Origin of the sequence: Blautia sp. HCN-1074 (assembly GCF_037890165.1) — a bacterium.
Lineage (GTDB): Bacteria > Bacillota > Clostridia > Lachnospirales > Lachnospiraceae > Blautia_A.
Map to the genome: position 1 here is coordinate 228,864 of NZ_JBBKBP010000001.1, position 216,389 is coordinate 445,252.

A 216,389-nucleotide genomic window follows, 5' to 3' on the forward strand; every position below is an offset into this window, starting at 1 on the left:
GTATATAACTCTGATATGATTCATACACACTCACTTCAGCCTCCCGGCTCCAAAGCTACCTTCAGCACTTCTGTTCCCGGGAAACCTTCCAGCTTATAAGCTTCCCTCTCTGTGGGGCATTACCGCCTACTCCTCTTTTTCACAGCCTTTTTCTGGATTCTACTATAATGAAAAAAGCTTTTTTTGTCAAGGATGTTTCACGGGATTTCACAAATTTATGCCTGCAATTGTTTATCAAATGGATAAAATCAGCCTCTTTGCCAACTGCTAATAACTTAATAACTGTTCCGCAGTTTATTCGGTTAAATATATAAAAACAGCGAGCAAACATTTGGTTTACCCGCTGTAAAAGAAATCCTAAATTATGGTCTTTTTGTAAAAAGGGATTTTTATCTGCTATATTATTTACAGAGCTTTTTAAACTCGTCTGCTACGAACTGAACTTTCGTGCCGATTACAACCTGAACAGAATTTTTACCAGGTCTGATTACACCGGCAACTCCGGCTGATTTAATTTTCTTTTCATCAACAGCTGTGTAATCTTTGATTTCCAGACGAAGTCTTGTAATGCAGTTATCGATAGATGCAACGTTTCCTTTTCCGCCAACACCTTCTAAGATAATTTTTGCAACTTCTGTAAAGTTATCGTTTGCAAGCTTTACAGTTGTCTCATCTGTATCATCATCTTCTCTTCCAGGAGTCTTCAGATTAAACTTAAGGATTGCAAATCTGAATACCACATAGAATACGATGAATGCTGCGATTCCCAGAGGAATGATCAGCCATGTTTTCTGTGCTGCTGGCAGAGATGCTGAGAACAGAAGGTCTGTTGCACCTGCTGAGAATGAGAAGCCTGCGCGGAATCCTAATAATACTGTAACAACTGTAAAGATACCATATAATAATGCATAAATAACATAGAGTCCAGGAGCCAGGAACATGAAACCAAATTCGAATGGCTCTGTAACACCGCAGATAAATGCACAAAGTGCTGCGGAAGCTACCAGACCAATAGCAACTTTTTTCTTATTATCCTTTGCACACTGGATCATTGCCAGAGCTGCACCAGGAATACCAAACATCATACATGGGAAGAAACCGGACATATACATTCCAAGGCTCCAGCTTACATCTGCAGATGTCTCACCTGCCCAGAAATGGGTCAGATCGACAAGTCCGATCGTATCGAACCAGAATACATTGTTTAATGCGTGATGCAGACCTGTAGGAATTAAAAGTCTGTTCAGGAATGCATAGATACCAGCTCCAAGAGCTCCCATTCCGGAAATTGCGTTACCGATGGAAATCAGTACACCAAAGAGGATCGGCCATACAAACAGTAACACTACGGATACAAGAATAGATACAACACCTGCGATGATCGCTACACAACGTTTACCGCTGAAGAAAGAAAGCCAGTCCGGTAATTTTGTGCTTTTGAATTTGTTGTAACATGTAGATCCGATCACACCTGCAAGGATACCGATGAACGGGTTTGCAATTTTGTTAAATGCCAGTGTTTTATCTGCATTGTCTGCGATAGATGGAAACAGTGTTGTAACAAATCCTGTGCTTAACAGTGTTGTGATCATAAGCCAGGAAGCAAGGGCTGCAACACCACCTGTACCATCATTATCATCTGACATACCCACACCTACACCGATTACGAACAACAGTGCCATGTTATCAATCAGGGCACCGCCGGCTTTTACAAGGAAAATACCAACCATCGGACCAAATCCGGTGATATCACCACCCTGCATACTAGCAGGACAGAGCAAATAACCAATACCCATAAGGATACCGCAGATTGGAAGACAAGCTACCGGTAACATCAGGGCTTTTCCTAATTTCTGTAAATACTTCATACTTTTTCCTCCTTAGATAGAATGATTTACTCTTTCAAATCCCCTTTTATTTATTTTTACCCGGACACCTCCGAGAAAAATACATGATTATTATTTTGTGATCACAATCACATCATCACCGGGCTGTACCTCTTTGTTATCCAGCCCCCGGACATCTCCATAGTCATCTGTATTACAGATAACAACAAGTGTACTGGTATCATATCCCGCAGCTTTGACCTTGTCCAGATCAATCTCCAGAATCAGATCTCCCTTCTTCACTGCATCACCGGAATGTACATGACCTGTAAATCCGTCACCGCCCATTTTGACTGTATCCAGACCCACATGGACCAGAATCTCCACACCATCAGCCGTAGAAAGACTGAATGCATGAAGGGTATCAAACAGTGTTTCAATTGTTCCGTCTGCAGGCGCATAAATTTTTCCGTCGGACGGAAGGATTGCCGCACCCTTTCCCAGCATCCCCTCACTGAAGGTCGGATCATTTACACTGGAAAGAGGAACTGTCTTCCCCTTCACCGGAGATCCGATGATCAGTTCAGGTGTCTTTTTCTTCTTAAAAAAATCAAACATGCTTAAAAGCCTCCTTCTTTTTTACATTTATAATTATAATTTTATAAATCTATAGTGGTAACTCTGCGGATATGCACAGACAGATACATAATTTCTTCCTCAGACAATCTGCTGCCGGTTGCCTGCATGATATATTCCGCAACCTTTAAACTGCATTGATATTCCCTGGGATATTTCCGCTGCATCAACAGGGACAACTCTCTGTCCTCACTGGAAAGCAGCTCCTTTCGGTATATCCGCTGTATCAGAAACTTAATATGTGTCATAAAACGTTCATAATGCAAGGACGATTCATCCAACAGTATTCCCAGATCACGTTCCACAATATCCACGATTGCCTGCATCTGATCCGGAAACTTCACTGCATCCCGGATATCTGTACCATATTCTGCATTTACGAAATGAAGGGCAATAAATCCAGCTTCATCCTCCGGCAAAAGAATATCAAGTCTGTCCTGGATCAGCTCCAATGCATAAATTCCTAATTGAAATTCCTGAGGATAAAAGCGCTTGATTTCCCACAATAATGCATTCTGGGGTTCAATTCCCTGGCTCACTCTTTCAATTGCAAAAATTAATATGATCCGTCAGTGTCACATAAATACTCTGATTCAGTTTTAATTTCAAATGATCCTTTGCATGAGAGATGATCTCGTCTGAAATCCTCACACGTTCCAGCGGCATATTCGCCAGCAGTTCCTTGAACTGTTCCGCCAGTGTCCGGCTTTTAATGCGAAAGATTTTACTGATCTGGTCAGCAGGAACCATTTCTCCCTGTTTCTTTTTGAAACCAATTCCCCGTCCCATCACAATTACTTCTGCACCGGATTTCTCATATGCCGAGATAATATTGTTATTGATCACTTTTTCAATTATGATATTATCCATGTCTTTCCTTTTCCAAACGATATGTTTCCTGACAGCGGAGTAATTTCCCTGTAACGTAACAAGAAAGAATCCTGCTTACAGGAACATTACGAAGTAATTTCCCTGTAACATAAAAAAACCAGAATTTACAGACTGATTTCCTCAGCCATAGATTCTGGTTTTGCCTGCCTAACAGTAACAATCCGTATGTTTTTAATTGATGAAGCCATTATAACAAAGTTACAAAAATACGTCAACCCCACTTTTTTATTTTGTCAAAAATCGCTATTGTATTTTCATTCTTCTTTGTGTTTTATCTGATATATTTCACATTTTATCCTGTATTTTTCTATTTCTTCTTTCCTGCAATAAAGCGGCAAATTGTTTATTCCACACTTTTCAGGGATTCTACCATATCAATCTTCTTTAATTTCTGATGCATAAACAGATTTACGATCATGGAGAATCCAATTGTCAGCAGTCCGCAGTACAGGAAACTGACAGGATTGATATTTCTTCCGAACATAACTGCATCCACTTCCACAGTACGGATAATATACCTGTGCAAAAAAATTCCGAATACAGCTCCTGCCAGTACGCCGATGAGGGTAAGGATAACATTCTCCCTGTATACATAGGCAGAAACTTCGTTATCATAGAATCCCAGTACCTTCAGGGTTGCCAGTTCTCTCTGGCGTTCCGTAATATTGACATTGTTCAGATTATACAGGACTACGAAAGCAAGCATTCCCGCAGAAATGATCAGCACTATGATCACCGTATCCAATGCTCCCAGCATTCTATGAAGCTGGGCCTCCAGACTGCTGGTATAGCTGATACTTAACGCAGCCGGATACTTCAGGATCTCATTTCCCACCTCAGATTCTGATTCTTTATATTCCTCTTTTACCGTGAATACAGTTGCAGAATAGTTCGGCTTCTCCCCGAAGGTCTGTTCATAGACATTTCCAGTCATATAAATATAATGTCCCATGTAATTCTCTGTTACTGCTGCGATCTTTGTCTCATAATTTTTCCCATCCTTTGTGATGGTCATGGTATCCCCGACTTTCAGCCCTGTCAGAGCAGCCGTCTTCTCACTGATCACTGTACCTGCATCAGTCAGCTTATATTTCTCTTTTGTCTTTCTGTCCTGAAGTGTTACATCCTTATTAAAGGTTTCAAGATTCTCAGGCACATACACATATACGCTGATATTGGATTTATTTCTGGGAACACTCATCTTGGTAAACTGGACATGGGTATATCTCTCAATCTGACTGTTATTTTTCAGAAACTCATCCAGCTCCTGTCTCTCCTTATCTGTTGCATCCTCATCATCAATGATCGTTCCCGTGTAATGCTGAAGCTCCTGATACTGCCGTCTGGCAATATCCATAATGGAATCCCTGAGTCCAAAGCCTACCAGCATCAACGCCATACTTCCCGAAATACCGAAAATTGTCATAAAGAAACGTTTTTTATATCGGAAAAGGTTTCTCAGAGTAGATTTCCATGTGAAATTCAGATGCTTCCAGAAAAGCGGGATCCGTTCCAGCAGGATTCTCTTACCCTCTTTGGGAGCAGGGGGACGCATCAGTGATGCCGGAGTTTCCGACAGTGCTCTGTAGCAGGAGAAAATAGTGGCTCCAACGGTACACACAGTTGCCGCACCTGCTGCTATCATTGCAAATTTAAATTCATAACGAATCTGGATATTATTCATCATTCCCTTGTACATAATACCATACCCGTTAATAATAACCCAGGGAAGAATCTTCTCTCCGATCAGAATCCCCAGGATACTGCCTCCCACAGTGGCAAGAAAGGCATACAGCAGATATTTGGATGCAATCGCATACTTGCCGTATCCCAGAGCCTTCATTGTACCGATCTGGGTTCTCTGTTCTTCCACCATTCGTGTCATGGTAGTCAGACTCACCAGTGCAGCCACCAGAAAAAAGATAACAGGGAAAACCTGTCCGATACTTCTCATTCTGTCTGCATTATCCCCATAATCTGAATATTCTGGCAGATCATTGCGGTCCGTTACCATCCATTCCGGCATACTGATATCATCGATCTCATCCTGGGCATCCTGAATCTTCTTCTCACCGTCTGCAATTTCTTTCTCTGCATCCCTCTTGCCGTCTTCGTATTCTTTTTTACCTTCTTCCAGATCCTTCTCAGCTTTTTTGATGTCCTTTCTGGAATCCTTCAGCTTCTGTTCGTTCTCTGAGATTTCCTTCTCTCCATCCCTCAGCTTCTGTTCATTGTCGGCAATCTCTTTCTCGCCGGAAGCAAGCTTTCCTTCATTCTCCCGGATCTGTGCTTCTCCCGAAGCAAGTTCTGCCTCCTTCTCCTCTAACTGAGCCTGGCTGGAATTTAGTTTTGCTTTTGCAGCATCGATCTGTTCCTGTGCTGACTCAAGCTGGGCTTCTTTTTCCTGAATCTCTTTTCTGGCTGGTTCCAGCTTCTTCTCCTGAGCCTTCACCTCTTTCCATCCTGCATCAATCTTTGCCTGGGCATCGGGAAATGCGGCCTCCTGCTGGTTCAGTTCTGCTTCCTTTGCATCAAGCTGGGCCAGTCCGCTCTCCACCTGGCTTAAACCACTCTCCAGTTCACTTCTTGCTGCTGCGATCTGGTTTCTGGATGCTTCCAGCTGGGCTGCCTGACTGTCCACCTGCTCCTGATAAGCGGAAACCTGTGCTGCCAGAGCCGCCAGGTCTTCCTCGGAATATGTGCCTGAAGCTTGTGCCTGCTCATACTGTGCCTGCAATGCTGCAAGCTGACTTCTGGCACCCTCTAATTGAGCCTCTCCTTCGGAAAGCTGGGCCTCCTGCTGCTCAATCTGGGCAAGTCCCTGATTGCAGCTTTCCTTTTTGGCATTTAAGTCCTGTCTGGTTGCTGCAATCTGCTCTCTGCCTGACTGGATCTGCGCCTTTCCATTGTCAAGCTCCTGCTGACTCTGGGTAAGCTGCGTCTTTGCATCTGCAATCTGCTTCTCACCGGCGCTTAACTGATTCTTGCCATCCTCAAGCTGTGCTTTTCCATCATCAAGCTTTGCCTGGTTTTCGGAAACCTCCGCCCATCCGGCATTCAGCTGTTCCTTTGCAGATGCGATCTGTGCTCTGCCACTGGCAATCTGCTCTTTCGCACTGGCAAGCTGGGATCTGCCGTCCTCTAACTCCTTCTTTGCATCTGCAAGCCGGGCTTTTCCGTCCTCCAGTTCCTTTTTTGCGTCTGCAAGCTTTTTCTTGCCATCCTTATATTCCTTCTTGCCGTCTTTTAACTTCTTTTTGCCGTCCTCCAGTTCCTGTCTGGCATCTGCAAGCTTCTCATCAGCCTCCTTCTTGCCGTCTTCAAGTTCCTGTCTGGCATCTGCAAGCTTGTCATTAGCTTCCTCTACAATCTCATCATATCTAACCTGGCACCGTTCTGCCTCAATCCCCTCCACTTGCTCCTGCACTCGCTCTATCAGGGAATCATAAGCATCTGTATAGCTGATCAGATCCTGTGCCCCATGAGCCTGCACATAGATCTGTGTATAAACCTCCTGGTCAAAATCCTCAGGGAGCACATAGGCAAATCCATTAACCTCACCGGAACCCAGAGTGGAATTTCCGCGATTATAGGATATGTAGAGAGGACTCTCTCCTAAACCTACAACTGTGTAATCTGTCTTTTTCAGCAGTTCGCTGTCTCCGCCCTCTTTCAGGGTAATCTGATCTCCTACCTGATATCCATTGCTCTCAGCAAAAATACAGTCAAGAAAAATCTCTCCGCTTTTTTCCGGAGCTTTTCCCTCTGTCACAGAGATCCGGTTCATGGTTTGATTCACAGCTTCCACATGGAGTACCTTCTGCTTCTCGCCTTCTCCACACATTACATCTGTCCCATAAGCACCCTCTGCATTCTCTACTCCGTCCACCTGCTTAATGGCAGCTACATCATCCTCCGTCAGTCCCAGAGTTCCCACTACTTTGATATCCATAAGATTGGTTTCATCATAATAGGCATCACCTGAGAAGCGCATATCCGGTGACGAGGCCTGTATCCCAGAGAAAAACGCAACTCCCAGAGCAACGATCATAAATATGGAAATAAATCTGGCCTTACTTTTGCGTATCTCCATCCAGAAATCTTTATGCATTGCTTTCATACTCATCACCTACCATTCTATCTCCTCAATCGGTGTAGGATGGTCATTCATCGTCATCCTGGAAACCTTTCCGTTCTTGATCTTGATCACACGGTCTGCCATAGGTGTCAGCGCCGAGTTATGGGTAATGACAATCACTGTCATTCCACGCTCTCTGCACATATCCTGCAAAAGTTTCAGGATTGCCTTACCTGTCTGGTAGTCCAGTGCACCTGTGGGCTCATCACACAACAACAGCTTGGGATTCTTCGCCAGTGCCCTGGCAATGGAAACTCTCTGCTGCTCACCACCGGAAAGCTGTGCCGGGAAATTGGTCAGTCTGTCCTTCAGTCCCACTTCCTCCAGAACCGCCCTGGCATCCAGCGGATTTTTACAGATCTGCAATGCCAGTTCTACGTTCTCCAGCGCTGTAAGATTAGGCACCAGATTATAGAACTGGAATACAAATCCAATATCATTTCTCCGATAACCGGTAAGCTGCCTGCTGTTATACCTGGCAATATTCCTGCCATCCACCAGAACCTCTCCACTGGTAGCCTGATCCATACCCCCAAGAATGTTCAGCACTGTCGTCTTGCCCGCACCACTGGGACCAACAATCACTACAAACTCTCCCTTGGCAATCTCAAAGCTGATCTCATCTACTGCAACGATCTTTACTTCTTTGGTTCCATATATCTTGGAAACCTTATCCAGTTTTACATATGCATCTGTCATCTCACTCATCCGCATTTCCCCTGTAATTTTATTTTTGCTACACCGGTAATTTTATTTTGTTACAATTATTAACGATTCTTTTGACCCCGATTTATTTCCGTATTTATTTACAGGCAGGTCAAATTCTGACCTGCCTGGTAGTCTTAATGGTTATATTTATTGTAACACATTATACTTATAATTCAAAATAAAATATTCATAAAAAATCCAGATATTCCAAAACCGCCTGATCATCTCAGGCGGTTCATCATTTTGACTATGCACAGCACAAGCTTCCTTTCTTCTTAATTGTATGTACCAGAACATCTTATATCTTCTTTACCCATTATTATTTTACATTAAACTGATGCAGAAAATATAAAAAGGGAATAAACCTGCATCATCTGACCTCGAATCTTTATTTTTATTCTTACCTAATTTCCGCATGAAAGAAAAAAATCATGCTCATATACACACTTATGGTTTACAAATCACCAAAAGCAGCATCTTTATATAGTGAATTTGCAAATTCAAAAAACTTAAAGGAGGCAAAAATTATGCCAGGAACATTAACTTTCAGTGTTGTAAACTGGAAAGAATCTGATGCAGAATGTACATTCACAGTCGTAAACTCAGGTTTTGGTTATACCACACAGTTGCAGAATAAATACTACCATACTTCCTTTGGATTATTTATTCTGACAAATAACACCTTCTTTTTTGATATATATGCAGAAAAAATAAATTTCTGGTCTAAATCACTTTTCTACTTCACAACTACTTTCTTTACCTCTGACCATTTCGTATATTTTTTTGCATATCCTTTTACATAAGCACGTCCTGTAAGATAATAAACTCCAGGTTTTACATTTTTAAAAATGACTGTAGTTTTCGTCTGATTTTTCTTAGTATAAGCATAATCGCTGACATATGTATAACTTCCATCTTCGGATTGAGATACTTTCTTTGCCAGTACCCAGTCCGTTCCGTCGCAGGATTTTGGTACAGTAAACTTCACCGTTACTTTTCTTTTTGTTCCCTGTCTGGAAACCTTTGCCGATTTAACAGCTGGTTTTCCTGTTACAAGGCTTGTCTTTACCGTTACTTTTTGAACTTCCGCCCACTTACTCAGTACTTTTTTATTTGATCCATCCAGATATTTATAGCCATGTACACCAATATACCAGTTTCCTTTCGGTACTCCTTTTAGAATGAGTTCCTTGCTGTTTCCTGAATATCTGCATTGTACCTTTATATAATCTGATGGCTCATCCCCGTCTTTACTTCTGGCAGCAACAACATCATAACCATCCAGTTCTTCTGTATTACTGCCAAGGATAATTTTAACGTCATTTTTCTTCACCTGTAGTTTCTGAACCACAGGTGCATTTGGTGTCTTTATATTTACCTTTAACAGAAATCCTTCAGACCATTCACCATATTTCTCCGTATGACCACTTTCCTCTTTATATGCCCTGCAATAGAGATAATGCGTCCCTTCAGGAATATATTTCAGTTTAGGATAATGATTCAGTTCAGATTTTGCGACCTTCACCTGTGCGATATAATTTCCTTTTTCCAGATCCTTTTGAGATTCTACTGCTACAAAAAAATATCCGTCTGCTTCATTAGAAGTATCTCTTAAAGAAAGTTCTGCATAATTTGTGATCACTCTGGTCCATGTCGGATCAATCACCGGTCTGTTCAACGCCTTGTACGCATCCACCTGTACCTTTATCTTTACAGACGTATCCAGCTCTTCATTGTTTTCACCTTCACGCAGTTCCAATTGTCCGTTAACTGTAAAACTTTGAGGTGCTGTATTTTTCGGGTTATATGCGCAATTCTCCACATCCCATTTTACATCGGCAGAAAATGTCGTTTTTTCTCCATCCACTTCAGCACCATAGACTTTAAGAACCGATGGCAAATGTAAAGCATCAGCAGTTTTTTCTACGCCATTGGTAATTCCGGTCACAGGTTCAATGGTATCCACCAGTCCCTGAAATGTCCTTGAATCTACTCTGAAAGAATCCCAAATCTTCTTTGTTATAGTTTCTCCTGTCGCTGTTTTCGCAGTCACTGTCACTCCAAGATCATGTTCTCCAACTGGCAGTCCCATCTGCGGACAAAGGCTCAGTTCTGTACTCTCTCCGGGTGCCAGACTGGTATTTCCGGATAATGATACACTACAGTCTTTGCTGTAATCGAAAGACAGTTCCATATTCATGTCCGTAAAATTTTTCAGAACATAAATTCTGGCTTCCGGAAGTGTCTTATATCCCCAGTGCATTATCGGGAAACTCTCGGAAGATTTTTCGGTAATTTCCAGACTCTTCTTTTCCGTTGGGTTCTTCTCTCTGTTCATTGTGATATGAACCGGATATCTGCTTCCGTCATCTGCAAGGAAATCAAACGTTTCATCATATGTTCCGTATTCCTGCTTTGGCAGTACAAAAAAGTCCAGAGTTTCTCCCGGCTTCAGCAGTCTTTTGGAATCCTGTTCTTCATAATCTTCTGACCACTTTGCCATCTGATCATCTACCTCAAAATTCTTAAGACCAGAAGCATCTACCCGGACTCTTGTTTCTTTTTTTCCTGAATTTCTGACTTTCACATATTTCTCTACACGAAATTCCGGATCATAAAAATCACTTTCTGTAAGCTCTACATCCGTACCTGTTTCTATGCTTAACTCATAGTCTCTTTCAGAAGATTCACCAGACAGAGCCGAATCTGTTACTATGTCAGGAATATTTTCTGTTCCATCACTGAAAGATTCCCCTGTCGAAAAACTCTCCGCTCCCCATACGGTTAATGGAGCTGTACCCAGCATTACTGCTGACAAAAAAAGTGCTGTTATAACCTTGTATTCTTTCATCTCTTTTTCCTCCATTCGATGATATTTATTATCATAGTATATCACCATTTATATAAACATCTGTAATTATAGAATAAAACGTATTCTAATGGGCATGAATGTTATAATCTATTTTCTTACCTGAATGACAAAAGCCCTCCCCACTGTGACATTCATTTTGTAGAGAGAGCTTCTATTTCTTTTTCCTATTTTATCAAAAAGATTTTTTCACTTTCAATGCCGCCTTCATCCTCATGCCATTTATTCATTAAAATGAACTCATATCATTTTACTGATTTTCCAAAATATGTAATTCCATACTGAGGCTCAGAAAGACGATATCTATTTTTTACTTTACCTGTTTTTGATAATACAACAATATCTGATTTCACATTATTTCCCATTGTATATCCACAAACATATAAATTTCTTTTCTGACATTGTACCTGCCATATTCATTTCCTCCTGAAATTTATATTTTTTCGAATTTGCAAATTCTACTTGATAAAGAGTTCTTAATTTCAGCTTTGCAAACCTCAAAGAATAAATTTTCCCTTGACAATTTTATACCTGAATTTTTACTCCTGCTTATGCTTACCAAAAAGATTCTCTTTGATTTCTGATAAATCACTTTGTACCTGATGTAAAATCTCTAATTTCTCTGTCAGTTTCTCTATTACAGACTGATAATTTTTTTCCCGCTCTTCCTGTTTCTCATCTCGTTTTTCATTTGATTTCACAATATAAACCAAAAGAAATACCGCCAGCACTGCCCAGATTCCATGCGAAACTGCCACATTCATAACCGTTGTTTCCATAGTTCACCTCCCTCCTCTTAATCTTCTTTTATTACGCATTTTTTTCTATATTCCATCCACTAAAAGTCTTTTCTGGTCTTATTATTACCGTTCCAATTTAAGGCACAGTTTTATTCTCTACAATTATTCTACCAATCTCTTTTTACCATATATTTTTTCTCCTCTTATCATTAATTTGAATTTGCAAACTCACTTAATAAAGAGTTTTTTCTCTTCCATTTGTAAACTCACAATTTTTTTCTTTTTTAGTTTCTGATCAGCAGTTTTCTTACTACTTCCCCTAAAAAGGAGGTAGATACCTATGAAAACACTGACAGAACTTATCCAAAATTATCAAAATGGTATCCCAGATTCAGACAGTGAAATTCTCAAACGTATGGAACCGCTTGTGAAAGGATATGCATCCCGGATTCACTGCATGGAACGCGAAAATTCCACACAGGAATTGTATCTTACTCTGTTAAAGACATTGCCATATTTAAGTTCTTCATCCTCAGAAGGTGAATGTATCAGATACATGCAGACCTCTGTCGAAAACAGATATCGTTCCCTTTGCCGCAGTTGCCTTTCCGAACCTGAAAAAGATGATTTTGATTCCTGTTCTGTTTCATTACAGGCTCCCGACAGTTTTGATGACACCTATTATGATGTAACCGCATATATCAACTCTTACCCTTCGGACAGTGTCCAGAGAAAAATTCTGTCCATGTACTTTTATCAGGATAAAAGCGATGCCCAGATTGCCCGGAAACTGAAGCTGTCCCGCCAGTACGTCAATCGGATGAAGAAGAAACTAATTCTCAGATATATTTCCGAAAACAAATAAAAGAAACACCTGCTGACCATAAATTTACAGTCTGCAGGTGTTCCCTTAGTTTTCATATAATTCCATTAATGCCATTCCCGTACCGGAAATGCCATTCATAAAAGCCAGATTCAGATATTCTGTCCCAGATATTTTTGTCGGGTGATCCAGTTGAAATAAAAGGCAGTCACATAACGCCTCATATTGCTCCTTCATTTTTTTATTACCATATTTTTGAAGATACTTCTTCATAATAAGTAAATTCCCGGACATCCCATGACACAGACAAATTTTTTCATCCTGTTCTCCATAAAACAAAGAGTCTGCAGCATTTAACCTGTCTTTTTTAATCTGCATATCCTCAGGAAACAGCTCTTCCAGTTTCATTCGTGAAAGCAGGATTCCCGGCGCCCCATGGCACCATGCATTCATGAAGCTTTCCCCTGAACTCTCTCGTAAATCCTTCCAGTTTCCGGTTTTCTCTGAGTACAGAAAATCCTCATATCTCAGCAAAAGCTGTATTTTATCAGCATATTCCGCTTTATGATTACATTCATACAACGCTGCATAAGCCATCAGAAATCCACTGTTGCCATGAGACATTCCAGCCAGCGGTCCGTCTGTTCCTTTTAATCTCCATCCGTATCCATTTCCGGTTTCCTGTCCTTTCTTCCACAAATCTTTTTCCATATCTGCCGCTATTTCATAATATTTCAGATTTCCGGTTTCTTTATATAACATCACTGCCACTACAATAGCTCCGGCATTTCCGCTCAGATAATCCAGTTGTGAATCTTCTTTCCATACCCTCTCAATAATGCTGAAATGCTTTTCCGCATAAATCATCCACACTCTTTTTCCTGTAAGTTTAAACAGATAAAGATAGGTATATACCACCGAGCTTTCTCCATTTACAATACCTGTCAGAAGATTTTTATCATAAATCTGTTTTTTGTGTATTTCATCTGTATAAGCTTTCAATCTCAAAACAGCAAGATGATAAATTTCTTCTGCACTTGCATTCTTTTCTTCAAAATCATGAAGATATTTTGCAAGAAACAAGACTGTCCCCGATATTCCATCATATAAATAGATTCCACCTAATCTGAGGTTCCAGTGACCATTATCCCAGAATTGCAGTCCTGTCCAGCCAACACTCTGTTCCCGGATAATTGCTCTGCTGCAGATTCGATGAACTATCTTTCTGATCTGACTGTATATTTTGCGCTCTTTATCTGTGTCATATCCCTTTATCCTGGTCGGAAACATCTTTTTCTTTCCATCAGATGCCTTCAGCATTTCCATGGACAGCCTGATATAATCACACTGACATTCCATATCAGAGTAACTCATCTGCTTCATATGCATTCGCCATGACTCATAAGGAGTACAGGGCAGATATTCTTTATGTTCTCCGCCATTTCCATCATAAACAGATCTGCTGTTCGCATCAATCTCAAAGCAGGGTATATCCATTTCCAGAAGGCTCTCAATTTCATAATCATGAATCTCCTTCATAAAAGAAGATTCCCCCTCTTTGTGAATCACATTCAAAAGAGCTTTCCTGCATTCTCTTGACTTCATATAATCCGGATGAAACGAAGCCATAAGATACATTGCATACTGTTGGGTATGCCGCAGTACAACTCTGGAACGTCCGTCAAAAAAGCCGGACAACATCACCTCCACTTTCTTATCTGCCATTGCCACCATGTACGCTCTGCAAAATCCTCTGATAATGCATTCCGTATAATCTGCCGCATTGATAACCTGATCATTTAGTCTTACAATGCATTCCTTTATCTGCATTTCCACAGGTTCATATTCTATGTGGATATCAGATGTTTTATCATCCTTTACCACAGGAAGTTTAAACGGTGTTTTTATCTTTTCCTCTGTTCCCATTGCACTTATAAGAACTCCTCTGTTTCCTCTGCCCCATGTGAGAACAGGGAGCATTCCTGTATGTATAACCGAATTTGCCAATTTTATTTCTGTACTTTTGTTTATTTTTTCTTCTACACTACTTCCGTCTTTTTCTGATTGTTGTTTTAAATATCCCGGATATGTTTCCATATCGATAATCACAGGATATTCTCCATGTGCGATAATATTTTCACCATGAAGATCTGTTGCTCCAAGGGCATATCCCAAAAACAGATGTATGCCCATTCTGAAATAATAATGCTCCACCTCACTTTCGTTTTTACAGGGAATATTCTCAATTTTTTCTTCCCATCCATAGGAATCATGAGATAAATATTGTACCGTCCTGCAGGAAATTCCTGTTTTTCTGCATAAATAGTTATAAAGTTCCTGATATTTTATATTCTTATCAAGACTATGTGGCTTATAGTACAGAATTGTTCCATTATCCAATTCTACCTTTGCCACACTTCGTCCTCCTCTGTGTGTATCGCCTTTCGACATGTAAATTCCCACAGTCCCGGAAAACTTTCTTCCATCACAGAATATTTTTTGTATCTGTTCTTTTTCTGCATAAAGAGATTTCCTGATTTCACATTCTGCTCTCTGGGTAGAGTTATTTTTTAATTCAAGCAGACGTTTTAACTCGGGATATTCCTGCAGTAAAGATTTTACATATGTTGCATTGTTAAGATATGTTTTTTCATAATAATCATATTGTTCTTCAGAAGTATTTCCTTTTAGATTGCCTTTCGCCTTTTGTTCATGAATACTCAATATAAAAATCCGTTCTGATATCGCATTATTATAATGATCAAAGTCCAGCATACCTTTTCTATTTCCTTTAACAGCATATTGTAAACAAAGATCCGTTATGTAAAGTATATGCTTCCACTTCTACTCCATTTTCTTCATAAAACAGTTCTATTTCCTTAAGTTCTTCCTCAATACATCCAATAAATTCTTCTGTCATTTTATTTATCTCTCCTTTAATTTTTACTTAAAATAATAGTTACCTGAAAAAAATTAGAATCATATTTAAATGTGATATTTCCATCATATCTTTTTACAAGTCGTTTTACACTTTCAATTCCCCAACCATGGCCTTCCGCTTCTAATTTATCTGTTACAAATTTTCCGCGTTTTACATCAGGAATTCTCGTACTTGTATTCCACATTTTCATCATCAATACATCATTTATATTTTTTATTTTTAAACAAATCTTCTTTTCCTTACTCTTAACAGCCGCATCTATTGCATTATCAAATAAATTGCTTAATATAATAACCAAATCAGTAGTATTTATAATTGTATCATCCACGGAAGCATCTAATTCAAAATTTATATCCAAAGCATCCATTTTCCTTTTTTTCATAGTAATTGTTTTGTCAAGTACATTTATACCTGTCCAAAACTTTTTTTCTTCATCTCTGAACTTTTTCTGATTATCTGCAACATATACCGCAATTCCATTTAAGTCTCTATTTTCTATACACTCCTGTATAAAACTCAACATATGTTTTTGATCATGTATAATACATCTGTATTTTTGATATGCATCTTCTAATTCCTGATATTGCTGCTCTATAGCTCTATTTTTCACCTCCAAAATATTTTTTTCTATATTGACACTTTTAACAAAAAAATACGTAAATAAAATCAGCAATACTACGGCAACTCCTGATACTACTACTATAGCAATTACCAAATTCTCTATTTTAAGAATCTTATTTTGCATGCTTAGCAAAAAATACAAAAGTATATATTCTGCTAACGCAAAACCATAGAAAAATTTTTGATTATCTCTAAAAATGTCGCCCGCATATTTATTTGCGCGAAACAATTTTAATAACAAAATTATCACTACACTTATAACCAATAAATAAATTCCCGAGCTATAAGAGTGCATACTTTGGCGATAAATATATTCTCCTATTTTTCTTTTTTCACTCAAACAAACTGTGATAATATATAATAATTTTAATAACCCTATATTTGTCAAATATAAAAATTCCCAAATATAAGATTGAATAAATGTGCACCGAAAAAAAATTGTCAAAAATATCGGAAGATATAAATTTCCTAATACTATTACATTTCCAGATACATACGCTGTCCAATATTGACAGGTTATAAGAACAACAATCATAACAAAAAAAAGCACACTTTGAAAATTTCTTATTCTTTTTAACCTGACTACACAATCCGGTATTAAACATATTCCCCCCAGCACCAGTAATATAATAAGTATTGTTTTTTTTGTCTCTATATTATTTTCTAAATATGATCTGCAAAATGAATATGCTGTAAAATATAACAGTATAATTAATATTATCTTCCATACCGTTTTATCTTTTTCAGTTTCCATACTTCTTTTCGGAAACATCTGCCCAAATATCCAGACACCTATCCCAGTCTCCATAAACGTTGCCAGTCCATACAATAAAACTTTCAGCATTCTTCATACCCCCCAGTAATTCAGAATTGCTTCTCTGACACCTTTGAATCTTTCTCTGCCAACTGTAATAATATTACCGTCCCGCATATAAAGATCCCTTCCTTTCATCTTCATCACATGTTGGATGTTTGCAAGATATCCTCTGTCAGATATAATAAATTCTTTTGAATTCAGTTCTTTTTCTATTGTTGACAGACTTGCTCTGATCTTTACTTCCCCACGCCTGTGCACAAAAATCACATATTTTCCTTCTTTTTTCATATAGAAAATATCAGAATATGCCAACTTTTCAACTTCATTTCTTTTATTTATGATATAGTACCGCTCTTCTTTCTCCATAATTCCAGGAAGAAGCGCATCATAAGCCTGCGGAAGTTTTTCCTTCAGACACTCTTTGGGGATATAACGATAGGTGTTTACCTCATATGCTTCTATTGCATAATCCACAAAATTTGTAATAAATATAATAACCGGATCCGGATAAAGTCTGCGAATTTCCCTCGCTGCCTCTATTCCGTTTTCTCCAGGCATCCGGATATCCAGAATATACATATCGAATTTTTCTTCATTCAATCCCAGCAGAAACCATTCCACATTCTGGTATATCGTTACCGTGCAATCTACGTTTTTCTCTGCAAAATACTGTTCTGTGATATCCTTTTCTTTTTTCAGATACATTTCGTCATCATCCAGAATCATTATTCTTATCATAGCAATTATTCCTCCATGAATGTATAAAATCTGAATTTCTTCACATCATAAAAATAACTTTCATCCTTATTGATGACCAGCTCATAAACCTCGATATCCCCTTTGGTTGTCACATCAGTTCTGTGATACTGATAAATGTATCTGCCTTCCTCATGGTTTTTTACCTTTCTGATGATATCATCCACCAGTTCTCCGATTGTCATCGGACTGTCTCCGGAAGGTCTCCATCTTCCAATCATACCACGAACCTGTGACTTGGTCAGTTTAATTCTCTTTCCAAGAAGATATCCTTTCGGGAAAAAGTCTTCTCTGGTCTTTCCTGTCTTTTTTAATATCTCACGTATTGTCTTATTTTCTTCATCTAAAGCAAATCCCATATTAGCATAAGCCTGCATATGAAGCAACGCTAATTCGAGATATTTACTGTTTTCAGATTCTTTATTCCATAACAGTAATTTGTCCAGACTTTTATATACAGTTTCTCTGATTGTAATTCCCTGATTTTGCAAAGTCTGCAAAGAAAACATCATGGTATACAAATCCTTTGTATATTCGTCCATATTCCTATATTCCTCCTGTCATAAAACATATCAAATTTGATTAGTCGCTTGTCATTTATATCCTTATACATATTTAATTCCTTCTGTTAAACTTTATCAAAGGAAAGGATTTTTATTTATGAAAAATCAGGATTAAATATAATTACAATTCGACAATTTTCGTGTTTTTGTCCTCGAAAAGCATTTTTCTGACCTCGAAGCAACAATCAGGAAATGCTTTTTATTTTTTCCGTTTCATGTTTACATTTTTCTCTTTTCTCACTCTTTATAAGATGTATCACCGGTGAGCAAATAAATAATAAAATTTCAGGAGGATGAACAAATGACAAAAACAGAAAAAGCAGTAACATGGGCAATTGAAATCGCAAACGATCCGGCACACGGATATGATCAGGATAACAGATGGAGACCGGACTATGATTGTTCTTCACTGGTAATCTCCGCATGGGAACAGGCTGGTGTACCTGTAAAAACAAAAGGAGCCACTTATACAGGAAATATGAAATCCGTTTTTCTGTCCTGCGGCTTTAAAGATGTAACTTCCAAAGTTAATCTCAGCACAGGAAGTGGCATGAAACGTGGTGATGTATTATTAAACATCGCAAGTCATACAGTAATGCACATTGGTAATGGTCAGGTGGTATCTGCCAGCAAAAATGAAAATAATGGATATCATGGTGGTAAACCCGGAGATCAGAGCGGAAAAGAGATCAAACTTCAGAGTTATTACAATTTCCCCTGGGATTGTGTTCTCCGTTATACTGAAGATTCTGCAACTACTGATCCTGATCCTGAGCCACAGCCAACTACTGGAAATGCAAAAATCCGCAAAGGTCAGAGTTATGCCAATAAATTCGCAAATGCCGGAATTTCCATTACCGGAAAAAGAGACGCAGCTACTAAAAAAGCAGGGATTAAAGTTCTTCAGACAGCTCTGAACAAAGATTATGGTGCCGGTTTGGATGTAGACGGTATCTGGGGAACTAACACAAGCAATGCCCTTGGTAAACATTACGTAAAAAGCGGTGAAACCCAGTATATGGTAACTGCCGCTGAGATTCTCCTTCTTTTACGTGCTTATGATCCAAACGGTGTAGAGATTCCCGGTACCTTTGGCTCAGGACTTCTCTCTGCTGTAAAGGCATTCCAGAAGGCACAGGGCTTAACGGTTTCCGGAACCTGTGACAGAAATACTTTCCTGAAACTGATCAGCTGATCTTTACCAGATAAACATCCGGCAGAATTCTTTTCACTGATTCTGCCGGATATGCCCCTTCACTATTTCTTGTATATAAAAAGAAACAGTTTTGAAACCCATCAAAATGATTTCAAAACTGTTTCTTTTGTTTTCTTATTTTTTACCACGGAACATATTCGCCGCTGTCTTCATCATAATAATACCAGCCGTTTCCTCTGCCTATAGGACTACAGTCAGATTCCGCAGCCTGAAACGGTATATAGGAATTGGTTCCCGGATCCCAGGAATACAGGTCATACGGATCTCTTACTTTTCCTGATGCATCATCAGGTGCGGTCCAGGTCCAGTAGTATTTATTGCCATCCTGATCCGTAACACCATCTTCATCCATAGCACGCCCAATATCCTCCCAGCTTCCATAACAATTTCCGTCACTGTCATACCAGTTTCCATCGTCAGCCTGAGAAATCAGTCTTCCATTTCCCTCACTGTCATATATCATCGCCTGATCTGCTGTCTGATCAATTTGATTGCCACCGTCGCCTGTTGAGCCATTATTTTCAGATGAATTATTGTCCACGTATGTATTCTGTGAATCATCTGTATTATCCGCATCATTCTCTGAATTCTGTACATCGCCCGCATTATTGGATGAGGCAAATACTTTCGTCTTCTTATCCGCAGTCTGATTTGAATTTTCTTTTCCACCGGATGTACTTTTATTTACCTGTTTTTTATCCGGCTGAGATTTTTCTGCTGTTTTTTGTTTTGTCTGTTCGGATTTCCCCTGTGAATTCTGCGTATAATCAACCTGTGTCGCTGTTTTATTCTGTTCCGCACAGCCAGTCATAGCAGCCGCTGCTGCTAAAATCCCTGCCATAATAATTACAATCTTTTTCTGCTTCATTTTGTTGTCCTTTCTACATTTGCTAAAAATGTCACTGCCTTTATCATAATGTGCTTTTCCTGTTCATTATGACATACTTCACAGACTTCGATGCCTCATATGTCCCTTATCTGTCATGAAATGTACCCCATTTTTTTCCAAAATCTTTACCCCATAATTTTGCCTTATAAACGCTTGGTAAAAGGGGAATATCTTTTTTCTTAAAAGTGAAATCTCTGTGAAACAAATGGCAGCAGTACTTATTTCACAACTATTTTCTTTATTTTCGACCATTTCGTATAACTTTTTGCATAACCTTTTACATAGGCACGTCCTGCAAGGTAGTAGACTCCGGGCTTCACATTTTTAAAGACCACCGTGGTTTTTGTCTGATTTTTCTTTGTGTAAGCATAACTGCTTACACCAGTATAGCTGCCATTATCAGATTTGGAAACTTTCTTTGCCAGTACCCAGTCTGTTCCATCACAGGACTTTGGAACAGTAAACGTCACCGCCACGTTTCTTTTTGTTCCCTGTCTGGAAACCTTAGCTGATTTAACAGCAGGTTTTCCTGTTACAAGGCTTGTTTTTACAGTTACCTTCCTGACCTCTGCCCATTTACTGAGCACTTTGGTATTGCTCCCATTCAGATATTTATAAGCATGTACGCCAATATACCACGTTCCTGCCGGTACGCCCCGTAAGATAAGCTCTTTACTGCTTCCGGAATACCCACTCTTTACCTTTATATAATCCGATGGTTCTTTTCCGTTCTTACTTCTGGCAGCAACAACATCGTAACCGTCCGGTTCCTCACCCTTGCTGTTAAGTACTATTCTGACATCATTTTTCTTCACCTGCACCTTCTGAACCACAGGTGCGTCCGGAGTCTTTGCCTTTACCGTAACCGGAACCCCGTCTGACCATTCCCCATATTCCATAACATGGCTGCTGTTCTCTTTGTATGCCCTGCAATAAAGACTATGTGTTCCCTCCGGAATATACTTCAGCTCAGGATATTGATTCAGTTCAGAATTTGTAATTTTTGTCTGCGCAGTATAATTCCCCTTTTTCAGATCCTTCTGAGATTTGGCTGTCACAAACTGATAGCCGTCCGCTTCATTGGAAAGATCTCTCAGATAAAGCATTGCATAATTTGTGATCACTCTGGTCCACCGCGTATCAATAACTGGTCTGTTTAATGTCTGATAAGCATCCACCTGTACCATTATCTGTACGGCAGTGTCCAGCCCTTCATTATTTTCATCCTCATTCAGTTCCAGAGATCCGTTGACCAGAAAACTTTGAGCTGCCTTGCTTTTCGGATCATAAGCACAATTCTCCACATCCCACTTCACAGACGCAGAAAATGTTGTTTTCTCTCCATTCACCTCGGCGCCATAGACTTCCAGCGAATTCGGCAGGTGCAAAGCATCAGCAGTTTTTTCTGCACCATTGGTAATTCCGGTCACAGGCGCAACAGCATCTGCCAGTCCCTGATAAGTCCGGTCTCCTACAATAAAAGAATTATACAGATTCTGCGTTGTCAGGTGTTCTCCTGCCACTGTTTTCGCAGTCACAGTCACCTGAAAACTATATTTTCCCACCGAAAGCCCCCGTTTGGGCCAGAGTCTCAGTTCTGTGCTCTCCCCAGGTGCCAGATAAGCATTTCCAGATAATAACACACTACATTCTTTACTACGGTTAAAAGACAGCTTCATATCTGTATCAGTAACATTTTTCAGAATATATGTCTTTGCTTCCGGAAGTGTCTTATAGCCCCACTGCATTGTCGGAAAACCCCCGGCAGACTTTTCAGTAATTTCCAGCTGCTTCTTTTCTGTCGGATTCTTCTCTCTGTTCATTGTAACATGAAGAGGATATCTGCTTCCGTCATCTGCGAGAAATGCAAACGTTTCATCATAAATTCCGTATTCCTGCTTCGGCAATATATAAAAATAAAGCGTTTCTCCCGGTTTCAGCAGCTTTTTGGAATCCTGTTCCTCATAATCTTCTGTCCACTTTGCCATCTGGTCATCCACTTCAAAGTTCTTAAGACCAGAAGTATCTATCCGTATTCTGGTTTCCTTTTTTCCTGAATTTCTGACCACTACATACTTCTCCACACGAAATTCCGGGTCATAGAAATCGCTTTCTGTAAATTCTTCTTCTGTACCTGTTTCTATACTCAGCTCATAATCTTTTTCAGAGGAAGCTCCCACAATTACTTTCAGAGTAACCTTACAGGAAGCACCCTCTTTTGTCTCAAATGTCACTGTCTCTTCATAATTTCCGGCAGGCAGATCCTTCTTATCATCAATGTCCACAGCCGCACAACTTCCGGGCTGCATTTCTTCATCCGTATTTGTATCGAAAATCGGTGCGTAGGAAAAATCAAAATATCTGCTCTGCGGAAAATCAGAGAGATGAAGCGAATCTGTTCCTGCATTATAAAGAAATAACCGCTTATGTGACTGTTCTCCCTCTGCATGAATTCCCAGATCGATCAAAGCAGTACCTGATGTCAGCTCATACTGCTTTATAACAGGTTCCTGCTCACGCTGTGCAACATAAAGGCTCAGTTCCTGTGAAGAAACTCCAATACCATTGTCCGCCTGTACAGTAAAGCTGAAACTCCCTTCCTTCTGCGGTGTTCCGCTGATCACTCCCCCGGAAGACAACGTAAGTCCCGCCGGAAGCTCGCTTCCCTCCTCCAGACTCCAGCTCACATCTGTATCAGCTTCAAGCTGTACCTGATATTCCGTTCCAATCTCTCCACCCGGCAGAACCATATCTGTCAATATGGCAGGAATACTCCCCGTTCCATCACTGAAAGATTCTCCCGCTGAAAAAACCTCCGCCCCGCATACTGTTAACGGAGCTGTAGCTGTCAGAACCGCCGATAAAAAAACTGCTGTAAAAATCCTGTAATTACTTTTCATTCTTCTCCTCCAGATAACAAAATATAAAAGTATCAACTTAACTAATTAATATTAATATACCACTAGACGGAAATGTTTCTGTAATTACGGAATGACATGTAGTCTAATGGTCATGAATGTCAGAAAAGCCCTGTCCGCCGGAAAAATTCATCCCGCAGAGAGAGCTTCTGTTTTCTGTCCATATTTTTTAGTTTCTGGTTTATAAATTTAATCAGTCGCTTGTCATTTATTGCTTATACGTATTTATTTTTTCTATAGCAATCCTCGTAAATAATGCATTTAAGAGGATTGCTATAATAAAATACATACAATTCGACATTTTTCGTATAATCTTATAATGCCTTCACAGTTATAACATTTCTATCATTTTTTCTTTCCCGATATCTTCCCCTGCATCTCCAGATACTCGAACACGATCACATCTGCATGGTTTTCTTCCGCATATCTTACACTCGCACCTGCAGTCTTTTTTCCAAGTTCTGTGTTCAAACGTTTCGTATATGCCCATCTTCCCTGTGTCTGCGCAGAGAGGAAGGCATCTTTGGGAACCGGATATCAAAATCAAAACAGGCATGGTTTTTCTTCGTAGTATGTACCAGATGTTCTACAGCATTAAAACGCTTCTTTGCATCCGGGATTTCTGCCTGGCAACAGGCAGGAGTTCCAGTCAGAACAAATGGAGCATCTTATACCGGAAATATGAAGTCTGTATTTCTGGCATGTGGTTTTACAGATGTTACATCCCGAATTGACCTCCTCACAGGAAATGGAATGAAACGTGGAGATGTAATTATCAATACCATGCATCATACTGTTATGTATATTGGAAATGGACGAATCGTTGGTGCCCGCATTAATGAAAACGGAAAAGTTTCCGGTGGAAAGACCGGAGATCAGACAGGAAGTGAAATCATGGTTCAGAATTATTACGTTTATCAATATGGATGGGACTGTGTTCTCAGGTATGCAGAAAGCAACTCAGATGTTGATTTTTCCTCTGAAACTATTGCATCTTCCAGATCAGAAAATATCAGCAAGGGTCAGACATATGCTGCCAGATTTCTCTGTGCAAAAAATTTTTCAACATTGCAGGCAAACTCTGACATCAGAAAAATTAAAATCCAAATCCTCCAGACCGCCTTAAACAAAGATTATCAGTCAGCTCTGGATATCGATGGTATCTGGGGACCAGCTACTGATCGTGCCCTTAACCAGCATTATGTTATGTACGAAGAAACTCAATATATGGTAACTGCTGCCGAAATCCTTCTTCTCCTGCATGGATATAATCCAAAAAGTGTTGAATTTCCCGGGATTTTTGGTTCTGGTATGCTTGCAGCAGTAAAAACATTCCAGAAAGCACATGGCTTAGCTATTTCCGGAATCTGTGACAGAGAAACTTTTCTGAAATTTATCAGTTGATTTTTTCTACTCTTTATTTCCTATTACGGTACTGAAAATAACGAAGATCTCTTTCTTATCGGTGTTGGAAAAATGAACAAAGATGACTCTTTCTTCTACATGATCGGTACTCTGGAAAATAGCAAATTTATCGAAAAGAAACGTTTCTATGTAAAAGGCAGTGCCGGTTATGAACAGGCACAGGGAATCTTTTACCATTCTAAATATGGCTTATTCATTGCAACGAATAAATTAACAAATGGTTCTGCTACTAATTACAACATGATTCTCTGTGCCAGAATTCCAGATAAAATCAGTTCTGTAGATAATGGAAAGATCTATATTCCTGAATCCGAATTCCGTTTTAACGGGAACAGCAGATATGCTTCATTGGCTGTCAGATCTCTGTGTATCAGCGATAGTGGCATTTTATATATATCTACTAATGCAGTCGCTGCCACAGCAGGTTCCGAATATGATAATGATGTTATTTTCCGCGCAACTAATCCGGTCTTCCCTAAAAACGGATTGATGGAATTTACTCTTTCATCTAAAGAAAGCCTGATTGTTCCAAATCCAGATGTCACAATCAATGGTTCCACCTACACCTGTGCAAATCTTGGTGCTTTTGCCCTGAATGGTACTACCGGATATTGTCTGCTTTCACATACAACTGATGATGATATGAAAGATAAAGCCAGTGTTTTATTGTCAAGCCCGGATATATCATCCAAAAACTTCACAAGAGTATCTGGAAGTCCTGTCTTGAGAACTATGGGACATGGTAATGGAATGACCTATGCTAATGGATATCTTTTCGTAGCTGCATACGATAGAGCCATTAACAGGAATGAAATCGCCCAATTAGATCCCGCTACTGGTAATCTTGTCGAAACATATCAGTGTGAACACACTATTGGTGGTATTTCCTATTATGGTTATGACTCTCAGCGTGATAAAGATTTATTTATCGTAGTAAATTATGATTATAGTTCCAGCAAACCATATGCAGAAAACCCAGAATTTTTTATTGGTTATCTGGAGTCCGGTAAATTTACAAGTATCAAAAATTTCCGCGCACAGAATCCTTCCTTTAAAAACGGCTCACAGAAAAATGTTCTGCAGGATATTTTTTATTCTCCATCACATGGCTTATTCTATGTAACCTTTACCGGTACAACCAGAATCTATCGACTTCTTCCTGAACAGATTAAACAGGCATCCGATGAACCGCTTGTTCCGGTTGCCGTTTACAATAAAGACGATGCTATCTATGAGATTGAATCTCTTGCAATCAGCGATTCAGGAACTTTATACATTGCGCAGAACTGTGATTCCGAATTTACTAAAGATGATGCTGTAACCCAGATTGGTGCTTTATCATTTATTAGCAAATAGGTCACTTATATGTAACAATCAGCCGCCATATGCTCCCAAACATATAGCGGCTGATTTTACTGGTATTTTTTATCAATATACAATACTTTTGGAGTAATCATTGCTCCTGCTATACAGCTTTTTATTCTGATAATCCATCCGGTAACTTTTAATCCGATAAGTATAAGTAACTCCTTCTTTCAAATTTGTATCTGTAAAGCTCGTCACATCCCCGCCTTTGATTGTTTTTATGCAAACACCTTTCTTTCCATTTTCAGAACGCCATATCTGATATCCTATTGCATAATCTGACTTTTTCCATTTAATGGTTAACTTTTTCCCTGCTTTCTTTGTCAGAGCTGTAATCTTCGGCTGTACCGGGCAGAAAGTTGTTTTTACAATATTTGATGGCTGACTGTATATGATTGTTCCATTCTCATCTACAAAATACGCTCTGATCCTGAAAGTAATATTTTTTCCATAATACATGGAATACCAGCCTGCATCAATATTTTTTGTATTAATGTCGTTGCTTTTGATTGTAGAACAATGAATATATTCTCCCCGTAAGTTCTTTCTCTCTATTTCATATCCATCTACAAAATACAATTGTGACGCTTCCCATTTCAGTGTAACTTCATCCTTCTTTTTTTCAGCAACCTGGAGTGTCAGTTTTGTATCATTTATACCATCGTCAATATATTGAACCGGTATCTGATGTGATTTTGCAAACTTTTCCGCATAAGAACCCTTTGGTGTATAAATTGTCAGCAGTGGACAGTTTTTAAAAGCATTTTCCTCAATTATCGTAGTTGTCTCAGGAATAATTATTTTTTTCAGATTCGTACACTCTGCAAAAGCCTGGGTCTCAATAAAATAATTTTGTCTTCCCAGCCATACTTCTTCCAGTTTATCACTGCCATAAAAAGCTTTTCGCCCAATTCCATCTGTAATATTGCTGATCCGTACTTTACTGACTGAATTATCAAAATCTGCTACTCTCTCTCCTTCATATCCTGATGGTCCTTCCCATTTTTTGTAATACCAGTAATCTAACCCCTGATCATATGTGTGGTGTAGTTCGTCTTCTCCATTTTCATCAAAAAAAGGATATCCCTCTTCTCTGTATGGCAGAATACCAAGATGAGTTACAATTACCTTACTGTCGCTGTCAAAAGCATCATCCGCAATAACCAGTTTATTCGTATTAATAGCTACAAAATCAAACAATTTCGGGCAATTGCTGAAAGCATAACTTTCCACATTAACCCCACCACTAAATGAAATTCTCCTGAGACTGGAACAGCTTTCAAAAGCAAAAGTTTTTATTGTAACATTATAAGCCCGTACCTGAACGCTTTCTATCTGGTCACATCCTGCGAAAGCCTTTTCACCAATTTCCTTAACTTCTTTTCCTTCATATTTATGTGGAATATATATTTCTTTTTTATTTACACCCTTTACCAGACGATAACCGTCAAGTTCAGCATCATACTCATACTCCAGACCTTCAGTACCTGTCTCCTCTTCACTTCCACTTTCCGTATCCGAACTCTGCGCCTCTGCCACTTCATTCTCCGTGTCATCCGTAAATGCAGAAGCCACATCTTCTTCTGTAAATTCATCGGTTTCCTCTGCTGACGTAACCCCGGATTCATCACTTTCCTGATTCTCCTGTGCATTACTATCTTCTTCCAGAGCAGTATCTCCCGTCAGAATTTTTTCCGGTTCTGCCGCTTCCTGCACACTTTCCAGATTTCCATCTGAAAAATCCGCGGCATATACTGGTGTCCCTGCCGCTGTCATGGTAAGTGCCAGAAGCATTGCAAGCATTTTCTTATTCTTCATATACTTTTCCTCCATTTCTGTACAATTTCTTACTGTTATGGAAATATAAGAATATTACATCTTATTTTTTAATATACCATATTTATTTCCATTTTCTGTAAATACGGTTTTAAAAAGCTCTTAATGTCCCTGAATTTTTTCATGAACCTCAAAAGAACTTGCCATATAAACACAAATCCTGTATAGTATAAAATGCAAACAGCAATCTAATCTTTCTCATAATCAATTTTCCGGCAAATATCTGCCAGCAATTCCAAAGATAAAAATACATAACTTCAAAAAGATTTAAGTATTTAATAAAACCCGTCAAAATGTTATAATTCAGATACAATAACGGACATGATTTTAATAAAAACCCAGAATTATTTCAGGTACTTTTAAACGAATATGAAGAAATCCAAGCTATCTCTACAGACCCCAAAAGACGTGAACAGTTATACAAAGAATATAATCTTTGACCTGATTGGATAAACTACAGTATACAGCCACCATTTGGTTTTTAACTCATATGGTGGCTGATTTTACTTATTTATCAATTTTCCCACTAATACACAATACTTTTGGAATAATCATTGCTCCGGCTATATATTTTTTTATTCTGATAGTCCATACGATAGCTCTTAATCCAATAAATATAAGTAGTGCCTTCTTTCAGATTTGTATCTGTAAAGCTCGTCACATCCCCGCCTTTGATTGTTTTTATGCAAACACCTTTCTTTCCATCTACCGAACGCCATACCTGATATCCTATTGCATAATCTGACTTTTTCCATTTAACAGTTAACTTTTTCCCTGCTTTCTTTGTCAGAGATGTAATCTTTGGCTGTACCGGGCAGAAAGTTGTTTTTACAGTATTTGATGGCTGGCTGTATATGATTGTTCCATCCTCATCTACAAAATATGCTTTGACTCTGAAAGTGATATTTTTCCCATAAAATTTACTATAATTCCATAGTTCAATATCTTTAGTATTAACTTCACTGCTTTTAATCGTAGAACAGTGAACATATTCTCCCTGTGCATTTTTTCTTTCTACCTCATATCCCTCTGCAAGATATGGCTGCGATATTTCCCATTTCAGTGTAACTCCATCCTTCTCTTTTTTGGTCACTCGAAGATTCGGTTTCACATCATTCAGGATATCCTGCGAGGTTGCAGATACCACCACTGGAATATTATGTTTTCTTGCAAATTTTTCCGCATAGGAACCCTTAGGGGTATAAATTACCAGAGAATTACATCCATCAAACGCATCATCCGCAATGTCATTTGTAGTATCCGGTATATATACTCTTTCCAGATTTTCACAGTCAAAAAATGCTTTTGTTTCAATATATCTGTTCTGACTTCCCAGTTTCACAACTTTGATTTTTTCGCTCCCATAAAACGCTTTTCTTCCCACTCCTGTCACATTTGTATCTTTGACAAATACCGTCTCCAGTTCATCCTGCACATCCAGAATCCTTGTTCCCTCATGTTCTCTGCTGATACCTTCCATATCCCCTGTCATATTTGGATCATAACAAACATAAGTGACTCCACTTTCTTTAAATACATAATCTTCATCAAATAAACCAGCTACAAAATACTGCTTATTGCCTTTAAAATTGTTACTTTCTTCCCCCAGATATACACATACTTTGTTATCTGGATCAAATGCATCTCTTTCGATAAATTCTCCCCCGTCTATAAAGAGATTGTCAATACTAATATATACACATTCAGAAAGCTGTGGACAATTTCTGAAGGCATTCTTTTCTACCTTAATCACGCGATTTAACATAACTTTTCGCAAATGAATGCAGCCTTCAAATGCAGACTGTCTGATAATCATGGTTTCCTGGTCCCAGTCCCGGTTTACCCTGACATTTTTTATCCGGTCACAGCCTGCAAATGCTTTTTCACCGATTTCGCTCACTATTTTTCCATTATATTGTTCCGGAATTATAACACTCTCCACATTGACACCTTTTACCAGATGATAGGTATCTGTTTCCGCATCATATTCATACTCCAAACCTTCGGTACCTGTCTCCTCTTCACTTCCACTTTCCGTATCCGAACTCTGCGCCTCTGCCACTTCATTCTCCGTGTCATCCGTAAATGCAGAAGCCACATCTTCTTCTGTAAATTCATCGGTTTCCTCTGCTGACGTAACCCCGGATTCATCACTTTCCTGATTCTCCTGTGCATTACTATCTTCTTCCAGAGCAGTATCTCCCGTCAGAATTTTTTCCGGTTCTGCCGCTTCCTGCACACTTTCCAGATTTCCATCTGAAAAATCCGCGGCATATACTGGTGTCCCTGCCGCTGTCATGGTAAGTGCCAGAAGCATTGCAAGCATTTTCTTATTCTTCATATACTTTTCCTCCATTTCTGTACAATTTCTTACTGTTATAGAAATATAAGAATATTACATCTTATTTTTTTAATATACCATATTTATTTCCATTTTCTGTAAATACTGTTTTAAAAAGCTCTTAATGTCCCTGAATTTTTCCACATATGCGTATATTACAAAAAGCCCTGTCCGGTATTCTGATGCCGCAGTTTTTTCAGCCGCAGCACCAGATTATCACCATCCAGAGCTTTTTCCTGTTTTATTGCTATTCCACACTCGTGAATTATATCCTCACATGACTAAAGTCACGTGCTTCCAGACGCTTTAGGCGTCAGACTAAATATCGGCGGATACGCCTGTAACTTAGGTTTGCGCAGATATGCGCTTTTTCCCATGCCAGATATGGCAGGTCCCCACATTACAGGTAGTCCGCTGTATATCTGCCTGCATCTATGCAGCCATTAAGAGTCCCATCTCAGAACTGAGTTCCCTTAGATCTGCATAAACACATGAGGTTCTACGCTTTACTGCAGGGACTTTTGCCTCCAGCAAAGACCTTTCCGTTGCCGGAAGGGGTTTTAAAAGTTCACGGATAAAATATCTGGCCCCGATATTATAAGAAGCTGACAGGTCACAGTTATATCTTTTTCCCGTCTGAAATGCGCAGAGGCTGTGATTTCTCCAGTCACGCAGGACTATCCCTGATCCATCATACGCAAGCCTGCTCGTATTCCATGCACAGATCCATGTTCCCTCTGGAATCTCCGGATTCGTCCCAGTGTGCGGTACATACGGTCTTTTTCACTGGGGAAGTCAATAAACTTTCTCCCCAGGACAGTTCCGTCTGCCCGCATGATGGTACAGACTGCATCCGTATTGATCCCCAGATCCACACTGCAGATGATCTGCTCTTTTACAGGTGTCTTGGTAAGCATCACTTCTTCTGTATAGGAAAAACGCAGGAAATATTTATGGTGTCTTTTTTCCAGTGTCGGGGCAGATGCCTTTTTCCCATACCAGTTCCTGCGCAGGTATTCCATATCCGTATGGCTTAAACACACACGGAACCATCTCCAGTCATGCCCGTCATACAGTTTCAGGTATGCCTCATCTTTTCCCTCTGTCCCTTCGCGGTACATCACATCCCGGTAAAAGACCGGCATGGCATGGTTTTCACAGGTAAAATTCGGTTTCCCGGAGAGTTCTCCCGCTGCCTCCCACTGTTCCATCCGGCTTTCATAGGACGATACACTTCCCAGTGCATGCTGGATGGCAGCTCTCCTGAGATAAGAAGGCATCTTCGGAAAACGGATGTCAAAATCAAAGTGGGCATGGTTCTTTTTCGTTGTGTGAATCAGATGTTCTGCTGCATTAAAGCGTTTTTTTGCTTCCGGGATCATTTTCAGTTCTGCCCACACCTGTTCATAGATTTCCGTCAGATAGCTGACCGCCTGACGATAGATTTCCAGTGTCTGGCGGATTGGGATATTCTGTTTTCGTATTTCCACACCATAACTGGATACCGTCTGCATTTTCTTCTCCTCTGAACTGTTTTTTTATTTTGTGCTATGAACAAATTGTACCATAGATATCTCATTCTGTAAACATATGTTCTTTTTTTAACAAAAAAATTGCGCGTCTAACTCATCACTGAAGTAACGAGAATGCGACGCGCGGTCATTCAACGATTCAACCATATCAATCTTCTTCAGCTTCTGGTGCATAAACAGATTGACGATCATGGAAAATCCCACCGTCAGCAGTCCGCTATACAGGAAGCTGATCGGTTTGATGTTTCTTCCAAACATTACCGCATCCACTTCCACAGTCAGAATAATATATCTGTGCAGGAAAATTATAAGTCATATGGCGGCTGTTCTGTATTATGAATACTTAATCGTTTTCAACTTTGTCTGCGTAAAAATATCCCCATATATTTTCTTTTTTAATGAATTGATGCGGTAGCTTTTAATTGCATAGGTATAAGTTACTCCTTTTTTTAATCCCGTATCTGTAAAATTCTGGGTTTTTCCATTGGTTATCCTTTTCACACAGGTAAAAGGTTTCCCGTTTTCAGATCTCCATACTTCATACCCATCTGTATGTGCTGTCTTTTTCCATCTGACAGTCAGTTTTCTGTCTGTCTTTTTCGTCAGAGACGTAATTTCTGGTTGTTTCGGCCAGAAGCTAACTTCTGCATAAGAATAAGGAGTATAACTTTTCTTCCCGTCCACTCCTGTAGAATAAGCTCTGATTCGAAAACTTATATCTTTTCCATAGTAACTTGAAATTGTAAGCGGTGAAATTGTCGTAGTACAGATATCACTGTTTTTTATATTAAAGCAGGTAGTGTATTTACCTCCAGCTTCTTTTTTCTGAATCAGATATCCGTCTGCCATTTCCGGTTGATTCCATTTCAGTCTGATTTCATCTGTAAAACTCTGGTCGTCTTTCCTCTTAATTCTGGATACCTGAAGTTTTATTTTTTCATCCTGTATATTTTCAGCACTGTAACGGACAGGGATTTGATGTTTTTTTGCAAATTTTTCCGCATAAGATCCTTTGACCGTATAAATTACAAGAGATGGACAATTTTCAAAAGCATTTTCTTCAATCACTGTAGTTGCAGATGGAATAAACAGTTTTTTCAGATTTATGCATGATGCAAAAGCTTTTGACTCAATGAAGTAATTTTCTTTTCCCAGACGTACTTCTTCCAGCCTGTCACTTCCATAAAAGGCTTTCCGTCCAATTCCTTTTACATTATCTCTAATCCGAACTTTACTGACTGAATTGTCAAAATCAGCAACACGGGTTCCCTCGTATTGTGAAGGACCATTATTTTTTACATAATCCCAGTAATCCATTCCCTGCTCTTTTTCATGCCATCCATCTTCACCATTTTCATTGAAAAAGGGCTCAGGGCTTCCTTTCCATGGAAGTCCGCCATCTGCTGACACAAGTACCTTGCTGTCTGCATCAAACGCATCATCCGCTATGGATACTTCTGTACCCTCATAATAATTGATTAAAGCAAAATCATATAATTTCGGACAGTTGCGAAATGCACCACTTTCTACCTTTATTCCTCCAAAAAAGCTTACTTTTCTTAAACTGATACAGTTTTCAAAAGCATCTTTTTTTATTTTGAAATTTTTGTGATGATCCAGTATCCGGATTCTTTCTATCTGATCACATCCTGCAAAAGCACCTTCTCCGATTTCCAGAACTTCTTTTCCTTCATATTTCTCCGGAATACGGATTTCTTTTTCATTCACGCCCTTCTTCACACGATATCCATCGATTTCCGGGACATATTCATACTCCAGGCCTTCTGTACCTTTGTCTTCTGTTTTATCTCCTGTCAGATCTTCCTCTTCGCTATTTCCATCTGTAATCTGTGCAGCATCTGCATTTTCTTCCATATCTGCAAAAGCTGGCATTGTGTCCTCCGTCAGTTCACTGTCTTCCATCCCGAACAGAGAAGATTCCGCATCCTGTACACTTTCTGCAGTCCCATCCGAAAAATCTGCTGCATACACTGGTACACCGGATGCCGTTATTGTGCATGCAAGAAGTAATGCAAGTATCTTTTTATTTTTCATAATGCTTTTTCCTCCATTTCCGTATCATTATAAAATATAAGAATATTACATTTCATTTTTACTATACTATATTTCTTTCCATTTTCTGTAAAATAGTTTTAAAGCTCATCAAATGTCCCTGATTCAGATATTTATCCAGTACTCCTGTCCGGAAAAATTTTATACCAGAAAAAATTTACTTTCTAATATTCCCGCGATATAAAAAAGCAGAAAAATCTTATGTCTCTTTGGATAAATCTTTCCTGCTTTTCATAGATTCATTTTTTATTCTGGTTTACAATCTCTGTTTTTTCTACTCTTTATTTAGTGTAACTGGTAAACATCAATTCAAAATAAGTTCATTTAAAGGAGGACAAACAAACAACTTTATAAAATAATGCTCCTGCTTAACAATCGCCCGTTTTAAGGCATTTATTACTGAGGATGATTTTATTCGGGTTTCGATGTTTTTCACGAAAGTAGCAAAAAATACCTGCTGGCGGATACACTCGCTTAATGCAAAACGGAAATCCTGCACGCTTTTATCACGATAATCAGAAAATTTTTCATCCTGATATGACAATAGTTTCATACCACAGTAAGTGATGTTAATAAGATTAATCATCATCTCAATGCCCTTGCAGCTCCGTACCATGTAGCTGCATAGCGACCAGAAAGTTTTCTGTTCATAGTAGCTGATTTCAATACCAGCGAAACGAATAAATACTGGTTGTGACTTTAGAGATTCAGGAATCAGATGCAGGGCTATTTTAGCTGTTACATTCATAAAGCCTGAACAATCAACTTTGGCATAGGAACACGCATAATAAAAGGCATTCAGCGACTTTTTCGTAATACCGGATAAAAAGTGTCGGTAAAAAAACGTATGGAATGAGCCGACTCCAAAGCCAGTATTGAGAGTACCAACAGAAATAGCTTTTCAGCTCTTGGGACTGAAATTATTACGCCCAGTACCATCCATATAATCTGGTACCATCTTTAGTTGTACAGTATGCTCTCACATAATAATTTTCATTCTTATTTAGTTTTCCGGTTTTATCTGTATAAGATGTAACATTTCCATTTTTTATAGTTTTAATTTTTCTGTACTTCCGGGCATTTTCATCATATCTGTACAGAATATATCCCTGTGCGCCTTTTGCCTTTGTCCACTTAAACGTAAGGTTTTTCCCCTTCTTCTTTTTAGAAACATCACTTACATTCCCCGGTCGTCCCTGGACAGTCACTGTATTACTCTTCTTACTGTACTGGTCTGTATATATTCCGGCTAATGTTCTCACCCGGACTTTGTATTTCACTGTTCTCCCTGCAGGGCTCTCAGGCTTATATGACGTAGTATTCTGGTCAACTTTGCTTACACATTTATATTTTTTTGTGGCTGTATCATATCTGTAAATATAATATTGAAAAGTATATTCTACCGGTGTCCAGTTTAATGTAGCATTACCATTTTTTGCATCATAAGATACTTTCAGTTTCGGTACCGGTACTGCTGTCGGTGCTGGTGTTGTCTTGCAGGTCAGATTATGTTTCTTTGCATATTTTTCCGCATAAGAGCCCTTATCCGCGTAAATAGTAATGCCAGAAGCACCATCAAAAGCATCGTCACTGATTGCTGTTATACCGGAAGGCATAATAATACTCATATTTTTGCACTTTGCAAAAGCTTTCGACTCAATCGTTGAAGTTTTCCTCTCAATGAGCACTTTTTTTACATTTGAGCATCCATAAAAAGCTTTCCGCCCAATCACTTCCACAGCAGACCACACTCTTACCGATGCCTTTGTATCATCACAATCTACGCAGAATGTTCTGGAATCTCCTTCACTCCAGTCATCATAATAAGAAGTACCATCTTTATCTGTCAGAACATAATCATCATTATCCGTAATTTCCATAAATACCCTGTTCTTGTCTGCAAAAGCCTTAACAGTCTCCGGAATTCCATTATCTCCTGCTCTGAATATTACCTTTGTATCCGCGTCAAAAGAATCCTGTTCTATTTCTGTATCAAAAGAATCATAGTAGGAAACCCCTGTATACTCCCACAGCTTCGGACAATTATAAAATGCCCTGCTTTCCAGCTTCGCTCCCTGATCAAAAGAAACTTTTCTGAGATTTTCACAGTTCTCAAAAGCAGATTTATCAATGCGGATACGATTTTTCCTTCTGTCAGCTCCCTCTTCTGCTTTCACAGTCTTTATGTTTACGCATCCGTAAAAAGCTCTCTCTCCAACCTCTGAGACTACTTTTCCATTATACTCATAAGGTATTATGACATTCTCTGTATCTGTTCCCTTTGTCAGGCGGTATGTATCAGACTCTTTAAGATATTCATATGTAAATCCATTCGCATCCGATTCCGCTGCACCTGAGGATGCTTCTGTTATCTCATCCACAAATCCGTCTGTACCTGCATCTGATTCCACTTCATCCTGAAATGTATCAGTTTCAGGATCCTGACTATCTGTCTGGAATTCCTGTTTTTCTTCTTCTGCTCCATATTCCTGTACTTCCCCATCAGAAAATACTGCAGATTCTGATGCATAAACCGGAGCACCGGATAAACCAAGTGCTGCCGAAATAGCAACCGCTATGAACTTTTTTCTATCCATAAAAATCCCTCCATTCCGTGATATTTAACCGTTAATGTTAATATATCACAAGATGGAGGAATTTTGGTAATTATGGCATTAAATGTATTTTGATAGACATGAATCTTATTCTTCCATCTTGTTCCCCATAAAACAAAGAGTCTGCAGCATTTAGCCTGTCTTTTTTAATCTGCAGATCCTCAGGAAATAATCATTGCATAATTTGTGATCACTCTGGTCCACCGCGTATCAATAACTGGTCTGTTTAATGTCTGATAAGCATCCACCTGTACCATTATCTGTACGGCAGTGTCCAGTCCTTCATTATTTTCATCCTCATTCAGTTCCAGAGATCCGTTGACCAGAAAACTTTGAGCTGTTTTTTCTGCACCATTGGTAATTCCAGTCACAGGCTCAACAGCATCTGCCAGTCCCTGATAAATCCGGTCTCCTACAATAAAAGAATCCTGTTCCTCATAGTTTCCGGCAGGAAGATTCTTCTTATCAACAATATCCACAGCAGCACAACTTCCAGTCTGCATTTCTTCATCTGTATTCGTATCGAAAATCGGTGAATAGGAAAAATCAAAATACCTGCTCTGCGGAAAATCAGACAGATGAAGTGTATCCGTTCCTGCATTATAAAGAAATAATCGATTAACTTAATTTCTTTCACAAACAAATTTACCCGTTTATAAAGTACTATATCTTTTATCATTCTGAAACAATAATTCCTGTCTGTATTTATTTTTTATTTCCGGTTTACAAATCATGAAAAAACGTCTCTTTACAAAGTGAATTTGCAAATTCCAAAAATTTAAAGGAGGCAAAAAAATTATGCCAGGAACATTCAATGGAACAACTTTAACCATTTCAGCTACACCCGTAGACCATGCACTAATTCCCGATGAAGGTGCAACAAACGTAGCGGGAATTGCAATTGTGGGGTCAGATATGTATTGCGTAAAGACAACCGGTCTTAAAACTACATTACTCAAAACGACTGACTACATGGCAACAAAAGCAACTGCCGTAAAAAAAGATCTGAACTGGTTCGCTCTGGGACTTACCAAAATTGGAAATTATCTGTATATGCTTGCAGAAGACCATAAAGGTTACGGCGGTTCTACAACCATCGTAAAACTGGATACCAAAGGCAATCAGCTCGGTACGTACAGTATCAATGAAATTTGTCCAAAAGGCGCATTAGGTATCACTGCTGCTGACGGAACTAACGAGAAATTTATCATTATGCATTACGCTGACAAGAGCAATGCTGGGACATTAACTTTCAGTGTTGTAGACTGGAAGGCTGCTAAAGCAGCAAGTACATTCACAGTTACTAACTCAGGCTTTGGTTATACCACACAGCTCCAGGATATCTACTATCACACTTCATTTGGATTATTTATCCTGACAAATAACACTTTTTCAACACTTCAGAACCGTATTCTGGTAGTTGATTATCATCTTACTGATGATAAAGGTAAAAAATACACTCCATGTGCGGTCATCAATGTAAATAAAACAGGTGAATATAAACAGTACAACCTTGAATCAATCTGTATGAAAGCCAATCACCTTGTGCTTGCATCCAATGTTATAACATCCGATGGAACCGCAGAAGATAAATTCTCTGTACTGGAAGGCATTACCTACTCCGGTAAAACCTATACTTTTGCATGCGGTTTTAGAGCAGGAGCCCGTGTGCCTACCAAAGTAGATCCCAACTATGAAACAACCAATCTGGGATGTGTATCCTTTAACGGAAACAATACTCCATATTTTATAAAACAAAGTCAAGATAAAGTCGCTGTTCTTGGCTACTGTAAAAATTATATGAATACAAGCGCAGGTGTATCTCACTTTAAAACATTCACTGACGGTTTATTAGGTCATGCCAACGGTATGAGCTGTTTTAACGGAAAATTCTTTGTTGTCGCAGGAAATAACAAAGTGGTTGCTATCAGCAGTAACAAAGAGGATGAGGAAATAACATATACAGTAACTCCCAACGATAACGATAAATCATTTACTCTTAAAGCAATTAATTATTTTTATGAGGCAAATACAGCTTTATTATTGTCCGTTGTTGACGGAACATTAAAGCTCTATAAATGTACATTTGAAAATGAAAAAAATGTAAAAGCCACTTATCTTTGTACACTGGTAAACGCCGGTCAGCCTACATCCCAGGATATTTTCTATCACAATAAATTAGGGCTTTTTGTCGGAACCAGTAATCCACATACTGTAAGTGGAGTAACGACTAAAATCACAACAAAAAACACCTTGCTTCATTATAATCTGAAAAAACTTGATGATAGCAAACTTTTATACCCAGATTTTGGATTTGTTACAGATATTCCTGCTAAAGATGCTCAGGGCCGCACATATAACAGTTTTGAACTGGAATCAGTGGCTCTGGATCAAAATAATAAATTAATCGCTGTGTGCAATGCCAATGTCAAAGATGCTACCCACACCAGTGGTTTAGCATCCACTGACGGCTTCTTTCAGTATAATACGCTTGAATTTATTACAGCTTGATTTCGCTACATCAATAACAGCATAAATTTCCATTATAAAAAGCAGGCAGTTTTTCGCCTGCTTTTTATAATTCCAATTTTCTATTTAACAACAACTTTTTTATTATCTGACCATACGCCAAACTGTTTAATACCATTCAACAACGTATATGCATGCGCTTTCAAATAGTAAACTCCCGGTTTTATATTTTTAAAAGTAACTGTATTTTTCTTTTGATTTTTTAATACAATATTTTCTCCTGAATCTGCATTCTTAAGTACGCAATCAAACCCATCACTGTATTTTAAATTTCCAAACTGTGCGGTTACTGTTTTCTTTTTCCCGGTAATTTTTATTAATTTTATATTATCTTTATTTAGTTTAACAGGAGGCATACGCATTTCATTAGACCACCTGCTATAACTTTTTTTACCATTTTGAACAGTATAAGAACGGACTCTGGCAAATCCCATAGTCGGCACTTTTTTTAATATACAGGTTGTGTTTGCAGAATTTTTATTAGCTAATACCTTAGTACCATCATATATTTGATATTGATATCCATCTGCATTCTTTACTTTTCCGCTCAAATCAATTGTAACATAGATTTGTTTGTTTACTATATCTGAATCAACAGATTTTATATACGGACGATTTGTTTCTGGTTTTGAAGCAGTTCCCTCACTTACAAAAGGAATACCATTCATCTTACAGTAATAGTATGCATATGAATTTTTCTTTCCATGAACTGTTAGAGAATCACAATTTATGAACGCCTCAGCACCTATCTCAGTAACTGTTTCAGGTATATATAACGTTTTCAGTTTTCGACAGTCAGCAAATGCAAAAAAATCTATACTTTGAAGATTTTGGGGAAGTTTAACACTCGTCAGTTCACCGCAGTATATAAATGCACTTTGTCCAATTTTTTTCACATTATCAGAAAGTATTACCCTTTTAAGCTTTGGACATGTGCTAAAGGCAAAAACTGGAACAGTATCTACTGAAGCCATCCACTCTACTTCTTCTATATTCAAATTATCTTCAAAACAAAATTTTTCTACTTTAGAAACCGAAGGAAGAAGTGTTATCTTCTTATAATCTCCAGTTGGGTATTCTCCATACACACGGCTCTCTGAAATTTTCAACTGTTCATACTTATTTTTACTTTCAACGGTTATCTGCGATTTCATAGCAGCTTCTGCTGAGACAGATGCAGAAATTGCTACACACGTTAAAGCAATCAACAATATTTTCTTTACTTTCTTTGACTTCATAGAATCTCCTCCAATCAATAATATTCATCTATTATCATAGTATATCACTAACTATAAAAGATCCTGTATTTCTGGTATTAAAAGTATTCTAATGACCCCGAACCAAAATACAAATTTAAATTAATCTGTTTCTTCCAAAAAATATTCCATATCTTATCAATTTAATTCCTTTAAGAATCCTATTCATTCCTTCGTCAGTCATTATGTCTTTTTGATTTCTACAATTAATTTATATTTTTTCCATTTTTCAGTTTCTGATTTCATCTGTTCTGCCAGGTCAAACAGTTCCGCAATGGTAACTCCCAGTCGATTCGCCATAATCTCCAGAAACTTCCCGGTTCCGGCAGAACATTTATCATTCATAAGAAAATCCTGGATCATTCCCTGATCTACCAGGATTACTTTCGTATCCTGACCACCCACATCAATAATTGCACATTCATTTCCCGCCAGTTCTCTGCCACCTCTTCCATGACAGGTAATCTCCGTAATCACAAAATCTGCATAATCCACAGCTACGCGCCCATATCCTGTAGCAGCTACACGAACCCCTTCACTCATTACATCAATCCCCTCATCCAGAAGCCTTGAAGCAATCTCCGAAGCCGTCTCCTTACTGCTCCACCCTGTAGGCAGCACAAATTTTGTTACATTTCCATTATAGCAGAAAAGAAAAACCAGTAACGTTTCGGGTATATATCAAAAACATTACTGGTCTTTTTTTATAAGATTATTCCACACTTTTTATTCGATACAGGGAATCTCATAATTCCAGGATTTACGGATGTCGTCCATGATTTTCATAATCCTTATTGTCTCTGCATGAGGCATTTCCGGACACTCCAGTTTTCCTTCCTGGATTGCTTCCATGCAAGATTCTACCTCATATTCATATCCTGAGATCTGTTCCGGCACAACATAAGAAGCCACTTCTTTATGTTCGGTATCAAACACTGTAATCTTTTCCGGATTATTGATATTCTGCACCTGCATATATCCTCTGGTTCCGAAAATACTTCCCATTCTGTCTGAGATTTCCCTTGCTCCACACTGAAGGGTTGCCATGCAGTCTCCCTCAAACACCATGGCAATGCTGTCCAGAATATCCACTCCATTCTGAAAGATTGCAGTAGCCTTTACATCCTTTACCTTATCGCCAAGCACCATGGAAGCAAAATTGATTGGATATACGCCTACATCCAGAAGAGCACCTCCTGCAAGCTCCGGTTTACGGATACGTTCCACATGACTTACTGTATAGCTGAGATTCGCCGTAACTGCCGTAACTTCTCCGATCACACCGCTTTCAATAATATCGTTGATCATCTTTCTGGACGGCATATATCTTGTCCAGATTGCTTCTGTGATCAGAAGCTTTTTCTCTTTTGCAAGATCAAATAATTTCTGTGCCTGCTCTGCATTTACAGTAAATGCCTTTTCACAAAGCACATTCTTTCCCGCTTCCAGACACATCTTTGCATGCAGATAATGGTGTGAATGAGGAGTTGCGATATAAACCAGTTCAACCTCATCATCTGCCAGCATTTCCTCATAGGATCCATATGCTTTTTTTACTTCATATTTCTGTGCAAATACCCGGGCACGTTCCAGATCACGGGCAGCAACCGCATACGCCTCCACATCTTTCATTCCTGCCACTGTTTTCGCCATAGTAGAAGCAATGCCTCCTGCTCCCAGAATACCTAACTTCATTTTATTGTCCTCCCATATTTATAGCAGATAAAATTATCCACTTCGCTACTTGCTCTAATTTTACAGCATCATCGCCCGGAGAACAAGTTTATTCCGTTATATATTTATCCCATATCATTCATTTATTTTTTCAGTTTCTCTTTTTTTCGTTTCGTCATCAACCCTCCAATCCTTCCGGTCTCTTTCGCAGACAGACTTTTCCATCCATCACTCAATACTCTGTCCAGCAGTCCCATTTCCTCTGCAATTTCATACTTCATTCTGACCTCCGGCAATAATTCTCCATCAAGATAAGCTTTTATTTCCTTCTCTTTATCCAAAACAGCCCACACTCCTTTTCTTTGGAGTATGGGCTGTTTTCTTAATTTTTATACTGCATTTCATTCAAACGGATATTCGCAATCCGCTTCGCTGCCTGCCTGATTCGGTTAAACTTCTGTCTATTACAGATTGGATTCTGAGATTCTGTTATCTTTTGGGAATAATAATTGCAGCAATGATATATGCCCAGATTCCCGCACCTCCAAAGCAGGTAAGGATCACCCATGCCAGACGCACCAGCGTAGGGTCAATATCAAAATATTCTGCGATTCCTCCACATACACCGCAAAGCATACTGTTTTCTGATGATTTGTATAAACGTTTGTCACCCATGTTCCATTTCCTCCTTAAACTCAGATTAGTCGAGCAGATAAAATCATCCGCTTCGTTACTTACTCTACACCGAATAACTTCCTGATTCGGTTAAATACTACTTTTATTTCTGCACGTCAGAGTATATGCTCTTCAGGATATCTGCAAATCTCTGTGTTCTTTCCCGGAGAAATCTACTGATATATTTCCCATACCGCACTCCAGATCCAGTTTCCTGTCTGCGCCTTTATTGGAAATGGTTTTCTCCCGTCCAAGTCCACTGTAGGAATCAGAACCTACATCCAGATTTCCCACTCCACATTCCAGATCATAATTATAATCCTCCTGCGTACCGGTCAGTGTCAGATCCAGTTCACCCAGACCACATTCTCCATCTGTCTTCCTGGCGCTCAGATCTGCAAATGTCATACTTCCGGTTCCGATTTCCAGATCTGCCTCCCTTGCGGTCACCGGATTCTTACTTTCAAATTCCCCGGCTCCCATCTCCACACTCAGCTTCTCTGTCTCAATATCTCTGTTCAGATAAACAGTACCTGCACCCATCTCAATCTCCAGCTCCTGAAGCTTAACATCTTCCGGATAGGAGATACACACCTTTCTGTTTTTAGACAGTTTTTTCGTGCTTCTGACCTTAAGAGTATCCGAACTCTCCTTCACTGTCACATTCTTCCCACTGTCATCATAAACTCTGACACAGAAACTGTCGCCCTCTTCCAGAATCAGATCATCGTACTTCAGCTCTATATCCAGCTTTGCGGGCTGATACTTCAGCTGATATACAGTGCCATCTTCCTCATCCTCATCAACAGTGCGGACATAATCCTCACTATCATCATCATCACTGTCGTCATAATCATCACTGTCGTCACAATCATCGATGTCATCATAATAATCATCATCGTCATCATAGTTACCATCCCCATCTGCCACCAGAAGCACCCTTTTCAGGCTTTTCACCCCTGTCAGTTCCGACATACTGGCTCCCATAACACCACCGGCAGCTGTCAGCCCGATTCCCACAGCACCAAAAATCCCCGCTGCGATCAACATTCCTTTTGTAAACTTCTTCATTTAACCGCCTCCTTTCTCTTTCTGTAAAGCACCCTGTTAAAAAAGTCGGTAATCTTCCGAAACCACTTCGGCACAATACGTACTGCGACACTGATCAGCCCCAATACCATAAGGATTGCCAGAGCAATCATAAGACATCCAATTCCTATTGTCATGATCCCGGTTCCGGTCATTACAGTCAAAAGCCCTGCTCCAGCCACAACAGCTGCAAGCCCGCCAACCAGTAAAGCCACAGCGCCTATACCCAATCCAACGATCAGCCAGAACGGAAGCAGTAAGATTCCAACTGCAAATGTCAGAATCCCACCAACAGCCCCCTTAACAAAGGGAGAGATAAAAACCAGCAGAATCACCGCAAGGATCAGCACCGCCTGATTCCCCTTTCTGAAAAAACGCTTCCCTGTTCCCGACTCTTCTCCATATTTCTCAGGCATCTGTCCTCTCTCTTTAGTTCGGGCATCCTCATAGCCATGCTCCGTATATTCTCCATACTCATAGCCTCCTGCCGAACCTTTCAGATCCGCCTTGATAATCGCTGCAACCTTCTCGGGACTTCCAAGTTCCCTGAGCACCGAAGCTTCATTCTCAGCTCCTGCATCATCGAAATAACTATTATAAAAATCAAGGGCATCCTGCCTCTCTGTCTCGGAAATATCAGCAAGCAGCTTCTCCAGCGCCTGCATAAACTGCGCCCTGTCCATCATCCTATTCCTCCCTCAAACATCCCGCTTATCTTGGATGCATAAATTTTCCATTCAGCTTTATAAAACTCCAGCTGCGCAGCACCTCTGTCCGTCAGCTTATAATAACGCCGGTTACGTCCTGCATACGCCATATCATAAACCTCCAGACAATCATCCTTCTGCAGCCTCCTGAGCACCGGATACAAAGTAGACTCCGAAACATCCAGAACTCCACGCACATCCTGCGTGATCTTATATCCGTAAGTCCCTTCCCTCTCCTTAGAAACAACCGCCAGAACAACCGCATCCAGAAGCGCAGCACCCGTATTAAAAACCATATGCTCACTCCCTTGTTTCAATTATGCTCTGCATAAATATCATTATCTCTGCAATCCTGCCGGAGACTATATACTATACAGAACATCAATATTGTTTTGTTAACGATATTATATGATGTATAATATCATTTTGTCAATACTATTTAGCAAAAATCCATTATCATTTATAATTACCATGATATCTATCTATAAACATTCGACTAAACTACAGCAAAGGAAACTTACACAACCATGAACGAAAATACAACACAACTCCACCCCGCATTCCTCTCCCGAATGAAGGAAATGCTCGGCAACGAATACCCGGCTTTCATCTCCAGCTTCGATGCCCCCCGAACCTACGGCCTGCGCATAAACACCTCCAAAATCACCTGCGAAGACTTCGAAAACCTGTCTCCATTTCCAATCCGTCAGATCCCATGGATCAAAAACGGCTACTTCTACGATGAAGACATCCGTCCTTCCAGATGCCCATACTATCAGGCCGGCCTCTACTACCTTCAGGAACCCAGCGCCATGACCCCCGCCTCCCGCATCCCCATCGAGCCGGGTGACAGAGTCCTGGACCTCTGCGCAGCTCCGGGAGGCAAGGCAACTGCAGCAGGTGCAGCACTTCAGGGACAGGGACTTCTGGTAGCAAACGATATCAGCACTTCCCGCGCCAGAGCCCTCCTTCGCAACCTGGAACTCTTCGGTATCCCAAATGTCTTCGTAGCAAACGAAACACCTGCAAAGTTAACCAAAGCATTCCCCGAATTCTTCGACAAGATCATTCTGGATGCCCCATGCTCCGGAGAAGGAATGTTCCGTAAGGAAGAATCCCTTGCCAAAGACTGGACTCCCGAAAAATCCCTGGAGCTTTCCGAAATCCAGAAAGAGCTTATCCTCCAGGCAGCCGATATGCTCCGTCCCGGCGGACTGATGCTTTACTCTACCTGCACATTCGCGCCTGCCGAAGACGAACAAACTGTTTCCTGGCTTCTGGAAAACCGTCCTGACATGGAACTGGCAGAAATGGAAGATTATGAAGGCTTCTCCCATGGAGTTCCTGAATGGGGAAACAAAAATCCGGAACTTATCAAATGCATCCGGATTTTCCCACACAAAATGAATGGAGAGGGACACTTCCTTGCGCTCTTCCGTAAAAAAGGACAGGCAATCCGGGAAAACTCCCGTCCTCACACAAAACCGGACAAAAACGCATTTCCACTGATTGAGGAATTTCTGAACGAAATCGGTCTGAAAACTCTCTGTGGCCAGCCGTTTGACTGGGAACGTGTGGAAATCCGCGGTGATAAAGCCTACTATCTTCCCCCTGTTGCCCACAACTTCCGCGGCATCACCTTCTTAAGAAACGGTCTCTATCTCGGTGACCTGAAGAAAAACCGCTTCGAGCCGTCTCAGCCACTTGCACTGGCGATCCGCAAAAATGAAGCAGAAGCAGTCATCTCTCTCTCCGCTTCTGACGAAAGGATTACCAGATATTTAAAGGGCGAAACCTTAAATATCGAACCCGAAGAAGCAGCTCACAAAAAAGGCTGGCATCTCCTCTGTGCAGATGGATATCCCATTGGCTTCGGCAAACTGGTCAACCAGATCCTGAAAAACAAATATCCGGCAGGGTGGCGCGTATAACACGCGCTTATCCTGCCGGATATTTGAATTCATAATAATAAATTTTTAGTCCGCTTACAGCAATATCTCTTTCTGCAATGTAAACGAATAAATGATCTTCTCCTTCACTTTTTTCCCTGTCATCCGCTCCAATGCCCGGGCATAATCCTCAAGCTGCACATGATACAGATCGATCAGCTTCTGTTCCTGTCCTCTCTTCACTCTATCCGTTTTATAGTCCACAAGAACAATCTCATCTTCTTCCATAAAATAGGCATCGATAATTCCCTGCACCAGCACTGCTTCGTTCTTCCACCCATCATCGAGCATAGAAGCACTTCTCTGGATCACAAAAGGCTGTTCTCTGTAAAGATGTTTTTTCATAGCAGCTTTCTTCATCCTCTGCCCCAGCCCGGACTCCACAAACCTCCTGATATCCCGGATCCGGATACATTCCGCTTCCTGCTCTGTCATCTTCCGGCTCTCCAGGAGTCTCTTTAACTGAGCCCGAAGCTGTTCCTCTGTATCTGTTTCTGCATAATCCAGACATTCCATTACTCTGTGATAAGCAGTACCTCTGGCAGCCCCCTTATACTCTTCCTGCTTCTCTGCCATAAATGCGGGAACCGGTGCTTCCTGTTCTTCCTCCTGCTCTTCGGCAGACACACTGATATTCTCTTCCAGTTCACTTTCATCATGCCAGCTTCTCTTTTTCAGGTCCGAAACACTGACTTTAACCGGAATATCTTCCAGATATTTATACGGATATACAAAGGAAAATCTTTTCTCTATCTCTTCCTTCACAGCCTCATCATACACTTTATTTTCATCCCAGTTCTTCAGATATTCCTCCTGCATCTGGTTTCCTGCCTGGATGAGAACTGCCTTTTCTGTCATCTGACGGACAGTGATCTTTTTTATCACAAACTCAGAGATATCATCGTAAATCCCCGGCTGTTTCTTCATGAGGATTCCATATTCCCACAGAAGTTCACTCATGGCCCGATGCCGCACCAGCGCAGGCAGTACAAAAGCCCAGTAATTCTTTGCTTTCATTCTGGTTCCCAGTGGGAGCAGTTCTTCTTCCTCATCCAGAAAACGCGACAGCGACAACATCTGCTTTTCCAGCTTTCCAACTGTTCCTGTAAGGATCAGTTTCTCTTTTGCTCTTGTCATGGCAACGTAAAGTACCCTCAGTTCCTCTCCCAGACTCTCTTTCAGAAGCTGTCTTCTGATCACCTGCTTATTCAGTGAAGATGCGATCACTCGTTTCTCCGGTATGATAGCATCCGCCCCTATTCCCAGTTCCGGGTGAAGCAAAAGACCTGCATTCATATCCTGAAAATTAAACTGTTTTCCCATACCGGCCACAAATACTACCGGAAATTCAAGTCCCTTACTCTTGTGAATCGTCATAATCTCCACTGCTGTATTGCCCGCTCCTGTCAGATTAACCTCTCCATAGTCCACCTCATACGCCTGTAGCTGTTCGATATAACGGACAAAGTTAAACAGACCTCTGTAGCTTGTCTTCTCGTAGTCCATAGCTTTCTCCACAAGCATGGTCAGATTTGCAAAACGCTGCTCCCCTCCCGGAAGTGCTCTTGCATAATCTCCATACCCGGTTTCTTTCAGCACATAAAGGATCAGTTCGTGAACCGGCGTATATGCAGCCATATTTCTTACCTTTTCCAGAAAGCTCAGAAATCCTTTTAATTTAATATTCAGGGAATTCTTTTCATTTTCTCCTGCATATGCAGAAACACTCTCATAGAGCAGACCATCAGGACACTGTATTCTAAGTTCTGCCAGTTCCTGGGATGTGCATCCGACGATCGGTGAACGAAGCACTCCCATAAGCGGAATATCCTGCAACGGATTGTCACACACCTTAAGATAATTCAATACAGTCACAATCTCGGTTGCAGAGAAATATCCTGTTCTTGATGTACAATATACGGGAATCCCCTGAGATGCCAGTACTTCCCTGAAGGTTTCTGCCCATCCATAGGCAGTTCGCAGCAGGATTACAATATCCCCGTATTCCACAGGCCGGTATTCCTTCGTCTCTTTATCTACGATCTGTTCTTTTCCCACAATTTCTTTAATTCTCTGTGCAATGGCCAGTGCTTCCAGTTCCTGCCCTGTCTGATTTTCCATTTCCCTGCGGTTTCCCGATACACCTGAGTCTTCATAGTCCTGTACATCAGACAGCTCTTCTCCGTCTCTCTCGACCAGAAGAACCTCTGTCTTTACAAATTCCTCAGATTCTCCTTCCGGAAAAGAAGCTCCAGGATAAAGGGCTGCATCTTTGTCGTAGGTAATCCCTCCCAGGTCTTCCCCCATGATCTGCCGGAAAATAAAGTTTACACTTTCCAGAACCTGTTCCCTGCTCCGGAAATTTTTGTGCAGGTCAATTCTCTGCTCCTGTGCTTCTTCTGTGGAATAGCTTTTATATTTTTCCATGAAAAGCTCTGGCCTTGCCAGACGGAAACGATAGATACTCTGCTTTACATCTCCTACCATGAAGATATTTTTCTTCTGGTTGATCCACCCGGATACTGCTGTTGTCAGAAGCTCCTGCACTAAGTTACTGTCCTGATATTCATCCACCAGGACTTCATCATACTTTGCGGAAAGTTCTCTCGCAGCCTGGGACATATGGATTTCTTCCCCTTCTTTCGTCATCAGTATCTGCAGGGCAAAATGTTCCATATCCGTAAAATCCAGAATATTCTTTTCTCTCTTTGCCTCTCCGAACTGCTCTTTAAATTCTGCTGTCAGCTCGACTAACATCTCTATTGGACCTCTGATATATCTGATTACCTCCAGAAGTTCCTTCTCTGTACTCTGGAAATATCGCTGCCCCAGTTCCTTCAGAATCCCCTTTTCCTCATCCCGGAGATCTTTCACTCTCTGTTTCTTCTGTTCATCTACATCCGAAGACTTCTTTGTGCTCAGCCGGGCAAATGAGGGTTTCATAAGGATTTCTGCAGTTCCATTATAATCTCTTTTCTCTGCCAGCTCCTGCAGACTCCTTATAAGAAGCAAATCACTGCTCAGTGCCTCATCATACAGATACGGACCATCCGGCTCTGAGCATATTCTTCGAGCCTCCTGCACCAGAAGCTTCGCTTCCTGCAGTTCATCCTTCACTGCATCCCAGAGCATTTTCATCCACTCAGTCTCTCTTAACTCTTCCAGGGAATCAATCCTGTAATCATCCATACAGCCGGACAGCCATTCCTGCGGAAAAGGATTGCTCATAGCCATTTCATATAATTTCTGTATCAGGTTTCCCAGATTTTCATCTGACTTTCCCGTTGCAAAGCATTCCACGAATTTCTGAAACTTTTCATCTTTCCTGGCATAATATTCTTCAAGCAACGCTTTCACAACATCTCCCCGCAGAAGCTTCAGTTCCCCCTCATCTGCCGTCCGATATCCCGGATCCAGTCCGATCAGATGAAAGTAATTCCGGATAATATAGGCACAGAAACCATCAATAGTTGTAATCTGTGCAGTATGAAGCAGGGTTGTCTGTCTCTGAAGATGCTCATTATCGGGATCTTCACAGAGTGCTTTTTCAATAGCTGCCGAGATCCTCTCTTTCATTTCACCTGCTGCCGCTCTTGTAAATGTCATGATCAGCAGTCTGTCAATATCCACAGGGTGTTCTTTATCTGTGATCTTACTCAGGATACGTTCTACCAGTACTGCCGTTTTTCCGGACCCGGCTGCCGCACTGACCAGAATATTTCTGTCCCGCAGCCTTATAACCTCCTGCTGCTCCTTTGTCCACTGTACGCCCATCTTATTCTGCCTCCCTGTCAAATGCTTTCCATAATTCCTCATCAGAGAAGTTTTTCAGTCTGCGGAATTCATATCCTGACAGCCTGCGGTCAAATCCACATACCGTCATATACGGACAATAAGTACACGCATTCTTTTTTCCGAGCTCATAGGGAGAAACCTCCGCATCTCCCTCCAGAATAGAACTTCTTATCTTCTCAATCTTCGTCCTTACATACCGTCCAAGAACTGCAAACTGTGTTCTGTCTGCCACAGAAGAATTTTTGCGAAAGTTTCCATCCTTATTAAATGAGACAGGAATGGAACCAAGACTGCTGTCCATCCTGTACACAAGCTCCGGATCTGCCTGAACCAGCCCATTCATCTTCAGTTCTTTCATAAGACCTGCACTGACTGCTTCCACATCCGCATCTATCTTCTCCTGGATCATAGGATCCTTGATATTGTAATAGAAAACTCCCGCAGGAATAATCTCTTTATCCGGATATTTCTTCTGCTCTACACGCAAGGCACCATCCAGATAGATCATTAACTGTAACTGCAGGCCATGATACAGATAAACCAGGTCAAAGGATGTATTTCCGGTTTTATAATCAATCACCTTCACATACACCTTATTCTGATCTTCCATAATATCTACTCTGTCAATTCTTCCTCCCCCGAAGGTTACCTCAAAGCCTTCCGGCTGAAATTCTCCCTGTTCCAGTTGTTTCTGAAGTGCCCATACCGTCCTTCTGAGGATTCTCCTTGTTCTCTCGATCATATATTCATTTCTGGCACTGCTTTTGAGCACCGTATTTCCATAATCTGCCACAATATTATCCAGACACCGGTCCGCAATCTCATTCCGTTCCTGTTCTATCAGCTCTGTCCATTTCATGCCTCTTTTTCGTACTTCTTCTGCAAAGCTTTCCAGCGCTTCATGCATAACATTTCCCATATCCATAGGTTTAAACTCATATTCCACACGCTCGGTAAGCTTCATTCCATACTGAAGGAAATGTGCAAATGCACAGGCTGCAAAACGTTCCAGTCTGGTAGCACTGTAAGGTGAAACTTCTCCGTATAATGCCTTCGCCACACTCTGGCTGATAATGTCCTTTGGTTTTCCGGCAAAAGCCGACTGTACCAGCTTCTCTACTCTGCTTCTGTATTCCGGATTCCGCAGATACCAGCTGTAAAGCTCTCCAAACACTGCATCCGTCTCATCTGCCTGCTCCAGAATATCCTCATGATTTTTCTCTGTCTCCTGTGCCAGCTTCTCCAGAAACAGATCAATCCCCGCTTCCGGATTTTCCGGATAATAATAAGGATTTTCAATCTCCAGTTTCGGATACAGTCCACGTATACTTCCAACCAGATATGCCGGGCTGATTCCTTCTCCTTTTGCATTGGTATCACTATAGGAAAGGATCAGCTTTTCTCCCGGTTTCGTCATATTCAGATACAGATAGAACCTCTGCATATTCATCAGTTCTTTAGGTCCCGGTGCCAGTTCCACTCCCTGCTCCTGAAAGAAATCTCTGTCAAGCTCTGATAAGATTCCGCCTGTCTGTGTACTCTTTGGAATATTACCCTCATTCACGCCAACAAAGAATAACGCCTTAATCTCCTTTAAACGGGATCGTTCCATATCACCCACCATCACCTGATCTACGCTCGGCGGGATCAATGCAACCTTTGCCTGCGAAAGTCCTGATTCCAGAAGCTGTCGGAACTCCTGTCTGTTTACCGTTTCTTCGCCAAGAATCTCAACCATCTTATCCAGCAGGTCCATCACAATTCCATAAATCTGGTTATATTCTTTTTCCATTGCTTTATCGCCTGACTCTTTAAACTTTCGCTCCTGTCGTTTCAGTTTCTGCCAGACATTGCTTTTTTGGATAAACTCATAGAGAATCCGGCAGTACTCTTCCACTGTCTTCTTCCCGGAACCAAATCCCTGTGCAAGTTCCTTTACTTCTTCTGCAAAAATCTCTCTGATCTCATTCAGTTCCTGTATCTTCTCCGCTTCCATTCCTCTGTATACACGAACCCATTTTTCAGACCATTTCTTATATCCCCGGATTCCCAGCGCCAGCACGTAATTCTCCAGCTTATCAGCCTGTTCTCTGGTAACTTCTGACATCCCGCATCTGAGATAACGGAAAACGCTCTCATAAGGAAAGCCCTGCACTGCCATCTCCATGGCAGCACGCAGATACTCCACAAAAGGATTCATCAGTACCGAATGCTTCTCGTCAATAAAATATGGAATATCCGCTTCCTCAAATACCTGTGCTGCAAGTCTTGCATATTCTTCCAGATTTCCTGTGATCACTGCAATCTCACCATAACGATATCCGCAGGTACGCACAAGTTCTGACACCTTTCGGGCAGCCTCCCGCATTTCTTCCAGGGGGGATGGAGCAGTAAATATCTTTATCTCCTGCTGCTCTTTGGAATATACGCCCTTTCTGTAGCGGAAGATATTTTTCTCCAGAAACTGTAAGGCAGGTGCCTGTGCAAACCGGGACTGTCCGGATGGTTTCAGATACACCGGATCCTCCAGATCTCTGGTCAGCCCTGCAAGTGTCCGTATCATCTGCTTGCTCATAAAGAAAAGCTGATAAGGTTTTCCCGGAGAAAAAGCATCCTCCCGTTCGTCCATAGTCACAGTAACACTTATGCGGTCAGCAATGACCAGAAGTTCCCTGAGCACATTGACCTGAATTGGCGTGAATCCGGTAAATCCATCAAAGAGAAATTCCGCTCCCTTAAGCTTTTCGGAAAAAGGAAGCTGTTTAAGCAGGACATCCATCACCTCTTCCCCTGTCATATAATGCCCCTTCAGAAATTCCCTGAATGACTGATAAAGGATTCCCACATCCTTAAGCTTCATTTCAAGTAATGGCTGATCTTTGGCCTTCTCTTTCATTTCCGCCAGATTCTCTTCTCTGATATCATACTGCATAAATTCTGACACCAGAGACTTCACCTCATCCAGATATCCCGGCTTGTTCATCTGACTTCCCAGATAGGCAAGTTCCTTTCTGTGCTGCTGCACCATTTTCTGCAGCACCATGCTTTTTCCCGTATCTTCCAGAACCTTTCTGTTATCTCCGCCGGTTTCTTCAAATACACGGTACGCAAGACGTTCAAAGCTCAGGATGTCAATATTCAGGATTCCTTTTCCCGGGTGCATTTCCACCAGCGTCTTCTGTGTCTGCATGGTAAACTGCTCCGGTACGATCACATAATAATTTTTCTCCGGATGCTGCAGTGATTCCTGAATAATCCTTTTATATGCAAAATATGATTTTCCGGCTCCGGAGCTTCCGATTATAAACTGCAATGACATTCTTCTCTCCTTACTGTCAGTTACTCAACATTCATTATTTCAGTATATCATAATTTAAGTACTTCTGTAATAGAATATACAAAACCATCCAGGAGGCGTGTACCATGAGTGCAAAAACAAAAATCATAGTCCTACATATGAAGGAAGTTATATACACCGGCATTTTCCTCCTTCTTGCTGTCATCCTGGCTATTGTACTTTTTTTCATGTTTGGACCCGGTCAGAAAAAAAGTACCTCAGCCGATGCCAAAAGCCGGTACAAACCGGGAATTTATACTTCCTCCATCGACCTGAATGAAAATACCTTTGACCTGGAAGTAACCGTTGACTCTGACAGGGTAACTTCCATCCGTCTGGTAAATTTAAGTGAAAGCACTGCAGCCATGTTTCCTCTCATGGAACCGGCTCTGGAATCACTGGCCAGCCAGATCTATACCTCCCAGTCGCTGGAAAATATCCAATATTCCGAAGATCAGAAGTATACTTCCATGATTCTTTTGAATTCAATTGAAACAGCACTGAAAAAAGCGGAGAACAATTGATCGTTCTCCGCTTTGTGATTCTATATCAATCCTCTAAAATAATGCATTATTTACGAGGATTGCTATAAATATCCATATTTTCAAGCTGCTCCAGCCATACTCCTGCACTTGCATCACTTGGCATTCTCAGATCACCTCTCGGTGAAACCGCAACGCTTCCCACCTTCGGGCCATCCGGAAGACAGGAACGTTTAAACTGCTGTGCAAAAAATCTCCAATAGAAGGTTTTCAGCCATTTGAAGATTGTCTCCTTATCATACATTCCTTCAAAAGTCTCACATGCCAGCCTGTAAATTTTCTCCGGTTCAAATCCTGCACGAAGCATATAGTACAGATAGAAATCGTGAAGTTCATAAGGTCCCACCAGATCTTCTGTCTTCTGTGCGATCTTGCCATCCTTAGGCGGCAGAAGCTCCGGACTTACCGGTGTATCCAGAATATCAAGAAGAACCTCTGTCAGCTTCTCATCTTTGCAGGTATCCGCATAATAACGTACAAGATGACGCACCAGAGTTTTCGGCACTGAAGCATTCACGCCGTACATGGACATATGGTCACCATTGTAGGTTGCCCATCCCAGAGCCAGCTCAGACAGATCTCCTGTTCCCACCAGAATCGAGCCATCCTGATTTGCACTGTCCATCAGGATCTGCGTTCTCTCTCTTGCCTGGCTGTTCTCATAAGTCACATCATGCACAGACGGATCATGAGCAATATCCCGGAAATGTACATTTACTGCTTCTTTGATATTGATCTCACTTAAAGTCGCACCCAGACACTGACTTAATTTGCAGGCATTCTGATAAGTTCTGTCTGTGGTTCCAAAGCATGGCATGGTAATACAGTGGATATCCTTTCTGTCCGCACCGGAAAGGTCAAAGGCTCTTGCGATCACAAGCAGTGCCAGTGTGGAATCCAGACCTCCGGAAAGTCCCACTGTTGCCTTATGGCAATGGATATGATCCATACGTTTCTTAAGTCCCATTGCCTGGATATTCAGGATTTCATCACAGCGCATATCCCTTTCTTCTTTTCGTGAAGGTACGAAAGGATACTGCGAATATTTTCTGGTCAGTTTTGTCTCTTCCACATTCAGATGGAAGCACACTTTAATGTGATCACTGTCGTCAGCCGGCTGATAAGTAGTCAGTCTTCTTCTCTCATCGTTCAGCCTCTGCACATCAATCTCACTGTATACAATACCATTGTGGAAACGTTTTCCTTCCGCAAGGATCACTCCATTCTCTGCAATCATATTCTGACCGCCAAAGACCAGATCCTGTGTGGACTCACCTTCTCCTGCATTTGCATATACATATCCGCACACCAGACGTGCAGACTGTCCGGAAACAAGATCTCTGCGGTAGCTGTCCTTTCCGACCATCTCATTGCTGGCTGACAGATTCACAATCAGATTCGCTCCTGCCTGTGCATGGAGAACGCTTGGCGGCAGTGTCACCCATAAATCCTCACAGATCTCTGCTGCTGCCACAAGCTCCGGCTCCTCCTCACAGATAAAAAAAATATCTGTTCCGAAAGGAACTCTCTTTCCCTCAATATCCACATATTCCAGACATCCAAGACCTGATGCAAAATGGCGCTGCTCATAAAACTCTCCATAGTTTGGAAGATAAGTTTTCGGAACCAGCCCGATAATCTCACCTCTGTTTAAAACCGCTGCCACATTATATAATTTTCCATGATTTCTGAAAGGCACACCTATAAAAACAAGGGCATCCACATCAGCAGTTTCCTTTGTGATCTTCAGCAAAGTTTCCCAGGCGCTGTCGAGAAGACGTCTCTGCAGGAAAAGGTCCTGACAGGTATAGCCTGTGATACAAAGCTCCGGAAAAACCATAACCTTCACATGTTCTTTTTCCATCTCATGGATCAGTCTGATAATCTCATTTCCATTGGCATTGCAGTCTGCAACTGTGATATAAGGTGTTGCGGCCGCTGTTTTGATATAACCGTTTTTCATTTTCTACCTCTTCTTCCCTGTGCTCCGGCAGATCTATCTGTCAGTACATTTGCATCTCTTATTTACATTTACGCAGGATTTCTTTCAGTTCTTCCACTGTAAATTCATAATTCTTATTACAGAAATGGCAGTTCATCTCGATGGACTTACCTTCCTGAATCATTTCATTGAGTTCTTTTCTTCCGATGCTGATCAGGGCTTTCTCCACTCTTTCTCTGCTGCAGTTACAGTAAAATTCCGTAGGAACTTTCTCATTGATCTCCATGTCAAAGCCCTCCAGAACTTTCTCAAGCAGACTCTCAGGAGTATGTCCCTCTTCCAGAAGATTTGTGACAGATGTGATTTTCTGTACATTTTCCTCAAGCTTAGCAATTGTGCTTTCTTCTGCAAACGGCATCAGCTGCACGATAAATCCGCCAGCCTGACGTACTGTATTGTCTTTATTCATAAGAACTCCGAGACCAACTGCTGACGGTACCTGTTCACTTGTAGCAAAATAATAGGTAAGGTCTTCTGCGATCTCACTGGTCTGAAGCGCAACCTGTCCAACATAAGGCTCTTTCAATCCCATATCCTTGATCACATTCATAAATCCTATACCGACAGCACCTGCAACATCCAGTTTTCCCTTGCTGTTTGCCGGGATACATACATCAGGATTTCCCACATATCCCTTTACACGACCTTTGGAATCTGCAGTCACAGTAATTCCTTCCAGAGGACCTCCTGCCTTAATCTGAAGTGTGAGGATGTCCTTATCCCCCTTCATCATGGTACCCATCATGGCACCTGCTGTAAGAAGACGTCCCAGTGCTGCTGTGGCTACCGGACTTGTATTGTGATCCTGTCTCGCTGTTTCTACTGTTTCTGTAGTAACTGCCGCAAATGCACGAATCTGATCATTCGCTGCAATTGCTCTGATAATATAATCGTTCATTCGTTTATTACTCCTGTTATTTCTTTCATATTATTTTGTAAACAGACGTTAACGTCCAAAAATAGTTACTGTTCACACACCACTATCCGCGCGATGTGTCTCAGGTTTCTCCGGGATTTTTCCATGATATCCGTTCTGTGCACTTTTTCCATGCTCTCTTGCAACAAAAGTCAGACGTTCACAGTTCTCATCACCCGGATTATGAGTATATGCATCACAGACTGCCACCAGTTCCATTCCTGCCTTCACAATCATAGCTTTGATTGCTTCTATGGAATACGCTTTCTGTACATGTTCCTCCTCACACTTCTCATACAATCCGTCTTCTCTTGGAAGAAAAAGTGCCAGTTCATATACATTCAGGGCATTTTCCCTGTCATAACTGTTCTCCCAGATAAAGCTTCCGTCCTCTCTGTCCTCAGCAATAGTCGTATCGCCGATCACATCCCGGTATTTATGGATCGTATTCATATCAAAAATGAACAGTCCGCCCGGATCCAGATAATTATTTACCAGTGCAAAAAGATACTCCAGATCTTCCTCATCCGTCAGATAATTCATACTGTCACAGACACTGATCACAGCACGAACCGTACCATATAACTCAAAATCCTGCATATCCTGCAAAAGATACAGAATATCATGTCCTGATTTTGCCCGCTTCTCCATAGCCTCTGCAAGCATCTCCTCAGAATTATCGATACCGATCATATCATATCCGGCATCTGCAAGCATCTCTGTCACAGTACCTGTTCCACATCCCAGCTCCAGAACCAGACCATCCCTGATCCCGTCCTGAGCCAGTGTTTCTATAATATAGTCTGCCCATTCACGATAGTTTACATTATCCATGAAAACATCATAAACACCGGCAAATCTTCCATATGATTCCATTCATCAGCCCTCATTATCTACCTGTTTTACTGTTCACAGCAACACATATTTTCTCTGCTATTCTATCACAATATCCGTTCTTATGTAAATAACAGGTTGTTCTCTGTCAGCGCAAAAAAGGACGACTGTTTTTTTACAGCAGCCGTCCTTTTCAACTTTTCTGTTACTGATTCTTAGGCATATAGCGGACATACGCCGGTTCTCCATGATAGTAATAGTCAACGCCGTTCTCATCATAAACGTCCTCACCATTAGCAAAATCATAGGTATTTCCGTCATCATCACACCATGTACCGTCACCGTTCGGATAAATTACAAGCGGATATCCATCGGAGTTTCTGTAAATAGTTCTTGTCTGATCTGTATCATAGTCCGGATCATCTGTTCCCACAGGTGTTCCGTCTGCATAATATCCATTGGAGGAACCATCGTCATAATCATAAGATCCGTCACTGCTGCCATCAGAAGTATAGTCTGATGAACTGTAATCTGATGAACCGTCCGATGAAGTACCATTGTAAGAACCGTCTGTGCCTGCTGAAGAACTTCCATCTGATGAACTGCCGGATGCTGTTGTGTCTGTACCTGCAGCCGCTGTTCCTGTAGTTCCTGAAGTGCCGTCCGCAGTTGTACCTGCTGTAGTTCCTGAAGTTTTTCCTGTTGCTGCTGCTTTCAGTACAGAATCACCGGAAATAGTGAATGAATCAACAGAAGTCTTGATTCCTGCCAGTGCTTTCTCATCCTTTACAGAACCTGCAACACTGTAAAATTCTGTTGTATTATCTGTGAAATATTTATTTACAACATATTTATAGTCACTCTTGTCAGTGAGGTAATGAACTGTATAGCTGTAAACATTTACACCGCTGACTTCCTCTGATTTATAATCCTGGATCTCAAAATCTGTACCTTCTACAAGATTATCTGCCTTTACAAGTGCAGAGGCTGTATCCTGTGAACTTGGAATGATCGCCACAGACATATCCTCCTCACCGGAACCATGCAGGATCAGGAGTTTGCCCTGTTTCGGTGACTCGAAGCTTAACATATCGTCAGAATCTGATTTATTCGCCCATGTCGCATCCGGAAGTTTAATGGATACTGCTTTGTTCTTAGATGTATAGGTAGTATTCTGGGCATTGGCCGGTGCAGGGGTAGGAGTTGCTTTCGCTGCTTTGGTTGGCTCCGGTGTGGGAGTTACCTGTACCACACTTGAATCCTCGTCACTGCCGCCTCCAAAGCTACATGCAGTCATGGAAACAGATAATACAGCTGTTAAGGCCAATAACATTAGTACTCTTTTATTTTTCATAATATCCTCCTTAGAATAGGTATATAGTCTTCAGGTAATATTTGATATCAGGTCAGGAGAGGAAACCTCTCTCTGACATTATTATAACTGTTCCGTACTTTATAAAATATGGTGTCAGGGACAAAAGGTATTTTGCCACTGACATTATATATTTTACAGTTTCATTACATAGATGTCAATGTCGATTTCTCAGCCTTCTGCGATTTACATAGTCTGTTATAACGCCATTTTTCTGCTTCATCATACCATTTATCTTTTTTTCTCTGTAACTGAGAGATTACTTGTTACTGTTCACACACCACTATCCCGCGAGGTGTTTTGGCATGAATATGCCAAAATCCCGAGACATACAAGCCAAAATTCCATTGCCGCAGGCAATCTGGAATGAATTTTGGCTACGTTACTGTGAACGGAGTGAACAGTAACGATTACTTTTTTATTTTTCCACTTCATACATATGCAGTTCATGAAGGGCTCTTGTTGCAGCGATATATCTCGCCTGACGCACAAGCGGTGTCTGGTCTTTCTGCGGAAATACTGCAAATACCTGATCAAATTCCAGACCTTTTGCCAGATAGAATGTCGTAACTGTAAGACCTTTCTTAAAGCTTGTGCTGTTTCTGTCCAGATAAGACAGGCGTTCTTTTACATCAAATCCTTTTTCTCCCAGAATTTCCTTCAGAATAAGCCACATATGTTCTGCTTCTTTCTCTGTACGCAAGACAACCGCTGCTGTTTCATATTCTTCTTCGCCGAGTTTCAGAGTTTCTGCAATCTCTTCCGCAGCATGGCTCATATCTGCAAATATTTTCTCCTCCACCAAAGCACCATGACGTTCAAAGAGTTCCATATCTTCAATACCCGCAAGCTGATTTGCATAAGACGCAATCTCTATGGTGTTACGGTAACTCTTATTCATAATGATCTTGTGGATATCTCTCCCGAAAATCTTCGGCAAGAATTTCAGCACATCCTGCTGTTTGTCATCCATAGTCTGTGCCCGGTCACCCAGGATCGTCATTTTGCAGGAGAAAATCCTCTGCAGGATTTCATACTGAAGCCTTGAGTAATCCTGCATCTCATCTACCACCAGATGCTTGATATTGCTTCTTCCCTGCTGGCTCTGCAAACGATATTTCAGATAAAGAACAGGATAAACATCCTCATATTTCAGCTTTCTTTTCTCATAAGAAACACGCGGAAGTCCTTTGTATCCGTTCTCTTTCAGGAACTGACTGTAGATCACATAAAGATCTCCGGTCACATACAGTTTCATGAATTTCTCACGGATCAGGTCTTTCTCATCATCTGCCAGATCACGCTTCCGCAGAGTTTCCACCTCGTCAATAAAATAATCTGCAACTGCATCCATTCTTGAAAGAAGCGGAAAATCCTGAAATTTAAAATAAAACAGTTCAATAATCTCAGACTCTGTCTTTACAAATCCATTGTATTCCACATCCCTGAAATTCATCAGCCGGTCTTCCAGTTCCACCAGATAGCGTTCCATAAGATTTATAAATTCCATGGACTGTTTCTCCTCTGCCAAAGAAGCCTTCTGTGGAAAACGGATTCTGCGTTCAATTTCATCATAGCGGTCTTCGCAGTCAGAAACTGTATCCCTAAGCTGCTTATAGGCAAAAAGATCAAAACTCATTTCCTTAATATTCTCTTCTCCCAGTTCAGGAAGGATATGGGAGATATAATCGGAAAACACTCCATTTGGCGACAGGATCAGAATATTGGAAGACTTCAGATTCTGTCTGTCATGATAGAGAAGATAGGCAATCCTGTGAAGTGCAACGGAAGTTTTCCCGCTTCCTGCTGCACCCTGGATTACCATGATCCTGTCTTTTGTATTGCGGATAATAGCATTCTGCTCCTTCTGGATAGTACGAATAATGTTCTTAAGCTGTACTTCACCGTTACTTCCCAGTTCCGCTTTCAGAATCTCATCATCGATCTTCACATCGCTCTCAAATTCATAGATCATTTTTCCGTTGCGGATCTTGTACTGCCATTTGGAAGCAACCTCACCATGGATTTCACCCATGGGAGCCTCATAAGAAGCCGGTCCTTTGTCATAGTCATAAAACAGACCGCTTACCGGAGCACGCCAGTCGTATACTAATGGAATATGCCCTGCTTTCTCTGCAAAATTTCCAATTCCAATATAAAAGGTCTCCGGTTCGTCCTCTCCTTCGTAAATGAAATCCACTCTTCCGAAGAATGGAGAATCTGCCATTCTGCGAAATCTCTGTTTCAGAATCAGCTGCTCTTCATTTGCGGAAATCTGGCGGAACAATGCCTGCTGATTATCATAATTCTCATAGCCATACTGGTCCATCTCTGTATAATTTTCCCAGTAATACTCATGCATTCCCTCAATCTCTTTCTGGCCTTCCACCAGAGAGAGGCTGATCTCTGTGATACGTTCTTTTAATTTTTCCAGCACATAGCCCAGATATTCTCTGCCGTTTTTCTTATCTGTCATATTGTTGATATCCTCTGATATTTGCAACTGTTCAGTAACTTCACAGCTACAATACTCCTTATTATTGTTATCATTTTCTTCTGTTTCTATGATAAAATTTATCATTTTTCGTAAGTTAGTTTTTAATTATAACATATTACCCTCTGACAGAAAAGACTAAAATGTTACTGTTCACACACCACTATCCCGCGAGGTGTTTTGGCATGAGAATGCCAAAATCCCTCAGCCGGTATCTGTGAGATCCTATATCCACCAGATATATTCTCTTTCACAAATACCCCTGAGGGATTGTAACTTTATATTTCAGGCAGTTGCCTTATTCTCAAACTGGCTGTTATACAGGTCTGCATAGAAGCCTTTCTTAGCCAGAAGCTCTTCATGATTTCCCTGCTCGATAATGTCACCGTCTTTCATAACCAGGATCAGATCTGCATCCTTGATGGTAGAAAGTCTGTGCGCGATCACAAAGCTTGTTCTGCCCTTCATCAGATTGTCCATGGCTTTCTGGATACGCACTTCGGTTCTGGTATCTACAGATGAGGTTGCCTCATCCAGGATCAGGATCTTATTATTGGCAAGAATTGCCCTGGCAATAGTGAGAAGCTGTTTCTGTCCCTGGGAAATATTGCTGGTTTCTTCATCCAGAACCATATCATAGCCGCCCGGCTGCTGCATGATAAAGTTGTGCACATGGGCTGCCTTTGCTGCTGCGATCACCTCTTCATCTGTAGCATCCAGACGTCCGTAACGGATATTTTCCATAATGGTTCCCGAGAACAGCCAGGTATCCTGAAGTACCATTCCAAACATCTCTCTCAGACTGCTTCTGTTAAAGTCTTTGATGTCATAACCGTCTACCTTAATACTTCCGCCATTGAGATCATAGAATCTCATAAGCAATTTCACCATCGTTGTCTTTCCTGCACCTGTTGGACCTACAATGGCAATCTTCTGGCCATCCTTCACATCTGCAGAGAAGTCATTGATAATGATCTTATCCGGATTGTAGCCGAATTTTACATGTTCAAACTGTACATCTCCGGTAAGTGTATTAATATCTACAGGATTCTTCTCATTCTGGCTCTCTTCCGGCTCCTCCAGGAATTCAAATACACGCTCGGAAGCTGCAGCAGAGGACTGTAACAGGTTAGTGACCTGTGCGATCTGCTGGATTGGCTGTGTAAAGTTACGGATGTACTGGAAGAAGGACTGGATATCACCGACCTCAATACTTTTTTTGATTACAAACACACCGCCCAGAAGAGCTACCATTACGTATCCAAGGTTACCTACAAACTGCATGATCGGCATCATCATTCCTGAGAAGAACTGAGATTTCCATGCAGATTCATAAAGCTTCTGATTGTCTTTTTCAAATTCCTCTACTACATCATTCTCTTTGTTGAAAACTCTGACCACATTATGACCACCGAAGTTTTCTTCGATCTGACCGTTTACTTTACCCAGATAGCTCTGCTGATCCTGGAAATATTTCTGGGAATGCTTCATGACAGTCTGGATGATGAACATGGAAACCGGCAGGATCAGAAGTGCTGCCAGAGTCATCCACACATTAATGGAAAGCATCATAATAAATACACCAATCAGGGTTGTCACTGATGTGATCAGCTGTGTCAGACTCTGGTTCAGACTCATCTGCAAAGTGTCCACATCATTGGTGATACGGGAGAGGATCTCACCGTTTGTTCTGCTCTCATAATAATTCAGAGGCAGTCTGTTGATTTTCTTTGAAATATCTTTTCTCAGATTATAGGTGACATCATTGGAGATTCCTGACATTACAAATCCCTGTACAAAGGAAAAGCATGCACTTAACACATACAATCCAAGTGTCCATAACAGGATCATCCCGATCTTTCCAAAGTCGATTTCACCGGTTCCGTTTACCTTGGCAACCAGGCCGTTAAACAGCTCTGTTGTCGCCTTACCTAAAATCTTAGGCCCTACAATACTAAACACAGTTCCCGCTACTGCAAAGATAAACATCAGTATAAAGCGGAATTTATATCGTCCCATGTAGCGGAAAAGCTTAGCCATGGAGCCTTTGAAGTCTTTCGCCTTTTCGCCGGACATCATACGTCCATGTCCTCCCATAGGACCTCTTCTTCTCTGTTCGCTCATGCCAATTCCTCCTCTGATAACTGAGATCTTGCAATCTGCTGATATACCTCACAATTTGCCATCAGTTCCTTATGAGTTCCAATGCCTGCCATATGTCCGTCGTCCAGTACAATGATCTGATCTGCACCAAGGATGGTACTGATCCTCTGGGCAACGATCACAGTAGTTGCATCTTTGGTATATTCCTTCAATGCCTTTCTTAACTGACTGTCAGTCTTAAAGTCAAGGGCAGAGAAGCTGTCATCAAAGATAAAGATCTCCGGATCCTTTGCAATGGCTCTGGCAATGGACAGACGCTGTTTCTGTCCGCCTGAAACATTGGTACCTCCCTGCGATACAGGGGATTCATATTTTTCCGGTTTGGTATCAATAAATTCTGTAGCCTGTGCAACCTCTGCTGCTTCTTTCACCTGTGCATCAGTGATCTCCGGCTTACCATAACGGATATTGGAATCAATGGTACCTGAGAAAAGTACACCCTTCTGCGGCACATATCCCAGCTTATCACGAAGCTCTTTCTGAGTCATGTCACGGACATCCACACCATCCACTTTAACAGAACCCTTTGTCACATCATAGTATCTTGGGATCAGGTTAATCAGGGTACTCTTACCACTTCCTGTACTTCCAATTACTGCGATCGTCTGTCCTTTCTTTGCCTTAAAGGAAATGTCTGTCAGTACATTCTCGCCTGCTTCCGGGTAAGCAAAGGATACATGGTCAAATTCGATCTCACCTTTCACACTTTCTGACGGATGTACCGGAGTTTCCGGATCCTGAATGGAAACCTCTGTTTTCAGAACCTCATCAATACGAAGCGCTGCCACATTTGCCCTTGGAAGCATAATGGACATTGCAGTGATCATAAGGAATGACATAATAATCTGCATTGCATACTGGATGAATGCCATAACATTACCAACCTGCATGGTTCCGTTGTCTACGGCATGGGCACCACTGTAAATAATGAGTACAGATACTCCGTTCATGATCAGCATCATAAGGGGCATCATAAAAGTCATACATCTGTTGACAAACAGGTTTGTTTTTGTCAGATCCAGGTTTGCCTTCTCGAAGCGCTCTTCCTCATGTTTCTCACGGCTGAATGCACGGATAACAGGAATACCTGTAAGGATCTCACGGGATACCAGATTCAGTCTGTCGATCAGGGTCTGCAGGATAGTGAATTTGGGCATTGCCACCTGGAACAGCACAAAGATCACAACCAGGATCAGTGCAACTGCCACCCCAAGGATCCATGTCATAGAAGAATCTGTATTCAATACCTTGATCACGCCACCAATACCAAGGATTGGTGCGTACAGAACAATACGGAACATCATTGCCATAACCTGCTGTACTTGCTGCACATCATTGGTGCTTCGGGTGATCAGGGATGCTGTGGAGAATTTGTGATATTCTCTGCTGGAGAAACTCATAACCTTGCGGTAAATGCTGTTTCTCAGGTCATGACCAAGTCTGCCTGCCACTCTGGCTGAAATAAATGTAACACTGATGGCTGCCAGCATGATTACCAATGCCATAACAAGCATTCTGATACCTGACATCAGGATGTAACGCATCTGGATGGCATCCACATCTGTTCCCAGTGCTTCATATTCTGAAGCAACAAAAGAAACACCAGCCTGTGTCACAATAGACTCCGGCATATCTTTCAGCTTCTCATCCACCTGACCCATAATCTGCTGTACTGCTTCTTCCGGCATCTGCGCCAGTGCTGTCAGTGGATCTGTTCCCTCTGGAAGACCCATCTGTGCAACCATTGCCTGCCCCTGCTCACTGTCTTCGGAAAAGGCAGATACCATCATCATTGCCTTGGAGAAATCCTCATTTAAATTCTCTCTGGTTTCTTTGGAAATATCATCATTTAATACCCAGGTATCATCTTTCTGTATATAATTCTGTGAAACTTCCTTTTTCTGATCCTCATCCATAAAAATCTGAAGATTCTGCAATGTTGAATCCCGAAGCTTATCCGGCACACTGTCTTCAATACCTTTCTGCTGGATACCTACATTAATGATCTTGGAGGTATAATCCGGCAGGGAAAGATCACAGTACGCCTGCAGAAACAGAAGCGCTATGATCAGGACAATGTATCCCGCTGATTTCTTCAGATATTTCATCAGTTTAATCATTGCTTGATTCCCTCTTTTCCTATTTTTAATGTATGTCTGTGTCAAACTCATAGGTCAGTTCTTTCACAGACAATATTTTTATCTGAACATGCTGATACAGTTTTCTCAATCTGCTCCATCATGTATTTTTCAGTTTCTACCTGTTGACAGGTATCTCCGAAATATTATCCAGAATCTGCCCAAAAAACCTTCGTAAAAGACATAGCTCCGCTTCGCTGAAGTTGCTGAACATCACTTTCTCCACAGCTTTACTTTCCTGTTGGAGCTCCTCCACGATTTTTTTTCCGTTTTCTGTCAGATATACACGCATGATGCGCTGGTCTTTATCATCACGTCTCCTGCAGACAATGTCTGCTTTCTCCAGACGCTGGATACTTACATTTACAGTGGGCGGCGTTACACCCATACATTCTGCGATTTTCTTCTGGCTGCAGCCGTTATTTCTGTATACGATCATAATGATCGGCATCTGTCCCTGCTGGATACCAATTTCCCGTATACGCTGCATACATCTCATACCATATTGGCGGTTGATCTCCATAAAAAGCGCAGGCATGCTCTTCTCTTCTCGTTTCTCTTTCTCATTCTTCTCCTCTTCCGGGCACCACATAACTTCACTCCCTTCCGGCCTCTGTCCTCTTTCAGGTCTGACATTGTTCTTTGATTAGCCTGACTAATCATATATAATATACTTTTAGACAAAAAATGCAAGTGTTTTTTGTGCAGTTTATAATTATTTTAGATTTAACTTTGATATTTCTAATTTGTAAACTTCAATTTTATTTTGTCCGGCTAATATTTTATATTTCTTTCTATCTCTGCATGACTTCTTTATAAAATTCTATAAACACATTAATTGCCGGAGACCGCCATTTATTTTTATGAAGCAGCAGCTGTGTCCATACAGTTACCGGGCAGCCGGCAACATCCAGTCTTTTAATCTGTCCGTCTTTCACATATTTCTCCGAAATGAAATCCGGAAGGAAGGAAAGCAGGCTGCTGTTTTTTACCAGTTCACATATCTGGAGCGGATTTCCGATTTCAAGAACCGGACGGATTTCCAGTGATTGGGATGCAAGGATTTCATTCAGTATTTTTCTGTAACTCATGGCTTGTTCTGTTAACACAAACTCATTCTGAGAGATTTCACTTAATTTCCATGAGCAGTCTGTAACAGAATTGTCAGCCGCTGCAATAAAATGAACCTGTTCTTCCTGTTCCGCGCAAATAATAAAATCCGAATCATAAATATGCCTGTCCAGAGTAAAAACCAGATCTGTTTCGTTCTTCCGCAATTTATCAAACATCTGCTCTGTACCGTTTTCTGTTATCTCCACTTTTATTTCCGGATACTGATGATGAAAACGCAGAAAATCATTTTTAAAATATCTGCTGCAGACAGAACTGGACATAGACAACCGGATCTCGCCTTCAATGCTTTCAGCCGAATTCAGCGAATCAAGCATTTTCGCCTGTGACTTCAGAATGTTTCGAGCCTGCTGCAAAACTAAAACTCCCTTTTCTGTAAGATTGATTTTATGATAATAACGGTCAAACAGCCTGACACCAAGTTCCTTTTCCAGTTGTTTAATCTGTGAAGAAACTGTAGACTGTGTATATCCCAGTTCTTTTGCAGCAGCCGAAAATCCGGAATATTCACATACTGCAATAAAAGTTTTTAACACATTTGTATCCATTTCTCGTTCCTTTCCCATATTTTTTTCAATGTTTCCCATCGAAACACAGAAGCGTTATTTTCCTTATATAAACGATATTTTCAATAATATACAACAAAACAATCAATTTTACAAATATTGTTTTTTATCTTATAATATCTCTTATATGAACTTCTGAAGGGAGCGTTATCTTATGAAACGTGAACAGCTTGGAAGCCGGCTTGGCTTCATTATGCTTTCCGCCGGCTGTGCCATTGGCTGCGGAAATGTGTGGAAATTCCCGTGGATGTGCGGGCAAAATGGCGGCGGCAGCTTTATGCTGATCTATCTTCTGTGTCTGGTCATCCTGGGAATCCCGGCTCTTGTGTTGGAATTTTCCATTGGAAGAGCGGCTCAGACAAGTCCCCTTTTCATGTACCGTAAGCTGGAAAAGCCAGGACAGAAATGGGGGATTTTCGGCTGGTTCTGTCTGCTTGGCAACATTGCCCTGATGGCATTTTACACTGTTGTCTGCGGCTGGATCATTTATTATTTTGTACAGTTTCTCAGAGGTAAAAATGGTTCACTGGGATTTTCAGCCATGATCTCCTCCCCCTCTGTGAATGTATTCTTCTTACTGGTCACTGTAGTCATTGCATTTTTCATCCTTTCCTTCAATCTTCAGGGAGGACTGGAGCGTGTGACAAAATATATGATGTCTGCACTGCTGGTGCTGATGCTTGCTCTCGCTGTGCACAGTTTTTTTCTGAAAGGCGCTGGTGAGGGAATGACCTTTTATCTGAAACCGGATTTCTCAAAGATTGATGGTTCGGTGATCGTAGGAGCAATGAACCAGGCATTCTTTACTTTGTCTACAGGTATGGGTGGCATGGCTATCTTTGGCAGCTATATTGGTAAAGAACATTCTCTGATGGGGGAAGCTATCCATGTGATCACACTGGACACACTGGTTGCTTTTCTGGCAGGAGTTATTATTTTCCCTGCATGCTTCACCTTTGATCTGGAAGTAAATGCAGGTCCAAGCCTTCTGTTTGATACAATGGCAGCAGTTTTTAACAACATGTCCGGAGGTCGCATCTGGGGTTCCTTATTCTTCCTGTTCATGGTATTTGCAGCTATGTCAACTGTCCTGGGTGTGTGCGAGAATATCCTGGCAATGATCCGTGAGCTTACCGGCTGGTCCCGTCCAAAAGGCAGCGTGGTCTGCGGCACAGGTGTCTTTCTTCTGGCACTTACCACAGCCCTTGGTTTCAGCGTATTCCACTTCCAACCATTTGCCGAAGGAACTACCTGGCTTGATTTCTGGGATTTCATTGTTTCCAACAATATTTTACCCCTTGGCTCTCTCATCCTTGCACTTTTCTGCTGTAATAAATTCGGATGGGGATGGGATAACTTTATCAGAGAGGCCAATACAGGTAAGGGCTTAAAGGTACAGAGCTGGATGAAACCGCTCTTCCGGTTTGTACTTCCGATTATGATTGCCTTTATCTATGTTTATGGAATGTTCACATTCAACTGGAAATAAAAAAGAAAAATAAGCTCCGTGGATCAAAACTTCTATCCACAGAGCTTATTTTTTATCCAACCATCATTTTTAATTTTAGTGAACCTTCTGATCCAACATTCTTTGGATCAGCTCAATGGTATCCTTCAGTCCATAGTTGGCACTGTTGATACACAAATCATAGTTCTCCGGTTTTCCCCATTTCTCACCGGTATAAAATTCATAATATTTCTTATGCTGCTTATCCATCTGCTTCAGAAAACGTACTGCCTGCTTCAGATTCATATTACGGATATCCATAACATGCTGCACACGAACCTGGAAGGGAGCACTGATAAACAGACTGATATGAGGAATATGATTATTCTTAAGAATCGCATCTGCGCAACGTCCCATGATCACGCAGTCTTCACTCTTTGCCAGTTCACAGATCAGATCACTCATATTGAAAAATACTGCGTCCTGCTTCGGAAGTCCATGATAACGATTGAATTCCCTGAACCAGGTTTTCAGATCTGTGTGTTTTTTCTTTCTGTATTTATCAAATCCTTCAAAATTACCAGTATCACTGACTGCATTTTTGTCTGCCTGCAGACGCTTCATAACCTGATCAAAGATCTCTGCATCATAATAGTTGATCTGAAGCTGATCTGCCAGTTCAAATCCGATATCATTACCGCCACTTCCCTGTGTACGACTGATACAGATGATCAGATGGTCATTCTCTGAAATCTCGTTCTGGCGTCTTACGATCAGATTATTCAGACTGATACGCTCTTTATCTACAATATCTGTCTGTCCAAATGTATCCGGAAGACTTTCGATCTCTTTCAGAATACTGTCATACTCTATCATAAGGCGTCTTCTCTCGCTCTTATCTCTGATAGTACGGGCCATATTACTGATCAGCGCCAGCTCACTTCTGAGCAGATGTCCGTCCGGCTTGGTATACATCAGTGCTGCCAGATGACGGATAGTTGTTTCTTTCTGTCCTGTAAATGTACGTCCCAGAGAGGAACCCACACATTTATAAACTTCTTCATCCAGGTTATAAATGCGTATTGCAAGTTCTTTACATTTTTCCTGATTATCCTGCATAATGATCCTCCCTCCTTATAAAAAGAATACAAACATATCGATAATAAACACCGGAACCAGAAATGCAACAGACCACAGCATATATCCGAAGAATGACGGCATCTTCACACCATTCTCATCAGAGATTGCCTTTACCATAAAGTTCGGGGCATTTCCGATATAAGTGTTGGCACCCATGAATACTGCACCACAGGAAATGGCAGACAGAATCTTGGTAGGTACAGTTCCCAGTGTAGTTGTGATTCCATTGGTAAATGCCAGCGTTCCTGCTGTTGTAAGGAATACCAGATAAGTAGGTGTGTTATCCAGGAAACTGGAAAGCGCACCGGTTGCCCAGAACATCTCTGCCGGTTCAGTAACTCCCAGATTCGGTCCTACAGCTTTCAGAAGCATCAATGCAGGCTGCATGGTGATAAAAATACCGATGAATAAAACCGCAACCTCCTGGATCGCACCCCAGGTAAAATGGTTTCTGATACGAATCTGCTTATCTGTTGTCTTAAAGGAAAGAAAAGCAGCAAGCAATATGATTACAATTTCAATCAGTGCCGGGAATGTCAGGGTTACTTCTCCAAAAAGATGAATACCTCTTACATTGCCTGCAGCATCCTGAAATGCGGACATTCCCGGAAGTACACCGCTTAAGATTACCGCGCCAACGATCATCACAAGGAAGATGATATTGTGCAGTCCATCCAGACGGAACTGAGTACCCGGTTTACGGATATCCGGTTTACGTCCATTTGCAATATCCTTTCTGTAGGAACGTTTATCAATCTGATAAAATACAAACAGCAAAATGACCATATTAAAGATCAACACAGGGAACAGATGCAGACTCCAGAAGAATGGAACGCCTCGCATAAATCCCATTAACAGCGGCGGATCTCCGATCGGGGTAAGACATCCACCCATATTGGAAACCATGAAGATAAAGAAGATCATAATATGTCCTTTTCTCTTTCTCCATGAATTCATTTTAATTACCGGACGTACCATCAGCATACTGGCACCCGTAGTGCCGATACAGCTTGCCAGAAAGGTTCCCAGTGCAAGCAGACCTACATTAACACGGGGGGAACCTGCGAAATCACCCTCCATGGTAATATTACCTGATACGCAGAACAGGCCGAATAACAGAATGATGAATGTAAGATAATCATTCACAATACAGTCCAGAACTGTCTCTGCAGTCTTTCCGGCTCCATAAACGAAAGCAAATGGAACGACCATCAGAATGATCCATAAGGCAACAACCAGTGGCTGATGAGACTCCCACCACTCCGCTTTTACCAGAGGCATCACTGCAATACATAACAAAAGCCCTGCAAAGGGAATGCAAAGCCATACAGGTACTGTAGATGGTGCTTTACTGCCCTCTGCCGCAAATACACTCAACGGACAAGCCAGAAGAACTGCAAAAAAAGCACCCAGTACGGTCACCAACTTTTTCAAAACTGCCACCTCCATATTTTATTTTTTCGCTCAATGCAGATATAGCAGTCAGAAAAATGGTTCGACTTGAAACAGGTGTTTCTTCCTATTATAAATGCATTCGATTTTTTACAGATGCAATTATATCATACAGCATGCAAAAATCAATTGTAGGGATATTGAATATTTATACTTTATTTCCTATTTTTTTATGCATTTTTAACATATTATCTGATAAATTTCGTTTATTTTTTAACAAGATAATCTGTTTTTCAGCTATTTTCCACTCCGTCTTATATATTTTTTAAAATTGTACTGATTTTGAAACACATAACCCAATAACAGCTCCACAGTTTATTACTTTTTTCGCAATTAGCACAGTAAACTTTCTTATATTTTTTGTGTTATAGGAACATTACGGAGTAATTTCCTATAACACGAAAAATGCTCCCCGACAGCAATTCCCGCTGTCAGAGAGCATTTCGCATATTTCTTATATGAACTGATTGGTTGCCTCATCATACTCATAATCGATGGAATGCATCTTCGCCACCAGTTCGTCTTTCTTCAATCCTCTGCATGTGCAGAGTGCTTCCAGGGAATCATAGTAATCCCTGAGCTGAGTATTCACATAACTCAGCAGAATCATTGGATCTTTGGGTATCATTTAGTTTCCGTCCTTTACCGTAACAATGAATTCCCCATTCTGAACATCCAGCACCAGAGTATCACCTGCGTGAACATCTCCGGACAAAATCTTTCGTGCCGCAAGAGTCTCCACATATTTCTGCAGATAACGCTTCAGCGGACGTGCACCATATACCGGGTCATAGCCATTCTCGATAACCTGATTCTTGGCTGCTTCTGTCAGTTCCAGGGAAAGCTCCTGGTCTGCAAGACGTTTGTCAAGCTCGCCGACCATCAAATCTACTATCTTACCAATATTGGATTTTGTCAAGGGTTTGAACATAATTATTTCATCCAGACGGTTCAGAAATTCCGGACGGAAATGGCCCCTCAGGTCATCCATAACCTGACTCTGAGCCTCAGGTTTGATCTCACCATTCTCATCAATACCATCCAGCAGATACGGAGAACCGATGTTGGAAGTCATGATAAGAATTGTATTCTTAAAGTCAACTGTACGTCCCTGAGAATCTGTGATACGGCCATCATCCAGTACCTGCAGCAGTACGTTAAACACATCCGGATGTGCTTTCTCAATCTCATCGAAAAGTACAACACTGTATGGTTTACGGCGGACTGCCTCAGTAAGCTGGCCGCCCTCCTCATATCCTACATATCCGGGAGGCGCTCCGATCAGTCTGGATACAGAATACTTCTCCATGTACTCACTCATATCAATTCTGACCATATTCTGCTCATCATCAAACAGATTCTCTGCTAAAGTCTTGGCAAGCTCTGTCTTACCTACACCTGTAGGACCAAGGAACAGGAAAGAACCGATAGGTTTGGTCGGATCCTTGATGCCGGCTTTGGAACGAAGGATCGCATCTGTAACCCTCTTCACACCTTCATCCTGGCCTACAACTCTCTTATGAAGCTGATCTTCCAGAGTAAGGAGTTTCGCTCTCTCGCCTTCTGTCAGTCTTGTTACAGGAATACCGGTCCATCTGGAAATGATCCTTGCGATCTCATCATCAGTAACTGCCTCATGTACCAGACTTCTGTCACTTTCTTTGACACTCTTTTCTTCGATTTCCAGCTGTTGCTGTAATTTCGGAAGTTCGCCGTACTGTAACTGTGCAGCCTTCTCCAGATCATAGTTCTGTTTTGCTTTCTGAATCTGCTTATTCACATCCTCAATCTGCTCACGAAGCTTCTGTAATTTCTCTACAGAATGCTTCTCATTATCCCACTGTGCTTTCTGTGTATTAAAGGTATCACGAAGCTCTGCCAGCTCCTTCTGAAGTGTTTCCAGACGTTCCTTACTCAGGTTATCTGTCTCTTTCTTCAGTGCAGATTCCTCGATCTCCAGCTGCATGATCTTACGGCGCTGTTCATCCAGCTCTGAAGGCATGGAGTCCAGCTCTGTCTTGATCAGGGCACAGGCCTCATCCACCAGGTCAATGGCCTTATCAGGAAGAAAACGGTCTGTGATATATCTATGTGAAAGTGTAGCTGCTGCAACCAGCGCACTGTCTGTGATCTTAACACCATGGAAGACCTCATATCTCTCCTTCAGACCACGAAGGATGGAAATGGTATCCTCCACTGTAGGTTCATCTACCATAACAGGCTGGAAACGACGTTCCAGAGCGGCATCTTTCTCAATATACTGACGGTACTCATCCAGAGTTGTGGCACCGATACAGTGAAGCTCACCTCTGGCAAGCATAGGTTTCAGCATATTGCTTGCATCCATGGCTCCGTCAGTCTTACCTGCACCAACGATCAGATGTAACTCATCAATGAAAAGAATAATGTTTCCTTCACTCTTCTTTACTTCTTCAAGGACTGCTTTCAGACGTTCCTCAAACTCACCTCTGTATTTGGCACCTGCTACCAGAGCACCCATATCCAGGGCAAAAATCTTCTTATCCTTCAAGCCTTCCGGCACATCCTCTGCCACAATCCTCTGAGCAAGACCTTCGATTGCTGCAGTCTTACCTACACCAGGCTCACCGATAAGTACAGGATTATTCTTGGTCTTACGGGAAAGGATTCTGATGATATTACGGATTTCCTCATCACGTCCGATCACAGGATCCAGCTTCTGGTTACGTGCCTTTTCGACTAAATCCTCACCATATTTATTCAAAGTATCATAAGTAGCTTCCGGATTGTCACTGACTACACGCTGATTGCCTCGTACTGTAGAAAGTGCCTGCAGGAAACGTTCCTTAGTAATACCAAATTCCTGAAACAGCTTCTTCATGCTTGGACTTGGATATCTTAATAAAGCAAGGAAGAGATGCTCTACAGAGACATATTCATCTCCCATTGCCTTTGCTTCATCCTCTGCACTGACCAGAGCCTTGTTCAGATACTGTCCGAAACGAAGTTCACCGCCGGATACCTTAACCTTAGCATCCAGCGCCTGATTCAGAGAATTTCTGAAATAATCTTTATCTATCTCCATCTTCTCGATCAGTTTAAGAATCAGGCTGTCTTCCTGTTCCAGCAGAGCATATAAAAGATGCTCCTCCTCAATCTCCTGGTTGCCAAACTGATAAGCAACCTTCTCCAGATCCTGGACAGCCTGTACGGATTTCTGTGTAAATTTACTGATATTCATAGGCTAACCCTCCTCTTATATGAGAAATATCTCTCCCAAAGGAGAAATATGTTGTTTTCTTTGTTCTGCATGTAATATAACACATGTTGTTAGCACTGTCAAGCGTTGAGTGCTAATTATTTTGTGAAGAATTTGTTAACGCTACGAGCCATGCTAAATGGTGAAAAAAACGCCCTGCAAGTTTACTTGCAAGGACGTCTTTTTTTGCTATTTTATAGGGCGACAGCCCTACAGCGAGGGAAATCTTTCCCGAGCTGTGCATGGCGTATCCACTACTTCACAGGGATTTTTCACTTGCTTTCGCACTCAATTTTCTTGATTTGACCACATTTTTACGACAAATCTTTTATCAAATAGAAAGTAGGAAATCTGATATGACAATTGGTGATAAAATAAAAAAAATCCGGACATTCCGGAATATGACACAGGCAGAACTCGGTGCAGTCCTCGGCTGGGGCGATAAAGGTGCAAATCGCCTTGCTCAATACGAAACCAACTACAATGAATGCTTCTGAACTGATGGAAATTTTGTTCTGGATTGATGAATTTAATCCCGGTATGATCAATCTCTTTCAATCAGAGACTTATCCAGGCGAAAACTCAAATTCCAGTGACGATACAGCTATTCGCTACCATGATTCTGATAGCTGGCCCGCACATTCGCCTGTTGGCATGTGGTTTAATTATGGGATTCTTAATGATTTTTTGAAAGAATGGACTCTTAGAAAAGAAGAACTGAAATCTGGTAAAATTACCAGAGATGAATATTTTGAATGGAAAATTAACTGGCCGCAGACTTGTGATGATTGTGGAAAACGTGAACCTTCAAAGCAATGGCGATGCTCAAACGAATAGAATTTAGCGAAACTTAGCAAAACTTAAATTTATTATATTTTTTCTCTTTAACTAATAGAAAAGGCACTGAAAATCCAATATTTCTACGGTTTTCAGTGCCTTTTTTGCATTGTCCATTCAGAAAAATTAATTGTCTAAATAGAAATATATAAACAACCCTATAGGTTCTCTCTTGCCAGACATATTTCTTTCAGCGCTTCCCCAATATCTCCATCTACCCCGATCGACTTTCCGGCAATTGCTGAAGGAATATAGACTTCTCCTTTATTGAAGGTGATATAAACTGCTTCAGGTTCAGAAGCAGCAAGGCTCATGAAAGGCTCTTTGATCATACGGTTTCGCCATCCCACGCCCAATTCCAGGATCGCTAGTCTTTTACCATGATATTTCTTAATAAAGTTCTGATAGTCTTGCATTTTCTTTTGGAACTGTTCGGTCTGAAAGAATGCATTGCTGTTTGCCATATTGACCGTAACTGGCCCTCCACAGCAGGAACAGCAGGGGACCAGTTCTGAGGGGATCTGTCCGTTTTTTTCAGCTTTCGCCATTTTGAGAATTTCATTCTGGTTTTCGTAAGGATCTGTTCCGCATCCATTCTGGCACCGGGACTGGGTGAGACGGCCTTCCATCTCAAAGACTTTATCCCTGTCAAATCCTACAGGCACGAAATGGTCCTCGCCATTGGAGGTCACAATAAAATAATCTTTGGAACCAACCAGACGATACAGATCCTCCATTACAGGACCGGGCTGTTCCAGATAACATTTCCGGCTGATCAGTCTGCTGAAAAATGCCCATTTAGATTCTTCTGTAGGATACTGAAAGAATAATCCCTGCAGTATGTTTCTGATCCCGTATCTGCTGCGGAAATCTCCGAAATCTTTCTGAAACCAGTGATCATCTGCAAAAATATTGTATCCTTCTGAAATAGATAATCCGTTACTGGCGCCGATGAGAAGAGCGTCTGCTTCCTGGATAGCTTTATAAATATTTCTGAAGTTTTCTTCCATAATGTTATTTCTCCTTTTCCAACTGTATCCGAAGTTCTTTTAATATATCTGCCAGATTGCCTTGCAGGTAAAGACTTCTCCCTTTTTTAAATGTTCCGGAGCAGAAGAGGCTTCCTAGTTCAGACAGACGTAAAACACCTGGCTGTTACGGGCCGTCATGTCCCAGAAAGGCAGTCTGATCACCCCCGGTGTCATCTCTCTAATCTTTTCCGGCAAGTACAGCCTTAAGAGCCAGATATAGCTGACCTGTAGGCAGATGCCACATACTGTAAATATATTTTGTATAGTAGGCCCATTGCTGTTCCAGGGATGTCCTTGTGACTATGCTTCTCCATGCTCCTTGTTTTCCTCTTTCTTTACCCTCACTGCCTCCTGCAGCACCAGGGCAATGTCTTCTTTGATAGCCAGCCCCTTCTGTTCTATTTCTCTGGGAAGAATGGCGTCCTTTGGATTAATGGTAATGTAAAACGCCTTAGGCAGGGAGTATGTGAGATTCCAGAAAGGTTCCTGGATAAACATAGGGGTCATTCGTCCTACGCCCAACTCCAGAAAAAGGATCTTCTTCTCTTTATTCTTTTCCAGAAATTCGTTGATCTTCCGGTATTCGTCTTTATACTTGGCACCTTCCAGAAATGTATATCCCCGTACCCAGGGCTCCATCTGGGCTCCGCATTTGGGACAGCGGGGGATCATTTTGGCGGGGATACACAGATTCTCGTCAATAGCTGCATTCATGGCATAGACCATATCCTTGTTGTAATAAATCTGGTCATGACATCGGCGGCTGCACTGATAATAGCGGGAATCACCCTGGATGGCGCTTAATTTTTCTTCGGACACCACACGGGTAAACTGGAAGTCCTGATTGGTGGTCATAATATGATAGTTTTTACCCTCAAGGAGTTCCATGAGATCGTAGTAAGGCTGTCCTGTAGGACACTCATATTCCATATAGCCCATACGTACAAGAAATGCCCAGTGAGCTTCCGGGGAAGGATAATGATAGTAAAATCCGTTAAAGGCTCCGGTAAATCCATATTTTTTATGGAAATCCCCCAGATATTTCTGAAATATCGCATCATTCTGATAGAAAAAATTATAGCCACAGGAAGCGGACATGCCGGCTGCTGCTCCTACCAGAATGGCTTCAGCAGAATTAAGTTTATCTAATAAGGTCCGGGCATTTTTTTGATATGCATTTTCAAAAACAATATTTTTCATTGGCTGCATGGTTGACTTTCCTTTCTTTTATTGTTATTATTAAAATTACATCAAAATTGTACCATGTTAAAATATAAATTACAAGAAGAAAAAGAGCATCTGACCAGTGCCCAGATTGCAAAAAGTGTAAAAACAAATCCTGCCTATATCCGGCAGCTGATGGCCGTGCTGAAAAATGCAAGCCTTATCTCCAATACCCAAAGCCAGGCAAACGCCTGTCTTACCAAACCTGCAGATGAAATTACTATGCTGGATATATACCGGGCAGTGGAGGGAGAAAAGCCTTTGCTTCATCTTGATATTGATACCAACCCAGAGTGTGGAGTATACTGATAATAATAAAGAGACTGTAACATTCATGGAAAACTATGAGTTGTTTCAGTCTCTTGAGGCACCTCTTTTACATCTCAACTTATTCAATCATTTTTTGCGCCGCCCTGTATTTTCCGATCCCCGTACTTCTTCATGATAGAAATAGTCCACGATTACAGGATGGCCTGGCTCTGCGCGGCCATAAGGCAGTTCGTTGTCTACAAAAGGACAGTCGTATTTTTGGGACATCTGTGCTGCCTGGTTTTCCAATGCCCGAAAATAGCTTCGATCTCCCTTGCGATAGATTTCATCATACAGGGTAACAAGGTGGGGATAACATTTCTGAATATAATCCAGGATCTCCTGTTTGAAACCACCGCGGAGATTTAGATTTTCTAACCATACCAGGTCACACTGATCTTTCACACGTTCAAAAATCTTTTCAAAATCTGTGATGCCCGGAAATACTGGGGAAATGAAACAAACCGTGCGTATTCCGGCTTCGTATACCTGCTTCATTGCCTCAAGTCTGCGACTGATGCTGACAGCTTGATCCATGTCTGCCTGAAATTTTTCATCTAATGTGTTGATCGACCATGAGACAGTGACTTTTCCCATTTCTTTTAGCAAGTCAATATCCCGGAGTACAAGATCCGATTTCGTACAGATAAGGATTTCTGCACCGCTATTTTTTAACTGTTCTAAAATCCTGCGGGTATTTCTTATCTCCTTTTCCTGGGGCAGATACCCATCTGTCACGGAACCAATCACTACCCGTTGGCCTTTATATTTTCTCGGGTTTTTAATTACCGGCCAGTGTTTTATATCCAGAAATGTTCCCCACGATTCGGTATGCCCAGTGAACCGTTTCATAAAAGAGGCATAGCAGTATTTGCAGCCGTGGGTACATCCTACATAAGGATTGACAGAATATCCCCCTACCGGAAGACTGGATTTAGTCATGATATTTTTTGTTTCTATATCCCGGATCAGAATATTCTTTTCCATTATTTTTTCCATGCGTTCTGTTCCTCCAAAACCCGGATAAATACCGAGGGCAGATCCTGGATCATTTGATTATCTCCCATAACGGGAAGTAGATCCTCTTTCATAAACACCGGTTTTGAATCATCTACAATCAGAATTTTTTGTCTTTTATTCATATTTTTTTACCTTTATCCTTGTTGATTTTATGATGTTCCAAATCATATCCGATTGACTACCAGTTTCTAACATCTTGCTATTTTCTTCTATTCAGCCTTCCCCTCTGGGAAAATAATTTTAAACACAAAGAAAAAAATCACCATGGAAACTCCACCTGTAATAATTGTCACAAGCATGTTATAGACTGCCGGTGCCACATATGCAGATGCAACTGGCATCCACAGATTATTAAATCCATTACAAATCAGTGAAATTACCACCCATGCAACAAAATACCAGATTGCCTGATACACAGGATTTCCATGACTTTTAAAAGTAATATTTCTCTGAAGTGGAAAATTGATGCACTGTGCAAGAAATGACCCCAGTTCATAACTGATAAAATAGCCAAGTCCACCACCGATCAGTATATTCCCCGTTGCATCACGCAATACATTATACCCCAGTAAACTCCATGTAAATTTTACTCCAAACAGATTCATGGAAACCTTTGGCCACATAAATTCTGTACCAGCCAGACCAATTCCCAAAATCCCTGGTAAAAATGTAAATACAAGATACTGGAATACCGTCACGCCCATACTGAATATAACAAAATAGAATATCTGATAAAGCCATTTTGCAAAAGTAGCATGTTTCTCTTCAAAACATTTCCATATATTTTTTATATGATTCATCTGCACTTCCCTCCGGCTCCTTTTAATAATTTTTCATATTTCTTATTATTTCTTCTGTTTCTGAAATATCCGCCAATTATTTTTTTTACCCCAAGCATAAAGTGGCCATTCACAGCATCGACAATTCCATATACCATTTCCATACTGACTGCCCCGCCGGTCATCTTGGCAATCCCCCGGAACGGCATATTGTAAATAAAAAGAATATTCAGATCTGGCTTTCCCTGTGCCTCACTCTTCTTTTTCATTTTTGTGAGACATCTATATATCAGTCTTGCAAGTCGGCTTTTTGCATAATACATCTGACAGATTGCATCATTGATTTCCAGGTTTCCACTCCATCTCCCGTTCGGTATCTCATGGCCAAGAAGTTCACGAAATTCCTCATCTGATATTTTCTGCACAATTCCTGTATAATAATAAGGCATTTTTGCCGGATTATACGGATACCCTTTACTATTTCCTGTTCTCTCAGTCGTACCTGTTAAACGAATATCTGCAACACTGGCTCCTACCATAATCTGATAAGTTCCTGTTTCTATTTCCCACTGTCCCGTTTTTATATTCCAATAACGGAATGTCTTATCATCAAACGGAATCCTGAGCTGTCTGCTTTCTCCTGCCTTTAGATAAACTTTTGCAAAACCTTTCAGTTCTTTTTCCGGTCGGAATACGATTGCATTAGGAAGTCCTACATACATCTGAACAACCTCAGCTCCGTCTCTGTCACCTGTATTGGTAACCGAAACTTTGATTCCATCCTCTTCTATGATAAGATCAGAATATGTAAATTCCGTATAGGAAAGCCCAAAGCCAAATGGATATTGCACCCGGACTTTTGAAGTATCATAATAGCGATATCCCACATAAACACTCTCGCGGTATTCCGATGTTTTCTCATTGCTTGGATAATATCGGAATGCCGGTGTCTGTTCATAAGATATGGGATATGTTTCTGCCAGTCTTCCTGATGGGTTCACCTTTCCGGTCAGAATATCCAATGTTGCAGAAGCGCCTGCCTGTCCATTCAGATAGCCATGCAAAATCGCTTTGCAGCAGGTGTGCCATGGCATTTCTATCGCTGATCCAGCACTTAGTATTCCAATAATATTTTCATTCACTTTACTGATATCCTGCAGAAGATCGATCTGGTCCTGCGGAATACGCATATGGGTTCTGTCCAGTCCTTCTGATTCACTGATTTCATCAAGACCAAAGCAGAAAATCACAATATCCGCGTTCATAGACAAATTTAGTGCAAACTTTCTATCATTCTCATCTACATCTCCATTTCTCTGATAGCCTCTTGTCATCCCCAGAATATTCAGATCATATTGTTGCAAAATCGATGACATATCTTCTACTTTTGTTGGATTAACCATAGAAGATCCTGCCCCCTGATATCTGGGTGAAAAAGCAAAATCTCCAATAACAGCGATGGATTTTTTTGTATCCAGCGGAAGAATCTGTTTTTCATTTTTCAGAAGAATCATGCTTTCCGCTGCTGCTTTCCTTGCCAGTTGATGATGTGCATTTCTGTCAAAGTTTTTATCTGAAAGCTTCTTCCCTGATGTCAGTTCCATCACTGCATCCACCAGTTCTCCAACTCTTTCATCCAAATCTGCTTCCTTCAGCTTTCCATTTTGGACAGCAGCAATCACTTCTCTTGCAGAATCGTACCCACAGGACGGCATCTCCAGATTTGAGCCGGCAGCAACACCTTTCACATGGTCATTGCTTCCGCCCCAGTCTGTTACTACAATTCCATCAAATCCCCATTCTTTGCGCAAGATATCTGTCAAAAGATGTTTGTCCTCATTAGCATAAATCCCATTAATCTGGTTGTAACTGCTCATGATTGCTTTTGCGTGTCCTTCTTTAACAGCTATCTCAAAACCGGTCAGATAAATTTCTCTTAATGTCCGTTCGTCAACAACTGCGTCCATTGCCATTCTCCGAAGTTCCTGACTGTTAACCGCCAGATGCTTCGGGCAGGCATAAACGCCTTTACTCTGTATTCCACGAATATATGACGCTGCCATCTTCCCGGAAAGATATGGATCTTCTGAAAAATATTCAAAATTTCTTCCACATAATGGGCTTCTTTTAATATTTAATCCCGGACCAAGCAGGATATTTACATCCATACTTGCTGCTTCCTCTCCAAGAGCCTGTCCAATCTCTTCCCCCAGATCCTGATTCCAGCTGTTTGCAATCGTCGCTGCTGTGGGAAAACAAGTTGCATTCAAGGATGCATTCAGTCCCAGATGGTCTCCTGCTCCTGCCTGTTTTCTGATTCCATGCGGTCCATCCGAAAGAAAGATGGACGGGATGGAAAGCCTGTCAATTTCTCTGGTCTGCCAGACAGTTTTTCCACTGAGGATCGCTGCCTTTTCTTCTATTGTCATCTTTTCAATCAATTTTTGCTGTTTCATAACTGTTTTCCATCCCACTTTCTTCCTTATTCAGCATTCTTTCTTTTCTTATATCCTCTGATTACCAGTACTTCCATTCCTGCCATGAAAAGTGCTATTACAATGTCGATACCAATTCCTGCTTTTTTCCAGTTTTCCATACCTGTTTCTTCGTGTTCTCCATCATAAGCCCAGCTGCTTACAACTGTATACATGACATTTTTGCAGGCATTCCTCATCTGAAGTACAGCTGTTGGATGCTCCGGATTGGCTACATTGTTCTCTTCTCCGTTGAATGTGGACAACATTGCATCTACTCCATTCGCCAAAGCTGCATCTGCATTCATAAATCCATGACCATTGTTTCGGAAGAAGTCTGTAAGCGCCATTCCCCTGAATCCCCATTCATCTCTGAGAACTGTATTCATAAGGTTACTGCTTTCTCCAGTCCATTTATCTCCAAGGAAACTCCAGGAAACCATAACCGCATTTGCACCACCCTGTTTTACAGAAATTTCAAATGGTTTCAGATAGATTTCCCGGATTGCCTGCTCATTTGACCAGACACTTACCATCTTTGCGTTTCCCTCATACAGAGCAAAATGTTTGATATAAGAATAAACTCCATATTTTCTTGCTCCTTCTACTGCTTTTGCTCCCATATTTCCTGCAAGAACTCCATCTTCTGAAAAGTATTCATAGTTTCTTGCTCCAAATGCGGTTCTATGAGTATTCATACCTGGTGCATACCAGCCCTCTGCACCCATTTCCTGACTGATCTTGCCCATGCATTCACCCCATGCCTGTGCAAGTCCCTTATTCCATGTGGAAGCAACCACAACTTCAATTGGAAATCCAATAGAACCAACTCCTGTAAAGTTGTTATTAATTGCTGCTGGTCCATCGAAATCAAGTGTAGCCACTTTTCCCACAGAGTCCATGGCTGCTGTCTGATAACCAGCCATTGCAATCATATTTGCCATTTCATCAACAGTAAGCTGATCCAGAAGTTTTTCCCAACGAGGATCGTCATAATCAGCATCACGCATATCAGCTAATGTAAGTCCATTATCTGCTCCCGTTGTCGGCATTACATCCTTATCATTGAGATATGTAGTCTTATCAAAGTTGCTGTTCAAATGATATTCAGAAACATATGGCTCACCCAGCTCTGCAGATGCCGGTGCTGCTGTAGCCTCTTCATAATTTGCAAAATGATCTGCTCGTGATAAATATGTCACATCGCCTTTTGCATCTTCAAATACATTTGTTGCTGCAGTATCATCTGATGCTCTTTTATTTTCTCCCTTATATACTACATCTTTATCTGCAGTATAAGTTTTCTGATCCAGCACAGTGTGTGAATCACTGTTAATAGAGATTACATAGTCACCTTTTTCAAGAACATACGCTTTTGCATTATTCTCATCATAAGATGCCATATCTTCTATACTAAATGTAACTGTAACAGTCTGAGATTCTCCCGGCTGAAGCAGATTTGTTTTTTCAAACTCGATCAGATTTGCAGAAGATTTCTCAATTCCCCCATTTGTATATGGCGGTTTATAATACACTTCTACTACATCTTTTCCGGCAACATCTCCTGTGTTGGTTACTTCTACATCTACAGAAATCTTTCCGTCTTTTTCCTCCAGTTCACCCATTTTCTGTTCAAATTCCGTGTAACTCAGACCATATCCAAATGGATACTGTACAGTTTTATCGTAATCAATCGCACCTTCCTGTGCAGCTGTTTCATAGTACTTGTATCCTACATAAATACCTTCCACATAATTGGTAAATGCCGGAGCATACACCTGCGCAGTTCCTGCGTTCATTCCTTCAACAGCCATATCTGCCAGATTTGTATACTCTATTTTTTCTGCATTATTCCACCACGGAGCAGTCGTCATATCATAAATAAATGTATCCGGTGTTTTTCCGGAAGGATTGACTTCACCTGAAAATACTTTACCAAGTGCATTAAATCCCACATTTCCCGTTCCGGGGCACCATACAACAGATTTAATCTGAGGATATTCATCTGCGAAACCAAGTTCAAACTGATTTGCTCCATTATAAATCACAATCACATTATCAAAGTTTGAGCAAACCATATCCACCATATCTCTCTCAGTTTGTGAAAGCTGTAAATAATGCTCTCCCTCAGGAAAATCATCATATTCATCTGAATTATTATCATATGCTGCTTTTTTTACATCCATAGGAATATCATTATGACCTTCACCTGCTTTTCTGGAAAGAACCACAACTGCCACATCAGAATACTCTTTCGCACTTTTAATAAGCTCATCATCGTAAGTATCTACAGGTGGCTCCGGTAATGTCCAGCTCTGTTTCTGGATAGACATTTCCGGATTATCTGCACCATAATTGTTATAAAAATCAACCAGTTCCTGGTTAATAGAAAATCCGGCATTTTCAAGTCCCTGATTCAGACTGACAATATCATACAGATCATTAATTCCACCGGAACCAGCTCCTCCGTAAGCCGGATTAATAGATTCCCAGCCAAAAATATTCAGTTTTTTTGTTTCATTTAAAGGAAGCAGGCTTTCATTCTTCAGAAGAACAATTCCGTCTTCCATAATTTCTTCTGCTACTTCCGCAGCTTCTTCATTTGTTTCATCGCTTAAAGTTCCATTTCCCGTTGCCAGTCCAATCAACGTAGCCATTGGTCCAAAACAGATCATATTCACGCAAACAACAACTGCAAGAACCATTGCGATCGCAGCTTCCCCTCTTATCAGAAATCTTTTGTCCCTGGACATCCTGCGGCATGCGATCATAATTACGATTCCAATTACAAGTGCAGCAATAATACCGATAATATACGGTTTGCATAATTGTAATACCGCCAGAACATCTTCCATTTCAACACTGATCATTCTCTTTTTCCTCCTTTGACTCTCTTGTCTTTTTCAGGTATCATTTCCTGTTGGCATTACTATAACATGATTATTATTTTGTGCTGTTTTTGGCACAAGATGCAGCAAATATGGCACAAAATACTAAAAAAGGTCCACCGGACCTTTTTGTCGTATGCTTGGCAAAAAAAATACCCAGAGCATTACAATACTCTGGGTAAAAGAATCTTTAATTCAAACCAGTTCTGCTGTACTCCAAATACTACAGAACCATCATATTTTTCTACAGCTTTACGAATACTCTTCAATCCAAAACCATGGTTTTTACTATCCTTTTTTGTTGTTATGATCAGATTCTCTTCATTTTGGGAAATTTCTGCTTCACAATAATTCTCTATCTTGATGAACACAAATCCTTTTTGAAGGGATACTGTCAGATGGATCAGTCTTTTTTCCTGATCTGGAATCAAAATTACATGTTCAATCGCATTATCCAAAGCATTTCCAAATATAGAACATATATCTGTTACATGCATATGATCCAATAATTTTCCATCTGCCACACAGGTAATCTGTATATGATTTTTTCGACAATGGAAAATCTTAGCTGCCAGAATCGTATCAAGTACCTGATTCCCCGTTCTGCTTATATTTTCAAAAGCAGCGATTTCCTTTTCCATAGAATCAATCCATTTTTTTCGTTTCTCTTCATCTGATTCCGCACGAAGTCCCGTTATCTGGTGTTTCAGATCATGGTATTTCATTTGTATAAGATCCAGGCTGTCCTGATAATTTCGGTATTGATCATACTGGCTTTTCAGCATCACGTTCATTACTGAAAGTTCTTTCTCGGCAACATACTCACTGATCCTGCTCTGATAAGCATGCAGGATTGCAATTCCTCCAAAATCGACCAGTGTTCTGATAGAAAAAATATCTGCACGTTCTCTGCTCGCAAATGGTGCATTTTCATTTAAAAAGCTCAGATTACTAAAAGCAAAGATTGCAACAGCCATGATTGCCGCCGCTGCTACTTCCTTTACTGTCATCTGTTCAAGATAATTCTGCTTCAGGAGATCTTTTTCTAAATAAATATTAATAGTAAAGCAGCCTCCAAAAATAACCATCGTGATCAGAATTTCAACCCAGATGCTTTGATTCCCCCATGCCTGTACAATAGATACAATCTGCCACTGCAGCGAAGCTACAAACTCAGCAAGAACAAATGCACGGGCACAGCAATAAGCCGCTCCCAGAGGCTTCATATTTCCTCCGACCATAAGAAATCCATACATCATACCTGCAGCGATCATCATACAGGGAATCCACAAAATTTCAGTTACGCTGCCTGTCAAAGTCAAAAAAATACTCTGCATTGCCAACATGAAAAGACTGCCTATAAGAAAATGTACAGATTTCATGTTTTCTTTTTTTAGGATATAAAGATAAACCAGACATGATCCCCACTCTGCTATTGCCGTATAAATTCTTGGAATATCCTGATATAACATAGTATTCTCCATTTCGCATGAAATCATTCCATATTGAGGTTTTGCAGAAGCAGATTCATGAAGTCTTTTTTTCTGGTTCTGCTGACAGGTATATGTACATTATGAATCACGCAATCAGAACCAACAAATCCCTCTACATGATTCATATTTACCAGATATCCCTTTGCACATCGAAAAAAATTATGTACCGCAAGTTTTTCTTCGAGTTCTTTCATCGTAATTCTTGAACAGTAATCTCCTCTCGAAGTATGATAAATTACATTATGTCTCTGCCCCTCAATAAAATAGATATCTGCTATATCTATCTTTACAACTCCTTCCCCAATCGGAATCGTAAGAAATTCTTTAACCTCAGAACGCATACGACCAACTGCTTTATCCAGTTTCTGCGAAAAAGAAAAATACTCAACTGGTTTTACTACATAATCCATTGCATCAACTTCGTATCCACGTACTGCATATTGAATCATATTTGTAATAAACATGATAATTACTTTCTGATCCATTTGACGAATTTTTTCTGCTGCTGTCATACCGTCCATGAACCGCATTTGAATATCCATCAGAATAATGTCAAAACCGCCATTGTAATTTTCAGTGATATCTTCTCCATCACCAAATACTGTAACCTTTATTGATCTTCCCCTTTCCGTTTGATATTTCCGGATATACTCTGTTAATTGTTTTACGTAAATTTCTTCATCTTCCACAATTGCAATCTGTATCATCCCATACCCTCCACAAGAATTGCATTTTTTGTAACTGCTCAATCACACAATATAGTCCCAGGTTTTTATTATTATTTTATAAATAATTTTTGTTTCAGTATATCACTGCTTTTTTCTTGCGTCAAGCGGATGTAATATTACAAATTACAGCTGTATAATCTGGTTTTCTTTTATCATATATCCACAGTAAATCTCCTCATTCTTTAAATAGAAAGTAGAAATTCTGTTAAGTTTTCAATAGCATCTGGTTTTTCTGATAGTTCTTTCCCCATCAGTCCCTCTCTCATAATACTAGTATCCGCACTAAGAGATACAGCGACTCGACTTGAATTCCATACAGCTTCATACATCATTTCCTGATTCTCTTTTGTTACTTTATTGAGAACGTAATAAAATGGTTTTCTAATACTTTCCGATAATTCCCCGATTTTTTTGGAAAGCTGTAGGGATTCATAGGATGGATCTATAATTATCAATATCAAATCTACACCATTATCAATTCCACGTCCAAAGTGTTCAATACCAGCCTCCATATCCATTAGCGCAAATTGGTCTTCTGTAAGCCTGAGATTTTGGATAAATTGAGTCATAACAGTTCCCATAGCACAAGAACACCCTTCATTTGCTTGATGAATTTTTCCACTGCTCATCAGTTTTACACCATCCTTCAGACTATAATAATCTTCCGGTATATCATCTATAGTCCAGGTTTCCTCAAAAAACTGATGAGTAAATTTTGATAACATCATATCATTTAAAACATTTTGCTTACCACCGAAATAGTCTGTAAAATCTCTGGGAAGCTTCATACCTAGCTGTCGGTGTAGACCATAATTAGATTCATCGGAATCAATTACCAAAATTTCTTTTCCTCGTCTGGCTAAAGCCTTAGCCAAAAGGCTGGTTACTGTACTTTTTCCACATCCACCTTTTCCACAAACTGCTATTTTCATCTCTATATTTACTCCTTTACCCATAATCTATTATGATTTATAATTCCAGTTTCTCTATAATACCTTTTAAGGCTTCTTACTCCACTTCCTCCAGTTCTGTTCCTTCCGGAAGAATATATCCGCAGTTATCACATACTCCGTCCTCTGCAAGTATCCCGTCTTTCACAAAGGCTTCAATGCCTCCCGGTTCATGACAGTGTGGACAATCTAATTCCTGTATCTTTTTCTGATTTCTTACATCCTGGCAATTGGCAAATTCAATTTTACCCATAGTGATTCCTCCATTTTTATTCCATATCAATTTGTCTTCGCAAAAAAGTTCCTACCATACGGGAAAAATTGCTGATATTACGAATATAGGCAAAGTCTTTTCCATAGATTCTCTTTTCCACGGAGAGCTCTTCTTCATTCCCTACAAAAATACCAATTACGAAAATTCCCTGATTTCTGGCCCGACGCACCTCATATGCAGTATCTTTCACAGCTCCTTCTCCGTCATAGATCTTGGGCTGGCGGGTTCCTGGTCGTTGTATGCTCATATCACAGGGTTTTCCATCACTTAATACGATTAAAATCTTATTTTTTTCCGGTCGCTCCATGAGAGAGGAACAGACTGTTTTCAGTGCAAGCCCATCTCTGTTATTGGCATACGCCCGAAATTGAAAGATTCTTTCATTTGTTTCCCTTGGATCTTCATAATCCCGAAATCTCTGAAGTACTGTATATCCCCAGAAAGCACAGTATCCTGTCACCCGATGAGGAATTCCTGCCTGGCTTAATGCTTCACTGATAATATATCCCTGCGCCGCTACCTGAGCCTGTCTGCCAGCTTGGGAACCACTGGAATCAATCAGGACGTCTATTACAAACTCAGAATCTTCTGCTCTCTTTTTTCTATTAAATAACTTGTCATCGTCTGTTCTTCCAATTTTCCATAACCTTTCAGGAACAAGCTGCCCTGCATCAGATCTGCTGACAGAATCATCCTTTCGGATTATAAATGCCCGTTTCAGTGACTCTGCCAACACAGAAATATTTCTTTTGATGATCCAGTGATTATTTCCATAATAGGCTTTATTTTTTTCAAACTGCAGCTGAGAAAAACGGTATTGATTATTTTTTTATGACAGGGTTCTGTAAAATTCCATCTGTAAGATACAGGATACAGTTTTTGTGGATTCCTGTACAAAATTTCCGGTTGATTCTGGCCTGCTCCGATTCACTCAGATACGATTTCCCGTAATTCAGTTCCACATATTCCCGTATCCGTCGCACTGCCTGTGGATTTATATTCTCCGAGCTTTCCGGAACTTCTTCATTTTCCGGAGAGAAATAAAATCTTTTTTTCTTTTTGTTTCTGATATCCAGACTCATCATCTTTTTTTTGAGATTAGAAAGATATTTTTGAATGATGTCTTCCATCTGTTCATCCGTCATGCATTCCTGCCACGCGTCATTGGCTAATGCCATATCCGGTAAATTCAGAATCTTCTCCAGATTTCCATTCCTTTTTTCAAAAGAGGGATCCAGAACATGATTATAAATCTCATCTATCACGTTTATGACATCTTCCGTATTTTCCGCATCCTTCAGAGAAAGAATCTTGTACAATGCAATCTCTGCCTGTGGATCCATTCCCTCATCGTCTGTGTTCTCCAGAACATGCCTTATATACAGAAGCCTAATCCTGTGAATCAGGTCTGTTCCAGCTTTGTCTGATACCTGCTCTTTCTCGGCCTTTTCCAATTCTCTGAACGCCTGTTCTCTGATTTCCTTTGTTCCCAAACGTTCTCGAATGATAAAACGCTCCACAGCAGCATCCATGCATAATCCAGCAAGAGGCAAAAGTATATCTTCTCCAGCAGAAAAATGTAATTTTTTCATCAAATACATGCCAAGTTTCTTCTGATCAAAATATCGTGCAAAGGCACCCTGCTTCACTGCCTCATATAGAACCGTTTGTTTTGAATAAACATATTTTTCTGTGTCCGGTTCAAATTCCATATCATAATCACCACTGACTGTCCAAAAAAGATTTCTGATACGATTGCTGATCTCCAGACGATGTTCTTCCAGTTGTTCCGCCGGCCATCTGACATCCTCCATACAAGTTTACCCCCATATGTCTTTTCCGGTCCAGGAAGATGGGATTCTGGTAGAAACCACATCTTCTATGATCTCTTTTTCAAATACATCAAAACTTTTATTTATGATTCCCATCTGGATTGCATCAATTGGAGAAAGTCCGCTTTTTGTTGCTTTTACAGCAGAAACCAGTCCTCTCAGGTCAAGAGATTTTGTTGAGATTTCTCCATGATAAGCTTTGATCTGCAAATCTAGAAACAGTCCTGCAAAAGCTTTCAGTGCACTTTTTTCCCCACCTGGAAAATGTTGTCTTAATACAAAAAGGACACTATCCTCATCCATTTCAGGCATATCAATTACCATAAACCTTGAAACCAATGCTTCATTTAGCTCTCTGGTACCTGCGTAACCATAATTCATCGTGCCGATAAATCGTGTTGCCGGATGAAGTAAAATCCTGTTATATCCTGGAATATCGATTCTGCGCCGATGATCCAGTGTGGCATGCAGTACAGAAACCGCATCATTTTTTGCCATATTGATTTCGTCCAGGATTCCAAATCCTCCAAATTCCGCGCATTGGTAGATGGGGCCTTTCCGAAGGCGAACCTCATTATTTATAAAGGTATCCGTTCCAATCAGATCGGCACTGTCTGTATTTACATGAAAAGAAATGTCGTATTCCGGTCTTCCGAATATCCATGCCAGTGTCTCACATAGTACATTTTTCCCTGTAGCTTTCGCACCGGAAAGTAACAGGTTATCTCCCTGAAGAAGCGCTGCTATTGACATTTCCAGAATCTTTTTCCCATAAAACAGGATATCCGGTTTTTCTACCCGTTCCTTTACCTGATCCTCTACCTCATAACGCATGTGAAAATCTCTCAGTTCTCCAATTAGTTCCTGCGCTATCTTCTGGTCTTCTAAATATTTTTCTATTTCTGCCCAATGATTTCTCATGAAGATTTTCCTTTCTTTACAATTAGTTATGCCAAATCAGATAATATTTCTGTTTACTCAATCTTCAAACTTTCAATCCTCCAACTCACAATCCCAACTTCTTTACAATTTCTCCCAGTGCACTTCTTACAGGAGAATCTTTCGGAAGCTGTATGATCGGCTTTCCATCACAGTCATACTGATATACCTGGTCATCATGTGGCACAACCCCTAACAATTCCAGTCCCTGATTTCGAATTTCTTCCAGAGTTCCGGCATCCAGTTTTCCATCCGGAACACGATTCACGATTAATCCAGTTTTCTGTGGTTTAAAGTTTAACTCCTTCATCAGCTTTGCAATACGTCCGGCTGCCTGAACACCTCTTCTGGAACAGTCACTTACAAGAATCGCAACTTCCATCATTGGCAGGATTCCTCTGCTGATATGTTCCATACCTGCTTCGTTATCAACCACAATATATGGATAATGACCTTGCAGTTTCTGAACCTGGGTCTGCACAAGACCATTTACAAAACAATAGCAGCCCTGTCCCTGGGTTCGCCCCATTACCATCAAATCATAATCGTCTTCTTCTGCAATTGCATCGGAAAGACGCATTTCCAGATAAGCCTGTTTTGTCATTCCTGCCGGAATCTGATATCGTGGATCAACTCCTGCACGTTCAATCTCTTCTCTCAGTTCTCCGAGTGTAATCTCCGGTTCAACGCCGAGCACTTCGTTCAAATTTGCATTTGCATCTGCATCCACCGCCAGGACCGGACGTTTTCCGCTTTCACATAAATACTGAATCAACAATCCACAAAGAGTTGTTTTTCCTACGCCGCCTTTTCCTGATACTGCAATTACATGTCCCATGTTTTTCCTCCTAAAATTCTGAACAATCTGTTGACTTTTTCTTTAAACCTCATTATAGTTGTTACTATATAAATTACAATAATCAATCTGTGAGATTTGTATGGTTACTCAACACATCAGAAAAATTGTTGAGGAATCATATGATCCCAAATAATACAGGAGTATATAATGTCAGAAAAAACGAGAAAACAAGATCGTCGTACCCGCTATACCAGGCAAACCATAAAAGATACGTTCTTAGAATTGTTAAAGCAGAAAAGTTTTACGAAAATTACAGTTACAGAGATCTGCAAAAATGCTGAAATCAACCGTGGCACTTTTTATCTTCATTACTACGATATCCATGATGTATTATCAGATATTTTTAATGATATGACTCAGGATATGTTAACAACTGTAGATCATTTATTCTGTCTAAATCAAAAAAGCTGTTCCTATCCGTTCTGTCAGAAAATACAGATGGAATCACAATACAGGGCACTGTTTCTGGATGATGCAATTGCCCCTATTCTTCTGGAAAAAATAGCAGAAAATACAAAAGAAGGCTATGTGACCTGGCTTATGTCACACAGCCTCCTGACCTTTGAACAGGCAGAATCGGTTTTTTATTTTCAAATGAATGGCTGCCTTTCCATCAACAGACTGATGCTCCGCAATCACTGTAATGACTGGAAACAGATTCAGACAGTAATCGACAAATTTATCAAAGCCGGGCTGGAAAGTTTTCTGATTCATGATCAGAGAGAAGAAAAGGCTTCCGATAATTTTTGCAGCAAAATTTCTCCAACTGTTACCGCATCTTCTACACTCAGATAATGATCGGCATGATCCTGAAGAAATATTTTGCCAGATGCAGGAAATTCTTCATCTGCAAACCATATCTTTAAAGTTACCGGATATCTTGGCAGAACTGGAAAAACAGCACACAGATCCGCCTTTGTTTCTGTGAATTCTGCACCTAGGTTTTTACATGCTTTCTGAATTTTCTCAGGATCTTTATCCTGCAAAAGCTTTTCCAGTTTCTGCTCTGCAGTCCGGTCAAACTTGGTTCCCCGAATCAATCCATCTTTCAGGTTACCAAAAGTAATGAGCTTCTGTGAACCTTCTGTTCCATCAGCCATATCCAGATAATGCAGCAATGTCAGATAATGCCATTCATCCATATCTGAGTTAATATAAAACTCAGGAAGTTGAATTTCAATCACTTCATGAAAACTCTGTACCTCAAGCATATTTCGACTGCTATGAAAAACAGCCCCACTTTTTGCAGCAATCTCCTCTCCAGAACGATTTTGTAACCGTTTTACTGCTGCCAGCAGCATTTCCTGAAATGCACGATTTTCTGTTTGATTTTTGTATTCCATAACTTCTCCTTTGCGAACATTTTATCGCATCATATAATAATCAATGTTTATGCAAGAATTTGGGTGGTTTCATAAATCTGGCTTTGTCCGGATTCTCTTTCATCCATTCCCGGGCAAAATCCATTACCTCAGTCATAGTTTCATAATCTTTTCCACAAAAACAGCAACTTGGGCATGTTGAACATGGCCATCCCTTATTTTTGAATCTGCATGCGTCTAAATGTCGGTATGCTCTTAATAAATTTGCTTCATATTCTTCTTTAGACTGTGAAGCTTCCCTGTTTTCACGATAATAAAGGTGATACATTTTTTTAGTCATATGTTTTTTGATTCTGGTATATAAATTTCCTTTTAATTTGTCCACAATCAGCATATTATACAATCCTCCGTAAGTTTTATTACTATGTTGACTTTTCCTTTAAATTTCATTATAGTTGTAATTATATTATTTACAATCATCAAAATAAAAAATATGTACAGTTTCTCAACACATTAAAAAGAGCTGTTGAGAACTTGGGATGTTTTTGACAAACCAGAAATATTTTCGCCTCAAAAACGTGAAACCAAAATCATTATATCATACTACAAGGAGTTTCTTATCATGAAATACTCAACGAAATTAAGCGATACTGTTCATGTGATGGTTCTGATTGCCATCAACAAGGAAAAATCTCTCTCCAGTGCCTCAATTGCAGAAAGTGTCCATACAAATCCCGGATTTGTACGCCAGCTTATGTTAAAACTAAAAAAAGCCGGACTTATGACCAGTGTAGCCGGACATGCCCGTCCTTCTCTTTCAAAACCAGCAGATCAGATTACATTGCTGGATATTTATAAAGCAGTTGAAGGTGATAAACCATTGCTTCATTTAGATACTCATACCAATCCAGATTGTGGCGTTGGCATTAACATTCAGTTATCTTTGCAGGGATTTTATAATGAAATTCAAAAGACTGCCGAAGAAAAAATGAATACGATTACTTTACAGGATATCATAGATATCTACTATCAGCGGATATCTATAGAAAACAACTTACAAAATATCATTTAACAGGAGAACATTTTCATGTACCTTCAGCAAATACGAAATGCCACCATTTTTTTATATTATGGTGGAAAAACATTTTTAATTGATCCTATATTAGCTCCAAAAGGAAGCTGGCCTCCACGAGTCATCAAAGCAATGGCAGATTGAAAATATTTCCAATTAACCTTTCAAAGCCGATATTTTATTCCTGTTTTACTGAAATAAAATATCGGCTTCTATTATTTCAACCTGCTATCCAAATGGATGAATTCTATGAGACATTTTCAAATATCGGTAAGCTGAATGTACAGTTGGAATAGCAACTATTAACGAACCTTGACAACCTAATAACTGCTTAGAACTTTGCCAGAGGGATTTTATACCCTTTTGACAGGTTAATTGAGTGATGTTATAGCTGCATGGATCAATTTTTAGATTCATGGTACAGTTATCAGTTCAGATACTGTTCCGTGAATAATTCAGGTTTAAGTTCTTTTTTTGACATTTTCACGGATTTAATTCTGCTCCACTGGAAAATCCTTCCCTCGCCTTCCTCTGTCAGAGATTCTGTCATATCCCTTTTCATATACTTTCCACAACAAATACAGAAAACAGGAACCCCCTCCTGCACAAACCGTTTTCCCGCCAAGAATCATACCTTCCGTCTGGGATACCGTCTTCGGAAGCATCAGATACAGCTTAAATTCTGCCACAGCCTGATCCACCTTTTCTTTCCAGAACCCAAAGTCAGACCACCTTGACGGAATCCATCCCTCCGGCCAGGTCAGATGTGTAAAAAGAAGCCAGACCACCGTCCCTGCCATTACACTGTACAGCAGGTTGCAGAACCAGTACTCTGCATCTTTCACTGTATAGTTCTTTTTTTCTCTGCTTATTTCCGTCCACAGACTGCCAGAAAGAACCGCCGGAAGCAGCAGTAATGCCGCCAGTCCTGCATTTTTCGGTAAAGTCGAGGATACCACAGTTCCCTGAAGTCCGTATTTCATCAGAAATCCGTTCACTGTACTTTCTTCGGTTTCTCCATTTCTCCTTCTGATAAACAAACGATTATAAAAAAGTTCCGTCTCGGTATCATCCGCAGAAGCCGCCCCGAAAACCAAAATTTTCTGCCCCCAGTCCGCAACTTTCCTGACAGTATAAGTACGTCCCTGAAACAGAATCTGACCACCCGGAACCTTATTGCCAAAGAGCTCCCAGGCAGTTGTACCATCAATCACGCAACCATCCGGATCACCTTCTGTCAGAGCTGCTGCCTGCCAGTCATACCCTGCGGGATTTCCCTTAAGATACACAGTCATCGCCTGTGCCTGTCGGTTTCCTTCTTTCGCAGAAATCTCCCTCAACCCTGCATCTGCATAAAAACATACATCATAAGGCTTCTCACTTTTTCTTTCCTGCTTCAGGATATTTTCTGCTCCTTTCCTGTCAGGATAAGCTGCGGACAGAAACACCGATACTGCTGTATCATTTCTGATCTGCACATAATTATAGACTCCCAGAAAATAAATACAGAAAATAATCAGCCACACAGTCAGAGTACCGGCTTTCCTTAAAAAGGCACTCTGACTTCTGACACTCATTCCTCCAGCAGCCTGATCCGGCTGCCGCTGCTGATCTCTCTGTCACTGGAAATCACGATTTTCTGGTCACTTGATAAATCCCCGTTCTCCAGCGCAGCAGTGGAAGAATTTTTATCTTTCACATTCACATACGTTTTTCGCGCTACCAGTACCTCACCCAGGACGGTGTTCTGTGTATCTGTCACATAAACATAGTATCTGCCATTTTCCTCATACAATGCGCTCAGCGGAACACAGACATTAAAAGGACCTGCATCCTGAGAAATTGTAAATTCCGCAGTATCTCCTATGGAAAGAGTTCCCTCCGGTACCTGTACAGAAAGAATGTACTGATTTTCATTACTACTGTCCTCTTTCACAGACTCCACTTTCGCTCCTGTAATCTCTTTTTCATCCGCACCTTTTAAAATTACCTCTCCGCCACTCTTTATGTATTTCAGATCATCTTTGCTGACCTCTGCCTGAAACCGAAAGGTTCCTTTGGATTCATAAAGGACAACCGCAGCTTCCGCTCCTGTCTGGCTTCCTGTCACTGCACTCAGACTCTTTATCACACCATCACAGGGTGCTTTCACTTTTCCCTTTCGTGCCAGCACTTTCTGCAACGTTTCCAGATCTTTCTGCGCAGTCTCAAGTTCCGCCTGCGTATTCTCCAGCGTGGAATCCGAAGCATCACCGATCTGCGTATCCCGGATTGCCTGCTCTGCTGACTGAAGTTCTCTTCTGCGGCTGAGCATGGCTTCATTGACCGCCTCCTCTTTCGTCCGGATATCATCAATCAATGCCTGCTCCTGAGAATTGTCCTGCGCATTCGAATTGTCGCCGTTTCCTGATGTATTTTTATTCCCTTCGCCATCTGTGCGATCCGTATTTCCGGAATCATCGGAGTTCTCCGGATCATCTGTATTCCCGAAATCGTCTGTATTTCCCGGATCATCAAACTCGCTGGAATCACTGAACTTCTCCTCATCCGGTATCTTATCCTGTACGTCATTCTGCGCCGCATCCCGCTGTGCGTAATAATCCTGAAGCTTCTGTCTGGCTATGGCTGCCTCATTCTGTGCCGCCTGCACACTGTAATTTCCGCTGGAAACCGCACTGTTATAATTTTCCTGTGCATCTGAAAACTCATTATTTCTCTTCTGCTGATTCACAGACTCTGCACTGATCAGATCATTGATCTTCCCCTGCAGAACATCTATGGCATCCTGTTTTTCCTTTATGGTTTTTTTTAGATATTTTACAGAAAACTTCAGCAGCGCATCCCCTTTTTTCACATTCTGTCCTTCCTGCACATAAACCTGCTCCACCTTCTGTCCCTCCTGGGTAAAAACTGCCCGTTCTCTGGTTCCCATCACTTTACCTGTGCCGGTCACCTCATGCGTGATCACCTGATTCTGAGCTGTTTTTGTCTCTACCTGTGCTACATTCACCGAATCTGCCGCCCTGGACAGAAAAGTAAATAAAAGCATCAGGGCAAAAAATCCTGCCAGAATTTTTATCAGTTTTATTTTCTTCATAGATAAATCCTCTCGTTTCTGTCGCTCTATTCCTTGATTGCCGTGGATATGATCCCTTGTTCCAGATAATCCTGCCCTGCCAGAAAAACGATCACTGCCGGGATCAGAACCAGAACAGATACCGCAAATGCCTTTCCTGTCTGGGAGATATCGATCTGTGGAAGGTACAGAGACAGCGGCCACAGACTTTTGGTCTTCAGAAATGCCATTGGCTGTTCGATCAGATTCCAGTATTCCAGAAATCCCAGAACCAGTGCCGAAATGATACCCGCAGAACCCAGAGGGATTCCGATTCTGATAAAAATAAGCAGCTCACCCGCCCCGTCCAGCCGCGCAGATTCCATCAGTGCCTCCGGAATACTCTCAAAGAAACGATACATGATAAAAACCGGAAACGTGGAAAAGGCCGCCGGAAGAATAATCCCCCACAGATGATCCAGAAGTTTCATCTGATCCAGAACCAGATAATTACTGAGCATCATTACCTGAAAGGGCATCATCATCAATGCCACATAGATCATAAACAGCAGATTTTTTCCCGGAAAACGATATCTGGCAAATCCCCACGCTGCCGGTACTCCCACCAGGATCTGCCCTGCCAGAACTCCGACAGTAATCTTTACGGAATTCCAGAACATCACAAAAAACTCCGGAGAATCCAGCAGGACTTTCACATAGGATCTCAGCGTCGGATAAAGTGGAAGTACTCTCCAGAATACATAACTGACTGCCTGACCGGAAGCAGATCCACTGTCTGCTGTCAGTACCGCCCCCAGAAGATCATTTAATTCCTTCTGCCCCATCAGTGATCCTGTAACTGAAAAAAATACCGGAAATATTGCCACCAGTGCAAGGAGTACAAGGAGCAGGCTTCCTATCTTCCTGATACGGAATATCTGCATAACTTTTCTCATTCTGCCCCGCCTTTCCCCCAGGCTTTCCACAATCCCAGGATCAGCAGAAAAATCACCAGTCCGGTCACCACTGCCGCAGCCGACATCTTATCCAGCGACAGGTCCCTATACCAGTTGTTAAACAGATGCTGAAGCAGATACATTTTTTCCTGCGGATAATCACCGGCCACCAGATATGCCTCACGGAAAACCTTAAATGCATTGAGTACAGAAAGTACCACGATCGTAAAAAGGGACGGGAGCAGATTCGGGAGTGTGATCTTCGTAAAACATTTCCACTCCCCTGCCCCGTCCACTTTTGCTGCCTCGTAAAGTGCCGCCGGAATGGCAGACAATCCTGCCATCCAGAACACTACATCATATCCAAGATTTCTCCATATATAACTGATCACCAGTACATAAAAAGAAGCACCTGTATTCATCCAGTCAGTCGTCTGAACAGATAACATATGAAGCAGGTGATTCAATAAGCCCTGATCGTCAAAAAGCAGTCTCCACAGAAGTACCACTGATGCTACAGGGATTGCCATTGGCAGAAGAAAGAAACTTTTCAGAATCTGCGTAAATCTTTTCTGCCCTGCAAGCAGGACTGCTATGATCAGAGACAATACCACCAGCAGCGGCACACACACTCCGAAGAACCGAAGTGTGTTGCCTGCTGCCAGACGAAACGCTTTGTTTGCAAATATCGTCCTGTAGTTCTCTATCCCCACAAATTCTCCATTCACTGCCCCGCAAAAAGATCTGCGGATCACATCCACATACGGGACCAGCCAGAAAATGCAGACACCTGCAAAACTCGGAAGAATAAAAGCCAGACCTTTTTGTGTATTTCTGAAAGCTGCACATCTTCTGCGATTTCGTTTCCGACTAAACAGCAAATCTGATTTTGCGTTCCGTTTCTCTGTTAAAGATAAGTGTTCTTTTAAATTAATCTTCATTCTCTTAAACTCCCTTACCTTGCAGTATTGGGTAATCAGCAGCAGACAGCCGCTTATTCAGATAAATACAGATTTACTTCCTGCATGATCTCTTTCACAGCATCATCCAGCCCCGTTTCTCCATTGAGGTATTTCTCACCGGATTCCGTTACTGCATTTCGGATGATCTGATTACTCTTTGCAGGTACAGTAAGTGTTTTTCCCAGATCCATGATGTTCTGTATTGCTTCATCTTCCGGAATGATCTCGTCCATCTCAAGCTGTTTGATATTACCATCTCCCGTATCATAAGAGGCTCCGATCGAGCCAATGGTATCTCCACTGGATTTTCCCATTTTCCAGTAAGCCATATCTTCATAAACCTTGCTGTTTACAGCCAGTCCTTCATCATTGCTTGCTCTCTGGGATTCCTCTTCAAACAGGAACTTTACGAACTTCTCTGCCGCTTCTTTTTCAGATGCCTTTGCACTGATTCCCACAATGCTCCTTGGATAGAAACAATTCTCGCTTTGTCCGTTTAGAAGTCTGTAATCCAGATCCGGATCTACTTTTTTTGCAGAATCCAGATACACCAGACCCTCCGGTGAAAGCAGACCGCCTGCCGCCACTGTATTGACTTTTACAAGCAGATCCGTTATCGATCCTGCAATATTTGTATATCCGGAACGATCTGAATTCGCCCAGTCATCACCCATCTGGTAAGCTTTCTTTGTCTCTTCTATCGCATCCTTCTGAGTCTGCCAGATCCTGTTTACCTGCTCCAGATATTCTTTCAGTGCATCTTCTTTGAGGGTTCCGTCCTCGTTCATCCATGCCGGTGTACTATTGTCTATGGTTCCCTGTATCAGCCCGGACGGTGATATGGAAAAAGAGCTGAAAAATTTCAGTTTTCCATAGCTGTCTTTCTGGCTTTCCGCTGCATCAGCCTCTGTTGTCAGATCCGTAATTCCGGCGATGATATCCTTATTTCCCTCTATCATCGGAATGCCGAACTTGACAGGCATGGTATAAATGCTTCCATCCTCTTTTGTATATGCATCTTTGATATTTGGCAGGATATCTTCGTCTTTTAATACCCCGCTTAAATTCTCCAGCATTCCTCTCTCTATATAGGTATCCTCTGAAATTCCATCCAGCAGCAGAACATCCGGTCCTGTTCCGGCCATGATCTCTGTATTGAGCACTTTCAGCGCATCCGTATCTGTGACGGAATCATCTCCTGACATTCCCGCCTCAATATTCACATAAATATCCGGATATTTTTTCTGGAAAAGCACTGCTGCCTGTTTTATGAAGTTACTGTCTTTCAGGGAATAAACTGTCAGCTCTGTATCCGGTGTCGTTGGGGTATCTTTGGAATATACATAGGAATAAATTCTGATATCCTCGCCTGCATTACAGCCCACATAGAAATTTCCATCGCTGTCCTGTCCCCATGCTACAGTTCCTGTATCCGGTGAACTGAGCGAATTCAAGGAACCATCGATTATCTGTTCCACTGTGCTGCCTCCCAGAACATATCTGTAAACACCGGTATGATCAATATAAAAAAGGCTGTTATCCTCATCTCCCTTTAAGAACATAAGCGGAAAACTGCTGGTTGTTGTCCAGTTGACATCCTGCTCATCAGACTGGATCTGCTCTGTAAGCGCGCTGATATTGTCCAGTGGTTTTCCAGTATCCAGATCATATCCGTGAAGAGTCTGATCCTGAATGGTAAACAACATTTTTCCTGCTGTTCCGATAAAATCAACATTGATTCCTTCCTCATATCTTCTTACCAGACTTCCATCTGAAGGATTGATCTCTGCTACGCCATTATCGGAATCTACGATAAGAACTGTCCCATTCTCTGTGAAACATGCCTGAAATGTATAGGAAGACTGAAGCGTATCTCCGGTATCAACTTTCTGTACATTTCCATCAGGGGAAAGATAGAAAAATTCCATTTTCAGGTTGTCATACGCAGAATCCTCTTCCCCACTGTCGGCTGTTGTCTGTGCATTTTCATTGTCCCTGTCAGGAGACAGATCTGCCCCGACAAGTATACTTCCATCCGCTGCTGCAGAGACAACGCTGATATATTCTCCCAGATTCTCCTTAAGCCCCAACAGTTCTTCCAGACTTTTTCCATTCGTCCAGGTTTCTCCATTATCTGCAGAATCTGCTGCATAATAACAGTTATCTGCTGTACTGTAATAAACCATGCGCAATGCACCTGAGTCGAGTACTTTGACATCTCTCAGAAACTGGCTGTTTTCAGGTACTGTAAGATCATTTTCCAGAAAACGTCCCATTGCTTTTGTGCTCTCATCTTTTGTTTTTTTGCCATCTGAATTGTCAGTATTTACATTCACAAGATCTGCTGTATCTGCATTTCCTGCCTGATTGCTGCTTCCTGTTTTTCCTTTGCTTCCGGAATTTTTTCCATCTGCACCGCCACATCCGGCAAACAGGCTGCCGGTAAGTGCGATCACTCCGGCAACGGCGATTCCCTGTTTCCATCTTTTTATTTTTCTCATATCAGGATATACCTCCATGTTTTTATTTTCTTTCTGTCCCTCTCAGGATAAATGGATTGTAACAGGCAAATCTCTAAACTTTCTCTAATTTTCCAGCCGATATCCAATTCCCCGGACGTTTTTCAGGTTCAGTGTACTTCTGACACTTTTTAATCTTCGCCTCAGAAAATGAATATAATTATCCAGATTTCCATCCTCCACCTCGCTGTCTGCTCCCCAGACACGGTTGAGGATCACCTCTCTCGGAAGTGTCTGACCAGCGTTTCGAAGCATCAGCTCCAGAAGTGCTCCTTCCCGTTTGGAAAGGGTACATTCCTTTCCGTTTCCTTCCAGTCTGCCGCTTTCGGGATCAAAAATAAGATCTCCGAGCGATAATACTGCCGTGTCCTCCCATCTTCCGGGTCTTCGAACCATGCACTGTATTCTTGCCAGAAGTTCTTCGAAGGCAAACGGCTTCACCATATAGTCATCTGCGCCGCCTTTCAGTCCGGTCAGTTTATCCTGTAATTCTCCCAGTGCAGTCAGCATGATCACCGGTGTGGAAACATGATTCTTTCTGGCTTCCTGCAAAACAGTGATGCCATCCATGGACGGGAGCATCCGGTCCAGGATCACCAGATCATGGCTTCGTTCTTTCATATAATAAAGCCCTTCTTCTCCGTCATCGCAGATATCTGTCTCATAGCCTTCTTTTTCGAGCTGAAATCTCATGCTCTCTGCCAGTTCCCTGTCATCCTCTATCAGTAAAATTTTCATCTGTTTTCATCCTCCTGATCTTTCATTATACATGAGTTTTCTCTAAATTGTCTCTATACTCGGTTACAGGAATTTTTTTAGAGATTATTTACAGGTTTTCATGATACAATTACCATACAATCTCATAAAGGAGTAAATATTTCATGTTTCGCAGACTTCATATTCAAATGACTTTTTTCTCTGCTCTGATCATCGGCATCGTCATTTTTATTATGACAACTGCCTGTAATTTCATCGCAGAAAACAGCACAGGCCAGAATGCGTGGAATACCTTTCAGAACAACGCCATCTCCTGTATCTCTCATCTGGAAACGCAGAGTATCATCAGCAGTGACTGGATTTTGCAGGCAGAAAAAAATTATGATATTTCCATGGATATCAGAGACAACGGAAATTCTCTTTATCTGAAAAAACTACAGACGGATTCTCTGGATGAAACGATTTTCCGGAAGGCAGAAGAAATCTCTGCTGCTTCCTATGCACTTGATCTTTCCAATCCCGGTGCGGTCAGTAAACTGACAAAACGGATCTTTTTTCAGATGAAAGATTTCTATGTTTCCACTGCTCTGATCCCCAAGAGCCACGGAACCGTCAGTATGATCATCCTGTATTCCCTGGATTCTGTAAAACACAAGATTCTGTTACAGAGACTTGCATTCTCCGGCGCAGCTTTTCTGGCAATTCTGGCTCTGAGTATCTGTTCCTGGTTCTTTACCGGAAGAATGATCACTCCCCTGGAAAAAAGCAGGCAGGAACAGACCGAATTTATCGCTGCTGCCTCCCATGAGCTTCGCTCCCCTCTGGCAGTAATCCTGTCCGGAATCTCTGCCATGAAAAAGGCAGATCCGAAAGAGCAGGGACATTTTCTTTCAGTCATAGAAAAAGAAGGGACACGAATGTCCCTCCTGATAAATGATATGCTCTCTCTGTCAAATGCAGATAACCATTCCTGGAAAATGCATCCGGTTTCCTGTGAACTGGATACTTTACTTCTGGATACCTACGAAAAGTATGAACCCCTGATGCAGGACCACCATATGAAATTTTTCATTGAACTTCCGGAAGAGGAAATCCCTCCCTGTCCCTGTGACCCGGAAAGGATCAGTCAGGTGCTTGGAATCCTTCTTGACAATGCCATCAGTTATGTCCCCGAAAACGGGAAAATTATTCTTTCCCTTTCACAGACCAAAACGCACTTTCTTATCCGCGTCAAAGACAACGGACCCGGTATTCCGGATTCTGCCAAGACTTCTGTTTTCCGGCGTTTTTACCGAGCAGATTCTGCCAGAAATAACAGGCAGCATTTTGGTCTGGGACTGTGTATTGCGTATGAGATCATTTCACTTCATAAAGGAACAATCTCTGTACTGGATACCCCGGGCGGTGGTTCTACTTTTCAGATTTCTCTGCCGTTGGCATAACACAGTAATTTTCTGTAACATAAAAACCGGAACGAACATACGGCCTCCCCGCATATTCGTTCCGGTTTTCTAATATTCATTCCTCTGATGGATTCATAGGTCGAGTAGGTGCACCCCTTACGGTCGTACACCCCTCACAGAACTCCGGACGTGCGGCTTTCCCGCATCCGGCTCTTTGCGAAACGAATCGTTCACATTATCATTCGTATATATTGACATATATCCGGGGTCTTACCAGTGGATAGCTGTTATCCAGCATATTTAGAAATTCTACCCAATTATAGCTTTTCTTCTGGCTTCTCCGGTTCAGATAATAGAACAGGCTTCTCATGATGTTATATCGGAATGCCGTTATACTTTCTTAATGTTTATTTTTGACTTTCTCCCAAATTCGGGAAAACTTATATTTGTATCAGCTAAAATGTTGATACATAAAAAAGGGCAGTCAGTGTAAAAAAGTAAAATTTTATGTACTCTGGCAGCTATCTTTGTTATTTCTCCTGCTCCGGTAACATTTCTTTTTGCTTATTTTGCCCTAAATGCCCTTAATTCCCTGATTCATATTTAACTGTAACTGTTTATAATCTCTTTTTTTAATCCCTATCATATCTTTTGACTCCTAATTCTATCAAAATATGGTGTTTCAATTCATCTTTCTAGAAATGTACTTTGTCAACTTTTCCGTTAATATCGTTCGATATGCCCATTGTAATTATGAGCTTTTTCAAGAAGAACGAAAGATACTGCTGGAAAAGTGTATGACAGTTTTACAGCAGTATCTTTCTGGTATTCAAAAACAAGATACGAACGAATGGGAAAAACAGGTCAATCCGTATCATGTTGCCAATCTACAACGTATGACGGATATTGTCTTAGCTGAAATTAGCGGTACAGAACGACTTTTTAAAGCTACAACAAAATAGAATATATGGAAATAGGGCTTGCGGAGCATACTATATAGAGTATGACGCAAGCCTTTTGTCCCAACCTATAATCTCTGTCCAAATTTATAAATAATCATAAGAAACTAATTCTTCCATAGGAATACGTGTTTCTGAATGACGTTCTGAATCTTCTGCAATACCTTTTCCATAACCGATAGCCAAAATATTGATAGGCTCTAAATTATCCGGTAACTGAAATTCTTTCTTGATTACATCTGGTTTAAAAAAGCATACCCATACAGTTCCTAATCCTAATTCTGTCGCCTGCAACATCATATGATCTGTTAAGATAGAAGCATCTATATCTGTCGTCTGTTTATTATCGAAAGGTCTTGTCCATGCCTTTGAATGGTCTGCACAAACGATAATTGCCAGTGGAGCATTGTAAATATTTCCAGCTTTAGCAATGCTTTTTAATCGCTCTTTGTCCTGTACCACTAACAATTTAACCGGCTGTAAATTCGCCGCAGTTGGTGCAACATGAGCACAAGCAAGTATTTTTTCTAACTTTTCTTTTTCAACTGGTTTATCTTCATATTTTCTAACAGAATATCTTTTCTTAGCAATATCTAATAATGACATATTAAAATCTCCTTAATTCTTGTATATTAGGTCAACCTATACTATAATTCTATCTGAAATAGTATTTTTGTACAAGAACGCACTATTTTGTAATATACTACCCAAAAAGGAAGTGAAGATATTATGGGAAATAATTGTTGTGGTTTTAGCTGTCCAGTTGAGGCAACCATTCAACTTATTGGTGGAAAATATAAAGCTGTTATTTTATGGCATTTAATGAACAAAACGTTACGGTACAATGAAATTCATAAACTAATTCCGAAAGCAACTGATAAAATGCTAGCTCAACAGCTTCGAGAGCTTGAAAAAGATGGACTTATTAACCGTAAGGTTTATCCAGTTGTTCCTCCAAAAACAGAGTATTCTTTAACAAAATTCGGGGAAACACTGACACCCATTCTTGATGAACTATGTAATTGGGGAGAAAAATATTTGATTCAAAAATAAATGTCATGGTAAATAACTTTTTATAAATTATTTACCATGACATTCTTTTAGCATTTTTTACAAACTTATCCTACAATCTTCCAGTTATCGTCCTTATGAAGCACAAGCTCATACTGTGAGATTTGTGTCATTTTCGACTTGTTATCCAGATACTTTACGGGCACACTGACTTTGAGGTTGTCGCCATCTTTGGTAAAGACAGGGTTTACCAGTTCTGAAAATACATAGTCGCCGGATACAGGAGCAAGCACGAAACTGTCCAAGTCGTCCAACAAGTAATCTGGTAATTCTTCTAACTGCTCATAGATACGGTTCAGTTCCGAAATGGAGATATTATAATTCCAGTTATCCGGCAGGCTCAGCATCAGAGACAACACCCCCTTTGCCTTTAATGACGGACTCTTGTTTTTAAAATGATGGTTACTCATTACCGTATAATTTTTTGTTCGCTCCACACGAAAAATCTGTGACATTATCTCTCACTTCCTTTCTGCAAAAAGAAAAAGACGTAAGTCATATTTTTTATGACTCACGCCTGTTCTGAATTTCATTATTAAATTGAAAACCTTTATTCTTCTTTCCTCTGTTCCAACAGCTCTCTCGCATTTGCAATAGCAAGGGATAACTTCTGTTCTAAAAGTTCTTTTGGAGGCATTTTAGTCATATACTGTCCCACATGGATATTTCCATGATCCAATTGCATTAATTCTATGGTTTCCTGCGATTTTTCTGCACATAATATAAGAGCAACCGGACTTTCTTCACCTTCTACTCTTTCATTTTTTTCCAACCATCGCAAATACAGTTCAACTTGTCCTTTATCTTGCGGTTCAAATTCTCCAAGCTTTAACTCAACAAGAACCAGCCTTTTCAAACCTCTGTGATAAAACAATAAATCCATATAATAGTCTTTACCATCCAGCACAAAATGCTTCTGCCTTGCCAAAAACGCAAAATCCGATCCCATTTCCAAAATAAATTTTTCTAATTCCGCAAGAATGGCATTTTCCAAATCTTTTTCACTATAAGTATCACGTAAACCAAGAAAATCAAGCATATATGGATCTCTGTAAAAAAGATCCAGACTCATTTTTCCATCATCCCGTAATTCGGCAATCTCATCTTTTATTGTTTCTTCTGGTTTCTTCGATATTGCAGTGCGTTCATAAAGCATAGATTTTTTTCTTTCACGCAATGTCCTCACTGACCAGTTCTCTTGCATACACATTGCAGCATAAAAGTCTCTCTTTAACTCGTCGTGTATTGGCAAAATCTCTACAAAATGTGACCAGGTCAATTGTTGCGACAGTGTCGCAACTTTTTCGAAGTCAGGAAATTCCTGATAAAATTTAATCATTCTCGAAATTGATGTTTTATCAAATCCAGAACCATACTCCTGTTCCAAACGTTTACTGACTTCTGCAACAACTTTTTTTCCATACTCAGGCTTATTATCTCCGGTGAACTCCGCACTAAGTCTTTTCCCAATTCCCCAGTTAAGTGAGATAATGGCATCGTTCACAACTTTCTTTACATCCGTTTTCTTTTCTCTGATCAATGCATTTATTTCATCGTAAATGTTATCAATATTATTTGCTACTATTATTTCTTTTTTCATTATTGATTCCCTTCTATAATTTAAAATACCAACTTGGCATTTCAAAATCGTACCAACAGGTTATTGTTATATTACCCTATTTTTCTCGTTCTGCCTACTGCAATTTTATATTCTCATACAACAATGAGGTCGCATTCCACGACCTCATCACATTCATTTAAACATAAATCAATTCTTTCAGGATAATCTCTTCTGCAATCGCTCTGTGCTGATTGGCAGCTCTGACCCATGCCATCTGATCTTTCTCTTTATCCGGCAAAGGCTCTTTTTCCTCTAACTGTTTCAGAATGACTTCTTCTCGTTCCCTGGCTGCCTTGTCCACTTCCAGCAGATGCTCACCAATCGTATCCTGCAAAAGCATCACCTGATACAGGGAATTACGATGGTTCTTCAGATAATCTCTGCGTAAGAATCCATACTTGCCAAGCTGCTCCATCTGATTACCTGATTTATAAGTAAGGTTCGGAATCAGATATCCATTCACATTTGTATAAGTCAGTTTCATGGACTCTTAGAAAAGAAGAACTAAAATCCGGCGAGATTACCAGAGATGAATATTTTGAATGGAAAATCAACTGGCCGCAGACTTGTGATGATTGCGGTAAACGGGAACCGTCAAAGCAGTGAAAAAATTCATACAAATAATCCAAAGACCGAAACTCACCATCATACTCTGAATTTCGGTCTTCTTAAACTCATTCGCAGTTGGTCTGTGCCTTCACAGTAACTACAAATATTGTACCTCATATAATTTCTACAAACGTCTTATAAAAATCATATATTTTTCCGTTTTCCTGTGCACAGAGCAAAAAGCTGCTGATGATTGCACCGGTACGGTACGATTCCTGAATATGTGATAAGTGTTCGTAGAGATTATTGGGAAAACCAGCTGTCACTTCTTCCCTCAGCAAAAAAGTTACATATCGATTTACCTTTTTTTGCCAAAGAATACTGGATTTTGGAAACAAGGAACTCATTTCCGCCGGTATAGTAAGCCCACGTTGTTCCTGTGGAAGTGTTTGCGTATGCTGTACTCGTGAATAAAGATATGGATTTTCAATATACTGACGCAGCTTGTCCCTTTCAAGTGACATGCTCCCACCACTTAAATCTTACGATTTTGAAGTGGGGGCTTCCTGCTCGATTGCCTTTTAAGGCAAAGCTAAAACAGGCTATCCCCACGTGTCCCGCGGTTTTGTTTTTTATGTTCATCCGGTTACGGATTTTTTTCTTGCGCCGTCAGGCACATTCTTTATAAATCCTTTTTCCTTCTTCTCGGATATTGACTGCTGCATTCACATCCCGATCCATCCTGTTTCCACATTCACAGACATACATTCTGTCCGACAATGCCAGTTCCTTTTTCTTATGTCCACATACACTGCAAATCTTGCTCGATGCAAAATAACGGTCTACCTTTATAAGATGTTTTCCGCGCTCTTCCAGTTTGTATCCCAGCATGGACAGAAACTGCCCATACCCGTTATCCTGCACGCCTTTCCCAAGATGCAGCCCTCCGGACATTCCCTGCTGATTCAGATCTTCCACGCATACTGCATCATATCTTTCAGCAAGCTCCCTGCTGAGCTTATGCTGGAAATCTTTTCTCTGGTTCTTTATCTTTTCATGAAATAAAGCTACCTTTTTCTTCTGTTTCTGATAGTTCCGGCTTCCTTTTTCACAGTGGGAAAGCTTTCTCTGTTCCCTTGCAAGTTTTTTCTCTGCTTTTCTGTAAAACATAGGGTACCCGGCTTTTTCTCCTGTAGAAAATACACACATTCCCTGCATGGCAAAATCGATCCCGAGAAATCTCTCTGCCCGTCTTTTTTCCACTGTTTGGCTCTCACAGCAGAACAAAAGACTTGCATAATATTTCCCGGATGACTCACGGCTTATCGTTACCGATTTCAGTTTCCAGTCTGACGGGATCTGGCGATGAAGTTTTATTTTTACGGCAGACATCTTTGGAAGCTTCAAATGGGTATCCTGCAAAAGGATATTCCCATTTACTGCATTGGTCGTATAAGAAATTCCTGAATGTTTTCTTGATTTATAGCGGGGAAATCCGCAGGATGGTTCCCGGAAAAACTTCCGGAACGCACTTTCCAGATGCAGCTGCGCATTCGCCAGGGCAAGGGAGTCCACCTCCTTCAGCCAGGGATATTCCTTCTTATATCCGGCCGGTGTGTTCCTGAGCATCTTTTTTTTCTTTCTGGTAATAGCTGATCTTGTCCGCAAGCATCTGGTTATAGATAAAGCGGCTGCAGCCGATTGTTTTCTCTATCTGAATTCTCTGCTCTTTATCTGGATAGATCCTTATTTTTATGGCGCGGTTCATTTTTCTCACCCTGGCTTTCTATATACTGCCGTATCGTTTCAATCGGCGCCCCGCCTGCACTGAGCAGGCAGGAGCTTCAGCAGTCTGTGGTTGGCACTTTTACAGGCATTGATGAATTTACGGTGTTCCGTCTTTGGCTGTGCGCAGAACATCACATGAACATGGTCTGTATCGTGATTCCATTCTTCCAGTACGATCCCGTATCCGGGTGCGATATACTCAAAGATCTCTTTTGCTCTTTCGGATATTTCGTCATTCAGTACTTTTCTTCTGTATTTTATAACCAAGGTGATAATATAGCAGAAATACTGAATTGGAATTATGGTCTGATTCTATTGTATTTATCACTCTTTTTCTTATATCGACTGATATGTATTTACGAACTAATTGTTCTTTTTCAGTATACTATATCAGGGGATAGAGAACAAGTGTTTCTTTGGTACTATAAGGACTTTTTTGAGCAGATATGCTCAGATGTGCAATTCTTCTCACCACCTGAAGGACGCCACTGAAAAACTGTTTTTTCATACTATATACAGTGTCTCAAAGTTGATTGATGTACTTTATTTTGTGTTAATTTATACGCAAAAAGGACTTTTTCAGTGGCCTTCCTTACGATAGATATCCATGCAAATTTGATAACGTTATTTTCAGCTTTGGCTACTTTCATGTCTCTTTCAATTTTATTAAGCAATGTCGCATCTCCTTTCAATAATTCATCCAGGCTTAAATCATATAATTCACTCATTCTTATAATGCTTACAATATCAGGTAGTGATTTCCCATTTTCCCAGTTAGAAATAGTCTGCCTGGAAACATTGATATCTTCAGCAACCTGTTCCTGTGTAAGTTTTTTATAGTACGAGCATTTTTAATTTTATCAGCTATCATAATTCTGTATGCCCCCTTTCTTCTATGAGATTACAGCAAACGTAGTAGTAATGTCTATCAAAAGGCTTTTACATATTAGATAAAAGCATGTAAAATTTCTTTTACATAGCTTAATTGCGTTCTATTTAGCGTGTTTCCTGACTACTCAGGAAAAATATCTCTACCTTCGCCCCACCTGTATTTTCAGAATTTGAAAGTTTAATCCCTCCGCCATATTTTTCAGCCACAGTTTTTGCAAAAAATAGCCCAATCCCATAATGGGCTTCTCCATTTCTACTTGTGTCATCCATAAAAAACTGCTCTGTGCCATGCAATAATGCTTCTTTTGTAAATCCTGATCCACTATCCTCCACAATGAATGTCAGCCGACCATCATGCTCCTTTGCACCAATATAAATGATTCCATTTTCTTTTGTATGCTCCACTGCATTCTGAATCACATTCATTACTGCCCGAAACATTTGATCATAGACAATCATTACCTTTTTATCACTTTGCTTTGCCTTCCAATCTATTTTCTGGTGATAGATTTCTGCCAGCCCAAGTGCCTGCTCCTTTATATCTGTAAAAAAATCTTCTAACATCACCGTTGTATAGGTAACATCACTGCAATTCCATGATTTTGTGACATCTATCAACTGCTGGACATAACTTTGTATCTGTGTTGTACCGTTTAAAACATAGGTAATATTATTTTTCTGTTCCGTGGTCAGTTCAGTCTCTGAAAGTAGTTCTGCATTTCCCCTTACAATCGTAAGAGGTGTTTTAATATCATGCGCCAAAGCAGACATCTGCTGGTTCTTTTCCTGCTCTGTTTTCCATTGCTTTTCTAAGGATTCCCGCAATGCATCTCGCATATCATCGATTGCCGATAAACAATCATCAAACTCTTTGATACCGGAACCAGATGTCTCATACTCCAGGTTCTGATTCTTTATTTGATCGATGGCATCTAACACAGGCTGCATCTGCTTTTTGATTCTTTTTCCAAAACATATGGACGGAATGATGATAATCGCTATCGCTCCAATCACAGCCATAATACTCATCACATTCTGAGGTCCTATAAAATGCTCCCTCAAAAAAGCCGAATGATACTGAGGTGTCAGGCGATATTGCAAAACAACATATTCATTTTCCCTTGAAATTACTTTATAAAAATATTTCCCGGATGCGGTTCCATACTTTGCAACATTCCATGCTATCTGTTCGTATTGTTCTGGAAGATTTCCACCTATTTCCTCTCCCTTCTCTGAAAAAATGACATAATTACAAAGTGCAGGAATCATCTCAGCAGTCACTTTATCTGCATGCAAAATCGTATCATATGCTTCATTAATCTTTTGCTCTGCATAATTCGCCGGATAAATGCAGCCCACACTGATCAAAAGGTAAAGTAGCAGATAAGCAACAATCACCAAACCGACTAATGATCCAAGCATGACAAGTACATATCTCATAAAAATCCTGCTGAGTGCATTGCTTCTCTTTACTCTTCCCATTTATATCCAATCCCCCAGACTGTTTTTATCGGTGTATAATTATACTCCGCAAATTTCGATCTTATATTTTTGATATGTGTAATAATGGTACTGTCATTACTCTCACTGTCAAAACCAAAGACCGCTTCTAATATCTGTTCCTTTGAGAAAACCTGTCCCCTGTTTTTAGCCAGGAATTCACAAATTTCGTACTCCGCTTTCGTAAGAGGAAGTTCCTTATCATCAACCACTAGTTTCTTTTGAGATATTTGAATACAGACCCTCCCCAAAACCATCCGGACAGAATGTTCCCTGTGCTCTCTTCTAAGATGTGCATTGATTCTTGCCCGAAGTTCCATCACTCCAAATGGCTTTGAAATATAATCATCTGCTCCCAACGAAAGTCCGTTCACCAGACTTTTTTCCTCCGTTTTTGCCGTAAGAAACAAAATCGGACAATCCACAAGTGTCCTGATTCTTTTGCATAATTCAAAGCCGTCCATTCCAGGCATCATAATGTCAAGTAAAATCAGGTCATAACGATGTAATTCTTCCATATTAAGTTTCAGCGGATTACTTACTTTGGTAACCAGATGTCCATCCTTAGCCAAAATGTTTTCTATCATTTCCAGGATTGCCGGTTCATCATCAACTGCCAGTATTTTTGCCATAGTTTCCCTCGATTCTATTCCGATATTCTGTTTCCTTCCCAGTGGTTTACCCACCAAAAATAGTATACCATACTAATCCCTGTAAATATTAAGCAACCTGGTATGAATGACAACCATTCACCTACACTAGTTTCTCCCAATACAGATTGCAGATAAGTATATGGTACTCTACCCGTCCAGCAGACAAATACATATTTCCACACATAATCTCCAAGTCCGGTAAGCATCAATGCACTGATTAGTCCTGATATAATCCCTGCTCCAATGGATACCCCTTTTCCAAACTGAAAAGCCAGAATCAGCTGCCACAGATAAAGTGGGACACTGCTTCCCCACAGCAGCAATGCTGCAACAACACATTTTTTTACAATTTCAATATTGCTGTTACTCCAGCTACCACTTGCTGATATCATTCCAAATCCAGTTCCAAATATCAAAGCAGTCAATAAGACAGAGCCAAGACAAAGCATCAGTAACAGCATCAGCTTCGATATAAATGTCACCCCTTTTTTCGATAAGGATAACATATTCTGAAAGTTACCTGCGTTTTGTTCCTGTTCCATCACACTTGCTGTAAAAATTCCAACAAGTACTGGAAGTCCTGCTCCTATTGCCTGATAAAATGCGATTATTTTCATATTGTCATCCCATAGTGAAAAAGAGTAGTACATTAAAAATACAACGCTGATTATAATCGGAATCAGTAAGTGTGCCAGAATCACAGAGGTTCCTTTCATCTTCCGTAAATCTGCATTCAGAAACCTTCCAAGCATCTTACTTCACCTCTCTTCCCTCAAACCATTTCAAAAGCAAAACTGTTACAAGAACAAACCAGATCATTGAGAGGCAGATCCCCGGAGCAATGACTCCCGTATTCAAAAAAGGATTTCCAGTTTCCGCGGCAAGACCATTCGGTAAAATATGAAGCAGCGGGCACATCATCCTCATAGGAATTGCAGAGACAAGTACATACCAGATTCTGGTTTGTGATATCACTACACCGCTGACGGTAATAAACAAGCAGACAATCAGGTTTACAATCATTCCAAAGCGTTCACTTAAAAATAAAGCTACCGGAATCTCCCATAGCTCAGAAACAGTCAGAAACAATACTGCAATCAACGCTCCTCCCACCGGAACATGTGTCGTCAGAAGAAAGCCTCCAATCGATGCGCCTGCAAACACAATCACATTGGAAAACAGAATCATGCACCCAATATAAATAATTTTCCCCAGCAACAATTTTCTTCTGTCTGTGGGAATAGTCGTTAAATGATAGTATTTTATCTTTTTCTCCTGCGCCACAGAAAGATAACAAAATAGAGCAATCATCCCCGGCAGCAAAAGTGTATACCACCAGTTCCAAACACTTTCTGCATAAGCATTTGTCATCCCAAGAGTAAATATAAATGCCATGACAAATGTAAGAAGAGGAAATCCCCAGATAAACTTTTTTCGCATGGTTCTTTTGGCTTTTTGATGTTCTGCTTTTATAATATTAACCATGGATTTCACCTGCTTTCTGGTTTTTTCTTACCACATTCATAAACAAATCTTCAAGATTATCTCCCTGCTTTAATGCTCCTTCGTATCCTAAGATTCCACCTGAAATAATCCCGACTTTATCTGCAAGTAACTGTACCTCCGAGAGAATATGACTAGAGAGAATTACAGTGATTCCCTGTTCCGGAAAAGACCGAATCAGCTCTCGTAATTCCTCGATGCCTATTGGATCTAATCCATTCGTAGGTTCATCCAATATCAAAAGTTCCGGTTCTCCAAGCAATGCCATTGCAATGCCTAGTCTTTGCTTCATTCCCAAAGAAAACTGCCCTGCTTTCTTCTTTCCAGTGTTTGTAAGTGATACAATCTGCAAGACCTCATCAATTCTGTTTTCATCTGTACCAAGCAATAATTGTCTTACCTTCAAATTCTCTCTGGCGGAAAGATTTTCATAAATAGGCGGATTCTCAATTAACGCTCCTATTTTTGATAAATCTTTCCTATTCCATGTTATTCCATCAAAGTAAATCTTGCCTGCAGTTGGTTTCATCATACCAGTCAGCATTTTCAATGTGGTAGATTTACCAGCACCATTCGGTCCAAGCAGTCCATAAATCTGTCCCTTATCTATATTAAGTGAAATATTATTTACCGCTTTCTGCTTTTTAAAGCATTTACATAGATTTTGTGTCTGCAACATCATTTCCATCTTTACTATCCTTCCTTCTATATTTCATTTCTTACTGAAATATAACCTAACAGAAAAAAATAAAGATTTGATGAAGATTTATTCCCGTATGGAATAAACCATCAATTGAATATCATTATCAGGACTCGGCTTTCCACCTTTTTTCAGCCTTTTTCCATTACTTTCATCTAAATTTACCTCCTGCTTTTCATCATTCAAAAATCTGTCCCGGAAGTTTTTTCTTCTCCATATACGGGAACTCTCTATCAAATGCCTCTGCTTCCTTTTCATTTACCAGATACCCTGCTGGTGTTGCATATTCACCTGTTATGCCATTCAGATAACCTGGAATCAGTTCTTTACATAAGAAAAAGAAAGCATCCTCCCCTTCTGGCAATCCATGGTAACGAATACCAAATTCACTTGCCTGTTTAAATCCGCTTTTTCCATAAAAATCAATATTTCCTTCAAAGCATACTGCTCCGCATCCAAGCTCTTTTGCTTTTTCTAAAGAATAATCTAGTAAAATCTTTCCATACCCCTTCCTTTTAAGCTCCGGTGCAATACAGATCGGTCCCATAGTCATAATGGGAATACTTCTGCCATCATCGGCTGCAATCACAGCCTTCATAAACATGTTCTGTCCAATCAACTGTCCATCTAATGTCATGACAAAATCCAACTCTGGAACAAATGCCGGATCATTGCGAAGCTGATGGAGTACATAATGCTCCAGACAGCCTGGTCGATACACATTCCAGAAACTCTCCCTTACCAGATTTTCTACCTCATGGTGTTCATTTTCTCTTTCCAATCGAATGATAATATTTTCCTTCATTTTCTTTTTCTCCATTTCTTTATATAATGCAACTAATAGTTTTTTCAAACTGCTCTTTTATCCTTTTTTTATCCTTTGCTCCATCATACAGACTATAATAGAAAAACATGATGGAATAAAACATGGTTGCTTTTTTATCTGTCTCCACAACACCCATGCTCTTGAATAAATCCTTCACATATTCTACCGGGCCAGACACAAGATACTGCTGATACAATGCCTGCATCTCCTCATTCCGAAACTGCTCTAATGTAAGCATCTTTCGAAATGACGATGCAAAATCATTTTCTGTCCAATACGAAAACATAGATTTACTGTATTCCATGAAATTGTCCGCAGAAATCTCTTCATACTGTTCAGGTTCATTTTCCTTTTTATCAGCAGGCATATCATATTCCTCTGCCTGTTCGCCATCTCCCTGCTCCATCCTTTTTACGATATAGTCAAAAATAGCTCTCTTACTCTCATAATGCCTATACAATGCACCTTTTGTCATACCAAGCTCACCCGCAATCTGACTGACAGAAACTGCTTCATATCCATCTCTCGCAAATAAATGTAATGCAACAATCAATATATCTTCCTTTGTAGTTTTTGACATACACAAATCTCCTGTTCCGCAAAATAAACGACCGTTTACATTTTAATTATAGTAAACGGTCGTTTATTTGTCAAGTCAGATATCTCTACACATTTTTACATAACTTTGTTTATGACTGTTTTGTCTTTAATGGGAAACAGATATCTATTTCCATATACCCACTTTCCTCTACTTTCCGGTAAATATCTATGATTGGACGTTCATCCAGCTCATTTCCGGTCCGTGACAGCCATCTACAAAATATCTCCTGATATACCATAAACAGAAGCTGCGGTATTCCCTTAAAATGATAAACTGCATATTTACCACCCTCAAAATCATGAAGCAGAACTTCAGGATGTTCTTTTAACTTTTGATCGTCTGGCATAACTGTCTGGCATAATTCATACATACAGCAATTCTCATCTGTGATGGATGGATCATCAATCGTACATTCTATATATAGCGTATCTTCTGTTGAAAAATACTTATACTTCTCAATGAAATCACACCATTCATCCGGCAGATTATGATAATTTCCTTTTTTACGCTCATATAACACTGTAAAAGGTGCAAGATATTCTACCGTAATTTTACTTCCGGCATCATCCAGATCGTCCAGTGTCATACCATGGGAAAAAGAACTGTCCTCCACCATCTGTTCGCTGCTCCTGCGGTAATCTGCCGGAGAAATATCCAGATGTTTTTTAAATGCGGTAGCAAAATTAGACGAAGAATAACCATAAGTCTCACCTATCTCCGTAATACTTCTTTCCTTCTCCACCTTCAGATGCCATGCACTACGCTCTAAGCGTACTCTTTTGATAAACTGATAAAGAGCTTCATCTGTATCTTCTTTAAACATCCGTGTCAGATGATATTTGGAATAGGAACAGTATTTTGCCACATCCTCAACCATAATATCCTCATCAATATGCTCAAAAATATAATTGATTGCCTGATTGATCACAGCTTTTCTTATGGTAATGCTCTCTTTATCTTCCATTTTCTTCCTCTTTGTTCTTTCTCACCTGCCTGCGAATCAATACAAATGTGACGATTGCCGTCAGTATTTCCGCACAAGGAGATGCCATCCACACTCCATTCATTCCAAAGATTGCCGGAAATATCAGTATAAATGCCAGCAATAGCACGATTCCCCGCAGTGATGAAATAATCGCAGATGATTTTGCATCGCCACAGCTTGTAAAATACATGGAGCCTGTCACATCATATCCCATAGCAAGAAATGTAATTGCATAGATGCGAAAACCGGTTGCTACCATATCTGCAATACTGTTACTGCAGCCAAATATTTCAGCATATCTTTTTCCTGCTATAAAAAAGCTAAGTGCAGTCAATGTTCCGATTGCCAGCAAAATCCGGTTTGTTATACTGCGGATCTTAGTGGCTGTCTCTTTTTCTTTGGCACCCCAGCAGATGCTTACAATCGGTGAGATTCCCTGTCCAAATCCAATACAAACCATACTGTATCCATATACAACAAACCCCAGAATTGTGAAGGCTGCTACTCCGTCTGCTCCCACATACTTCATCAGTACATAGTTAAATGCGAACATAGAGATTGCACTTGCCATCTCCCCGATAAATTCAGAAGATCCATTCAGAATCATCTCTTTACCGATTGCTCTGTCAAAGACAAAACATCTGAATCTGATGATAGTATCCGGCAGAAAGAAAAACATAAGCTGTACCAACACCGTTACCAACTGCACCAGCAGAGAACCTATTGCACTTCCTTTCACTCCCAGTTCCATCCTTGCGACAAACATATAATCCAATACTACATTTAATATACATCCGGCGATACTCACCAGCATACATAACTGTGGTTTTCCATTCACCCGGATAAACATTCCAAGTATCGTTCCCAGCACCATAAGAGGATAGGTAAACAACATAATCCTGTAATAGTCTGTAAAATAACCTGATAATTCACCATCTGCTCTTAAGAATCCAAGTATCGGTGTAAACAGCACAAATACTGCCAGTGATAGGATAACACCAATTACGACCGCTGTAACCATTGTCTGTGCAAATACCTCAGACGCTTTTTGTCTTTTTTTTGCTCCTAAGAGCCGTCCACTGATAACAGAGCCACCCACACCTACACAAAGTCCTGCTCCCAGATAAACATATAGGATTGGTAGTCCAAGATTGATTGCTGCCAGTGCATTGTCTCCCACATAATTTCCTGTAAAATAGCCATCTGTAATCGTTATCACAGTCTGTAACAGCATTGCTATAATGCTTGGAATTGAAAACTGTAGTATTGTTTTCAACTTGTTGTTCTTAATTTGTTTGATATTCATAATTGCAGCTCTCCTTTACAATATCCCATTATAGAGATGCAATTACAATAATACTTCTGAATTTGTGCTGCCTTATCTTTTTACAGCATATACATACCCTACTCCTACCGGAGCATTCATCTGATGCATTGGATTTGCCTGATTATATTCCCTGAAATATCTGTAGGTCATATCATTCTCATCCAAATGTTCTTCTATTTTGAAGCCATGCTTATCTAAAACAGATGGTGATAATTGTCTGTCCAGAATGAGTCTTAACCCTTCCTCCCTCGTCCCTTCAAATCCAGGGTAGAAAAAGTCTATCCCATCAGACATACTCTTTGCTATCTGATGGGAATCCTCTCCAAGCAGTTTTTCCGCAATATCATCTGTAAAAATGCGAATGCTGTTATTTTTATAATGATAAGCCCTTGCAAAACAGCTTACCTTTGCTGTCATATTGTCCATTCCAATCCCCCTCGTATTACCCAAATAGTATTTTTGCCGCTGACTCTAACTGTCTTCTTTCTTCAGTATTATCATATCCGTTCCTTCGGTCATCAATCCCTTTCACTACATCCAGATAAAACAGTCCACTCCGATTGCAGTATAAATAGATTTTCTTCACACCATTCATTTTAAATCTCGCCTCTGCACTGCCCTGTGGATACAGCTTCACCATCTGTATCCTGTCTGTAGAAACAGCCGCGATAAACGAAATATAATGCTGCTTTGTCATATCGTGCTCAATCTGCACATAATATTCATCTTCCACCTGTTCTACGAAGATTTTATGATGTTCGTCTGTCTCCTCAGCTTCTTCCTGCTGTAGCTGCAATCCATGACACTGAATTACTGTTTCTCCCATGCTGTGAACGATATTTCCACACACCGGACACACATAAAAATGTGAACGCAGCATATTGGCTGATACATTGGAATTAACTATTGTATTGCCGGAAATAAGCTCTGTCACCGACACCGATAATGCATTGGCAATGGATTCTAATAGTGTGATATCCGGATATCCTTTCGCTGTTTCCCATTTGGAAATTGTCTTTGCACTGACTGACAATTTATCTGCCAGTTGCTGTTGTGTCATGTTTTTTTCCTCACGCAGTCTCTTTATGACTGCACCTGTTACATACTGATTCATGTTCATAACCTCCATGACACCATTCTATCTCAGCGTATGAATATCCTCAACCTACGGAGAGTAGAGTTCGAATTTGCTCATTTATTTTTCATCCCATCCAGAAGCTTTATAAATCTTTTATCATTCATCTGCTCATTCGTGACATATTCTCCGTTATAAAATAATGCATAGGTTGTAACCGGTGTCGGAGCATTCTGTGCTTCTTCTTTCGTTTCCAGTCTGGTTGCCTGAAACGGAACCTCTCTTTCCCTGGCAACTTCAAGAAGCACCGGAACATATTTTGCATTAAACGGACATTGATTGGTATAGTACAGTACATAGTCTGTCTGCTCAATGTGTGGATGCTTCGCACCCTTCTTAAATTCAGGCTTAGCCGCATCCAAAGAAAAAGGCAGATACCAGAGCTGAATACCATTATCTGCTTCATCACAGACTGTAAAGCCCTTATATTTCAGGAACTTCGGGTCTGCCAGAAAAGGCTTTTTCCTAACGGCTGACAGGATACAGATTCCCTTTTTCCCCTTCGCTTTGCTGTCTTCTATACAGGCATTCAGTAAATCAGTCGAATAACCATTGCCTTTGAAAGAACCAGCCACCCACAGACAGTCAATATACATATAACCCTCTGCTATGATTGGATTCCATGCATTTTCTGCCGGAATATACTCGATAAAGCATTTTCCACGCTCTATACTCTTGAGAAATACCAATCCATCATCAAATCGCTCTTTCAGCCAGTTTTTCTTTGATATTACCTGTATATCCTTGTTGCTTGAAATCGCACAGCAAATATGCTCTTTTTCTATATTTTCTTTCGTCACTCTTATATATTTCATGGATTTCCTTCCTACTTATTCTTAAAGTTTAAAAATGCTGCTGTTAATAATAATCTCTCCGTCATTTTGTACTGTATCAAGAGAATGTGCAATCCTATCTGCTATTTCTATCTTACTTCCAGATGTAGGCATGCTCCCCTTTTCTGTTTTGGTGCTGGTAACTCCGCATACATAGCATCAAACAATCCTATTATCCACTTCCTCTACCAACAGCATCCTCTTTGCTCCATCATATGGCAATTCATACGGAGCTGTCGGCATATACCGGACAGCTGATAAAGAAAACACCATGTACCATCATCAAGTATTTCAGCCACTTGTCCGCTTTTGAAGTCGGATTCATAGAAAGGCCGATGAAAAATGTGGAGAGAGCCATCATTCCATAACCCAGCAAATCATAATTGAACAGCAGACCACCTCGCTGATAATCCAATATTCGAATAGCTTGTTCATTCAAGTTCTCCAATCGGACACTCGTTGTCTGTGCGAAATACATTAAAAGAATCAACACCGCATAGATAATGACAATAGCAACACCAATATTTGCAGGAACCCGTCGATTCTCACAACTTTCATATTGAAATCACACTGCCATCATGATGTATCCCAATGGCAAAAACATACACACGAGGTATGAACCAAATGAGAAATCAATGAGCATATATACAGCAAATAGAAAGACCGCTATTGTGACAACCGCCGCGCCTATTTTTGGAATTGTTCTGTTCATCATTTTTCCTCCGCAAATTCTTTTTTCTCACTCTACAACTGGAGTTTAACGATTCCATACCATTACGAATTCTTTTTCGTCTGTATTGTTATCTGTGTTTTCGGATTGAATGACAAATTCTTCTCGCAGATAAAATTGAATAGCCTTCTTATTCTTCTGATAAACGCTTAATCTTAGTGTGGATTTACCTTCTTTAGCGTGATTTAACAGTTGCTTTCCGATTCCTTTTGATTGTACTGCTTTTTTCACAAAAATGCCTTCAATGTAGTTATCGTTCATTCCAATGAATCCGACTATCTGCTTTGTGCAATCATCTTCATATACATATATTTTTGCAAGGGGTATCATTTCTTTTACTGTATCAAAATTGCTCTGCCAATAATCCGAAGATATAAAACTGTGTGTCTGAATATTCGTATTCAGCCATATTTGCATCACTGCATCTATATCACCATCAACATATTTCCTAATCACTTCTTCACCTCAAATATCCGCTGTTATGTCGCTTCTTTTTCTCTCTGCTTCTGAGCCTCCTTCCCAGATAGCGAAAAACATGTTTCCGATACTCTCTATATGAATCTCCATAGTTTTCTGTAAGATACCGCTCCTCCTGTAATATCTGCAAATGCAGCATGATGATAGCAAATGCAGATACTGTAAGCATTGGCAGATTAAAATACATCAATAGCAGCCCTATATACATAAAATCAAAACCCAAAAATGCCGGATTCCGGCTATAACGATAAATTCCGGATGTGACCAGTTCTGTTCTATCCTTATCAGGTATTCCTGCTCTCCAGCTATCCTTCATACAAAGAACCGAAATCAGAAATATCAGATCACCTAACATGCCTATGCAAAAACCGGTAAACCTTGCGTTTGCACGCATATGATTCCACCCGAATATCATGGACATTATCTGAATAACAGGAGCGGAAAAAGTTGCAATACTCATCAACACTTCTACTCTATGTACCGATTTTTCTTTCACTCTTCCTATCTGATGTGTCTGTATTCCATGTCGCTTCTGCGATATCATCTTGACAAAATAAATAGCATAAAATACTGCAAGTACAATAATCGCTAACCACGAATACAGCAAATTCTCGTCTATAGTATATTTCATATTTTCTTCGCCCTCTCTTTCCTCTATCCAAACAGCATATTTCTCCATAAACTGGTGAAGAAAGCATTGAAAGCCGGATATAAAGAAGGAATTTATTCCGATTATTCCAAAGATGTGATCCGCCCATCTGCGCAGGAATGTGCACAGAATGGACGGGCAAGATCTACAAAGATGCGCTGGGCAGTGAAAACGTAAGCGTCTTATTCGATAATATTTCCTTTGCGGATATTATCTTTAAGAATCTGGTCAGTGACCTCATAGAGACGTTCGGAGCCTTGACGGGTCTTTACCTGTCTTCCATAAACCTGATCGGCATGCACTTTATGTTCTCGCCAGTCGGCTCCTCCATTACTGTTATTTAAAAGAAGAGGCTGCAGATTATCCATCGCGTGAGCGAATTTGGATTCTGCAGTTTTTGCTTCTTCAAATTCATCAAAGAGTAAGATCAGTTCTTCTTTCTGTGTGGCAGGGAGAAGAGAAAAGATACGTTCTTTGGCGGCGTCTTCCCTTGTTTTTTGTGTCTTGAGCGCTTCTGTGTCATAGGCGTAAGTATCGCCGGCATCGATTTCTACAATGTCATGGATGAGACACATGAGCATGACTTTTGTAATATCAACAGGTTCATTCGAATACTCTTTTAAAAGATAAGCCATGATTGCCATGTGCCAGGCATGTTCCGAATCATTTTCGCGTCTTCCGTGTCCGGACAGATGTGTCTGTCTTAATATATTTTTCTCTTTATCGATTTCTAAAATAAACTGTAACTGTTGTCTTAAATTTTCATTGATCTCAAATATATTTTCCATATGAATTGATCTCCTTTATATGTATTAATTATAGAATATCGCAAGCGATGTACAAATTCCAGTTGAACGAGTAAAGCAAGATGCTAACGCCCCCTGTGCTTTTCTCGTTTCTTTTGCTGTTTCATCTCAAACATTCGCTGTTCTTCCGCTTCTTTTTTCTCTCTGCTTCTAATCTTGCGTTCCTGTTTGTTTTGTTCCTGTTGTAATTTCAATGCCTGCTGCGATTTTGTTCCAATACCTGTTTCCTGCATTTGCCTTTTCGCTTCACGCTGCATCCTTTTTGGATTTCTTTTTATATCCCTCACAACAGTATCAACAGCCGGACTGAATTTCAAACTCGCATAATATTTTTGAATATACTGCTGCACCTCATAATCTTTTGGTTCTGCTCCAAAAGTCACCTTTGCTACAGACAGCTTACCGTCCTCGATACGCTCAAATACACCTACCCAAAATGGTTCTTCAAAATATACCGTCAATTTTCCACTTACTTTGTCCATAAAAATCCCTCCTAAAATAATTGTTGAACAAAGAATGGATAACCCGGAGGGGCAGGTTACTTACCCTATTTACATAGGACGGCTGGGCGTCTACACTCTGTTTCGGTCCGCGCAAAGCTGATGTCCCCCGGACATTATGCGCCCTACCAGCTCTAGTACATTGTTAAATATACATTGCGTTTTTATCACGGACCAATTGGATTTTGTCCATATTTACAAGCATCGTTTTTGATGCCCTGCATATATAACTTCTCTTTACATCTTCCTCAACCTGATACAACGCTGAGCTTATATAATTCATCTGCCGTATACGCAAAAGCATTGCCATCCACAGTCTCAAAATATAGGATATCTTCTATTCTTATGGAAACACATGCATTATCCTGTGTATATCCCATAATCGTATCGCCTTTATGCTTTACATATTCTTTTAATTCCTACAACACTTCCTATAATTCCTATCACGCAAAAAACAAAAACAATACTGCAAAGTATTTTTCCAAATTTTGAAAATTTCTGTATTTTGTCCAAAGAACTCATATAATTCACCGCCTTTCATTCTTTTCTATGCTTCTTTTATCAAGGATTACGACATATCCCGCATTAACAGCTTTTACATCACCGAAGTTCTTGGTTAGATGACTTATTTTTATGATATCTGATCCCATTTTGTTCTCCTTTTTTCTCAACCTGCTCTACAATTTTTAACAGCAGAAGCAACAACATTGCTATAGATTTTATGTATCTGATTTTGTTTTATCGTATATTTATCTATATGTCTATATGAGCATTACCAAAATGCATAATATATGAACCAAGATGCAAGAAAACGCAAAAAAGGACGCAGGATATTTCTCCCACGCCCCAATTACTATCTGGTTTTATCTTCTCTTACAAATCTTCATCGTAAAAGGAATAATCATATCCTTCTTCTGTTCTCTGAATAGCAAAATGTCGTTCTTCCACCTCATATGCCAGTTCACCAAGAACCTGTTCTTCCAGATTCAGGAAAGAATCCAACTGTTCAAAACTGATACTGTCTACAAAATGAGCAGTTACTTTTTCCCCGTCATCCAGCAAATCCTCTACACCTTCTTGATCTGCCTGTCTCAATGCATCTGCCAGATTTCACACCAAAAGCCCCTAGGATTAACTCCCGAGGGCTTTCATACTGTCTCATATTAAATTATGATACTCATTCTATATTCTCAAACATTTCAGCCAGTGTCATAGAAATGTTAGGAAAGTCTTTCAGTGTCACCACTGTATCTGTATTATAATGTTCTTCTTCTGGATCATCCTGAAGAATGTAACTGTATTTCAAGTCATATTTACCATTTTCCAGATAATAGATTTCTACAGCCCGCTCTCTTGGTGAAATGATCCAGTATTCCTTAACACCTGCGGAACGATATTTCAGAAGCTTCAATATTAATATTACCATCCGTAAATAATATTATTTCATTTTTCATCAATAAGGCCTTACACATTCTACCCTATCACACTCGCACCAAATGGCATGAAAGAGAGTCTTGCCATCTTGAAGAACTGCTTTCCAAATGGAATTCCAACTATCGTAATGCACCAAATACAACCCACTATCAGGTTTCCAAGTGCCATTTCCCATCCAAAAAATATAATCCATATAAGATTTACCAGAAACGAAAACATGCCATTTCCATATACGATTTCTTTTCCAAACGGCCAGAATGCCAAGGTTGCAAATTTAAAGCATTGCAGACCTACCGGAATTCCAATAATTGTAATACACCATATGCAACCTGCAAAAATCCATGCCAGTCCGCCCAGTAATCCTCCAAATATAAACCAAAGGATATTACCTATAGTTCTCATAACAACATCTCCTCCTTATCCAATGTCTAATATTCTTTTGCAATTTCCTCTGTTATCTCATATATCTCTTTGAATTTTTCTAAGTCCTCTGGATATCTGATCAGCATGATTTCCTCGATTTTTCCGGTCCGTATGTCTTTGAAGCCTGCCACTTCTTCTCCAGTACATATACTTACACGAATAACTGGTTTCATATGTTCTCGGTCATATGTTTTTTTCACGATTTTCTTTTTGAATAATCCCATACTACCTCCCCATCTCCGAATATCTTCGACAACAAGATCAACTTTTTAATTTCTGGAACATTTTTCTGCATCAATCGCAAGTACAAACATCAGAGCATCCAACGCATTTCCTGGGTTCTGTACATCAATGACATATGTATCAGTCATATGAAACAGTTCTTTATTGACCCGTGCAATTAAATATCCGCTTTGATCAAGAATGCTATAGTCCCATTCCATAATGGTTCCATCAATTTGCCATCCATTGTAATCAATATTATAATGTGGCGTCAGAAATGAGAATTCTTTGCTCAGGCATCCTGTATAACTGCCGTTTTTATAAATCTCAAATTTAGGAAGGAAGGTAAGAACTTTCTGAACAACCATTCCTGCTTCATTTCCATAGGCATCATATATTACAAGTTCATGTCCCCAGGACAACTGACTTTTTACTACATAAACAGTGTTGCCTGCCTCATCATAGATATCATAACTGTCAAACCATGAAAACAACCTTTGTTTAAACAATAGCTTCATAACTTTTCACCACTCTCTCCAACAGATATAATTGGTTCTTTATAAGTACCATAATACCATACCAGAACACTTTAAAAAATATGTAAATCGAAGAATTAACCCATCTTATTGCACAGATTATGATAAAACATATATTTCTAGCTATAAATCTCCCCACCATCCTAAGATTAATTTCCGTTTAGAAAAGTTGTCCTGGGAGCTTGAGTTTCTCTTTGTAAATAAAACCCTTATCAAACTCTTCTGCTTCTGCTTCATCCACAAAATATCCTGCAGGTGTTTCATCCTCTCCAGTTATGCCATCAAGATAATCTGTCCGATCAGCTTTCCATCCGGTTACATCACAATCTCCATTGTATTGTACTTAATCAAAAATCGCTCTCCTTTCAGAGCAAAAGAAAAGGCGCAAGCCATATTTCTATGACTCACACCTTACTTTGCATTTATTCATTTTTAATATTGTTCCAAAAAATCTTGCGTAAAGCATTTTTCAAACACGTTCTAATCTCTTGGTGTTAATCCTACATACATATCTTTGTACTGTTTTGCACTCTTTTCCCAGGAAACATCTTTATTCATATCGCGGATTACCATATCATCCCAGGATTTCCTGTTCTCGAAATAGAGAGTCTTTGCTCTGTTGATTGCGTCGTAAAGCAGCCCGCCTTCATATCTGTCAAATGTAAAACCGTTTCCTGTATTCTCAAACATATTATAAGGCTGAACCGTATCTTTAAGTCCTCCGGTCTCTCTTACAATCGGAACTGCACCATATCTCATGGCTATAAGCTGTGTAAGTCCACATGGTTCAAATCTTGATGGAACCAGAAGCGCATCACATCCTGCATAAATATTGTGAGCCACATTTTCATTGTAAGCAATATATGCACAGAAATTGCCCTTATATTTGTTTTCATAATAACGGAATGTATTCTCATACTGAGAATCACCGGTACCAAGAACAACCACCTGCGTATGTTCATCCATAATTCCCGGGATTACGTCATTTACAAGATCAAGACCTTTCTGGTTGGTGAGACGTGAAATAAGTCCGATTACCATCTTATGCTCATCTACATCCAGCCCCAGAGATTCCTGAAGAGCTTTTTTATTAATCTTTTTATTCTTTATTGCTGACTTCTCATCATAATCAGCAGCTAACAGCTTATCAGTTGCCGGATTCCAGATATCCGTATCAATACCATTCACAATTCCCAGAATCTTATTGTTGTGATATCTTAAATGCTCTGCAAGTCCCTCGCCATATTCCTCTGTCTGAATCTCCCAGGCATAGGTGTTACTTACGGTTGTAACTTTGTTACTGTAAGCGATACCACCCTTTAACATATTGGCATCCAGCCAGTTCTGAATCATGCAGTCCTTATTAAATACATAATCCGGAAGTCCTGACCAGTATTGAATCATTTTTCTGTCATAAATACCCTGAAACTTCAGATTATGTATTGTGAGTACTGAAATTGCACGTCCTACATCTGTATCCTGGAAACAGGTTCTCAGATAAAGTGGTACTAAAGCTGCCTGCCAGTCATGACAATGTACTACATCAGGAGTCCAATTCAGATAATTAAGGGCAGCAAGGGCAGCTTTTGCAAAATAACAGAATTTCGGAATGTCATCTATGAGATTCGTATATGGATTTCCCCAGGAAAAGAACTCATCATTATCTATAAAATCATAGACAACACCGTCCTCCTGATATTCCATAATTCCCACATAATACTGCTTTCCATCAGAGCAGAGATTCATATCAAAGGAACCCCTGTATTCCATCTTTTCCTGAAATTTCTGAGGAATACATTTATATCTTGGAAGAATAACCTTAACATCAATGTTTAATTTTGCCAGACTCTTTGGCAGGGCAGACATTACATCTCCCAATCCACCGGTCTTAACAAATGGATAACATTCTGATCCAATGAAGGCTACACTTCTTCGCGGTCCCAGATCAGGCTGTTTCGTTGGAATGTTCTGTTCATTCTGTTCAACAGATGGCTTCTGAATAATTGTGGTTTGCTTAACAGAAACATTCTCTACTGTTGGAGCAACAGTCTTAACAGCTTTTTGAGGACTGTTTTTTGCACTGCTTTTTACACTGCTTTTTACGGTGTTTCTTGTATTGCTCTTTGTATTACTTTTTGTATTACTTTTTGTATTGCTTTTGGTACTGCTTTTTTGAACTGTTTTTTTTCTCATATCATTGATCTCCCTTTTGCATTTTACAAAGTCCGAAATTTATTACGCCTTAACTAAAATGTCTTCCGGTAAGTTCCTGATAAACATTCATTTTACAGATATTTATCATTTCCTGTTAATCTCAATTATAACACAAAATGCGCAAAGTAACTATTATTATGTGAAATGCTTCCATTATTATGTGAAATACTTCCATCACCTAATTCTTACCTGAGTGATACAAGCAAGTCCCACCCACTGCTTATTGCTCTTCGCAACCTCCGCAGGGGGCTTACTTGATTCGGTTAAAAAACTGCTATTTTTTATGAAAAAAGTAGAAATTTCACGTACTCAGGGCTAGCCAACGCACTAGCGTCTTGGTACAATAAAAGCAAAAAGCGGAGGTGATAAATGTGCATTCAGTTAATTATAAAGACTATCTGAATTTAGTTTTAAAGGGCGCCGGATTATGCCTGTTTGAGGTGGATGTTAAAAAGCAGCGATACATTCGCTTTGAAAATGCAGAAGCCATATATCAGGTATCCGGAGAGAAGGTTTTGTCTGATTTGGAAGAGTTTTCATCCCTGACACCGGACGCATATATGAAAGCTGTATCAGATTATTTTGTCCATCCGGATGATCACGGGACTGTAGCCGATGCTTTTGGAAAAGTTTTGAACGGACAGCAGGCTGTCTACGATGCACGAATGAAATGCGGAACAGGCAAGTACCATTGGTGCCGTATATGTGCTACTCCCTATATACGGGAGGACAAATTGTATTTAATTGGTGTTGTGTCTGATGTAAGCAATCTTTACGATCTTATTTTGAAGGAAAAAGAGAAAAACATGAAAGACACCTTTACCGGATGCTACAACAAAAATGGGTTTAAAGAATTATGCCAAAAATTTCTGAACAAAAACCCCAGACCATCCTACGCTTTTATCATGATCGATCTGGATGATTTCAAGGCAATCAATGACAACTTTGGACATGATACAGGGGATAGGGTTCTTTTGGAGACAGTAAAACAGCTGAGAGAATTTTTCCCAAGACCGTCACTGATCGGACGTTTTGGCGGAGATAAATTTATGGTGCTTTGCCCTTTTTCACAGAAAGAGTTATTAGAGGAAACTATAAACCATTTTATGGAATGTACCATTCCCCCTTACTCTGTGAAAAAAAGTGTTGGATATACCTTTATTCCTGATGATAAAATTAACTATGAAGAAATTATAAAAACAGCAGATAAGGCACTGTACACAGCAAAACAAAAGAAAAACTGTGCCGTATTTTCTTCCATTTCCTGAGGCCCCAGACATTACTGTTCACTCCGTTCTCAGCAACACGCTTCGCGATGCACAGAATTTATGCTAAAATAAAACATATCGTATCAAACGAGGGGTTTTACAGATGTCTAAAAAGAAATATAATCTGAATACAATTTACATCTCTGAGCGTCTGCAGGAGAATCTGAACTGTAGCAAGAACACTCACAGATTATTTTTTCTTTTGTAGCGCTCCAATCTCCCTATATATTTGCGATATCTCTTTATAAGCGTATTTTTTGATGTAGCAATCCATCAGGATAGCTTTCGCCATAAAATCTGCCCCCTTTCCCATTGCAGATATCACTATTTTAACATTGTCTATAAAAAACACCATGCCTGAATTCTTGCTTTTTTCTTGCGATTTCATAGATATCTGATGATGACACTTTAAAACCTCTGAAAAATCAATAAAGCCGGTATTGGATCAATCAATCCTACAGCGGCTTTATTGATTATGAATCTTCTTCGAATTCTTCCATATATTTAAAAACTTTATTATCATACCTTGTTTTTTTATACCAACCAATTCCAATCATTACAAGTCCAACAATTATCGCTACAGTTCGACGTATGGAATCAGGTGAAAGCAAGCAAGCTACAATAATTCCAGTGCCTGCACCCGTAAAAAATTCAATGATTGATTTTTCTTTTTTTATTTTTCCCAATACTCTTTCTTTATCCATTTTCTTTACCATCTTTGAATCCTCCTTTATCAACGTATCAAGAGAAATTTCAAACTGATTGCTTATATCTATCAGTATTTGTAAATCTGGATAACTTTTTTCATTTTCCCAATTCGAAACAGTTTGTCGGGTAACATGAAATAATCTGCCAAACTCCTCTTGTGTTAATTGCTTCTCTTTACGAATGTTCAATATCTGGTTTCCTATATTCATAATATCACGTTCCTTTCTCTGATAGCATAATATTCATATTTTCATCATTCTTTGAATATTAGTATCTCAAAAATAATGTTCAAAGTAAAGCAATCATCACATTACATTGCATATATAGCTGCGCAAAGATTCTTTGACAGGTGTTTTTCTCTAGAAATCCTGATCTCTTTATCTCATTTTACCAGAAAAGGTAGGAGATAAAACGGTTTCAACAATAAATTTTCTTCTTTTCCTACATCTTTCTGTGATATTAAATATGCCTTACTAATACTCTGAGAAAATTTACTGTAAAATTCTCTTATAGATTCATGTTTTCCGGATCCGGAAGACTTAATTTCAAATGCATTTACTTTGCATCCTTCCGAAACCAGGAAATCTACCTCATAATAATGTGTACTTCCTTTTTTTTCCCAAGTATGATAGTACAGTTCTCTTCCAGACGCTGCAATCATTTGAGCGACCAGATTCTCATAAAGATACCCCAGATTTGCAGGTAATTTATCAGAAAGCAACTTCGCATAAATATCATTTTCCGTCACCGGTCGATCAATAAATACCATTACTTTGTGTATCTTTTTGTCCCGCAGGCATCTCTACCATCCTTATCTTTTTTCATCAGCATGGAAAGATAAGATGTTCTCGTTGTATCCTTCATGGAATATCCCAAAATCTCCTTTTGCACATTATTATACCTCCCGCGGATTCATCGTCTTTGGAAATGACATCATCAGCCATGGACGCAGCATTACAGCAAAGTCATCCTGCCTCTACCTCAGCAGGGGGAACTATACCCTTTTTTATATAATATAACTACTATTACATCCATAAGCAAAAGGACGCATGAAAAAACTCTCGTTTTTTCACACGCCCTTTTTCTGCTATACCCAAAGCTCAAAAGGAGACTCATTAAAGCTTAATACCTTATTCTTATCTTTGTCTACATAGCATCCTGCAATTTTCTCCAGGCAGCTGTATTCTGGCTTATACTGTTTTTTTATCTCTGCAATCTCTTTTTTGTTCACACCGAAATTCTCCTCTGATCCTTTCCTCCAACTTTCGGTTAAACCTTGATATGCCCACCATAAGGCAGCAATCTATAAAACCGAAAAAGAATCATTGATTATTCCAGAGAAGATGTAGATAAGATCTTTGCATACTTAAGGGAAGAGATTGATAAATGTGAAAGTGAATTTCTCAAAAAGTTTGAAGAAAAGAAAACAGACAAGTTTGATTTTGATTTCAAGTTCTAACATAAATTAATTCGTTATTTCCCCCAAAAATGAATTCGAATTCACTTTAGTCACTGCTTTTCCCATATTCCGTGCGGTCGCATATGTATACCTCTGATTCTCTATGATTTATAAGGATTTTACCCATTCTCTGATTTCCTATTTTGTTCCGCGGTTTAATAATCTGCCTTCTGTAATAACTGCATCTGCTGCAGGCAGTTGTAATTCTTTTACAGACTTCCGCTTGTGACAGCATTTTCTCAAAACTTTTATTCCCATTATACTGTCTGGAAAATCAGTATATTTTGCGCTATAATAAAAAGCAGAACTATAGCAATTCCATAAATTGTGTTTAAAAAAATGTGACACCAATAAGCTGAATGACAAGGGCTGTTCGATACTGTAAAAGCACATATATACGATGATCTGGAGATTAATTTTTCGGAAATCTGATAAGTTTCACATTGTTAACAGAGGTGATAAAAAGTGATGAGCAGAATAAAAATCATAACTCTTATGGAAGATAATCTATGCGGAAATGGGCTTGAAGCTGAGCATGGATTGTCCATATATATCGAAACCCCAAAACATAAGATTCTTGTGGATACCGGTCAATCCGGGAAAACCTGGGCAAATGCCAGAGCAAAAGGAATTGATATCACCAGGGTAGATACTGTCTTTCTGAGTCATGGTCATTATGATCATTCCGGAGGATTGATGAAATTCGCATCAGTAAATCCATCCGCCGATATTTATATGCATGCAAATGCAGGCGGGGAATATTATTCCTTAAAAGAAGACAGCGAAAAATATATTGGAATCGATAAGGCAATCTTAACCCTTCCATATTTACATCTGATAAATAATAATACCATCCTGGATGAGGAGCTGTCTGTTTTTACAGATGTGCATCCTGCAAGAAATTGGCCAAAGGGAAATCAAAGGTTGCATGAACTGAAGAATGGTAAGTATATCCAGGATATTTTTTCACATGAGATGTATGTAGTGATCAAAGAAAATGATAAATATATGCTTGTCTCAGGCTGTGCGCACAATGGTATACTTAATATCCTGGATTCCTTCAGGGCAATATATAGCACAGATCCTTCTGTTGTGATCAGTGGATTTCATATGATCCAGCCGGAATATACAGAGGATGATCTGCAGAAAATAAGAGATACTGCCGATGAACTTTCAACAATGAATACTGTATTTTACAGCGGGCATTGTACCGGTGAAGTCGCTTATCACCTCTTGAAAGAAACTTTGGGAGATAAACTCCAGGCCATCAGAGATTTATGACAGGATATTTGTCAGACCGATTCGCCATAAGTACCAGAATATCAAGATTTGCAAAGGCAATTTATAGTAGATTTTGGCATATACATTTCGATTTTTTTGAGTATAATATCAAAAAAGTACTTTGACAGCAAAGTCAATCGGATATTTGCAATCCGCTTTCGCTACTTGCTCATAACCGAATAACTGCTCCCCAGTTTATCAGGAGGGGCTTGTACCCCTCCTGATACAAGCAAGTCCCCCCCACTGCTTATTGCTTCTCGCAATTGAAGCAGGGGACTTACTTGATTCGGTTAAATGCAATATCATCGCACAGGAGGCATGGGATATGATTATTACAATAGCAAGACAGTGCGGAAGCGGCGGACATGAAATAGGAAAAGAACTGGCTTCCAGACTTGGACTGGAACTCTATGACAGAAAGAAGTTGGAAAAAGAGGTCAAAAAACTTGGAAAACTTGATATTTCCAATACAGCAGACATGATCACAAATTATATAAACGCTAAAAAAATATTCGGACAAAAGCACCTGTAGACCAAATAATACTGTAAAAATCAGGCACAAGTTTCCGAAGTATAACTTGTGCCTGATCTGCATCGTTTTCTTTTAATATTTACTGTTTGACTGATGGGATTCATCTATCGGATATCTCTATAAATTCGCAGATAAACTTCTCAAATATACTATACAACGTATCAATATTCCAGGATATATTCCATCTGTCTTTCTTTGGTTTTCATACCCATTTTTTCATAGAATTTTTCGGCCGAAACATTTCCTGCCCATACATTCAATGTCACTTCATAACAGCCCATTCGCTTTGCTTCGTTTTTTACATACTCAAACAAACGCTCACCGATATGCTGTCCTCGTGCCTGCTGATCCACACATAGATCATCTATAAAAAGAGACTTAAACGGTACCATATTGGTTGAAAAAGGCTGTTCCTGTAATTGGCAAAATGCATATCCTACACAAACATCTTCCTCGTTCACTGCTACATATATGGGTTTTTCTTCTTTTCCTAATAGCTCTGTCAATTCGCTTACAGTATATTTTGTGGTACCAGGAATAAAAATATCAGGTCTTATATCCGCATGAATCTGCAATACCTGTCCCAACAGTTCAATTATTCTTGGAATGTCTTCTTCTTCTGCTTTTCTAATAGTCATTTTTTCTCCTCCAATTATCCGGCAAACTATCTGCAAATACTCCAAATAATCCGTCAAAAAAATCTTTTGTCTGTACAAAAACCTGCTTTTTAAGGGGAAGTGAAAACGGACTGATCGGAAAACCATTTTCAATCCATTCTTCACTATATTGAAACGCAGCTTTATGGTCAGCTGTCATAGCCAGTGTTCCTACAAGTTTTCCATCATAAAATACCTGTAATGCATTACCTTTCCTCATTTATGACCTCCTGAATATCTTTATATGGAACATGCCTAAAAGCAGATAATATTTTATTTTTTTATCGTCAGATTTGTGGTATACTTTATGTATTACTTACAGACTCCCGGGAGGAGACGACTATGCAAAATATAATTCCCGATGAAAGATATTCCGTGGCTGACGAGGCCATTTTAGGTGCTTTTTTCAAATTGGTAAAAGAAAAGAAGCCTGACAGGATTACTGTATCCGACATCACTAAAACAGCAGGTATTGCCAGAAGTACTTTTTATAATCACTATCAGGACGTCCCTTCACTGATCGCTGCAGTTGAGGATAAAACAATTCATGACGTTTTTTCCATGATGGAAAACTTCCAGCCCAAAAATGACCGGGATATCTGCAGTTCCTATTTTCTGACTCTGTGCCGGTACACTATGGAAAATCCTTTTCTGTCCGGTCTTTTAAGCACACCTCATGGCAATGATCTGTTTGAAAAAATGCTGACTATGCTCCATCATTATGTCACAGAGACTACATCTAATTCCAGGCCTGACAGGCATACAAAGGAAGAAGTTTCCTATGTGATCACCTGTGCCATCGGCAGTACTATCGGAGTTCTCCACAAATGGAGCCGGGATAATTTTAATCTTGCACCGGAAGTGATCGCTGATATTCTGTCTGAAATTTTTTTATCCGGTATGCTGCCGCTTTTATCCTAATTCAGGGAGCATAATCATTGCCCGGTCTTATTTACGCCAGAGGCTCATCAATCAGAACATCCTGCCTCTTAATCTTCTTTGTTGTGTTGCGGATAAACGGATTTTTGCGGATAACCAATCCTGTAATGCGACGATAGGTTGGCTGATTTCTGTTATATTCATCCAGAAATGCCTGAAGCTGTGTCTGAATTGCCTCTGTATCCAATGCTTTCGCTTCCACAACGGCCTGCTCTGGATAGATGCGGGCTGTCAGGCCATTGTTCTCACCTGTCACGATCACTTCACCCACCAGTGGATTCAGAGCCAGCTTATTCTCAATCTCCTCCGGAGATACATTTTCACCGTTGGACAAGATGATCAGGTTCTTCACACGTCCATTGATAAACAGATAACCGTCTTCATCCATATACCCCTTGTCACCGGTATGCAGCCAGCCATCCTTTAAAGTCTCTGCAGTCTCATCAGGCATCTGATAATATCCCTTCATTACACTGCTTCCTTTTACCAGAATCTCACCGTTTTCAAATCTGATTTCTACATTTTCAAGTGGTTTTCCAATAGAACCCTTTTTATGGTTTTCCGGTGTGTTATTGCTGATAACAGGGGAACATTCTGACATTCCATAACCTTCCAGCACTTCAACGCCATATTCTGCAAAACGATCAATATAATACGGATCCAGATGTGCACCGCCTGTAAAGATAATGCTCAGTTTTCCGCCAAATACTTTTTCTGCCAGAACTGCCTTCGGGATTGACGGATCAGCAGCAGCCAGTCTCTTATAAATCGTCTCGATCATCATTGGAACCATAAGCATAATATCCGGTTTGAAAATACTCATATTTCTTACCATATGAAGCAGGGAATCATTGATGCAAAGAGTTGCACCCAGAGAGAATCCCTTCAGCCAGTCCATAACAAGACAGAATGCGTGATGGATTGGAAGCACACTGAGCATGGCAGTTCCCGGTTCTGCTGTAATCTTTACTGCTTCAACATTGGAAGCCAGATTGTTCTGTGTCAGCATAACACCCTTGCTCTTTCCTGTTGTTCCGGAAGTGAAGATAATGGTCGCAATATCCTCTGCATCCGGGCAGACAGAATCTGCTGATGCGCTCTTTCCTGCATTTCGAAGTTCACTAATACCATATACCTTTGCCGGTGCATCTTCTACCTCTTCCTGAAGCATCCACACCTTCTGAAGTTTCGGACAATTTCCAAGAAATGCATCCAGATATGGTCTAAGCTTCGGACTTAAGAAAAGAGCGGCAGAATCGGAACGGTTAAGCAGGTCGATCAGATCCTCACAGGGAAGCGCGGCATCCAGAGGTACTGCTGTGGTACATCCGGTGATGATTCCCAGATAGCTTTCCATCCACTCTACAGAACTGGTTCCGATCAGTGCAATGTGCTTTCCCTCAAAGCCTTCTGCAAGAAGACCTTTTCTGGTGGCAACTGCATTTTCCATCAGTTCGCCATAGCTTCTTTCCATGATTTCCTTTTTATTGAGCCATTTTACTGCTTTTACTTCGTCAAATTTACGTGCACTTTCTTCTAATATATTTCTGATCAGCATATCTGTCCCCCATTATTTTCTGAACTGTTCAAGTTATGGATATCCTGTCAGGTACAAAATATCTTTGATCCTGACATCTTTATAAGTTTTACTTCGAAAAAAATTACTGAAGTTCTTCCAGCAGATTTAAGGCTTCGCCAAGAGTTGTGATCTTCAACACTTCGCTCTCATCAAGTTCGAGATCAAAAGTATCCTCAAGTTCACCTAAAAAGGACATAAAATCCAGAGAGCTGAAACCCAGATCCTCGCGGAATCTCATTTCATTATTCATTTCTTCCGGTGCTACCTTGCTATACTGTGCTACAATATTTTTAAATTCCATTTCCTGATTCATTGCGTTTCCTCCTACTTATTTGTTCTGTTATCCTTATCGTCTATACTGTTCAATATTCTTATAGTCAAACGGATTGCAAATATCTGCTTAACTTCGGTTAAACCAGTTCCATAATTTCGCCGATGCTCATATCCGGCTCTGCGATTCCCTTAAAAAGAATACGCATCATATAATAATAAAGCAGCTCCATATCATGTTCCTCCAGATGAGCAGTCTGGTAATGATAGGAGAAGTTCATACCTCCATCTTCTGTATGGGATACGGTCAGATACATCTTCTTGGTGGCTGCACCGTTTGCAAACCATTTTGCATGCTGACGGATGGTTCCAAGCATTTCATTCTCCACCTTCACAGTCATTGGCTGATAAGTCAGATAACAGCTCTCATATCCTGTATGCTCCGGTGTATTGTATCTCTTTCTCATCTCATCCATAATAAGTGCCGGATCATAGTTGCTGTGCATGTATATACGATTCTGCATATTCTGGATCTCATAAGCAGCAGAAAGGAAATCTGTCTCCGGTGCGATCACTGTTCTGCATGGGAACATGATGGTTCTGCTTCCTCCTGAAGTCCACTCATCATGAGTAGAACGTCTGGATATAAAGTTCTGGATAGTGATATCTTCCTGTCCGTTATTTACTTTTGACAGATAAGTACGGATACCAAGCAGAAGAAGATTTGTCATGGACAGCTGATGGTTCATACAAAAATCAATCAGATTTTTAGTTGGTTCCGGCTCCAGATAATAATCCTTAACTGCTACAAACAGATCCTTCATCTCAATGTCAGAAGAACGAAGTTCGGGATTTCCATGACGTTTTCTCGCTTCCTCCAGTACGGACGGTCCCTGAATATCAGAATACAGAGGTTCGCCCAGTGCATCCAGCTGGTCATCCCAGAATTTCTTATCTTTTGCAAAACGTTTCTCGTTGCCTGCTTTTGCCAGGTCTTTTTTCAGTACTGTCTCAAAATCTGCCAGTTCCTGCGGATAGGCTGTTCCATATTTATAATAGGTATATAATTGAAACAGATCACCGATCATTACTACCAGACCACAGGAATCAATCAGTCTGTGATCCATATGTACAAAGAAACCATTATATCCTTCCGGCAGCTTCAACATAGTAAACTCGCACATGGGAATGTCATCACCGTCAAAGGTTTCGTATGCCCACTGCTGCATCAGTTCGTCTGCTTTTGCAAGGCTTCCCATTCCTGACAGATCCTTGAATCCGATATCCCTTGGATCCTGTTTTACAAGGTACTGCTGTACATTTCCGTCTTTATCAGGCTTTGTAAAACGGATTCTGGTGCATCCGGAACGTTCTGTTTCCATCTGAATGCATTTTTTTAATAATCCAAAATCCAGTTCAGCCTGTACAGATGCCACAACACTGACACCGGATACCTGCTGTGTACCGTAATCCATGATCCAGTTGTGGTGCATTTTCTGTGCTGCTGTTAAAGGATAGTAGTTTGTCATACTTTATTTAAACCTCCATCTCTCGGTTTCTCTTTTCCCGGGTGCAAAAACATTACGTATTTGTTCAGTAGCTTACAGATATTTCAAAAACAATGTACTGACAGCTACAACATTACTTTTTTATTACGGGACAAAAAATAGCACAGATTTTTCCAAAATACCAGTACCCTCAGGATTTAATGAACACTTTACATAAAATTGACCGGGACTTATCATACACTTAACAAACGTATCTGATAAGTCCCGGTCAGAGGTCTCCTCTTCACAGGTCATATTTCTCAAAAAATTCCATCACTGTGCGCTGATACAATTCCGGATCTGCATAGGCACTGCACAGATGCCTTGCTCCCGGTATAATGACCAGTTCTTTTGGTGCTTTGCACAGCATATAGTTCTGAAATGAATTATTCGGATACACATAGGTATCTTTCTCTCCATGAAAGAAAAGGACAGGTCTTGTATTCCTTTTCATAGCTTCTGTGGTATCTGCATCTTTCATACGAAATCCTGCCACAAAATGGCACAGCCAGTCCATTTCCTTCAAAAGCAAGGGGATATAATGCAGATGAAACCAGTTGTCAGCCATATCCCGCATCTGTCTTTCCATAGACTGGAATCCACAGTCTGCGATCAGTCCCTTCACTTCTGGCGGAAGCCTGTATCCGGATGCCATCAATACAGCAGATGCCCCCATAGACTGTCCATACAGATAGATTGGAAGCTTCTCCTTATTTCTCTCGGACACATAAATTGCCCACCGCTGTACATCCCATTTTTCCTTTGCTCCAAAGGTGATATATTTTCCTTCACTTTCTCCGCAGCAGCGCTGTTCCATAAATAAAAGATTGCACTGGCGCTCGTGGAGATATTTTGCCATAAATGACAGGGAACCAAATCTGCTGCCCCGATAGCCATGGCTTAATATGACAAATCTCTTTGCATTCTCTGCAGGCAGATAGAATCCATGGAGTTTTAATCCATCCACACTCCGAATATAGCAGTCCTGCATCTTCTGAGCTTCGCACCATGCCCTGCTCTCCTCATATTCCTTTGCATATCCGTTTCTGGGATGATTATCCCGTATATGGGATAATTCAAACCATTTCTTTCTTTCCTTTTTCCTTCCCCCTCTTTTGCAGCAGACCACCATGTAAAAAAAGCGCCAGCCAATCTCCATAATTCCTGTGAAAAAAAGTAATACTGCTGCCGACAACTTACAAATTTTTTTCTTCATCTGGTTTTCTCCTGTTCTTACTTGCTTGTCTGCGAATCCGATTGCACATGTATAAAAACCTCAGTACAGCCTGAAATATTCATGCCAGCTTTTTTATAATCTGTTTTCTGTAAATTTCTCTATAAACTCTTCATACCCACAAGGTTTTCCCCAAAAATATCCCTGGGTGAATTCCGGGCGCAGCTTTCGGATTTTGAGCCATTCCTGAGCATTTTCCACGCCTTCGATACAAATCTTCATATCCAGATTATGGGTCATGGTACAAAACTGATTCAGCAGATAATATTCCTGTTTATCTGCAACTGCTTTGGCAGTGAAAGAGCGGTCGATCTTAATGATCTCCGGTTTCAGTTCGCTGAGATAATGGAAATTCGAGTATCCGGTTCCAAAATCATCCAGTGCAAGACTGATTCCCATCCGCTTCAGTTCTGTAAGAAAATGCTTCTCATTTATATTTTGTTCCAGAAGGTCACTCTCTGTCAATTCCACGATCAAGGCTTCCAACGGCAGCCCGGCTCTTTTCATTTCCCCACTGATATCCTGGATCACATCAGACTTGGATGCCTGAACCTGAGAAATATTAATACTTACTCTGAACTCTGGAATTACTTTCCTGATTTCACTGCATTTTCCCATAACCTCCCTCATCATCCATCGGCCAGCAGGAATAATAAGTCCTGTTTCTTCCAGAATCGGAATAAACTCTGCCGGTGAAACCATTCCAAATCTTTCAGAAGTAAAACGCATTAAAGCTTCTGCTCCATAAGACACCTTTTTATCTTCAGCAAATACAGGCTGATAAAAAGCCCTAAAGCCTCGGAAGCCATTGTTCACAGCTTCTCTCAGTTCCTGAGTAATCTCCCTCTTCCTAAGAAATCTTCTGTAGGTTTCCTCATTAAATATATAGCAACGGTTTCTTCCCAGCTTTTTCGCTTCATTCAAAGCGAAATCTGTCAGCTTCAGGGCTTCTGAATACTGATTCCCCTTTAATGCCGCAAATGGCACAATTCCTCCTGAAACCGTATACATGACCTTAAACTCATTAGATTCAATGAATCTGTCTATTTCATTTCTCACTTTATCATAAAGTTTATCTGCATCCTTCACCTCGTCAGAAAAAACATCCAGAATCAGAAATTCATCTGCCACAAGCTTGTACACTTTCTGTGCTTCTGATATGCAGCCGGAAATACAATCTGCTGTTTTTCTAAGTACAAAATCACCGTACTCCTGTCCGAAGTTATCATTGATTTCCTTAAAATGATCGATTCCTATACGAAGCAGATATCCTGTTTCCAAAGGAGTATCCTGTTGATCCATATACTGCCGCAATCCTGTCTCTCCTAATAACCCGCTTACATTATCTGCCTTCTGTCTTTCTCCAATCTCATTGATACAACCGATCATATAAAGAGGTTTCGTATTATCATCCCGGACCAGATATCCTTTGCAATGAATCCAGACCGGCATTTTTTTCAGATCCAGCCATCGATATTCCATACTATGGATACAACGGTCTGTTTTAAGAAGATTATCAAATTCCTCTTTCAGTTTTTCATAATCAGGTTCATATACAAATTCTTTATGGTTTGAAATCACATTATGAAAACTATTTTTCGGAATACAAAAACGGTCAAGAGCCTGGTTTGCTATGTAATAAAAATCTGTCCGAAAATCAATCACATACGGGTAACTATCTGTAGTTGGACTCAGAAGATCAATCACGCTGCAAAGTTCATCCACTGACATACTCTGATACTTTTTCTCCTGCAGGATCACCTCATCTGTGATCTCCTCTGTGGAATGCTTTTCCATGCGGGAAAGCAAGTGACTCGGATCAGTTGACCCCGCAATCTTCTTCCTGCGCTTCTGACGATACAGCATGGTATCGCTTCGTCTTACAATATCTTTAAAGTCAAAATCTATATCCGGCTGATAATAAGCGTATCCTGCTGATATACTAAGCGGATACTCCAGCTTGTGTGTTTCTGCGGTTTTCTTCAAAATCAGCTCCAGTGTCTTCAGCCGTTCCGGAATCATATCTTTCTCATCGCTGTGATATACATATGCAAACTCATCGCCGCCAATTCTAAAACAGTTCTTTACATTCTGAAATGCCTGACTGATACACTGATAACACAGCTTCAGTGCCTCGTCTCCCTTTTCATGTCCAAAATTATCATTGATTACTTTCAGATTATCCAGATCAAAAAGCACTACACCTGTGGTGCGCAGTTTAATTTCAGCTTCATCCAGATATTTCACCATATCCTCGTAAGCATTTCGGTTCATGGCCTCTGTAAGCATATCCATATTGGCTATTTTCTGCAGATAGATCACCTTTTGTTTCTGGATATATTGATCGTAATATTGAGAAACCTGGATCCAGATCAGCATAATGATAAACAGCATGGTTCCTGTAGAAAGCAAAATGGATGTCTGTTGAAATCTTCTTAAATAATAAAGAAACATTTCTGCCATTGCAAATCCCATGGCTACGTACATAGGATACTGGAATTTTTGGGCTACATCGTTTCCTGCTTTTCTGGCTTCGTAAAGAATGATCACAACTGTGTAAACCGCATTTGCAACCATAATAACATGAGTTACAGAAAGTAACCGGAATATATCAATAATTCCTGTACACTGAAGCAAAACATCGACTGCCATATTTGCAAGATAAAGAATGGAAAAAATCAATGCTCCTTTATGGTACTTGCTTTTACAGATATCATATAACAGAAAATTAAATGGCACCGGGAAAAGAAAAAGTGAAAAATAATCCACAAAATATAAGGTTCTTCCATCCGGGATCAAAAACTGCAGAAAGCCACATTGTACCAGTGTCCATACTGCGACCAGCAATGAGAAAAATCCAAGGTTTAAAAAAATCTCAATTTTCGCTTCTGTCTTGTCGCTTCTTTTTCTTTGCGCTGCTCCACAATAGAGAATCAGGCAGATAACAGCGGCAAACAAAATTCCACAGCTGATTACCAGATTTCCGAGACTGTCTGTTAATATTTTCAGAATACAATCGCCTCGTGTTCCGTATACAAAACTGACTTTATTTCCATAATAGCCCTCATATACCGGAATAATTCTGACCTCCAGGCTTTTACCTGCACTGTCTCCCGGAATATCCACAATATGCCAGCAGCTTCCCGGTGACTTAATAAAGCCCGGGACATCCGCTTCATTTCCGTATTCGTATATTTTTTCTCCATCCAGCCAAACTTCTGCAATGGTGTGGGTGGTTTTAAATAAAATCGATCTGGGGATATCGAAATCTTCAGGCAGAGCAATATTCTCTGATTTGATTTCTCCTTCTTCCAGTTCTTTTGTTTCGCACTGGATCGTATTATCCCAGAACAATTTTTCCCTGGTCGTACTCTGGCTGAAAATCCAACCTGAAAAACAGATGGCAAACAGCCCAAACACGAACATAGTAATCCATAATCTTTTTTCTATTTTCATAGTCTCTCCTTTAGAGTGTATGTCAAGCGGATATTCATAAAACACACCTGATTGCTATGGTTATTTTGTATTTCATTTGTATTCTGTTTTTTCATACTTCATATTATCCTCAATTTATTAACAATATACTGCTTCACTGTATTTCATCTTTATCATTGTATCACAGATTTCTGAATAAATGTTAGTGCTTTTAACACTTTCTTTGTTATAAAACCACAAAATTTTAGAGCAGAAATGCCTTTCACGAATAATCGCTTCAGACATTTCTGCTCTACTGATTCCCGGATATCACTTCTTCCGGACTATATATCGACTCTTAACTTAAAGGTGCCTTCCAAGTCTTCCCTTAAAATCTGCGTAACCAAACTCTGTAAGCTGTAACATAGTGTTGTCAGCACGTCTGAGCCAGATATCCGGCAGTGGCATTCCATTAAATGTATTATTCTTACAGGTAGTATAAATAGCCATATCTCCAAACATAAGAAGATCTCCATATTGGGGGATCTGTCTGAATTTGTAATCTCCGATCACATCTCCTGACAGACAGGTTGGTCCTCCAAGCCGAACCGTAATCCCCTCTTCTTCCAGTTCATCTGTACCAAGTAATGGCGGTCGATAAGGCATTTCCAGTACGTCCGGCATATGACAGGCTGCACTGGCATCTACAATTGCAATCTGTGTCTCTCCATTTTTCAGAACATCCAGTACACTGGTCAGGAGAAAACCTGCATTTAATGCCCACGCCTCTCCTGGTTCCAGATAAACTTCCACATCCCAATCATTCTTTGCCATCTGAATACATCGTTCCAGTCGTTCAATGTCATACCCTGGTCTTGTAATATGATGACCACCGCCAAAATTGATCCACTTTACCTGAGAAGCCAGATCACCGAAATGCTTCTTTACAGAGACAAGTGTTATCTCCAGATCATCAGAATCCTGTTCACAGAGAGTATGAAAATGAATACCATCCAGCAGATCCAGAAGCTCCGGATTTTTCCCAATTGCTTCATCCCACTGAGCTCTTGTTGTACCCATACGGCTTCCCGGTGCACAGGGATCATAAATCTCATGACCTTCCTGGGTAGAACATTCCGGATTGATCCGAAGTCCCACACTCTTTCCTGCTTCCTTTGCCATCAGTCCAAACCGAAGAAGCTGAGACGGAGAATTAAACACAATGTGATCTGCATAACAAAGCAATTCTTCAAATTCATCTGCCCGATAGCCGGCGCAGAATACGTGGACTTCCTTTCCAGGCATTTCTTCTGCACCCAGCCTTGCCTCAAACAGTCCGCTGGCCTCTGTACCTGCAAGATATGGCTCTAAAAAGTCATAACAGTCATAGTTACTGAACGCTTTCTGCGCCAGAAGCATCCTACATCCTGTTCGTTCAGCCACTTCACCGAGAAGCTTTGCGTTTTTTATAAGTGCATTTTCATCCAGGATATAGCAGGGAGTTTTTATATTCCTAAATTCCGGCGGAATGACTCCGCCGGTGGCTGTAAATGGTGCTCTTTTATCCAGTTCTTCCATTAATCTACCAGCTCCGGATCATGGCTTTCGCTGCGTGGCAGACCGTAACGGTCAAGTGCTTCCAGGAACGGATCCGGATCAAATTCTTCTACTGTATACACACCTGGTCTGATCCATTTTCCGGTCAGCATCATAAGTGCACCGCACATTGCCGGAACACCTGTTGTATAACTGATTGCCTGACTTCCAACCTCATGATAGCATTCCTGATGATCGCATACATTATAAATATAATATGTTTTTTCTTTTCCATCCTTTACGCCTGTAAAAATACAGCCAATGTTTGTTTTACCTTTTGTACGCGGTCCAAGACTTGCAGGATCCGGAAGCAGTGCTTTCAGGAACTGAATCGGAACAATTTCCTGTCCATTATACTGGATCGGTGTTGTAGAAAGCATTCCCACATCCTCAAGACAACGCATATGATCCAGATAACTCTGTCCAAAAGTCATAAAGAAACGAATCCTTTTTACACCTGGGATTGTTTTTGCCAGAGACTCGATTTCCTCATGGTGAAGCAGGTACATATCCTTATCTCCCACCTGGTCAAACTTATATTCTCTCTTAATGGCCATCGGCGGGATTTCCACCCAGTGTCCGTTTTCCCAGTAGCTTCCCGGTGCACTTACTTCACGGAGATTGATTTCCGGATTAAAGTTTGTGGCAAATGCATATCCATGATCTCCGCCATTGCAGTCCAGAATATCAATAGTATCAATCTGGTCAAATTCATGCTTTAATGCATGGGCACAGTATGCCTGTGTAACACCCGGATCAAATCCACAGCCAAGTAAAGCTGTAAGACCTGCATCCTCAAATTTTTTGCGATATGCCCACTGCCAGGAGTAATCAAAGTAAGCGGAAAAGCCCTCTTCTTTACAACGTTTCTCATAAATAGCACGCCACTGTGGATCATCCGTATCTTCCGGTTCATAGTTTGCGGTATCCATATAGTTTACACCACAGGCCAGACATGCATCCATGATCGTCAGATCCTGATATGGAAGTGCAATGTTCATTACCAGATCCGGCTTATAATCATTGATCAGTTCGATCAGCTGATCCACATCATCCGCATCAACCTTGGCTGTGGTAAGAACTGTCTTTGTCTTTCCCCTTAATTTTTCTGCAAGGGCATCACATTTTTCCTTTGTACGGCTTGCAATACATAATTCTGTAAATACCTCATCTGCCTGACAACATTTCTGGATTGCTACACTGGCTACTCCTCCGCAGCCGATCACAAGTACTCTGCTCATAACTTTTTCTCCTTTTTCCTTATATATAACCGTTTCTTCAACAGTTTTTTATAGTGTTTATATTATCTGTGTCCTTCAGATTTATTTTGTAATTACCAGAAGCAGTTCCCGCAGTACCTTACATGCTGTTGCAGTGGATACACCGCTTACATCCAGCATAGGTGCCAGTTCATTCACATCTGCACCTACCACTTTGGTCTGAGAAACAGTTTGTATTGCTTCCAGAAGTTCCAGGAAGCTCACACCTCCTGCTTCCGGAGTTCCTGTTCCCGGAAATGCTGACGGATCCAGACAGTCCAGATCAATTGTAAAATATACAGGAACCTTTTTTTCTTTCAGTTCTCTGACTGTCTCTTTCAGTCCGTCAAAAGTAAAGGGATGAAAATCTGTATGCTTCGCAGCAAATTGAAATTCTTCTCTCTCCCCACTTCTGATGCAGAACTGGTGGATACGGTTATCTCCCAGAAGCTCATGGCATCTTCGCAGCACACAGGCATGACTTAGCCTGGCTCCCAGATAATCGTCTCTTAAATCTGCATGTGCATCAAAATGTATAATATGAAGGTCCGGATATTTATTAAATACAGCACGTACCGCTGCTAATGTTACCAGATGTTCCCCTCCCAGAAGCACCGGGATTTTTTCTGCTTTCAATATTTCCTCTGCCCGCTTTTCAATGTCTGAAAGAGCCATTTCACTGCTTCCGAAACAAAGCTCCAGATCACCGCTGTCAAATACTCTGATATCCATAAGATCTCTGTCCTGGTATGGACTGTAGGTTTCCAGTCCGAAGCTCTCATGACGCATGGCAGACGGGCCAAACCTGGCACCTGGACGAAAGCTTGTTGTGGAATCAAAAGGAGCACCATAAAGAACAACAGATGCTTCCTCGAAACTGCTTTCACAGCCGATAAAGGTTTCTACATTAGACTGAATCATAAGTTATCCCTCCACTTCCTTCAGCATATCTTCCAGAAATGCAGGAAGATAGAATGCTCCCTTATGGAGTCTTGTTGTATAGTAACGTGTGCGAAGGTTTAATGCATTCCATGCTTCCGGGTCCAGATCATCGACAGGATGATATTTTTTACTTGCAAATCCAAATAACCAGTAACCTGCGGCAAATGTAGGGATATGAGCCTGATAAACACGACTGATCTGGAATGTACTGGCAATTTTCTTATGACTGCGCTGCATTGCATGTGCATCTTCTGTATAGAATGGACTTCCCTGCTGGTTGACCATAATTCCATCATCTTTTAATGCATTATAACAGTTTCCGTAAAATTCACGGGTAAACAGTCCCTCCGAGGGACCAAAGGGATCAGAAGAATCCACAATAATAAGGTCATATTTTCCCTCACATCGCCGGATAAATTTCAGCGCATTTTCGTAATGAAGATGTACTCTTCTGTCATCCAGTCTGCATGCATTTTCCGGAAGATATGCACGACAGGCTTCCACAACCAGAGGATCCATTTCTACCAGATCAATATGTCTGACTCTGTCGTATCTGGTCAGTTCACGGACAACACCGCCATCTCCTGCACCGATCACAAGAATATCCCTTGCTTCTTTGTGAACTGCCATGGGCACATGGGTGATCATCTCATCATAAATAAATTCATCTCTCTCTGTCAGCATTACATTTCCATCCAGAGTCAGCACACGTCCAAATTCAGGTGTTTCAAAAATATCAATTCTCTGATAATCACTCTGCTTAGAATAAAGCTGACGGTTTACCCGGATACTATGCTTCACATCCGGTGTATGAAATTCTGAAAACCACATTTCCATTGTCTTTACCTCCCTGCCAGAACATTCAGTCTCAAAATATCCGGATCTTCAGGTCCTGTCATATTGCATCCCTTTGCTTTGGCATATTCAATATAATCCAGGATTTCTGCTGTAATCCTCTCTCCAGGTGCAAGAATGGGAATCCCAGGCGGATAACACATCACAAATTCACTGCAGACCTTCCCTTCAGTCTCCCGGAGAGGCAGGCTGCATTTGTCTGCATAAAAAGCTTCCTGTGGACTGGTCACCACCTGGGGATCAATATATTCCTGACTCAACAGCCCGGAGCCATCTGTCTGAAAACGTCTGCGGATTTCAGCAAGTGCACTTACAAGCCGCTCCACCTCCTGGGCACGGTCACCAATGGAAAGATAGGCCAGAATGTTTCCAATATCACCGAATTCTATCTGGATATCATATTCATCCCGCAAAATATCATAAACCTCGATCCCTGCAAGTCCGATGTCCAGTGTATGTACACTTAATTTCGTAATGTCAAAATCAAAGACTGAATTTCCATTGACCAGTTCTTTTCCAAATGCATAATAACCGCCAATGGCATTAATTTCCTCTCTTGCATATTCTGCCATATCTGCTACCTGATGAAAAATCTGGCGGCCTCTCTGTGCAAGATTTCTTCTTGAAATATCAAGGCTGGACATCAGAAGATAGCTTCCTGATGTTGTCTGTGTCAGATTAATGATCTGACGAACATATCCTGCGTGTACAGCCGGGCCTGTGAGGAGAAGACTTGACTGTGTAAGACTTCCACCGCTCTTGTGCATGGATACAGATGCCATGTCTGCACCTGCTGCCATAGCAGAAACCGGAAGACCCCCTCCAAAATAAAAATGCGTTCCATGGGCTTCATCTGCCAGGCACAGCATTCCAGCATCATGTGCCATCTTAACGATCGCACGTAAATCACTGCATATTCCATAATATGTCGGGTTATTGACCAGTACTGCAACTGCTTTCGGATGTTCTTTTATGGCCTTCTCAACCTGTTCCCTGCGCATTCCAAGAGAGATTCCAAGTCTCTGGTCCACTTCCGGATTTACATAAACAGGGATTGCACCGCATAAAACAAGGGCATTTAAAACACTCCTGTGAACATTACGGGGAAGTATGATCTCGTCTCCCCGTTTACAGGCAGTCAATACCATTGTCTGAACGGAGCTTGTTGTGCCTCCTACCATCAGAAATGCATGTGCTGCACCAAAAGCATCTGCCGCCAGTTCTTCCGCTTCCCGTATTACGGATACCGGATGACAGAGATTGTCCAGTGGTTTCATGCTGTTGACATCCACACCTACACATTTTTGTCCCAGAAATTCTGTCAGCTCCGGGTTACCTCTTCCGCGTTTATGACCCGGCACATCAAATGGCACCACTCTCATTCGTCGGAAAGTCTCCAGAGCTTCATGTATGGGTGCATGATTCTGGTTTAATTTAAAACGACTTCCTTTCATCATTCCTCCATTTCCAGTTTCCTTTGCTTCAACCCTCAATCAGCAATTCCACAGACTGAACAAAACAAAAAGCGCAGGTAAGGGCACTTAACCACAAACCTGCGTTTTGATCTGTATCTATATGTTTTATCAACAAGCATAAAAAAGCAGATAATACTTTCTTTCTACATCATAAATAAAACTTCTGGATCATGCGTGTCAGAGTCTATATAGCAATTATACTTTTACTACTCTTATTGACCGTTTCACAAGTCTGCGCGTCCGGCGCATCGCGGTTATCAAAGGAACCTACTTATAAAATTTGAGCTTCTAACTCAATCAATAAGGTAACCAAAGTTACCATAATCGGCAGTGGACCCGGCTGTCCGTATGGCCTTAACCCTCCCGGGTGGTCCAAAACAATTGCTTTGAAAAGACTCTGTCTGTTACTCTGCATCTTCGTCTTTCAAAATCGCGTTTATCATAACATGTAAAAAACATACTGTCAATAATAAACGATTACTTTTCTCTCCCACCTGTAGAAGAAGGAGAATTCTTGCTATATATTATGTTAAACGCTTTCCAGCATAATCCGCAAAATTTCTTTATCTGTTTCTTTCATTCCTTCTTTGCCGATCTGTCCTACGCAGCTGATGGTTTCGCCGGCTTCTTCCTTGAGAATTCCGGTGTATGGCGCATAGGACTGACCGTTCATAGCAAGATGATGTGCCAGGAATGCAGCATCAAGACTGGCGGCAATTTTCGCTGCACAGGATATTTTCGCTCCATCACAGATGATTCCCGGAATATTGGCAAGCGTATTCTCTATGGTCTTCTTGATCACAGAAAGTTCTCCACCGCCCATGTAAGTAATTCCGGCACCAGCTGCACAGGATGCGGATACTGCACCGCAAAATGCGGAAAGTTTACCTATATACTGTTTCTGATATACAGTTAGAAGGTTAGAAAATACCAGTGCGCGGTACAGTACATAGTCCGGAAGTTCCATTTCTCTGGCATACACGATCAGAGGTACAGAACAGGCAATTCCCTGGTTTCCGCTGCCTGAGTTGATGACTACCGGCATGTCACATCCGCCCATTCTGGCTTCGGAAGCTGCGGCTGTGAGACTGCGCATTTTTGTGAGCATATCATTGGAATAGGTTTCACGGATAATCCGGCCAATTCCAAGACCGTATTTACCAGTCATTCCTTCATGGGCGATTGCCATATTGCTGCGGATCTGATTTTCTATAATTTCTTTGACATCATCAAGTTCTACAGTATCTGCAAATGTTTTAATATCTTCCAGATTGAGCAGAGTTCTGTCTGCTGCAGCTGGAGTTTCACCGGATTTATGATCTGAATCCAGCAAGACTTCCTGGTTCTTTACAATTTTGGTTACATTTATATGATCGTATTTAATTTCCAGACTTACTGTGTCATCTCCAGCCTGCATTTCTATAATAAAGTGCAGGACTACCGGGGAGTCCAGAAGTTCTACTTTGCATATCTTTTTGTCCAGAAGTTCACAACATCTCTTTCTTCCGGATTCATTTACCTTCGAAAGAACTTCCATATTCAGGGATGGGTCTCCGGCTACTGCACCAAGGACTACACCTGCTTCAATTCCAGTCAATCCGCCGGAGTTTGGAATGATAACACAACGGACATTTTTTATAATGTTTCCACTGCATTTTGCGGTGATATGTTCCGGTTCTTTTCCCAGAACTTCTCGTGCCCTGGCCGCTCCATATGCCAGTGCGATCGGTTCTGTGCACCCCATTGCAGGAACCATTTCTTCTTTCAAGATTCCTATATAACTCTTATATATCCTTTCATCTAACATTGTGCTGATGTCTCCTGTTCATTCTTAATTCTCAAACATTCGAAATCCGCTGATTTACTGCGTAAATCGCTACTTTCTCATGTTTGGCGGACCCTAAGTTCAAAAGTCTTATCGTGCAAGCACGAACGACTTTTTGACCTGATATCTGCATATTCAAGTATGACATACTACTATCAGAATGTCCAGAAAGAATCTGCTAAAACGTAATGCAGATTGTTATTAGATAACGCCATAACAACGGATCTCGGATTATACAGTTTTTCGCCAGACTGTGTATTATATCCATCATACCAAAGTTTTAATCCCTCACGACTCACCTTCAAAGCATTTTTATTTCTCTCTTGATATCGTTCATATAGCTCATCCACTTCCTGCTCTGTAAATCCAAAATATTCAGAAAATCTTTCTTCCCCTGCCATCGTATATTCGGCAAACATATTTAATTCTGAACCGCTGGAGTATTTTGCAATTGGGAGGATACCTGTCATATACACAAATTTAACATATGGACGATCTTTCAGCAGTGACCGCAAAAATGTAAGATACTTTTTCATAACCGAATAACTGCTTCGCAGTTTATTCGGTTAAAATCTATTTTTCAGTTCCTGAATCAATTCATAATAATCTCTATGTTTCATCTTCGGAAACGCCTTAATAATTCTTCCCTGTCCAACAATTGTATGATTAGTAATTGTGTTTGAAAGATCATCAAATTCTTTTTGAAGTTCAGCTTTTTTCTTGCGGAGCATTTCCAAAGATTTATCTTTCTTAAGTTCTGCCGAATCACGTAATTCAGCCCTTGCCAAAGCTGCCTGAACTTTCTTTTCTCCTACAGCCTGTGCTGTTTCTATTGTTGTAGTTGCCAGTGTATCACTGATTTTATCGCTTACAATCCTCATATCTGAACGGATCTTATCCAGTCTGGTAAGCTTTTTATTTAATCCCCGGATAACTGCTACTGTTACAATAAAGTCAGCCAGATAAGCAGCATACAAAATTGCCAACACAACCCAGCCTAACAGGGAATCCGCATGCGATGACGTATGATTTTCTACATATCTCTGAAAAACCTTCACAACAAGAACAATTGCCAATCCCCATATCAACGAGAATTCCAGGCAGATATATCCATGGAAATTTAAAGGTTTATCCGAATAATCCCACCATCTTGCATGGAAACATACATCTAACAGCCATCCTGCTATCAGCTCTACTACTGTAGCTAAAATAACCCCAAATATAAATATCATACCATCACTCATCTGATAACCACTGCTTTGAAGCGTATTTATCATCGCAAAAACAGAGATTACTCCAAACCCGTACACCGGGCAAACCGGACCATTTAAAAATCCTCTGTTAATAACTTTTCCCAAAGTCACTGCATGGAAAATCACTTCAACAACCCAGCCTCCAAAAGAATACACCAAAAAATACCAGCATATTTGATAATAAGTCATTCCACAAATCAATTTTTACTCCTCCTTCTTCTTTAAAAATTAGTAAAATTGCTTACTTCTTAATTTATATGAAATCTCTTCCGACAGTTATCCAATTGCGAACGCTTATTTATAGCAATTTGTAACATTATAAAGTATTTTTTTTCCTTTTACAATCATGCTTTTATCAATTTTTATGATTGCAAAACCGAAAGAATCATTTTCATAGTATACCAAAATCATCCTAAACGAAAAAGAGTTCTGATTTTCTCAGAACCCTTTTTCATTCGTTAAACCTTTTCTAGCGCTGGCTCTTCTTCTGGCGTATATGGGTTTGAGTCGCTGACAATTTCACTGTCAAGCGCCTCGGTCAGCTCATCTGCATTTCCTGACAGAAGTGGTTTGTAAACCTTGCAATCGTCTTATAGAAGTTCTATAATATCCTCGACCGTTGGCAGATTTTCAAACACTCTCTAGGAACCAGACCTCTGCCAGCCAGATTAATTTTACAAGAAATGCAGGGGATAATTTTATGAACATCAGCATACTTCTCATGCAGCAGATCGTGCAGCTTTTTCTTATGATCTTCATGGGATATTTAATTGTAAAGACGGGACTTGTAAGGGACGACGACAGCAAAGTTTTATCGAAGATCATTCTTTATCTGATCGTTCCCTGCGTCATTATCAATGCTTTTCAGGTTGATTATACTACAGATACCGTAAAAGGACTTCTGATTGCTTTTGCCGCATCTGTTATGACTCAGGTGATTCTTCTTGTTGTTATTTCCGTAGCCGGAAAGCTTTTACATCTGAACGAAGTGGAAGTCGCTTCCGTTTACTACTCTAATTCCGGAAACCTGATCGTACCGATTGTCACATTTATTCTTGGACAGGAGTGGGTACTGTATGGATGTGTTTTTATGAGTGTGCAGCTTGTTTTTCTGTGGACTCACTGTAAGAAGATCATCAGTCGTGAAGCTTCTTATGACTGGAAAAAGATTATATTGAACATCAATATGATTTCCATATTTATTGGTGTTATACTTTTCTTTACAGGAATCCGCTTGCCGGAAATTATCGGAAATACGCTTGCTTCCGTTGGCACTATGATTGGTCCTGCCAGCATGATCGTAACAGGTATGCTCTTTGCAGGAATGAACCTGAAACAGATATTTGCAAATAAAAGAGTTTATTTTATCACTTTTTTGCGCTTGATAGCTGTTCCTTTGATTGCTCTTGTGTTGATAAAGCTCAGCAATCTAGCTTCCTTTTCCGCTGACGGCAATAAGATCATGCTTATCGTCTTTCTGGCGATCATCACTCCATCTGCCTCTACAGTAACGCAGATGTGTCAGGTTTATGGAAATGATTCCAGGTACGCCAGTGCGATCAATGTTATGACCACTTTGTTGTCAATCATTACAATGCCGGTTATGGTTATGTTATTTCAGATGATCATATAAACAGAGATTTCGTTTTTTTTTAAGTCTCCCTTTTACTAGCGTTTATAAAGTAAAACAGAGAATATTAATACGGAAAAAAGTTACAGCTTTTTTTTATGCATAAACAATCAAAAAGGACACCTTTTGCTGTATAATTATGTTACCAACAAAACATACACATACGAAAGAAGGTGTCCTTAATAAAAAATTAGCATTAAAAAACTGTTAACTTATATGACAAGTGTATATAAAATTCCGCAAAAAATCAAGTATTTATCGGATAAAAGAAAATGAAAATCTATTCCGCTGTTTAACATCGTAATAGTTATTTTCTCTCTACAATATGATAGTAAGAACGCGCCGTCATAAGATAAATCAATCCATACACAACAGCAAAGATCAGAACTGTTCCCGCCGTACATCCAATAAATAACTTCGTATTCGTCATTCCGAAAAGTAAAAGTAACCGGCGGATCATTGGAAATGCCATGGTAATATGAAGCATTGCCATTAACAGCGGGAGGAAAAATACCATCAGAATCTGTCTGCGGACAGAACTTCTGACCTCCCGGCGGCTTAAGCCAACCTTCTGCATGATCTCAAATCGCTTCTGGTCTTCATAACCTTCTGAAATCTGTTTATAATAAATAATCATAGCTGTTCCCATAAGGAAAAGAGAACCCAGAAAGATTCCGATAAACAAAAGAGAACCATTATCCGCATAATAGGACTCATATTCCTGCTGACGGATTCCGGAAATTATCCATGCATTCTCTGATAAACCTCCGCTTTTTTTCAAATCTTTAACAGTTTCCATTACCGGGGTTCCAAATTCAATCTTCTCCGTCTCCGAACCAGTAATGTCCAGGCCAAGATGAAGTGTCAGGTCCTCTCCCGCAGGAGCAGAAGAAACTCCTTTATACATTTCTGTACGCATCTCATCAAATTTCTTAAAATCTTCATCTGTAACAACCAGCACTGCATTATCACTGACTGCATCTTCGCCACAGGTCAGAGGATTCTTATCCATCCATTTTTTCACTGTAAATTCTTTTTCATCAACAGTAACTGAATCTTTCTGCACTGCCGAAGGATACCATGCAAAAATTTCACCATCATTGAGATTTGCAGAAATTCCTGTAAGTCTTTCATATTCTGCCTGATCCAAAAGAGAAAGTACCAGTACTGAATCAGAATTTCGAATAGTATTTGTTGGTTTTATCAGAATCTGATCACCGTTTTTGCTGCATACGATATCCAGATAGATTTCCTCCACAGACTTTTCTACCGGAACTTTATTATCCGCAATAGCTTTTTCAAAAGCCTCTATTGCGGTCTGACATTCTTCTTCGCTTATGCTGGTAACAGACATATCAACATCATACGGATAGCGATTCAGCATAATATCATTCATTCCGAAATAAATGGAAACTGTCATGGAAATCATAAGCAGAACACCTGTACTTAGTATACAGATACTTGCCAGACCGATTGCGTTCTGCTTCATTCGATAAAGCATTCCCGATATGCTGATAAAATTTCCAGTCCTGTAATAAAAACTCTTTCTGCGTCGGAGAAATTTCAGAATCACAATACTTCCTGCGGTAAAAAGCAGATAAGTCCCTGCCATAACAAGAATAACAGCAAGAAGAAATATCGTAATTGCCTTGATTGGAGATTCAGTCGTAACCGCAAGGTAATAACCCGCGCCAAGGCAGATAAAACCAATCAATGCCATAAGCCATTTTGCTGCCGGTTCTTTTTCTCCGGTATTATTACCGCGAAGTAATTCTACCGGACGGCTTAAATGAATTTTCGCAAGGTTCAGAAACAGAATCATCAAAAATACGATGCCAAACATGAACAGACAGGTAAAAATACCCTTTACTGAAATATAAAATCCAAGCACTGAAGGGATATGAAGTAGCTTTAACAGCAAAAGAAGTGCCAGCTTACTTCCAATAATTCCGGCAGCAATACCGCCGGCAAGTGAACCTATTGAGGTAATGATCGTTTCAAGAAACATTACGATTCCAATGTGATTTCTTTCCAGTCCAAGAATATTATAAAGACCTATCTCTTTCTGCCTTCTCTTCATCAGAAAACTGTTACTGTAGATCAGAAAAATAATACAGAAGATCTCTACGACTATCTCTCCTGTAAACACGATCATACGCACTTCATCCGCCTGACGCACTGCCTGATCCAGTGTCGGGCAGTCACGCAGAAATTCCATCATATAAATCATTGCAATACAGAAAATACAGGTGATCATGTATGGAATATATGTGCTTTTGTTGTTTCGGATATTCTGTTTTGCAAGTCTGGAAAAAATCCCCTTATGCATGCTGCTCACCACCTGTCGTAAGTATCGTAAGCGTATCAGCGATCATCTGATACATTTCCTGACGCGATTTACTGCCTTTGTATATCTGATGAAAAACTTCTCCGTCTTTGATGAAAAGAACTCTGGACGCATGGCTGGCTGCCTGTGCGCTGTGTGTGACCATGAGGATTGTCTGTCCCTCTGCATTGATTTCACCAAATACGGAAAGAAGTGCTGATGCCGCCTTTGAATCAAGTGCGCCCGTCGGTTCATCCGCAAGAATCAGTTTGGGATTCGTGATCAACGCCCTTGCAACAGCGGCACGTTGTTTCTGACCACCGGAAACTTCATATGGAAATTTATCCAGAATTTCTGTGATCTTAAGAGCCTGCGCAATCGGGCGGATTTTCTGTTCCATCTCACGATAATCTTCTCCTGTAAGAACAAGTGGAAGATAAATATTATCTCTCAGGCTGAAGGTATCCAGCAAATTAAAATCCTGAAAAACAAATCCAAGATTTTTCCTTCTGAATGCTGATATTTCTTTTTCTGTAAGGTGTACGATATTTTTTCCTTCCAGAAGAACCTCTCCGGATGTCGGACGATCCAGAGACGCAAGAATATTCAGCAAGGTTGTCTTACCGGAACCAGATTCCCCCATAATCGCGACAAACTCACCTTCCTCTACAGAAAATGTAACATTTGAAAGCGCCTGTACCTTGTTTCCCCCGAAACGTGTACTGTATATTTTTTTGATATTTGTAACTTCAAGCAAAGCCATAAATGGGGCTCCTTTCTTTTAATTGATACCGTAAGTATAAGAATTTTTTACGGCTTCTGCCATCGAAACAGGTTACATTATATGAAAAAACCTTACATTTCTGTAAGGTTTCGTGTCACTTAAATATTAGCAGTTTTCCTCTAAAACGTGTTAAAAAACTCTAATACATATTCAAATCTTTAACTGAAAATTCAAGAAATACTTTCGTTCCTTTTCCTTCCGTAGAAGTTATATAAAGGCAATGTCCCAGTTTGCGCATAATCTTGTTACTGAGATACAGTCCGATACCTGTTGCGCGGTTATCATCCCGTCCATTTACCCCGGTGTAGCCTTTTTCGAAGATTCGCGGAATATCTTCTGCACGAATACCAATTCCGGTATCTTCAATGACCAGTGTAAGGTTTTCTACTTTATTGCAGCTATCATTTCCTATCGAAATGCTTACATCATCTGTATCCAGAGATAATTTTTTCTCCAGATAAATTCGGATTCCTCCGGTCCGGGTATATTTCAGAGCATTTGATAAAATTTGTCCGATCACAAATCCCAGCCATTTTTCATCCGTCAGAACATCTTGCGAAATACTTTCATAAGTAAGTGTGAGTTTCTTTGAGACAAAAATTCCTGCATATTTATGAATCTGATCACGTATGATCCGGTCAAGAGAACAGTGGGAAAGCTTAAGATCCGAAGACATATCTTCTGTCCTTAGATAGCCAAGAACCATCTCCACATACTGCTCAATTTTAAAAAGTTCCGAAAGTTTCTCTTTATTTTCCTCAGGACTCTCCTGAAGCAAAAGACGCAGTGCAAAAATCGGCGTTTTGATCTGATGTGCCCACATCGTATAATAATCTGTCATGTCTTCAGACGACTTCTGGCTGGCAGTCTCCACATCGATACGCATCTGATCCAGCTGCTGCATGATTTCCTGTTGAAGTCTTTCAGCCTGACCAACAGGAGAATCCAGCTGCGAAAGATTAATATCCGGTGCAGCTGCGATCAGTTCCAACTGTTGTACCTTTTTCCTGTATCTGTAAAATCCGTTCAGACACGCACAAATTCCGGTTAATAACCAGAAAACAGTAACATACACCATCGGTTCTATCGGCAGCTGATAAAGAAAGAAAATTATTTCTGCAAGTATTACGGGAAACATCTGCAGAATGATATAGAATTTAATTTTGTTTATATAATCCAGAAATAGTTTCATAAAAAATCCTTTTGTTTATACTGCGCCTTATACCATATATCCAAGACCTTTTTTGGTAATGATAAATTCTTTCAGCCCTTCTTTTTCCAGTTTCCTGCGCAGGCGGGTAATATTCACAGTCAGCGTATTGTCATCAATAAAACTGTCGCTCTCCCATAGCTTCGTCATAATCGCATCTCTGGAAACAACCTTTCCGGCATGCTCCATCAATATTTCCAGAATACGAAGCTCATTTTTCGTAAGATCAATATCGTTTCCATTCCACGTCAGGGTACAGCGGGAAGGACTCAGAACAACCCCATTATATTCCAGAACATTTCCCGGAGTTCCAAAGGAATATGCGCGGCGCAGAATCGCCTGAATTTTTGCAGTCAGTACATCCATATCAAACGGTTTTGCAATAAAATCATCTGCACCGCGGCTCATTGCCATAACCATATTCATGTTATCTGCCGCCGAAGAAATAAAGATAACCGGAACCTGAGAAATTCTGCGTATTTCTTCACACCAGTGAAAGCCATTATAGAAAGGCAGCTTCAGATCCAGCAGGACAAGCTGGGGATCTCTGCGTACAAATTCCTGTATAATATTGGAAAAATCCTCCGCACAGGACACATCATATCCCCAGGACGAAAGATTCTTTTTCAGTACTTCTGAGATGATCTCATCATCCTCTACGATAAAAATACGATACATAGTTATCCTTTCCGGAAATTTCTTAAAATCCTTTGATATTATGAGCTATCGCCCTGATATCATCTAATTATATATGATGACAGATCGTTGTCAACCAAAACTCTACGACAACAATTTTAACTATTTTACTCTCTCCCGAAGTTACACCAGAGTACTTTAGCGGCATAATCATTCTCCACTACACCGCTATCGAGCATTTCATATTATTTTAGGAACATTACACGGTAATTTTTCTATCATTGATATAAAAATACAGGTATACAAAAAGTGAGACACACTCTTTGTACACCTGTATGATAAAGATGGTTTTGAGGAATTATTATTGGCATTAATCGATAAGTTTCTTAATGTATTACTTTTTATTATTTAATGAATTTTACTTCCGGATAAATAGCCTGTTTGGCTGCTTCTTTTCTTTCGTTGAAGATTACCTTATTCTCTTCGAAAAGGTTTCTTCCCTGCGCATCAATAGATACGATCAGCGGACCAAACTCTTTGACTTTACTGCACCATAATGTTTCCGGTATTCCCAGTTCATCCCAGTGATGTTCTGCGATTTTCTCAACTTCAGTGGCTGCTACAACTGCACATCCGGCCGGGAATACACAGTGGATCGCACCAAATTCCTTACATGCACGCTCTGTATTTGGTCCCATTCCACCTTTTCCCACGATTACGCGGACACCTGTTAATTTTGTAAATTCATATTCAAATTTCTCCATACGCATGGAAGTTGTCGGTCCTACAGAAACCATTTCATAATCATCTTCTGTCCCTTCGATTTTACGGACAATAGGTCCTGCATGGAAAATTGCTTTGTTTCTGATATCATATGGAAGTTCTCTTCCATACTCAACAAGACGACGATGTGCCACATCACGACAGGTCATCAGATCTCCGTCCAGCCATACAATATCACCGATTTTAATATCTGCCAGATCTTCTGCACTGATTGGTGTAATAAGAACTTTTTTATCTCCTCTGATTTCGATCATGATTTTTCCCTCCGTTTATGCATTGAATTTCCAAGTGGAATGTGTATCACAGGTTACTGTCAGGTCAGGATTCACTACAATATGACCACGACGATGTGACCAGCAGCCTACATTTACTGCAACACCGATTGCAGATGGATGGCGTGCTGTATTCTCGATATTTACGCCCATTACGGAATATTTTCCTCCCATTCCCTGCGGTCCAAGGCCGATTGCATTGATTCCATCTTCCAACAGTTTCTCCATCTTAGCAGCATTAGCATTGTCATTATGAGAGCCAATCGGACGCATCAGCGCTTTCTTGGAATTGAGAGCAGCAGTCTCTACAGATGTACCTACACCAACACCGACAAGGAGCGGAGGACAAGCATTCAGTCCATAACTGGTCATCTGATCAAGTACAAAATCTGTGACGCCTTCATAACCTGCACCTGGCATAAGCACCATTGCTTTTCCCGGAAGAGTGCATCCGCCGCCTGCCATGTATGCGTAAATTTCACATTTATCACTGTTCGGAACGATATCCCACCATACAGTCGGAGTTCCTTTTCCAACATTCTTCTTGGTATTATATTCATCAAAAGTTTCTACAGAATTATGTCTTAATGGCGCTGCAAAAGTAACCTGTACAACAGCTTCTTTCAGAAGTCCTTCCAGTTCATTGATATATGGGAAATTAGTTCCACATTTCAGCCAGAACTGAAGAACGCCTGTATCCTGGCAGCTTGGACGATTTAACTCGACAGCCAGTCCCTGGTTTTTCGTCATTGTCTCGTAGAGAACTTTCGGAAGTGCATCTGTCTCCTGAGAGCCAAGTTCTTCCAGCTTCGCTACTACGTCATCCGGTAATTTTTTTCCAATGTGGGCAACAAAATCTGCTACCATGTCTGTTAATACTTTAACTCCATTTTCCTTAGTCATGTTTTACCTCCTGATATACTTCAGATATTTTCGTGTTACCAATGTACTGGCAAGTTAAGTTTCCAATTAACTTACTCCTACATCTGTCACTGATCAAACAGCGACATTTGGACTGGACTGTAGATTCCGAACTGTCCTGTTTTTTGGCATTTGATTTTTGGGTTTTATTGAGTTATATGTAAAGCAATTTTTCTTTGCTTTTTAACTTAATATTTTGATTTCTTCCAACCGCCGGGCACGTAGCTGGCAAGATATCCTATTCCGTTTTTACGGATAGAACGGAAACAGAATCGGCAATAAAATCATACAGATTACAATAAAGATTACCAGCAGAAGAATGGTCGGATTCGGATCTGCTCCGAGAAGTCCTACGATCTTATCCGCAATCAGCTCACCGGCACCTGTTGTATCCAGGGCTTTTGCCAGTGTAAGAGAACCACCAAAAAGCAATACTACTTTCAAATCAATAGAAGCCAGCGCCTCTTTCTCAGAGATTACTCCTGTCAGCACCAGGAAAATCGCTCCGATACAAGCTGAAATCTGAATGCTGATTCCAATCAGCTACTTATATTCTTCAATATTGCAATGAACTTCAGGCCGACTATTCCAGTATGTCCAGAGTGAAACCACCCCTTCGGATTGGAATCCCACCTATGCTAAGTACTGTGTTTTTCCCAGAACTACTCACTGCATTTCACCAGGATCATCCTGAAATCGCAGTCGTGCTGGAAGAATACGGCTCTGTCCGCGCCTGTGATCTGGTTCAGAATGATACTCTGGATCTGGCGCTGGTCAATATGGAACAGTATAATATTGATAAATTTCACAATGTTGTTCTTGCTAATGATCAGGTTGTTTTCTGTGTGAATAAAGACCACCGACTGGCGGATAAAGAAATCGTTACTACAAAAGAAATGTCTAAAGAATTGCTGATTTTTTTCAATGCTGATTCTGTCCAGAACCAGCTGTTAAAAACAAGATTCGAAATGGATGGATACATACCCAATATTGTTATGCGTAGCAGTCAGATTTACACAACTCTGCAATTTATAAAAACAGGAAAATACAGTTGTTTCCTCTATTCCAGTATGCTTGATAAATTTACTGATTCTGAAATTACAGGAATTCCGCTTAATCCGCCAATCCACATTAAGATTGGTATGATCTGGAAAAAAGGAAAATATATCAGTGGAGATATGCAGACGTTTTTGAACTTTACAAGAATGTATTACAGAGAACATCCATTGACTTAATCTCACCAACTACAATGAACGAGAATATACCTCAAAGTTGTCATACTGCTAAGGATAGTTGCATGTGACAGTTCTTGTAGATAAGTGTGAACACTACTGAAATAATTTTATATGAAATTACTATATGCCTATATGTGAATTACTCGATAACTAAGTTACCAGAACATCTGAATTAAGGCGGGATGCGCCTTTTTCAGGGTGCATCCATGGCACCACTACTGTTTGCTCTTTAAAGCTATACAGCTACTTTTATTATTTCCGGTGTTTTCAGTCCGGTTACGGACAGTTCTTTTTTCCCCGGATTACGTCCATTTCCATCAACAGTTGTCGTATGTTCTCCGTAATAAGTAGTACTGTAAGTAAGATCATACGCAGGACTTAATCTCCATACATCCTCTGTTTCGTTATACAGATATGTGAAATTTTTCGAATGATCATCTCTGTTATGGGCAAAAACATTAAAACACATACGCCGGAACATATTTTCCACATCATTTTTATTATCCCTGGTAAGAATCTTCATTAATTTCATTAAACTATGATAGTCCAGACTTGGCTGTTCAAAATCAAGCTCCAACAGTGCCGCTGCTGTCAGCATATGAATTTTTTTACACCCTGTTTTATCCAATCTTCTATCAAATCTTTTAGTACCGAAATATCCCTTACATCTCTCAGATGGAAATAATCTTGTCTCACTCATTATAATTCCGCATTGCATAGCGCACCGAGAATACTCGTATTCCATTTTTCCAGCATTTACTCCATCTACATGAGCTGGAAATTTAATAATCCATTCTCAAGCCATTCTTCACAATATTGAAATGCAGTTTTATATTCAGCCGTCATAGCCAATGTTCCCACAAGTTTTTCATCGTAAAACACCTGTAATACATTATCTCGACTCATTTATAACCTCCTGGATATTTCGATAAGGCACCTGTGTAAAAATATTTCTGAGTTCATCTGCAATATCCAGTGCCATCGCAATCTTTGTCAAGGATACCAGCGATATCTGTCCTGTCGTTTCGAATCTTTTAATTGAACCATAACTTACTCCACTCATAGATGCTAATCTTTGCTGGGAAATAGAACGTCTTTTTCTAATATTCCTGACTCGCTGCGCTAACTTCTGATCTAGTTCTTCAGCTGTTTCCCATATTAATTGTTCCATATTAATTGTTCCATATTATCACCTCATTATAGATAATATTTTATTCAAAATTCGCATTTTATATCCATAATATATAATATATTATCTGATATTATTTTAGCATCTACAATCCAAAATGACAAGTTTTAGAATTAGGTGAATACTATTTTCAAACATAACAATAGCCTTGACCATACCAAACAATCAAGGCTATTATTCCCCTATTTTAATCCAGCTGTTTATTTTTATGAAAAAGCACGGTACAGATCAGTACGGTAAATGGCACTGAAAGTACGATTCCGAAACTTCCTGCAAGCCCCTGCATGATTGCAATTCCAATATTATTTGAATTAATAATCTGCTGATACGGAAGATCATATGCGTAATCAAGAAGAAGTGTACTGACGCTGCTTCCTGCAAATGCCAGGATAAGCGTATTACTGTCCGTTCCCATCATATCTCGTCCCACACGCAGTCCTGCTTTAAAAAGTTCTGTTCTTGTTAAAGAAGAATTCTGTTTATAGATTTCATCAATAGCACTGCTGATTGACATTGCAACATCCATAACAGCACCTAAACATGAAATCAGCAGACCTGAAAACAGCAATCCACCTACCTGGATGCGATTTGTATTCCAGAGAGTCATCAACGTCTCAATATCCGATACATTATATCCGGAAATTCCAGATGCCTTACTAAAACACCATGCGGAAATCCCGGCAAGAACTACTCCGGCAAGAGTTCCAAGCGTTGCGGCACACGTTTTTCGTGTAGGACCTCCGATAAGATACATGGTAACCAGTGTCGTAATAAAACATACAAACACTGCGGTCCAAAACGGTGAGTATTTCAGATACACAAGCGGCAGATATACAAAAATCACGCAGAAAAACGTAAAGACAAGTCCAAGGCAGCCTTTTATTCCCTGCTTTCCACCAATCATGCAAAGCGCTAACAGATAAATAAGTGCAAAAATATAAATAACCGATTCTCTATCCTGTGTATAAACACTGGCAACTGTAGAATCACCTGCAACACTCTGCATAACGATTACTTTCATTCCAGGTTTGCATGCCGCGCCAAATAAATACCCAGAACTACTTGTAATATCAAGCTCTTCTCCTTTTCGTACCCCTGTAAGCATGTGTACACGTACTTTCTGCTCTCCTACACGGGTTCCGTTTTCCTCCAGATTATCCTGAAGAATTTTCACCACTTTCGCTTTCTCAAATGTCTGCCCTGTCCGAACCACCAATTCTGTTTTTTCTACCTGATTCAGCCTGATAACAAAAACAGCGAACACACAGACAAGTAAAAAATAAATAAGATACCGGACTGCCTTTTTTCTGGTAAGTAGCCCGGTAAGTTTTATGTTTTTCATAGAATTTGATTTCTCAGATTCTGCTTTTAATTCTCAGATGTTTCAGCTACTGCATCTGTAGAAGTATCTGCATTATCTGCTGGTGTATCCGAAGAATCTGATGCTTCAGCGTCACTGTCTGTGGTGTCAGCAGAAGTGTCTGAGGTATCTGAGGAATTGTTCGTAGTATCTGTGCCCGTTTTTTTGATAGTAAATGTATCATCAATTGCTTCTGCCTTACCATCATCTGTAATCTGGTAAGTATCAATAGAGAATGCATCTGCTGTCAATGTAATGACAGAATAACTTGGAAGCCAGTTCTGGCTGCGGGCTGCCACATAATCCTGCTGAGTGGAAAGAAGTTCATAATACTTAGAACCTGAAGCGGAGTTTGCTGTCATGTACAGGATTCCCTGTGGATCTGTAACGGTATCTCCATCAACATCTTCGATTGTATAGCAGCTATTATCCTGATGGAATGCATCCAGTGCAGCCTGTGCATCTGTATCTCCTTCTTCCGGAGCAAGTGCGATCTGTTCCTGTGTATCTACATTTGTAGCATGATCCCAGTCATAATCTGTTCCATCTGCATTCAGACTGAACTCATATTTACCATGAGTCTGTCCATCACCATAAAGCATTTTGGAACGACTGTATGTATGGTCATGTCCCTGAAGGACAACATCGATATCATTTGCATCAAATACAGGAGTAAGCTGTGTACGAAGGATCATACCATCGGTATCTGAATGATCAAGACCAGATCCGTAAATATCCTGATGAATGGTTACGATACGCCATTTTGCATCCGGATAAGCTTTGACAGCTTCTTCGATTGTTTTCTGATGTTCTGCCACGTTATAATTATTGGTATTTAAAACAATGAAAAGTCCCTCACCATAACTGTAGTAATAATCACCACCAGCCTGAGTTTTTCCATTCTCTGTATTATTCGGATTATTAAAGTGATACATGTAATCTTCATTTAAAGAATCATGGTTACCAATCGTAGTTGCCACTGCAAGACCTTTCAGCGCATCAGCACTCAGGTAGGAAGCATATTCTTCCTCTTTTGCTTCACCTGTTTTGTTAACCTGGTCACCTGCTGAGATTACAAAGTTAATATCCGGATTTTCCTCAAGTGCTGTATTCAGAGTACGATTCCATGAAAAGCCATCATTCTCTGCTGCTTTATTTGCCGCACCTGATTCATTGGAAAGCTCTGCGCCATTCTGAGTCTGACCTTTGGAAGCACCAATCTGCGGGTCGCCTACATAAAGGATCTTTACAGAATCTGTACTCTGTGTTTTATATTCACATACGTCTGTCTGCTCACCGTTTTTCTCAACTGTGTAATAATAAGTTGTATTCGGTTCCAGTCCTGTAACTGTTACATGATTATATTCATAAGCCTTATCTCCCGTAAGACTCTGATCTACGTCACCGGCAGTTCCCTCGAATGTCTCAAGATTATCTTTATCTGTTCCAAAATGAACTACAGGTGTTGCATCGCTGTCACCTTTCTCACTATACCATGCGAAATTCAGCTGAGTATCATCAGCACCAGGCGTAAGAGATACCTTTGTAAAATCAGCTGCTGTTGTTTCCCATGCTGCATCCCAGTCAGACCATCCAGAATCAGCACCAACCACGCTGCTGTCTGTATAATGATCTGTAGATGCATATGCTGCCGGACAAACCACTGTCATAGAAAGAGCTGTTAAAAGACCTGCAATTAATTTTCTTTTCATAATAATAGACTCCTTTTCAAAAAATATTCTTGTTTTTCAGTCGTCGCATGAAGTATAGCACCCGAATTTTCCAAAAACAACAGATTTTCCTTATGTTTGACAGACATTTACATATTCCTTAACATAGAATCATAATTGTTAAAATCCGAAGTATAATTAACCATATTAGCCGCGAAATTCAGGTCATTTTATGGGACAGTCAGTAATTGTTCCAAATTATTTTGACAAAACAAATTTACCAGATTCAACCCATAAAAAAAGTACCTCCACCATGGGAAGTACTTTTTTAATAAACTTATACAAATGCCATCAAACTAATTATACACTTTAAATTATTTTATTTATCGCCTAACGCAACACTTTCTGCCACTGCATCCATCGCAAATTCTCTGGCGTCCTCTCCAAGCTGTACAAAGCCCGTATTATCCAATGCTTCTTCTGCAATGCTCACGCAGTTATCTGCTGCTCTTTCCAGATTATAAAGGATCCCGGAAAAGCCTATTGTTAAACCAGGATCACATTTCTGCTCTTTTACTCTGTTCAGGTGTGCCTTATTAAACTTCTTTTCCGCCTTGTTCATCTTTTTCTTATTCTTAAATACCTGTTCCGCCTGCTCGGCGCTTCCTTCTTTCACTGCTTCCATCGCTTGATTTAATAAATCCCATGTAATAGCAATGCAATTTCCCAACTCTTCATTTGCAGTCGCAGAAAGTTTCATTCCCTTACTTTCGATCTGATCCCAGATTCCATCAATATCCTGACATCGATCTGCTATCCTCTGAATATTATTCGTCACATAAAGCAGTCCCGCAGTCTGTTCCGACTGTTGTTCTGTCAGATTACCACTGGAAAAAAGTCTGGTAATATATTCTGTCACATCTTCCTGTAAATGCTGTACAGTTTCCAGTTTTTTCTTAAATTTATCATATGCGGCAGATGTTTTTCCTACGCTGATCACTTCTTATAACTGTGTAAGCATAGTTGCAGCAAAACCTGCCAGATTTTCCAGTTCCTGTGATACCAGATACATAGCAGCCACCGGCTGGTCAATCATCTTGTTGTCCAGATATTTCGGCTCATAAGCTGCCTTGATTTTCTTATCTTTTCCCGGAATAATCGTAGTTACAATTTTAACCATCAACGGAATCAGTGGCAGCCACACCAGTGTACATACCACATTGAAAGTCGTATGCGCATTCGCAATTTGACGTGAAATTACCTCTACTTCGTTGCCTTTTGGTGAAATATACTGTACGAATTTCGCAAACCACGGAATCAGCCATACAAAAACAAAACTTTCTGAAATGTTAAAGATACTATGTGCGATTGCAGTACGTTTCGCATTCTTTGACTGTCCAATAGATGCCAGAAGTGCTATAATCGTAGTACCGATATTATCTCCAAGCAAAATAGGAATCGCTCCTGCCAGACCTATCACACTTGTCATATCATCCGGTCCTGCCTGAGATGCAAAGTTCTGAAGTACTGCAATCGTAGCAGAAGAACTCTGCACTACCAATGTCATCGCCGCACCAAGAAGTACCCCTAATACCGGAATGGAAGAAACTTTTCCCATAAGATCAGTAAAAACCGGACTGGTTGCCAGTGGTTTCATTACACTGCCCATAATTTCCTGTGACCAGTGCTCCTGCAAGCGCTCCCATGACCGGGTTCTTCGTAAGAAATCCCAGAATCTTTTTCATCTTTTCCCCAGCAGCTTTTTGCAGCGCATCACTCATGCTGTTCATTCCATAAAGAAATAACGCCAGGCCGCCAATCAGTCCAAAAATCACTTTTACATTTTCGTTCATTACCTGTTTTCTCCCTCTTCCTTTTCAAATACGTTCTGGTATTTCTTTCACGTTCATTTGTAAAATAAATACTGATACAAGTTCCTCATGCTTCTTGGTTTGCAACTTTATTAATTGTATCAGTCAGAAGAGGTTCCCTCTATCACGCTACGGTTTGAATAAGGTAAAATTACTGTAAAATATTACATTATAAATTTTTCTTTCGATATTCCGATGGTGTCTGCTTCAAGTGTTTCTTGAATACTTTAACAAAATAACTGTTATCTTTAAAACCACACCGATATGCTATTTCGTTAATTGTTAATGACGATTTTGCCAAAAGTTCCTGAGCATATTTTAACCGGTATAAGGTAACATACCCCATTGGCGACTGTGCATAGTACTTTTTAAAACATCTCCCAGCCTCGCTTCTGCTGATACCTGCAAAATCCGCCAGATTCTCCAGTGAAATTTCTTCCGCAAAATGTTCCTGTATGTAGCGTAGCATTTTTTGAATTCTTATCTGTGTCTGTTGATTTCCTTTGCTTGAATTTATATGAGAGAGTTCATTTTGATGGCAATACAAAATCTGAAATATGGATATCAGTTTTTGATGTATTTCAATTTCAGGGCATGCTGATTCTATTGGCTTAATCACGCAACGCTCAGTACTATTATCATTAACATTTTCATTTTCCGAAAGAAGTCCGTATATCTCAAACAAATGATTCAATAACGGTTTCTGCCATTCTACCGTTGGAGAAAGAATAAGATAAGGCAAATCCTGGTTGTTGAGTACAGGCGCAAAATATTTTTTAAAAACAGTACTTGTCATTGGTGCAAGTACTTCATCTGCAAATACAATATTGGGACACAGACAACATTTTCCAACTTCTGTCATACGATAACTGTGCATCTGTTCAGCTCCGATCAAAATTGACTCACCTTTTAAAAGGCGCAGATGTTTCTGTCCAATCTGTACTTCAATATCCTGATAAATTGCTGAAAAAATCTCATATCCCAAATGCCAGTGCAACGGCACCTGATAATCCGCCCACTGTTCCAAATTATCTACATAATATTTTATTGGAAAAGAAGAATCCTCAAACAGAAACATTTCCTGAAGCTGATGATCAAGCAGTATCGTATCCATATCTCTTATCTCTCCTTCTTTTATATTTGGGTAAATAATACCATAAATTGAGCAGATAAACTATAGAATCGCCTATGAGCAGGTGATATTATCTGGTAAAAAGGTAACTGTTCACACGCTACTATCCCGCGAGGCGTTTTGGCATGAAAATGCCAAAATCCCGAGACATGCAAGCCAAAATTCCATTGCCGCAGGCAATCTGGAATGAATTTTGGCTACGTTACTGAGAACGGAGTGAACAGTAACGTAAAAAGCGATTATTCACAATAATATATCCAAACGATATTGATATTTGAAAAGCAATGCAAAAAGATACGGAGGTAACATATTAAAATGGCAACTATTTTACTTATTTTTATCTACATTTTTTATATCGGTCTGGGAATCCCTGATTCTCTGCTCGGTTCTGCCTGGCCGGCTATTTATGGAAAATTTCATGTTCCAGTCTCATATGCCAGCATCATTTCAGCAATTATTTCCACCGGAACAGTTCTATCCAGCCTTTTCAGTACAAGAATCATTGCCAAACTGGGAACAGCAAAGGTCACCGCTCTTTCAACGAGTCTTACCGCAATCGCTTTATTAGGTTTTTCATGTTCCCACAACTTTCTCTGGCTTTGTTTGTGTGCGGTTCCTTTAGGAATTGGTGCCGGTTCTATCGATACTGCATTAAATAATTATGTAGCACTCCGCTATAATGCAATGCAGATGAGCTTTTTACACTGTTTTTATGGCGTTGGTGTTACTGTCAGCCCTTACCTTATGTCACTTGCATTATCAGACAACCTGAACTGGCGTGGCGGATATCGAACTGTTTTTTATATCCAGCTTATAATTGCCCTCTTATCCTTTTTCAGCCTGCCTTTATGGAAAAAGGTCAAAGCAACGCAACAAGAAGACGACAATATTTGTGTATTGCCACTATTTCAGATGATAAAGCGTAAAAAAATATGGGCCTCCTGCGGTGTATTTGTTGGAATCAGTGCCTTAGAGTCCACCTGTCTGATCTGGGGAAGTACCTATCTTTCTGATACTATCGGATTATCCGCTGATATGGCTGCAGCATTGATCACCTTCTATTTCGCTGGTATGACTCTGGGCCGTTTTCTCTCTGGTCTGTTATCCTTGAAATTTTCTGACTGGAAAATTATCACCATAGGAGAAAGTATTATACTTGCAGCCGTATGTATTTTGCTGCTGACAAATACTGTTTCCTTTGCAGTACTTGGGCTTTTTCTGGTAGGACTTGGTAACGGCCCGATTTTCCCTAATATGACTCACTTAACCCCCATCCTCTATAAAAAAGAAACATCCCAGTCCATTATCGGAATCGAAATGGCATTTTCAAACCTGAGTATCATGCTTACACCGGTGCTTTTTGGTTTTCTGTCAGACATTACCGGTACTAAAATCTTCCCGGTTTTTATGGCAGTTATGTTTGCTTTTATGGCAGGATGCACGATTATACTTAAAACAGGCGATTCCAGGAGCCGTTAACAATCTTAACTCTATAAGCCTGATATTAATTTTAAAAGATTGCTGTTCTCACGCTACTATTCCGTACAAAATAAACAGCAACTTTAAAAGTCGATTTTGTGACTGTTTTTTACTGACATTTTTTCAAAAACACTTGACTTCCAGTACTCTTTAAGTACTAATATGTAATATACACAGGTATGTTTTCCGTATGTGTCAAACATATCTACATTGAATAATAATACATGTATTGACGCATCTATACTATGTTGCAATGCATGTATTATTGCATATAAAGGAGGAAATCGATAATGAAAACACGCAGATTGGGAAAGACAAATCTTCAGGTGAGTGAAATCGGCTTCGGTGGGGAATGGCTGGAACGTCATCCGGAAGAAGAGAGCATTGAGCTGATCCGCTATGCTTCTTCAAAAGGAATCAACATTCTGGACTGCTGGATGGCAGACCCGAAATCCAGAGATATCATTGGAAAAGGAATCAAAGAAAACCGAAGCCAGTGGTTCATTCAAGGACATATTGGTTCTACCTGGAAAGACAACCAGTATTTCCGTACCAGAGATATGAAATATGTCCGTCCTGCATTCGAAGATCTGTTAAAAAGACTGCAGACCGATTACATTGATCTCGGCATGATCCACTACATAGATTCCGAAGAAGAATGGGAACAGATTCAGCATTCCGATTACATGGACTATGTGATGGAATTAAAAAATACAGGTGTGATCCGCCACATCGGTATGAGTTCCCATAACCCTAAAGTAGCAGTCAAAGCTGCCGAATCCGGATTCGTGGAAATGATTCTTTTCAGCATCAATCCGGCTTTCGATATGCTTCCTGCAAGTGAAAATATTGATACTATGTTTGCAGATGAATTTGACAAAAATCTCAAGGGAATCGACCCGGACCGCGCACGCTTATATAAAGTCTGTGAACAGAACGATGTTGGAATCACTGTTATGAAGGGCTTTGCCGGAGGAAGACTGTTCGATGAAAAGCGTTCTCCATTCGGTGTAACCTTAACACCAATACAGTGTATCCACTACGCCCTGACCAGACCGGCTGTCTGTTCTATTATGTGCGGATATGATACAAAAGAGCAGATTGATGCTGCCACAGCTTACGAAAATGCTTCTGAAGAAGAAAAAGACTATGCATCCATACTTGCAAATGCACCGCTGCACTCCTACCGCGGCGAATGTACTTACTGCGGTCACTGCAAACCTTGCGTATCCAATCTGGACATCGCAATGATCAATAAATTCTACGATCTTGCAACTATGCAGCCAGCCGTACCGGCAACTGTACAGTCTCATTACGAACTTCTGAAACATAAAGCTTCCGAATGTATCGGATGTCAGGCATGCGAATCACGCTGTCCGTTCGGTGTTCCGATTGCTGAACGAATGAAAAAAACTGCTGAATTATTTGGATGCTAAAATAATTTTTCTATGAATACAAAAGCAGACAATTCCCGGAAACTCCAGGTTTTGTCTGCTTTAATATTCACTGTATCAGATTTAAATCATGAAATCTTCTTACTATTCTTTTGTTCTGCGCGGTTAAGATATACATAAAATCCAATGTTCAGCACAACTCCCACCATAGTTGAAATCGGTGCTGCCAGACCAATCTTTGTCAGGCTGGCGTTTGGCTGGATACTCATAAAATATGCCAGTGGGAGACGTACCAGAAGTGTCTGGATCAGTCCCTGTGTCATAACCCAGATGGTCTTATTGTTTCCGTTGAAATAGCCAACCATACTGAAAAGAATCGCTGTCACAATGGTTTCCAATGCAAAGCCTTTCAGATAAGCATAACCATTCTCAATAACAGCCGCATCTGTGGAGAAAAATCCTGCAAGCACATCACCTTTGAATATAACAAGCGCAAATACCAGACATCCGACAACCAGGCCGACTCCAATACCTGTAAACATAGATTTCTTCGCACGTTTTTTCTTTCCTGCTCCTATGTTCTGGGAAACAAAAGATGCCATGGACTGCATCAGCGCACTCGGCACAAGCATCGCAAAGTTTACGATTTTACATGCAACTCCGTAACCTGAAGATGCCTCCAGTCCCAGACGATTGACAAACGCACATAATGCCAGAAATGAAACCTGTGTCAGAAACTCCTGGAGAGCCAGTGGTAATCCGATTTTCAGAAACTTTTTACACTGTGGATTCAGACGGAAATCTTTTCTTGCAATGGTAAATGGAAGATCTTTCTTCATTAAAAGAATTACTGCAAATACCACACTGAGTGCCTGTGCAGAAACTGTCGCAATCGCCGCTCCTGCTGCATCCATATGTAATCCAGCCACAAGAGCCAAATCTCCAATCACATTTACGATACATGCAACCAGAACAAACAGCAATGGTGATTTGCTATCTCCAAGTCCTCTGAAAATTGCAGATAGTAGATTGTAAGCTACAATGAAAAAAATACCGCCTCCGCAAATACGCACATAGCTGGCAGTCAGATCAACCGCCTCTTCCGGTGCCTGCATAAGTATAGAAATCGGATGAGCAAAACATACCATTACGATAAACAAAACAACCGAGATGATGGTAAAAACAATCGCTCCTCCACCAATAACTGCTCCTATCTTTTCCGGCTTCTTTTCACCAAGATATCTGGCGATCAGAACCGTAATACCCATAGCAAACTGAACTACCACAAATGTAACCAGGTTCAGAACCTGACTTCCTGTGGAAACAGCTGAAAGTCCGGAAGTTGAACCAAATCTTCCCACTACTAGCAAGTCAACAGCACCGTAGGCTGCCTGCAAAATTAATGCCCCAAGAACCGGCATCATAAAAGCTACCAGTTTCTTCAGAATACTTCCCTGCGTGAAATCCGCTTTATCACTTTTCATAATGTTCTCTCCTCTCACTCATAATCTCATAAAATTTCCCGATCGTACGGATCATGCAATCTGCATCTTCCTCTGAAATATCATCCAAATACGAAGATAGTTCATTGAAATAATGCTCATTATACTTCCGGGACAAAGCTTTTCCCGCTTCCGTAAGAGTAATAAAAGTGACACGACCATCATCAGGAGAGGATAATTTCTGGAGATATCCTTTCGTTTCCATTTCTTTTACTGTTCTGGTAACTCCCGGGCGCGGAATATTCAATGCGTCACTGATGTCTGATACTTTTACACAAATGCCCTGTTTTTCCAGCGCCTGGATTTTGTCCATATATTGAATGTAAGATGGCATAACACCTTGTGGCAATGGCGGAAGCATTTCCCGTATCCGCTTTGCCAGATAACAGGCATCAAACATTCTTTTGATTTTCTCATTTGTCATGTTATATGCTCCTTGTATAATTACCTTAGTTAATTACCATTGGTAATTATATGGGTGTTTTTCCGCTTTGTCAAGCAAAAAATATTACTGTTCACTCCATGTACAGTATCCAAAAAACTCCTATCCTACCCGATATACATAATTCTGACCATACCTCATTATTCTTGCATTATTCTTGCATTATTCCTGGATTTTTATCGAAATTTCCGTAACATAGTCCTCAATCTGCTTTGCAGTGAAATTATCCACAACATAATATTCCAGATAATTTCCCTCTGTCTTGATCTTATGTTCTTTTATATATGCTAAAAGCCGTTCATAAGTCTCTCCAATATTTTCCCAATGACCAACATGATACGCACTGAGGTAATTTCCTTTCGGAAGCACGCTTACACTGACATCCTGTATTTTCTTCTGCAACAACAGAATGGCATTGTGATATCCATCATAAACAGAGTTTTCAATTTCCTGAGGAAATTGCATATAGGCAACATCATAGTCATATCCCCTGTCCAATTCTTCCAGCTTTGAAATCAGCTTATTAATTTTCAACATAAATTCTTTATCCGTAGTATCTGTATCGGTAAATTCTTCATATAAATAATATCTTTCCGGATGATAAATTACTTTTATCTCTGAAAAATCACATTTTTGCATATATTGAATCTTCGCTTTTCTCTGACTCATCCATTCTTTCATTGCAAGAAGCCTGCTTATTTCCTGGTCAATCTCTTTTTGTTTTACATCAAAAATCTTCATAAAATTTTCCGAACTTCTATGTTCCAGAAAATCCTTTATCTCTTGAAGTGACATCCCGGATTTTTTCAATAAAAGAATCGTATCCAAAGTCTCCATCTGGTAAATAGAATAATAGCGGTATCCATTCTCTCCAAGTATCTCCGGGCAAAAAAGTCCGATATCATCATAATGAAAAAGTGTATGCTTGGAGATCTTCATTAGCTTTGCAAATTCTCCTGTCGTCATATAAGTATCGCGAATCATAAAAAACCTCCTTGACTATAGGGTTACCCTATAGTATATGCTGAGAAAAGTCAAGAAAAATAAAAATGGAGGAATTTATGAGTACATCTATAAATCAGAACTTTACAACCCGAAGTCTGTTAAAGTTTGCGTTGCCATCTATTATCATGATGGTGTTCATGTCATGTTATACCATTGTTGATGGAATATTTGTTTCCAGATTTGTCGGAAGTAATGCACTTTCAGCAGTCAATATCGTATATCCGATAGAGGGTATTGTTGTTGCCCTTGCGACTATGCTTGCAACTGGCGGAAATGCCATTATCAGTAAACATTTAGGTCAGGGAAAGCCAAAAGAAGCGCGCGCATTTATGACCCAGTTCATTTTGATCGGATTAGCTACGAGTCTACTGATTGCCATTCTTGTTCTGCTTTTTCTCACACCTATCTGCAGGGCACTTGGCTCAACAGAAGCTTTACTTTCTGATTGCCAGAGTTATTTAAAAGTATTGATATTATTTGCACCAGCCTGTGTATTACAGATCTTTTTTCAGTCCTTTTTTGTTACAGCAGGAAAGCCTAACTTAGGACTGTTTTTGATGATTGGAGCCGGACTTTTAAACGGAGTTCTGGATTATATTCTGATCGTGCCTCTGAATATGGGTGTAAGCGGAGCAGCTATTGCAACAGGAATCGGCCAGTTACTTCCTGCGGTTGTGGGAATCCTTTTCTTCCTGAAACCACGAAGTGATTTATATTTCACTCCATTTCGCTTCCATTTAAAAGTGATCGGAGAGGCTTGTTATAATGGTTCTTCTGAAATGGTCAGCCAGCTATCCAACTCCATTGTAACTTTTCTGTTTAATATCATACTGATCAGGCTTGCAGGTGCATCTGGAGTTGCAGCTATTACTATCCTTTTATATGGACAGTTTTTATTTAATGCCTTCTTCATGGGGCTTTCTATCGGCGTCAGTCCTGTAATTGGTTTCCAGTACGGAGCCGGGCAAAAAGAACATCTTCGAAATACATATAAGATCATTATGAAATTTACCTGCATTTGTTCTGTGTTCATGGTTGTGTTATCGGTTCTGTGTTCCGGATTTATCGTATCCGTCTTTACCAAAGATTCGGCTACCTTTGAGCTTGCATCTGTCGGATTCCGCATTTTTGCGGTAAACTTTTTGTTCAGCGGAATTAACATCATTTCATCTGGGATTTTTACCGCATTATCGAATGGAAAAGTCTCTGCGATTATTTCATTTTCCAGAACGCTCTTTTTCCTGGTGATCTGCCTTGTGACCTTTCCGTATTTTCTTGGAATCACCGGCGTCTGGCTGGCTGTTCCAGCTGCCGAATTTCTGACATTGATTCTGTCGGAATGGATGCATTGGAAATATTTTATAAACAAAGAAAATAAACAATATTTTTAATAGTCATTTCTGAATTAGAGTAAACATCTTTTTTGTTTAAAATAACAAAGGCCTGTCTTGTATATTCCGGCAAGACAGGCTTCATATATATGTGTATGAAATTATTGGCTTTATTCGAATTGTGCTTGATACAGTTCTTTATCCTGTTCTTTAAATACGTTAAAGATTACTCTGTCAAATTCTTCCCCATGTTCTTTCAGAAAAGCAGTCACTGTATCAACTGCAATCTCAGCGGCCTCATCATTCGGGAAATGGAATTCTCCTGTGCTGATACAACAGAATGCAATGCTGCGGATGCCCTGTTCTAAGGCACATTTCAGCACACTTTCGTAGCAATTGCGCAAATCCTGACGCAGTTTATCTGTCAGTTTATATCCTACGATAGGACCAACAGTATGGATTACGTAAGCACATGGAAGATTATAGGCATGAGTCAGTGTTGCTGTTCCTGTCGGTTCCTGATAGTGTCTGCCATACTGCATCTTTTTATTTTTCATAATCGCATCACATTCATTTCGAAGCTGGATACCTGCTGCAGAATGGATGGCATTATCAATGCATCTGTGGCAAGGCACAAAGCAGCCAAGCATCTGGCAGTTCGCGGCATTGACAATCGCACCTACCTCAAGTCTTGTGATATCTCCCTGCCAGACTGAGATTTTATCTGCAAATGGATGACTGCTTCCATACTGTTCTTTTACAGTCGGAATACTGTCAAGGGAAACGATTCCTTTCTCTTTTGCATCTTCTGTCAGAAATTCGTTCTGAATCTTCAGGACAGTTTCACTGATACTTCCAGGCATACGGATATTCATCAGTGAGCGAAGTACAGTGCGTTTCTCTTCTTCTGAATCTCCCACCTGCAGGTTTCTGTACTCTCCCGAATCTTCCTTAAAACTCTCTACTAAATAATTTAGTCTTTCCTGCTGATTCATTTTTCCACCACACCCTTCTATCTTTTTTCTACAGCATTATAAGAACAGACAGCCATACAGTTTCCGCAATGCAGGCAATGTTCCTGGCTGATTACAAAAGGGGGTTTGCTTGTGTCGATATTTCTAACCTTTCCACGTACGGAAACTGCCTTTTTGCTCATAGAGCCTTCGCCGCCTGTCATTCCGCTGATTGCGATAAACTTCTGTTCCATCAGCTGTTCGTAAAAAACTTTTCCCTTTGCGGTCAGGAAATATAATCTGTTGTCATCGTGCAACATCATATCGATCACACGAGTTACAGGATGTCCCTCCGCGTCTACTGTTGCTACAACTGTTGAATGTATTAGAACCATAACTTGCCATCTTTTTCAAAACAGAACATAAATGGACGACATTTTTCTTTTATTTATCCTGTTTATCATCAGCAAGATAATGTTCCAGGTCTTTTTTCACATCTTCCATTTACTTAAGTTCCACCACTCTGGTACACACTTTCTCTACCAGTTCCGGACTGTGGCTGACTACGATCATACCAATTCCTCTTCTCTGGGTTTCTTCCATAAGGAAATGCCAGATCTGGCTTTGAGTAATGAGATCGAGCATTGTACTGATCTCATCTGCCAAAAGAAATCTTGTTCTTTTTCCAAGCGCTCTTGCAATACAGAATCTCTGCAATTCTCCCCCGGAAAGTTCCGTTGGAAAGCGATTCATCCAGTCAGGCTCTATTCCCAATTTCTTTATCAGTTCCGTCTCTACCTGATCTCCTTCTTCAAAAACATTTCTCATCCGAAGTCTCGGATTCACCGCCTGCTCCGGGTGCTGCCAGATCATCTGTACCGGACAATAGCCTTTATACGAATATAATGATTTTCCATCCATCAACACTGTACCTGTCTCTGGTTCTTCGTATCCCGCAAGGATCTTACAGAGAGTTGTCTTTCCAAATCCACTCGGTGCCAGAATTCCCACACGTTCGCTGCTATCTACCTGCAAACTGAACTGATCAAGTATTTTTCTTCCGGATTCTTCATAACGAAACGAAAGATTTTTTGCTTCAAGTATCATAAATGCACCTCACATAACCATTCCCTGACTGGTGCCATGGAACTTCTTCCTTACATTTATCTGTACATTTCCCGCAACGTGGTGCAAACGGACAGCCCTGCTGCATATCCCTTGCATATGGCTGAACTCCGTCTATATAGTGAAATCCATGTCCTGGCATAGCACGCCATAATGCCTTCGTATACGGATGGCGCAGAGTTTCTTCCTTCGCAAAATCCTCTGCCGGTGAATCCTCAATCGTATATCCTGCATAGAATACCTGAATCCGGTCCACAGTCTGCAATGCCAGCTCCAGATCATGCGTAATCACCAGTACCGCAGCTCCCATATCTGCAAGTTCCCTGAAATGTTCCATCGCCCGTCTGGCAAGCTTTGGATCCAATCCGGGCGTCGGTTCATCCGCGATCACCAGCTTCGGAGTTTCGATCAGAGCTGTTGAGATCATGACTCTTCTTGTCATTCCCCCCGACAGTTCAAACGGATACTGTTCCTGAACATTCTTACCCAGTCCATACTTTTCAAAAATAGAATCCAGTTTTCGCTTTTTTTCCGGAGTTTTCTTCCCCTTACAGATCTGCTGCCCCACTTTCATAAGTGGATCCAGATAAGAAGTACTCTGCGGCACCAGAACAATCTCTTTCCCACGAAGCTGCTTTATCTTCTTTTCGGTAAGGTTTTCTCCACAATAATAAACCTCTCCCTCCATCGTAGCATTGTATGGCAAAATTCCCATGATTCCATGTGCCAGAAGGCTCTTTCCGGAACCCGATGATCCAACAACAGCCACTATCTCTCCTGCATGAACTGTGACGTTCAGATCTCGGATTACCGGAAGCTGTATCTGCTGTATCCCCCTCTGATACTGACAGAAAGCTATCTGCATATGACTGATTTCCAGAATTTTTTCTCTCTCCAATTCACTGCCTCCTCTATTCATGCGCACTGGCCGGATCAAGCAGCCTGCGGAGATTTTCACCTGTAGTGTAAAAGCACACAACTGTAAGAATTAACATGATTCCCGGAAAGAGTGCAAGCCACCATTTACCGGTTGCCAGATATTTCATCGCTTCTGAAAGGATGATTCCTATGGCTGGCTGTTCATTTGACAGACCAAAACCAAGAAATGTAATGCCGGATTCATGAAGAATCGCGTGCGGAAAAAGCAGCACCAGTCCCACAATAAACTGTGGAAGCAGATGCGGAACCATATGTTTCATAGCAATATATAAGTTACTCTTTCCAAGCTTTCTGGCAGTTTTGATATAAATCTGCTCTTTTAACTGAAGCACTTCTCCTCTGATCAATCTTGCCAGAGAAGTCCAGTGTGTCAGTGCAACGCCCAGGATCACGCCTTTGAGCCCTCTTCCACATGCCACACAGATAAGAATCAGCAAAAGCATATGAGGAATTCCCATGATCAGATCAATAAACCATGTCACGATCGTATCTGCCGTTTTTCCCATTGTCGCTGACACAACCCCAAGGATAAATGCCATTACAGCACTAAATGTCGCTGCACAGACTCCTATAATAATACTGATAGATAATCCTCTTACTGTCCTTGCAAACATATCTCTTCCAAGCCAGTCTGTTCCAAATGGATATTTCAGACAAGGCGGAATATTCTTCCTGGAGAAGTCTGTTACCTTCGCAGCTTCGCTGCAAAAACTTCCGCCGATACAGACAGCTGCAAGAAACGCAACCGCAATCACCAACCAAAGCACCAATGTCTTCCTGCGATTCCACTTACGTCTGATTCCCTTTCCTGTCAGATTTCCTGTCTCCTGCTGTCTTTCTTTTGAGGATGCAGTTATATTTTTCATCTTCCCACACCCCCTTTGCGAACTCTCGGATCAATGACTCCATAAAGAATATTGGCGATCAGATTTCCGCCAAATACAAACAACGCACTGATCATGGTGATTGCCATCAGAAGTGGCATATCACTTCCAAGTCCCGCACTGACTGCTGCCTGCCCAAGTCCCGGATAGGAAAATACCTGCTCTACCAGAACCGAGCCACCAAAGATTTCACTGATAGAAGCAAACTGCAGTGTCATCGCCGGTCCCAGTACATTCCGAAATCCATGATTTCTGAAAATTTCCCAGTTACTTTCCCCTCTTGCCCTGGCAAAAAGTACATAGTCACTGTCACAGATGTCTATCATTTTTTCTCTTGTATGCATGGCAATATTAGAGATTCCCGTGATTGATAACGTCAGTGCCGGAAGAATGGCATGACGCACACGATCCAGAAATGTCACCCCACTGGCTTCGACCCCAATCGGAACGCTTAGTCCAATAGGAAGAATTTTCAGCCATACGCCAAAAATCATCAGAAGCAGCATGGCGATCCAGAAAGCAGGCGTACTGGATATCACCAGACAATAACCTTTTATTATTTTATCAATTGGTTTTCCACGTTTCATTCCTGCCAGTATTCCAAACAGGAATCCTATCAGCCCGGAGAGAATCCAGGCAATAATCATCAGAAACAGTGAATTGGCAAGTTTAACCGCAATCACTGTTGTTACCTTCTGACGATAAAGGAGAGATATTCCCATATCTCCCCTTACAAAATCTCTGAACCATGCAAGATAACGCTGCACCGGCGGCTGACCTACGCCCCAGTACTCTTCAAGCTTCGCAATCTGATCCTGACTCATACTTCCGAGGGCAGCCTGCCCCACATTGGCCTTTAACGGATCAATGGGGGAAGCTGTCATAAGTGCAAATGCAACAATACTCACAGCAAACAGCAAAAATACCATCTTGATAAAATTCTTTAATATAAATTTTTCTGTTGTTCTGTTCAAGATATTCTTACTCCCATAATACTGTATCAACAAGTTTATTCTTCGAATAATCTTGTCTGTACACTACACTTATTCCCATGTCCACTGATCTACATTGTTTACGATTGACCAGCCATGTCCATGCGGATGGATCTTCTGATCTGCAATCTTAAGACCATTTTTTACAAAGTACAGGTGATCGATGTTGCAAAGCCAGATCCACGGAATATCACCTTCCTGAGTAATTCCTGTTTCTCCATCCCACTGTGCTTTTTTCCAGAGATCATAAGAGTTTTCCAGATCACTGGCTGCGAGAGCTTCGTCCATGTATTTATCAACAGTTTCATTTGCATATGGAGAATATTCTGCCAGACCGGTTTCATCCATAGTATGATAAATATTATAAAGTTCCATCGGTGTATGTGCTCCCCATCCCCATACAAGAGGTTCAGATTCTGCTCTGGTATAAGCAGTATCCCAGTCAACACCCTCTGTGGTCACCTCGATTCCAAGTTCAGCAAGCTGATTCTTGCTGTCCTCTGCCAGTGCCTGACGAACGGAATCAGATGCCGGGTAAATCATGGTAAATTCTGCACGGACACCATCTTTTTCGCGGATTCCGTCATCGCCTGCTTCCCATCCTGCTGCATCGAGAATCTCTTTTGCTTTATCCTGGTCATATTCTACTTCTGTTTCTTCATTGTACCATGGCATTTTGTCACATACACTGTACGCCGGTGTTCCATATCCATTCAGTACATTCTGGATCATTTCATCACGGTCGATACCAATGTTGATCGCACGTCTGACTTCTACATCACTGGTAAAATCATTTCCATAAGTTACTCCGTCAATTTCCTCTGCTGCCGTTGCAGGAAGATTAAATCCTCGGTTATCAACTGTCTGAACGCTGAACAGATCATAACCATCTACAGACATATCGGAATAGGAAGCAGCTGTATGTGCCACATCCACAGTACCGGACTGAGCAGCTGCCAGTGCCGCATCCTCTTCCATGAAAAGTACGGTTACTTTTTTCATCGTCGGTGCTTCTCCATAATAATCCGGATTCGCCTCGAAGATTACCTGCTGTCCTTTATCCCACTGTTTCATAATATAGCGTCCGGAACCGATTGGATTCTGTCCGTAATTTTCATCATACGCATGTTCCGGAACAATTCCAACGATTGCCATGGTGTAAGGCCATACCGCAAACGGTGTATTCATATGGAATTCTACCGTTGTATCATCTACTGCCACTGCTTCTTTCAGCATGGAAAAGTCATTGACAGAGCTGTTATCACGACAGTTATTGTAGGTAAATGCCACATCTTCTGCAGTCAGTGGTTCCCCATCTGTAAACTTTACGTCATCACGGATCTTTACCGTCCAGGTAAGACCGTCCTCACTCACTGAATAATCAGTTGCCAGATCCATTCCGATGGACAGGTCCGTATTCGTAACGGTCAGGGTACTCTGGATCAGAGGCTCATGTACATGTTCTCCTGCTCCCCATCCGTATGCCGGGTCAAAACCTGCTTCCGGTTCTGATGTCGTCGGCATAGTCACGATCACTTCATCTTTTGCTGCACTTTCTTCCTGAGCAGCCCATATCGTTGCAGATCCTCCCACAAATGTTGCTGTCATACATACCGCTGTCAAAATTGCCAGTAACTTTCTCTTCACTATCTTCGTTCCTCCTTTTATTCTTCATTTGCGCACAAATGAGTAGCAGAGTCAGTGTAACATTTTTTACCATACTGCATAAGCACCCCAGGGGGATATTTACTTATTCATATATTGCATGGTTTCTCGCATTTTTTTCATGTCTGAAAATCCCCCCGGCAGGCTTGTTCTTTCGTGTCATTTTGTTAAAATATAGTCAACACAAAGATTTGTGTCAATTAACAAATAAGGTACACAGACCTCCGCGCAATGCGTACCCTTAAACCTTAAAGGTAAAAACCCATTAAAAAAAGTACTTCTGTCCGCAGGAAGTACTTTTTTTATTCTCTATAACATATTCAGTTCATGTTCTTCATTCATCACCGCAAATCTTGTTCCTATCGTATGGGCAAGCTCTCTGTTATGCGTAATCGTAATCAGCGTTTTTCCCGATTTATGGAAATTCTTTAAAAATCTGATCAAAAACTCCTGCGTTTTTTCATCCAGACCTGCAAGTGGCTCATCAAGGATCAATACCTCAGGATTCAGTGACAGGATACAGGCAAGAGAAACCTTTCTTTTCTCTCCACCACTTAAATGATATGGAGGTCTTTCCCGGAGCTTCTCAATGCCAAACAGATGCAGACAATCCTCTGTCCGTTTTTGAATTTCCGCCTCCTGCAGTCCCATCTGTGTCGGTCCAAATGCAATTTCTTCTTCTACACTTCCGCAAAACAACTGTGTATCGGCATTCTGAAACACATATCCCATCTGCTGATGAAACCACTTCGCAAACCGGCTGTCTTTGAGTGCCTTTTCATTGATCTCATGCCCCTGATATAAATATCTGCCTTCTGAGGGAAAGATAATTCCATTCAACAATCTGATTAACGTTGATTTTCCACATCCGTTAGGTCCCTGAATTACAACAGAGTCTCCTTTTTCTATATGAAGATCAACATATCTTAAAGCAATCTCCTTTTCGTATGCAAAGCACACATTCTCAAGTTCAATCATAACTGCCTCCATCCGTCCCGGATCACATATTTCTGTTCAGGTAAAAAAACAGTCCAACGCATCCAAGCATTAATAATGTATAGAAAAAATCCGGCAGACGCAATTTGTATTTTTTTCTTATCTTGTATTCCCCTGTAAATCCCCGACAGCACATTGCCGCATACATTTCCTCTGCCATTTCTCTTGATTTCAGAAAAGATATTCCCAGCACTCCCGACAAAGCTTTTGCCTTCTGCGGATTTTTCCCGACCGATCTCAGGCTGACAGATGTCAGAATATCTGCACACATTTCTCCCAGTACAGAAATATATTTTAAAGTAATATCCAAAGTAAAAATAAATAATGAAGGAATGCGAAATGTTCTCATACTGCCCGTCAGTTTATTCCATGTAGTTCCAGCTGACAAAATACCGATCAGCGTTACTGATACATACACTCTGGATGTAATATTCATCAATGTCTGTGGATTTCCCATAAAGACAGATGGAAGAAGAATAAATACAGAAAGAAGAACGGCACCGGCTGTCCCGCTTAAAATCTGTCGAATAGATGCTGCCGAAAAAAAAGCAAGCCTGACTGTTACTGCAGCACACATGATCAGGGTAAAAAGATAATTTCTCGAACATGCCGTAAGAATAATAAGCAAAATCGTATAAAACAATTTCAGAGAAGGAATGGCAGAAAATTTGCCATCCTTCCCTTCACGAAACCGCAGCTTTGCAAGTACCGACAAAACTGATTTTGTACTTTTACTTAAGAATGCTTCTTTATCTTCGGAAGGTGTATAGGCTTCCTGGCTGAACATCCAGTCCGGAATCATAACTTCCTCGTTTTTACTGTCATTCATACTTATGCTGCTTTCTTTTTAAAATCAACCTTATCTTTCATCAGTGAAGAAATAATCTTGAAAAAGATCACCAGAAGTGCCACTCCCACAACTGCTGAAAGAATGTATCCCGTCCATTCAGGTAAGCCTGACATAGAGTAATCTGGAAACAGTGTTGAAAGTTCAAATCCGTTTTCCATTCCTGCCGGAGTATATCCCAGCTGACTTCCTCCACTTACAAGAGTTGCCATTTCATCAACTCCCCATTCGCCCCAGGCTGTACCTGTTGCCAGAAGTCCGATTGGTGTCAGCACGATCAGAACAGACATCAATATATACAATGGTTTAAATGCCGTTTTATCCGGAACTGCATCTAAAGCTTTCGGTGTAACCTTTTCCACAAAAGCCAGAACCACTACTGTCAATACAATCTCTGCCAGCCCAAATAAAGTGATATGTCCGATCATCATTGCCGGTATTGATATACTTAAAGGGTACGGGCAGTAAAGAGCCTGACCTGCTGCGTCTTTAAACAGTAATGGCTGAATACCAAATTCAACAGCTGCACAAAATGCGGCTGCATTAATTCCTATATAGGCTCCTATGGCAGCACTCAGCTTACGCATACCTGTTTTCTTCAGAAGCAACTTATACAGGAAATACCCCAGATACGGTAATACAAATGCCATGTTAAAGCAGTTTGCCCCAAATGCAAGAATACCTCCGTCCCCAAACAGCAGTGCCTGTATCAGCAAAGCAATGGAAACCGATATACAGCCAGCCGCCGGACTGCCGGTAAGAATCGCGATCAGTGTTCCTCCTACAGCATGTCCTGTTGTACCTCCCGGAAGCGGTACGTTAAACATCATTCCAAGAAATGAAAACGCTGCACCAATACCAAGAAGCGGCATTTTCGCTTTCGGTATCTCCGTTCTTACTTTGTTGATCGAATACCCCCATACCGGGAGCATAGCCGCTGTCATCACTGCACATGTCGACGGGCTTAAATAGTTTTCAGGTATATGCATAGATATCCTTCCTTTCCAGTAAAAAATAATTTTATCTGGCGCGCACCTCATGAATAACTTTATTATAGTATCGGATTAAAGCGCCAGCAACCCACCCAGGGGGATATTTACTTATTCATATATTGCATGTCTTACAGTATTTTTTTCATATCAAAAAATCCCCCTGGGAGGCTTGTACTTCAGGAACATTTTGATAAAATATAATCAGCACAGCGAGATAAACGCTTCCACAAATCAGTTTTATACTCGTTGCATCCGGCACAAAGATTTGTGCCGGTTACCAAATAAAGTGCACAGACCTCCGAACAATGTGCATCATCGAAAAAAATCATAAACACATAAAAAAAGTACTTCCATCCGCAGGAAGTACTTTTTTTATATCTTTCATATCATGATAACACACTACGATCACGCAAATACCGCCTCTACCAGTTTCTGTGTATATTCTTCTTTCGGATCATTAATAATATCATCAGGAATTCCTTTTTCTACTACTTTTCCTTCATACAAAACCAATACTTTATCGCAGAACATCTGAACCAAAGCCAGGTTATGACAGATAAAAATGAAAGACAGACCATGCTTTTCCTTTAATTCCTTAAGAAGTTCCATAATCTGCTTCTGAATGGTTACATCTAAGGCACTAGTAGCTTCATCACAAATCAGCACTTTAGGCTCTACTGCCAGTGCTCTGGCAATTGCAGCACGCTGACACTGCCCACCACTTACTTCATGTGGATACCTTTTTGCATATTCTCTGTCAAGTCCACACTGTTCCAGCAGTTCTGCCACCCTTTTGTCTACTTCTTCTTTTTTTACATTACGGTTGCGAAGGCTCTCACCGATTCCATATCCAAGTGTCTTTCTTGGATCAAAGGAACCCACAGGGTTCTGGAAAACCATTTGGATATTTCCATATACTTCCTTCAGCTGGCTTCGTTTTAAATTTGTAATATCTTTTCCTTCAAATTTCAATGTGCCTTCTGTTATATCAGTCAGACGGGTAATCAGCTTTGCAAGCGTACTTTTACCGGATCCGGATTCCCCTACGATTCCAAGCGTTTCTCCTGCTTTCAGCGAGAAACTTACATCGTCTACCGCTCTAAAAGGTTCTTTACCTCTCTGCGTAAAGATCTTCGTTAAATGTTCTGCCTCTAAAAGTGTACTCATACTCTGACCTTCCTTTTCAGTTTCGGTACAGCTTCCAGCAGTTTCTTCGTATATGGATCCTGTGGACGATCCAACACAATTTCTGCCGCACCGTATTCAACTGCTTTTCCATTTTTCAGCACCAGCACTGTGTTTGCCATTGCACGTACTACACCAATATCATGCGTTACGATTACAATTGCGGTTCCAAACAATTCCCTTAATTTAAGCATTTCCTTTACAACCTGACGCTGTACGGATACATCAAGCGCACTGGTTGGTTCATCCGCAAACAAAATCGGTGGATTCATAAGCATAGCAATCGCAATACCGGCTCTCTGGTTCATTCCTCCTGACAGTTCAAAAGGATAACTGTCCCATACTCTCTGACTGTCTTTGAAGTTCAGTTTATCAAACAGTTCCATCGCGCGGCTCTTAGCCTCACTTCTGGTGACTTTTTTATGAGCACACATACTTTCATAAATCTGTTCCCCAATTGTACGGATCGGACAGAGAGACGCTCCTGCATCCTGAAAAATCATGCCAATTTTAGCACCTCTGACTTTTCTTTTTTCCTTCTCCGGTATATCCAGAATATTTTCTCCCATATATCGGATATCTCCCTTTGTCACAAGACCGTCAGAACCAAGAAGCCCCATTGCAGCTTTGATCAGAGTACTTTTTCCACTGCCGGATTCACCGACAAGTCCCAATATCTCTCCTGGTTTGAGGGAGAAGTTCACATCATGAACCACAGCTTTCCCGCCAAATGATATCTCCACAGAATCATAGGTCAGTATTTTATTTTGCATTTTTTGTAAACTCCTCCTTGTTTAAACCTCATTTGCTGCATCTGCCGCATAAGAACAATGTTTCTGATTTCTGTCATTAATTAATATCAAGATCTGCTGTCAATTCGTAATAATCGCAAGGATGTGCAACCAGTCCTGTTACATTAGACTGCATAATCATGCTCATTCTCAGATGAGAGCAAAATACATAGGCATTATCATCCAGAACAGTCTGCTGCATCTGAATTCCCAGTTCTGAACGTTTATCTACGTCAAACTCATTTTCCATCTGATCTGCAAGCTCTTCCAGTTTGTCACTATGATAATGTCCGTTATTGTTTACAGACTCATCAAGTGCACAGGATGTAAAGAAATACTGCGGATCTCCTGTCGGTGCTGTTACCATAGCACTTGCATATACATCCCATAATGTAGGATCTTTACGAATTGTATTGTTATCAGATGTACAGTTTACCTGAACATCCATGCCGATTTCTTTTAAAGTAGCCTGTGCTGATTCTGCGAGAAGAGGAAGCTCCTGGCGGCTTGGATATGTCAGCCAGCGGATTTCCAGTTTCTGTCCGTCTTTTTCACGAATACCATCACCATCAGAATCTACCCATCCGGCATCTTCCAGAACCTGTTTTGCACCTTCCAGATCATAACTTTCTGTTGTCAGATTCTCTCCACCAAAAGAGAACGTATCCGGAAACGCGCCAACTGCCGGGTAACCATATCCATTAAGAAGAACTGATACGAAACTTTCTTTATCAATACCCATCGCAATTGCTTTACGCACTGCCGGGTCAGATGTTACAGGGCTTTCAAAGTTCATCCATGCATAGAAAGCACGGCTTGTCGCTGTACTTGAAAATGTGAAATCATCATTTTCAAATAATGGATAACTTGCATATGCCATACCATAAGCAGCATTAATTTCACCTGCCTGAAGCGCCAGTGCCAGCGTGTCGCCATCAGAAATTGTACGGACCGTAATCTCATCTACATTGACATCCCCGTTCCAGTAATTTTCATTCTTTACAAGATTCAGATGATCATCTGTTACCAGATCTGTCGCTACATATGGGCCTGTTCCAATTACAATACCATTGTCTGTGATTCCGGCCTCTGTATCAATAATACAGCCATATGGATCACTGAGATAATTTATTAATGCCGGTTTCGGCTCTGTTGTCTTTATGGTAATTGTATTTCCATCTGCCTCAATACTGTCAATACAAAGATCTCCGGCAGCACGTTCATTATTTGCGATCAGACCTTCCAGAGATTCCTTTACAGCTTCTCCGTCACAGGCACGTCCATTAGAAAAAACAACGCCATCATTTAATGTGATTTTCCATGTCAGCTCATCTACGTTTTCGTACTCTTTTGCAACCCATGGTTCGATTTCCATTGTATCTGAATAACGGAAAAGAGTTTCTCCAACGCCATAACGGATACACGCCCATCCTGCATAAGTATTCTGCGGGTTAATATCCGCCTCTTCATTCTCCGCATTAAAAGTAGTATCACCAAATACGAATGTCTTTTTGTCAGCAGCCAGTGTTGGCACAGCTGTCGCTCCAACAATCATTCCCATAGCGATTGCCATTGCTAAAATTTTTTTTGCTCTCATTTATAATCCTCCTTCTTTTATGTTCAAACTCTTGTGTACCGGCTGTCAGTACACTATAAGAGTCAGCCACCATTATCAAATATCATCCTTGTGAACGTGTATTTTTCGGATCCAGATAATCTCGAATCGTATCTCCAAGCAGATTAAAAATTACCACTGATACAAAGATTGCGATTCCAGGTGATAATACAACCCATGGATATGTCTGGATCATACTGCGTCCACTACTCATCATACTTCCCCACTCTGCCATAGGAATCTGTGCACCCAGACCGAGGAATGACAACCCTGCCAGTTCCATCATCATGGTACCAATATCCAGCATAGCGGTTACCAGAACAGGTCCCAGCATATTCGGAAGAACATGCCTTATCATTATCTGGCCTGAATTGTCACCAGCCAGCAACGCAGCATGAATGTATGGTTCATTTTTCAGTGCCAGTGTCTGACTTCTTGCAATACGCGAATATTTCGGCCAGCTGATTACTGCCAATGCTATAATTGCATTCTGAATACCGCCGCCAAGAATAGCTGCGATTGCCATTGCAAAAACAAGTCCCGGAAAAGCAAGACAGACATCTGAGATTCTCATCATAACAGAATCCATCACCCCTCCGTAATAACCACTACATACACCCACTACTGTTCCAAATACAGAAATTACTGCCACAAGAATAAATGTTGAAAAAATACTTGCACGCGCACCACTGATCACTCTGGACAACATATCTCTTCCATATGTATCTGTTCCCATAGGGTGCTGCAGACTCGGCGGCTGCAGGGCACTTGCCAGCTCCTGTGCATAAGGATCATATGGACATAGCTGATCTGAAAAAACCGCAAGTATTACAAGTCCTATCGCCAAAACAAGAAAAACAATTAACTTGGTTTTAATATGACTTTTCTTTATTTTCTGTGCTCGCACGGTTACGTCTTTGTTCTGCTTTTCACTCATTGTTTTACACCTCCCAGACGAATTCTTGGATCCAGGAATCGATATGACAAATCCGTAAGCAGATTTACCAGAACATAGATAATCGCCATCCACATAACATATGCCTGAATAATCGGATAATCACGCATGGAAATAGCATCTACTGCCATTTTTCCAACACCATCCCACATAAAGATTGATTCTACAATTGCAGTTCCTCCAAGCAGGTTACCCACTGACAGCATCAATAAAGTAATAACTGTTACCAGAGAAGCTTTCATAACGCTTTTCCAAAGAGTAACAGAAAATTTCACACCTCTTGCTTTCGCTCCTGCCACATAGTCCTTGCTCAATTCATCCAGAACTGTAGCACGAACCTGTCGAAGATATTTTGCCGACATCGCTATTGCCAAAGTAATCGCCGGCATCGCCACACTCTTTAAACTTACTTCCTTCGCAATAACCGGGAAAATTCTAAGCTTAATCGCCAGGAAATACATCAGCAGCAATGACACAAAAAAATTAGGAAGGCTGTTCCCTATAAAGCTGCACAAACGAATCAGATAATCTATAATCGAATTCTGCTTTATCGCTGACAAAATTCCCAGAGGAATAGATATAATGATTGTAAGCAGAATAGATGTAGCTGTAAGAAGTAATGTAGCCGGAAGTTTCGATATAAACGTATCAAAAACCGAAAAGCCTGATACATAGCTGTTTCCCATATCTCCACGAAGCAGTTTTCCAAGCCAGACAAAATACTGAGTCAGAAATGGTTTGTCCAGTCCCAGCTGTTCTCGTGCTGCATTTAACGTATCTTCCGATACAACCTGCCCTGTATTCTCCATTTTTTGCGTTACAACATCACTTCCGGCAATTCGCATCATGCCATAGGAAAGAAAGGTAATCGCAAACAAAATGGGAATCAGTTGAAGCAGACGTCTTAACGCATATTTTTTCATTTGATTATCTCCATCTTATAATTTTATTACTGCCCACTTCACTTTCAGTAATATTTTTCACAGGATATTACAAATATTAAATGAACAGTAGCCTGATTTTGTTCTGGAATTATTAATCCCAAATATCCGGTTAACAGTCTAGCAAAAACAAGAACAGCTCACAACCCACCCCAGGGGTTATGAGCTATTCTTATTTTGCATAGCTTTTGCTGTTTTCGGAATATCATATAATACACCAAAATATGTCTGCCTCTCTCTGATAATCAGTATGCTTTTGTTTCATTCATTTGTTTTGTAATTCGGAAGTCTCTCTTTTAAAAATTCCAAAAACTCTTCTATACTCTCATCTATTTTCTCACCCTTATGGAGAATATATCCGAAAATAACCTTATTATCGCCAAGTTCCAGCGGGATTCCCGGTGTAGTTCCTGTCTTGTTTTCTGAGAGATAACTTCCACTCATATTTGAAACCTTACTGTTCTTAAGCATTTTTTCCATAATATAATCGCTGTTCGTCAGCACAGAAATATCAATATCTTTCCATTGAAATGCTTCTTCCTTCACTGCGCCAATATCAAAAAACTCGTCCTGATAATTCTGTATGAAACGGATTCCTTCCAGATCCTCCAGATTCGCACTTGTCTTACCGGAACCGTAAAGTTTTGTCAAACGTCCTGGGTACAGGATCAGATTTGTTTCATACATAGGTATAAACTGCATTTTATTCTTTGCAAGTTCATGCAGGAAATTCTCCTTCTGGTGACTCAAGATATATACAAATCCAATATCATCCATATAATCCCTGACTCGTTCCATCACACTGCGCACACCTGCTGTTGTCAGTTGAAAATGGTATCTTTTTTCAAATGTTTCATTATAAAACTCTACAAATTGATTGGCAAACCAGGAACTTGGATTCATGGAAATCCGAATCCATTTCGTCATTCCACGCGATGCCATATTCTCAAGAACATCTATCTCATTTATAATTTTCGACGCGTACTGATAAACTTTCTTTCCCTGTACCGTCAGACGGATTCCTCTTGGAAGCCGTTCGAAAAGCTGCATTCCAAGTGTATCTTCCAGACCTTTGATTACCTTGCTGACACTCGGCTGTGTTGAATATAGATTTTTGGCCGCCTCACTGAACGACCCGGTCTGCGCACATACCACGAAATACTGTAACTGTTTTAAATCCATTAATGTAGGCTCTCTTTCTGGTTTATTTTAAATTCTCCCAGTCGATTCTTTCATTTCTGTTTCTTGTCCTGTTCTGACGGACGCAACTGATTAAAAGGAACAGCCAGAGACATCTTTACCCAGTCATCTTCCTTATATAACGGCGCTGTTCTCCCATAAGATTTCCTTTTTCCTGTCCCAGGCACATGGTCAGTAAATCCCGGACTGTTGCAGATTTCAGGTTATCATCAATATTCTCCGGCATATCTCCTGAAAATGCTTCTGTAAGCTTTTCATTCAGATCAATCAAACCTTCCTGAACAGCAAAACCAACTGCACAGGATGTAAAGCTTTTCGTTGCAGAATAGATATTTCTCCTGCATTCAGGCTCACTGTGCCACTCTGCTGCCAGTTCTCCGTCTTTTGTAATTTTAATTCCAAGAACGTTAAGATTCTTTGCTACTTCTATAAATTCAGAAATATCCATATCAAAGGCCCTCCTGTTAATTTTCTTATGATATATTCGTATTATTATATAACACATTCTTATTCTGAGGCAAGGTATAAAAATTCCCCTTGCTTTTTATAATTAAAGCAAGGGGAAAAGAAAATACATATGTTCCTTTTTGGCTAAACCCTATTTCGTTTCCGATTTAACCACGATTATTTATTTAATCCTTTATCAGAAATCAACTTCTGTTCCATAATATGTGCATGTCAGGAGTTTTTCCATATTTGCCGGATCGATTGCTCTTGGATTTGAGCCGGTGCATGCATCACCTACTGCAAGTTCTGCAATCTTTGCAACTTTTTCCTTGAACTCATCTTCCTGAATTCCAAAATCTTTTAATGTTTTTGGGATATTTAATCTTACATTGAATTCATCAATTTTTTCACAGAGACTGTTGATCAATGCCTTCTGGCATGTTCCTTCCAGTCCCATTCTTCTTGCGATTTCTGCATAACGCTCTGCCGCTACAGGATCTTTCGCATTATATTTAATTACATATGGAAGATAGATTGCATTTGCACATCCATGTGGAATATGACCTGTAGAAAATGCAGCTCCTGTTTTGTGAGCCATTGAATGAACAATACCAAGCAGTGCATTGGAAAATGCCATTCCTGCCAGACACTGTGCATAGTGCATCTGCTCACGTGCTTCCATATTTTTATTATAAGATGCCGGAAGATATGTCAGCACCATCTCGATTGCCTGCAATGCAAGCGGATCTGTATATGGACAGTGTAAAGTAGAAACATATGCTTCAATTGCATGTGTTAATGCATCCATTCCGGTATACGCTACCTGTTTAACCGGAAGTCCTTCTACCAGTTTCGGATCAACAATTGCCACATCTGGTGTGATATTAAAATCTGCCAGAGGATATTTAATTCCTGTATTATAATCAGTAATTACAGAGAAAGCCGTAACTTCTGTAGCTGTTCCTGATGTGGATGGAATTGCCGCAAATCTGGCTTTCTGTCTTAATTCCGGGAATCCAAAAGGTGTAATAAGATCTTCAAATTTTGTATCCGGATATTCATAAAATGTCCACATTGCTTTCGCTGCATCAATTGGTGATCCACCGCCCATAGCAACGATCCAATCCGGCTGAAATTCCTGCATCACTTTTGCACCTTTCATAACCGTTTCTACTGATGGATCTGGTTCAACGCCTTCAATCAGCTGAACTTCCATTCCGCCTTCTTTTAAATAGTTGACTGCTTTATCCAAAAATCCCTGACGTTTCATGGAACCACCGCCAACAACAAGGACTGCCTTCTTTCCTTTTAAATTTTTCAGTTCTGCCAGACATCCTTTTCCATGATAAATGTCTCTTGGTAATGTAAATCTTGCCATTGCTGTTCTCTCCTTTAAAATTATGCCAGTTTACATGCTGCTGCAGAAGGCACTCACCTCTTCTGTCAGTTCGCATTATATCATTGTTAATTTTATAACGCAATAGTATTTTGAATTATTTTAATATTTGATATTTTTTGTCATTTACTCTATATTATTATCATATATCTGCTATTTTTCTATCATATGTCTGCTATTGTGCCAATATTTTCCATGTATTATTTGTTTATTTTTTAACATTTTTTAAAATTATAAACATCTCAATCCTGTTCTTATAAATCAAGAAATCGTATACTGTATAACATATAAACAAAAAAAGCCAGAAACACAACCTACCGTTGCATCTCTGACTTCCCGTTCTGTAAATTTATTTTTGTCTCTACAAATTACTCAGCCTTGTTGTCCGTTCGCCTGACGAATCATTATTTAATATCCATGCAAATGCTTTCGCAGTTCTTATATCTGCTTCTTTAAAGTGGTTTCCTTTATTCCATTCCAGTATACAATTAATTCCATTTTCCAGCAAACAGCGATATTCCTCTTTGATGCAATTACCGATTTGTGCCATAACAGGATTTCTTGTCTTTTCTTCTCTATCTCCGAGACTTAAATAAACGTTCTGACTTTTCATCTTATATGTCTTCATATAGTCAATGAAGCCAGGAAACCATACAGATGGGGATGCTGCTGCAACACCTGAGAATATATCTGTCTGGCAGGCTGCCCATAACGCAAATAATCCTGCAAGGGAATATCCACCTATATAATATTTTCTGTTTTTATCTGCGCAAAGTGCGATAATATTCTCTAACGTCTTTGACGCACCACCACAAAAATCCTCCGTCTTAAATACCGCCGGTGCTTTCCATGGAGACAGATCATCATTCCAGTTTTCTACCTTTGTCGCAATAAATCTGAATTCCTTAGAAGTCCTTTTTTCAATTTCTCTGACCTCATTCTCAAGACTTGCCATTTCATGTTCACCCGTTGGCTGAATCAGAACAGTATCTGCTTCTGGATTTCCATATTCATATGTGATCATCTTCTACCTGCCAATTCTTTTATCACAATTTCTATCCCGCCTGTTGGTGCGCAGAATCTCGGATCGCGTTTTTTACAGTTTGCATATGCTTCTTCCAGGTCAAACCATTCTACGGTTTCCACTTCTTCTTTCTGGAGAACCAGCTTTGTCTCATCTACAGGCTGACTGTAAATATACACAAAAGCGATTTCATTATCCCGGAACATTTTTCCGTAGAATTCTTTCTCATAGGATATACGAAAATTTCCGGCAAATTCCAGTTCCTGCGGCTGTGCACGGATTCCCAGTTCCTCGTGAAACTCACGTAATGCCGATTCCAGAGGCTCATCACCTGCCTGGATATGTCCCGCTGATGAGGTATCAAACATTCCCGGAAAGGATTCTTTATTCATAGCCCTTTTCTGCATAAGAACCTGATATCTGCCATTTACTTTCCGCACGATCCAGATATGTGCTGTCCTGTGGCGGATTCCCTGTGAATGAGCAATCGAACGCTCAACTTTTTCCCCTGTTGGATTTCCCTGTTCATCTACAATATCTATGTATTCCATTTGTTATTTCTCCAGTTAATTTTATTTTTTCATTTATTACTTTACAAGTTTAATCCTTAGAGCAGGGATACGCAATAAATATTCTGTAATTTAACCGAAAAGTAATTCCACTGACAGACCCGGAAACCAATGTCACTTATCATCTGATCAGCCGCAAAGAACATAAAAATTTACTTCCATTTTAACAGGAGTGCCGAATTAATAATTACAAGTACTGAACCGGCATTGTGTACCAGTGCTCCAACTACAGGGTTCAGAATTCCCGTGATAGCAAGAACGATTGCCAGAAAATTCAATGCCATCGCGGACACAATGCTTGATATGTCCTTCCAGAACTACTTTTCCACATCCATGTAATGCAGATTTCGCTGCATTGATCTGTGAAAGGACATCTTCACATGGAATATCCTCATCAATCATACGGTCAATTGCCTGTACCTGTCCGATGATTTTCTTTAATCTGCGGTGTAAATTATCAGTATCCATACACTGTTTCATATCCGACCTCCTGTTTACGGGGATATTTATCAAAAAATATCTGTAATTTGTTTTACTGCTTTCTTTTTTAACTATAGCAATTATCTGTTATGTCTCTTTTTTTGTCAAGTATTGACCTTGCCAGACTCATACTATTCCCCGTTTTTTTGTTCACATTTTCACTAATCCAATCAATCTGATACGAAAAAGAACCGCCTTTTTTTAGTCCTATAATCAAACTTTATTCAGGATACCTGTAGATTGTAAGAACAGTACCAGCATAATAATTGGCATCAGATATTTGATCATAACTATATACAGTTTCTTTCGCCCGAAGTGTTTTCCACCTCGCTCCATTTCTTCCACGATCCAGTTTGGTTTCATAACCCAGCCGATAAAAATAGCCGACAACAGTGCAATGAAAGGCATCATAAAACTGTTGCTGATGTAGTCCATAATATCCAGCAGCTGTCCGATGCTTCCGTTTGGCAGCATAACCTCAACATAGAAAACGCTATAACCCAGTGCAATAACAGCAGTTGCAACCAGATAAATAATGGACAGAACTCCCGTTGTTTTTTTACGTTCTGTATGGAAAATCTCCATACAGTTAGCGGTAATGGATTCCAGAACCGAAATACAGGAAGTCAGTGCCGCAAAAGCTGCAAGGACAAAGAAAAGAAGACCTATGATTCTTCCCGCAACACCCATTCGATAAAACACCTTTGGCAAAGAAATAAACATCAGTCCAGGACCTGCTGCCATTCCGTCCACGCCAAAAAATACATATACAGCCGGAATAATCATAACTCCCGCCAGAAGTGCAACACCAGTATCCATAACTTCGATCATTGATACGGATTTTCCCAGATCAACCTCCGGTTTTACATAAGAACCATAAGTAATCATAATTCCCATTGATACGCTCAATGAGAAGAACAACTGGCTCATCGCATCCAATGCAATCTGCAGAAATCTTGATACCGTCATGCCAGACCAATTCGGAGTCAGATAGACCTTTAATCCCTGCATACCTGTTCGGATACTTCCATCATCCGCTGTACTTTTTAGTGTCAGGGAGTAAATAGCGATTCCAACCACAATCACTAACAGTATCGGCATCATAGTTTTGGACACACGTTCAATTCCTTTTTCCACACCGTTATATACAATAAAGGACGTAATCAACATAAAAATTAATCCATACCACACAGAACCAGGTTCTGTGATAAATGATGTGAAACAGTTGTCCTGTGCTGCTGTTTCCACATTTCCGGTTGCAAACAGCAAGATATATTTGAGTATCCAGCCGCCGATTACGGCATAGTATGTCATAATCAGAACAGGTACAAAGAAGGTGATCACACCAAGAAATTTCCATTTCCGATTCATACTTTCATAGGCATAAATCGCACTCTTACCAGTTCTGCGTCCAATGGCGATATCGGTGGTCAACAGCACAAAGCCGACCGTAAAAATCAACACCAGATAAATCAGCAGAAAAACACCGCCGCCATCCTTTGCTGCCAGAAAAGGAAATCTCCAGAGATTGCCCACTCCAACTGCACTCCCAGCCGCCGCAAAAACAAATCCGAGCTGCCCTGTAAAACTACTTTTTTTCTTCATTTACTTTTCCCCATTTCATTACTTAACTTGACGTATACCAATCATAACCTTAAAATAGTAATAAATAAATATAAAGTTATTTATTTTATACTTTATTTTTTTTTATCTTATAATACCAGAGTCAAAAGTTAGGAGTAAAAAGCTTTTGATTCTAATATCATCTTATAATGCGAAAGGGATAAGTCATGGACACTTTCAATTACCGTGTATTTCTTACGATAGTTCAATACAACAGCTTTCAAAAAGCAGCGGAGCTTCATAATGTTACACCTCCCGCGATCAGCCATATTATAAAGCAGATGGAACAGGAATTTGGGGGCACTTTATTTATTCGAAACCGACGCGGTGTCACTTTGACCACCACTGGTGAAAGTATTTTGCCACTGGTTTCCTCCATAATCCAAAAAGAAGATATGCTGTTTCAATATTTGTCAGATTTGAATGGTCTTGAGAAAGGTCATGTCCGTCTTGGAATTTTTAATTCCATGTGCAGATATCTGCCTGATCTGATCTACGGCTTCAAGGCACAATATCCCAACATTACTTTTGAAATCTATCAGGGGTCTTACGAAAATATCATTGATTGGCTGAAAACCGGAGTGGTTGACATCGGTTTCCTGTCTGAGACAGTGAACCCGCATTTTCCTTTTTATCGGATTTTCGCTGATCCGCTGATGTGCATTTTACGCAAAGGGACTAAAACTGCATCTGATTCTGAAATTTCACTTGAAAGTCTTGCAGATGTACGCTTTATCATGCAGCGTGAATCCTGCGATGCGGATGCCAGTCGTATTATAGACAAACTGAATCTCGATGTCCGCACCGTATGCCATGTGGTAGATGATAAAACAACGGTTGAAATGGTCAAAGCCGGATTTGGCTTTGCAATCATGCCGCTTCTGACCATGTATGGTTTTGAAAATGAAGTAAAAATGCTACCCATCTCACCAGCGGAAGAACGTGTCATTGGCGCATGTGTCCGGGATATGCATGATTTGGCCCCGGCAGTCAGAAAAGTGCTTGAGTTTATCAGAAACTATGACTATGGGAAGGTTTATTAAAAATTACTTGTCCACCTGCAATTTTTCTCTTTTAATCTTTCAGTACTTTTCTAATCCTCTTCAGCATCTTGTCGATTTGGATAGGTTTCGCAAGATTCTAAATGGAGAAACCGGCATATTGTGTCATATAAAGTTCATGATATTTACCCTTTCTCTCCAGTAGTTCTTCGTGTGTTCCACATTCGACTATTTCACCATGATCCATTACAACAATCATGTCTGAATCTCTGATTGTGGACAGACGGTGGGCAATTACAATACTTGTGCGCCCCTGCATAGCTATCTGAATTTTTTCTCTGTGCGTGTATCTACATTAGATGTCGCCTCGTCCAGAATCAGTATCTTAGGATCCGCAACAAATGCACGGGCTATCGCAAAAAGCTGACGTTGTCCCTGACTGATATTATCTCCCGCGCCATATAATACAGTGTCATATCCTTGCGGAAGACGTTTTACCATATCCAGGCATCGACTCATCTCTACAGCCTTTTCCAGTTGAGCCTCCGTAGCACTTTCGTTGCCATATTTCAGATTACTGCGTATGGTATCTGAGAATATACATGATTGCATTCACAATTGGGTTCATGAACGCAAAAATCACAAGGGTCTGCAACTGTGTCTTTATAAGTTCGTCATTGGCTTTTCCAAAACGTGCCTTCTCATATATTTCACGCACACATGCCTTAATAATTCTAATACCTGAAATATCCTCCTGCATGATTGCATTGATATCATCCAACTTTCCCTGTAGTTGCGAAACAAAGGATTTGCCTTACACAGACATATGATAAGCGTACCTACAAGAAAAGGAAACGCACACAACACAATCAGCCCAAATCTGGAATTCAGGCGCCACATGCAGAATATACTTCCGAATGTAAGCATCATTGTTCTAATCATTCCTCTGACAAACTGCGATACGAAATTTTGTACCTGTGTAATATCATTTGTCACCCGCGTCACAAGAGAACCGCTTCCAAAATAGTTCATCTGAGGGAATGAAAATCTCATTATTTTACGAAAACAATCCTTCCGCATGTCATTTCCTATGTTTTGCCCTGACATATGAACGAAAATATTGTTGAGTGAACCGCAAAGTCCTCCAAACAATCCTACATCCGACTTACCAAAGGGCACATCCCCAAGCTTCTCGCATGCGCGTGCAAGCTTGGTCTCCTGATGATCAAATGCAGCTTTTGCGCTGTCAAAAATGCTACTTCCTCCAGATGTACTTTTTTAAACCGCTAAAGAAATCAATCGAAACAAATTTTTCAAATGTTACTGCAGACTCACGAGAAAGAATATCATACAGTGTCATTGCTTCATTGTAATCTGCTTCGATGCCATTGTCTGCACGCAGGATAAGCCCGCTTTTTACATTAATGGTGTAATCTCTTGCAATAAAACGAACATAAATAACTTCATCATTTATATCAAGATGCCATTTTTCTGCTGCCAGTGCAAGATTTCCTTGTGCAAATACATCTTGCATTTGATGTTTCATAATCTCATAGTTGGATTCTTTCCTCATATTTCTTTCCTCATATCTGCCAAAGTTTTCCTATACACTACGTTTTATTATTTTTCTTTATCCACAAGTCGGATAATATTTCGCTCAATCTCTCGTATTACGCTGATGAATACTTCATCACTCTGACCTGTCGGATCCTGCAGTCCCCAGTTTTCATCGAAAGCTCTGCCGATATACGGGCACCCTACATCACAGCCCATCGAGACAGCAATATCCGGAACAGGTATCTTATCAAATGTTTTACTGTACTGTGTCTGTTCCATATCAATATCGTACAGTTCTTTCATCAGGCGCACCGCATCCTGATTGATCTGGGGCTTTGTTTCCGTTCCTGCGGAATAGCATTCAAACACATCTCCTGCAAGTTTTTTCCCAAGTGCTTCTGCAATCTGGCTTCGGCAGGAATTGTGAACACAGATAAATGCAAGTTTTTTCTTATTCATGGAATTTCTCCTTTGATTTATTAGCAATTTTTACAAGTGTTAACATTGCTGATACTTCCACTTATTGCAGCACCCACTGCCGCTTCCTCTTCGTATTCCGCTAGAACAAGTTCTGCTCCAAACATTTCCTCAACAATTTCACAGAGTACTTTATTTTTTCTGAGGCCGTTTCCTGAGCCTGTTATATGTTTTACTTCGATATCAGTTCCGTTGTGAATGGTCTGATACATATTGTAAAGTTCTCTGCTCATTCCCTCCAGAACTCCATAGGTGAAGCTTTCCGGTGTGAAGTTATCAGAGAACAGATTCGTAATACTGCCGCCAAGTTCCGGGCTGACTCTTGTGCCATCGAATGTGGTTTCTATTTTAAGTCTTCTGTTCTCTAGCTGTCTGGCATCAAATTCTTTTCCTTTTTCCGCCATTGTTTCCATTATTTTGTATAATGGCTTATCCTGCCCTGTTGCTTCTTTTACAAATTTTCTGAAAAAGTTTTCAAGTAACGCATATGCTTTTCCACCACATAAAGACGCACCAGCCAGCAGATATTTTCTATTCAGAAAAGGTCTTGCTTCGATTCCATCTTTTTCAAAATACCAATCAGAAAGAATGGAAATCTGTCCACCTGTTCCCATGTTTACAAGTAAGGTATTACTCTTATTTCCTACTGAACCGAGGAAGCTTGCCTGATTATCGCCTATTGCGGCTGTCACTGTACAGTTTCGATATGTACCCAGTTTTTTCACATCAGTGCAAATCTCTGGCAGCCACTTTTCTTCAATTCCCATTTCATTTAGTTTTTCTGTTTCAAAACACATCTTACGTCCGTTAAAGAAGCCGAAGCTTGCAGCGTTGCTGACATGCACAAGCGGTACTTGTCGTCCTGTCAGGCACATTCCAAGATAATCCATAATCGTACAGAAACTTGTCGCTGATTTCGGAATCAAGCTATGTCTCATATTGTAAATGTGCGTAACCAGCCCATATCCAGATGCTGTTTTTAACTTACACTTTTGTTGGATTTCCTCTATCAGAGATATTCCTTTGGTTTTCTTTATTTTAACTTCATTTATTTTCTCTTCTCCGATTTCATCATAAGCATTTTCTTTTTCACCACAAGAATCTCCATTTTCGCTATAAAGATTCCCTCGTTCATCCTGCCATGTATACAACGGACTGACACATTTTCCATTCTTATCAATGTACACAATTCCATGCATCTGCCCGGTAAGTCCGATTCTCTCGACATCCTGATATTTATCTAAAAAATAGTCTGTTAAATTCTGAGCCTTTTTTACTATCTGTTCTGCATCCTGTATTCGTTCCCATTCGTGTTCTGTTGGGATAAAACAGCCATTTTCTATAGTCTTTGCCTCAACAATTGCCAATTTTTCTTCTGCTTTAGTTGTTATTTGACCTTCTACTTTATTCTCCAGAACAACACCGCTGATTGTTGTTGTTCCAATATCAATTCCAATTATTTTCATAAAACAATCCCTTCATTCATCATTCATAAAAACCCTATTAATTTAGATAATATAAAAAAATGCAAAACCTATCGCCTATGGTTCCATGCTGATTGAATCTGCACTTGGTATCGTAGCTCTGATCGCAGTTGGTATGGTATTTGATAAATATACAGGCGGAGCTTTCGGTGGTCCTCCGGCAGCATTTGCAGCAGGTATCGCTCTCATGGCCGTCTGCGCATGGCTTGGACAGGCAGGAAAGAACAATAAAATGTTCTATGTCCCAATGGTATTTATGCTTGCAGCAACACTCTGCAACCTGCTTATCACTGTAAAAAATAAGATCGTTATGATCGGTGCAGGACAGGCTCTCTGGGGTGACTGGTTCCAGCTTATCTTTGCGGCAGCGATGGCTATTCTGGCTCTCTTCCTTGTAGCTGAAGGAATCCAGACATTTAAGAAGCAGAAACTTTCCAAAGCCTCTGCATAAAACTAACCTGAGACTTCACTTCAGATTATTTCTGAAGCAACTCTCTTAAAGCCAAAATTTATTTAAGAGATTACAATTGTACGCTTCCAGACGTACATAAAAATGGGCTGTCGGGAAATAGACAGCCCATTTTTTACAGTTTTATTATCCCGCCAGATGCAACATTTCCAGTAAAAAAATCCAGCTGAGACCATAGTACGTGATTACCGCAACCAGGTCGTTCACCGTTGTAATCAGCGGACCGGAAGCTACTGCCGGGTCAATATTAATTTTCTTAAAAAACAGCGGAATGCAGGTTCCCACTGCACTGGAAATCAGCATTGCCAGTAAAAGTGCCACACCGATACAGCCTGACACTGCGTAAGAAAACAGCAATGTTTTTCCCTTAAACAGATAAATATACAACCCAATCAATACGAAAGAGAAAAATCCCAGAAGGCTGCCGTTGCACAAGCCGATTCGCATTTCTTTCCATACAAGTTCCAGTTTCTGTTTTCCTGTAAGTGATTCATCCATCAGCACACGGATCGTTACAGCCAGAGACTGTGTACCTACATTTCCCGCCATGTCCAGGATGAGGGACTGGAAACACATCACAATCGGAAGTGCCGTTACTACCTGCTCAAAGAGACCTACAACAGAAGATACGACCATTCCAAGACCTAACAGAATGATCAGCCATGGCATACGTTTCTTCATACTCTCTTTCAGAGGTTCTTTTAAATCTTCTTCGGCAGTCAGACCAGCCAGCTTCGCATAGTCATCTCCCATCTCGTCATCAACCAGATCAATGATGCTCGCAGATGTGATAACACCCAGAAGCTGGTTATCATTATCCAGTACCGGAACAGAATCTTCTGAATAATCCTTCAGTTCTTCAATACAGTCATCAATATTCTCCTCCGCATACACATACGGATATGATGTCACGACCAGATTCTCGAGCAGATCATCCTGTCTGGCAATAATCAATTCTTTCAAATCGATCGCACCGTAGAATTTCTGCTGCTCTGTTACTACGAAAATCGTAGAAATATTATCGTTCTTCGCTGCCTGTGAAATCAGACTGCTCATCGCCTGCTTTACGGTGAGCTTATCTGTGATCACAATAAAATTTGTAGTCATGCGGCTTCCGATCTCATCCTCATCAAAAGATGCGATCATCTCCACATCACGCCGAACCTCAGGTTCTAACAGATCGATCAGTATTTTCTTTTTTGCTTTTTCAAGTTTATTTAATACATCTGCCAGGGCATCTGTCTCCATTCTGGATAAAATGGCTGCCGCCTTTTTTACATCCATTTCGTTCAGATACTCTGCTGCGTTCTCTTCTTCTGTGTACTCAAAAATATCAGAGAGCACATCTGTATCCAGAATACGGTACAGTTTGCACCTTTCCTGTACAGTCAGCATTGGCAGTACATCTGCCAGGTCATTCTCATGATAATCCTGCAGTCTTCCTGCCATAACAGCCGGAGAGGTATTGCTGCGGATGATTTTGAGAATTTCTTTGGAATAATCCTGTACTCTTTTCTCCATCATTTTTTCCTCCGTTTTTGTACATAAATTGCGCACCAAAAGAAAGCAGTCTGTCGTTACTGCCACTTTCTCTATGCACTTTACAGCACAATAAAACAGTAAACTCTTCCAATGTATTGCTTACTGATTCTTCACTGTTCAAATATGTAATTGCATGATTCGGGGAATTTCATAAATACAGGATAAGAAATCGAAAAAGATGTGTAATATATGACTACAGCAGAACAGAATGTCTGCAATACTCATATACTCTTTTTATTTCAGATCCTGTGCTACTACTTCGCCCATGAGAATCGCAATTATCCATTCTGTTCCACCTGCCTTTTCTCTATATTTTTCGTTCAGAAAAACTTCATTCTTTCTGTGAACTGATTTCCTGAACGCTCAAAACTTACACTGTTCTTTTATGATAAAAACAGTCTTGTTTCATTTGCATTGTTATTGTAACCGCCCTATTGTGAAAAAGCAACCCTGTTTTTCTATTTTTTACATTAATTTTTGTTTATATTAACGTTACTGGCACAGAGCGAACAGTAACAATACTAACGTAAGGCTTTCCTTTAACAGTTTATATTAGAATTTGCTTATTTCATGAGTGAATGTTAGAATATAGTTAATGCCGGAGGGCTTATTATTTCATAATTATAGGAGAATAATTCTTATGTCATTTATCAGTGCATTTGATGTAATGGGACCGAACATGATCGGTCCTTCAAGTTCACATACCGCAGGTGCGGCACGTATTTCTTATCTTGCCCACAAAATGATCGAAGGTCCGTTAAAAAGGGCTGATTTTATTCTGTATGGTTCTTTTGCCAAAACCTATCGCGGACATGGTACAGACCGCGCTTTACTTGGAGGAATCATGGGATTTTCTACGGATGATATGCGTATCCGAAACTCATTTGATATTGCCCATGAAAAAGGTCTGGAGTTTTCATTTACTCCTAATGACCAGGAAACAGACATTCATCCAAATACTGTAGATATCTGTATGGAAAATGAAAAAGGCCAGAAAATGACTGTGCGCGGAGAATCCCTGGGTGGTGGAAAAGTCCGTATTGTTGAGATCAATCACGTCCAGGTAGATTTTACTGGCGAGTACAGCGCAGTCATCGTTATTCACCAGGATACTCCGGGTGTTGTGGCCTATATTACCAAATGCCTGAGTGACCGAAATATCAATATTGCATTCATGCGTCTCTTCCGCGAAGGAAAAGGCGACATTGCTTACACAATTGTAGAATCTGATGGTAAGCTTCCGGAGAATATCGTTCCTGCTATCCGCGAAAACCCAAATATTCATGAAGTCATGATCGTACAGATGTAAAGAAAGGGGGATTTTTATCATGGACTTTAAAAACGCAAACGAACTCTTAACACTCTGTGAAGAAAAAAATCTTCCTATTTCAGAGATCATGCGTCTTCGCGAAATTGAACTTGGCGAAACAACCGCTGAAACTGTAAAGGAACGAATGAGCCGGGTTCTGGAGATTATGAAAGATGCCGCACGTTCTCCTATTGAAAAACCTGTAAAATCCATGGGCGGTCTAATCGGAGGCGAGGCAAGAAAGCTGAGTATTCACGCTCAGAATAGTCAGGGACTTTGTGGTGATCTGCTTCAGAGAGCAATAACTTACGCCATGGCAACACTTGAGACTAACGCTTCTATGGGATTGATCGTGGCCTCTCCTACTGCCGGTTCTGCCGGAATTGTCCCTGGACTGATGCTGGCAATGCAGGAGCATTACCACTTCTCTGACGACCAGATTATTCAGGCGCTTTTCAATGCAAGTGCGATCGGATATCTGGCAATGCGAAATGCCACCGTCGCCGGTGCTGTCGGCGGATGTCAGGCAGAGGTCGGCGTTGCTTCTGCCATGGCTGCTTCTGCCGCTGTGGAACTGATGGGCGGCACCCCAAAAGAATGTACGTATGCTGCATCTACTGTCCTTATGAATATGCTTGGTCTGGTATGTGATCCGGTAGGAGGTCTGGTAGAATATCCTTGCCAGAACAGAAATGCTGCCGGTGTTGCAAATGCGATCATTGCCGCTGAGATGGCTCTCGCCGGAATCCCTCAGCTGATTCCTCTGGACGAAATGATCCAGACAATGTTTACCGTAGGGAAGAAGCTTCCTGCAGAGCTGCGTGAGACCGCGATGGGTGGATGCGCTACTACGCCATCGGCTTGTGAGGCGTGTCATATGTGTAGTTAACTCTGAAACGAATGATTTCTTCATCTGCAAGGCGGAGGAATGGGGCGTAGCGGTGGCTACGGCGATTGACGACAACGCCGCAGATGAAAAATCAGACAAGTCAATATAGCGGTTACTTAATATTCGCTGTACTAACATAGCATATGATTCATTTTCTGCAAATGGCATAGATAAAACTTCAGATAAGTCATTTTGTGAAATGTGAGCAAGACACTACGTAAGGTATTTTTATAAAAAAGAACTGTTTAGGAATTGTTTCTTAGAATTATATAACTTCTATTGAAACTCACTTCCTGGTACAGTTCTTTTTTATTTTAATATTCCTCTTGACATCTTCTCTGTATATGTATATATTTTATATATAAAATTTTTATATATAATTATTTTACATATTATTTCAGGAGGTGGTTCTATGTATTATCCTGTATCTGCATTGTTGATTGAATTTTTGATTCTTTCTATCGTGGACACACAGGATTCCTACGGATACGAGATCAGTCAGACAGTCAAAATCGTAGCTGATATCAAAGAATCTACTTTATATCCGATTCTGAAGAAGCTGGAAAAGGGTGGATACGTTACGACTTATTCGCAGGAATTCCAGGGACGTAAACGTAAATATTATTCCATCACCGATGATGGCAAAAAACAGCTTGAATTTTTGCATCAGGAATGGAACAGTTACCGCGATACAATTGACGGGATTATTGAGGGGAGGGTACGAAATTGACAAAAGAACAATATATGACTCAACTGAAAAAGTATTTGCACCGTCTTCCAAAACAGGACTATGAAGACGCAGTCGATTACTTTGAAGAATACTTTGGCGAAGCTGATGAGAATGGTCAGCAGGAACTGATGAAAGAACTTGGCACACCAAAAGAAGCAGCCAGAGATCTGATTTCCAATCTTCTGGATAAGAAGCTGGGCAAAACTTCTGCTATCAATAAACCTGTGCAAAAAGGAACTTTAAAAGTGGCAATTCTTGCTGTCTGTGCAGCACCAATCGCAATTCCTTTGCTTATTGTATTGTTTGCCATATTAGCAAGTGTTGCTGTCTGCCTGTTTTGCGCATACTTATGTGTTTTTATATTTGCATTATGTGCTTTTCTCATTGGCGGCAAACTTTTTGTACGTGGAATTATCGCTATTCCATTTTCCATTTCCGGAAGCTTCATCCTTCTGGGACTCGGACTCCTGAGTATTGGATTTAGTATTCTGCTTTGCATTCTCGGAATTTATCTGTGCAAATGGACCTGTATCCTGTTTGCCAGAATCGCACAGCTTATTACAAACAGAAAGAGAGGATGATCCATAATGAAGAATCATAAAACTAAAAATTTTCTTATAATCGGTACTGTCTTTTGTGCACTTGGCACTGTACTCTTTGCTTCAGGCATCGCAGCTGGCGGCAGAGAATATATCAAAAATACGGATTTAAATACTTATAACGGATCTTTTTCTTCTGAGAAATCTGATAGCAACCATGCCATTCTGGAAAAGGAAAAAATCGATTCTTTCCAGAATTTAAATGCTGATCTGAAACATATGGATTTCTCAATCCGGGAATCTGATGACGAAAATTATTATCTCTCTTATAATGTTGAAACAGTAAAAGGTATAATTCCTGTTTCCTGGCAGGTAGAAAATGGTACTCTGAACATGTCGGAAAAAAATGGAAAAACTGCATCTGGTTATTTGCAGATTGATATCGGTTTCCTACAGGAGTTCCTAACAGATGGTCATGTTTCTGACGATACTGATATGCTTGAGAATCAGATTATCGTCTACATTCCACATGAGCAGACTCTTGAAAACTTTTCCTGCCAGATGAATAAAGGAGATTTTACACTTGATTCACTAAATTGTCAGAACTTCCATCTGCAAACAAATACAGGTGACATCTCACTTAGGAGTCTTCAGACCAAAAGAGGAGCAATATCTGATAAAGATGGTGACATTTCTATCATTGACAGTTCTCTGGAAAATATGAAACTGGATGCTTCTCTCGGTGATCTGTCTGCAGAAGAATCCAATTTTACAGACAGTATTCTTGCACTATCCTCCGGTGATGCAGAGCTTTCCAATGTTTCATTTAATAATAATTGCCAGATTACTTCAAAAATGGGTGACATTGATCTGTCTGTTCCTGAAAAATATCTCAACGCTTTGGTATTTAGCCTGGATACTAATATGGGTGACATTGATATTCCAGATGAATTAAATGGAAAAATTATATCTGCAGATGATAAAAGCACCTACCAGAAGGAATCTTCCAACTCTCAAAATCACCTGACTGTCAAGTCTGATTATGGTGATATTAGTATCAGACATTCATAACTGTTTTTTGAATAAAAAAACTGTCTCTGTATATACCTATTCTTGTTCGAATAAAGTATATACAAGACAGTCTTTTTTTCATGTCGTAATTGTTCTACACCTCACTATACAGAAACTGGTCAATCGAATATTCGTAATCCGCTTCCGCTATGTGGCTCTGCACTGAATAGTTGCTACACGGTTTATCACTTAAATAGTTGTCTTATTTATTAAGTTTCGCCAACACTTTTGATGTAAAGTGTGTGTCAAAAAACTGTACAAATGGTCCAAATCCAAATGCGCTGACTAAAGTTCCAAGCCCCACGATTCCGCCTGCAAGATAGCACACCAGTGCACTTATTGCATCATTTGATACCCTGCACCAGAAGTACGGGATCTTTGGCCATCTCTCTGTCATGATCAGTGAAATACTGTCATACGGTGCAACACCCTGCTTTGGAAGCTGATACATGGAAATTCCAAGGCTTGTGATGATAACACCAATGCACACTGTCAGCACCCTCATCGCCATCTGCTGTGGTGCATCAATCACTGATGTGATCAGATTGTAGAAAAAAGTCACTATGTATCCAAGAAGCAACGCATTTACGATTGTTCCCAATCCGATCAGCTTTCTTCCCCAGATGATTTCTATTATGAAAAATCCTATATTCATCAAAATTACAAATCTTGCATATTCAATTCCCACACATTCAGCCAATGCCATTGCCATTCCGCTGAAAGGGTCATTTCCAAGTCCGGAAAGTTTAAAAATTGCAATTCCAAGTCCAAGAATGATATTTCCTATGATCATTACAAGAACAAATTTCCAGTTTATTTTTTTTATCCATTCTCCCATTGTTTTTCCTCCGTAAAGCTAATTTAGTATACCAAAACCTTCTATATTTTACAATGTTCTTTTGAAATATTTTGTAACCATTCGTTACTGTTCACTGGTAATATCCCGCGAGGTGTTTTTTGTGAGCGAAGGTCACAGAAAACCCGAGACATACCGCGCGAATTTATGCGATTAGCATAAATTCTGTGCATCGCGAAGCGTGTTGCTGTGAACGGAGTGAACAGTAACAACCATTCAGCAGTCTGCTATATTTCCTATATATTCTTCTTTCTCAGTCCGGAAATCAGCTTAATTCCTACTATCATTAATATCGGAAAAACAAGTGCCGCGAAAATTCCCATTTTCAGATTATCATTCAGTGTACCGGAAATCATTCCCACATAAGTAGGCCCTGAAGAACATCCCACATCACCTGCCAGTGCAAGAAGTGCAAATAATGCAGTTCCGCCTCTCTTCACAGACGCTGCTGCCATACTAAATGTTCCCGGCCACATGATGCCGACGGATAAACCGCAGACTGCACAGCCCAGGATTCCAAGTGCCGGCACAGGAATAAATGCGATCATCAGGTAGGAAATCATGCACAAAATCGCACTATACTGCATAAAACGTTCCAGATTGATCTTATCACCAAACTTTCCATAAAAAGCTCTGGAGCTTCCCATGAGAATCGCAAATGCCATAGGACCTGCCAGATCTCCGATGGTCTTGTTGATTCCAAAACTCTTCTCAGCAAGAGTAGATGCCCACTGGCTGACTGCCTGTTCACTAGCTCCTGCACAGAGCATCATCAACATCAGAACCCAGAAGATTTTTTTCTTAAAAAGTTCTGCCATAGACAGTCCTTCTTCCCCTTCATCCAGCAATGGAGCAATCGGAACTCTGGTGAAAAGTACGCCGTTTACGATTGGAATCAGCGCCCATACAAGCGCCATATATTTCCAGTTTTCTATGCCAAAAATCCTGAAAAATAATGTGGAAAGAAGCACTACTCCCACATGTCCCCAGCAATAAAAAGAATGCAGAAGACTCATCGCTTTTTCTTTATTATCTGTCGGGCAGGCCTCTACAACCGGGCTTACTAACACCTCAAGTAAGCCTCCTCCAATTGCATAAATCATAACAGCAACAAGCAGCCCCCAGAATGGATCTGCAAAAACTTCAGGTAAAATCGTCAGTAAGATTAACCCTGCTGCCGCCATCCCATGCGCAATAACCATAGATGCGCGGTAACCGATTCTGTCTACAAATCCGATAGATGCCAGATCAACAAGCAGCTGAATACCAAAATTAAAAGTAACCAGAAGCGTGATCTTCTGTAATGATATTCCATAACTGCTCTGAAATGTCAGAAACAGCAACGGAACAAAGTTGTTGACGATTGCCTGCACGACATATCCTACAAAACATGCCTGCAGCGTCTTATTGTAGTTTGTTTTCATCTGATGTAATTCTCCTCCTTCGTTATATATTTGTTGTCTCATCAAATGAATATTTACAGCCAGCTTTCATATCTTGCTTGATTCGGTTAAAGCAGTCCTTGTAACATTTCATAATTTTTCATGAGCAATCAACAATTTGCCGGTAAATTGACTTGTTTATCAACTTACCGGCAAATCCTAGTGTATCACATATTTTTGCTGTTTTCTTCTATTATCTTTTGTTTTTTCAGGAAATTTCTATACTATTTTTACTTCTTCATCTGTGCGAAGCAGTGCACTCTTTGCAAGCTGATCGGCTTCCTCGTTATAATGATTTCCCGTATGAGCAGCTACTTTGCAGAAAGAAATCTGAATCTTCTTTCCAGCTTCCTGCATGTGAACTGCATACTTACTGGTGAGTGGTGTCTTCGCTCTCCATACACCTGTCACCCATTTTTCCACACCTTCATAGTCATAACGGATTTCTACTGCAGGATAACCATTCTCCTGTGCCCATTTCACTGCATTCATAGCGCCTAGCATCTCTCCTGCCACATTTCGGATCGCAACTCCAGCCGGATCACTTCCACTCCCGGACTCCCGGATTTCCTGGCCGTCAGGCGTAAGGAGTACGCAGCCAAACGCATATCTGCCGATACTCTTTTCAAAACTTCCATCCACATAGGCAATCACCATATTTTCAGGTACTTCGACAACTCCTGCTGCCTCTTTTGATTTATCTCCTGACACCGTTTTCGTCGTTTCCATGTTCAGAAAAGCCAGTGCTTCTTCTTTCTCAGTAAAACCTCTGAACTCCGCACCTGAATACCCCGCAGTTGCCTTCTGACATTCTGCCCAGGTATTAAATAAACCGGTTTTATGACCTTTTCTTACCGCATAGATTTTCTTTTTTGCCATATAGTGCTCCTATCTTTCCATCATACTGATAGATTCGATTCCAACACTTCCTCCACGGACAACTTCAATCCTGTGGAATTCTTCTTTGATCAGTTTTACAACTGCATCGTTCTTGGTTGCTGTCTGAACAAATTCAAGCAACAGGCTGTCTTTGCCATAGTCGATAACTTTTGCCTTGAAAGTTTCTGCGATCTGGAAAAGTTCTACTTTGTCTTCTTTGGAACAGTTAAATACTTTGATGTACAGAATCTCTTTCATACGAACAAATACATCAGTAAAATCGATAACTTTGATTACTTCAATCATACGATTTAACTGTTTTTTGATCTGCTCAAAAGTTTCGTCATCGCTGACTGTTGCGATAGTCATTCGAGATACTGTAGGATCTTCAGTGGTACCTACGGTAAGGCTGTCCAGATTATAACTTTTTCCGGAAAAAAGTCCGGAAATTTTTGACAAAACACCTACCTGGTTCTCAACATAGAGAGAAATCCATCTTTTTTTCATTCCTTTATCCATAATATCGAATCCTCCTGATTAACAATCCATAATCATATCTTCCAGAGTTCCGCCTGGTTTGATCATCGGGTAAACCATCTCTTCCGGATCAATGATAAATTCAATTACTGTAGGTGCTTTCGTGTTTTTCTTCGCTTCTTCAAAAGCGGCTGCAATTTCTTCTTTCTTAGTAACACGGATTCCCTTCGCTCTGTAACTTTCTGCAAGCTTGATGAAATCTGGTGTGTACTGTGGATATTCCATGCCTTCTGTACGGCGGGAAAGAGCTCCTGCACGCAGGTTGGTCATTGCATAACGTTTGCCATAGAAAAGCTTCTGCCACTGACGTACCATACCAAGGTACTCATTATTAAAGATACAAAGGATAACTGGAAGTTCTTCAAGAACTGCTGTTGCCAGTTCCTGAATGTTCATCTGTACACCGCCGTCACCGGAGATTACGATAACCGGCCTGTCAGGATTTCCAATCTTGGCACCGATACCGCCCGGAAGTCCATATCCCATGGTTCCAAGTCCACCAGACATAATCATCTGCTTTCCTTCTGTAACTTCTGCATACTGGGAAACAAGCATCTGGTGCTGTCCTACGTCTGTGACAATAATGCTGTTCTCAAACTGGTTGTTGATTTCTTTCAGAATATCCATCGGACTTAATACGTCATTCGGGCGCATAACAAGTGGATGTTCCTGTTTCCATTTCTTAATCTGATCCAGCCATTTTCCTGTGGAACATTCCTGTACATATTCGTTCATTTTTGTGATGGCTTCTTTTGCATCAGCAACGATCGGAATGTCTACCTGAATGTTTCGGGAAATGGATGCTGTATCAATATCGATATGTATAATCTGTGCATGTGGTGCAAATTCATGGAGTTTTCCTGTAATTCGGTCATTGAATCGTGTTCCGATGGAAAAGAGTACATCACAGTTGCTTACTGCCATATTTGCAGCATAAGCACCATGCATACCAAGGTTTCCGATATAAAGCGGATGGTCTGTCGGGATTGCGCCTTTTCCCATGACTGTTGTGACAACCGGTACGTTTGTTTTCTCTACTGCTTCGCGGAAGATTTCGTGAGCACGGGAAATTACTACTCCACCGCCTGCAAGGAATAATGGTCGTTTCGCTTTGTGCAAAAGTTTCAGGGCTCGTTTGAGCTGACCGATGTGGACGTCTGTGTTTGGTTTATAGCCACGGATGTTGACATTTTTTGGATATTCTGCACTGCCAAGTTCGGCCATGACATCTTTTGGAAGGTCAATAAGGACCGGTCCCGGACGACCTGTGCGGGCGATGTAAAATGCTTCTTTGATAATGCGTCCGAGGTCTTCTCTTCTGCGGACTGTGACACCGTATTTGGTGATACTGCGGGTAATGCCTACGATATCTACTTCCTGGAAGGCATCGTTTCCGATGAGGTGACGGGCTACCTGACCGGTGAAGCATACGAGTGGAACGCTGTCGTAGTTGGCGGTTGCAAGGCCTGTTACGAGGTTGGTTGCTCCCGGACCGCTGGTTACAAGGCATACGCCGACTTTGCCTGTTGTTCTTGCGTATGCATCGGCTTCGTGAACGAGGGCCTGTTCGTGACGTGGGAGGATGACTTTTACGTCGTTTTGTTTGTAGAGTTCATCGCTGATGTCGATGGTGCAGGCTCCCGGGTAGCCGAAGAGGTATTCTACGCCTTCTTCTTTTAAGGCTTTGACTAAGAGTTTGTTGCCGGATATTTGTTTCATATGTTTTGGGACCTCCTTTTAGTTGAGTTAGGACGCTCAGGAATTTATTTGTTATAAAAAACGCCCCGGGCTTGTTGCCCAGGGCGAAAATATCTTTCCGCGGTACCACCTGTATTCAGAGTTCTGCTCTGCACTTTGTCAGTACGGATATACTGTGTTCCTGTAACGTGGAACTGACGTTGATGCCTACTGGGCATAGATGCGAAATCTGTATTATAGAGTGCAGTATGCTGTTGGGGTCACTGCTCGAGGGCTACTTCTACAACTCGTTCACGAAAGCTTTCACCGACCGCTTTCTCTCTGGGCATTACGGAGTTGTGTACTCCTCCCTGTCATTGCATTTAATGTTTGATATTTAGCTGTTTCTTATTGGTAAATATTATACATTTTGAGGTGTGGAGTTGTCAAGTTTGTATTTTCGCCCACGCAGGACTATCCCTGATC

The 216,389-nt window shown here is 40.5% G+C and carries 199 protein-coding genes, 13 pseudogenes and 2 other annotated features (1 of these 214 only partly in view); of the genes and pseudogenes, 35 read left to right on the top strand and 177 right to left on the bottom strand.

Annotated elements, in window-relative coordinates:
- Nucleotides 1-152 (bottom strand) — a binding site (T-box leader); it reaches 83 nt to the left of the window's first position.
- A 249-nt stretch (nt 153-401) separates the two neighbouring features.
- The 7 genes and pseudogenes from WKT11_RS01170 to WKT11_RS01200 form a co-directional block, all read right to left on the bottom strand.
- The gene (locus WKT11_RS01170; protein WP_340281825.1) at nt 402-1,868 is read right to left on the bottom strand and encodes a PTS transporter subunit EIIC; all 1,467 of its coding nucleotides are present in this window, start codon (nt 1,866-1,868) and stop codon (nt 402-404) included.
- Between the two features lie 90 nt (nt 1,869-1,958).
- Entirely contained in the window at nt 1,959-2,444 is a 486-nt protein-coding gene (locus WKT11_RS01175; protein ID WP_340281827.1) for a PTS sugar transporter subunit IIA, read from the bottom strand.
- Nucleotides 2,445-2,485: 41 nt separating this feature from the next.
- A pseudogene (licT, locus tag WKT11_RS01180) lies at nt 2,486-3,323 on the bottom strand (BglG family transcription antiterminator LicT).
- A gap of 373 nt (nt 3,324-3,696) precedes the next feature.
- Nucleotides 3,697-7,479 (bottom strand): FtsX-like permease family protein, encoded by a 3,783-nt coding sequence (locus WKT11_RS01185; RefSeq protein ID WP_340281829.1) that lies wholly within the window; start codon nt 7,477-7,479, stop codon nt 3,697-3,699.
- Nucleotides 7,480-7,482: 3 nt separating this feature from the next.
- Nucleotides 7,483-8,199 carry an ABC transporter ATP-binding protein gene (locus WKT11_RS01190; RefSeq protein WP_445291920.1) on the bottom strand — a complete coding sequence of 239 codons (717 nt, stop codon included), beginning with the start codon at nt 8,197-8,199 and terminating at the stop codon, nt 7,483-7,485.
- Between the two features lie 736 nt (nt 8,200-8,935).
- Entirely contained in the window at nt 8,936-11,050 is a 2,115-nt protein-coding gene (locus WKT11_RS01195; RefSeq protein WP_340281831.1) for a hypothetical protein, read from the bottom strand.
- A 557-nt stretch (nt 11,051-11,607) separates the two neighbouring features.
- A complete protein-coding gene (locus WKT11_RS01200; protein WP_055060199.1) occupies nt 11,608-11,847 on the bottom strand; it encodes a BhlA/UviB family holin-like peptide in 240 nt (79 codons plus the stop codon).
- Nucleotides 11,848-12,148: 301 nt separating this feature from the next.
- On the opposite strand from WKT11_RS01200, the gene WKT11_RS01205 reads away from it, so the two are divergent.
- Complete coding sequence (locus WKT11_RS01205) at nt 12,149-12,673, top strand: RNA polymerase sigma factor (protein WP_340281833.1); 525 nt, start codon at nt 12,149-12,151, stop codon at nt 12,671-12,673.
- Nucleotides 12,674-12,718: 45 nt separating this feature from the next.
- Here the strand turns inward: WKT11_RS01205 and lanM are convergent, their stop codons facing one another.
- Genes lanM through WKT11_RS01230 form a run of 5 tightly spaced genes read right to left on the bottom strand, consistent with a single transcriptional unit; the run spans nt 12,719 to nt 18,308 of the window.
- Complete coding sequence (gene lanM / locus WKT11_RS01210; RefSeq protein WP_340281834.1) at nt 12,719-15,406, bottom strand: type 2 lanthipeptide synthetase LanM; 2,688 nt, start codon at nt 15,404-15,406, stop codon at nt 12,719-12,721.
- Nucleotides 15,407-15,422: 16 nt separating this feature from the next.
- The gene (locus WKT11_RS01215) at nt 15,423-15,551 is read right to left on the bottom strand and encodes a hypothetical protein (RefSeq protein ID WP_278278040.1); all 129 of its coding nucleotides are present in this window, start codon (nt 15,549-15,551) and stop codon (nt 15,423-15,425) included.
- 16 nt (nt 15,552-15,567) lie between these two features.
- Complete coding sequence (locus WKT11_RS01220; RefSeq protein WP_117677536.1) at nt 15,568-17,037, bottom strand: GHKL domain-containing protein; 1,470 nt, start codon at nt 17,035-17,037, stop codon at nt 15,568-15,570.
- A 3-nt stretch (nt 17,038-17,040) separates the two neighbouring features.
- The gene (locus WKT11_RS01225) at nt 17,041-17,748 is read right to left on the bottom strand and encodes a LytR/AlgR family response regulator transcription factor (protein WP_118411721.1); all 708 of its coding nucleotides are present in this window, start codon (nt 17,746-17,748) and stop codon (nt 17,041-17,043) included.
- Between the two features lie 5 nt (nt 17,749-17,753).
- Nucleotides 17,754-18,308, bottom strand: coding sequence for a hypothetical protein (locus tag WKT11_RS01230; RefSeq protein WP_118136662.1), 555 nt, complete (start codon nt 18,306-18,308; stop codon nt 17,754-17,756).
- Nucleotides 18,309-18,630: 322 nt separating this feature from the next.
- On the opposite strand from WKT11_RS01230, the gene WKT11_RS01235 reads away from it, so the two are divergent.
- Nucleotides 18,631-19,524 (top strand): C40 family peptidase, encoded by an 894-nt coding sequence (locus WKT11_RS01235; protein ID WP_118136664.1) that lies wholly within the window; start codon nt 18,631-18,633, stop codon nt 19,522-19,524.
- Between the two features lie 142 nt (nt 19,525-19,666).
- On the opposite strand, the gene WKT11_RS01240 is transcribed toward WKT11_RS01235, so the two are convergent.
- The 3 genes from WKT11_RS01240 to WKT11_RS01250 form a co-directional block, all read right to left on the bottom strand.
- Nucleotides 19,667-20,413 (bottom strand): hypothetical protein, encoded by a 747-nt coding sequence (locus WKT11_RS01240; RefSeq protein WP_117844019.1) that lies wholly within the window; start codon nt 20,411-20,413, stop codon nt 19,667-19,669.
- A gap of 239 nt (nt 20,414-20,652) precedes the next feature.
- Complete coding sequence (locus tag WKT11_RS01245) at nt 20,653-23,334, bottom strand: Ig domain-containing protein (RefSeq protein WP_117677539.1); 2,682 nt, start codon at nt 23,332-23,334, stop codon at nt 20,653-20,655.
- Between the two features lie 363 nt (nt 23,335-23,697).
- Complete coding sequence (locus tag WKT11_RS01250) at nt 23,698-23,823, bottom strand: hypothetical protein (RefSeq protein ID WP_340281854.1); 126 nt, start codon at nt 23,821-23,823, stop codon at nt 23,698-23,700.
- Nucleotides 23,824-24,033: 210 nt separating this feature from the next.
- Here WKT11_RS01250 and WKT11_RS01255 point away from each other — a divergent pair, with 210 nt between their 5' ends.
- Both WKT11_RS01255 and WKT11_RS01260 read left to right on the top strand, forming a co-directional pair.
- Complete coding sequence (locus WKT11_RS01255) at nt 24,034-24,756, top strand: peptidoglycan-binding domain-containing protein (RefSeq protein ID WP_181977742.1); 723 nt, start codon at nt 24,034-24,036, stop codon at nt 24,754-24,756.
- Nucleotides 24,757-24,828: 72 nt separating this feature from the next.
- The gene (locus tag WKT11_RS01260) at nt 24,829-26,133 is read left to right on the top strand and encodes a hypothetical protein (RefSeq protein ID WP_117677541.1); all 1,305 of its coding nucleotides are present in this window, start codon (nt 24,829-24,831) and stop codon (nt 26,131-26,133) included.
- A 72-nt stretch (nt 26,134-26,205) separates the two neighbouring features.
- On the opposite strand, the gene WKT11_RS01265 is transcribed toward WKT11_RS01260, so the two are convergent.
- From WKT11_RS01265 to WKT11_RS01300, 8 genes and pseudogenes are all read right to left on the bottom strand, one after another.
- Nucleotides 26,206-27,960, bottom strand: coding sequence for a leucine-rich repeat protein (locus tag WKT11_RS01265; protein WP_340281861.1), 1,755 nt, complete (start codon nt 27,958-27,960; stop codon nt 26,206-26,208).
- 544 nt (nt 27,961-28,504) lie between these two features.
- Nucleotides 28,505-30,319, bottom strand: a complete 1,815-nt coding sequence (locus tag WKT11_RS01270) for a leucine-rich repeat protein (RefSeq protein ID WP_340281864.1) — start codon at nt 30,317-30,319, stop codon at nt 28,505-28,507.
- A gap of 677 nt (nt 30,320-30,996) precedes the next feature.
- Nucleotides 30,997-31,833 carry a hypothetical protein gene (locus WKT11_RS01275; protein WP_340281867.1) on the bottom strand — a complete coding sequence of 279 codons (837 nt, stop codon included), beginning with the start codon at nt 31,831-31,833 and terminating at the stop codon, nt 30,997-30,999.
- Between the two features lie 87 nt (nt 31,834-31,920).
- Nucleotides 31,921-32,151: pseudogene (locus WKT11_RS01280) on the bottom strand (hypothetical protein); the annotation flags it as partial.
- 33 nt (nt 32,152-32,184) lie between these two features.
- A complete protein-coding gene (locus WKT11_RS01285; RefSeq protein ID WP_340281873.1) occupies nt 32,185-33,906 on the bottom strand; it encodes a leucine-rich repeat protein in 1,722 nt (573 codons plus the stop codon).
- A gap of 322 nt (nt 33,907-34,228) precedes the next feature.
- Nucleotides 34,229-34,672, bottom strand: a complete 444-nt coding sequence (locus WKT11_RS01290; RefSeq protein ID WP_008706612.1) for a hypothetical protein — start codon at nt 34,670-34,672, stop codon at nt 34,229-34,231.
- A 175-nt stretch (nt 34,673-34,847) separates the two neighbouring features.
- Entirely contained in the window at nt 34,848-36,521 is a 1,674-nt protein-coding gene (locus tag WKT11_RS01295) for a leucine-rich repeat protein (protein WP_340281876.1), read from the bottom strand.
- A 179-nt stretch (nt 36,522-36,700) separates the two neighbouring features.
- Complete coding sequence (locus tag WKT11_RS01300; protein ID WP_173717689.1) at nt 36,701-37,042, bottom strand: hypothetical protein; 342 nt, start codon at nt 37,040-37,042, stop codon at nt 36,701-36,703.
- Between the two features lie 295 nt (nt 37,043-37,337).
- Between WKT11_RS01300 and WKT11_RS01305 the strand changes: the two genes are divergently transcribed.
- A complete protein-coding gene (locus WKT11_RS01305) occupies nt 37,338-39,050 on the top strand; it encodes a hypothetical protein (protein WP_118137663.1) in 1,713 nt (570 codons plus the stop codon).
- 80 nt (nt 39,051-39,130) lie between these two features.
- On the opposite strand, the gene WKT11_RS01310 is transcribed toward WKT11_RS01305, so the two are convergent.
- The 8 genes from WKT11_RS01310 to WKT11_RS01345 form a co-directional block, all read right to left on the bottom strand.
- A complete protein-coding gene (locus WKT11_RS01310; RefSeq protein ID WP_340281883.1) occupies nt 39,131-40,306 on the bottom strand; it encodes a leucine-rich repeat domain-containing protein in 1,176 nt (391 codons plus the stop codon).
- 201 nt (nt 40,307-40,507) lie between these two features.
- Nucleotides 40,508-41,002, bottom strand: a complete 495-nt coding sequence (locus WKT11_RS01315) for a BadF/BadG/BcrA/BcrD ATPase family protein (protein ID WP_340282222.1) — start codon at nt 41,000-41,002, stop codon at nt 40,508-40,510.
- 48 nt (nt 41,003-41,050) lie between these two features.
- A complete protein-coding gene (locus WKT11_RS01320; RefSeq protein WP_118137661.1) occupies nt 41,051-42,019 on the bottom strand; it encodes a Gfo/Idh/MocA family protein in 969 nt (322 codons plus the stop codon).
- A 122-nt stretch (nt 42,020-42,141) separates the two neighbouring features.
- Nucleotides 42,142-42,339, bottom strand: a complete 198-nt coding sequence (locus WKT11_RS01325; RefSeq protein WP_022380942.1) for a small, acid-soluble spore protein, alpha/beta type — start codon at nt 42,337-42,339, stop codon at nt 42,142-42,144.
- Between the two features lie 148 nt (nt 42,340-42,487).
- Nucleotides 42,488-42,673, bottom strand: coding sequence for a PspC domain-containing protein (locus WKT11_RS01330; RefSeq protein ID WP_008706626.1), 186 nt, complete (start codon nt 42,671-42,673; stop codon nt 42,488-42,490).
- A gap of 132 nt (nt 42,674-42,805) precedes the next feature.
- A complete protein-coding gene (locus WKT11_RS01335) occupies nt 42,806-43,744 on the bottom strand; it encodes a DUF4097 family beta strand repeat-containing protein (RefSeq protein ID WP_243098814.1) in 939 nt (312 codons plus the stop codon).
- On the bottom strand, nt 43,741-44,448 hold the full coding sequence (locus WKT11_RS01340) for a DUF1700 domain-containing protein (protein WP_243009366.1): 708 nt from the start codon (nt 44,446-44,448) through the stop codon (nt 43,741-43,743). Before WKT11_RS01340 ends, WKT11_RS01335 begins: the two co-directional genes overlap by 4 nt.
- Complete coding sequence (locus WKT11_RS01345; protein ID WP_117845524.1) at nt 44,445-44,765, bottom strand: PadR family transcriptional regulator; 321 nt, start codon at nt 44,763-44,765, stop codon at nt 44,445-44,447. The genes WKT11_RS01340 and WKT11_RS01345 overlap by 4 nt, the downstream gene beginning before the upstream one ends.
- Before the next feature lie 231 nt (nt 44,766-44,996).
- Here WKT11_RS01345 and WKT11_RS01350 point away from each other — a divergent pair, with 231 nt between their 5' ends.
- Nucleotides 44,997-46,400, top strand: a complete 1,404-nt coding sequence (locus tag WKT11_RS01350) for an RsmF rRNA methyltransferase first C-terminal domain-containing protein (RefSeq protein ID WP_118137659.1) — start codon at nt 44,997-44,999, stop codon at nt 46,398-46,400.
- A 54-nt stretch (nt 46,401-46,454) separates the two neighbouring features.
- Here WKT11_RS01350 and addA read toward each other — a convergent pair whose 3' ends face one another.
- The gene (gene addA / locus WKT11_RS01355; protein ID WP_118137657.1) at nt 46,455-50,192 is read right to left on the bottom strand and encodes a helicase-exonuclease AddAB subunit AddA; all 3,738 of its coding nucleotides are present in this window, start codon (nt 50,190-50,192) and stop codon (nt 46,455-46,457) included.
- 1 nt (nt 50,193) lies between these two features.
- Entirely contained in the window at nt 50,194-53,532 is a 3,339-nt protein-coding gene (addB, locus tag WKT11_RS01360; protein ID WP_340281900.1) for a helicase-exonuclease AddAB subunit AddB, read from the bottom strand.
- Between the two features lie 104 nt (nt 53,533-53,636).
- Between addB and WKT11_RS01365 the strand changes: the two genes are divergently transcribed.
- The gene (locus WKT11_RS01365) at nt 53,637-54,074 is read left to right on the top strand and encodes an FMN-binding protein (protein ID WP_117676319.1); all 438 of its coding nucleotides are present in this window, start codon (nt 53,637-53,639) and stop codon (nt 54,072-54,074) included.
- Nucleotides 54,075-54,120: 46 nt separating this feature from the next.
- Here WKT11_RS01365 and WKT11_RS01370 read toward each other — a convergent pair whose 3' ends face one another.
- The 9 genes from WKT11_RS01370 to WKT11_RS01410 form a co-directional block, all read right to left on the bottom strand.
- A complete protein-coding gene (locus WKT11_RS01370) occupies nt 54,121-56,055 on the bottom strand; it encodes an NAD(+) synthase (RefSeq protein WP_340281904.1) in 1,935 nt (644 codons plus the stop codon).
- A 58-nt stretch (nt 56,056-56,113) separates the two neighbouring features.
- Nucleotides 56,114-56,992 (bottom strand): Hsp33 family molecular chaperone HslO, encoded by an 879-nt coding sequence (gene hslO, locus WKT11_RS01375; protein ID WP_117676321.1) that lies wholly within the window; start codon nt 56,990-56,992, stop codon nt 56,114-56,116.
- A 72-nt stretch (nt 56,993-57,064) separates the two neighbouring features.
- Nucleotides 57,065-57,886, bottom strand: a complete 822-nt coding sequence (locus WKT11_RS01380) for a class I SAM-dependent DNA methyltransferase (RefSeq protein WP_118609755.1) — start codon at nt 57,884-57,886, stop codon at nt 57,065-57,067.
- 163 nt (nt 57,887-58,049) lie between these two features.
- Entirely contained in the window at nt 58,050-59,198 is a 1,149-nt protein-coding gene (locus WKT11_RS01385; RefSeq protein ID WP_118613822.1) for a hypothetical protein, read from the bottom strand.
- Between the two features lie 436 nt (nt 59,199-59,634).
- The gene (locus WKT11_RS01390; RefSeq protein WP_340282224.1) at nt 59,635-61,692 is read right to left on the bottom strand and encodes a HelD family protein; all 2,058 of its coding nucleotides are present in this window, start codon (nt 61,690-61,692) and stop codon (nt 59,635-59,637) included.
- A 303-nt stretch (nt 61,693-61,995) separates the two neighbouring features.
- Nucleotides 61,996-63,834: an ABC transporter ATP-binding protein gene (locus WKT11_RS01395; protein ID WP_119251429.1), complete on the bottom strand. Its 1,839-nt coding sequence runs from the start codon at nt 63,832-63,834 to the stop codon at nt 61,996-61,998.
- Nucleotides 63,831-65,993: an ABC transporter ATP-binding protein gene (locus WKT11_RS01400; protein ID WP_340281914.1), complete on the bottom strand. Its 2,163-nt coding sequence runs from the start codon at nt 65,991-65,993 to the stop codon at nt 63,831-63,833. Before WKT11_RS01400 ends, WKT11_RS01395 begins: the two co-directional genes overlap by 4 nt.
- Before the next feature lie 136 nt (nt 65,994-66,129).
- A complete protein-coding gene (locus tag WKT11_RS01405) occupies nt 66,130-66,603 on the bottom strand; it encodes a MarR family winged helix-turn-helix transcriptional regulator (RefSeq protein ID WP_019162553.1) in 474 nt (157 codons plus the stop codon).
- Between the two features lie 202 nt (nt 66,604-66,805).
- On the bottom strand, nt 66,806-67,729 hold the full coding sequence (locus WKT11_RS01410) for a LysR family transcriptional regulator (protein WP_019162554.1): 924 nt from the start codon (nt 67,727-67,729) through the stop codon (nt 66,806-66,808).
- Nucleotides 67,730-67,862: 133 nt separating this feature from the next.
- On the opposite strand from WKT11_RS01410, the gene WKT11_RS01415 reads away from it, so the two are divergent.
- Nucleotides 67,863-69,197 carry a sodium-dependent transporter gene (locus WKT11_RS01415; protein ID WP_118247141.1) on the top strand — a complete coding sequence of 445 codons (1,335 nt, stop codon included), beginning with the start codon at nt 67,863-67,865 and terminating at the stop codon, nt 69,195-69,197.
- 75 nt (nt 69,198-69,272) lie between these two features.
- On the opposite strand, the gene WKT11_RS01420 is transcribed toward WKT11_RS01415, so the two are convergent.
- The 4 genes from WKT11_RS01420 to clpB form a co-directional block, all read right to left on the bottom strand.
- Nucleotides 69,273-70,274 carry a cytidylate kinase-like family protein gene (locus WKT11_RS01420; protein WP_117676328.1) on the bottom strand — a complete coding sequence of 334 codons (1,002 nt, stop codon included), beginning with the start codon at nt 70,272-70,274 and terminating at the stop codon, nt 69,273-69,275.
- 15 nt (nt 70,275-70,289) lie between these two features.
- Complete coding sequence (locus WKT11_RS01425) at nt 70,290-71,729, bottom strand: sodium:proton antiporter (protein WP_227292167.1); 1,440 nt, start codon at nt 71,727-71,729, stop codon at nt 70,290-70,292.
- Nucleotides 71,730-72,201: 472 nt separating this feature from the next.
- A complete protein-coding gene (locus tag WKT11_RS01430; RefSeq protein ID WP_008706656.1) occupies nt 72,202-72,375 on the bottom strand; it encodes a DUF4250 domain-containing protein in 174 nt (57 codons plus the stop codon).
- Entirely contained in the window at nt 72,376-74,967 is a 2,592-nt protein-coding gene (gene clpB, locus WKT11_RS01435; protein WP_117676329.1) for an ATP-dependent chaperone ClpB, read from the bottom strand. It lies immediately after the preceding gene.
- A 374-nt stretch (nt 74,968-75,341) separates the two neighbouring features.
- On the opposite strand from clpB, the pseudogene WKT11_RS01440 reads away from it, so the two are divergent.
- Nucleotides 75,342-75,822: pseudogene (locus WKT11_RS01440) on the top strand (helix-turn-helix domain-containing protein).
- A gap of 158 nt (nt 75,823-75,980) precedes the next feature.
- On the opposite strand, the gene WKT11_RS01445 reads toward WKT11_RS01440, so the two are convergent.
- Nucleotides 75,981-76,832 (bottom strand): NAD-dependent protein deacetylase, SIR2 family, encoded by an 852-nt coding sequence (locus tag WKT11_RS01445; protein WP_117676333.1) that lies wholly within the window; start codon nt 76,830-76,832, stop codon nt 75,981-75,983.
- A gap of 321 nt (nt 76,833-77,153) precedes the next feature.
- Nucleotides 77,154-78,053, bottom strand: coding sequence for an NAD-dependent protein deacetylase (locus WKT11_RS01450; RefSeq protein ID WP_243176420.1), 900 nt, complete (start codon nt 78,051-78,053; stop codon nt 77,154-77,156).
- A 63-nt stretch (nt 78,054-78,116) separates the two neighbouring features.
- On the opposite strand from WKT11_RS01450, the gene WKT11_RS01455 reads away from it, so the two are divergent.
- The gene (locus WKT11_RS01455; RefSeq protein ID WP_340281938.1) at nt 78,117-78,386 is read left to right on the top strand and encodes an Rrf2 family transcriptional regulator; all 270 of its coding nucleotides are present in this window, start codon (nt 78,117-78,119) and stop codon (nt 78,384-78,386) included.
- Nucleotides 78,387-78,473: 87 nt separating this feature from the next.
- On the opposite strand, the gene WKT11_RS01460 is transcribed toward WKT11_RS01455, so the two are convergent.
- The 13 genes from WKT11_RS01460 to WKT11_RS01520 all read right to left on the bottom strand — a co-directional run bounded on the left by WKT11_RS01460 (nt 78,474) and on the right by WKT11_RS01520 (nt 92,601).
- On the bottom strand, nt 78,474-79,385 hold the full coding sequence (locus WKT11_RS01460) for a radical SAM mobile pair protein B (RefSeq protein WP_340281941.1): 912 nt from the start codon (nt 79,383-79,385) through the stop codon (nt 78,474-78,476).
- Nucleotides 79,373-79,528 carry a hypothetical protein gene (locus WKT11_RS01465; protein WP_340281943.1) on the bottom strand — a complete coding sequence of 52 codons (156 nt, stop codon included), beginning with the start codon at nt 79,526-79,528 and terminating at the stop codon, nt 79,373-79,375. The genes WKT11_RS01460 and WKT11_RS01465 overlap by 13 nt, the downstream gene beginning before the upstream one ends.
- An 87-nt stretch (nt 79,529-79,615) precedes the next feature.
- The gene (locus WKT11_RS01470) at nt 79,616-80,206 is read right to left on the bottom strand and encodes a hypothetical protein (protein ID WP_118408337.1); all 591 of its coding nucleotides are present in this window, start codon (nt 80,204-80,206) and stop codon (nt 79,616-79,618) included.
- The gene (locus WKT11_RS01475) at nt 80,203-82,641 is read right to left on the bottom strand and encodes a glycoside hydrolase family 3 C-terminal domain-containing protein (protein ID WP_340281946.1); all 2,439 of its coding nucleotides are present in this window, start codon (nt 82,639-82,641) and stop codon (nt 80,203-80,205) included. The genes WKT11_RS01470 and WKT11_RS01475 overlap by 4 nt, the downstream gene beginning before the upstream one ends.
- 26 nt (nt 82,642-82,667) lie before the next feature.
- The gene (locus WKT11_RS01480; RefSeq protein ID WP_340281948.1) at nt 82,668-85,529 is read right to left on the bottom strand and encodes a glycoside hydrolase family 3 C-terminal domain-containing protein; all 2,862 of its coding nucleotides are present in this window, start codon (nt 85,527-85,529) and stop codon (nt 82,668-82,670) included.
- A gap of 182 nt (nt 85,530-85,711) precedes the next feature.
- On the bottom strand, nt 85,712-86,824 hold the full coding sequence (locus WKT11_RS01485) for an ATP-binding protein (RefSeq protein WP_243101742.1): 1,113 nt from the start codon (nt 86,822-86,824) through the stop codon (nt 85,712-85,714).
- Between the two features lie 218 nt (nt 86,825-87,042).
- Nucleotides 87,043-87,747 carry a LytR/AlgR family response regulator transcription factor gene (locus WKT11_RS01490; RefSeq protein WP_118609750.1) on the bottom strand — a complete coding sequence of 235 codons (705 nt, stop codon included), beginning with the start codon at nt 87,745-87,747 and terminating at the stop codon, nt 87,043-87,045.
- Between the two features lie 203 nt (nt 87,748-87,950).
- The gene (locus tag WKT11_RS01495) at nt 87,951-88,724 is read right to left on the bottom strand and encodes an ATP-binding protein (protein WP_340281953.1); all 774 of its coding nucleotides are present in this window, start codon (nt 88,722-88,724) and stop codon (nt 87,951-87,953) included.
- Between the two features lie 52 nt (nt 88,725-88,776).
- The gene (locus WKT11_RS01500) at nt 88,777-88,971 is read right to left on the bottom strand and encodes a hypothetical protein (RefSeq protein WP_118247149.1); all 195 of its coding nucleotides are present in this window, start codon (nt 88,969-88,971) and stop codon (nt 88,777-88,779) included.
- A gap of 16 nt (nt 88,972-88,987) precedes the next feature.
- A complete protein-coding gene (locus tag WKT11_RS01505) occupies nt 88,988-89,728 on the bottom strand; it encodes a cobaltochelatase CobT-related protein (protein WP_340281957.1) in 741 nt (246 codons plus the stop codon).
- An 85-nt stretch (nt 89,729-89,813) separates the two neighbouring features.
- The gene (locus WKT11_RS01510; RefSeq protein WP_340281959.1) at nt 89,814-90,806 is read right to left on the bottom strand and encodes a hypothetical protein; all 993 of its coding nucleotides are present in this window, start codon (nt 90,804-90,806) and stop codon (nt 89,814-89,816) included.
- A 6-nt stretch (nt 90,807-90,812) separates the two neighbouring features.
- Nucleotides 90,813-91,745, bottom strand: a complete 933-nt coding sequence (locus WKT11_RS01515; protein ID WP_340281961.1) for an AAA family ATPase — start codon at nt 91,743-91,745, stop codon at nt 90,813-90,815.
- Between the two features lie 85 nt (nt 91,746-91,830).
- Nucleotides 91,831-92,601, bottom strand: coding sequence for an ATP-binding protein (locus tag WKT11_RS01520; RefSeq protein ID WP_340281963.1), 771 nt, complete (start codon nt 92,599-92,601; stop codon nt 91,831-91,833).
- 168 nt (nt 92,602-92,769) lie between these two features.
- On the opposite strand from WKT11_RS01520, the gene WKT11_RS01525 reads away from it, so the two are divergent.
- Nucleotides 92,770-93,417, top strand: a complete 648-nt coding sequence (locus WKT11_RS01525) for a TetR/AcrR family transcriptional regulator (protein WP_015542174.1) — start codon at nt 92,770-92,772, stop codon at nt 93,415-93,417.
- Here WKT11_RS01525 and WKT11_RS01530 read toward each other — a convergent pair.
- Nucleotides 93,339-93,965 (bottom strand): DUF3786 domain-containing protein, encoded by a 627-nt coding sequence (locus tag WKT11_RS01530; RefSeq protein WP_019162594.1) that lies wholly within the window; start codon nt 93,963-93,965, stop codon nt 93,339-93,341. The genes WKT11_RS01525 and WKT11_RS01530 overlap by 79 nt on opposite strands.
- Before the next feature lie 40 nt (nt 93,966-94,005).
- Nucleotides 94,006-94,338 (bottom strand): nitrous oxide-stimulated promoter family protein, encoded by a 333-nt coding sequence (locus WKT11_RS01535; RefSeq protein ID WP_186835701.1) that lies wholly within the window; start codon nt 94,336-94,338, stop codon nt 94,006-94,008.
- A 228-nt stretch (nt 94,339-94,566) separates the two neighbouring features.
- Here WKT11_RS01535 and WKT11_RS01540 point away from each other — a divergent pair, with 228 nt between their 5' ends.
- Together WKT11_RS01540 and WKT11_RS01545 are read left to right on the top strand one after the other, a co-directional pair.
- The gene (locus WKT11_RS01540) at nt 94,567-95,016 is read left to right on the top strand and encodes an Rrf2 family transcriptional regulator (protein WP_019162595.1); all 450 of its coding nucleotides are present in this window, start codon (nt 94,567-94,569) and stop codon (nt 95,014-95,016) included.
- A gap of 15 nt (nt 95,017-95,031) precedes the next feature.
- On the top strand, nt 95,032-95,160 hold the full coding sequence (locus tag WKT11_RS01545; protein WP_278277962.1) for a hypothetical protein: 129 nt from the start codon (nt 95,032-95,034) through the stop codon (nt 95,158-95,160).
- A 347-nt stretch (nt 95,161-95,507) separates the two neighbouring features.
- On the opposite strand, the gene WKT11_RS01550 is transcribed toward WKT11_RS01545, so the two are convergent.
- From WKT11_RS01550 to WKT11_RS01575, 6 genes are all read right to left on the bottom strand, one after another.
- Nucleotides 95,508-96,593 carry a hypothetical protein gene (locus WKT11_RS01550; RefSeq protein WP_025579166.1) on the bottom strand — a complete coding sequence of 362 codons (1,086 nt, stop codon included), beginning with the start codon at nt 96,591-96,593 and terminating at the stop codon, nt 95,508-95,510.
- Nucleotides 96,590-98,113, bottom strand: coding sequence for an HlyD family efflux transporter periplasmic adaptor subunit (locus WKT11_RS01555; RefSeq protein ID WP_340281977.1), 1,524 nt, complete (start codon nt 98,111-98,113; stop codon nt 96,590-96,592). Before WKT11_RS01555 ends, WKT11_RS01550 begins: the two co-directional genes overlap by 4 nt.
- Before the next feature lie 26 nt (nt 98,114-98,139).
- Complete coding sequence (locus tag WKT11_RS01560; protein WP_242859357.1) at nt 98,140-99,027, bottom strand: carbohydrate ABC transporter permease; 888 nt, start codon at nt 99,025-99,027, stop codon at nt 98,140-98,142.
- Nucleotides 99,024-99,968: a carbohydrate ABC transporter permease gene (locus tag WKT11_RS01565; protein ID WP_340281982.1), complete on the bottom strand. Its 945-nt coding sequence runs from the start codon at nt 99,966-99,968 to the stop codon at nt 99,024-99,026. Before WKT11_RS01565 ends, WKT11_RS01560 begins: the two co-directional genes overlap by 4 nt.
- A gap of 53 nt (nt 99,969-100,021) precedes the next feature.
- Nucleotides 100,022-102,490, bottom strand: a complete 2,469-nt coding sequence (locus WKT11_RS01570; RefSeq protein ID WP_340281984.1) for an extracellular solute-binding protein — start codon at nt 102,488-102,490, stop codon at nt 100,022-100,024.
- A gap of 84 nt (nt 102,491-102,574) precedes the next feature.
- A complete protein-coding gene (locus tag WKT11_RS01575; protein WP_117676345.1) occupies nt 102,575-103,246 on the bottom strand; it encodes a response regulator transcription factor in 672 nt (223 codons plus the stop codon).
- Nucleotides 103,247-103,389: 143 nt separating this feature from the next.
- Between WKT11_RS01575 and WKT11_RS01580 the strand changes: the two genes are divergently transcribed.
- Nucleotides 103,390-104,667: a sensor histidine kinase gene (locus tag WKT11_RS01580; RefSeq protein WP_118609746.1), complete on the top strand. Its 1,278-nt coding sequence runs from the start codon at nt 103,390-103,392 to the stop codon at nt 104,665-104,667.
- Between the two features lie 758 nt (nt 104,668-105,425).
- Entirely contained in the window at nt 105,426-105,590 is a 165-nt protein-coding gene (locus tag WKT11_RS01585; protein ID WP_226825030.1) for a hypothetical protein, read from the top strand.
- Nucleotides 105,591-105,674: 84 nt separating this feature from the next.
- Here WKT11_RS01585 and WKT11_RS01590 read toward each other — a convergent pair whose 3' ends face one another.
- Nucleotides 105,675-106,193, bottom strand: coding sequence for a nitroreductase family protein (locus tag WKT11_RS01590; protein WP_025579184.1), 519 nt, complete (start codon nt 106,191-106,193; stop codon nt 105,675-105,677).
- A 123-nt stretch (nt 106,194-106,316) separates the two neighbouring features.
- Between WKT11_RS01590 and WKT11_RS01595 the strand changes: the two genes are divergently transcribed.
- On the top strand, nt 106,317-106,640 hold the full coding sequence (locus WKT11_RS01595; RefSeq protein WP_340281991.1) for a winged helix-turn-helix transcriptional regulator: 324 nt from the start codon (nt 106,317-106,319) through the stop codon (nt 106,638-106,640).
- Nucleotides 106,641-106,705: 65 nt separating this feature from the next.
- Here the strand turns inward: WKT11_RS01595 and WKT11_RS01600 are convergent.
- The 4 genes and pseudogenes from WKT11_RS01600 to WKT11_RS01610 all read right to left on the bottom strand — a co-directional run.
- Nucleotides 106,706-106,891, bottom strand: a pseudogene (locus WKT11_RS01600) (conjugal transfer protein); the annotation flags it as partial.
- A 33-nt stretch (nt 106,892-106,924) separates the two neighbouring features.
- Nucleotides 106,925-107,113, bottom strand: a pseudogene (locus tag WKT11_RS19920) (helix-turn-helix domain-containing protein); the annotation flags it as partial.
- Between the two features lie 95 nt (nt 107,114-107,208).
- Nucleotides 107,209-108,258 (bottom strand): PDDEXK nuclease domain-containing protein, encoded by a 1,050-nt coding sequence (locus WKT11_RS01605; RefSeq protein WP_118411555.1) that lies wholly within the window; start codon nt 108,256-108,258, stop codon nt 107,209-107,211.
- Between the two features lie 157 nt (nt 108,259-108,415).
- On the bottom strand, nt 108,416-108,763 hold the full coding sequence (locus WKT11_RS01610; protein ID WP_117676347.1) for a TnpV protein: 348 nt from the start codon (nt 108,761-108,763) through the stop codon (nt 108,416-108,418).
- On the opposite strand from WKT11_RS01610, the pseudogene WKT11_RS01615 reads away from it, so the two are divergent.
- Nucleotides 108,763-108,885, top strand: a pseudogene (locus WKT11_RS01615) (helix-turn-helix domain-containing protein); the annotation flags it as partial. The gene WKT11_RS01610 and the pseudogene WKT11_RS01615 sit on opposite strands and share 1 nt — an antisense overlap.
- A 612-nt stretch (nt 108,886-109,497) precedes the next feature.
- Here the strand turns inward: WKT11_RS01615 and WKT11_RS01620 are convergent.
- From WKT11_RS01620 to WKT11_RS01715, 20 genes and pseudogenes are all read right to left on the bottom strand, one after another.
- Nucleotides 109,498-110,457, bottom strand: a complete 960-nt coding sequence (locus tag WKT11_RS01620) for an RNA-guided endonuclease InsQ/TnpB family protein (RefSeq protein ID WP_118419850.1) — start codon at nt 110,455-110,457, stop codon at nt 109,498-109,500.
- Nucleotides 110,429-110,596, bottom strand: coding sequence for a helix-turn-helix domain-containing protein (locus tag WKT11_RS01625; RefSeq protein ID WP_118419849.1), 168 nt, complete (start codon nt 110,594-110,596; stop codon nt 110,429-110,431). Before WKT11_RS01625 ends, WKT11_RS01620 begins: the two co-directional genes overlap by 29 nt.
- Nucleotides 110,559-110,932 (bottom strand): annotated as a pseudogene (gene tnpA, locus WKT11_RS01630) (IS200/IS605 family transposase). Before tnpA ends, WKT11_RS01625 begins: the two are co-directional and overlap by 38 nt.
- A gap of 193 nt (nt 110,933-111,125) precedes the next feature.
- Nucleotides 111,126-111,344 carry a hypothetical protein gene (locus tag WKT11_RS01635; protein WP_243871181.1) on the bottom strand — a complete coding sequence of 73 codons (219 nt, stop codon included), beginning with the start codon at nt 111,342-111,344 and terminating at the stop codon, nt 111,126-111,128.
- Between the two features lie 9 nt (nt 111,345-111,353).
- A pseudogene (locus tag WKT11_RS01640) lies at nt 111,354-111,419 on the bottom strand (helix-turn-helix domain-containing protein); the annotation flags it as partial.
- A gap of 193 nt (nt 111,420-111,612) precedes the next feature.
- Entirely contained in the window at nt 111,613-112,989 is a 1,377-nt protein-coding gene (locus WKT11_RS01645; protein WP_118591737.1) for a sensor histidine kinase, read from the bottom strand.
- Complete coding sequence (locus tag WKT11_RS01650) at nt 112,977-113,639, bottom strand: response regulator transcription factor (RefSeq protein ID WP_340282002.1); 663 nt, start codon at nt 113,637-113,639, stop codon at nt 112,977-112,979. Before WKT11_RS01650 ends, WKT11_RS01645 begins: the two co-directional genes overlap by 13 nt.
- A gap of 14 nt (nt 113,640-113,653) precedes the next feature.
- A complete protein-coding gene (locus WKT11_RS01655) occupies nt 113,654-114,412 on the bottom strand; it encodes a lantibiotic immunity ABC transporter MutG family permease subunit (protein WP_340282004.1) in 759 nt (252 codons plus the stop codon).
- A gap of 1 nt (nt 114,413) precedes the next feature.
- On the bottom strand, nt 114,414-115,145 hold the full coding sequence (locus WKT11_RS01660; RefSeq protein ID WP_340282006.1) for a lantibiotic immunity ABC transporter MutE/EpiE family permease subunit: 732 nt from the start codon (nt 115,143-115,145) through the stop codon (nt 114,414-114,416).
- Nucleotides 115,138-115,851 (bottom strand): lantibiotic protection ABC transporter ATP-binding protein, encoded by a 714-nt coding sequence (locus WKT11_RS01665; RefSeq protein WP_340282008.1) that lies wholly within the window; start codon nt 115,849-115,851, stop codon nt 115,138-115,140. The genes WKT11_RS01660 and WKT11_RS01665 overlap by 8 nt, the downstream gene beginning before the upstream one ends.
- A gap of 190 nt (nt 115,852-116,041) precedes the next feature.
- Entirely contained in the window at nt 116,042-116,716 is a 675-nt protein-coding gene (locus WKT11_RS01670) for a GNAT family N-acetyltransferase (protein ID WP_340282010.1), read from the bottom strand.
- Nucleotides 116,688-117,269 (bottom strand): TetR/AcrR family transcriptional regulator, encoded by a 582-nt coding sequence (locus tag WKT11_RS01675; protein ID WP_340282012.1) that lies wholly within the window; start codon nt 117,267-117,269, stop codon nt 116,688-116,690. The genes WKT11_RS01670 and WKT11_RS01675 overlap by 29 nt, the downstream gene beginning before the upstream one ends.
- Before the next feature lie 109 nt (nt 117,270-117,378).
- Nucleotides 117,379-118,254, bottom strand: a complete 876-nt coding sequence (locus tag WKT11_RS01680) for an AraC family transcriptional regulator (protein ID WP_340282014.1) — start codon at nt 118,252-118,254, stop codon at nt 117,379-117,381.
- Nucleotides 118,244-119,581, bottom strand: a complete 1,338-nt coding sequence (locus WKT11_RS01685; RefSeq protein ID WP_340282016.1) for an MATE family efflux transporter — start codon at nt 119,579-119,581, stop codon at nt 118,244-118,246. The genes WKT11_RS01680 and WKT11_RS01685 overlap by 11 nt, the downstream gene beginning before the upstream one ends.
- A 72-nt stretch (nt 119,582-119,653) precedes the next feature.
- On the bottom strand, nt 119,654-120,028 hold the full coding sequence (locus WKT11_RS01690; RefSeq protein ID WP_340282018.1) for a hypothetical protein: 375 nt from the start codon (nt 120,026-120,028) through the stop codon (nt 119,654-119,656).
- 16 nt (nt 120,029-120,044) lie between these two features.
- The gene (locus WKT11_RS01695; protein WP_340282020.1) at nt 120,045-120,716 is read right to left on the bottom strand and encodes a helix-turn-helix domain-containing protein; all 672 of its coding nucleotides are present in this window, start codon (nt 120,714-120,716) and stop codon (nt 120,045-120,047) included.
- A gap of 77 nt (nt 120,717-120,793) precedes the next feature.
- Nucleotides 120,794-121,552 carry an N-acetyltransferase gene (locus tag WKT11_RS01700; protein ID WP_340282022.1) on the bottom strand — a complete coding sequence of 253 codons (759 nt, stop codon included), beginning with the start codon at nt 121,550-121,552 and terminating at the stop codon, nt 120,794-120,796.
- A 241-nt stretch (nt 121,553-121,793) separates the two neighbouring features.
- A complete protein-coding gene (locus WKT11_RS19925) occupies nt 121,794-122,009 on the bottom strand; it encodes a hypothetical protein (RefSeq protein ID WP_445291922.1) in 216 nt (71 codons plus the stop codon).
- 318 nt (nt 122,010-122,327) lie between these two features.
- Entirely contained in the window at nt 122,328-122,756 is a 429-nt protein-coding gene (locus WKT11_RS01710; RefSeq protein ID WP_340282024.1) for a GNAT family N-acetyltransferase, read from the bottom strand.
- 4 nt (nt 122,757-122,760) lie between these two features.
- Entirely contained in the window at nt 122,761-123,408 is a 648-nt protein-coding gene (locus WKT11_RS01715; protein ID WP_340282026.1) for a methyltransferase family protein, read from the bottom strand.
- Between the two features lie 48 nt (nt 123,409-123,456).
- On the opposite strand from WKT11_RS01715, the pseudogene WKT11_RS01720 reads away from it, so the two are divergent.
- A pseudogene (locus WKT11_RS01720) lies at nt 123,457-123,603 on the top strand (16S rRNA (cytosine(1402)-N(4))-methyltransferase RsmH); the annotation flags it as partial.
- A gap of 5 nt (nt 123,604-123,608) precedes the next feature.
- On the opposite strand, the gene WKT11_RS01725 reads toward WKT11_RS01720, so the two are convergent.
- The 10 genes and pseudogenes from WKT11_RS01725 to WKT11_RS01770 form a co-directional block, all read right to left on the bottom strand.
- The gene (locus WKT11_RS01725) at nt 123,609-124,214 is read right to left on the bottom strand and encodes an HD domain-containing protein (protein ID WP_340282028.1); all 606 of its coding nucleotides are present in this window, start codon (nt 124,212-124,214) and stop codon (nt 123,609-123,611) included.
- A gap of 83 nt (nt 124,215-124,297) precedes the next feature.
- Nucleotides 124,298-124,714 carry a YjdF family protein gene (locus tag WKT11_RS01730; RefSeq protein WP_340282030.1) on the bottom strand — a complete coding sequence of 139 codons (417 nt, stop codon included), beginning with the start codon at nt 124,712-124,714 and terminating at the stop codon, nt 124,298-124,300.
- A 266-nt stretch (nt 124,715-124,980) separates the two neighbouring features.
- Entirely contained in the window at nt 124,981-125,112 is a 132-nt protein-coding gene (locus tag WKT11_RS01735) for a hypothetical protein (RefSeq protein ID WP_340282032.1), read from the bottom strand.
- Nucleotides 125,113-125,259: 147 nt separating this feature from the next.
- Complete coding sequence (locus WKT11_RS01740) at nt 125,260-125,382, bottom strand: hypothetical protein (protein ID WP_340282034.1); 123 nt, start codon at nt 125,380-125,382, stop codon at nt 125,260-125,262.
- A gap of 229 nt (nt 125,383-125,611) precedes the next feature.
- Nucleotides 125,612-125,794 (bottom strand): annotated as a pseudogene (locus WKT11_RS01745) (LPD16 domain-containing protein); the annotation flags it as partial.
- Between the two features lie 115 nt (nt 125,795-125,909).
- Complete coding sequence (locus WKT11_RS01750; RefSeq protein WP_340282036.1) at nt 125,910-126,158, bottom strand: Uma2 family endonuclease; 249 nt, start codon at nt 126,156-126,158, stop codon at nt 125,910-125,912.
- Nucleotides 126,159-126,205: 47 nt separating this feature from the next.
- The gene (locus tag WKT11_RS01755; protein WP_059086556.1) at nt 126,206-126,568 is read right to left on the bottom strand and encodes a YccF domain-containing protein; all 363 of its coding nucleotides are present in this window, start codon (nt 126,566-126,568) and stop codon (nt 126,206-126,208) included.
- A 26-nt stretch (nt 126,569-126,594) separates the two neighbouring features.
- On the bottom strand, nt 126,595-126,813 hold the full coding sequence (locus WKT11_RS01760; protein WP_340282042.1) for an aspartate dehydrogenase: 219 nt from the start codon (nt 126,811-126,813) through the stop codon (nt 126,595-126,597).
- A gap of 45 nt (nt 126,814-126,858) precedes the next feature.
- Nucleotides 126,859-127,329, bottom strand: a complete 471-nt coding sequence (locus tag WKT11_RS01765) for an LURP-one-related/scramblase family protein (protein WP_340282044.1) — start codon at nt 127,327-127,329, stop codon at nt 126,859-126,861.
- Between the two features lie 498 nt (nt 127,330-127,827).
- The gene (locus WKT11_RS01770) at nt 127,828-129,540 is read right to left on the bottom strand and encodes a glycogen/starch synthase (protein WP_340282046.1); all 1,713 of its coding nucleotides are present in this window, start codon (nt 129,538-129,540) and stop codon (nt 127,828-127,830) included.
- 392 nt (nt 129,541-129,932) lie between these two features.
- On the opposite strand from WKT11_RS01770, the gene WKT11_RS01775 reads away from it, so the two are divergent.
- Complete coding sequence (locus tag WKT11_RS01775; RefSeq protein ID WP_340282048.1) at nt 129,933-130,829, top strand: sensor domain-containing diguanylate cyclase; 897 nt, start codon at nt 129,933-129,935, stop codon at nt 130,827-130,829.
- Nucleotides 130,830-131,019: 190 nt separating this feature from the next.
- On the opposite strand, the gene WKT11_RS01780 is transcribed toward WKT11_RS01775, so the two are convergent.
- From WKT11_RS01780 to WKT11_RS01800, 5 genes are all read right to left on the bottom strand, one after another.
- Entirely contained in the window at nt 131,020-131,217 is a 198-nt protein-coding gene (locus WKT11_RS01780; protein ID WP_340282050.1) for a hypothetical protein, read from the bottom strand.
- 85 nt (nt 131,218-131,302) lie between these two features.
- A complete protein-coding gene (locus WKT11_RS01785; RefSeq protein ID WP_340282052.1) occupies nt 131,303-131,746 on the bottom strand; it encodes a helix-turn-helix domain-containing protein in 444 nt (147 codons plus the stop codon).
- 173 nt (nt 131,747-131,919) lie between these two features.
- Nucleotides 131,920-132,306 (bottom strand): DUF4143 domain-containing protein, encoded by a 387-nt coding sequence (locus tag WKT11_RS01790; protein WP_340282054.1) that lies wholly within the window; start codon nt 132,304-132,306, stop codon nt 131,920-131,922.
- Nucleotides 132,306-132,428 (bottom strand): hypothetical protein, encoded by a 123-nt coding sequence (locus WKT11_RS01795; protein WP_340282056.1) that lies wholly within the window; start codon nt 132,426-132,428, stop codon nt 132,306-132,308. Before WKT11_RS01795 ends, WKT11_RS01790 begins: the two co-directional genes overlap by 1 nt.
- Nucleotides 132,429-132,624: 196 nt before the next feature.
- Complete coding sequence (locus WKT11_RS01800) at nt 132,625-132,768, bottom strand: DUF4317 family protein (protein WP_340282058.1); 144 nt, start codon at nt 132,766-132,768, stop codon at nt 132,625-132,627.
- Between the two features lie 696 nt (nt 132,769-133,464).
- Here WKT11_RS01800 and WKT11_RS01805 point away from each other — a divergent pair.
- Nucleotides 133,465-134,277: an MBL fold metallo-hydrolase gene (locus WKT11_RS01805; RefSeq protein WP_340282060.1), complete on the top strand. Its 813-nt coding sequence runs from the start codon at nt 133,465-133,467 to the stop codon at nt 134,275-134,277.
- Nucleotides 134,278-134,602: 325 nt separating this feature from the next.
- Nucleotides 134,603-134,809, top strand: coding sequence for a cytidylate kinase family protein (locus tag WKT11_RS01810; protein WP_340282062.1), 207 nt, complete (start codon nt 134,603-134,605; stop codon nt 134,807-134,809).
- A 161-nt stretch (nt 134,810-134,970) separates the two neighbouring features.
- On the opposite strand, the gene WKT11_RS01815 is transcribed toward WKT11_RS01810, so the two are convergent.
- Complete coding sequence (locus WKT11_RS01815; RefSeq protein ID WP_118247160.1) at nt 134,971-135,447, bottom strand: GNAT family N-acetyltransferase; 477 nt, start codon at nt 135,445-135,447, stop codon at nt 134,971-134,973.
- Nucleotides 135,437-135,685: a HipA N-terminal domain-containing protein gene (locus tag WKT11_RS01820; protein ID WP_330489884.1), complete on the bottom strand. Its 249-nt coding sequence runs from the start codon at nt 135,683-135,685 to the stop codon at nt 135,437-135,439. Before WKT11_RS01820 ends, WKT11_RS01815 begins: the two co-directional genes overlap by 11 nt.
- Before the next feature lie 122 nt (nt 135,686-135,807).
- Between WKT11_RS01820 and WKT11_RS01825 the strand changes: the two genes are divergently transcribed.
- Entirely contained in the window at nt 135,808-136,386 is a 579-nt protein-coding gene (locus WKT11_RS01825; protein ID WP_118419995.1) for a TetR/AcrR family transcriptional regulator, read from the top strand.
- 31 nt (nt 136,387-136,417) lie between these two features.
- On the opposite strand, the gene WKT11_RS01830 is transcribed toward WKT11_RS01825, so the two are convergent.
- The 13 genes from WKT11_RS01830 to WKT11_RS01890 form a co-directional block, all read right to left on the bottom strand.
- Complete coding sequence (locus WKT11_RS01830) at nt 136,418-137,962, bottom strand: AMP-binding protein (protein ID WP_118419996.1); 1,545 nt, start codon at nt 137,960-137,962, stop codon at nt 136,418-136,420.
- 103 nt (nt 137,963-138,065) lie between these two features.
- Nucleotides 138,066-138,296, bottom strand: coding sequence for an acyl carrier protein (locus tag WKT11_RS01835; RefSeq protein ID WP_008706731.1), 231 nt, complete (start codon nt 138,294-138,296; stop codon nt 138,066-138,068).
- Nucleotides 138,297-138,393: 97 nt separating this feature from the next.
- Nucleotides 138,394-139,782, bottom strand: a complete 1,389-nt coding sequence (locus WKT11_RS01840) for a condensation domain-containing protein (RefSeq protein ID WP_117845456.1) — start codon at nt 139,780-139,782, stop codon at nt 138,394-138,396.
- Nucleotides 139,783-140,044: 262 nt separating this feature from the next.
- A complete protein-coding gene (locus tag WKT11_RS01845) occupies nt 140,045-141,016 on the bottom strand; it encodes an alpha/beta hydrolase (protein ID WP_294439833.1) in 972 nt (323 codons plus the stop codon).
- 93 nt (nt 141,017-141,109) lie between these two features.
- Nucleotides 141,110-144,490, bottom strand: coding sequence for a bifunctional diguanylate cyclase/phosphodiesterase (locus WKT11_RS01850; protein WP_340282084.1), 3,381 nt, complete (start codon nt 144,488-144,490; stop codon nt 141,110-141,112).
- A gap of 321 nt (nt 144,491-144,811) precedes the next feature.
- Entirely contained in the window at nt 144,812-146,026 is a 1,215-nt protein-coding gene (locus tag WKT11_RS01855) for a carboxynorspermidine decarboxylase (protein WP_340282086.1), read from the bottom strand.
- Nucleotides 146,026-147,285: a saccharopine dehydrogenase family protein gene (locus WKT11_RS01860; RefSeq protein WP_117845464.1), complete on the bottom strand. Its 1,260-nt coding sequence runs from the start codon at nt 147,283-147,285 to the stop codon at nt 146,026-146,028. The genes WKT11_RS01855 and WKT11_RS01860 overlap by 1 nt, the downstream gene beginning before the upstream one ends.
- Nucleotides 147,286-147,366: 81 nt before the next feature.
- Nucleotides 147,367-148,224, bottom strand: coding sequence for an agmatinase (gene speB / locus WKT11_RS01865; protein ID WP_340282088.1), 858 nt, complete (start codon nt 148,222-148,224; stop codon nt 147,367-147,369).
- Between the two features lie 3 nt (nt 148,225-148,227).
- Nucleotides 148,228-149,082 (bottom strand): polyamine aminopropyltransferase, encoded by an 855-nt coding sequence (gene speE, locus WKT11_RS01870; protein ID WP_019162638.1) that lies wholly within the window; start codon nt 149,080-149,082, stop codon nt 148,228-148,230.
- A gap of 5 nt (nt 149,083-149,087) precedes the next feature.
- Nucleotides 149,088-150,557, bottom strand: a complete 1,470-nt coding sequence (locus WKT11_RS01875; RefSeq protein WP_026077052.1) for an aminotransferase class I/II-fold pyridoxal phosphate-dependent enzyme — start codon at nt 150,555-150,557, stop codon at nt 149,088-149,090.
- A 547-nt stretch (nt 150,558-151,104) separates the two neighbouring features.
- On the bottom strand, nt 151,105-152,382 hold the full coding sequence (locus WKT11_RS01880; protein WP_118411425.1) for an L-cysteine desulfidase family protein: 1,278 nt from the start codon (nt 152,380-152,382) through the stop codon (nt 151,105-151,107).
- Nucleotides 152,383-152,555: 173 nt separating this feature from the next.
- Entirely contained in the window at nt 152,556-152,936 is a 381-nt protein-coding gene (locus WKT11_RS01885; RefSeq protein WP_117676777.1) for an AAA family ATPase, read from the bottom strand.
- 30 nt (nt 152,937-152,966) lie between these two features.
- Nucleotides 152,967-153,854 carry a putative ABC transporter permease gene (locus tag WKT11_RS01890; RefSeq protein WP_117676778.1) on the bottom strand — a complete coding sequence of 296 codons (888 nt, stop codon included), beginning with the start codon at nt 153,852-153,854 and terminating at the stop codon, nt 152,967-152,969.
- A 499-nt stretch (nt 153,855-154,353) separates the two neighbouring features.
- On the opposite strand from WKT11_RS01890, the gene WKT11_RS01895 reads away from it, so the two are divergent.
- On the top strand, nt 154,354-155,286 hold the full coding sequence (locus tag WKT11_RS01895; protein ID WP_340282100.1) for an AEC family transporter: 933 nt from the start codon (nt 154,354-154,356) through the stop codon (nt 155,284-155,286).
- Nucleotides 155,287-155,590: 304 nt separating this feature from the next.
- On the opposite strand, the gene WKT11_RS01900 is transcribed toward WKT11_RS01895, so the two are convergent.
- From WKT11_RS01900 to WKT11_RS01930, 7 genes are all read right to left on the bottom strand, one after another.
- On the bottom strand, nt 155,591-157,612 hold the full coding sequence (locus WKT11_RS01900) for an FtsX-like permease family protein (RefSeq protein WP_118420001.1): 2,022 nt from the start codon (nt 157,610-157,612) through the stop codon (nt 155,591-155,593).
- Nucleotides 157,605-158,372 carry an ABC transporter ATP-binding protein gene (locus WKT11_RS01905; RefSeq protein WP_117676781.1) on the bottom strand — a complete coding sequence of 256 codons (768 nt, stop codon included), beginning with the start codon at nt 158,370-158,372 and terminating at the stop codon, nt 157,605-157,607. The genes WKT11_RS01900 and WKT11_RS01905 overlap by 8 nt, the downstream gene beginning before the upstream one ends.
- Before the next feature lie 160 nt (nt 158,373-158,532).
- The gene (locus WKT11_RS01910) at nt 158,533-159,384 is read right to left on the bottom strand and encodes a sensor histidine kinase (RefSeq protein ID WP_243098816.1); all 852 of its coding nucleotides are present in this window, start codon (nt 159,382-159,384) and stop codon (nt 158,533-158,535) included.
- Nucleotides 159,385-159,612: 228 nt separating this feature from the next.
- Nucleotides 159,613-160,281, bottom strand: coding sequence for a response regulator transcription factor (locus tag WKT11_RS01915; RefSeq protein WP_117676783.1), 669 nt, complete (start codon nt 160,279-160,281; stop codon nt 159,613-159,615).
- A gap of 362 nt (nt 160,282-160,643) precedes the next feature.
- A complete protein-coding gene (gene ttdB / locus WKT11_RS01920; RefSeq protein WP_340282106.1) occupies nt 160,644-161,276 on the bottom strand; it encodes a L(+)-tartrate dehydratase subunit beta in 633 nt (210 codons plus the stop codon).
- Between the two features lie 15 nt (nt 161,277-161,291).
- Nucleotides 161,292-162,197, bottom strand: a complete 906-nt coding sequence (gene ttdA / locus WKT11_RS01925; protein ID WP_340282108.1) for a L(+)-tartrate dehydratase subunit alpha — start codon at nt 162,195-162,197, stop codon at nt 161,292-161,294.
- Nucleotides 162,198-162,464: 267 nt separating this feature from the next.
- The gene (locus WKT11_RS01930) at nt 162,465-162,707 is read right to left on the bottom strand and encodes an SLC13 family permease (RefSeq protein ID WP_242986826.1); all 243 of its coding nucleotides are present in this window, start codon (nt 162,705-162,707) and stop codon (nt 162,465-162,467) included.
- 101 nt (nt 162,708-162,808) lie between these two features.
- On the opposite strand from WKT11_RS01930, the gene WKT11_RS01935 reads away from it, so the two are divergent.
- Entirely contained in the window at nt 162,809-163,450 is a 642-nt protein-coding gene (locus WKT11_RS01935) for a LysR family transcriptional regulator substrate-binding protein (protein ID WP_340282110.1), read from the top strand.
- Nucleotides 163,451-163,721: 271 nt separating this feature from the next.
- Here the strand turns inward: WKT11_RS01935 and WKT11_RS01940 are convergent.
- The 9 genes and pseudogenes from WKT11_RS01940 to WKT11_RS01980 form a co-directional block, all read right to left on the bottom strand.
- A pseudogene (locus WKT11_RS01940) lies at nt 163,722-164,246 on the bottom strand (HipA domain-containing protein); the annotation flags it as partial.
- A complete protein-coding gene (locus WKT11_RS01945) occupies nt 164,216-164,356 on the bottom strand; it encodes a hypothetical protein (protein ID WP_242986828.1) in 141 nt (46 codons plus the stop codon). The gene WKT11_RS01945 and the pseudogene WKT11_RS01940, both read right to left, overlap by 31 nt.
- Entirely contained in the window at nt 164,343-164,621 is a 279-nt protein-coding gene (locus WKT11_RS01950) for a helix-turn-helix domain-containing protein (protein ID WP_117676786.1), read from the bottom strand. Before WKT11_RS01950 ends, WKT11_RS01945 begins: the two co-directional genes overlap by 14 nt.
- 205 nt (nt 164,622-164,826) lie before the next feature.
- Nucleotides 164,827-165,981: a YibE/F family protein gene (locus WKT11_RS01955; protein ID WP_117676787.1), complete on the bottom strand. Its 1,155-nt coding sequence runs from the start codon at nt 165,979-165,981 to the stop codon at nt 164,827-164,829.
- A 26-nt stretch (nt 165,982-166,007) separates the two neighbouring features.
- Nucleotides 166,008-167,711, bottom strand: a complete 1,704-nt coding sequence (locus WKT11_RS01960; RefSeq protein WP_117676788.1) for a purple acid phosphatase family protein — start codon at nt 167,709-167,711, stop codon at nt 166,008-166,010.
- Between the two features lie 337 nt (nt 167,712-168,048).
- Nucleotides 168,049-168,669, bottom strand: coding sequence for a PhoU domain-containing protein (locus tag WKT11_RS01965; protein WP_118568919.1), 621 nt, complete (start codon nt 168,667-168,669; stop codon nt 168,049-168,051).
- 3 nt (nt 168,670-168,672) lie between these two features.
- Complete coding sequence (locus WKT11_RS01970) at nt 168,673-169,338, bottom strand: Na/Pi cotransporter family protein (protein WP_340282120.1); 666 nt, start codon at nt 169,336-169,338, stop codon at nt 168,673-168,675.
- The gene (locus tag WKT11_RS01975) at nt 169,292-169,522 is read right to left on the bottom strand and encodes a hypothetical protein (RefSeq protein WP_242986832.1); all 231 of its coding nucleotides are present in this window, start codon (nt 169,520-169,522) and stop codon (nt 169,292-169,294) included. The genes WKT11_RS01970 and WKT11_RS01975 overlap by 47 nt, the downstream gene beginning before the upstream one ends.
- A 187-nt stretch (nt 169,523-169,709) precedes the next feature.
- Nucleotides 169,710-170,654 (bottom strand): AraC family transcriptional regulator, encoded by a 945-nt coding sequence (locus WKT11_RS01980; RefSeq protein WP_119241499.1) that lies wholly within the window; start codon nt 170,652-170,654, stop codon nt 169,710-169,712.
- Between the two features lie 333 nt (nt 170,655-170,987).
- On the opposite strand from WKT11_RS01980, the gene WKT11_RS01985 reads away from it, so the two are divergent.
- Together WKT11_RS01985 and WKT11_RS01990 are read left to right on the top strand one after the other, a co-directional pair.
- On the top strand, nt 170,988-172,151 hold the full coding sequence (locus WKT11_RS01985; RefSeq protein ID WP_118590397.1) for an MFS transporter: 1,164 nt from the start codon (nt 170,988-170,990) through the stop codon (nt 172,149-172,151).
- Between the two features lie 290 nt (nt 172,152-172,441).
- Nucleotides 172,442-173,587 (top strand): aldo/keto reductase, encoded by a 1,146-nt coding sequence (locus WKT11_RS01990; RefSeq protein WP_340282130.1) that lies wholly within the window; start codon nt 172,442-172,444, stop codon nt 173,585-173,587.
- An 86-nt stretch (nt 173,588-173,673) separates the two neighbouring features.
- On the opposite strand, the gene WKT11_RS01995 is transcribed toward WKT11_RS01990, so the two are convergent.
- From WKT11_RS01995 to WKT11_RS02005, 3 genes are all read right to left on the bottom strand, one after another.
- On the bottom strand, nt 173,674-175,029 hold the full coding sequence (locus tag WKT11_RS01995; RefSeq protein ID WP_340282132.1) for an MATE family efflux transporter: 1,356 nt from the start codon (nt 175,027-175,029) through the stop codon (nt 173,674-173,676).
- Nucleotides 175,019-175,471, bottom strand: coding sequence for a MarR family winged helix-turn-helix transcriptional regulator (locus tag WKT11_RS02000; RefSeq protein ID WP_118136357.1), 453 nt, complete (start codon nt 175,469-175,471; stop codon nt 175,019-175,021). The genes WKT11_RS01995 and WKT11_RS02000 overlap by 11 nt, the downstream gene beginning before the upstream one ends.
- A gap of 180 nt (nt 175,472-175,651) precedes the next feature.
- Complete coding sequence (locus WKT11_RS02005; protein WP_117845477.1) at nt 175,652-176,473, bottom strand: MerR family transcriptional regulator; 822 nt, start codon at nt 176,471-176,473, stop codon at nt 175,652-175,654.
- A gap of 77 nt (nt 176,474-176,550) precedes the next feature.
- On the opposite strand from WKT11_RS02005, the gene WKT11_RS02010 reads away from it, so the two are divergent.
- Complete coding sequence (locus WKT11_RS02010; RefSeq protein WP_340282138.1) at nt 176,551-177,885, top strand: MATE family efflux transporter; 1,335 nt, start codon at nt 176,551-176,553, stop codon at nt 177,883-177,885.
- Nucleotides 177,886-177,995: 110 nt separating this feature from the next.
- On the opposite strand, the gene WKT11_RS02015 is transcribed toward WKT11_RS02010, so the two are convergent.
- The 22 genes from WKT11_RS02015 to WKT11_RS02120 all read right to left on the bottom strand — a co-directional run bounded on the left by WKT11_RS02015 (nt 177,996) and on the right by WKT11_RS02120 (nt 199,426).
- Nucleotides 177,996-178,820, bottom strand: a complete 825-nt coding sequence (locus WKT11_RS02015; RefSeq protein WP_117845480.1) for a protein-ADP-ribose hydrolase — start codon at nt 178,818-178,820, stop codon at nt 177,996-177,998.
- Between the two features lie 17 nt (nt 178,821-178,837).
- Nucleotides 178,838-179,173: a pyridoxamine 5'-phosphate oxidase family protein gene (locus tag WKT11_RS02020; protein ID WP_118609818.1), complete on the bottom strand. Its 336-nt coding sequence runs from the start codon at nt 179,171-179,173 to the stop codon at nt 178,838-178,840.
- 109 nt (nt 179,174-179,282) lie between these two features.
- Nucleotides 179,283-179,885 (bottom strand): ABC transporter ATP-binding protein, encoded by a 603-nt coding sequence (locus WKT11_RS02025; protein WP_117845483.1) that lies wholly within the window; start codon nt 179,883-179,885, stop codon nt 179,283-179,285.
- Complete coding sequence (locus tag WKT11_RS02030) at nt 179,875-180,822, bottom strand: ABC transporter ATP-binding protein (RefSeq protein ID WP_340282142.1); 948 nt, start codon at nt 180,820-180,822, stop codon at nt 179,875-179,877. The genes WKT11_RS02025 and WKT11_RS02030 overlap by 11 nt, the downstream gene beginning before the upstream one ends.
- Nucleotides 180,815-181,708: an ABC transporter permease gene (locus tag WKT11_RS02035; protein ID WP_340282144.1), complete on the bottom strand. Its 894-nt coding sequence runs from the start codon at nt 181,706-181,708 to the stop codon at nt 180,815-180,817. The genes WKT11_RS02030 and WKT11_RS02035 overlap by 8 nt, the downstream gene beginning before the upstream one ends.
- Nucleotides 181,705-182,700, bottom strand: a complete 996-nt coding sequence (locus tag WKT11_RS02040) for an ABC transporter permease (protein WP_294436206.1) — start codon at nt 182,698-182,700, stop codon at nt 181,705-181,707. Before WKT11_RS02040 ends, WKT11_RS02035 begins: the two co-directional genes overlap by 4 nt.
- 69 nt (nt 182,701-182,769) lie before the next feature.
- Nucleotides 182,770-184,326 carry an ABC transporter substrate-binding protein gene (locus tag WKT11_RS02045; protein WP_340282228.1) on the bottom strand — a complete coding sequence of 519 codons (1,557 nt, stop codon included), beginning with the start codon at nt 184,324-184,326 and terminating at the stop codon, nt 182,770-182,772.
- Nucleotides 184,327-184,692: 366 nt separating this feature from the next.
- Nucleotides 184,693-185,361 (bottom strand): energy-coupling factor ABC transporter ATP-binding protein, encoded by a 669-nt coding sequence (locus tag WKT11_RS02050; RefSeq protein ID WP_340282150.1) that lies wholly within the window; start codon nt 185,359-185,361, stop codon nt 184,693-184,695.
- 22 nt (nt 185,362-185,383) lie between these two features.
- A complete protein-coding gene (locus tag WKT11_RS02055) occupies nt 185,384-186,208 on the bottom strand; it encodes an energy-coupling factor transporter transmembrane component T family protein (protein WP_340282152.1) in 825 nt (274 codons plus the stop codon).
- 2 nt (nt 186,209-186,210) lie between these two features.
- Nucleotides 186,211-187,215 (bottom strand): cobalt transporter CbiM, encoded by a 1,005-nt coding sequence (gene cbiM / locus WKT11_RS02060; protein WP_340282154.1) that lies wholly within the window; start codon nt 187,213-187,215, stop codon nt 186,211-186,213.
- Between the two features lie 408 nt (nt 187,216-187,623).
- The gene (locus WKT11_RS02065) at nt 187,624-188,385 is read right to left on the bottom strand and encodes an ABC transporter ATP-binding protein (protein WP_119234474.1); all 762 of its coding nucleotides are present in this window, start codon (nt 188,383-188,385) and stop codon (nt 187,624-187,626) included.
- Nucleotides 188,382-189,176, bottom strand: coding sequence for an ABC transporter ATP-binding protein (locus WKT11_RS02070; protein ID WP_340282160.1), 795 nt, complete (start codon nt 189,174-189,176; stop codon nt 188,382-188,384). Before WKT11_RS02070 ends, WKT11_RS02065 begins: the two co-directional genes overlap by 4 nt.
- Before the next feature lie 76 nt (nt 189,177-189,252).
- Nucleotides 189,253-190,791: an ABC transporter substrate-binding protein gene (locus WKT11_RS02075; RefSeq protein ID WP_340282162.1), complete on the bottom strand. Its 1,539-nt coding sequence runs from the start codon at nt 190,789-190,791 to the stop codon at nt 189,253-189,255.
- An 82-nt stretch (nt 190,792-190,873) separates the two neighbouring features.
- On the bottom strand, nt 190,874-191,746 hold the full coding sequence (gene nikC, locus WKT11_RS02080) for a nickel transporter permease (protein ID WP_340282164.1): 873 nt from the start codon (nt 191,744-191,746) through the stop codon (nt 190,874-190,876).
- Complete coding sequence (gene nikB / locus WKT11_RS02085; RefSeq protein ID WP_119242830.1) at nt 191,743-192,687, bottom strand: nickel ABC transporter permease; 945 nt, start codon at nt 192,685-192,687, stop codon at nt 191,743-191,745. The genes nikC and nikB overlap by 4 nt, the downstream gene beginning before the upstream one ends.
- Before the next feature lie 279 nt (nt 192,688-192,966).
- Nucleotides 192,967-193,887 carry a LysR family transcriptional regulator gene (locus WKT11_RS02090; RefSeq protein WP_340282171.1) on the bottom strand — a complete coding sequence of 307 codons (921 nt, stop codon included), beginning with the start codon at nt 193,885-193,887 and terminating at the stop codon, nt 192,967-192,969.
- Nucleotides 193,888-194,002: 115 nt separating this feature from the next.
- A complete protein-coding gene (locus WKT11_RS02095; protein WP_340282173.1) occupies nt 194,003-194,353 on the bottom strand; it encodes a serine hydrolase in 351 nt (116 codons plus the stop codon).
- A gap of 195 nt (nt 194,354-194,548) precedes the next feature.
- On the bottom strand, nt 194,549-195,730 hold the full coding sequence (locus tag WKT11_RS02100; protein WP_340282175.1) for an iron-containing alcohol dehydrogenase: 1,182 nt from the start codon (nt 195,728-195,730) through the stop codon (nt 194,549-194,551).
- Between the two features lie 379 nt (nt 195,731-196,109).
- A complete protein-coding gene (locus WKT11_RS02105) occupies nt 196,110-196,772 on the bottom strand; it encodes an esterase (protein WP_340282177.1) in 663 nt (220 codons plus the stop codon).
- Nucleotides 196,769-197,323: an NUDIX hydrolase gene (locus WKT11_RS02110; RefSeq protein WP_117845500.1), complete on the bottom strand. Its 555-nt coding sequence runs from the start codon at nt 197,321-197,323 to the stop codon at nt 196,769-196,771. Before WKT11_RS02110 ends, WKT11_RS02105 begins: the two co-directional genes overlap by 4 nt.
- A gap of 198 nt (nt 197,324-197,521) precedes the next feature.
- Nucleotides 197,522-197,821 carry a metal-sensing transcriptional repressor gene (locus WKT11_RS02115; RefSeq protein WP_242986834.1) on the bottom strand — a complete coding sequence of 100 codons (300 nt, stop codon included), beginning with the start codon at nt 197,819-197,821 and terminating at the stop codon, nt 197,522-197,524.
- A 213-nt stretch (nt 197,822-198,034) separates the two neighbouring features.
- Complete coding sequence (locus WKT11_RS02120) at nt 198,035-199,426, bottom strand: sodium-dependent transporter (protein WP_117845502.1); 1,392 nt, start codon at nt 199,424-199,426, stop codon at nt 198,035-198,037.
- A 185-nt stretch (nt 199,427-199,611) separates the two neighbouring features.
- On the opposite strand from WKT11_RS02120, the pseudogene WKT11_RS19930 reads away from it, so the two are divergent.
- A pseudogene (locus tag WKT11_RS19930) lies at nt 199,612-199,785 on the top strand (helix-turn-helix domain-containing protein); the annotation flags it as partial.
- Nucleotides 199,786-199,854: 69 nt separating this feature from the next.
- Nucleotides 199,855-200,487 carry a LysR substrate-binding domain-containing protein gene (locus tag WKT11_RS02125; protein WP_340282184.1) on the top strand — a complete coding sequence of 211 codons (633 nt, stop codon included), beginning with the start codon at nt 199,855-199,857 and terminating at the stop codon, nt 200,485-200,487.
- A gap of 97 nt (nt 200,488-200,584) precedes the next feature.
- On the opposite strand, the gene WKT11_RS02130 is transcribed toward WKT11_RS02125, so the two are convergent.
- From WKT11_RS02130 to WKT11_RS02155, 6 genes and pseudogenes are all read right to left on the bottom strand, one after another.
- A complete protein-coding gene (locus tag WKT11_RS02130) occupies nt 200,585-200,764 on the bottom strand; it encodes a hypothetical protein (RefSeq protein WP_207664626.1) in 180 nt (59 codons plus the stop codon).
- A gap of 2 nt (nt 200,765-200,766) precedes the next feature.
- Entirely contained in the window at nt 200,767-201,057 is a 291-nt protein-coding gene (locus WKT11_RS02135; RefSeq protein WP_242986836.1) for an ATP-binding cassette domain-containing protein, read from the bottom strand.
- A pseudogene (locus WKT11_RS19935) lies at nt 201,020-201,552 on the bottom strand (ABC transporter transmembrane domain-containing protein). Before WKT11_RS19935 ends, WKT11_RS02135 begins: the two are co-directional and overlap by 38 nt.
- Before the next feature lie 148 nt (nt 201,553-201,700).
- Nucleotides 201,701-202,018: a DUF3786 domain-containing protein gene (locus tag WKT11_RS02145; protein ID WP_117676816.1), complete on the bottom strand. Its 318-nt coding sequence runs from the start codon at nt 202,016-202,018 to the stop codon at nt 201,701-201,703.
- A 47-nt stretch (nt 202,019-202,065) separates the two neighbouring features.
- Nucleotides 202,066-202,461, bottom strand: a complete 396-nt coding sequence (locus WKT11_RS02150) for an arsenate reductase ArsC (RefSeq protein ID WP_117676817.1) — start codon at nt 202,459-202,461, stop codon at nt 202,066-202,068.
- Between the two features lie 20 nt (nt 202,462-202,481).
- Nucleotides 202,482-203,945 carry a sedoheptulokinase gene (locus WKT11_RS02155; RefSeq protein ID WP_117676818.1) on the bottom strand — a complete coding sequence of 488 codons (1,464 nt, stop codon included), beginning with the start codon at nt 203,943-203,945 and terminating at the stop codon, nt 202,482-202,484.
- 85 nt (nt 203,946-204,030) lie between these two features.
- Here WKT11_RS02155 and WKT11_RS02160 point away from each other — a divergent pair, with 85 nt between their 5' ends.
- Nucleotides 204,031-204,414: a carbon starvation CstA 5TM domain-containing protein gene (locus tag WKT11_RS02160; protein ID WP_117676819.1), complete on the top strand. Its 384-nt coding sequence runs from the start codon at nt 204,031-204,033 to the stop codon at nt 204,412-204,414.
- A 144-nt stretch (nt 204,415-204,558) separates the two neighbouring features.
- On the opposite strand, the gene mgtE is transcribed toward WKT11_RS02160, so the two are convergent.
- On the bottom strand, nt 204,559-205,953 hold the full coding sequence (gene mgtE, locus WKT11_RS02165; RefSeq protein WP_117676820.1) for a magnesium transporter: 1,395 nt from the start codon (nt 205,951-205,953) through the stop codon (nt 204,559-204,561).
- 661 nt (nt 205,954-206,614) lie between these two features.
- Here mgtE and sdaAB point away from each other — a divergent pair.
- From sdaAB to WKT11_RS02190, 5 genes are all read left to right on the top strand, one after another.
- The gene (gene sdaAB, locus WKT11_RS02170) at nt 206,615-207,283 is read left to right on the top strand and encodes an L-serine ammonia-lyase, iron-sulfur-dependent subunit beta (protein ID WP_117676821.1); all 669 of its coding nucleotides are present in this window, start codon (nt 206,615-206,617) and stop codon (nt 207,281-207,283) included.
- Between the two features lie 19 nt (nt 207,284-207,302).
- The gene (gene sdaAA / locus WKT11_RS02175) at nt 207,303-208,172 is read left to right on the top strand and encodes an L-serine ammonia-lyase, iron-sulfur-dependent, subunit alpha (protein ID WP_117676822.1); all 870 of its coding nucleotides are present in this window, start codon (nt 207,303-207,305) and stop codon (nt 208,170-208,172) included.
- Nucleotides 208,173-208,584: 412 nt separating this feature from the next.
- Entirely contained in the window at nt 208,585-208,902 is a 318-nt protein-coding gene (locus WKT11_RS02180) for a PadR family transcriptional regulator (RefSeq protein WP_117676823.1), read from the top strand.
- Entirely contained in the window at nt 208,899-209,483 is a 585-nt protein-coding gene (locus WKT11_RS02185; protein ID WP_242986838.1) for a DUF1700 domain-containing protein, read from the top strand. The genes WKT11_RS02180 and WKT11_RS02185 overlap by 4 nt, the downstream gene beginning before the upstream one ends.
- Before the next feature lie 6 nt (nt 209,484-209,489).
- Complete coding sequence (locus tag WKT11_RS02190) at nt 209,490-210,512, top strand: DUF4097 family beta strand repeat-containing protein (protein WP_117676824.1); 1,023 nt, start codon at nt 209,490-209,492, stop codon at nt 210,510-210,512.
- 202 nt (nt 210,513-210,714) lie between these two features.
- On the opposite strand, the gene WKT11_RS02195 is transcribed toward WKT11_RS02190, so the two are convergent.
- From WKT11_RS02195 to ilvB, 5 genes are all read right to left on the bottom strand, one after another.
- Nucleotides 210,715-211,350, bottom strand: a complete 636-nt coding sequence (locus WKT11_RS02195; RefSeq protein ID WP_117676825.1) for a YczE/YyaS/YitT family protein — start codon at nt 211,348-211,350, stop codon at nt 210,715-210,717.
- 254 nt (nt 211,351-211,604) lie between these two features.
- Nucleotides 211,605-212,792 (bottom strand): MFS transporter, encoded by a 1,188-nt coding sequence (locus WKT11_RS02200; protein WP_117676826.1) that lies wholly within the window; start codon nt 212,790-212,792, stop codon nt 211,605-211,607.
- Nucleotides 212,793-213,029: 237 nt separating this feature from the next.
- Complete coding sequence (locus tag WKT11_RS02205) at nt 213,030-213,689, bottom strand: ribonuclease H1 domain-containing protein (RefSeq protein WP_117676827.1); 660 nt, start codon at nt 213,687-213,689, stop codon at nt 213,030-213,032.
- Between the two features lie 9 nt (nt 213,690-213,698).
- Nucleotides 213,699-214,208: an acetolactate synthase small subunit gene (ilvN, locus tag WKT11_RS02210; RefSeq protein ID WP_022381366.1), complete on the bottom strand. Its 510-nt coding sequence runs from the start codon at nt 214,206-214,208 to the stop codon at nt 213,699-213,701.
- An 18-nt stretch (nt 214,209-214,226) separates the two neighbouring features.
- Nucleotides 214,227-215,945, bottom strand: a complete 1,719-nt coding sequence (ilvB, locus tag WKT11_RS02215) for a biosynthetic-type acetolactate synthase large subunit (RefSeq protein WP_117676828.1) — start codon at nt 215,943-215,945, stop codon at nt 214,227-214,229.
- A 76-nt stretch (nt 215,946-216,021) separates the two neighbouring features.
- Nucleotides 216,022-216,290 (bottom strand) — a binding site (T-box leader).
- Between the last annotated feature and the right edge of the window lie 99 nt (nt 216,291-216,389).

What these genes read in the sequence shown, in the direction of transcription:
- WKT11_RS01170 (WP_340281825.1), bottom strand. Translation starts at nt 1,868, where the DNA reads ATGAAGTATTTACAGAAATTAGGAAAAGCCCTGATGTTACCGGTAGCT.
- WKT11_RS01175 (WP_340281827.1), bottom strand. Translation starts at nt 2,444, where the DNA reads ATGTTTGATTTTTTTAAGAAGAAAAAGACACCTGAACTGATCATCGGA.
- WKT11_RS01185 (WP_340281829.1), bottom strand. Translation starts at nt 7,479, where the DNA reads ATGAGTATGAAAGCAATGCATAAAGATTTCTGGATGGAGATACGCAAA.
- WKT11_RS01190 (WP_445291920.1), bottom strand. Translation starts at nt 8,199, where the DNA reads ATGAGTGAGATGACAGATGCATATGTAAAACTGGATAAGGTTTCCAAG.
- WKT11_RS01195 (WP_340281831.1), bottom strand. Translation starts at nt 11,050, where the DNA reads ATGAAAGAATACAAGGTTATAACAGCACTTTTTTTGTCAGCAGTAATG.
- WKT11_RS01200 (WP_055060199.1), bottom strand. Translation starts at nt 11,847, where the DNA reads ATGGAAACAACGGTTATGAATGTGGCAGTTTCGCATGGAATCTGGGCA.
- WKT11_RS01205 (WP_340281833.1), top strand. Translation starts at nt 12,149, where the DNA reads ATGAAAACACTGACAGAACTTATCCAAAATTATCAAAATGGTATCCCA.
- lanM (WP_340281834.1), bottom strand. Translation starts at nt 15,406, where the DNA reads ATGCTGGACTTTGATCATTATAATAATGCGATATCAGAACGGATTTTT.
- WKT11_RS01215 (WP_278278040.1), bottom strand. Translation starts at nt 15,551, where the DNA reads ATGACAGAAGAATTTATTGGATGTATTGAGGAAGAACTTAAGGAAATA.
- WKT11_RS01220 (WP_117677536.1), bottom strand. Translation starts at nt 17,037, where the DNA reads ATGCTGAAAGTTTTATTGTATGGACTGGCAACGTTTATGGAGACTGGG.
- WKT11_RS01225 (WP_118411721.1), bottom strand. Translation starts at nt 17,748, where the DNA reads ATGATAAGAATAATGATTCTGGATGATGACGAAATGTATCTGAAAAAA.
- WKT11_RS01230 (WP_118136662.1), bottom strand. Translation starts at nt 18,308, where the DNA reads ATGGACGAATATACAAAGGATTTGTATACCATGATGTTTTCTTTGCAG.
- WKT11_RS01235 (WP_118136664.1), top strand. Translation starts at nt 18,631, where the DNA reads ATGACAAAAACAGAAAAAGCAGTAACATGGGCAATTGAAATCGCAAAC.
- WKT11_RS01240 (WP_117844019.1), bottom strand. Translation starts at nt 20,413, where the DNA reads ATGAAGCAGAAAAAGATTGTAATTATTATGGCAGGGATTTTAGCAGCA.
- WKT11_RS01245 (WP_117677539.1), bottom strand. Translation starts at nt 23,334, where the DNA reads ATGAAAAGTAATTACAGGATTTTTACAGCAGTTTTTTTATCGGCGGTT.
- WKT11_RS01255 (WP_181977742.1), top strand. Translation starts at nt 24,034, where the DNA reads ATGAAGTCTGTATTTCTGGCATGTGGTTTTACAGATGTTACATCCCGA.
- WKT11_RS01260 (WP_117677541.1), top strand. Translation starts at nt 24,829, where the DNA reads ATGAACAAAGATGACTCTTTCTTCTACATGATCGGTACTCTGGAAAAT.
- WKT11_RS01265 (WP_340281861.1), bottom strand. Translation starts at nt 27,960, where the DNA reads ATGAAGAATAAGAAAATGCTTGCAATGCTTCTGGCACTTACCATGACA.
- WKT11_RS01270 (WP_340281864.1), bottom strand. Translation starts at nt 30,319, where the DNA reads ATGAAGAATAAGAAAATGCTTGCAATGCTTCTGGCACTTACCATGACA.
- WKT11_RS01275 (WP_340281867.1), bottom strand. Translation starts at nt 31,833, where the DNA reads ATGCAGACGGTATCCAGTTATGGTGTGGAAATACGAAAACAGAATATC.
- WKT11_RS01285 (WP_340281873.1), bottom strand. Translation starts at nt 33,906, where the DNA reads ATGAAAAATAAAAAGATACTTGCATTACTTCTTGCATGCACAATAACG.
- WKT11_RS01290 (WP_008706612.1), bottom strand. Translation starts at nt 34,672, where the DNA reads ATGAATGTAACAGCTAAAATAGCCCTGCATCTGATTCCTGAATCTCTA.
- WKT11_RS01295 (WP_340281876.1), bottom strand. Translation starts at nt 36,521, where the DNA reads ATGGATAGAAAAAAGTTCATAGCGGTTGCTATTTCGGCAGCACTTGGT.
- WKT11_RS01300 (WP_173717689.1), bottom strand. Translation starts at nt 37,042, where the DNA reads ATGCAGACTGGAAGTTGTGCTGCTGTGGATATTGTTGATAAGAAGAAT.
- WKT11_RS01305 (WP_118137663.1), top strand. Translation starts at nt 37,338, where the DNA reads ATGCCAGGAACATTCAATGGAACAACTTTAACCATTTCAGCTACACCC.
- WKT11_RS01310 (WP_340281883.1), bottom strand. Translation starts at nt 40,306, where the DNA reads ATGAAGTCAAAGAAAGTAAAGAAAATATTGTTGATTGCTTTAACGTGT.
- WKT11_RS01320 (WP_118137661.1), bottom strand. Translation starts at nt 42,019, where the DNA reads ATGAAGTTAGGTATTCTGGGAGCAGGAGGCATTGCTTCTACTATGGCG.
- WKT11_RS01330 (WP_008706626.1), bottom strand. Translation starts at nt 42,673, where the DNA reads ATGGGTGACAAACGTTTATACAAATCATCAGAAAACAGTATGCTTTGC.
- WKT11_RS01335 (WP_243098814.1), bottom strand. Translation starts at nt 43,744, where the DNA reads ATGAAGAAGTTTACAAAAGGAATGTTGATCGCAGCGGGGATTTTTGGT.
- WKT11_RS01340 (WP_243009366.1), bottom strand. Translation starts at nt 44,448, where the DNA reads ATGATGGACAGGGCGCAGTTTATGCAGGCGCTGGAGAAGCTGCTTGCT.
- WKT11_RS01345 (WP_117845524.1), bottom strand. Translation starts at nt 44,765, where the DNA reads ATGGTTTTTAATACGGGTGCTGCGCTTCTGGATGCGGTTGTTCTGGCG.
- WKT11_RS01350 (WP_118137659.1), top strand. Translation starts at nt 44,997, where the DNA reads ATGAACGAAAATACAACACAACTCCACCCCGCATTCCTCTCCCGAATG.
- addA (WP_118137657.1), bottom strand. Translation starts at nt 50,192, where the DNA reads ATGGGCGTACAGTGGACAAAGGAGCAGCAGGAGGTTATAAGGCTGCGG.
- addB (WP_340281900.1), bottom strand. Translation starts at nt 53,532, where the DNA reads ATGTCATTGCAGTTTATAATCGGAAGCTCCGGAGCCGGAAAATCATAT.
- WKT11_RS01365 (WP_117676319.1), top strand. Translation starts at nt 53,637, where the DNA reads ATGAGTGCAAAAACAAAAATCATAGTCCTACATATGAAGGAAGTTATA.
- WKT11_RS01370 (WP_340281904.1), bottom strand. Translation starts at nt 56,055, where the DNA reads ATGAAAAACGGTTATATCAAAACAGCGGCCGCAACACCTTATATCACA.
- hslO (WP_117676321.1), bottom strand. Translation starts at nt 56,992, where the DNA reads ATGAACGATTATATTATCAGAGCAATTGCAGCGAATGATCAGATTCGT.
- WKT11_RS01380 (WP_118609755.1), bottom strand. Translation starts at nt 57,886, where the DNA reads ATGGAATCATATGGAAGATTTGCCGGTGTTTATGATGTTTTCATGGAT.
- WKT11_RS01385 (WP_118613822.1), bottom strand. Translation starts at nt 59,198, where the DNA reads ATGAAAAATAAAAGAGTACTAATGTTATTGGCCTTAACAGCTGTATTA.
- WKT11_RS01390 (WP_340282224.1), bottom strand. Translation starts at nt 61,692, where the DNA reads ATGACAGATAAGAAAAACGGCAGAGAATATCTGGGCTATGTGCTGGAA.
- WKT11_RS01395 (WP_119251429.1), bottom strand. Translation starts at nt 63,834, where the DNA reads ATGAGCGAACAGAGAAGAAGAGGTCCTATGGGAGGACATGGACGTATG.
- WKT11_RS01400 (WP_340281914.1), bottom strand. Translation starts at nt 65,993, where the DNA reads ATGATTAAACTGATGAAATATCTGAAGAAATCAGCGGGATACATTGTC.
- WKT11_RS01405 (WP_019162553.1), bottom strand. Translation starts at nt 66,603, where the DNA reads ATGTGGTGCCCGGAAGAGGAGAAGAATGAGAAAGAGAAACGAGAAGAG.
- WKT11_RS01410 (WP_019162554.1), bottom strand. Translation starts at nt 67,729, where the DNA reads ATGGGAAACATTGAAAAAAATATGGGAAAGGAACGAGAAATGGATACA.
- WKT11_RS01415 (WP_118247141.1), top strand. Translation starts at nt 67,863, where the DNA reads ATGAAACGTGAACAGCTTGGAAGCCGGCTTGGCTTCATTATGCTTTCC.
- WKT11_RS01420 (WP_117676328.1), bottom strand. Translation starts at nt 70,274, where the DNA reads ATGCAGGATAATCAGGAAAAATGTAAAGAACTTGCAATACGCATTTAT.
- WKT11_RS01430 (WP_008706656.1), bottom strand. Translation starts at nt 72,375, where the DNA reads ATGATACCCAAAGATCCAATGATTCTGCTGAGTTATGTGAATACTCAG.
- clpB (WP_117676329.1), bottom strand. Translation starts at nt 74,967, where the DNA reads ATGAATATCAGTAAATTTACACAGAAATCCGTACAGGCTGTCCAGGAT.
- WKT11_RS01445 (WP_117676333.1), bottom strand. Translation starts at nt 76,832, where the DNA reads ATGGAAGAAAACTTCAGAAATATTTATAAAGCTATCCAGGAAGCAGAC.
- WKT11_RS01450 (WP_243176420.1), bottom strand. Translation starts at nt 78,053, where the DNA reads ATGAAAAATATTGTTTTTGAAAATGCATATCAAAAAAATGCCCGGACC.
- WKT11_RS01455 (WP_340281938.1), top strand. Translation starts at nt 78,117, where the DNA reads ATGTTAAAATATAAATTACAAGAAGAAAAAGAGCATCTGACCAGTGCC.
- WKT11_RS01460 (WP_340281941.1), bottom strand. Translation starts at nt 79,385, where the DNA reads ATGGAAAAAATAATGGAAAAGAATATTCTGATCCGGGATATAGAAACA.
- WKT11_RS01465 (WP_340281943.1), bottom strand. Translation starts at nt 79,528, where the DNA reads ATGAATAAAAGACAAAAAATTCTGATTGTAGATGATTCAAAACCGGTG.
- WKT11_RS01470 (WP_118408337.1), bottom strand. Translation starts at nt 80,206, where the DNA reads ATGAATCATATAAAAAATATATGGAAATGTTTTGAAGAGAAACATGCT.
- WKT11_RS01475 (WP_340281946.1), bottom strand. Translation starts at nt 82,641, where the DNA reads ATGAAACAGCAAAAATTGATTGAAAAGATGACAATAGAAGAAAAGGCA.
- WKT11_RS01480 (WP_340281948.1), bottom strand. Translation starts at nt 85,529, where the DNA reads ATGATCAGTGTTGAAATGGAAGATGTTCTGGCGGTATTACAATTATGC.
- WKT11_RS01485 (WP_243101742.1), bottom strand. Translation starts at nt 86,824, where the DNA reads ATGATGATCGCTGCAGGTATGATGTATGGATTTCTTATGGTCGGAGGA.
- WKT11_RS01490 (WP_118609750.1), bottom strand. Translation starts at nt 87,747, where the DNA reads ATGATACAGATTGCAATTGTGGAAGATGAAGAAATTTACGTAAAACAA.
- WKT11_RS01495 (WP_340281953.1), bottom strand. Translation starts at nt 88,724, where the DNA reads ATGGGTAAAGGAGTAAATATAGAGATGAAAATAGCAGTTTGTGGAAAA.
- WKT11_RS01500 (WP_118247149.1), bottom strand. Translation starts at nt 88,971, where the DNA reads ATGGGTAAAATTGAATTTGCCAATTGCCAGGATGTAAGAAATCAGAAA.
- WKT11_RS01510 (WP_340281959.1), bottom strand. Translation starts at nt 90,806, where the DNA reads ATGGAGGATGTCAGATGGCCGGCGGAACAACTGGAAGAACATCGTCTG.
- WKT11_RS01515 (WP_340281961.1), bottom strand. Translation starts at nt 91,745, where the DNA reads ATGAGAAATCATTGGGCAGAAATAGAAAAATATTTAGAAGACCAGAAG.
- WKT11_RS01520 (WP_340281963.1), bottom strand. Translation starts at nt 92,601, where the DNA reads ATGGGACATGTAATTGCAGTATCAGGAAAAGGCGGCGTAGGAAAAACA.
- WKT11_RS01525 (WP_015542174.1), top strand. Translation starts at nt 92,770, where the DNA reads ATGTCAGAAAAAACGAGAAAACAAGATCGTCGTACCCGCTATACCAGG.
- WKT11_RS01530 (WP_019162594.1), bottom strand. Translation starts at nt 93,965, where the DNA reads ATGGAATACAAAAATCAAACAGAAAATCGTGCATTTCAGGAAATGCTG.
- WKT11_RS01535 (WP_186835701.1), bottom strand. Translation starts at nt 94,338, where the DNA reads ATGCTGATTGTGGACAAATTAAAAGGAAATTTATATACCAGAATCAAA.
- WKT11_RS01540 (WP_019162595.1), top strand. Translation starts at nt 94,567, where the DNA reads ATGAAATACTCAACGAAATTAAGCGATACTGTTCATGTGATGGTTCTG.
- WKT11_RS01545 (WP_278277962.1), top strand. Translation starts at nt 95,032, where the DNA reads ATGTACCTTCAGCAAATACGAAATGCCACCATTTTTTTATATTATGGT.
- WKT11_RS01550 (WP_025579166.1), bottom strand. Translation starts at nt 96,593, where the DNA reads ATGAGTGTCAGAAGTCAGAGTGCCTTTTTAAGGAAAGCCGGTACTCTG.
- WKT11_RS01555 (WP_340281977.1), bottom strand. Translation starts at nt 98,113, where the DNA reads ATGAAGAAAATAAAACTGATAAAAATTCTGGCAGGATTTTTTGCCCTG.
- WKT11_RS01560 (WP_242859357.1), bottom strand. Translation starts at nt 99,027, where the DNA reads ATGAGAAAAGTTATGCAGATATTCCGTATCAGGAAGATAGGAAGCCTG.
- WKT11_RS01565 (WP_340281982.1), bottom strand. Translation starts at nt 99,968, where the DNA reads ATGAAGATTAATTTAAAAGAACACTTATCTTTAACAGAGAAACGGAAC.
- WKT11_RS01570 (WP_340281984.1), bottom strand. Translation starts at nt 102,490, where the DNA reads ATGAGAAAAATAAAAAGATGGAAACAGGGAATCGCCGTTGCCGGAGTG.
- WKT11_RS01575 (WP_117676345.1), bottom strand. Translation starts at nt 103,246, where the DNA reads ATGAAAATTTTACTGATAGAGGATGACAGGGAACTGGCAGAGAGCATG.
- WKT11_RS01580 (WP_118609746.1), top strand. Translation starts at nt 103,390, where the DNA reads ATGTTTCGCAGACTTCATATTCAAATGACTTTTTTCTCTGCTCTGATC.
- WKT11_RS01585 (WP_226825030.1), top strand. Translation starts at nt 105,426, where the DNA reads ATGACAGTTTTACAGCAGTATCTTTCTGGTATTCAAAAACAAGATACG.
- WKT11_RS01590 (WP_025579184.1), bottom strand. Translation starts at nt 106,193, where the DNA reads ATGTCATTATTAGATATTGCTAAGAAAAGATATTCTGTTAGAAAATAT.
- WKT11_RS01595 (WP_340281991.1), top strand. Translation starts at nt 106,317, where the DNA reads ATGGGAAATAATTGTTGTGGTTTTAGCTGTCCAGTTGAGGCAACCATT.
- WKT11_RS01605 (WP_118411555.1), bottom strand. Translation starts at nt 108,258, where the DNA reads ATGAAAAAAGAAATAATAGTAGCAAATAATATTGATAACATTTACGAT.
- WKT11_RS01610 (WP_117676347.1), bottom strand. Translation starts at nt 108,763, where the DNA reads ATGAAACTGACTTATACAAATGTGAATGGATATCTGATTCCGAACCTT.
- WKT11_RS01620 (WP_118419850.1), bottom strand. Translation starts at nt 110,457, where the DNA reads ATGCTCAGGAACACACCGGCCGGATATAAGAAGGAATATCCCTGGCTG.
- WKT11_RS01625 (WP_118419849.1), bottom strand. Translation starts at nt 110,596, where the DNA reads ATGAACCGCGCCATAAAAATAAGGATCTATCCAGATAAAGAGCAGAGA.
- WKT11_RS01635 (WP_243871181.1), bottom strand. Translation starts at nt 111,344, where the DNA reads ATGAGTGAATTATATGATTTAAGCCTGGATGAATTATTGAAAGGAGAT.
- WKT11_RS01645 (WP_118591737.1), bottom strand. Translation starts at nt 112,989, where the DNA reads ATGGGAAGAGTAAAGAGAAGCAATGCACTCAGCAGGATTTTTATGAGA.
- WKT11_RS01650 (WP_340282002.1), bottom strand. Translation starts at nt 113,639, where the DNA reads ATGGCAAAAATACTGGCAGTTGATGATGAACCGGCAATCCTGGAAATG.
- WKT11_RS01655 (WP_340282004.1), bottom strand. Translation starts at nt 114,412, where the DNA reads ATGCTTGGAAGGTTTCTGAATGCAGATTTACGGAAGATGAAAGGAACC.
- WKT11_RS01660 (WP_340282006.1), bottom strand. Translation starts at nt 115,145, where the DNA reads ATGGTTAATATTATAAAAGCAGAACATCAAAAAGCCAAAAGAACCATG.
- WKT11_RS01665 (WP_340282008.1), bottom strand. Translation starts at nt 115,851, where the DNA reads ATGGAAATGATGTTGCAGACACAAAATCTATGTAAATGCTTTAAAAAG.
- WKT11_RS01675 (WP_340282012.1), bottom strand. Translation starts at nt 117,269, where the DNA reads ATGTCAAAAACTACAAAGGAAGATATATTGATTGTTGCATTACATTTA.
- WKT11_RS01680 (WP_340282014.1), bottom strand. Translation starts at nt 118,254, where the DNA reads ATGGAAGATAAAGAGAGCATTACCATAAGAAAAGCTGTGATCAATCAG.
- WKT11_RS01685 (WP_340282016.1), bottom strand. Translation starts at nt 119,581, where the DNA reads ATGAATATCAAACAAATTAAGAACAACAAGTTGAAAACAATACTACAG.
- WKT11_RS01690 (WP_340282018.1), bottom strand. Translation starts at nt 120,028, where the DNA reads ATGGACAATATGACAGCAAAGGTAAGCTGTTTTGCAAGGGCTTATCAT.
- WKT11_RS01695 (WP_340282020.1), bottom strand. Translation starts at nt 120,716, where the DNA reads ATGAATCAGTATGTAACAGGTGCAGTCATAAAGAGACTGCGTGAGGAA.
- WKT11_RS01700 (WP_340282022.1), bottom strand. Translation starts at nt 121,552, where the DNA reads ATGAAATATATAAGAGTGACGAAAGAAAATATAGAAAAAGAGCATATT.
- WKT11_RS01715 (WP_340282026.1), bottom strand. Translation starts at nt 123,408, where the DNA reads ATGAAATATACTATAGACGAGAATTTGCTGTATTCGTGGTTAGCGATT.
- WKT11_RS01725 (WP_340282028.1), bottom strand. Translation starts at nt 124,214, where the DNA reads ATGGAAAATATATTTGAGATCAATGAAAATTTAAGACAACAGTTACAG.
- WKT11_RS01730 (WP_340282030.1), bottom strand. Translation starts at nt 124,714, where the DNA reads ATGGACAAAGTAAGTGGAAAATTGACGGTATATTTTGAAGAACCATTT.
- WKT11_RS01735 (WP_340282032.1), bottom strand. Translation starts at nt 125,112, where the DNA reads ATGGGATATACACAGGATAATGCATGTGTTTCCATAAGAATAGAAGAT.
- WKT11_RS01740 (WP_340282034.1), bottom strand. Translation starts at nt 125,382, where the DNA reads ATGGGATCAGATATCATAAAAATAAGTCATCTAACCAAGAACTTCGGT.
- WKT11_RS01750 (WP_340282036.1), bottom strand. Translation starts at nt 126,158, where the DNA reads ATGGTAATATTAATATTGAAGCTTCTGAAATATCGTTCCGCAGGTGTT.
- WKT11_RS01755 (WP_059086556.1), bottom strand. Translation starts at nt 126,568, where the DNA reads ATGAGAACTATAGGTAATATCCTTTGGTTTATATTTGGAGGATTACTG.
- WKT11_RS01760 (WP_340282042.1), bottom strand. Translation starts at nt 126,813, where the DNA reads ATGGGATTATTCAAAAAGAAAATCGTGAAAAAAACATATGACCGAGAA.
- WKT11_RS01765 (WP_340282044.1), bottom strand. Translation starts at nt 127,329, where the DNA reads ATGAAGCTATTGTTTAAACAAAGGTTGTTTTCATGGTTTGACAGTTAT.
- WKT11_RS01770 (WP_340282046.1), bottom strand. Translation starts at nt 129,540, where the DNA reads ATGAGAAAAAAAACAGTTCAAAAAAGCAGTACCAAAAGCAATACAAAA.
- WKT11_RS01780 (WP_340282050.1), bottom strand. Translation starts at nt 131,217, where the DNA reads ATGAAATCGCAAGAAAAAAGCAAGAATTCAGGCATGGTGTTTTTTATA.
- WKT11_RS01785 (WP_340282052.1), bottom strand. Translation starts at nt 131,746, where the DNA reads ATGAATATAGGAAACCAGATATTGAACATTCGTAAAGAGAAGCAATTA.
- WKT11_RS01790 (WP_340282054.1), bottom strand. Translation starts at nt 132,306, where the DNA reads ATGGTATTTATTGATCGACCGGTGACGGAAAATGATATTTATGCGAAG.
- WKT11_RS01805 (WP_340282060.1), top strand. Translation starts at nt 133,465, where the DNA reads ATGAGCAGAATAAAAATCATAACTCTTATGGAAGATAATCTATGCGGA.
- WKT11_RS01810 (WP_340282062.1), top strand. Translation starts at nt 134,603, where the DNA reads ATGATTATTACAATAGCAAGACAGTGCGGAAGCGGCGGACATGAAATA.
- WKT11_RS01815 (WP_118247160.1), bottom strand. Translation starts at nt 135,447, where the DNA reads ATGACTATTAGAAAAGCAGAAGAAGAAGACATTCCAAGAATAATTGAA.
- WKT11_RS01820 (WP_330489884.1), bottom strand. Translation starts at nt 135,685, where the DNA reads ATGAGGAAAGGTAATGCATTACAGGTATTTTATGATGGAAAACTTGTA.
- WKT11_RS01825 (WP_118419995.1), top strand. Translation starts at nt 135,808, where the DNA reads ATGCAAAATATAATTCCCGATGAAAGATATTCCGTGGCTGACGAGGCC.
- WKT11_RS01830 (WP_118419996.1), bottom strand. Translation starts at nt 137,962, where the DNA reads ATGCTGATCAGAAATATATTAGAAGAAAGTGCACGTAAATTTGACGAA.
- WKT11_RS01835 (WP_008706731.1), bottom strand. Translation starts at nt 138,296, where the DNA reads ATGAATCAGGAAATGGAATTTAAAAATATTGTAGCACAGTATAGCAAG.
- WKT11_RS01840 (WP_117845456.1), bottom strand. Translation starts at nt 139,782, where the DNA reads ATGACAAACTACTATCCTTTAACAGCAGCACAGAAAATGCACCACAAC.
- WKT11_RS01845 (WP_294439833.1), bottom strand. Translation starts at nt 141,016, where the DNA reads ATGAAGAAAAAAATTTGTAAGTTGTCGGCAGCAGTATTACTTTTTTTC.
- WKT11_RS01850 (WP_340282084.1), bottom strand. Translation starts at nt 144,490, where the DNA reads ATGAAAATAGAAAAAAGATTATGGATTACTATGTTCGTGTTTGGGCTG.
- WKT11_RS01855 (WP_340282086.1), bottom strand. Translation starts at nt 146,026, where the DNA reads ATGGAAGAACTGGATAAAAGAGCACCATTTACAGCCACCGGCGGAGTC.
- WKT11_RS01860 (WP_117845464.1), bottom strand. Translation starts at nt 147,285, where the DNA reads ATGAGCAGAGTACTTGTGATCGGCTGCGGAGGAGTAGCCAGTGTAGCA.
- speB (WP_340282088.1), bottom strand. Translation starts at nt 148,224, where the DNA reads ATGATTCAGTCTAATGTAGAAACCTTTATCGGCTGTGAAAGCAGTTTC.
- speE (WP_019162638.1), bottom strand. Translation starts at nt 149,082, where the DNA reads ATGGAAATGTGGTTTTCAGAATTTCATACACCGGATGTGAAGCATAGT.
- WKT11_RS01875 (WP_026077052.1), bottom strand. Translation starts at nt 150,557, where the DNA reads ATGATGAAAGGAAGTCGTTTTAAATTAAACCAGAATCATGCACCCATA.
- WKT11_RS01880 (WP_118411425.1), bottom strand. Translation starts at nt 152,382, where the DNA reads ATGTTAGATGAAAGGATATATAAGAGTTATATAGGAATCTTGAAAGAA.
- WKT11_RS01885 (WP_117676777.1), bottom strand. Translation starts at nt 152,936, where the DNA reads ATGAAAAAGTATCTTACATTTTTGCGGTCACTGCTGAAAGATCGTCCA.
- WKT11_RS01895 (WP_340282100.1), top strand. Translation starts at nt 154,354, where the DNA reads ATGAACATCAGCATACTTCTCATGCAGCAGATCGTGCAGCTTTTTCTT.
- WKT11_RS01900 (WP_118420001.1), bottom strand. Translation starts at nt 157,612, where the DNA reads ATGCATAAGGGGATTTTTTCCAGACTTGCAAAACAGAATATCCGAAAC.
- WKT11_RS01905 (WP_117676781.1), bottom strand. Translation starts at nt 158,372, where the DNA reads ATGGCTTTGCTTGAAGTTACAAATATCAAAAAAATATACAGTACACGT.
- WKT11_RS01915 (WP_117676783.1), bottom strand. Translation starts at nt 160,281, where the DNA reads ATGTATCGTATTTTTATCGTAGAGGATGATGAGATCATCTCAGAAGTA.
- ttdB (WP_340282106.1), bottom strand. Translation starts at nt 161,276, where the DNA reads ATGATCGAAATCAGAGGAGATAAAAAAGTTCTTATTACACCAATCAGT.
- ttdA (WP_340282108.1), bottom strand. Translation starts at nt 162,197, where the DNA reads ATGACTAAGGAAAATGGAGTTAAAGTATTAACAGACATGGTAGCAGAT.
- WKT11_RS01935 (WP_340282110.1), top strand. Translation starts at nt 162,809, where the DNA reads ATGTCCAGAGTGAAACCACCCCTTCGGATTGGAATCCCACCTATGCTA.
- WKT11_RS01945 (WP_242986828.1), bottom strand. Translation starts at nt 164,356, where the DNA reads ATGAGTCGAGATAATGTATTACAGGTGTTTTACGATGAAAAACTTGTG.
- WKT11_RS01950 (WP_117676786.1), bottom strand. Translation starts at nt 164,621, where the DNA reads ATGGAACAATTAATATGGGAAACAGCTGAAGAACTAGATCAGAAGTTA.
- WKT11_RS01955 (WP_117676787.1), bottom strand. Translation starts at nt 165,981, where the DNA reads ATGAAAAACATAAAACTTACCGGGCTACTTACCAGAAAAAAGGCAGTC.
- WKT11_RS01960 (WP_117676788.1), bottom strand. Translation starts at nt 167,711, where the DNA reads ATGAAAAGAAAATTAATTGCAGGTCTTTTAACAGCTCTTTCTATGACA.
- WKT11_RS01970 (WP_340282120.1), bottom strand. Translation starts at nt 169,338, where the DNA reads ATGGGCAGTGTAATGAAACCACTGGCAACCAGTCCGGTTTTTACTGAT.
- WKT11_RS01975 (WP_242986832.1), bottom strand. Translation starts at nt 169,522, where the DNA reads ATGAACGAAAATGTAAAAGTGATTTTTGGACTGATTGGCGGCCTGGCG.
- WKT11_RS01980 (WP_119241499.1), bottom strand. Translation starts at nt 170,654, where the DNA reads ATGGATACGATACTGCTTGATCATCAGCTTCAGGAAATGTTTCTGTTT.
- WKT11_RS01985 (WP_118590397.1), top strand. Translation starts at nt 170,988, where the DNA reads ATGGCAACTATTTTACTTATTTTTATCTACATTTTTTATATCGGTCTG.
- WKT11_RS01990 (WP_340282130.1), top strand. Translation starts at nt 172,442, where the DNA reads ATGAAAACACGCAGATTGGGAAAGACAAATCTTCAGGTGAGTGAAATC.
- WKT11_RS01995 (WP_340282132.1), bottom strand. Translation starts at nt 175,029, where the DNA reads ATGAAAAGTGATAAAGCGGATTTCACGCAGGGAAGTATTCTGAAGAAA.
- WKT11_RS02000 (WP_118136357.1), bottom strand. Translation starts at nt 175,471, where the DNA reads ATGACAAATGAGAAAATCAAAAGAATGTTTGATGCCTGTTATCTGGCA.
- WKT11_RS02005 (WP_117845477.1), bottom strand. Translation starts at nt 176,473, where the DNA reads ATGATTCGCGATACTTATATGACGACAGGAGAATTTGCAAAGCTAATG.
- WKT11_RS02010 (WP_340282138.1), top strand. Translation starts at nt 176,551, where the DNA reads ATGAGTACATCTATAAATCAGAACTTTACAACCCGAAGTCTGTTAAAG.
- WKT11_RS02015 (WP_117845480.1), bottom strand. Translation starts at nt 178,820, where the DNA reads ATGAATCAGCAGGAAAGACTAAATTATTTAGTAGAGAGTTTTAAGGAA.
- WKT11_RS02020 (WP_118609818.1), bottom strand. Translation starts at nt 179,173, where the DNA reads ATGGTTCTAATACATTCAACAGTTGTAGCAACAGTAGACGCGGAGGGA.
- WKT11_RS02025 (WP_117845483.1), bottom strand. Translation starts at nt 179,885, where the DNA reads ATGATACTTGAAGCAAAAAATCTTTCGTTTCGTTATGAAGAATCCGGA.
- WKT11_RS02030 (WP_340282142.1), bottom strand. Translation starts at nt 180,822, where the DNA reads ATGAATAGAGGAGGCAGTGAATTGGAGAGAGAAAAAATTCTGGAAATC.
- WKT11_RS02035 (WP_340282144.1), bottom strand. Translation starts at nt 181,708, where the DNA reads ATGAAAAATATAACTGCATCCTCAAAAGAAAGACAGCAGGAGACAGGA.
- WKT11_RS02045 (WP_340282228.1), bottom strand. Translation starts at nt 184,326, where the DNA reads ATGACAGCAACATTTGTGGGAGGATCTGCAACGATATGGGCTGCTCAG.
- WKT11_RS02050 (WP_340282150.1), bottom strand. Translation starts at nt 185,361, where the DNA reads ATGATTGAACTTGAGAATGTGTGCTTTGCATACGAAAAGGAGATTGCT.
- WKT11_RS02055 (WP_340282152.1), bottom strand. Translation starts at nt 186,208, where the DNA reads ATGAATGACAGTAAAAACGAGGAAGTTATGATTCCGGACTGGATGTTC.
- cbiM (WP_340282154.1), bottom strand. Translation starts at nt 187,215, where the DNA reads ATGCATATACCTGAAAACTATTTAAGCCCGTCGACATGTGCAGTGATG.
- WKT11_RS02065 (WP_119234474.1), bottom strand. Translation starts at nt 188,385, where the DNA reads ATGAGTACACTTTTAGAGGCAGAACATTTAACGAAGATCTTTACGCAG.
- WKT11_RS02070 (WP_340282160.1), bottom strand. Translation starts at nt 189,176, where the DNA reads ATGCAAAATAAAATACTGACCTATGATTCTGTGGAGATATCATTTGGC.
- WKT11_RS02075 (WP_340282162.1), bottom strand. Translation starts at nt 190,791, where the DNA reads ATGAGAGCAAAAAAAATTTTAGCAATGGCAATCGCTATGGGAATGATT.
- nikC (WP_340282164.1), bottom strand. Translation starts at nt 191,746, where the DNA reads ATGAGTGAAAAGCAGAACAAAGACGTAACCGTGCGAGCACAGAAAATA.
- nikB (WP_119242830.1), bottom strand. Translation starts at nt 192,687, where the DNA reads ATGAAAAAATATGCGTTAAGACGTCTGCTTCAACTGATTCCCATTTTG.
- WKT11_RS02090 (WP_340282171.1), bottom strand. Translation starts at nt 193,887, where the DNA reads ATGGATTTAAAACAGTTACAGTATTTCGTGGTATGTGCGCAGACCGGG.
- WKT11_RS02095 (WP_340282173.1), bottom strand. Translation starts at nt 194,353, where the DNA reads ATGGATATTTCTGAATTTATAGAAGTAGCAAAGAATCTTAACGTTCTT.
- WKT11_RS02100 (WP_340282175.1), bottom strand. Translation starts at nt 195,730, where the DNA reads ATGGCAAGATTTACATTACCAAGAGACATTTATCATGGAAAAGGATGT.
- WKT11_RS02105 (WP_340282177.1), bottom strand. Translation starts at nt 196,772, where the DNA reads ATGATCACATATGAATATGGAAATCCAGAAGCAGATACTGTTCTGATT.
- WKT11_RS02110 (WP_117845500.1), bottom strand. Translation starts at nt 197,323, where the DNA reads ATGGAATACATAGATATTGTAGATGAACAGGGAAATCCAACAGGGGAA.
- WKT11_RS02115 (WP_242986834.1), bottom strand. Translation starts at nt 197,821, where the DNA reads ATGAAACAGTGTATGGATACTGATAATTTACACCGCAGATTAAAGAAA.
- WKT11_RS02120 (WP_117845502.1), bottom strand. Translation starts at nt 199,426, where the DNA reads ATGAAGAAAAAAAGTAGTTTTACAGGGCAGCTCGGATTTGTTTTTGCG.
- WKT11_RS02130 (WP_207664626.1), bottom strand. Translation starts at nt 200,764, where the DNA reads ATGCAGGGGCGCACAAGTATTGTAATTGCCCACCGTCTGTCCACAATC.
- WKT11_RS02135 (WP_242986836.1), bottom strand. Translation starts at nt 201,057, where the DNA reads ATGCAATCATGTATATTCTCAGATACCATACGCAGTAATCTGAAATAT.
- WKT11_RS02145 (WP_117676816.1), bottom strand. Translation starts at nt 202,018, where the DNA reads ATGAGGAAAGAATCCAACTATGAGATTATGAAACATCAAATGCAAGAT.
- WKT11_RS02150 (WP_117676817.1), bottom strand. Translation starts at nt 202,461, where the DNA reads ATGAATAAGAAAAAACTTGCATTTATCTGTGTTCACAATTCCTGCCGA.
- WKT11_RS02155 (WP_117676818.1), bottom strand. Translation starts at nt 203,945, where the DNA reads ATGAAAATAATTGGAATTGATATTGGAACAACAACAATCAGCGGTGTT.
- WKT11_RS02160 (WP_117676819.1), top strand. Translation starts at nt 204,031, where the DNA reads ATGCTGATTGAATCTGCACTTGGTATCGTAGCTCTGATCGCAGTTGGT.
- mgtE (WP_117676820.1), bottom strand. Translation starts at nt 205,953, where the DNA reads ATGGAGAAAAGAGTACAGGATTATTCCAAAGAAATTCTCAAAATCATC.
- sdaAB (WP_117676821.1), top strand. Translation starts at nt 206,615, where the DNA reads ATGTCATTTATCAGTGCATTTGATGTAATGGGACCGAACATGATCGGT.
- sdaAA (WP_117676822.1), top strand. Translation starts at nt 207,303, where the DNA reads ATGGACTTTAAAAACGCAAACGAACTCTTAACACTCTGTGAAGAAAAA.
- WKT11_RS02180 (WP_117676823.1), top strand. Translation starts at nt 208,585, where the DNA reads ATGTATTATCCTGTATCTGCATTGTTGATTGAATTTTTGATTCTTTCT.
- WKT11_RS02190 (WP_117676824.1), top strand. Translation starts at nt 209,490, where the DNA reads ATGAAGAATCATAAAACTAAAAATTTTCTTATAATCGGTACTGTCTTT.
- WKT11_RS02195 (WP_117676825.1), bottom strand. Translation starts at nt 211,350, where the DNA reads ATGGGAGAATGGATAAAAAAAATAAACTGGAAATTTGTTCTTGTAATG.
- WKT11_RS02200 (WP_117676826.1), bottom strand. Translation starts at nt 212,792, where the DNA reads ATGAAAACAAACTACAATAAGACGCTGCAGGCATGTTTTGTAGGATAT.
- WKT11_RS02205 (WP_117676827.1), bottom strand. Translation starts at nt 213,689, where the DNA reads ATGGCAAAAAAGAAAATCTATGCGGTAAGAAAAGGTCATAAAACCGGT.
- ilvN (WP_022381366.1), bottom strand. Translation starts at nt 214,208, where the DNA reads ATGGATAAAGGAATGAAAAAAAGATGGATTTCTCTCTATGTTGAGAAC.
- ilvB (WP_117676828.1), bottom strand. Translation starts at nt 215,945, where the DNA reads ATGAAACAAATATCCGGCAACAAACTCTTAGTCAAAGCCTTAAAAGAA.